This is a genomic window from Nocardiopsis terrae (genome assembly GCF_014651695.1).
Taxonomy (GTDB): Bacteria; Actinomycetota; Actinomycetes; order Streptosporangiales; family Streptosporangiaceae; genus Nocardiopsis; species Nocardiopsis terrae.
Map to the genome: position 1 here is coordinate 1 of NZ_BMXJ01000008.1, position 230,686 is coordinate 230,686.

Here is a 230,686-nt window from a genome sequence, read left to right on the forward strand (position 1 = left end):
CGCTGATGGTACTGCCCTGTGGTGGGGTGGGAGAGTAGGTCGCTGCCACGGTTTTTCTTGAAGAGAAGGAGGGGAGGGGTCGCTGTTGTGGCGGCCTCTCCCCTCCTTCTTTTTTGTGTCCTGGTTTGTGAACATGTGAAAGTAAGGCCGCTGGCAAGGATGCCCTCCCTTGGTGGGAGAATTCCGGTATGACGAAGACAATCCCTGCCGAGCTGCTGGCCGCTGCCGAGGCAGCAAAGGGCTTCATGCCCACCGACGAGGGCCTGGCGCTTTACGAGACCGCCCTGGAGTACGCCGACCGCGGTCCCGTGGTGGAGATCGGTACCTACTGCGGCAAGTCCACCGTCTTCCTCGGTGCGGCCGCCCGTATCGCCGGGACGAAGATCATCACGGTCGACCACCACCGGGGTTCGGAGGAGCACCAGGAGGGCTGGGAGTACCACGACACCTCCCTCATCGACCCGGTCACCGGCAGGTTCGACACTCTCCCGCACTTCCGGCACACGATCGTCGGGGCAGGGTTGGAGGAAGAGGTCATCGCGATCGCGGGGGCCTCGGTCGACGTCGCCGCGGTCTGGGGTACCGAACTCGGCATGCTCTTCATCGATGGCGGGCACAGCGAGACCGCCGCGCAGAACGACTACGAGGGCTGGACCCCGCACATCGCGGTCGGCGGTGCTCTCGTCATCCACGACGTGTTCCCCAACCCGGAGGACGGCGGACGTCCGCCCTACAACATCTACTGCCGGGCGCTCGACTCTGGGAGGTTCAAGGAGGTCCGGGTGGTCGGTTCCATGCGTGTTCTGGAGTGTGTCAGTGGCTGAAAGTGAGTGATCCGACATCCGGCAAGTTGCACGCGTCTGGAGGGTAAGCCTTCGGTAAGAATTGACTGCTCCCACCTCTGAAGGGAAGGGATTCTCATCCTCTCCCGCCATGAGGTCTGCGAGGGTTCGGGGCTCAGGCCGCCTGTTCGCCCTGTGGACGATCAGGTCTTACGCCCTGAGCGCCGCCCGGGTACAGACCAGCCCGGACCAGCATCACGTGTGCGGAGTTCTTGTCCCGTGACCGGGACACCCCGCACGCAGTGCAGGTGTAGGTGCGTTGGGACAGCGGCAGTGCGTGCTTGGCTCTCGCTCCGCAGCCTGCGCAGTCCATCGTGGTGTGGGCCGGGTGCACCAGGGGCATCCTCCGGGAGACCAGGTGACTGCGTGGTTACGGATCCGACCTTGGCGCGGTTACGTGCAGGTATTGTGTCGGTGAGGGTTGAGCGATGGTGACGATTTCCCCGAAATACCGCTTCAGTCCTGACTCGAACTGAACCGATCAGGGGCACTCGCGCGTCAAACATCAGGACGGCACGGTGCCGGACGTGATTTGCCATGGGGGCGGGGAGCTGAGCGAGAGCACACACGGCAGCGGCGGGACGGATGGACAGCGTCCTGACTCGAACACGCCGGAGACGAACGACACCTCTACCGAGGATCTGTCCAGTCAGGCGAGCCCCCAGGGTGATGATCTACCCACCACAGGTGAGGATCAATCAGAGGGGGAGACCCCGGTTGCGGAACCCGAGAGTGACCGGCAGCCCGAACCGGAGTTCATCGCAGGGCCGATAACTTTCAAGACGAGTGGCACCTTCTTCCGTGAGCGCGTGGCACGAACCCTCGCCGAACAGGGCTTCGAGCCCGGTGATCTGAGCTCCGAGAGCTCCGAGAGCTCCGGGGGCCAGGGCGAGCAGGCGGACGGCGAGACGGAGCACAGCAGTTCTCCGGAGACCGGCGTCGTGGCCGGCGCCCAGGAGGACGTGGAGGGCAGGGCACCACAGGAGGACGCTGACGGGGAGGGGACCTCCGAGACGGTTCCCGGAGACGTTGACCAGCACTCCGACAAAAAGGATGCCAGGGGCGGGGCCGGAGACGACCCCGAGCCCGAGACACAGGAGATCCCGATCCAGGGCTCCGCCGAACCCGAACGGGACACCGTCTCTGACACCGGGGACACCTCCTCGGCGGAGGAGGGCGCCTCTGCGGACGAGGTCCGTACCGAAGCGCTGCCCGAAACCGGTGTGGCCGCGGCCCCGGCGGGGCCGGTCCCCGCGACCGAACCCCTCCGAACCGGGGACGACGACACGCCTGCTCGCGGTGCCGATCCCTCCGCCGGCACGGAGAGCGGTTCCGGGGACGAGGACGCCGACAACGAGAGCTCCGGGCACGACGGTGCCGGGGTCGAGGAGGACGGGGAGCCGGACGGGCCCGCCCGGACCGAGGCCATGCCCGCGCCCGCCCCGGGCGCGGTGTCCTTCGCCGGAGTCCCTCCGGAGGATGACAGCGGGGACGGGGAAGACGCATCGCGGACCTCGGAGCAGCGTTCCGAGGACGGTGCCGAGAAGGAGACCGCCGCGCTGTGGCCCGAGCCCCGTCGTCTGTCCGACTACGTCACCGACAGGCCCGAGCCCGAGGACTCCTCTGAGGGTGCGGCAGCGGCGCCCGCGGCCGGTGCGACATCGGCCGCGGCCTCGGGCGGCGCTGCCCCGCCTTCCGGTCCGGGGAACGTCTCCGGAGTTTCGGGCGGCCCCCGGCAGGGGGACCCCGCCGAGCACGGTGCGGGCGCGCCGGGCGGACCGCAGGGGCCGGGCGGCCCCAAGGGTCCACCGAGCGGCCCCGGCGGGCCGAAGGGGCCCGGGGGCGGCTCCGGAAAGAAGAAACAGAAGCGCAGGAAACCGCTGTGGTTCCGCCTCCTGCGGGCCTTCCTCCTGGTCACCGGCCTGATCGTCATCCTGGGCTGTGGTGCCTTCGCGTACTTCTACACCACCGTCGAGGTTCCGGACGCCGCCAAGGCCGACGCGGTCGAGCAGGGGTCGACCTTCTACTTCGCCGACGGCGAGACCGAGTTCGCCTACCGGGGTACCGACCGGGACGTCATCAGCTACGACGAGATGGTCGCCGGCGGCGACCACATCGTCGATGCCGTCATCTCCGCCGAGGACCGGGGGTTCTGGACCGAGCCCGGTGTCTCGGTGAAGGGCACCACCCGGGCCGTGTGGTCCACGATCACCGGTGAGCAGGTACAGGGCGGTTCCACCGTCACCCAGCAGATGGTCCGCAACTACTACGAGGGCGTCTCCCGGGAACAGACCGTGTCCCGCAAGATCCAGGAGATCATCATCTCCATCAAGGTGGATCAGAGCGAGGACAAGGAGTGGGTGATGGAGCAGTACCTCAACACCATCTACTTCGGTCGCATGTCCTACGGCGTCCAGGCCGCCGCGCAGGCGTACTACCACAAGGACGTCGACGAGCTCACCGCGGAGGAGGCCGCCTTCCTGGCGGCCGCCATCCAGCAGCCGACACCTTTCGGCCAGGCGGACGTGGAGACCACTCCCGAGATGGAGAGCCGCTGGCAGTACGTTATCGACGGCATGGTCACGACCGGGGCGATCACCCAGGCCGAGGCCGACGAGATGGAGTTCCCGGCCCCCGAGCCGGAGAAGATCACGGGAGACGTCAGCGGCTACCGGGGGTACATGCTCCAGGAGGCCATGAGCGAGCTCGACCGGCTCGGCTACACCGAGGACATGGTCAACCGACAGGGCTACCGGATCGTCACCACGTTCGACAAGGACATGATGGACGCCGCCTACGAGGCCGTCGACGGGATGGTCTCGGAGGAGGAGATGCCCGAGGGGATCAACATCGGTCTGAGCACCGTGGATCCGGAGACCGGTGAGGTCCTGGCCTTCTTCGGCGGACACGACTACAACGACAACCAGTACGACAGCTCCTTCCTCGGTTCCGCACAGGCCGGTTCGGCGTTCAAGCCGTACGTGCTGGCCACCGCCCTGAAGCAGGGCATCGGCCTCAACACCAGGGTGGACGGGCGCGGTCCGCAGAACATCAACGGCCAGCCCATCCAGAACGCGGGCAACGCACCGGGCGGCATCATGACGCTCACCGAGGCGACCCAGGTCTCCAACAACCTCGGATACATCGAACTCGCCCAGAGGGTGGGCTACGAGGAGATCCGCGAGACCGCCTACGACGCGGGCCTGAAGCAGGGCAGCATCAAGGACAACCAGCTCGTGCCGGTCATGCCCCTGGGCGCCAACAGCGTCCGGCCCGTCGACCAGGCCAGCGGGTACGCGACCTTCGCCAACGGCGGCGTCCACGTGGAGGCGCACGTCATCAGGGAGATCGTCAACCAGGCAGGCGAGGACGAGCGGCCGGAGGTGGAGAGCGACCAGGCGTTCTCCGAGTCCGTCGCGGCGGACCTCACCTACGCCCTGAAGAGTGTGGCCGACAGCGGAACCGGCAGGACCGCGAACCTGTGGGACCCGAACCACCCCACCGCGGGCAAGACGGGAACCGTTCGGGACGAGCAGAACGGCGGAACCTCCGCGGCCTGGTTCGTGGGATACACCCCGCAGCTGTCGACGTCCGTCGGCGTGTACAGCGACAACAACCGCAGTTTCACCATCCCCGGGCAGAACATCTCCAGCACCGGTCTGCCCTCGCAGGTCTGGAACCGCTACATGCAGGAGGCGGTGAAGGGCCTCGAACCGGCCTCCTTCCCCGGCCCCGAATTCGGTGGGAACACGGAGGACTGGGCCCCGGACGTGTCGACCCAGGAACCGCAGGAACCGCAGGCACCGGTCGACACGACCGAGCCCCAGGAGCCGGTCGACCCGGTGGAAACGGATGTGCCCCGGGAGCCGGTCGAAACGGAGGAGCCCGGTGTTCCGGTCACGCCGGGCGAGCCCGGAGGTCCGGGTGACTCGGAGGAGCCGGGGATCCCCGAGCCCCCGCCGAGCCGGGGGGAAGAGGAGGAGCAGCAGTAGCTCCTCCCCCCGGCGGCGGGGCCGCGGCTCCCCGCGCGGTGAGAGGGCCTCGGTACCGGATCCGGTACCGAGGCCCTCTCACGTGCTCGGCCGCTGGCGGGCGGGTGCTCAGACGCCGACCGGCTCCTGTTCCCAGCTGTGCAGGAACACCCGGGAGCCGGGGGTGGCGCGGGTGAGCGCGTCCACGGCCAGGATGACGGCGGCCGAGGTCCAGGTACTGCGCTCCACCGGCCATCGCACCTGTTCGGCGAACTGGTAACCGGTCCAGTAGACGCCGTCGTCGGCGTCGCGCAGGTGCTGCACGTCGCGCAGGATGCGCACGCCCGCCTCGGTCTCGCCCATCGCAGCCAACGCCATGACCAGCTCCGCGGACTCCGCTGCGGTCACCCACGGCTGGTCGTTCACGCAGCGTACGCCCAGGCCGGGCATGACGAAGGTGTCCCAGCGTTCGGCGATCCGCTCCTTGGCGGAGCCGCCCCGCACCGCGCCGCCGAGGATCGGGTAGAACCAGTCCATCGAGAAGCGGGAGCGGTCGGCGAAGAGCCCCTCGTCCTCGTTGATGAGTACGCCGAGCCGGTCCGCGGCCGCCGACCACTCCGGCCGGTCCCGGCCCAGACGGGCCCCCAGGGCCGCACCGCAGCGCAGCGCGTGGTGCACGCTCGCGCACACGGTGAGCAGGGCGTGGTCGCCCGGAGTGCCGTCCTCGGAGCGGGCCCACAGGATCTCCCCCCGGCTGCCGCGCAGAGCCAGGACGAACTCCAACCCGCTTTCCACCGTCGGCCACATCCGTTCGGCGAACGCGGTGTCGCCGGTGGTGAGCAGGTGGTGGAAGAGGCCCACCGCCGGGTAGGCGGCGTGGTTGGCTTCGCGCAGCTCCGTTGCGGCCCGGCCCTGACGGAACTTGGCGGGCCAGCCGCCGTCGGGGTGGCGGCCGCCCTCCAGCCACAGGTAGGCGCGGCGGGCCGCTTCGGCGTGCTCGGGGACGAGCAGGCCGGTGACGGTCAGGGCCATGGCGCACTCCACGTGGTCCCACACGTCGGTGTGGCCGCCGGGGAACCACGGGATCGCGCCCCCGGATTCCTGGGAACGGGCCAGGTAGTGCGCGGACAGGTAGAGCTGCTCGGAGCTGAGGACACCGGGCAGGCGCAGGGCCGCCGGGTCGGAGGGCGCCGGCGCGGACGCCATCAGGAGGCCGCGTCGGTGCGCGGCTTGCGCACGTACACGATGACGCTCTTGCCGATGACCGGGTTGAGGAGTCTTTCGGCCACGCGGGTCACCTTCGGGGCCTGGAGCATGTCCCAGACCAGGAGCTCGTGGTAGGCCTTGGCCAGCGGGTGGTCGTTGTTGTCGGTGCCCACCGCGCACTTGATCCACCAGTACGGCGCGTGCAGGGCGTGTGCGTGGTGGTGCGGGCCGATCTCGAAACCGGTGGCCTTGAGCTTGGCCTCCAGTTCGGCGCGCGTGTAGATGCGGATGTGGCCGCCCTCGTTGGTGTGGTACTCCTCCGAGAGGGCCCAGCAGAGGCGCTCGGGCAGGAAGCTCGGCACGGTGACGGCGGCGATCCCCCCGGGTTTGAGGACCCGGTGGAGTTCCTTCATGGCGGCGGTGTCGTGCGGCAGGTGCTCGAAGATCTCCGCGGCGACGACGCGGTCGAAGCTGTCGTCGTCGAAGGGCATGTCGAGGGCGTCGCCCTTGACGGTCTCGGCCCTGGCGGACTCGGGGGCCTCGCCCTCCTGGGCCATGGCCGCGAACATGGTCTCGACCTCGGCGAGGTCGCTCACGTTCTGGTCGAAGGCGACCACGTCGGCGCCGCGGCGGTAGATCTCGAAGGCGTGGCGGCCGCCGCCGCAGCCGAGGTCGAGAACGCGGTCGCCCGGGCCGACGGGGAACAGGTTGAAGTCGACGGTGATCAGTGGAGGCTCCCTAGGGACGGTGCTGCGGGTCGTGGTGTGCGCGGCCTGCCGGGTCAGGCGCCGTTCGCGCGGGCCCGCACGGGCGCGGGTCGGTTCTCGTCGCCGGTACCGGCACCGGTTCCCGCGACGGAGTCGATGGTGGAGGCGTAGCGCTGAGCGGTCAGCTCGGCCACGGCCCGCCAGGTGAAGCGCTCCTGGACACGACGCCAGGCGGCGGCGCCCATCCGCTCGCGTTCGGCGTCGTCGTCGAACAGGGAGGCGAGCTCGGCGGCCAGCAGTTCGGGGTCGCCCGGGGGGAGGAGGCGTCCGGCCTCGCCGTCGGTGCCCACGACCTCGGGCAGGGCGCCCGCGCGGCTGGCGATCAGCGGGGTGCCGCAGGCCATGGCCTCCACGGCGGGGAGGGAGAAGCCCTCGTAGAAGGACGGGACGACCGCGACCTGGGCACTGGAGATGAGCTCGCCCAGTTCCCGGTCGCCGATGCCGCTGACGAACTCGACCTTCTCGCGCAGGTTCAGTTCGTCGACGAGCTGGTCCGTGGGGCCGCCCGGTTTCGGTTTGCTGACGATGGTCAGGGTGATGTCGCGCTCGGTGGCGAGTTTGGCGGCCGCGTGCAGGAGGACGCTGACGCCTTTGAGCGGGCTGTCGGCGCTGGCGGTGCACACGATGCGGCCGGGAACGCGCTGCACCTCGGGGCGGGGGTGGAAGTAGCGGGTGTCCACGCCCAGCGGGGTGACCTCCATGGTGTCGGGGTCGACGCCGAACTCGCGGGCGATGTCGTCCGCGGAGGACTGGGAGGGGACCAGGATCGGGTCGAGCCTGCGGGCCACCCTGGCCTGCATCCTCACGAACCCGTACCAGCGGCGCTTGGAGAGTTTCTGGAGGCCGCGGGCCTCCTCGAGTTCGATGCGGCGGTCCACGCTGATCGGGTGGTGGATGGTGGTGACCAGGGGGATTCCGGCGGACCTGATACCGAGCAGGCCCCAGCCGAGGGTCTGGTTGTCGTGGACGACGTCGAACTCGCCCAGGCGGTTGCGCAGCTCGCGGTTGGCGCGCAGGGAGAAGGTGAGGGGTTCGGGGAAGCCGGCGGTCCACATGGTGGCGACCTCCAGCACGTCGATCCAGTCGCGCCACTCGCGCAGGGGCGGGGCGGTGAAGGGGTCGGCGTCGTTGTAGAGGTCGAGGGAGGGGATCTTCTCCAGGGTGACGCCCTCGTCGAGGGCCGGGTAGGGCTGTCCGGAGAAGACGGTGACCCGGTGGCCGAGTGCGGCGAGTTCCCGCGACAGGTGGCGGACGTAGACTCCCTGGCCGCCGACGTGCTGTTTGCTCCGGTACGACAGGAGGGCGACGCGCAGGGGGCGGTCGCCTGAGGGCCGTGGTGTCGGTCCCGTGCTTGTGCCCGACTGGGTCAAGAGTCCACCTCTTCGTTGGGTCGCGTGCCCGGTCGCCGCCGTGTGCCGCCGGGTTTCCGGCGCCGGTGGCGCAGGCCGTCCGGAGGCGGGTCGATTCGCCGGTGGGACGGTGTGGCGCCCCCATATGTTACTCGCGAGTTCATTCGGGGTCGGCGCCGGGATCAGGTACTGGGGATCCTATTCGGGGCCGTGTGCCCGGGTGACGCTGGCCCAGCGGGGGAGCTCGGCCGGACCGGTTCGGCGGACCAGGCCGCGCTCTTCCAACAGGCGCAGGTGCGCCGCGGTCTCGGATGCCGCCATGTGCCGGGCCATGATCCGCATCTCCGTCCAGGGTCGGCGCCATTCCAGGCTCGACGTGAGCTCCCACAGGGTCGTGGCACCCCGGGTGAGCAGTCGGGCCATGGACTCCAGACGCTCCTCGTGGTGGTCGACGATCTCCCCGGTGCGTGCCGGGAGGCCGGTGAAGCGCCTCTCGTGTGAGGGAAGGCACAGGAGGCGGTCGGCTCCGGGCATGCGCCCGATCCGGGCCTGGGCGGCCAGGAAGTCGCCCAGGGGGTCGCCGTCGGCGGAGTCGAGGGGGAACTGGCCCACGTGCGGGGTGATGCGCGGCAGGACGTGGTCGCCGGTGAAGAGGAGGTCGCGCTCGGCCAGGTGGAGGCACAGGTGGCCCGGGGTGTGGCCGGGGGTCCACACGGCACGCAGGTCCAGGCCGGGGACGTCGGCGCGCTCTCCGTCGCCGAGCGCGAGGTCCGGGAGTGCTGGTGAGGGGAAGACGGCGGGGGAGGAGCGGAAGGTCTCGACGTCCTCCTCGGGGAAGCCCGCGCGGACCATCTGTTCGATGACGGACGCGCTCCGTTCGTCGTCGGTGCGCTCACCGAGGCGCCGCAGGACCTCGGCGTCGGAGGGGTGCATGGCGACCCAGGCGTCGGAGGCCTCCCGCAGGCGGCCGGTGAGTCCGGCGTGGTCGGCGTGGAAGTGGGTCAGGACGGCGCCCTGCACCTGGTCGATACTGTGGCCGGTCTGCTTGAGGCCGCTGACCAGGGCTTCCCACGAGTCGTCGTGGTGCCAGCCGGTGTCGACGAGGACTGGTCCGCCCGGGGCGGAGATCGCGTAGACGTAGGTGAACCCGATCGGGTTGCCGGGGACTGGGACGGGGATGCTCCACAGCCCTTCACCTAGGTCCTCTACTGGGGGAACGTCACGCATCCTGGGCCGACCTCTCCGCTGAAAACCGAATCTGGTTCGATTCTAGGGAAGGGGTGGCCGGGACCTTCGGGCGGCGGGTGCCCTGATCGGTGCGGTGTGGCCCGGGGCATATCGGCCAGACAAAATAGAACATATTCTACAAAGGTCTGACGGACGCCCTGAAAGCTTGGGCCAAGATCTCGTATTGCCTTTGCCACATCGGGTGATGAGGCGAGGATCATGGGTTCGAAGCGCTGCGGCAAAGGGAATTCTTTAGATAACGTGTTCTCGTGGGGTCGGTCTGTCAGGGGTGACGTACCGGTCCGGTAGAGCTGGCATCCGGTCCGCGGCGCACCGGCGGCACGCGGACCGAAGACGAACGGGAGATCCAGTGGCGGTGCAGGCACCGATCGGAACGATGACGCGGAGTCAGACCCAGCGTCGTCGGCGCATCGTCCAGACGGCGGCCGCCCTGGCCGTGCGCGGCGGCGTGGAGGCCATGCAGATGCGTTCGGTCGCCGAACGCGCCGGTGTCGCCCTCGGTACGCTCTACCGCTACTTCCCCTCCAAGATGGACCTGGTCGTCGCCGTGGTCACCGAGGAGCTCGATCTCCTCGAGGGCGGTATCGTCCGCCGTCCGCCCACCGCGGCCACCGCCCCGGGCCGGGCCGTCGACGTCCTGTTGCGCGCCACCCGCGGACTCATGCGCGAGCCCGAACTCGCCGACGCCCTGGTGCGCTCCCTGATCATGGCCGAGGTCAAGATCGAACTCGACGTACGCATCAGCGACCTGGTGTGGCGGGTGGCCACCGGCAACTTCGAGGGGGCCGACGCCACCGACGAGGAGGCCGCCGAGGCCGGTACCGGCGTGGACCGCGAGAGCACCGGTTACGTCCTGGTCGGTTCGCTCACCAGCGTGTGGATCTTCGAGCTGGTGGAGATCCTCAAGGGCCGCCGCGACATCGACGACGCCGAACGCCGCCTGCAGGTCGCGGCCGAGCGCCTGCTCGCCTCCTTCTGACCGCCGGCCGCGGCCCCGACCACTACTGGCTCCGGCCGCTGCCGAACAGCAGGCCGAGCAGGCCGTCGAGCAGGCCGTCCGACCCGCTGTCGGAGTCCCCGTTCCCGGGCCCGTCTCCGCCGGCCTCCCCGTCCCCGGGTTCCTGACCATCATCTCCGGGCGGCTCGACCTCCGGGGCCGTGGGCGGGACCGGCGCGTCCGTCAGCTCCTCCTCGGGGCTCTCCTGCGAACCGTCCCCGCCTCCGTCGCGCTCCTCGCCCCGTGGCTCCTGCGGCGGGCTGGGCTCCTCGCCCTCCGGGGCGCCCCGCTCCGGGTCCTCGGGGGCCTCCGGAACCGATGCGCCCGGGGCCGAGGCCGTGCCGCGCTCCGTTCCCGGCTTACCGTCGGAGGCCGTCGATGACGCCTCCACCCGTTCCGTGCCCGACCGGGCGCCCTGGGCCGCGGGGCCCGTGTCGATCACGGTGGAGGGCCCGTCCACGGAGCTGGCCCACCACCACAGTCCGACCGCCACCGCGACCGTGGCCAGGCCGGAGACCGCAGGCAGCGGCCAGCGCCGGTGTCCGGGCGTCCTCACCTCGTTGAGGGGGTCGTGGTCCGGAGCGGGCAGCGGGGAGCGCGCGTCGTCGCGGACGGGGTGGTCACCGGTGGTCACCCGGTCGCCGGGCAGGGCCCGGGGGAGCGGGATCTCGACCGTGCCGACGCCGGGGTCCCCGGGCTCCTCGGCCACGGCGGCGCCGGACGGGTGCGAGCGGTGGACCGGGTAGCCGTCAGCGGTGAGCGGGTGCATGGCGGCGGCGATCCGGGCGCGCTCCTGGGCGGCCTCGGGCGCGGTGCACGTGTGCACGACCCGCGCGCGCAAACCGGGCGGAGCGCCGGGAGGGCGCAGCAGGGCCAGGGCGGAGGAGACCTGCTGTACCTGGGTGCGCCAGAGCGCGCCGGGGGACTCCTCCTCGGGGGAGTCCGCGGAGAGGTCGTCGAGGCCCTCCGCGGCCCTGCGGATCGCGGAGCGGGAGAGCTCGCCGCAGATCCGCGGCTCCAGGCCCAGGACGCGGGACACCGCCGAGGTGGAGAGCGCGTGGCGCAGGTTGAGCTCGACCAGTTCCCGGTGGCTGGCGGGCAGCCGGGAGAACATCCGGGCGACCGGGACCTCCGCGGGCACGGTCGCCAGACGTGTGTAGGGGCAGGTGTGCGCGAAACCGCGGAGCTGGCAGGCGACCCGGACGAGGGCGTACAGCCAGGGCCCCCGGTCGGCGGGGTCGGTGAGTTCGGCCTCGAGTCCGATTCCGGCGACCAGGGCCTCGTGTACGGCGTCGGTGACCGGGTCCCCGCCCGTCCGGTCCCCGCCGCCGTGGCGTTCGGGATCGCCCAGGAGGGACCACGCGTACCGGTACAGCTGCTGCGCGAAGGTGTCGTGGAGCGCCTCGACGGCTTCGGCCGCCGGTACGTCTGTTTCGTTACCTCTGGTCACGATTCTCCCCCCGTTCTGTGGTGACGCTAGCGAGGGGAGCGCTCCAGTGTGGGTGAATCGTTCAGCTGTAGCTGGAAGGTGAGACTTCTGTTACCGTCTCCGCGCCTCCGGGACCGGCCGGGGCTCGCCCCTGCCGGCCCCGGAGGGGCTACTCGCCGCCCCGGGAGGGCTGGCCGATCGCCACCATCCGCTCCACGGAGCGGCGGGCGCGCTCGGCGGTCGAGGCGTCGACCGTGATCTCACTCGTGCCGTGGCGGAGTGAGTTCAGCAGCTTGTCGGCATCGATCATTTTCATGTAGTGGCACTCGGCACGCGAGTTGACCGCCTCGAACTCCGTGGTCGAGTTGGCGTTGCGCAGCTGGTGCAGCATGCCGGTCTCGGTGGCGATGAGCACCTTCTTGGCACTGGTGTTCTCGGCGGCGGACAGCATCCCGCCGGTGGAGAGGACCTTGACCCGGTCCTCGGGGACCGCTCCGCTGCCGACGAGGTAGAGGGCGGAGGTGGCGCAGCCGCACTCGGGGTGGACGTACACCTCGGCGTCGGGCTCGGAGGCCACGCGTTCGCGCAGGGTGTGGCCGTCGATCCCGGCGTGCACGTGGCACTCGCCCATCCAGATGTGGATGTTCTCGCGACCGGTGACCCGCTTGACGTGGGCGCCCAGGAACTGGTCCGGGAGGAACAGGATCTCCTTGTCCTCCGGGATGGAGCGGATGACGTCCGCGGCGTTGGAGGAGGTGCAGCAGATGTCGGTCTCCGCCTTGACCGCCGCGGTGGTGTTGACGTAGGCGACGACGACCGCACCGGGGTGCTCGGCCTTCCAGGCGCGCACGTCCTCGGCGGTGATGGTGTCGGCCAGCGAGCAGCCCGCGTTGGGGTCGGGCAGCAGGATGGTCTTCTCCGGCGCGAGGATCTTGGCGGTCTCGGCCATGAAGTGCACACCGCAGAAGACGATGGTGCTGGCGTCGACGCTCGCGGCCAGGCGGGACAGGGCCAGGGAGTCGCCGGTGTGGTGGGCGACGTCCTGGATTTCCGGGCGCTGGTAGTTGTGCGCGAGGATGACAGCGTCGCGCTCCTCTGCCAGGCGGTGGACCTCAGCGGCCCATTCCTGCCTGGTCATGGTGTCCGCCGTCGCGGTGACCGATGCCATGTCCTACTACTTCCTTGAGGCTGTGGGCACGTCGTACGGATGCCGTGCCGTGGGAGGTCAGTGCGGGGAATCAAGTTTTTGTCTATCAGGCACAAACCTACTGAAGCTTAACATGGCGTGGGACGGAAGGGACAGGGTGGATATACCGGAAGCAAACGGACGGGCTGTGGCGGCCGGAGCGGGATCGCCCGCCGGGGCCGGCGGGGGAGGGGGAGCGGTGCTCTCGGCGCACGAGGTGCTCGCCGTCGTCCTGCAGATCCGCGAGGGCGAACTGTCCGTGCTGCTGTGGCGGCGGGCCCTCCCGCCCTGCGAGGGGGAGTGGGCCCTGCCCGGAGGGCGCCTCGGCGCCGACGAGAGCCTCGGCGCCTCGATCCGCCGACAGCTCGCCCAGAAGGTCGACGTCCGCGACCTGAGCCACATGGAACAGTTGGAGACCCGCAGCGACCCCGGACGCCACCCCCAGCGCCGTACCCTGGCCACCGCCTACCTGGGCCTGGTGCCCGCGCACATCGACCCCGTGGTTCCCGCCGACACCGGATGGCACCCCGCCGCCGACCTGCCGCCGATGGCCTTCGACCACGCCGCCATCGTCCGCTCCGGCCGACGGCGCCTGCGCTCCAAACTCAGCTACACCAACGTCGGCTTCGCCCTGGCACCGCCGGAGTTCACCATGTCCGAACTGTCGGCCCACTACCGGGCCGCCCTCGGACACGACGTGGCGGCCACCAACCTGCGCCGGGTCCTGCTGCGGCGCGGACAGATCGAGGAGACCGGCCGCTCGGTGCCCTCCGGCCGTTCGGGCGGGCGACCCGCGGCGCTGTTCCGCTTCCGTGCGCGGGAACTGGAGGTCACCGACGCCTTCGCGGTGCTGCGGCCGCCCGGGTGACGGGTCCGTGGTCGCACACGCTGTGTACACTCCCTAACCGTGGCAATTCGTACTGTGGTGTTCGACGTCGGCGAGACACTCATCGACGAGACGCGCATCTTCGCGCGCTGGGCGGACCGTTTCGGGATCCCGCACATGGCGTTCTTCGGCACCATCGGCGGCGTGATCGCCTCCGGAGGCACCCTCACCGAGGGCTTCCGACTGCTCGTTCCCGGCTTCGACCTGGAGAGCGAGAGCGCCCGCTGGCGCGCGGAGGACCCCCACGGGGAGCGCGAGCACTTCGGCGAGCGCGACCTCTACCCCGACGTGCGCCCCGCCTTCGAGAGGATGCGCTCCGCCGGACTGTCCCTGGTCATCGCGGGCAACCAGCCCTCCGAGGCCGGGCCGGCCCTGGCCGCCATGGAGCTGGGCGTCGACGGCATCGGGATCTCCGACGACTGGGGCGTGCAGAAACCCCACCCGGACTTCTTCGACCGGGTCGTGGAACTGGCCGCCCGGAGCCACCCCGGAACCACCGCCGAGCAGATCCTCTACGTCGGCGACCGCACCGACAACGACGTCCTCCCCGCCCGCAGAGCCGGGATGGGCGCCGTCCTGCTGCGCCGGGGCATCTACGGGTACCGCCACTCCGCGACCCCCGACGCCGAGGCGGCCGACGTGGTCGTGGACGACCTGCACCAGCTCGCCGACTGGATCGCCGACCGGAACTAGGGCCCCGGGTCCGGCACCGGGCCCGGCGCCCGCCCGTGGCCGGGGTCATACTCCCGTTCGATTCGTTCGGCGTGTCGTCCCGTCCGGACCGCGCACGCCCCGGATACCCTCCCCAGCACGACCAGGAGCAGGACCGGACCGCGGTCCGCCGCACGGCGCGGTACCTCCTCCCGTGCGCCCCGCACGGGAGGGAACGCGAACCCCTGCATGCCCCCCGGCAACACCACCCGGCCCCCGAACGGAGACGACCCCGCGATGATCACATTCGAGGGCGCCGCCAAGGTCTACCCCGACGGCACCGTCGCCGTCGCCGGCCTGGACCTCACCGTCGAGACCGCGAAGACCACGGTCTTCGTCGGGCCCTCCGGTAGCGGCAAGACCACCTCGCTGCGGATGATCAACCGCATGGTCGAGCCGACCGGCGGCACCGTACGCATCGACGGCGCCGACATCCGCGAGCAGGACCCCTCCCGGCTCCGCCGCTCCATCGGCTACGTCATCCAGCAGGCGGGGCTCTTCCCGCACCGCACCGTCCTGGACAACATCGCCACGGTGCCCCTGCTGCTGGGCTGGCGGCGCGGCAAAGCGCGCGCACGGGCGGCCGAACTCATGGAACTGGTCGGACTCGAACCCGCCCAGGCCAAGCGCTACCCGCACCAGCTCTCCGGCGGACAGCAGCAGCGGGTCGGCGTCGCCCGCGCCCTGGCCGCGGACCCGCCGATCCTGCTGATGGACGAACCCTTCAGCGCCGTCGACCCGATCGTGCGCACCAGCCTCCAGGACGAGCTGATCCGGCTCCAGCGGGAACTGAACAAGACCATCGTGTTCGTCACCCACGACATCGACGAGGCGGTCCGCCTGGGCGACCGGATCGCGGTCTTCCGCCCCGGCGGGGAGCTGGCGCAGTACGACACCCCCGAACGCCTGCTCGCCGAGCCGGTGGACGGGTTCGTCGAGTCCTTCATAGGCTACGACCGCGGGGTGCGCAGGCTCTCGTTCTTCCCCGCCAGCGCCCTCTCCCTGCGCGAGGACGTGGTCTTCGACGACGAGGACCGGGTCGAGCGCGCACTGACCACCGTCGGCGACGGCGGCGAGCCGTGGGCACTGGTGGTGGACGGGGACCGGCTGCCCATGGGGTGGGTCAGCGCCGCGCAGCTGCTCCGCGAACCCACCGGTGTGCCGTTGGGCACGCTGGAACTCGCACCCTACGGCCACACCTTCGACGTGGGGACCGACTCCCTGCGCGCCGCCCTCGACGCGGCGGTGCTCTCCCCCGCGGGCCGGGCGGTCGGCGTGGACGACGAGGGCAGGGTCGTCGGGGTGGTCTCCCAGGAGGACCTGGGCGCCGCCCTCTGGTCGGTGGCCGAGTGATCGCCGCGGAGGGCGGCGACTGGGCCCTCGGGGCCTGGGAGTGGGTCGTCCGCGTCACCGAATGGGGCACGGCCAACTGGAGCTACCCGGGCGAACCCGACCGCGGCATCCGCCCCCTGGTACTCGAACACATGCGCCTGTCCTACCTGTCCATCCTCATCGGACTGGTCATCGCGCTACCGCTGGGCCTGGCGTGCGCCCGGTGGCGCCCGCTCTACCCGCCGGTGCTCACCGGCGTGAACGTGCTCTACTCCATCCCCTCGATCGCGCTGTTCTTCCTCATCCTGCCCTACACCGGGTTCAGCGACTGGACCGCGATCGTGCCGCTGTCCCTGTACACCCTGGTGATCCTGCTGCCCAACGTGGTCGACGGGCTGCGCCAGGTCCCCGACCACGTACGCCAGGCGGCGGTCGCGATGGGGTTCAGCCCGCTCCGGCGCCTGGTGGCCGTCGAGACGCCCGTCGCGGTCCCGGTCATCATCGCCGGACTGCGCGTGGCCTCGGTGGCCACCATCAGCATGGTCAGCGTCGCCTCCCTGGTGGGCCTGGGCGGACTCGGCCAACTCATCCTCAGCGAGGGCTTCCGCCGCCAGTTCGACGCGCCGATCGTCGTCGGCATCGTGCTGGTCGTCCTGCTGGCGTTCGTCACCGACGCCCTGCTCGTGCTCGCCCAGTACCTGCTCACACCCTGGGCGCGGGGGGACGGGAGACGCGGACGGCCGCGCCGCGGACGGACCGCCGCCACGGGCACGCCCACGGCCGCCGTGCCCCCGGCCCCGGAACAGCGAACGGCGGGGGAGAGGTAGCCATGGACATCCTGAACGAACTCGTGGCGTGGTTCAGCGACCCCGCGCAGTGGACCGGCCCCGCGGGCATCCCCGCCCGCCTGGGCGAACACGTCCACTACTCGCTGCTGGGGCTGTTGATCGCGACGGTCGTCGCGGTGCCGATCGGCCTGTTCACCGGGCACACCGGGGCGGGCGGCTTCCTCACCGCGAGCCTGGCCAACTTCGCCCGCGCCCTGCCCACCATCGGCGTGCTGTTCCTCATCGTGCTGGCCGCCGGGATCGGGCTGGTCCCCGTCGTCGCCGCCCTGGTGGCGCTGGCCGTACCGCCGATCCTCGTCAACACCCACGAGGGCGTCCGGGGCGTCGAACCCCGGCTCCGGGACGCCGCGCTGGGCATGGGTATGCGCGGCCGCGAGGTCCTGTTCGGACTGGAGCTGCCGGTGGCGACACCGCTCATCCTCATCGGGATGCGCACCGCCGCCGTCCAGGTGGTGGCCACGGCCACCATCGCCGCCTATGTGGGGGTGGGCGGACTGGGGCGCTATATCGTCGACGGCCAGGCCCGCCAGGACCTGACGATGATGCTGGGCGGTTCCGTGCTCGTGGTGGCGCTCGCCGTGGCCACCACACTCCTGTTCGCCGGGCTGCGACGGATCCTCGTCGCTCCCGGCCTGCGTGCCGGGGCCGCGGCGGTGCGCTGACCGGGGCGGTCGGTGCCGCCCGCAGAGGAAGTTTTCCAGAGAGAAGGTTGTGGACATGCACAAGAAGCTCGCCCTCATCGGGCTTCCACTGGTGGTTCTCCTGAGCGCGTGCGGTGGCAGCGATCCCTTCGAGGAGGATGGCGGCGGCGACGGCGGGTCGGGCGCGGTCGTCATCGGTTCGGCCGACTTCCCCGAGAGCTCCCTGCTCGCCGAACTCTACGGCCGGGCCATGGCGGCCGAGGGCGTCGAGGTCGAGTACCAGCTCAACATCGGCAGCCGCGAGGTGTACTACTCGCAGATCGAGTCGGGCAACCTCTCGGTGTTCCCCGAGTACAACGGGGCGACCCTGGCCTACCTCGACGAAGGGGCGCCCACCGCCGACTCCGAGGAGACCAACGCCCTGGTCGAGGAGGCCCTGCCCGCCGGGCTGGAGATCCTGGACTCCTCCAGTGCGGAGAACAAGGACTCCGTCACCGTCACCAGGGAGGTCGCGGACGAGTACGACCTGACCACCCTCGCCGACCTGGCCGACGTCGCCGACGAGCTCGTCCTGGGCGGCCCGCCCGAGTTCGAGACCCGCCACCAGGGCGTCGAGGGCCTGGAGTCGGTCTACGGTGTCGAGTTCGCGGAGTTCCGCTCGCTGGAGGTCGCGCTGCTGACCCAGGCGCTGTTGGACGACGACATCCAGGCCGCCAACCTGTTCACGACCGACCCGCAGATCGCGGTGGAGGACTTCGTGGTTCTGGAGGACCCGGAGAACCTCTTCGGTGCGCAGAACGTCACCCCGCTCATCAACAGCGACCAGGTCGACGACACCGCGCGCGACGCCCTCAACGCCGTCTCCGCGGCCCTCACCACGGAGGAGCTCACCCGGCTCAACGAGCGCGTCGTGATCCAGAACGAGAACGTCGCCGACGTCGCCCAGGAGTGGCTGGAGGAGCAGGGCCTGGCCTGACGCCCACAGGGGTGTCCCGATCACGTTCGGAGGCGCCGGCCCCGGGCCGGGCACAGGCTGATGCCGTTGGTGAATTCGGGGTCCTGGTTCAGGGCCTGGTCCTGGTTCCGGGGCAGGTTCAGGGGCGGGTTTGTGCCGGGGGTCTGCTCGCTCCGCCCCGCTGAACTGTGCCCCGGATAGCTTCACGGGGCTGCAGTTCCCCCGTTTCCTGCCGCGTGATGGTGGCCGGCTTCGCTGCGCGGGTCCAGGTGGTTCGTCCTCGCTTCGCTGCGGGCGCTCCACCTGGACTCGCTTCGCTGTGACGGCGGGGTGGCGGCTGTCGGGAAACGGGGGTGTGTGGGCGGGGCGGTCAGGGGCCAGCCTCTTTCGGGGCCCTCGGGCCCGGGCTGTGCTCGGCAAGGCCGGGCCCTACCTGCCCCACGGCTTCTGGGCCTTCGGCCGCTTCTTACCCAGCTCTGCGCGCAACGCCTGGCCGTGTCGCGGACGGTCATGGTCTGCCGTGCAACAGCCGCAGCGAGGGCGGGTGTCACGGGCGGCCCCTGGGGCCAGCAGCAGGGGCGGGCGGCCGCCACGGAGCCTGCGGCACCCATGGTGTCCGAAATCCGACTGGCGGGGCGCCTGTTGCTTCCGAAGCCGTCCCAATCGCCGTGATCTTGCTACCAGGGGCAACTTCGGCGCCGAAGTTGCCCCTGGTAGCAAGATCACCGTGAAAAGGGGGTCCAAACTCCGACCGGAGCGAGCAGAGGGGCGCATGGGCCCGGCCGCCGGACCGGACCGGGGGCAGCGGCCCGATCCGGCCCGAACAAGGGGAACAGGGGCCGGGACCCGCAGGGCCCCGGCCCCTGCAACCCGACCCCCCCTCCCCGTTTCCCGACAGCCGCCGACCCGCCGCCCGTGGCATGCGGGTCAAGGTGGAGCGCCCGGAGCGAAGCGAGGACGTACGACCTTGACGCGTGCGGTGCGGGCGGCCACCATCATGCGGCGGGAAAGGGGGCTCTTCGGCTCTTCGGCTCTTCGGCTCTTCGGCTCTTCGGCTCTTCGGCTCTTCGGCTCTTCGGCTCTTCGGCTCTTCGGCTCTTCGGCTCTTCGGCTCTTCGGCCAGGTCGCTGAACCCTGCCGTCCTCCCCGCCCAGCGCCTTCCTGCCCCGGCACTCCGCCGACCGGGCCCAAACGCCCTGCCGCCCCGGACAACACCCCGGCGGGGTGAAGCGAGCAGAACCTCTCAGCCGAACCCCGGGACGGGGCCTCGGATCAGAACTCCGGATCCGCCAACAGCATCAGCACGGGCTCAGACCGGGGCCGGTCCTGTGGAGTCGCGTACGACCAGGTGAGGGGGGAGCACCACCTGCCGGGGCGGGGTGCCCGGGCGGGTCACCCGCTCCAGCAGGAGTTCCACCGCGGCCCGCCCCGCCGTCTCGTGCGGGCCCGACAGGGTGGTCAGCGCAGGAACGCACAGGTCGGCACCGAAGATGTCGTCGTACCCCACCACGCTTCGATCCCGCGGTACGTCCAACCCCCGCTCGGCCAGTCGGCGCAGGATCCCTATGGCCAGCAGGTCGTTGTGGGCGACCAGCGCGGTCGCCCCGTCCACCAGCGCGGCGTCCGCTGCCGCCGCCCCGCTCTCCATCTTGGGTGAGAAGGGGCCCAGCCGCGTGGCCCGCATGCCGTGCCCGGCCGCCGCCGCGCGCAGTGCCTTCCACCGCTCTCCGGCCAGCCACGAGTCCTTCGGGCCGCTGAGGTAGGCGAGGGACCGGTGGCCCAGCGAGGCCAGGTGCTCGACGATCTGCCAACTACCGCGTCCGTCGTCCACGCTGGCTCCGGGGAGCCCTTCGATCTGCCGGTTGACCAGGGCCAGATTGTGCTCTCGTGCCAGTTCCACGGTGGTCTCGTCGCTCATGCGGCTCGCCGCGAGCACGAACCCGTCCACCGAGCGTTCCAGGCGTTCGATCTGCCGTTGCTCGTTGTGGCCCGACTCCTCGGTGTGGCTGAGGATGAAGGTCAGGCCCGCGGTGCTGGCCCGGCGCTCGGCTCCCCGGATGGTGCCGAAGAAGTGCGGGTTGGTGATGTCGGGGACCAGTAGCGCCACGGTGGCGGTCCGTCCCGACTGCAGGGCGCTGGCCAGGGGGTTGGGGCGGTAGCCGAGCTGTTCGGCCACACCGAGGATGTGCTCTCGGGTGGCGGGGCTGACCCTGCGGGGGTTGGTGAAGGCACGGGAGACCGTGGATGCGGCGACTCCGGCCTCCTTGGCGACGTCGTAGACGGTGCTGCGTCTGAGCGGTCTCATGGCGACCTTTGTACGAGATGCGGCAACTTTTGGCAATCGCTTGCCATCATGATCCACCGAAACCTAGTGTTCACGAACACGACATATGGCCCTGGTCACAAGGGCCTGTGGCCTGTAGTGATGTGATTTTTTTCTGCTGAAACAGGAGCCCTTGGGATGACCGACTCCCTCAGGAACCCCGGAGACGGGCCCCCGGGCTCGCGTCCGCGGGTGATCCGGTGGTTGGAGGCCGTCGAACTGGCCGTCGGCGCACTCCTGCTCGTCATGATCTTCGCGCTGATGCTGGTGCAGGCACTCCAGCGTCACCTGCCGGTGGACAGTTGGGTCTGGGTCGGTGAACTCGCCCGCTACGGACTGGTGTGGCTGGGCTTCGCCCTCACCGGCTACCTCATGGGGCGTGACGAGCACATCACCCTCAAACTGGTCGACCTCGTGGCCCGGGGGTGGGCGATGCGCTCGGTCTGGGTGCTCTCCAACCTCGTCGTGGCCGCCGCCGCTGCCACCTTCGCCTACGGTGCCGCCGAACTGGTCTTCGGCCCGTCCCCGCAGACGACCCCCGCCCTCGGTATCCCGCTGACCCTGACCTACGTCATTCCGATGGCCGGGCTCGCCCTGGCCGCGCTGCGCTCCCTGGCCAACGCGGTCCTGATGCCCGGACCACCCTCTTCCGAACTCCCGCCCACCGCCGCCGAGAACTCTGAGGAGCCCAACCGATGATCGCCGGATTCCTCCTCCTCGGGATCATCGTGCTGCTGGCGTTGCGCGTGCCGATCGCCTTCGCGATCCTCGCCCCCTGCCTCGTCTACATGGTCACCACCGACCAGTCCAACGGACTGGCCCTGCGTACGGCCGCACAGGAGATCAACAGCTTCCCGCTGCTGGCCGTACCCCTGTTCATCCTTGTCGGCGTGGCGGCCAACCACACGGGGATCGCTGACCGTATCTTCGCCTTCGCCCAGGTCCTGCTGGGGCGGCTTCGCGCCAGCCTGGGCTACGTCAACATCGGCGTCAGCGTCGGTTTCTCCTGGGTCAGCGGCTCCGCGCTCGCCGACGTCGCCGGAATGAGCAAGATGCAGGTTCCGGCGATGACCAGCCGCGGCTACCCGCGCCGTTTCGCCCTGGGACTCACCGCGGCCTCCAGCCTGATCAGCCCGATCATGCCGCCGAGCATCCCGGCGATCGTCTACGCGTCGGTCGCCGCGGTCTCGACCGCGGCCCTGTTCGCGGCCGCACTCGTGCCGGCGCTCCTGATCGCGGCCGGCCTGGTGGTAGCCGTCTACCTGTGGGGCCGTAAGCACCCCGAACTCGCGGGTGAACGCTCCACCCTCGCCGAGGCCCGCACGGCCGCCGTCCGGGTCCTGGGCCCGCTCGGCGCTCCGGTGATCCTCCTCGGCGGCATCCTCGGCGGGTACTTCACCCCGACCGAGGCGGCGGCCGTGGGCGCGGCGTACGTACTCCTGCTCGGCTTCGTCTACCGCGAACTCAACCTGGGCAAGCTGCGGCGGATCGTGGTCGAGACCGCCACCACCGCGGCGTCGATCGCGATCGTCCTGGCCGCCTCCGGTCTGCTCGGCTGGATTCTGGCCCGCGAGCGCGTGCCGCACGACATCGCCGACTTCCTGCTCGGTTTCACCGACAACCCGATCGTCTTCCTGATCGTGGTCAACGTGGTGCTCATCCTGATCGGCACGATCCTGGAGCCGGTCGCGGCCCTGATGATCACCGTTCCGGTCCTGCTGCCCATCGCCGTGCAGTTCGGGGTGGACCCCGTCCACTTCGGCGTCATCGTCATCGTCAACCTGATGATCGGCCTGCTCACACCCCCGATTGGCGGTGTGCTGTTCGTCCTGGGCTCGGCCACCAGGACACCGATGTACGAGGTCTTCCGCGGCACCACACCGTTCCTCGTCCCGCTGCTGCTCACCCTGGTGGTCCTCACCATCGCCCCGGACCTCGTCCTCTTCCTGCCCCGCTACCTGGGGCTGTAGACCCCGACCGACCAAAGCCCCGCGTACCGATCCGACCTTCCCGAGGAGTTCCCCATGCGACACCCCCACCGCTGGACCGTCCTGGTCCCCGTTCTCGCCCTCGGCCTGACCGCCTGCGGCGGTTCCGGCGACTCCGGCGAGACCGGTGAGGACATCACCCTGTCCTTCTCCAACAGCTACACCCCGGACCACCCGCACACCCGCTGCGGTATCGACCTGGTCGCCGAGAAGATGGAGGAGGCAGAGGTCGGTGTCAACATCGACACCTTCCCCAACAGCCAGCTCGGTGACAACACCGAAACCTTCGCCTCGGTCATGTCCGGCGACATCGACATGGACGTCCAGGGCTCGGCCGCCCTGGGTTCCGCCTACGAGCCCATCGGTGTCCTCGACGCGGCCTACGCCTTCGACGACGCCGACCAGATGTTCGGCTTCTTCGACTCCGAGGACTCCGAACAGTTGAAGGAGGACTTCGAAACGGAGACCGGGGCCAAGATCCTGGACGCGTGGTACTTCGGCGACCGCCACTTCACCGCGAACCAGGCCATCCGCACCCCGGACGACCTCGATGGCCTGCGGATGCGCTTCCCGGACTCGCCGATCTACCTGGCCAACGCCGAAGCTCTGGGCGCCACCCCGACCACGGTCGCCTTCGAGGAGGTCTACCTCGCCCTGCAGCAGGGCACTGCGGACGGCCAGGAGAACCCGATCCCGACCATCTCCGCCGACAGCTTCGACGAGGTGCAGAGCCACATCAGCCTCTCCGGCCACCAGGTCGGTTCCCAGATGATCGTGGTCTCCGGTGCCACCTGGCAGCGGCTGGACGAGGAGCAGCGCAGCGCTCTCCAGGAGGCGGTCAGCGAGGTCCGTGAGGACAACCGCGCCTGCATCGAGGAGGCCGAGGCCGAGATCCTCGAGGCATGGCAGGAGGACGGCACCATCGAGGTCGTCGACGACGTCGACGTGGAGGCCTTCCGGGACCAGGCCCGGGCGTACTTCGCCGAGAACCTGGACGCCGAGCAGCTGGAGCTCTACGAGTCCCTGCACGACGGGTCCTGACCCGAGATCCCGTAAGCAAGCACGACAAGGAAGCACGGGGGAGCAGCATGCGGCGTTCCATCGCCACGGTGTCGCTGAGCGGGACCCTGGAGGAGAAGCTCCACGCGGCCGCCAAGGCCGGGTTCGACGGTGTCGAGATCTTCGAGAACGACCTCATCGCCTCGCCGCTGCGGCCGCGCCAGGTCCGTGACCTGGCGCGGTCGCTCGGCCTGGGGATCGATCTCTACCAACCCTTCCGGGATTTCGAGGGGGTGGACGACGCCCGGCTCGAACACAACCTGCGCCGTGCCGAGGAGAAGTTCGCTCTCATGGTGGAGTTGGGCGCGGACACCATCCTGGTCTGCTCCAACGCCACCCCCACCGCCGTCGACGACGACGAGCGAGCCGCCGCCCAGCTGCGTCGGCTCGCCCGTACCGCCGAACGGTACGGGGTCCGGGTCGCCTACGAGGCCCTGGCGTGGGGGAGCGCGGTCAACCGCTACGCCCACTCCTGGCGGATCGTGGAGAAGGCCGACCACCCCTCCCTGGGGGTGTGCCTGGACAGTTTCCACATCCTCTCCCGGGACGACGACCCCGCGGGGATCCGTGACATCCCGGGGGAGCGGATCTTCTTCCTCCAGCTCGCGGACGCGCCCCGAATGGCCATGGACGTGCTCCAGTGGAGCAGGCACTACCGGTGCTTCCCCGGCCAGGGCGGTTTCGACCTGACTACGTTCACCGACCACGTCCTGGCCGCCGGGTACACGGGGCCGCTGTCCCTGGAGGTCTTCAACGACGTGTTCCGGGCCTCGGACGCGGAACGCACCGCGGCCGACGCGATGCGTTCGCTCTCGCTCCTGGAGGACTCCCTGGGGCGCGGCTCCGGGGAACCGCGCCCCAGGGCGGAGCTGCGTCGGCTGCCCGAACCGGTGGACCCTTCCGGCTACGCGTTCGTGGAGGTCGCCGCCGAGCCCGAGTCCGCGCGCCAGATCCGGGGCATCCTGTCCGCGCTGGGTTTCGCGCACACCCACGACCACCGCTCCAAACCGGTCCAGATGTGGCACCACGGTGACGTACGCCTGCTGCTCAACGACACCGACCCACGGTTGGGCCACACCTGGAGCGGAGCCTCAGCCGTCACCGCGCTCGGCTTCGCCGTTCCCGGCCCGGAGGGTGCGGTGAAGCGCGCCGAGCGGTTGCTCGCACCGGCACTGCCGCGCCGCCGGGATCCGGCCGAGTCGGATCTGCACGCGGTCGCGGCCCCCGACGGGACCGCCGTGTTCTTCTGCGACCAGGGAACGGAGGGCGAAGCCGGAACGGCCCCGGCCTGGACGGCGGACTTCTCCGCCCCCGCGGTCGCCGACCGCACCGAGGGGGCCGCCACCGGGCTGGTCGGCATCGACCACGTCGGCCTCTTCCAGCCCTTCGACCACTTCGACGAGGCCTCGCTGTTCTACCGTTCCCTGCTCGGGCTGGCCCCGGACGAGAACGTGGAGATGGCAGCTCCGGACGGTCTGGTGCGCAGCCGTGCCCTGGCGGGTGAGGGCACCGCACCGCGCGTGGTCCTGAACGTGTCGGTCCTGGGCAGGGGCACCCGGGCCGATGCCGACGGGGGCGCCCAGCACATCGCGCTGGCCTGCGCCGACATCTTCGCCGTAGCCGAGGCGATGCGTGCCGCCGGGGTGAAGCCCCTGCCCATCCCGGACAACTACTACGACGATCTCGCCTGCCGAACCGATCTACGCCCCGACACCCGTGAGCGGATGCGGAGCGGAGGGATCCTCCACGACCGCGACGGGGACGGCGAGTTCTGGCACTTCTACACCGCCACCGTCGACGGCCGGCTCTTCTTCGAGGTGGTCCAGCGGATCGGTGGATACGACGGCTACGGATCCGTCAACAGCGCCGTGCGCATGGCCGCGCAGCGGGCGGAGGCTACGTGCTGACAGGGACCGACCAGGCAGAGACGGAGACGACGTTGGGTGCCGGCGGACATGAGCGGTCCTACCTGTCCGGGCTGATCGGCGCCGGAATCGGGCCCTCGCTCACCCCGCCCATGCACGAACGGGAGGCGGCACGGCTGGGGTGTCGCCTGGTCTACCGGACCATCGACATCGACAAGCTGCGCCTTGCCCCGGACTCGGTGGGCGAGTTGGTGGAGTCGGCGCGCCGTCTGGGCTACGACGGGCTCAACATCACCCATCCGTGCAAACAACTGGTACTCCCGGCTCTGGACGAGCTCTCCGCGGAGGCCGCTGCCCTGGGCGCGGTGAACACCGTGGTCTTCGGACCGCAGGGGGCCGTAGGCCACAACACCGACTGGTCGGGGTTCGCGGCCGCCCTGCGGCGCGGACTCCCCGACGCACGAAAGGACCGGGTGGTGCTGCTCGGAGCCGGAGGTGCGGGCGCGGCTGTGGCCTACGCCCTGCTGAGCTCCGGTACCCGGGAGTTGACGGTGGTGGACGTGTCCGCGGTCAGCGCGGCCGGACTGGTCGACCGGCTGTCGGAGGTGTTCCCCGAAGCGGTCCTGCGGCCGGGAGAGGACGGCGGCCCGGGTCGTCACCTGGCCGAAGCGGACGGGTTGGTCCACGCCACCCCGACCGGGATGACCGACCACCCCGGTCTCCCCCTCGACCCGGAGCTGCTCGACCCGGAGCTGTGGGTCGCCGACGTGGTCTACCGGCCGATGCGGACCGCGCTGCTACGGGCCGCAGAAGCACGGGGCTGCGTGACCATGGGCGGTGGCGGGATGGCCGTCTACCAGGCCAGTGACGCCTTCGGGCTGATCACGGGGCTCACCCCGGACCCCGAGCACCTGTACGCCCACTTCCGGGAACTGGTCTCCGCGGAGTGAGACGGGGGTGACGGAGCGGGGGCCGGCGACCGGTCCCCGCTCCGTTCGGCGCGCCGCGGTCAGCCGAGCCCGTGGTAGCGCCCGCCCCAGCGCGCCATCGCGCGGCCGGGCCGGTCGGCCCCCACCTCGGGCAACCCCACCACGTCGGCGAAGAACACCGTGTGGTCGCCGACCTCCACCTTCTGGCGCACCGAACACTCCAGCGCGGCCAGCGCACCGTCGAGGACGATCGCTCCGGTGTGCTCCCCCCGGTGGTGCGGCTGGCCGGACACCAGGAGTCGCGCGCTCGGCCGCCCCTCGGCGGAGAACCGCCCCGCCAGGGCGCGCTGGTCGTCGGCGAGCACGCTCACCGCGAACGCGCCCACCCACTCGACGACCTCGGCGACGTAGCCCTGGCTGTCCGCGCTCAGCATCACGACCGGAGGATTCGCGGACACCGAGACGAAGGCGCTCACCGTCGCCCCGATGTCGTCGCGGCCGTCCGCGATGGTCACCACGCTCACCCCGGTCGGCAACAGCGCCATGGCCTCCAGGTAGGCGCCGCTCGCGACACTCAACGGATCTCCCACGTCCCCGGGATGCTCAGCGGACCGGCGGCGGGCAGGCCCAGCCGGGCGGCCAGGTGCTCCAACGGTCCCCATGCGCTCAGGACGGTCTGCGGCTCTGCGGAGGCCAGGTCCTCGCTGGACTCGTGCTGGCGGAGCCGGTCCAGCGGGTTCGGGCGCGGGAACACCCGCACCGGCAGCGCCCCGGCGCCCACCTTGTCCCGGGCCAGCCGGACGGCCGTCTCGACCCCGCCCAGTTCGTCGACCAGGCCGCGCTCCCGGGCGTCCGCCCCGGTCCAGACCCGCCCCCTGGCGACCTCGTGGATCTCGTCCCAGGTCCGTCCCCGGGCCGCGGCCACCTTGCCCACGAAGTCGTCGTAGATGGTGTCCAGGAGCTTGTTGAGCCGCTCCCACTCGGACTCGCTGAAGCCCTCGTCGGTGTCGAACATGCCCGCGTGCGCGCCCTGGCTCACCGAGTCCGAGGTGATCCCGTACCGCTCCTTGAGCGCGCCCAGGACCGGCTTGCCGGTGAGCACACCGATGGAGCCGGTGATGGTGCCGGGCTGGGCCACGATCGCGTCCGAGCCCAGGGCGACGTAGTAGCCGCCCGACGCGGCCAGGCCGCCCATCGTCGTGATGACCGGCTTGCCCGCCTCGCGGGTCAGCTGGCTCTCGCGCCGGATCAGGTCCGAGGCGATGGCCGAGCCGCCGCCGCTGTCCACCCGGAACACCACGGCCCTGACCCGGGGGTCCTTCCGGGCCGCGCGGAACGCGGCGCAGACGGTGTCCGAACCCATCACGGGGCCGCCGCCCAGCGGGGACCGGCGGCTCTTGCCCAGGTTGATGCCGCCGCTGGCGGAGACCAGGGCGATGTGGTCGCCCCCGCCCGCCAACCTCGGCCCGGACTGCTGTGTGTGCTTGCGGTGGTAGCGGGTGACGAACTGGAGCGCGGGCTCGGGGGAGCCCTCCCCCTTTTCGCGCACCTCCCGGTCGAGTTCGGCGTAGACCTCGTCCCGGTAGGCGAGCCGGTCGACCAGCCCGGCCTCCAGGGCTTCCCCGGCCAGGGTGGGGGCGGTGTCGACGAGTTCGCGGACCCGCTCCCGGGCGAGCCCGCGGGTCTCGGCGACCGCCTCCACGATCTGGTCGTTCAGGGACTCCACGATCCGGCCCATGGCCTCCCGGTGGGGGTCGGTGTAGCCGGTCTGGGTGTACGGGTTGATCGCGTTCTTGTACTCGTGGCGGGCCCCGACCTCGAACTTCACGTCGAGCTTGTCCAGGGCGCCCTTGAAGAAGGTGGAGCGCGACCTGAGGCCGCTCAGCGCCACCAGCCCGGTGGGGGACAGGGCCACGCGGGAGAAGGCGGTGGCCAGGTAGTAGGGCAGGTTTCCGTCCCCGGCCTCGCCGAAGGTGTCCGCCCAGGCCACCGCGGGCTTGCCGGCGGCCCGGAAGTCCGCGACCGTGTCGCGCAGCTCCTGCACCTGGGCCAGGCTCAGGGAACGGGAGTCCACCCGCACGAGGAGGGCGCTCACCCCCGGGTCGCGGGCCCCTCTGCGGATGCCCTCCAGCACGTCGAGGTAGTGCTGCTTGCGTCGGTTCATGAGCTGGCTGAGGGGATCGCCCGGCGACTCGTCGGCGACCCCCTCCGTCAGGTCCAGCTCCAGTACCAACGGTCCGCGGGAACGGGGGCCGAAACGGTTGAGGGACAAGGGCTCAGTGATCTTCGCGAGGTCCACCATGGACCCAGGGTAGTGCGGCTCCTTCCCCGGTGCGGCGGGTGCGCCGGGGGCGCTATGGTCGACTGTGCTCCGACCTGTCATACGCGTGGTCGGGCATCGTAGAGAAGGGCGGGACGTTCGATGGCGGGCACGACGGACGAGGTGCGGCACCGTGCGGGGGGCGGCCGGGTCGCCGCGGTCGCGGCGGCGGCCCTGTTGGCGCTGAGCGCCTGCTCCGCCGAATCGGCCGAGGAGATCGAGCTGGAACGCGGCGAGAGCGGAATGATGCCCTCGATCGACCCTCCCGGGCCGGAGGGCTTCGACAGTGCGGAGGTCGCGGGGGTGAAGGTCGACGTCCCCGAGGGCTGGGAGGTCCAGAACGAGGACGGCCAGCTGTGCATGACCCCACCCGGCCAGAGCGCCTGCGCCTACGGTTCGGTCCGACTGGTCCCCCACCAGGCGGAGAAGCACCCGCGGAACTGGCCCAAGAAGGATGACGCCTTCTACGCCGACGACGGCTGGGCGGACAACACCGACAGCTGCCGCAGCCTCAACACCGCCGCCTCGGGCAGCATCGGGGTCGACAGCGCCGCCCTGACCACGGACCGGGGCGCCGTCTTCGAGCACGCGGACGGCCTCAAGTCCCACCACTCGGTGTGGAGCGTCACCTGCGACAACGAGGACACCTTCGAGGTGCGCATGTGGTTCCTCCCGCAGAGCGACGTGCTGCTCTACGTCTGGTCCGCCGACGCTCAGTACAGTGCCCTCTACGACGAGATCGCGGCGTCGATGGACACCACCGCCTACCGCGCCGACTCCTGAGACCCGTCCGCCCTGCGCCTCCGCCGTCGCTTCGGCGCGCGTTCGGCGCCTCCGCGGGGTTCTCACCCGTCGCCCCCGCCCGACGCTCGTTCCCGGCGTTCCCTGCCAGCGGCTCGACCCCTCCCGCGCCGTGTGCGCCGCGCCCCGGACCCCCGGCGCCCGAACGGGAACTCCCGCCCGGCCGAATCCCCGACGGATTACCCGAACCGAGTGTCCCCACGGTGCTGTTAGGCCATAGGCTCGTAACCGGTCAAGCAGTCAACGGAACTTGATGGGGTGCATGCGCTGGTGACCACCATGGGAACGGCGGGACGGGTCGATCAGTACACACTGGACAACGGACTGCGTCTGGTGACGGCTCCGGCCTCCACCGGCCAGGTCGCCTCGGTCAACCTCTGGTACGGGGTCGGTTCCCGCCACGAGGTGCCCGGTCGCACCGGGTTCGCGCACCTGTTCGAGCATCTGATGTTCCAGGGCAGCGGCAACGTCACCAAGGGCGAGCACTTCGACGTGGTCGAGCGGCTGGGCGGCGACATCAACGCCTCCACCTCCACCGACCGGACCAACTACTTCGAGACGGTCCCCACGCACGCCCTGGACACCATCCTGTGGCTGGAGGCGGACCGCCTGGCCACCCTGCGCGAGGGCATGACCCAGGAGGTCCTGGACAACCAGCGCGACGTCGTCAAGAACGAGCGCCGCCAGCGTTACGACAACCAGCCCTACGGCACGGCCCTGGAGCGCATCCTGCGTCTGGCCTACCCCGAGGGCCACCCCTACCACCACCCCACGATCGGCTCCATGGCCGACCTGGACGCCGCCGACCTGGACTACGTCAAGTCCTTCCACAAGGCGCACTACGGCCCGGACAACTGCGTCCTGACCGTCGTCAGCGACCTGGAGTCCGAGGACGTCCTCGCCCGGGTGGAGAAGTACTTCGGCGGCATCCCCGCCCGGGACCTCGTTCCCGAGACCCCCGACCCCGCGCTGCACGCCGCGCTGGGCGGCCCGGTGCGCGACTCCGTCACCGAGACGGTTCCGGCGGCCGGGGTGTTCATCGGCTTCCGCGTCCCCGCCTACGGCGAGCGCGGGCACGACGTCGCCCAGCTGGCCGCCGCGGTCCTCGGCCAGGGTCAGGGCAGCCGCCTGTACCGCTCGCTGGTCGTGGACCGGCCCATCGCCGCCGACGACGGCGGCGGCTCCGCCGACCTCCTGCCGTTCCGCTACACCGACAGCCTGCTGCTGGTGAACATGCTCGCCCGCGAGGGCGTGGACGGGGACCTCCTGGAACAGGCCATCCGCGAGGAGGTCGCCAAACTCGCGGAGGGGGTCGCCGACGCCGAACTCGACCGGGCCCGCGCGGTTCTGGAGCGCGAGCACCTGCACTCCATCGCCAGCCCCTCCGGGCTGGCCGACGCCATCGGCAACTGCACCCAGCTGCTCGGCGACCCCGAGCTCGCCTACACCTGGCCGCGGCGCTGGGCGGACGTCACCTCCGAGGAGGTCCGGGCCGCGGCCGAGCGCCTGCTCGTCGACGACAACATGCTCGTCGTCCGCTTCGACCCCGAGCCCGAGACCGCCGCCGAGACGCTCAGCGCGCAGGCCGGGGCCGACGCCTCGGCCGACGCGCCGGCGTAACCGCTCCGTTCCCGTCAAGCCGCAGAAAGAGCCGCAGAGCATGCAGCAGACCCGCCCGGACCTCGGCGCCCCCGCCTCCTACACCTTTCCCAAGCCCCAGCGGATCAGCGTCGGCGGCGGCACGGTCGTCGCCATCGACGTCCCCGGCCAGCAGCTGGCCTCGCTCCGCCTCGTGCACCCCTTCGGCGGTGCCGTCGAGCCCCTCGAAGCCATGGGCGTCAGCGCCCTCACCAGTGAGGTCCTCGAGGACGGTCCCGACGGCCAGAGCTCGCTGGCCCCGGCGCTGGAGCGCCACGGCGCGGAGTGGATCTCACGCGTCAGCTGGGACGGTTTCATCACCGGCCTGGACGCGCCCACGAACCGCCTCGGAGAGGCCGTCCACCTGTTCGCTGACGCCGTGCGCCGGCCGGCCCTGAAGGCCGACGACATCGTGCGCCGCCGCGACCAGCTCCTGGAGCGCTTCTGGTTGGACGCCTCCTCGGCCTCCACCCTGGCCATGCGCAGCCTGGGCGGTCAGCTGTTCACCGGCCGCTACGCCACCCCCCTGGCCGGGGGGCCCGTCAAACTGGCCGACATCACCCCCGAGACGGTCGCCCGCTTCCACGCCGACTCGATCGCCTCGGTCGCCGGAACCCTCGTGGTCGTCGGTGACCTGGCCGGCGTCGACCTGGAGGAGCTGGGCAGGACCGTCTTCGGCGACGCCGCGCCCGCGCCGGAGCGTGCGACCACCGAGCCCGCGCCGCCGCCCGGTGAACTGCCCCGCGTGCTCATCGTGGACCGCCCCGGGTCGGTTCAGTCGGCCCTGGTCATCGCGCACCGCGCACCCTCGCGTTCGCAGGTGGACCTGCCGCGCGCCGAGGGCATCAGCGAGGTCCTCGGCGGGATGTTCACCTCCCGCCTCAACATGGAGCTGCGCGAGCGTCTGGGCTACACCTACGGTGCCGGGAGCCGTTTCGACCTGCGCCGTGACAGCGGGGTGTTCTTCATGTCCACCCAGGTCGAGGCCGGCACCACGGCCCACTCGGTCACCTCCTCCCTGGAGCAGGTGAACAAGCTGCGTGCCGGGGGCGTCACCGAGGACGAACTGTCCACGGTCCGCGAGTCCAACACCGTGGGTCTGCCGGTCAGCTACTCGACCGCTCGGAGCATGGCCGGGGCGCTCGTCGACATGGTGGTGCACGACCTGCCCGACGACCACGTGGACCGCACCCGTGCCGGGTACGAGAAGCTCACGGCCGAGGACATGAACAGCGCCGCCGTTGAGTACCTTCGACCGGAGGAAGCCGTCGTGGTCGTGGTCGGTGACGCCCGGAGCCTGCGCGGTCCGCTCACCGAGACCGGGGTGGGCCCGGTCGAGGTGCGGTCTCCGGAGTCCCTCTGGAGCTGATGTCCAGGGGTTTCGTGCACGCGCCGACGCACGTGCACGAAACCCGGCCCAGGTCAAGAATTGGCAAGGGAGACCCTCGTCATGGCATGTGTGGCCTTTCCTCGGACATAACGAAACCGAACCTATGTGTCAGCCATCCGGCAACCAGTGACTCGGCCTCCGCGCCGTGCTGGTATAACGAGTGATCCGTGCACCTACGTGGTGACAGCGACCGCAATGCTCCGCAGGAGGCCACCATGGCCGGTGAATGGACCCGTGGATAACCGTGTCCTCCCTAGACAACCCTCACACGCAGCGGCCACAGACGTCGCTCGACCCCGCGCGCCCAGAGACCTCCGTGGCTGAGTCGGAGGCCGATGGCCGACTGCTGAAGGGTCGCTATCAGCTCACCTCCGAGATCGCCCGCGGCGGTGTCGGAACGGTCTGGCGCGCCACCGACCTGGTCATCAAACGTGAGGTCGCGGTCAAGGAGCTCCGGCTGCCCTCGGAGCTGAGCCGTTCCGAACGCGAGTCGCTCGTCCAGCGCACCACCCGTGAGGCACGTGTCGCCGGACGACTCACCCACCCCAGCCTCGTCACCGTCCTGGACGTCGTCGACGAGGACGAGCGGCCGTGGATCGTCATGGAGTTGCTGGAAGCCTCCACCCTGGAGGAGATCATCCAGGTGGGCGGCCCGCTGCCCTACCAGCGGGTGGCCGAGATCGGGCTCCAGCTGATCGACGCGCTCAAGGTCGCGCACGGTGAGGGCATCGTCCACCGCGACGTCAAGCCGGACAACGTGATGATCAGCGAGGACGGACGGGTGGTGCTGACCGACTTCGGACTGGCCGCCTGGAACGGTGAGTCCGCCCTGAGCGCGTCCGGCCGCATCATCGGTTCGCCCGCCTACATTCCGCCGGAGCGGGCCAAGGCCGGCCCGGTCGGTCCGGAGTCCGACCTGTGGTCGCTGGGCGCCACCCTGTACGCGGCGGTCGAGGGCTACCCGCCCTACGACCGCAAGGGCTACATCAAGATCCTGCGCCAGGAACAGCTGGACGAGCCGAAGGAGGCCGCGAACGCGGGCCCGCTCGCCCCGGTGCTGGCCGGGATGCTCAGGGTCGAGCCCGGCGAACGGCTCACCGCGGAGAACGCCGCCAAGATGCTGAGGATCGCGGCCCTGGCCCCCTGGTCCCCGAAGCGCGACGGGAACACCTCCGAGGAGGGGGCCGCCGCCGGGGGCGAGGACACGGAGGCCGGGGACGACAGCGATCACGAGGAGCCGGAAACGGCGAGGGAGCACTTCCGCGCCGGCGCCCACGTGCTGGCCGAGTCCATCAGTGACCGGCTGCGGCACAGCCCGGAGGCGATGAACTCGATCATGCTGTCCATCCGCGAGTCCACGGAGACGCTGGGCCTGACCAAGTCGGGAAAGCACTCGGAGCGGAGCCACCTCACGGTGGCGGCCGGTGTCGGCCTGGGTGTGGTCGCCCTGCTGGCGCTGGTCGTGTGGGCCCTGTTCGGCCTGTAGCCCACAGGTCGGCCCGCCGGGCCGCCGGTCCATGGGCGAGGTCGGGCCCCGCCCTGCCGATCGCGTGGGTCGGCGTTTCGGACGGGGCCTCGGTCCGAGGACGCTCCCGGAGGTTCGTGAGTGGGGCCGGCGGGATTCGAACCCGCACTGTACAGCACCTAAAGCTGCCGTCTCCTGCCAGTTGGACTACGGCCCCGACGGGGCCACTCTACCGGGATCGGAGAGGGGACCGGTCGTCCGGCCCCGTGGTCGGGCGGACGACCGGCGGTCCGGGTCAGACGCCCAGTTCCCTCTTGATCCGGTCGACGTGGCCGGTCGCCTTCACGTTGTAGAAGGCCTTCTCGACCCTGCCGTCAGCGCCCACGATGATCGTGGAGCGGATGACGCCCTGGACGACGCGGCCGTAGTTCTTCTTCTCACCGAAGGCGCCGTAGGCGCGCAGGGTCTCCTTCCCGGGATCGCCGAGCAGGGTGAAGGTCAGGCTCTCCTTCTCCCGGAACCGGGCCAGCTTCTCGGGCTCGTCCGGGGAGACGCCCAGTACGGTGAACCCGGCGTCCGCGAACTCGGTGAGGTTGTCCCGGAAGTCGCAGGCCTGGGTGGTGCACCCGGGCGTCATGGCGGCCGGGTAGAAGTACAGGACGACGCTCCTGCCGGTGTCGGCCAGGACCTTGCTCAGGGCGACGGGCTGGCCGTCGGCGTCGCTGAGGGTGAAGTCGGGTGCCTGGTCGCCGGGCTCCAGACGGATGGTTTCGCTCACGTGCTGTCTTCCTGTTCTGCCTCTGGCGGTCCGGGCTCGCCGGACCGGGTCGTTCACCGTTCCTCCCGGAGGATGACCCGGTCTTCAGGCCGGGGAGGAATCAGGGACGTTAGCACCCTATGTGGCTTACTCATATGCTGTCCTCCTGTAAAATGGGGTGCATGCGGACGGCGTACAAGGTCCGGGTCTACCCGGACTCTGAGCAGGCGGCCCAGTTGGGCCGCACGTTCGGCTGTGTGCGCCTGGTCTGGAACAAGACCCTCGCTGAGCGCCACACGGCATACCACCAGCGCGGCGAGAAAACCTCGTACAAGCAGACCGACCATGCGCTGACCGAGTGGAAGCGCGGCGAAGACCTGGCGTTCCTGTCCGAGGTGTCCTCGGTCCCGCTCCAGCAGGCCCTGCGCCACCAGCACACCGCGTTCGGGAACTTCTTCGCCGGGCGCGCCAAGTACCCCCGGTTCAAGAGCAGGACCGCTCGCCAGGCGGCGCACTACACCCGCAGCGCGTTCCGCATCCGCAACGGGCAGGTGTTCCTGGCCAAGCAGACCCGGCCCTTGGAGGTGGCGTGGTCCTGGCCGCAGGTGGATCTCACGGCGCTGAACCCGACCATGGTGGTCCTCTCCCGTGAGCCGGACGGCCGCTATTACGCGACCTTCGCCGTGCAGACCCACGACCCGCAGCCCGCACCCGAGTGCAACTCTCAGGTGGGTGTGGACCTGGGGGTGAAGGACTTCGCCACCTTGTCCACGGGCGAGAAGATCGCCAACCCCCGGCATGTGGAACGCAAGGCGAAGAACCTGGCCCGGTACCAGCGGCGGATGGCCCGCAAGCAGCGCGGTTCCAACAACCGTCGCAAGGCCAAACGCAAGGTCGCGGCCGCGCACCGCAAGGTCCGCCACGCACGGCAAGACTTCCTGCACAAGACCACGACCCGTCTGGTGCGCGAGCACGACCTGGTCGCTGTCGAAGACCTCAACGTGTCCGGGATGACCCGCTCCTGCCGGGGTGCCGTCGACGCCCCCGGCAAGCAGGTCGCCCAGAAGTCCGGGCTGAACCGTTCGGTGTTGGACGCCGTCCTGGGCGAGTTCCGCCGCCAGCTGGAGTACAAGGCCCACCGGGCCAAACGCACCATCGCGGTGGTCGACCGGTGGTTCCCCAGCAGCAAGACCTGCTCGGACTGCGGGCACCTGCTCGCCAAGCTTTCCCTGGGCACGAGGCACTGGACGTGCCCGGCCTGCCGCACACGGCACGACCGTGATGTCAACGCGGCCAAGAACATCCTTGCGGCTGGTCGAGTCGCAGCCCGAGAACACTCGGGTGATGCCTGTGGAGCTGGTGTCAGTCGGCAAGGGTCCTCCCTTCCGCAGTCGGCAACGAAGCAGGAAACCGGGCCTGTGAGGGCCGGGCCTTAGGGCCCATACGCGCGCAAGCGCGTATCGGAATCCCCTCCCTTCGGGGAGAGGAGGAAGTCAAAGTACGAGATGTGCGCTCCGGCGGTGCCTGGCCGCTTCGTCGGTGCTGGTGGCCGTGGGCGGAGCTCTTCGGTTGCGATTGCGGTTCGGTTCATCCGCTTTGGGAGTGACCAGGAGTTCGATCACCTATTGTTGACCATGTGCTATAGGTTGGCCGTCCTCTGGGTCATGGCGTAGCGTGCGCGGGTCGCCCGGGACCCGACGGTGTGTCCGGCGGCCACCGACCGGGACACATCCGCTTCGCTTTGGGAGTAGTTCGCCACGATGCCTGGATTCACACTCGACGAGGTCAGGGCTCGTACGCTCAAGGAACGAGACTCCTGGCTGACGGTCTACCTCGTAGACCCGATCGCGGTCCGGATCGTGCGTCAGATCGCGAACCGGACACCGATCACCCCCAACCAACTGACGGTGGCCGCCCTCTTCCTGGGCCTGGGCGCCGCCGTGTGCTTCGCGTTCGGCTACTGGCAGCTGCTCCTCATCGGTGCCGCGCTGTACTACCTGTGCTTCCTCGTGGACTGTACGGACGGCAAGCTCGCCCGGCTCACCGGTTCGGAGTCGCTGTTCGGTTCCTGGATGGACTACGTCTCGGACCGCTTCCGGGTCCTGGTGTGCGTGGTCGCCCTCATGGGCGGCCAGTACCGGGAGACCGGGCACGTGGCGTTCCTCTGGCTGGCGCTGGCCGTGGTCTTCCTGGACATGCTGCGTTATCTGAACGCACTCCAGGTGTACAAGGTGCGCCGTGAGATGCGCTCGCACCTGGCGGCCGCACTGGAGCGGGCGCGCGCGACCCTGTCCATGCTCGAACCCGAGGGCGACGCCACCGGCCGCGCGACCGGCCGCGGTGGCCGGACGATGAGTGACGGCGGCGAGCAGGCGGTGCTGCGACACGGCATCGGTGTGTTGGAGCAGATCCTGCGCAGCCAGAACGAGCGGGAGGCCCGCAACCAGCGCACCGCGGGCAAACAGCCGGACCTGACACTGCCCAAGGTCGACCTGCACCAGGAGTTCCGGACGCGTTTCCCCTGGTACCAGCGTTTCTGGGGGTCCCTCAACGACCGGCGGGTGCGCACCCACCTGGTGGGCGGGATCGAGTTCCAGCTGGCGGTCTTCGTGCTCTCCCCCGTCGCCGCGGCCCTCTTCGGTCCGCCGGCAATCGGGTGGATCACGGCTTTTGCGGGCGTTTTGCTGCTCGCCTTCGAGATCGCCATCATCTATAAACTGTGGTTGTCCACACGGGACTTCTTCCGTGTGGTCGACGGAATCGACGGCGCGCTGAGATTCTCTGGTCCGTCCGACGGCGCGGAGGAGCAGGGCCGGGACACCGGCTCGGACACGGGCTCTCAGACAACCGTGCCCTAGGGCAGAAAGGCACCCCTATGACGGGAAGCGACACCGAACCGCGCCAGACCGCAGCCGAGGTCCAGGCCGAGATCGACCGCGAGCAGCGGCAGCTTGCCGAGACCCTGAGCGAGCTCGGCGAACAGGCCCGCCCGGCGAACATCGCCCGGCGCCAGCTCACGAAGGCGAAGGACCGGGGCACCCGGATCTTCGACGAGGCCCGGGCGCTCGTCCTCGGCGGCGGCGCGGTGCGGGTGGAGAGCCACCTGGTGGAGCCCGAGGAGGGCAGCATCGTCCTCAAGGGCGATGACAAGGTGGTCACGACCTACCAGTCACGCGGCCAGTTGCCCCCCGAGGCGATGATCCTCGCGGCCGGTGTCGGGACGGTCATCGCGGTCGGCGTCGTCGCCTGGGCGGTCCGCCGCAGGCGGAAGTAGCCACAGGAGCAGCCCTGACAGGACCGAACGGGGGCCCGCGCGTACGTCGCGCGGGCCCCCGTCCCGTGGGTGGGGGTGCGGGCTCAGAGGAAGGTCCGGCCCTCACCCCGGTAGGTGGGGACGGCCCCCTCATAGGTCCCGGTGTCGGAGTCGACCAGGTGCAGGGTGTCGAAGCGTTCGCACAGCTCCCCGGCCTTGGCGTGGCGCATCCACACCCGGTCCCCGACGGACAGCCCCCGTGCGGCCTCGCCGATCAGCGGTGTCTGGACTTCGCCCGCACCCTCGTTGGCGCTGTAGGCCAGGCCCTCGGGCAGGTGGGGGATCGGCGGGCGGTGCGCGTCGACGGGTCCGGAGGCCGGATAACCGCCGCCCAGGACGGTGGCCACGTCGGGCGCGGGACGGCGGACCACGGGCAGTGCGAACAGGGCCGCGGGGCGGCCGCGGAAGGAGCTGTAGTGGTCGAACAGGTGGGGCTGGTAGAGCCCGGATCCGGCGGCCAGTTCGGTCACGGCCCGCTCGCGTCCGGTGGTGTGCAGGCTGCCGGTGCCGCCCCCGTTGACGAAACGCAGGTCGGCGACCTCGCGGACGGCGCGGGTGATCGCGGCCCGGCGCCTGGCCAGCTCCAGGGCTGAGCGGCGCTGGATGCCGCGCAGCAGTCGTCCGTAGAGCGGCCTGCCGGGGGGAGCGTCGCCCACCCCGGCGATCTGGCCCTCGTAGGCCATGATCCCGTCCAGCTCCAGCTCTGGTCTGTGCACGACGGCGCGGGCCAGGGAGGCCGCCTGGGCCGGGGTGCGGACGGGGGAGCGGTAGGAGCCGATCCGGGTACCCGGACCCAGGGGCTGCCAGCTGGTGTCGATGTCCAGGCACACCCGGACGGGCGGGGCGTCCGGCCCTCGCTCGGCTTCGGCCACGGCCGCGCTGATGAGTTCGAGGTGGGCGGGGGAGTCGACCATCAGGGTGATGGTGCGCGCGGCGTCGGGGTCGCGGACGAGTTCGGCGAGGGCGGGACGGTCCGCGGTGGGGTAGGCGACGAGGATGTCGTCGCTGAGCGGTTCCCGGTCCCCGGTGGCCAGCCAGAGGGCCTCGGGCAGGGTGAAGGCCATGATCCCCGCGTAGCCGGGCATCGCGAGCACTGTGCGCAGCAGCTCCCGGGAGCGCACGGATTTGCTGGCGACGCGGACGGGGCGGCCGTGGGCGCGGCGGGTGAGGCCGGCCGCGTTGGCGCGGAAGGCGGCCAGGTCGACCATGGCGAAGGGGGCCTGGATTTCGCGCGTCGCGGCCTCGTACTTCTCACGCAGGCTAGTCATGCCTTCGAGGATGCCAGAACATGAATGTCTTTCATATTGTCCGAAGGGACCGATTTTGCTGCCTCTGCGGAAACCGCAGGTGGCCCGGGACGCCCCGGGGGCGTCCTCTGGGGTTCCGGGGGCTCGATATCCTGGGGCGTCACGGCTGATCGGCCGGTCGACCCCGGGAGTGGTGCCACACATGAGCGAACGCGAGTACGTCCTGACCCTTTCCTGCCCCGACAGCCGGGGCATCGTGGCGGCTGTCGCCAACCTGTTGGCCGACCACGGGTGCAACATCACCGAGAGCCAGCAGTACGGCGACCACTACACCGGACGCTTCTTCCTGCGGATGCAGTTCGTGGCAGAGGCCGGGCACGCCGGGGTGGTCGGCGAGGACGTTCTGCGCGGCGCCTTCGCCGCGCTGGCCGGGGACTTCGGCGGCCCCGGCGAGTCGTTCGTCGAGTGGACCCTGCAGGCCTCGAACGTGCGTCCGCGCATGATCGTGATGGTCTCCAGGTTCGGACACTGCCTCAACGACCTCCTCTACCGCCAGCGCAGCGGCCTCCTCGACATCGACATCGCCGCGGTGGTCTCCAACCACCCCGACCTGGAGTTCCTCGCCGACTCCTACGGTGTGGACTTCCACCACCTGCCGGTCACCCCGGAGTCCAAGGAGGCTCAGGAGGAGCGGATCCTGGAGCTCGTCGACTCCTACGACGTCGACCTGGTGGTGCTGGCCCGCTACATGCAGGTGCTCTCCGAGCAGCTGTGCACCAAGATGTCCGGACGCATCATCAACATCCATCACTCCTTCCTGCCGAGCTTCAAGGGTGCCCGCCCCTACCACCAGGCGCACTCGCGCGGCGTGAAACTGATCGGGGCCACCGCCCACTACGTCACGGCCGACCTGGACGAGGGCCCGATCATCGAGCAGGAGGTCTCCCGGGTCGACCACACGCACAGTCCTGACCAGCTCACCGCCATCGGCCGCGACCTGGAGTCGGTGGCTCTGGCGCGGGCGGTGAACTGGCACGCCCAGCGTCGGGTGCTGCTCAACGGGGACAAGACGGTCATCTTCGGCTAGTCGATGCGCCGCCGCGCGGCTGGTGCGGTCGGCCCTCGGGCCGACGACGCGGCCGGGACAACTTGATTTTCGGACGGCCAGGGGTACCTACGGGTGCTCCTGGTTTTTTCTTGCTCAGTCGGGGTTCCGGGTGTGGTTTTGGGGCAGGTCTGGTAAGACCATGACCCTTCCGACCAGCATTTCGTCGCTTCGAGTGCCTTGTTGGCTACATAGAGTGCGTATATGGTGTGATGAGGTCGAAACCTCTCCGGTTACCCCGTCCCGGGGTGGCTTCGGGTTTCGGTCCACAACCCTGAGTCGAAGCGGCTCTGAGTAGGGGGCACAAATGGGCAAGCATTTCGATGACGCCGTGGGCAAGGGCAAGGAATCCGTCGGCAAGGCTGTCGGAGACCGCGGCACCGAGTTCGAGGGCAAGACCGACCAGGCCAAGTCCGGGGCCAAGGACGCCGCGGACAAGGCCAAGGGCAAGGCCGAGGAGTTCAAGGACCAGGCCGAGGACAAGATCAAGGGCGTCTTCAAGAAGAAGTAGACGCGTCCAGGACGGTTTGCACACTGCGTAGGGGGACCAGTGTCGGACATCAAGACCGAATCAGCGGTGCCGAGCGCCCGTGAGTCCGGCGGCAAGCGTGAGGCCGCCGGTAGGAACGACCAGGGAAGCACCCACATCGCCGACGGCGTCGTCGCCAAGATCTCCGGTATGGCGGCCCGGGAGATCGGCGGCGTCTACGCCATGGGGGGCGGGACCGCACGCATGGTCGGTGCGGTACGTGACGCCGTGAGCCGGGGCGGCTCCTCCGGTTCGGTGGCACAGGGCGTCGCCGTCGAGGTCGGGGAACGGCAGGCCGCCGTCGACATCGACCTCGTCGTTGAATACGGCGCCGCCATCCAGGACCTCGCCGCCGCCGTGCGCCGCAACGTCACGTCCGCGGTCGAGCGGATGACGGGCCTCGAAGTCACCGAGATCAACATCAAGGTGGACGACATCCACCTGCCCGGGGACGACGAGGACGCCGAAGACGGCGACTCCGAGCCCAGGGTCCGTTAGTCGTGGCCGGCGGCGACACACCGGGTGAGACCGCACGCGCCATCGCGGAGTCGACCGCGGGCTTTCCCGACGTGGTCGAACTGTCCTCCGGTTCCTTCGGCACCCTGAGCACGGCTGTGCCGGGGGGCCGGATCCGGGGGGTGGCGGTACGCGACGGCCACGTCGAGATCGGCGTGGTGGTCCGCTACGGGCGGCCGCTGCCGGAGATCTCGGCGGAGATCCGACGGGGCCTGGCCCCGCTGGCCGGCGGCCGCGCCGTCCACATCTCGGTGGAGGACGTGGTCGCCGGTCTCGGTGACGGTGCACGCGCGGCCAGCTGAACAAGACCTACAAACAGGGCGTGCTGATTAGAGGGGGTAGCCATGTGGCCCATCGTTGGACTGTCCTACGGGACGGTGCTCGGGCTCGCGGCGGCGTTCGGCGGGTTCCCCGCCTTCGCGCTGGTCCTGGTCCTCGGCCTCGTCGGGTTCGTCGCGGGCCGGGCGATGGAGGGCGAGATCGATCTCGCCGAGATGTTCACACGGCGTTCGGCGTAGACGGGGGTGAGGTCGTGGTCGGGGTTCGAAGCGGTACGGTCCCCCGCCAGCGGGATGCTGCGCCCGCGGGGGACCAGGAGGGCGGCAGGCACGTCCGCCCCCGGGACCCCGGAGGCCGCACGGACATACCCGGGGACGTCATCGAGAAGGCGGCCGCCAAGGCTGTCGGCGAGGTCTCCGGGGCGCGGGCCGCACGTTCGAGGGCGGCTCGCGCCCGGATCAGCGGGGAGGTGGTCCTGCTGCGGTTGCGTATCGAGGTGAGCTACCCGCGGCCGGCGCTCCAGGTCGCCCGAGCGGTACGGGAACACGTCAAGGGCCGGATCGAGTGGATCACCGGAAAGCAGGTCCACCACATCGACATCGAGATCGCGGAGTTGGTGCGCTGACATGACCACCGTGGAAGAGGTGCTCGGTCGACCGAGCCAGGGGACGGACCGCCGCGCCAGGCGGGTCGCCGTGCACACGTTCCGTCCGCGCAGGTCCTGGCCGGCGGTGCTCACCGGTCTCGTGATCCTCGTGGTCGCCGTGGTCGCCGCGGCCGAGGTCATCGCCGCCCTCGCGGGGAACCCGCTGCGACTGATCCCCGTGGGTGCGGCGACCGACTACGCGGGGACCACCACCTGGTCGGAACCGTCCGTGCAGATCGCCTCGGCGGTCCTGGCCCTGATCGGGCTGGCTCTGATCGTGGTGGCGCTGGCGCCCGGCCGGGGCCGGTGGACCGCCCTGCGCACCGACGACCCGGCGCTGGTCGTCGGTCTGACCCGGCCCGCGCTGCGCCGCGCGGTATCCGCCGCGGCCCAGGACGTGAGCGGTGTCGACGGGGTCCAGGTGGCGGTGCGCGGCAACAGGTTGAAGGTCCACGTACGTACCGGCATGCGCGATTCGCGCGAACTGCCCGGCGAGGTGACCTCGGCGGTGGAGCGCCGACTGGAGGAGCTGGCCCCGCTGCGCAGCATGCGGATCGCCACGCACGTTCGATACGCGGAGGGTTGACGATGGCGCGCGACAGGAGTCGGAGGTCGGCCCGGGGCAACCGCCTGGGCCTGGTCATCGTGGGGTCGGTGCTTCTGGCGGCGGGCCTGGCCGCACTGGCGGTGGGGCAGGGGCTCCTCGGCGGCGACCTGGCGTCCGCGCCGCTGATCGGCGATCGCCTCAACGAGCTGCTCGCGCAGCAGTGGGTTCCGTACGCGGTGGTGGCGGTCGCCTTCGTGGCGGGTTTCCTCGCCCTGCGGTGGTTGATGGTGCAGGGCATGAACGACACGGTGGGCCGCCTCTTCCTGGAGCGCGACGACACGGGCAACGTGGAGATGTCCGAGAGCGTGGCCCGCGGGGCACTGGAACAGGAGGTCGCCGACTACCCCGGGGTCCGCAGGGCCCGGGCGCGGCTGACCGAGTCCAGCGACGAACCGCACCTGCGCCTGGCGCTCACCCTTGAGGACGACGCGGACGTGGCGCACGTCTGGAAGAGGGTGCGTTCGGAGGCGCTCACCAACCTGCGCGGCTCCCTCGGACTGGACCAGGTGCCCGCGGTCATCCGGATGTCGATGACCGCCCCCGCCAAGAACCCCAGGCGCAGTCTGGCCTGAGGGGCCGGGAATCCCACGAACACGCGAAGGGTCGACGCACGGAGTGCGCCGACCCTTCTTCGCGTGAGCTACGACTGCCCTGGCCGGTGTGTACCGTGCGACCACGTGCCGAGCCATCCTGAAGGAAGCACAATGAACACAGGATGCTCTTGATGGTATGACTCAGACGCTGTCCTCCCGAGAGTTCCGCGCCCACCTCTCCGAAGCGATCGACCGGGCCAAGTCGGGTGAGGCCACCGTGGTCACCCGCAACGGCAGGGCGGCCGGGGCCTTCGTTCCGATGGAGGTCCTGGAGCAGGCCAGAGCGCGGGAGGAGGAGCTGCGCAGGCTCATCGAGGAGAGTCGGGATTCCCCCACGGTCCCGCTCGCCGACGTCATGGCCGAGACCTTGGCGCGTGACGAGTAAGTACACCACCGTGTTCAAGGCCGAAGCCCGGTTGGAACTCCGCAAGGTGCCGCGGGAACGGGCCACGGCCATTCTGCGCAGACTCGCTGAGTTGGAGACCGGCCCGTTCGCGTTCGGCGCCGCCGCCCTGGTCGGAGCGCCCGGGCGCCGGCGCCTGAGAGTCGGGGACTACCGGGTGGTCTACACGGTCGACAACGGTCAGCTGATCATTGTCGTGGTGCAGGTCGGGCGCCGGTCGACGATCTACGACTGACCGATCGCGCACGGGGCCGTCCCGGACCCTGGGAGCCGGGGCGGCCCCGTGCGGTGTCGGGGATCGTCCTCTGCGGCTCCGGGTACGCGGAGGGTTCCAAGGTCTTCTCCGGCTCGCTGGGGCCACCTGGTAGCAGCTCCGGTCAACCGGTTCCGGCCCCGACGGGGATCAGCGCGCTGAGGCCGGGACGCACGCCTTCCCCAACGAGGTCAACGCGCCGCTCCACCCCGCGCCGACACGTCGGCCCGGTGGGTCGGTACGGAAAAGGGGCGAGTCTGGTGGCGAGCTGAGCTCAAGCCACCAGACCCGGGGTGACGACCAGCATGGGCGAGCGGGTGGGAGGCTCAAGCCCGGTCACTGGCCGTGCGTCCGGTACAACCCCGAATGTCCTCCGAGCATTCCCGCCCGGAGGCACCCGATTCGGCCGAAGGGCCAAGGGGATGACGGTGCCGGTCGGGTTCGCGGCGTGCTCCACGGCGAGCTCCGCCGAGCTCGGGGCCGGTGTTCGCCCCGAGCCTCTTCGGTAAGAACAGGTTCTCTGTCTGTGGCTCGCCTCGAAAGCCGGTGTCCAGTTGTGGACAGCCTTTTAATAAAGGGAATGTTTCCAGGTCAGCGATCTGGCGGCGATTGGGGAAAACAATTTCTGTGACGTGTTTCGGTAAAATGGCGGTGTGGCTGACGAACGTTGCCTGCACGAGCTCCTCCCCGACCAGTGCGGCCTGTGCAAGCCGGTTCCGAGCGGTCTGGCGGCACGTGTGGTCATCACGGCCGGCGGCTCGGTCTTCCATCGGGACACGAGCTGTGAAGCGCTGGTGGAGGGCCGGAACAAGGCCTTCCGGCTGGGGCTGGAGCTACACGACCCCGTCACCGTCCCCATCGACCGGATCGTGCACGACAGGCCGCCCTGTATCCACTGCTTTCCGGACTACGCGCCCCCCGGAACCAGGCTGTGCTGGGTCATGGACGACGGAACGTGGAACAGGGGCCTCCTCAAACGCTGGACGGTCCGCGGAGCCGACGGACTGTGGCGGGCCGAGGTCGACTACGTCGTCGACCGGGTTCCGCGCGAGGCGGTCCTCGACCAGCGGCGCCTGCGTCCCAGGGAGCCGGGGGAGCAGCGGCCGCGGCCCACCGTCGGAACGCGCTGAGGGCCCGTGGGCTGCGGAGACCGGGATCGCGAGGCCCGGCGGGAGGAGCGGACGGGGCCGCCCCCTCAGCACTCGATGACGTTGACGGCGAGACCGCCGCGGCTCGTCTCCTTGTACTTGTCCATCATGTCGCGGCCGGTGTCGCGCATCGTCTTGATGACCTTGTCCAGGCTCACGAAGTGGCTGCCGTCGCCGCGCAGGGCCATCCGGGTGGCACTGATCGCCTTGACGGAGGCGAGCGCGTTGCGTTCGATGCACGGGATCTGGACCAGACCGCCGATCGGGTCACAGGTCAGACCCAGGTTGTGCTCCATGGCGATCTCCGCCGCGTTCTCCACCTGGGCCGGTGAGCCGCCCAGTACCTCGGCCAGGCCGGCGGCCGCCATCGAGGAGGCCGAACCCACCTCTCCCTGGCAACCCACCTCGGCGCCGGAGATGGACGCGTTCTGCTTGAACAGGATGCCGATGGCCGCGGCGGTCAGCAGGAACCGGACCGCGCCCTCGTCTCCCGCGCCCGGGCTGAAGTGCAGGTAGTAGTGCAGCACCGCGGGAACGATCCCCGCCGCGCCGTTGGTCGGGGCCGTCACCACGCGCCCGCCCGCGGCGTTCTCCTCGTTGACCGCCAGGGCGTACAGCGTGATCCAGTCACTGCCGCGCATCGGGTCCGGATCCACGTGGGTGGGGGCGAGCAGGCCGTGCTCGTCGCAGTTGCCGCCCAGTTGGCGGTACAGGCGGTGCGCCCGGCGGGGCACCTTCAGACCGCCGGGAAGGCTGCCCTCGGTCATGACCCCGCGGCGCACGCACTGGCGCATCGCCGTCCAGATCTCCAGCAGCTCGGAGCGGATCTCGTCCGGGGTGCGGCCGAACGCCTGCTCGTTGGCGAGCATCAGGGCACTGATCGACATGTCCGTCCGCTCGCACAGGCGCAGCAGTTCCTCGGCGCTGTCGAAGGGGTACGGGACCACGGTGTCGTCGGCCTTGATCCGGTCCGCGCCCGCGGCCCGCTCGTCCACGACGAAACCGCCGCCCACCGAGTAGTACACCTTGGCGGCGACCTCGGCCCCGTAGGAGTCCAGCGCCACGAACCGCATCCCGTTCGGGTGGTCGGGCAGGCTCTCCTTGCGGCGGAAGTCCACGTCGACGGAGGGGTCGAACGCGACCGGGGGACCGTCGGGACCGCCCAGGTACAGGGTCCGCTCCGAGCGGACCCCCTCCACCAGGCCCGGGACCGCGTCCACGTCCACCCCTTCGGGGGTGTGCCCCATCAGTCCCAGGACCACGGCCGTGTCGCTGCCGTGCCCCTTCCCGGTGAGCGCGAGGGAACCGTAGAGTTCCGCGCGCAGGTGGTGGACACGCCCCGCGACTCCCTCCGAACGGAGACCGGACACGAAGGTCCGGGCCGCCTTCATCGGGCCGACGGTGTGTGAACTGGACGGTCCGATACCGACCTTGAACAGGTCGAAGACGCTGATGGCCATGCTGTCCTCCTCGTTGAGCACAGGGGTCGGGCCGTGGGGGCGGCGCCGTGTGGGCCGTTGGCGACCCACACGGCTGGGTACTGCTACAGGTTCGGGTAGAGCGGGCGCTTGGCAGCCAGGGCGCTGACCCGGTCGCGCAGGGCGCCCTCGTCGAACTCCGGCTTGAGCGCTTCGGCGATGACGTCGGCGACCTCGGTGAAGTCACCCTCGTCGAAGCCGCGCGTGGCCAGGGCCGGGGTACCGATCCGCAGCCCCGAGGTCACCATCGGCGGCCGCGGGTCGTTGGGGACCGCGTTGCGGTTGACCGTGATGCCGACCGAGTGCAGCCGGTCCTCGGCCTCCTGCCCGTTGAGCTGGGAGTCCACCAGGTCGACCAGGACCAGATGGACGTCGGTGCCGCCGGTCAGGACCTTGACCCCGACCTCGGCCGCGTCCGGCTGGGTGAGCCGCTCGGCGAGGATCCGGGCGCCGGCCACCGTGCGGCGCTGGCGCTCGGCGAACTCCTCGCTCGCCGCGACCTTGAACGAGACCGCCTTGGCCGCGATCACGTGTTCCAGCGGACCGCCCTGCATGCCGGGGAAGACCGCGGAGTTGATCTTCTTTCCCAGCTCGGCCTTGGCCAGGATCATGCCGCCGCGCGGACCGCCGAGGGTCTTGTGCGTCGTGGTGGTGACCACGTCGGCGAACGGCACCGGGTTGGGGTGCAGCCCGGCCGCGACCAGACCGGCGAAGTGCGCCATGTCCACCATGAGCAGCGCGCCGGCCTCGTCGGCGATCTGGCGGAACTTCGCGAAGTCGAGCTGGCGCGGGTAGGCGGACCAACCCGCGACGATCATCTTCGGCTGGTGCTCCTTGGCCAGCGCCGCGACCTCGTCGTAGTCGACGGTGCCGTCCTCGTCGCGCACGTGGTAAGCCACGGCGTTGAGGATCTTGCCGGAGTAGTTGATCCGCATGCCGTGGGTCAGGTGGCCGCCGTGGGCCAGGTCCAGACCCAGGATCGTGTCACCCGGCTTGAGCAGCGCGAAGTACACGGCGGTGTTGGCCTGGGCACCGGAGTGCGGCTGTACGTTGGCGTGCTCGGCGCCGAACAGGTCCTTGGCGCGGTTGATCGCGAGCTGCTCGACCACGTCGACGTGCTCGCACCCCCCGTAGTAGCGACGGCCGGGGTAGCCCTCCGCGTACTTGTTGGTGAGGACGGTGCCCTGGGCCTCCAGAACCGCCTGGGGGGCGAAGTTCTCCGAGGCGATCATCTCAAGGGTGTCGCGCTGGCGGCCCAGCTCGGCGTCGACCGCGGCCGACACCTCGGGGTCCAGCTCGCTCAGGCTCTGGTTGAGCAGGTTGTCGCTGGTCATGCTAGTTCTCGCCTTCGGTCAGCTTGGTGTACTCCTCAGCGGAGAGAAGGTTCGCGGGCTCCTCGGAGATCCGCACCCTGAACAGCCAGCCGCCCTCGAAGGGGGCGGAGTTGATCGTCTCGGGGGCGTCCTCGAGGGACTCGTTGACCTCCACGACCTCTCCGCTCACGGGCGAGTAGACGTCGCTGACGGACTTGGTGGACTCCACCTCGCCCGCGGGCTCACCCGCGGTGACCTCGGTGCCGACCTCGGGGGCCTCGACGTAGACGATGTCGCCCAGCGACTCGGCGGCGAACGAGGTGATCCCGACTGTGGCGATCCCGTCCTCGACCACGATCCACTCGTGTTTGGCGGTGTAACCCAGCTCCGTGGGAACGCTCACTTCAACTCTCCTTGGAGGTGTTCCATTTGTCTGCCGTGCGCCCGTACGGCGACCCGGCCCGGCCTACGCCCGGCCACGCCCCGACCGTGCCGGTCCCTCGTGGGGATCCAGCCGTGCGGTGCGTGCAGGCTCTCGGGGGCCCTCGTCGGACCCCCGCTTCCTACGACTGCCGCTTGTAGAACGGCAGCTCGACCACGTCGACTTCCTCGCCCCGTCCGCGCACGTCCACGGTGAACGTGCCGGTCGAGGTGTCGAGGTCGCCGTCCACGTAGGCCATGGCGATGGGGCGGCCCAGGGTGGGGGAGGGGGCGCCGCTGCTGGTGACTCCGACGACGGTTCCGTCGCGCAGCACGTCCTGGCCCTTGCGCAGCGGGCGGCGGCCGCGGGCGGCGAGCCCGATCAGGCGGCGCTCCCGTGCGGTACGCGAGGCCTCCTCCAGTGCGGCGCGGCCGACGAAGTCGCCCGGCTTGTCGAACTTGACCACACGGCCGAGCCCGGCGTCGAAGGGGGTGAGTTCGGAGGTGAGCTCCTGGCCGTAGAGCGGCATCCCGGCCTCCATCCGAAGGGTGTCCCGGGAGGAGAGCCCGGCCGGGACCAGCCCGTGCTCGGAGCCCCGGGCCATCAGCGCGGCCCAGACCTCGGGTGCCCGGTCAGCGGGCTTGACGAAGATCTCGAAGCCGTCCTCACCGGTGTATCCGGTACGGGCGAGCAGGACCGGAACCCCGGCCACGGTGTGCTCGTACCCGGCGTAGTAGCGGATCTCGTCGAGGTCCGCATCGGTGAGCGGAGCGAGGATCTCCACGGCGCGCGGGCCCTGGACCGCGATGAGCGAATAGGCGGCGGACTCGTCCGCGACCTCGACGTCGAAGTCCGAGGCGCGCTCGGCCAGGGCGGAGGCGACGACGGGCACGTTGGCCGCGTTCGCCACGACCAGGTACTCCTGCTCACCGAGCCGGTAGACGATGAGGTCGTCCAGGACACCGCCGTCCTCGGCGGTGATCATGGTGTAGCGGGCGCGCCCCACCTTGACCTTGGAGAGGAAGCCCACCAGGGCGTAGTCGAGGGCCTCGGCGGCCTGCGGGCCGGTCAGCCGGATCTCGCCCATGTGGGAGAGGTCGAACAGTCCGGCGGCCTCACGGACGGCGTTGTGCTCGACGGTCTCGCTGGAGTAGCGGAGCGGCATCAGCCACCCGGCGAAGTCGACGAGTGTGGCCCCGGCCTCTTCGTGGGTCTTGTGCAGCGCCGTGAGACGCGGCGCGGACATGGGCTCTGACATGGGCACTCCCGAGAGGATGGGCGTCGTGTCGTACGTAAGGCGTTGCCATCCTCCCCCTCTGTCATGGGTGCCTGAGAGCTTCACCGCGCGCTCGGCGTGGTTTGCACCTTCGGCGAGGGAGCAGGTCCCTGCTTTCCAGAGTGGTCTCGCCCGTACGGTCCGCTGTGCCTGAGAGGTTGTCATCGGGGAGGATTGCTCCTTCGGCGGCCCACGCTGGATACGCGGGCTCTCTCCCGTACGGGGTCAGCAACACGTTCAGCCTAGCAGCGGCGTCACAGGGCGCCCAAGACTGACCGACCGGTTCGGCCCCACCGCCGGGCGGCCCGGCAGTGGCGGTAGGCACGGTGGGGCGGCGGCCCGCTGGCGGGTTCCGGGGAACGGGCTCGGTCGCGGCGCGGCCCCGCGGCCCGATCGGGGTCTCGTGAAGCGGAGGACGCGGCCGTCGGGCATGCCCTAGCTTGGTGGGGGACGTTCCTTCGGACACCCTGTGGAGGAGACGAGTGCGTACCGACACCGAACACGTTCCCGGCAGGTCCGGGCGGACCCGGGTCCGGCTCGCCGCCGGTGCGGCGGGTTGCGCCCTCGGTCTGGCCGCGTCCGCCTGCGGCGGGGACGGTCAGACCGCCGAGCGGGCCGAGGGGCGCGCCGGTGAACCCGTCGCGCTGGGTGACGTGGAGACCGTGGAGCGCGCCGACCTCGAAGCGGTCTTCGCCGAGGCCGGGGTGGACGGGACGTTCGTGCTCTTCGACGCCGAGGACCGGTCCGCGGTCGTGGTGAACCCTGAGGGCGCCCGGGAGCGGGCTGTGCCCGCCTCCACCTTCAAGCTGCCGAACACGCTCATCGCCCTCCAGACCGGTGAGGTGACCGGTGTCGACGAGGTCGTCTCCCCCGCGGAAGGGGAGGAGATGAGCCTGCGCGAGTCCCTGCCCTCCTCCGACGTGCCGGTCCACCAGGAGATCGCCGACCGGATCGGGCACGAGCAGATGACCGCCTGGGTGGACCGGTTCGACTACGGCAACCGGCAGGTCGGCGAAGAGGACAGGATGGACCGTTTCTGGCTGGAGGGTCCGCTGGAGATCTCCGCGCTGGAGCAGGCCACCTTCATCGCCGAACTGGCCCGTGCCGCGCTGCCCGTGGACGTCGGCCACCAGCACGCGATGCGCGAACTGCTGATGATCGAGGAGGGTCCGGACCACCAGCTCTTCGGCCGGACGGGTCTGGGCGCGGAGGTCGACTCCGTGCCGGGCTGGTGGGTCGGCTGGGTCGAACGCGGGGACGACCTGCACACGTTCGCGCTCCGGTTGGAGCTCGAGGACGCGGGTGACGCCGATCTGAGTGAACCGTTGGGCCGTGAACTCCTGGTGGCGCTGGAGGCTCTTCCCGCGCGGTAGCCGCGCTTCCCGTGGCCGGGTCCGTCCGGGGCCCGGCGGATCACGCCGGACCCCGAACCGGTCAGACGGTGTTCTTGCGGCGCTGGCGCACGGCCTCGGCGAGGTTCTCCAGCACGCCCCCGGTGGTCTCCCAGCTCATGCACTTGTCCGTGATGGACTGGCCGTAGGTGAGTTCGGCCGGGTCGCCGAGCTTCTGCGCGCCCTCCTCGATGAAGCTCTCCAGCATCACACCGACGACGCCCTTCTCGCCCTCGGCGACCTGGGCGGCGATCTCCCGGGCCACGGCCGCCTGGCGGACGTGGTCCTTGCCGCTGTTGGCGTGGCTGGCGTCGATCATCAGGCGTCGCGGCAGACCGGCGCCCTCGATGACGCCCAGGGCCGAGCCGACCGAAGCGGGGTCGTGGTTGGGGCCGCTGCGGCCGCCGCGCAGGATGACGTGGCAGTCCGGGTTGCCGTCGGTGACCACGACCGAACCCGCTCCCGCGGGGTCCACACCGAAGAAGGTGTGCGAGGCGGCCGCGGCGCCCACGGCGTCCACGGCGACCTGGACGTCGCCGTCGGTGCCGTTCTTGAAACCGACCGGGGTGCTCAGGCCGCTGCTGAGCTGGCGGTGTACCTGGCTCTCGGTGGTGCGGGCGCCGATCGCGCCCCAGGACACCACGTCGGCGATGTACTGGGGGGTGATCGGGTCCAGGAACTCGGTGCCCGCGGGCAGTCCGATGGCGTTGATGTCCAGCAGCAGTTTGCGGGCGGTGCGCAGGCCGCGGTGCACGTCGTAGGTGTCGTCCAGGCCCGGGTCGTTGATCAGGCCCTTCCAGCCCACCGTGGTGCGGGGCTTCTCGAAGTAGACCCGCATGACCACGCACAGTTCGTCGCTGACCGAGGGCACCAGCTCCTTGAGCCGGCGGGCGTAGTCCAGGGCCGACTCCGTGTCGTGCACCGAGCAGGGGCCGACGACGACCAGGAGGCGGTCGTCCGTACCGTCCAGTACGCGCTTGACCTCGGTGCGCGAACTCTCCACGAGCTCCGTGCTCTGGTTGCTCATCGGCAGTTCCGCGAGCAGGTCCCGGGGGGCGATGAGTGGCTTGTAACTCGCCACCCGTGTGTCGTTGGTGCTCGTCATCGTTTCCCCTAGGTCCCGTCGGGTTGGTCGTCTCGCAACAAAACCGTAGCGCGGCCGCACACGGTCGGTGCGGCCGCGTCGGCATTTCGACGGTGGGCGGAGGATGGGAAAGGCCACACCGGAGCATTTCCGAAGAAGGCGTCTCATTATTTGAGACAAGAATGCACGGTGGCCATTCCTCCGAAGGCACTGCAGATGCCGGCGGCTCAGTCCTTCGGCTCCGGGAAGTCCTCCTCCCAGAACTCGCGCGGGTTGCGCGTGCCGTCGGTGACCGTGCCGCGTTCGGCCTCGGCCCGGCGCAGCTGCACCCGTCGGATCTTACCCGAGGAGGTCTTGGGAAGGTCGGTGAACTCCAGGCGGCGCACCCTTTTGTACGGGGACAGCCGCCCGCGCGCGTACTCCAGGACGGCGCGGGCGGTCTCGGCGTCGGGCGGCGCGCCCTCGGCCGGGGCCACGTAGGCCTTGGCGACCGACAGCCGCAGCGGATCGGGGGAGGGGACGACCGCCGCCTCGGCCACGTATTCGTGCTCGACCAGAACACTTTCCAGCTCAAATGGTGAGATGCGGTAATCCGAGGCCTTGAACACATCGTCGGACCGGCCGATATAGGTAATGTAACCGCGCGAATCCCGGGTGGCGATGTCACCGGTGCGGTACATGCCGCGCCGGGTCGCCTCCCGGGTGCCCTCGGGGTCGTCGGAGTACCCCCGCATCGCCCCCACGGGTTCGTTGGACAGGTCCACGCAGATCTGCCCCGAGTCCGAACGCTCCTCGGTCTCCTGATCGATCAGGACGATGCCGTAGCCGGGCAGCGGCCGTCCCATCGAGCCCGGAACCACTTCCTGGCCCGGGCCGTTGCCGATGACCATGGTGGTCTCGGTCTGCCCGAACCCGTCGCGTACCGTGATCCCCCACGCCGCACGGATCCGGTCCACGATCTCCGGGTTGAGCGGTTCCCCCGCGGACACCGCCTCGCGCAGTCCGACCTCCCACGCCTCCGGTCCGGCCTGCAGGAGCCTCCGCCAGACCGTCGGCGGCGCGCACAGGCTGCTCGCCCCGCACCGCACCACCGCGTCCAGCAGCGCAGCCGGATCGAACCGCTCCCGGTTGACCACCAGCACCGTCGCCTCGGCGTTCCACGGCGCGAACACGCTGCTGTAGGCGTGCTTGGCCCAGCCGGGGGCGGAGACGTTCAGGTGCACGTCGCCGGGGCGCAGGCCCAACCAGTACATGGTGGACAGGTGGCCCACGGGGTAGGAGCGCTGCGTGTGGGTGACCAGTTTGGGGCGCGCGGCCGTGCCGGAGGTGAAGTACAGCAGCAGCGGGTCGTCCGGCCCGGCGGGTCGCGGCGGAGTGAAGTCCAGCCCCGCGTGCTCGGAGTCCGGGTAGCTGAGCCAGCCGTCCATGTAGCCCACGCAGATCCGTGTCCAGTGCCCGTCCAGGTGCTCGAACCGTTCCGTCTCGGCGGGGGAGCAGACCACGTGCGCGACGTCGCCCCGGTCCAGCCGGTCCACCAGGTCGCTCTCGGACAGGTTGGTCGCGGTCGGGGTGACCACGGCGCCCAGCTTGATCGCGGCCAGCATGGTCTCCCACAGCTCGACCTGGTTGCCGAGCATCAGCATGATCCGGTCCCCGGGGTGCACACCCTGGCCGAGCAGCCAGTTCGCCACCTGGTTGGACCGCTCCGACATCTGCCGGTAGGTGTGGTGGACCTCGGTGCCGTCCTCCTCCACCAACCAGAGCGCGGTCCGGTCCGGGCGGGTGGCCGCCACCAGGTCGAAGTGGTCCAATGCCCAGTTGAACCGTTCAGGTCTGGGCCACTCGAACTCCCGGCACGCGGTCTCCTGGTCCTCCCGGTGCTGCAGGAGCAGGTCCCGCGCGGCGCGGAACTCCCGTGCCCCCTCGGACATCTCTTTCGACATCGAAGGCCTCCGTTTCGGGTACGGCGCGCCGAGCGCACCGCCCACGGGCCCCCACCGCCGTGCGAGCGGATGGGGCGGGGTGTGCCCCTGCGGTTCTACCCGCAACGGGCCGCTTCGACCCATCGCCCCGCCGGCGCCCGTGCTTTCGGGGGTTTGCCGGGTGCGGCCGGGGCCTGCCCACCGCGCAACGGCACCTCTAGGATGTTTCCCCATGGAGGAACTACGCGGGCACCATGCCATCTGGCGCTTCGACGAGGAGAGGGTGCGCATCGGGTTCGGCACCGGGCGCAAGGTGCCGCACCTGTGCAGGGCACTCGGCCAGTGCTCGGTTCCGCTGGCCGCCGTACGCGAGGTGGACTTCGACCCCGGCGACCGCAAACAGGGGTGGCGGCTCCGGGTGCGGCTGGTGGACGGGGCCGACCCCTACGCGGGCCTGGAGACCGTGGGCACCGCCGCCCCCGCCACACCCCTGGTGCTGACCGGGCCGCATGACCGGGAGCTGGTCGCCGAGTACTGCGCCGACCGGCTCACCGAGTCCGCCCGTTACGCACGCGAGGTCCGCGGGGCGCCGCTCGACCTCTCGGAGGTCGCCATGGGACTGGTGGTCAGGCCGCCCTTCCAGGCGCGCACCGGAGAGGGTTCCGTCTCCTTCGACGGCGAACGGGTACGGCTCCACTGGGACGGCTGGATGGCGAGCACCGCCAAGGGGCAGGAGAAGTCGCGTGAGTTCCCGCTCTCCGAGATCGAGTCCCTCCAGTGGTCCCCGCAGGTCGACTTCGGCGAGGGCTTCCTCCGCGTGGTCCTGCGCGGAGCGACCATCCCCGAGGCCTCCGGCCTCGAACACGACTTCTTCACCCTGGTCTCGCACGGGCCCAAGGGCAGCGACGAAACCCTCCTGATGGCCGCCACCGTCAACAGCCACATCGCCCTGGCGAAACAGGAGCCCGGGGAGGAAGCCGGGGAGGAGCCCGCCGCCCTGGCGGCGGGCGCGGCCGACGGCAGCGACGAGATCTTCGCCAAGATCCGGGAGCTCGGCAACCTCCACGCCGAGGGGCTGCTGACCGACGAGGAGTTCGGCACCAAGAAGGCTGAGCTCCTGGGGCGGCTCTGATCCCGGTCCGGCCCCGAACACGACCCAGCCACGAACAGCACGAAAGGTCCCACGCCTTGCGCACCTTGTACCCGTCCATCGAGCCGTACGACTCGGGCATGCTCGACGTCGGTGACGGACACCGCGTCTACTGGGAGCTGTGCGGCAACCCCGCGGGCAAACCCGTGGTGTTCCTGCACGGCGGCCCGGGCGGCGGCTGTACCCCCGACCACCGTCGGCTCTTCGACCCGGAGAAGTACCGCATCCTCCTGTTCGACCAGCGCAACTGCGGGCGTTCCACCCCGCACGCCAGTCGTATGGACGTCGACCTGGCCACCAACACCACCTGGGCGCTGGTCGAGGACATGGAGCGCCTGCGCGAGATGATCGGCGTGGACGCCTGGCAGGTCTTCGGCGGGTCCTGGGGCAGCTGCCTGGCCCTCGCCTACGCGCAGAAGCACCCCGAGCGCGTCACCGAGCTGGTCGTCCGCGGCATCTTCACCCTGCGCGACCAGGAGCTGCGCTGGTTCTACCAGGAGGGCGCCTCCCACCTCTTCCCGGACCTGTGGGAGTCCTACCTGGCCCCCATCCCGGAGGAGGAGCGCGACGACCTCATCGCCGCCTACGCCCGCCGCCTGGAGTCCCAGGACCGCAGGACGCGGCTGGATGCCGCCCGCGCGTGGAGCGTGTGGGAGGGGTCGACGATCACGCTGCTGCCCAACCCCGCGCTGCGCGAACACCACGCGGACGAGGACTACGCACTGGCCTTCGCCCGGATCGAGAACCACTACTTCCACAACAAGGGCTTCCTCACCCCCGAACAGCTCATCGAGGGCGCGGAACGGATCCGGCACATTCCCGGGGTGATCGTCCAGGGCCGCTACGACGTGTGCACCCCGATGCGCACCGCCCACGACCTGCACCGGGTCTGGCCGGAGGCGGAGTTCCACGTCGTCGACGACGCGGGGCACGCCTTCAGCGAGCCCGGCATCCTGCACCAGCTGATCGAGGCGACCGACCGCTTCGCCAAGTAGGGATCCGTGGCTAGGGTGAGGCCACCCGTGCCCCCCCAGGGCCGCCGCCCGGCCACGGGCGGCGGCCCGCGGACGAGAGGAAGGCAGTATGCGAGTCGAGGTCGACTACGACCAGTGTGAGAGCAACGCCCTGTGCATGGCCGCGGCCCCGGAGGTGTTCGAGGTCAGGGACGACGACTTCCTCTACCTCCTCACCGAGGAGCCGGACGAGGGACTCCGCGCGAAGGTGCTCCAGGCGGAGCGGATGTGCCCCAAGGGAGCCATCACCGTGACGGGGTAGCCCCGGCCGCGGCCATGGCTTCCTCCCATGTGGTGGGTTTCTCCAGCAGGCCGCGGTAACGCATGGTGCGCGGGGTGGAGCGCAGGCCGAGCACCCCGGTGAGCATCCCCCCGCGCCCCAGGAACGCGACGAACTTCCGGTCCTGTGGTGACCCGTGCACGAAGGCGACCTGATCGGCGGGGGCGCCCTGCCCCAGCAGCTGGACCTTCCTCTTGTACTGGTCGGACCAGAAATAGGGCACCGGGGTGAAGGGCGTCCGCCCCGTCCCGGCGAGCAGGTTGCGGGCGGCCGCCTCGCCCTGCTCGCTCGCGTTGGTCCAGTGCTCCAGCCGGATCCGGCCGCCGTAGCGCGGGTGCGGCCAGTTGGCCAGGTCACCGACCGCATACACGTTCGGCACCGAGGTGGCGGAGTACTCGTCGCACACCACCGAGCCGTCGTCGAACAGCTCCACGCCCGAGCCGCGCAGCCACTCGGTGTTGAGGTGGACCCCCACCCCGGCCACCACCAGGGAGGCCTCGATCGCGGAACCGTCCGCTAACCGGACGCGTTCCACCCGGCCGGCACCCTCGAACCCGGTCACACCCGCGCCCAGCCGCACGTCCACACCGTTCTCCCGGTGCAGGTCGGTGAGGACCTCCCCGACACGCGGGTCGACCACCCTGGTCAGCGGGGTGGGAGCGGCCTCCACCAGGGTGACCTCCATCCCCACGGCACGGGCGCTCGCGGCGACCTCGGCCCCGACGAACCCCGCGCCGACCACCACCAGGTGTCCGCCGGAGTCGAAGGCCGCACGGATCGCCTCGGCGTCGTCCAGGGTGCGCAGGACGTGCACCCCGGCCAGGTCGGTGCCGGGGCGCCGGGCCCGCGCCCCGGTGGCCACGATCAGCCCGTCGTAGCTCAGCGAGCCCCCGCCGCCGGGTCCGGCCACGCGCAGCTCCCGGGCGGCCGGGTCCAGCCCGACCGCCCTCGTGTTCGGCCGGAAGTCCAGGTCCAGGCCCTCGACCACGGCGTCCTCACGCAGCCGCAGGGCGCGGTGCCCGACCAGCCACCCCGGGCCGCCGTGCGCGGGGTCCATCCCGACCCCGGTCAGGACCTCCTTGGACAGCGGGGGTCGTGAGTAGGGCCGGTGCGGTTCCTCCCCGACCAGGGTCAGACGCCCCTCGAAGCCGTGTTCCCGCAGGGCCTCCGCCGCGTGCAGCCCGGCCATGCCCGCACCGGCGATGACGATCTCGTTCAGGGTGTCCGACACCGTGTTTCCTTTCCGTCTCCCGGGCTCTGGACCCCAGGATGCACTTTCCACCTCAGCCGAGGGGATTTCTCGCCTGCCTCCACCCCAGGGGGTGTTCCTTCGTTCGGGCGCGGGAGTGTTCTGCAAGACGAGTCAAGCCGCCGACAGGTACGGGTACCGCGCCGTAGGCGTCCGTTGAGGGTGGTGGCGGGCGACGGGTGGGCGAGCCAGGCGCAGACGAGGATGAAGAACATCTCCCCTCAGGCGCCCGAACACGGGCCGAAGCGCCAGCGGAGGCCCAAAGAGAACACAGCCCCAAACCAGCACTACAACCCGCGGACTTCGCCGACGGTCCGGCCGCCGCCCTGGATGGGAGTGGTCAGGTGCTCCTTGACGGGTGCGACGTCCACGCCCAGGCCCCGGAGGGCGGTGAGGCCTACGAGGACGCGTGCGCGTTCCTCGGCGTCTCCGTCGCTGATCTTGACGGCGACCGTCTCACCGGTGGGCACGTTGAGCACGAGTACGCCGTCGGCGCCGATCTTGGAGACCAGGCCGGGCATACGGGTCATCAGTTCGGTGTCGATGCGGTCGGTACCCGAGACGTACTCGGGGTGGGCGCTCATCGCTTCGATGATGGTCCGCTCGGAGCTGCCCTCGGGGGACAGGCGCATGCCCTGGATACCTCGGGCGAGGCCGACCAGGGAGACCGCGAGTTGTGGCGCTCCGCAGCCGTCGACGGCGGTGTGTGCGATCCTCTCGCCGCACATGTCCTCGGTCGCTTCGCGTACCAGCACCTGGAGCGGGTGTTCGGGGTCGAGGTAGTCGTCGGTGCTCCACCCCTGGGCGACGCAGGCGGCGAGCATGCCCGCGTGCTTGCCGGAACAGTTCATGTACCGACGTTCGGGGGAGCGGCCCGCGGCCAGGAAGGCCTTCCGGGCGGCGGCTCCGCCGGGGACGGCGGGCGGGCACCGGAGGGCTTCGGCGGTGAGTCCGGCGGCGGCCAGGATCCGCTCGGTCTCGGCTGCGTGGAAGTCCTCGCCCCCGTGGCTTCCCGCGGCGATCGCGAGGGAGGTCCCCTCCAGCGGGGCGCCGGCGCGCAGTGCGGCCAGTGCCTGGAAGGGTTTGGCGGAGGAGCGGGGGAACATGGCGTCGTGCACGGGTCCGCGTGCGTAGGCGACCTCACCTTCGGCCGAGAGCCCGACGACCGCGCCGTAGTGCACGCCTTCGCGCATTCCGGAACGGACGACTTCCGCCAGGGGAGCGTAGCTGGGCAGCGGAGCCTGGTTCATGTGGTTTCTCCTCGCCGGTGAGGCTGTGGGGGAATCGCGGTATGTGCCCGCCGACGGCAGGCACGCGTCAAAACGTACACACACCCTCGGTTCTTCCCGGCTGCTGGTGTGCGGCTCCGCGGGGTCGCCAGCGGCTCTGTTTGCGCTCCGCGGTGCCGGGGGTGCCGCGCCAGGGCGTGCGCCCGGTGTCGGACGCGGGCAGTAAGGTCGGGGACCGACAGCGGGCGGGTGCCGGACACACCGGGACGACCTGCTGGGACACCTGCCGGGACATCGGCGTGACAAAGGGAGTGGGACTGGCGATGGGAACGCTGCGGACGGGCGAACTGACCCGGAGAAGGGTCGGCACGCGTGCGGCGGACCTGGAGTACGCGGTGCTTGACGTCGAGACGACCGGTCTGGACCCGCGCGAGGGCGCGCGTCTGGTCGAGGTCGCCGTGGTGCGGGTGCGCGGTGACGGAGAGCTCGTGGACGAGTTCAGCACGCTGGTGGATCCCCGGGTCCCGGTGGGCGGACAGAAGTTCCACGGGATCGGTGAGGGCGATGTCATCGGGGCCCCGCGGGTGGCGGAGATCGTCCCCCGTCTGGCTCAGTTGCTCTCCGGGGCGGTGGTGGTCGGCCACAACCTGGACTTCGAGGAGCGCTTCCTCGCCGCTGAGCTGGTCCCCGCCGGTCTACCGCGCGGCCAGTCGGGTCTGTGCACGCTGAGGGCCCTGCGCGCCCAGATCGACCTCCCCCGCTACTCGCTGCCGCGCGCCACCCACCTGCTGAGCGGGTCCTGGCCGACGGGGCAGCACACCGCTCTGGGCGACGCCCGCGCCTGCGCCAGGCTGCTCGTGGAGATGATCGCGAACGCGCCCGGTGAGCTGCGTTACGCGGGGCCGCCGCCCCTGGTCCTCCGGGGCGGTGCGCCCGTGGACGGCACGGTGCGCTGGAAGCCTCGCACGACCCCGGAACCCGGTGGGCTGGAGCCCCTGAACGAGTGGAAGGCGTGTTGGCGCGATGCCGAGTTGGACGCCGCGCTGTGCGGTGGCGCCTTCGGTGCGGCGGACCGGGCGGCCGCGGAGAGTGCCGCGCACCGCGACTCCAGGCTGTGGGAGCGGGTGGCCGCGGCCGCCGCGGTGACCGGAGGGGTCGCGGCCACGGTCGCGGGCGGCCTGCTGGTGCGTATGGCGGGTGGGCGCGGCGGTCTCCGGGGCCGCGCGGGCTGACCCCGGGATCGGTGGCCCGGGACCCGTCAGGGGGCCGGCCCGGGCCGGGGAGTCAAAGACCGGACAGGGTGAGGAAGAAGGCCACGATCAGTGCGCTGCCGCCCACGGTGGTGAGCAGGGCTCGGCCCTGTTCGGTGAGCCGGGCGGGGGCCAGGCGCAGCCGTGGTGGCGCGCTGAGGCGCTGGGCGGCGACACCGCCGCCGGGGCGGGGTGCGGGCAGGCGCCCGGCGGTGAGGCGGGGGACCTTGTTGAACAGGGCGATCGACACCAGGACGGCGCCGACGGCGATCAGTGCGAGGGACACGGGAGGAGGGCCTAACGGGACTCGGATCCGGGCGGACGGGATCGCCCGGGCGGGGGCGCCGGGCAGGGCGGATAGTTCCCCGGTTCCGTCGCGTTCATGCGGATCGGGGGTGGCCGCTCCCGGCCAGCCGCGGTTAGGTCCTGACCTTTATCGCCCAGGGTGTATTAGCGAGAACTCTCGGTGTTCTTCCTGGCGGTGGAGGGGAGGATGGTGTCCACGGTTTCGGTCGCCACCCCGAGGGCGCGGAGTACGAACCGGGTGACCAGGGCGTGGGTCCCGTCGAGGTCGATCTCGTCGTTCACCAGGGGCAGCCGTTGGGATCCCACCATGGACAGGGTGAGGCCGGCGGTGCGCTCGGCGGGCAGGTGGTCGAACTCCCCGGTCGTGGCGCCCTCCTCGATGATCTCGGTGAGCAGGCGCTGCATCGGGGCGACGTGCGCGGCCAGGGCCTGGTAGGCGTCCGGTCCCAGGCTGGCGCCGAGTTCGGCGGCGGGCGGGTGCGGGTGGGCGACGAGGCCCTCCAGCTGCAGCCGCACGAAGGCTGACAGGCGGCGGGCCGCCGATACCCCCGAGGGGAGTTCGCGCTTGTACCGCTCGACGAACGCGCTGTTGACCTGTTCGGTGAAGGCCAGGAGCAGCGCGGGCTTGTCCGGGAAGTAGTTGTAGAGCGCGGTGCGGGTGATGCCCGCGGCGTTGGCCACGTCGGTCATGGAGATGCGGTCGATCCCCTGTGATCTGATCAGCCCGTCCACGGCGTCCATGATGCGGTCCCGGGTGCGGGCACGGTGGGCGGCGATGGTCGGAGCCGTGATCTTGGGCATGCCCCTATGGTGGCACGCTGCGGCGGCCGGACCGGCACGTCGGGGCCGCAGCGGGGCGGAGCGGCTCGGAGGCGGGTCAGGCGTGCTGCCTGCCCAGGTCGGCGAGGACCTCGGTGTTGAGCTGGTAGGCCAGGCGGGTCTCCCGGATGAGGAACTCCGCGGCGGCCTCGTCCAGGTCCAGGGAGTCGAGGCGGTCACGGTACCCGGAACGGAACTTCGGGAGGCTGCCCAGGGCGTCGAAGACGTAGAAGGCCACCCCCGCGTCGGCGGTGAGGCCGTAGGCCTTCGCGGCGATCCGGCGGATGAACTGGCCGCCGGAGACGTCACCCATGTAGCGGGTGTAGTGGTGGGCGACGAAGCCCGCGGGGTGGTCGGCCATCTGTTCGATGCGCGCGACGTAGGTCCTGGTGGCCGGGGTCGGGGAGATCCGCTCGCGCCAGCCGGTGCCGAGCAGGTGCTCCAGGTCGGCCTCCAGTGCGGGGACGCGTTCCAGTTCGGGGTGGTGGAAGCGGCCTGCGACGGGGTCCTCGCGGAGGGCGCGGCCGACCCGCTCCAGGGCCACGTAGGCGAAGTAGTGCTGAGCGACCATCTCGGTGTAGCCCGCGCGCGGGAGTTCGCCCGCGAGCAGGGCCTCGGTGAAGCCGTGCTGTTCGGCGGTGGCGTGGTCGCCCCAGGTGGCGGCCTTGAGCCGTTCGGAGAACGGTTCGCCGACGGTGGGGTCGGCCGTTGCGGTGGCCTCGGCCGTGGCGCTCATCGGCACTGTCCGCCTCTCGTTCCGGGGATCTTTATGACATCATGTCATTTAGGTGTGCGGCGCTGTCAAGGCTGATACGACGCTCTGTCATATAAAAAGGGGCGCAGGGCTCATTTGGAGTGCCCTACGTCACATGGTTCACGCGCTCCTGCACGCGCACATGCATGCTCTGACCACCTATGCGACCGCCGCCCGCATCCGGATGCCCCGCGTGCCCGGGCCTGCGCGCACGCAAGGCGTGTCGGCCGTGTCCCCCCGGCATTGGGTGTGTCTCGTCTCGTCCGCTGGTCAACTGGTCGCCAGGGCGTTTATCGTTTGGGTGTCGTGCGGTCCGAACCGCCGGGAAGACCCGAGGTGTCCGCCTCGGGCCTCCGGCATGACAACGCACCCCACGGACCCACGAACCTTGAGGCGATGAGTGGATACCAGGAGAACAGGGCACGATCCCGTGACGGTGATCGGTGACGAAGCGGCCAACGCCGCCGACGGCGCTGCGACACACGGCAGCGCCGCCCCGGGTGACGACACCGTCCTGGACGACCGGGTGGAGGCTACCGTCGAATCGGTTGACGTCCTACTGATCGAAGACGACCCCGGCGATGCCCTTCTCGCCGAGGAACTCCTAGCGGACACCGCACTGACCACACGCATCACCTGGGTCTCCACACTCAAGGCGGCCCGCGAGCACCTCACCGACTTCCGCGGTTGCGTCCTGCTCGACCTCAACCTCCCCGACGGGCACGGCCTGGACCTGCTACGCGAGGTCCTCGGCAGCGCGCCCTCAGCCGCGGTCGTGGTCCTCACCGGCCTCGACGACGAACACGAGGGCATCGCCGCCGTCGCCGCGGGCGCCCAGGACTACCTGGTCAAGGGCCAGGTGGACGGTTCCCTGCTGGCCCGGAGCCTGCGCTACTCCCTGGAGCGGCGCCGCGCCGACGAGAACGCCCGCCAGTTGCGCGAGGCGCGGATGCGGGCCCGCGAGAACATGCGCCTGGAGCGAGGCCTGCTGCCCCAGGTCCTGCTCGGCCGCTCACCGCTCAGCCACCGTGCCTACTACCGGCCCGGCCGAAAACGCGCCCTGGTCGGTGGCGACTTCTACGACGCGGTCGAGAAGGACGGCACCACCCACGTCATCATCGGCGACGTCAGCGGCCACGGCCCGGACGAGGCCGCCCTCGGCGTCAGCCTGCGCATCGCCTGGCGCACCCTCGTCATGAGCGGGGTCGCCGAGGAACGCGTCCTGCCCAACCTGGAGGACCTCCTGGTCAGCGAGCGCGCCCAGGAGGAGATGTACGCGACGCTGTGCATGGCCAGCCTCGACACCGGCAGCGACCGGGCCCGGGTGCGCGTCCTCGGCCACCCGCCCCCCATGGTCGTCACCGACGGCGTGGCGGAGGAGATCCAGGCCGTCCCACAGCCGCCGCTGGGAGTCTTCCCGGTGGACCAGGAGGAAGCGGCCGAGATCGTGCTGCCCAAGGGCGCGAGCATGCTGTTCTACACCGACGGCCTGGTCGACGCCTACGACGGCGGGCCACCCGCGCGCCTGGAGGTCGCGGGTCTGCGCCGGATGGTGAACGGGGCGCTCACCCAGGGTGTGGCCCTGAACAACCTGCCCGAACACCTGGTGGACGAGGCGGAGCGCAGCAACGGGGGACCGCTCCAGGACGACGTGGCGATGCTGCTCGTCAACCACGGAGAGCCGGAGTGAGCTCCACCGGGGAGGAACACCGCACCATGGACAACGAGCCCGGAACGGATTCGGCCGCAGGGGAGGGGGAAGGAGCCCGGAGGCCCTTGGGAGGGGCCTCTTCCGTCAGTGCCTCCCTCCGCAGCCGGGTGCACTCCAGCAGGCACTCCTGGAGCCTGCGGCGCCGGGTCACCAGCCTGCTGACGGTGGTCGCCGTCGTCCTGGTGCTGGCGGTCTCGGTGATCACCCTCGCCGCCTTCCAGGCCCGCGACTCCCTGACCCGCCAGGTCGACTCGCTCACGCCGGGGCTGAGCACCGTCGAGCAGACCCGCTCGGCCTACCTCAGCCAGGACCACGCCCTGCGCGGCTACATCCTCACCGGCGACCGCGAGTTCCTCCAGCCCTTCGTCGAGCAGCGGATGTCCCTCGCCGAGTACCGGAGCGCCCTGACCACCCTGGCCGAGGAGAACGAGGACGTCGCGCCCAAGGTCGAGGAGCTCATCGCGGCCGGCGAGGTCTGGAGCGAGGAGTTCGCCGAACCGGTCCTGGAACAGGTCCGTACCGGCCAGACGCCGACCCAGGAGGACCTCCAGCGCGGCCGGGTGCTGTTCCTGGAGCTCAACCGGGCCGCCGACGCCACCACCAACCACCTCGAGAGCGAGATCCAGGAGGCCCAGAGCGGCCTGACCCTGGCCACCCAGCAGGTCGTGGCCCTCCTCGTGCTCGTCGGCCTGGTCGTGGTGTTCCTGTCGGTCTTCCTCTGGGTGATGCTCCAGCAGTGGGTACTGCGCCCCCTGGAGGACCTGGCCGGACACATGCGCCAGGTCTCCGAGGGCTACTACGCCCACCGCATCTCCCTGCAGGGCCCGCCGGAGATCGTCCAGCTGGGCCAGGACGTGGACGCCATGCGCGAGCGCATCGTGCACGACCTGGACGAGGTCGCCTCGGCGCGGCGCAAGCTCCAGGAGCAGTCCAGCCTGCTGGAGCACCAGACGGAGGAGCTGCGCCGGTCCAACCTGGAGCTGGAGCAGTTCGCCTACGTCGCCTCACACGACCTCCAGGAGCCGCTGCGTAAGGTGGCGAGCTTCTGCCAGCTGCTCCAGCGCCGCTACCACGGCCAGCTGGACGAGCGCGCGGACTCCTACATCGACTTCGCGGTCGAGGGCGCCAAACGCATGCAGACCCTCATCAACGACCTCCTCGCCTTCTCCCGGGTCGGGCGCACCAAGAACTTCGCCCCGGTCGACCTGAACGTGGCCCTGGACGACGCTCTGAGCAGTCTGGAGACCCGCCTGGAGGAGGCGGACGCCGAGATCACCGGCGATGCCCTGCCCACCATCCAGGGCGACCGCACCCTGCTCACCCAGGTCTTCTTCAACCTGGTGGGCAACGCGGTCAAGTTCCGCGGCGAGGACGCGCCCAGGGTCCACGTCAGCGTGGAACGCCAGGACGACGAATGGGTGTTCTGCTGCACGGACAACGGCATCGGCATCGAACCGCAGTACGCCGAGCGGATCTTCGTCATCTTCCAGCGCCTGCACACCAGGGAGAAGTACACCGGTACCGGTATCGGCCTGGCCATGTGCAAGAAGATCATCGAGTTCCACGGCGGACGCATGTGGCTGGACACGGGAGCAGAGGACGTCGAAGGGGCCGAAACCACCGAGGACACGGACTCCGGCCGGGCCGGAACCCGCATATGCTGGACCCTGCCCGTCGACACCCAGACGGAGGAGGAAGATCCGGTTGCCGTGGAGGGAACCGAATCGACTGCTGATACCGATAACCATGTTGAGGGCACCGAGGCAGTCGAGTCCGCCCCCGCGGACGAGACGCCGACGGCCACACGAGAGTCCAGTGGCAACGAGCCGGAGACCGGGGTCCCCACGGGTCGAGAACCCGAAGGGGAACCCCGTCCCCTGCCCGGCGACGCTGGCGGTACGGCTCCCCCCGGTCGCGGGGCGGGGCCCGTATAGGGGTCTGAAAGCTTGAGCGAGGTCATGTTGGTGCATCCCATTGAGGTGCTGCTGGTCGAGGACGATCCCGGTGACGTCCTGATGACCAAGGAGGCGTTCGAGGAACACAAGCTGGGGAACCGGCTGCACGTGGTCTCGGACGGCGTCGAGGCGCTCCGCTTCCTGCGTCGCGAGGGTGAGTTCGCTGACGCCCCCCGCCCCCACCTGATCCTCCTGGACCTCAACCTGCCGCGTAAGGACGGCCGGGAGGTACTGGAGGAGGTCAAGAGCGACGACAACCTCGCGCACATCCCCGTCGTGGTACTCACGACCTCGGAGGCCGAGGAGGACGTGCTGCGCAGCTACCGCCTGCACGCCAATGCCTACGTGCCCAAGCCCGTGGACTTCGAGCAGTTCATCAGGGTCGTGCGCCAGATCGACGACTTCTTCGTCACCGTCGTCCGGCTCCCCAAGAGCTGATCCGGGCTCCGGATCCGGGGACGGCGGCCGTACTCACCGCGCCGGACCGGGTGGGTGCGGCGGTTTTTCGTTACGGTAAGGGCATGAGCCTGCCGGAACCGCGTGAACCCGCTGGTCCCTACCGCGTCAGTGTGGTGTGTCTGGGAAACATCTGCCGATCGCCCATGGCGGCGAAGGTGCTCACCGCAGACCTCGAACGCGCCGGAATGAGCGACCTCGTGGAGGTCGACAGCTCCGGCACGGGCGACTGGCACGTGGGCGGCGGAATGGACCCCCGTGCCGCCGCCACACTGCGTGTGCACGGGTACCTGACCAACCACACCGCCCGCCAGTTCGACCCCGAGGACCTCGCCACCAGGGACCTCGTACTGGTGATGGACACGGACAACCTGGACGAGGTGCGCCGCGCCGTCGACGAACGGGGGGCCGAGCTCGGCTTCGACGCCTCCCGGCTGCGGCTGTTCCGCTCCTTCGCGCCCGGATGCGGCCCCAATCCAGAGGTCCCCGACCCCTACTACGGGGGAGACGACGGGTTCACCGCCGTCCTGAACATGGTCGAGGCCGCCGCCAAGGGGCTCACCGGGGAACTCGTATCCCGGCTGCGGGGCTAGCCGCTTGGACAGGGAGATGATCGTGCGCTCCTTCGGACCCGGGGGCACGGGGGACGGGCCGGAGCGGTCGCGCCGGGACCCGTTGACCGGGACCCTCGCCGAACGCGTCTCGGCCCTGCTCGGCCGGGAGGTCCGGCGGGCCGCCAGGGCCGGGAGCAGCCACGACTGGACCCTGTCCTACGCCGAGTTGGCCGACGGTACCCGGCTGTTCGTCAAGTCCCTGGCGCGCGGGGCCGAGCCCACCGGGGTGCTGGTCGCCGAGGCGCGCGGTCTGGAATGGCTCGGGAGGTGTTTCGGGTCCCCGGCGATCGCGCCCCTGGGGTGGGACTCGCACCTGCTCGTCCTGCCGTGGATCGAACAGCGCGAGCCCACACCCGCCGCGGCCGATCGGCTCGGCAGGCAGCTCGCCGGAACCCACCTCACCGGGGCCGACGGTTTCGGCGCGGACTGGACCGGTTACATCGGTCCGCTTCCCCTGGACAACACCCCCTCCCGGGACTGGCCGCGCTTCTACGCCGAACAGCGGCTACGCCCCTACCTGCGCCAGGCCCTGGACCAGGGTGCGCTGACCCCCGCCGACGCGCGTGCCGTCGAGAAGGTGGTCGACTCGGTCGAGGAGTTGGCCGGGGAACCGGAACCGCCGGCCCGTGTGCACGGGGACCTGTGGAACGGCAACGTGCTCTGGCGTGAACGCGACGCGGTGCTCATCGATCCCGCCGCGCACGGCGGTCACCGCGAGGCGGACCTGGCGATGCTGGCCCTGTTCGGCCTGCCCTACCTGGACCGGGTCCGCGACGCCTACAACGAGGTCGCTCCGCTGTCCTCGGGGTGGCGGGGCCGGGTGGCCCTGCACCAGCTGCACCCTCTGCTCGTGCACGTGTGCCTGTTCGGAGCCGCCTACCGGACCACCGCTCTGGAGGCCGCGCGCACCGCGTACCGCGCCGGCTGAGCCGTGCACCGGTGCTCCCGACGGCGGGGGCGGCGCCGTGCCGCCCCCACCGGGCGGTCAGCCCTTGACGCTGCCGGCCAGCAGCCCGCGCACGAAGTAGCGCTGGAGCAGGAAGAACACGATCAGCGGGACGATGATCGACACGAACGCCCCCGCGGTGAGCCGGTGCCAGGCCTCGCCTCGGGTTCCCGCGAGTTCGGCCAGCCGGACGGTGAGCGGCGCGGTCGCGGTGTCGCCGCCAGCGAAGATCAGCGCCACCAACAGGTCGTTCCAGACCCACAGGAACTGGAAGATGCCGAGGGAGACCAGGGCGGGGGCGATCAGCGGAAGCACCACCTTGCGGAAGATCGTCCCGTGCCCGGCACCGTCCACGCGGGCGGCCTCGAAAAGCGACTTCGGTAGCTGCGAGATGAAGTTGTGCATCAGGAAGATGCCCAGCGGCAGACCGAAGATGGTGTGCGCCACCCACACGTTGGTGAACGCCATGGCGCCGGACAGCTCCCAGGCGGGAAGGAGCTGGGCACCGCCGACCGACACGCCCTGGGAGAAGAAACGCAACAGCGGGACCAGGGACATCTGGAGCGGGACGATCTGGAGCGCGAAGATTCCGAGGAACACCCAGTCACGGCCGCGGAAGTCGATCCAGGCGAGTGCGTAGGCCGCCAGTGCGGCGACCCCCAGGACGAACACCGTCGAGGGCAGGGTGATCACGAACGAGTTCACGAAGTGGCTGGCCAGACGGCCGTCGTTGGCGTTGCCGAAGAGCACGTCCCGGTAGTTGTCCAGGGTCACCTCGGGGGAGCCGAAGAACGTCCACCAGCCGGTGGCACGGATCTGTTCGGCGGGCCGGAACGAGGAGATGAACAGCCCGGCGGTGGGCAGCGTCCACACGACGGCGATGACCAGCGCCGCGAGGCTGGCCGCGCCGCCGCTGAGCCGTTTGCGGACCCGGTCGGCGGCGCCCCGGTCGGCGGCCGTCCCGCGCTCGGCGGGCGCGGCGGCCCCGGGGAGGGTGTCGTTCGTGCTCATGTCAGCTCCCTGGCCTTGCGGTTGCGCCGGATCTGGAAGGCGACCAGCGGGATGACCAGGACGAACAGGAACACGGCCAGGGCCGATCCCTGACCGACCTGGCCCTGGGAGAACGCCTGGCTGTACATCTCGTTGGCGATCACGCTGGTGCCGTAGTTGCCGCCGGTCATGGTGCGGACGATGTCGAAGATCTTGAGGGTCTGCACCGAGATCGTGATGAGCACGACCAGGAGGGTGGGCCAGACCGACGGCAGGGTGATGCGGCTGAACAGTTGCCAGGGGCCGGCGCCGTCGATGCGCGCGGCCTCCACGATCTCGGCGGGGATCGCCTTGATGGCCGCGGACAGGACCACCATCGCGAACCCGGCCTGGACCCAGATCAGGACCAGGATCAGCAGGAACGTGTTGAGGGGTTGTTCGAGCAGCCACAGCCGGGGCTCGCCGCCGAACCACACGACGATCTGGTTGAACAGCCCGTACTGCTCCTGGTCGGCGGGGCGGTAGGCGTACACGAACCGCCAGATGATGCTCGCGCCGACGAACGAGATCGCCATCGGCATGAACACCAGCGACTTGGCCACGGACTCGAACCGGGAGCGGTCGATGAGCACGGCGTACAGCAGGCCGACCGCCGTGGCCATGGCCGGGGCGAACAGTACCCACAGCAGGGTGTTGAGCAGGACCTGGAGGATCTCCGGGCGCTGGAACATCCAGAGGTAGTTGGCCAGCCCCACGAACACGTCGCCGTTGCGGTCGTGGAAGGACAGGACGGTGGTGCGGATGACCGGGTAGACGAGCCCGCCGAGAATGAGGACCGCGGCCGGGCCGAGGAAGAAGGCCGCCTGCCACCGGTCCCGCCTGCTGCGGGGTGCGTCGAGCAGGACGAGCATCAGGCCGATGACGCCGAGGAAGGCGACGATCCCGATGAGCATCCACACGAGCTTGGGCAGCTCGTTCAGGAAGGAGAACTCCATGGAAGACCTTAGGTGGTGCCTGGAGAGGAGGGAGGGGAGGGCCGCGCGGCGTCAGTGACGCCGCGCGGCCGGGAGCTTCGAGCACGGGCCGAAGCGGAGGCCCAAAGCAAACACAGTTACGGCCAGGCGGACTCGACGCTCTCCAGGACCGTGGCCGTGTCGGTACCGGTCACCCAGTCCACCATCCCGCTCCAGAAGACGTTGGTGCCCACGGAGGAGGGCATGGCGTCGCTCCCGTCGAAGTGGAAGACGGTGTCGGGGTCGTTGAGGACCTCGGCGGTGAACTGGTCGGTGGGGTCGGCCAGCAGGGACTGGTCCAGCTCCTGGTGGGCGGAGACCCAGGAGCCCAGGGAGGCGCGCTGGTTGGCGTACTCGGCCGAGGAGAGGTACTCGTGCATGGCCACGACCTCGTCGCGGTCGTCGAAGGGGACGACGAACTCGCCGCCGCCCATGATCGGGATGTCGGAGCCGGCCTCCAGCGGGGGCATGACGAAGCCGTAGACGTCGCCGTCCTCGCCGATCTCGACGTCGTCCTCGAACTGGGCGCCGTAGAAGGAACCCATCAGGTACATGGCGCAGCCGCCGTCGAGGAGGGGCATCCCGGCCTCCTGGAAGGAGGTGACGGCGATGCTGTCGACGCCGCCGAAGGTGCCGTTGACGTAGTCCTCGTTCCGGACGACCCCGTCTGCCAGGTCGAAGGCCTCCTCGACCTCGGGGGAGTCGAAGGCGATGTCGTGGGAGATCCAGTCGTGGTAGACGTCCGTGCCGGAGGTGCGCAGGAGCGCGTTCTCGATCCAGTCGGTGCCGGGCCAGCCGGTGGCGTCGCCGGACTCGAAGCCCACGCACCAGGGCTTGGTGCCGTCGGCTGCGATGGCGTCGCTGAGTTCGATCATCTCGTCCCAGGTCTCGGGGACCTCGTGGCCGTTCTCGGCGAAGTAGCCGGGCGAGTACCAGACCATCGACTTCATGTTGGCGCCGAGCGGGGAGCCGTACAGGTCGCCGTCGACGGAGGCGTAGCCCTGCCAGTCCTCGCTCCACCCCGACTCGACGTTGCTCTGCACGCCGTCGGCGACGGGGAGGGCGTGGCCGTCGTTGGCGGCGCGCTCCAGGAGGCCGGGCTGGGGGATGAAGGCGAGGTCGGGCGCGTTGCCGCCGTCGAGGCGGACTGGTAGTTGGGCCTCGAACTCACCGCTGCCCTCGTACTGGACGGTGATACCGCTGCAGGCCGCGAAGTCCGCCCAGGACTCTTCCAGGAGGTCGCCCTCCTCGTCACGGATGGACGCGTAGACGGAGACGGTGCCCCCGGTACCCTCCCACTGTTCGTAGGGGGAGCAGTCGATGTCGGAGGTGTCGACGGTGCTGCTCTCACCTCCGCTGAGGTAGGAGCACCCGGAAACCAGGAGGGCCAGGCCTCCGGCGGCCGCGGCCAGAGTGCGTCGGTGGACCGGACTGGGCATGGGCGTTCACTCCTTCGGCACGCACACCCGCCGGTACTGCGGATGTGATTCAGGTCATGCGCCCTTCGATGAAAGTCGCATTCGGGGATTTTGTCCATGCTCTGCGCAAATTCTTGCGTAACGATCTGAAATCTTGCAGGTGAGCCGTGTGGGCAGGGGTTTTGCCGTCGGAAAGGTGGGACGTCGGCTCGGGTGATGGTTCGGGCCCCGCTCCGGGGACAGGTTCGAACACCGACCGTGCGCCGTACATTGGGGGCATGGCCGACGCACCCACCAGCCCTGGTCAGGGCACACCCGGACATGACGGACCCGAACTGCACGTCGCCCTGATCGGCTACGGCAAGGGCGGGGAGGTCTTCCACGCACCCCTTGTCGACGCTGTGCCGGGGCTGCGCCTGTCCGCCGTGGTCACCGGATCGCCCGAACGCCGGCGGGCCGCACAGGCACGGTACCCGGGGGTCACCGTGTACCCCACCGCCGCCGACCTGTGGGCCGACGCCGAGCGTTACGAGATCGCGGTCGTCAGCACCCCCAACGACACCCACGCGCCCCTGGCCCGTGCAGCGATGGAAGCGGGTATGGCGGTGGTCGTGGACAAGCCGTTCGCGCTCACCTCGGTCCAGGCGCGGGAGCTCACCGAACTGGCGGGTGAGCTCGACCAGGTGCTCACCGTCTACCAGAACCGTCGCTGGGACGCCGACTTCCTCACCCTGTGGCAGCTCATCGAGGAGGGTTCCCTGGGGCGGGTGCACCGCTTCGAGTCGCGTTTCGAGCGGTGGCGCCCCGAGCCGAAGGGGACCTGGCGCGAGAGCGGGGGAGTGGAAGCCGGCGCGGGCCTGCTGTACGACCTGGGCCCGCACCTCATCGACCAGGCGGTCAACCTGTTCGGTCCGGTGGCCTCCGTCTACGCCGAGATCGACTCCCTGCGCGAGGGCGTACGGGCTGACGACGACGTCTTCCTCGCCCTGCACCACGCCCGCGGTACGCGCTCCCACCTGTGGATGAGCGCTCTCAGCGCCCAGAACGGGCCCCGCTTCCGGGTGCTCGGGGACGAGGCGGCCTTCGTCAGTCACGGGTTGGACGGACAGGAGGCCCGGCTGGCCGCGGGCGAGCGCGCGGACGCGCCCGACTGGGGCGTGGTCCCGGAGGCGGAGTGGGGCCTGCTCGGGGCCGACGGCCTGACCAAGCCGGTACCCGGTGAGCGCGGCGCCTACCCGGAGTTCTACGCCGGGGTGCGCGACGCCGTTGGTGAGGGCGAACCGCTGCCGGTGGACCTCCACGAGGTGATCCACGGCCTGGAGGTCATCGAGGCGGCCCGGCGCAGCGCCCGAACCGGGTCGGTGGTGGAGCTGGCGCGGCACTGACCGCACACGGGGAACGCGGAGCCGACCGCACGCGAGGCAGCACGGGCCGGGCCCCTGAAGGGGGTCCGGCCCTCGGTGTTCGTGGTGTCACTCCGAGCATTGACATCCAACTAGTTGGTTGGTTTTATGTGTCTGTCCGGCCCGACAACTGAAGAGGAGAGGGCATGACACGGGGATCAGACGAGGTGCCGGTGCGTCCGCGCTCCCGGGCGGTGGCGCTCGGCGTCGCCGCGTCGACGGTGATCGTGCTCGGCACGTCGCTCTGGGCCTATGCCGGTACACGCGGGGGACCGGAGCCCGCCGACTACGTGACGGACACCAGCGAGGAGGGGACCGTGGACCAGACGACCGAGCTTCGGAACGGAACCGGGGACGACGCCGGCGCCGGGGGCGGGGCCGACACCGACCCCGCACTGCGGGGCGCCGGGGTGGAGCTTCCGGAGGGCTGGGCGGAGGCCGACGAGCGCACCGCGCTCCACGACGACGAGGAGGTCACGGTACGGCGCTACCAGGTCGACGGTGAGCGGGTGCTCGGTGAGAGCCACCTGAGTGTCGTGCTGGGCGAGGACGACCGGATCGTGGGTGTCACCCTCCTGGACGCCGGGGCCGCTGGCGACCCCGACGACCTGCCCACCCACGACCAGGCCCGCGAGACGGCCTACAACTGGCTGGCACGGCAGGATTCGGACTACCTGGAGGGCCTGACCGAGCAGTGGGTGGACCGGCATGACGAGGTCGTGGTGGACGCCGAGGGGCGGGAACGGGTCATCCCCGGTGTCAAGGTCAAGACCAGGCATGACGACGGGCGCTACGCGTGGGTGATCGTGGGGGCCGGCGCCCGGATCGTGACCTTCGAGCGCGACGTCACCTGGGACTCCTCCGCGCAGCGCAGGTCCACCCAGATGTGGCTCCATGACAGGTGGATCGCCGCGGTCGAGGGCACGGGTGAGCACCCCCCGGCCCCGGCCGCCGTCGCCGACCCGGGGTGAGGTCCGGGACCCTCCACGGGGAGGGGCCCGATCCTGCCGGTTTCGCTTACCGGTGTGCCGGTCTTGTGCGGACGGGCCCGGCCCCGCCGGTTCGCGTACGGGGGTGCCGGTCCCGTACACGGACGGACCCCGGATCGCTGTGCCGCTCCGGGGTCCGTCCGTTGTGTTCGCCCTGTTACGCGCTTGTCGTGGGGGGTGCCGCCGCGTTCCGGGTGAACTTCTCCAGGTGTTCGCGCATCTGGTCCCGGACCTCTTCGTCGGAGGGGTCCCGGCCCAGGACGAGCCGGGTCAGTTGAGGGGTGATCTGGGGCCAGGCCGCCAGGCCGATCAGGGTGAGGAGCAGGTGGCGTGCGTCGGTGCCGGAGGCCGATCCGCCCATCGCCTCGGTGAGGGAGGCGACCTTGGCGTCGTAGAGCCCCGCGCGTTCCTCCTCGCCCGGCACCGGGGAGTCGCCGTAGTGCAGGGCCTCCCACAACAGCAGGCGCAGCAGGTCGGGGTGGGAGCGGTGGTAGTCGAAGATCCGGGTGACGTAGGAGGCCGGGTCGCTGTCGTCGGTGAGGGTCACGGCCTGTGAGAGTTCGTCGACCGCCCCTCCGACCACGTGTCTGAACAGCTGTTCCTTGTCGCCGAAGTGCGCGTAGATCCGCTGCTTGTTGACTCCGGCACGCTCTGCGATGCGGTCCACCCGGGCTCCGGCGATACCGTGCGCGGCGAATTCGTGCCGTGCGGCCTGAAGCAGCAGGGTGCGGGTGTTCTCGGTTCGCGAGGTGTTACTCATGCCACAATCGTAAACTATAACCAACTGGTTGGTTACTTGGGGTGCAGGAAGGCTGTGTCCCGTTTCACGCTGGCCGGAAGTGGTCCGTTCCGGAACGGTGGAATCGATTGACAACCAACTGGTTGGTTTCCAATGATGGTGGTCATGTCCACCACACAGCCCAACGCCGGAGTGAACAGGCGGCAGGCACCGGCGTCCCGTCCGTTCGCCGTCCCCGCGCTCTCCCTGACCGGCGTTCTCGTCGTCGGTCAGCTCTACTCCGTCCTTCCGCTCCTGGCGCCCGTCGCCCGGGACTGGGGCGCGGACCAGAGCACCGTCGCCTGGACGGTGACCGCTTTCGCCATCGCCTACGCCACGGGTTTCCTCGTCTCCGGTCCCGCCGCGGACCGGTTCGGACCCCGCCGGGTGATCATCGCCGGAGGCCTGGCCACCGCAGCCCTCACCGGAGCCGTCGCGCTGGCTCCGGGAGCCGCCGCGGGCCTGGCGCTCAGAGCGCTCCAGGGTTTCGCCGCCGCCTCCTTCGCCCCCGCGGCGTTCAGCTACATCGCCACCAGGGTCGAAGCCGAGCGCCGCGTCACCGCCATCACCTGGCTCACCAGTTCCTTCCTCGCGGCCGCCGTCATCGGCCAACTCGCAGCCCAAGCCCTCGAGCAGAGCATCGGCTGGCAGGGCGTGTTCGCCGCCTCCGCGGCGGCCCTGGCCGTGGCCGCCCTCGGTCTGCGCTTCGTGCTGGCCCCCGACCAGAGCCCGCAGCCCTCCGGAGGCGGGGCTGTCAGCGGGATGCTCGGACTGCTGCGGGACCGAAGGCTCCTCCTGCTCTACGGAGCCACCGCCACCGTCCTGCTCGGTTTCGTCGGTGTCTACAGCGGCCTCCAACTCTCCGGCCCCGCCTGGCTCACCGGTGACGCCCAGGCGCTGCTCACCCTGCGCGCCAGCGCCCTGCCCGCCATGCTCGCGGTACCGCTCCTCAGCTCCCGGCTCGCCCGCTACTCCCCCGGGACGAGGGTCCCCGCAGCCCTCATCGGCGCCGCGGTCACGGCAGCCGTGACGGGACTGGTCGCCGACCTGGGGCCGGTGGCCCTCGGAGTGAGCCTGCTGGCCTTCGCGGGATGTGTGGCCGTCGCCGCCCCCGCGCTCATCCAGGCCATCGGCATGCGCGCCGGTGCCGCTCGCGGCTCGGCCACCGCCCTCTACACCTTCGCGCTGTTCGTCGGCGCGGGACTCGGCCCCCAACTCGCCACCGTCCTGTCGGAGCTGGGGTTCACCGCGGTCGCCCTCGGCACGGCGGCCGTCCTGGCCGTCGGGGGAGCGCTGGCCCTGGCGGCCCTCCTCCGACGGGCCGGGGACTGACCGCGCACACCACGTCACGTACGAGGCGTTGCGCGCCGGATCAGGAAGGTGCCGCACAAGCAGGTTTCGCGCCGCGGGCGTTGTGTGCCAGGTGTTACGTGCCAGTCGTCCCCCCCCCGGGCGGACGCCCCCGAAACCGGGTGTGTCCGCCCCCGGGGACGCCCGCCGGGCGTCCCCGTCAAGCACCGGTTCGAGAACCACGGAGTGGAGACAGCAATGCAGCAGCAGAACGAGAAACTCGTGTACGTCGTAGGCCAGAGGTTCGCGGGGTTCTCCGTACACGAGAACATCCGCACCCTCTCCGAACTCGTCGCCGAGATCCAGCTCGGCCACCACGACGGCCCCGGAACAAACCTGGAGGTCCGGGGCGGCCAGGGGATGGGCACCTACGAGTGGCAGTACCTGGAAGACGCAGTGAAGCGGCGGGGCATCCATGACCGCGTCCGGATTCGACCCTCGCGCCTCGACCCCGCCCGCCGGGCGGAGGCGCACAAGCATCGGGAGCAGAACGTACTCATCGCGGACCTCGGCAGACGCGACGACCAGCTCTTCCAGGCGGCCCTGCTGCTGAACGCCGACAACGAGCTGCTCCTGGACCACCAGACCGGACAGCACGTCCAGGGGATGGTCGTGGTCGAGGCGGCCCGCCAGATGTTCCTGGCGGTGACGGAACGGTACTACACGCACCGCTGGCCCGGACGGCGGTACTACTTCGTCATCGACTCGATCTCCACGACCTTCGAGAACTTCCTCTTCCCCCTCGACGCGGAGATCCTCTACCTGGTCCAGAGCGCCGATCTCGACGACCCCGAACGGCTCGGGTTCACCGCACGGATCGACCTCCACCAGGCCGGCCGCCGCGCGGCCAGCACGGAGGTCTCCTTCACCGCCTTCGACACCGCCAGGCTCAAGCGTGTGGAGCACCGCCGCGCCGACCGCGCCGTGGAGTACGCCGTCCAGTCCTCCAGCGGTGCCCTCGCCTCCGCCGGGGCCCGCTGATGGGCGGTGTCACGGGAGCGGTCGGTGCCGGTGGTGATGGCGCCGTCGGGAACGGTGCTCGCGCGGGTACGGGCGTGGTCGGCGCGGATGCGGGCGTAGGCGGTACGGGCGTGGTCGGCGCGCGGACAGGTGCGTTCTTCGACGTGGACGAGACGCTCATCCCGGTCAAGAGCATGTTCGACTTCCTCGCCTTCCGCCTGGCCGAACTGGGCAGACCCCCGAGCGCCTACGCGGAATCGGCCGCGGAACTGCGAGAACTGGCCGCCTCCGGGGTTCCGAGGGAGGAGATCAACAGGGAGTACTACCGCCTCTACCGGGGCGCCTCCGAACAGGAGCTGATGGCCTCCGGCCGCCGGTGGTTCGCCACCCGCGCCGCCGTACCCGGGTTCTTCCTGGAGGGAAGCGTGCTGGCCCTGCGCGGACACCTCGCCGACGGGGCCCATGTGGTGCTCCTGTCCGGATCCTTCGCCCCCTGCCTCGAACCGCTGGCCCGGGCACTGGGCGCGACCGCCTTCCGCGGAACCCGCCCCCTCGTCGCGGACGGGCGGCTGACCGGCGAGGTCGAACGGCCGATGATCGGTCCCGCCAAGGGCGAGGCCGTACACGAGTACGCACAGCAGCACGGGCTCGACCCGGCCTGGAGCCACGCCTACGGCGATCACATCAGCGACCTTCCGATGCTGGAGGCGGTCGGCCATCCGCACGTGCGGGCGGACGGCGATCCGGCACTGCTCGGCCACGCCTCGCAACGGGGCTGGCCCCGGGTACACGACCCCGCCCCCGCCACACCCTCCGGCGACCACGGCTCCGAATGCGTGTGCGGATGTGCGCTCGCCCGCTGGGCCGCACCGTCGAACCACCCCACGACCCTCACCACGACAGGAGACCGTGCATGACCACGGAAACCAAGCCCCACAGGCAAGCGGCCCCGACCGGCACCGGGACGGGCCTGATCCTGCCCCAACTGCTCGTTCTGGTCGGCATGGCCGCCTGGCTCACGCTGATCATGGTCAACAACATCACCGACAGCGGGACCAACATCCACCTGATCGGTCGGGTCCTCACCATGGAGGACATGGTCGGCAACCCCCACCAGGGACAGGGGTTGCTCGGCCGTGCTCTCTCCGGTGACCTGGCCGCCCCCGCCCTGTACGGGGTGATCGCCTACCAGGCGGTCTCCTCCGCGCTGCTCTGGTGGGCCGCCGCCGCCCACCTGCTCCTGGCCCTGGGCCGGGGCGACGGAACACGCGCCACCCGGCTCGGCAACGTCGCACTGAGCGCTCTCGCCGGGCTGGCGCTGATGTTCCTGGTCGGCGGCCTCTGGTTCGGTTACTGGATCACCTTCGGCCCCGTCCAGCAGGTGCACTTCACGCTCCTGCTCGTCGCCGTCGGCGGGCTCGTGCTGGTGAACCTGCCCCGGGAGAGGACGGTCGTCTGAGCGTCTTGAACAGGTTGGGCTGGTTGACCGGGCTGTTTGCATGCGGTTGACCGGCCCGCTTCCGCGCACCCCTTCCACCGGACTTCGTGGGAGGGGTGCGCGGGTCCTGAAGGAAGGGAACCTGCGTCTCCCGGGGCCGGGAAACCTTCCCGAGGCCGCCCCCGGCCGCTTTCCGGGGTCCGTCAACGGGGAACCGGCCTGTGGACAAGGTCCCCGGCCCCTCACCTTGGGCCTATGTTGGAAGGAGGTTGATCGAGGGTTTCCCACACCGAAGGAGAAGCGCCGTGGCCCAGGTTCTCGTGGTCGCTGACGACCTCACCGGTGCCAACGCCACCGGCGCCCGTTTCGCACGTACCGGGATGCGCGTGGCCACTGTGACCCCCGAGCACGTCAGCCGGGTCGCCGGTGACTACGACGTGGTCGTCGCCAACCTGGACAGCCGCCACGTTCCCGCCGAGCAGGCCGCTGACCTGGTCACCGACGTGGTTGAGGCGGTATGGCCGGTCGGCCTCGTGGTCAAACGCACCGACACCACCCTGCGCGGCAACATCGGCGCCGAGATCCAGGCCGCCTACGACGCGGTCCGCGACCGGGTCCCCACCGGAACCCGGGTCCGGGTGCTGTTCACCCCCGCCTTCCCCGGCTCCGGCCGGATCACCGAGGACGGCGTGCAGTTGCTCAACGGGACACCGCTGGAGCGCACGGAACTCGCGGTCGACCCCCTCTGCCCGATGACCACCAGCGTGGTCGCCGACATCCTCGGAGCCCAGACCGACCTCGCCGTCCGGCATGTGCCGGTCCGCCAGATCACGCAGGAGATGCTCACCGCGGAGCTCCTCGCCGGGGACGAACCGATCGTGGTCTGCGATGCCAGCAGCGAGCAGCACCTCACCGACATCGCCGAGGCCGCAGCGGCGGCACACCACTCCGACGGCACCGTCTGGGTGGCCGTCGACCCGGGCCCCACAGGCGCCCTGCTCGCCTACGCCCTGCGCCTGCGCGGCCAGGCCGGTTCCCGCGGACCGCTGCTCGCGGTCGCGGGCAGCACCACCGAGCTCACCCGTCGCCAGCTGGCCACAGTGGCCCGTACCGGCGCCGTGCGGTTCGTGGACGTGGACGCGGTAGCCCTGGCGGACCCCGAGAGCGACCACGCCGATGAGGTTGCCGAAGAACTCACCACACAGCTGTCCTCCTCGGGATTCCCCGAGTTGTGTGTGCTGCGGATGGTCACCACCGCCGAACAGGTCCGGGAACTCCCCGCCCAGGCCCGCGCCGAACTGCCGGGCCGGATCGCGGGTCTGGTCGCGGACGTGGTCAACGATCTCGCCGACACGGTGGGGGCCCAGGCTCTGCCCAGCGGTCTGTACCTGACCGGCGGCGACCTCGTCGCCAGCCTCCTGGACGAACTGGACGTGCACGCCTTCGACGTCGGTGGTGAGATCGTCCCGCTCGCCGTCCACGGTCACCTCAGCGGAGGGCCGCTGGACGGCACCCCCGTGGTGGCCAAGGGCGGGCTGGTCGGTGACGACATCACCCTGGTCGAGTGTCTGGCCAAACTGAGGAGGGCTGTCCAGGCCCGACTGCACCAGGTGCACTCGGAGGTTTCCGAGCACGTGATCCCCACCCTGGTCAGGGAAGGCTGAGGGGTGTGCGGGCGGGTGTGGGCTCAAGCGCCTGCGTCTGAGCTTTGGGAAACTCTGCTGGGGTCCTGCCTGCTGAGAGGTGGCGGGAATCCGTTGGGGCGGGAACCCCATGGGGTGAGCAGGTCCGCGCGGGGTTTCTTCAGGCGCCCCGTGCTTGGGGTTCGGGACACCTGACGTTGCTTCGGTCGGGCGGACGCCCGTGCTCCGGGGTTTGTCGCTGGCCTGGGAGCCCGACAGGTCCGGGGAGCGACAGGGGGGCGGGGCTAACAGGGGTGAGGTGTCCCCCGTCGGCTACCGGTCTGGGGGTGTCCGCGTTCCCGGCCGCGTGATGGTGGCCGTCTTCGCTTCGCGCGTCAAGGTCGTAGGTCCTCGCTCCGCTGCGGGCGCTCCACCCCGACCCGCTTCGCCACGACGTCGGATCGTCGGCTGTCAGGAAGAAGGGGAGACGTGGTCGGGGCGGGCAGGGGCCGAGCTCCCTTTCGGGGCTGGAGGCCTCCGGGCCGCGGCGCCCGAAACCCCGCCAACCACCGTGATCTTGCTACCAGGGGCGATTTCGGCGCCGAAGTTGCCCCTGGTAGCAAGATCACGGTGAAAAGGGGCGCTTGGAGGGGGCGGGGCCCGCAGCTCGCCGCCCCTGGGGGCGGGAACCTGCTCGGGTGAACCTTCGAACAGCGGTGGTGCACCACCCCGGACAGCGGTGGTGCACCACCCCGGTGGCGTGCCCGGTATCCCTCGGGACGGTTCAGGGCCGGGAGGCCGACACGATGTGGGTGAAGGTGAGCTTGTCGATCAGTTCTGCGAGGGGTTTGGGCGCCTCTAGCGGCCCCATGTGCCCGAGACCGGGAAGTACCCGGACCTCCTCGCAGTTCTGCACGAGGTCTCCGATGTGGTGGGCGTGCCACGCGGGGGTCAGCTTGTCCTCGTCTCCGCCCACGACCACGGTCGGGGCGGTGATCTGACGGGTGGAGTCGTCCAGCTCCAGTTCGGTGAGGACCCTGCCCCACTCGCCGCGCGGGATGCTGCCGCAGTCGTGGACGAGCTTGGCGCACAGGCGCTTGGTGGCCTTGTCCGTGTTCCTGCCCAGGACCAGGAACTTGAAGATCTCCGCGGACAGGGCGTTGGGCGGGCCCAGGGGAAGGGGCGCGGTCAGGAAGATCCTGGCGCCGAGGGTGCCGAGAGCACCGGGGAGGGGGATGGCGGTGGACTTCCTCGGCAGGTCGGTGCATCCGGTGTTGGTGAGGAGCACGGCGCCGACCTTCTCCTTGAAGGTCTCGCGCGGAGCCGTGGCCATCACGGTCATACCGCCCATGCTGTGCCCGGCGACCAGGGCCCTGTGCCCTTCCGGCACGGTCGCCTCCAGGACCGCGCACAGGTCGTCGGCGAGCTTCTCGGTGCCGTACCCGGCTCGGGTGATGGGGGCCTGGGTGCGGCCGTGCCCGCGCTGGTCGTAGAGGACCACCCGCAGGCTCGGGTCCAGTTCCCGTACCACGGGGCCCCAGGAGGCCAGGGAGGTCGCCCAGCAGTGGGAGAGGACCACCGTCGGGCCGTCGGCTGGTCCGCGTACCTCGACGTGCAACCGGGTGCCGTCGGCGGAACGCACCTTGAGTTCCTGGGCGCGGCCCACGTGTCGTGTCGCCATCAGGGGTTACCTCTCACTCGGGGGAGCGCCGCGGCGGTCGGTGCGACCGCCGCGGCGCGGGGAGGTGTCCCTCCAGGTCGGCGCGTGAACTGGAGGGACGTCTTCGGGGCGGCCTCAGTCGTCCAGGTCGATCCGGGGGACCGCGAAGGGCGGGGTGCCCGACCCGTTGACCGGGTGCCCGCCCCAGAGGTTGGGGGTGTCGAGTGTGCCGACCCCCTCGTGGCCGTCGGGTGTGCGCACGATGACGGTGCGCGCACCGCGTTCGTATGCCCTGGTGATCCCGGGTTCGGCCGACAGGCGGCCCTTCCACCGGTAGTCACCGGTCAGCGGTGAGAAGTGGCCGGCCAGGTGGGCCTGCACCTCGAAGTCCTCGGAGGACCCCTCGGAGAGGAGGACCGTCACCATGCCCCGGTACTCCTCTTCCCCGTCGTCGAACCCGCTCATGATGCTTCTCCTTCTCTGGTCCCGTCAGGCCGGGACGGCGTTCTTGCGCTTTCCGCCGCCCCGCGGGACACGGCGCAGGTCGTAGTTGTGCGGGTCGAACCAGCGGGTGCGCAGGGCGTAGTTCCAGGTGAAGGTGGGCCACAGGGTGGTGTTGCGGCCCTCCTCGTTCAGGTACCAGCTGTCGCAGCCCCCGGTCACCCACACGGTGCCCTGCATGGACTTGTCGATCATCCTGTTGTAGGCGCGCTGGGCTTCGGGGCGCGGCTCCAGGCGGTCGACCCGGTTCCGGCACGCGTACTTGAGCGCCTCCATCGTGTAGCGGATCTGCGCTTCGATCATGAACACCTGTGAGGTGTGGCCCAGGCCGGTGTTGGGGCCGGCGAGCACGAACGCGTTCGGGAACCCGTTGACGGTGGTGCCGCGGAAGGCCTGGACGTTACTGCCCCAGTGCTGGGCGAGCGAGCGGCCCTCGGAGTTGTACAGGCGGTGCGCGATCGGCGGGTCGGTGACCTGGAAGCCGGTGCCGAGGATGATCGTGTCGACCTCGTGCTCGGTCTCCTTACCGGAGGAGTCCCGGGTGACCACGGAGTTCGGGCGGACCTCGACGATGCCGTCGGTGACCACGTCCACGTTGGGCCGGGCCAGCGCGGGGTAGTAGTCGTTGGACATCAGGATGCGCTTGCACCCGGCGCGGAAGCTCGGGGTGAGCTTGGCGCGCAGGGCGGGGTCCTTGACGCTGCGGTTGATGTTGGCCCGGCCGAGGCGTTCCACGATCCCGAGCAGCCTGGGGTTCTTGGCGAAGCCGAAGATGTAGCTCTCGCGGCCCCAGTAGATGCTCTTGCGGGCGATCTGCTGGGCGCCGGGGACGTTCCGGTAGAGCCAGCTCTCGGCCTTGGTGATGTCGCGGTCGTGGCGGAACATCACCCACGGGGCGGTGCGCTGGAACAGCGTCAGCCTGCCGACCTTCGGCTGGATCTTCGGTACGAACTGGATCGCGGAGGCGCCGGTGCCGATCACGGCGACCCTGCGGCCGCTCAGGTCGTGGTCGTGGTCCCATTCGGCGGAGTGGAAGAGCCTGCCCTCGAAGGTGTCGAGGCCCTTGATGTCGGGGTAGGTGGGGTCGGCGAGAGGGCCGGCGCCGCTGACCAGGAACTGTGCGGTGACGGTGCCGTCGGTGGTCTCGATCCGCCAGCGGTTGTTCCCGGGCTCCCAGTGCGCGGCCCGGACGTCGCTGTTGTAGCGGACGTGCCGGTCCACGCCGTGTTCGCCGGCGACCCGCTTCATGTAGTCCCAGATCTCGGGCTGCGGTGAGAAGGTCCGGCTCCAGTTGGGGTTCAGCGCGAAGGAGAACGAGTACAGGTGCGAGGGGACGTCGCAGGCGGCGCCCGGGTAGGAGTTGTCGCGCCAGGTGCCGCCGATGCCGTCGGCCCTCTCCAGGATCACGAAGTCCTTGAGCCCGGCCTGCCTGAGGCGGACAGCCATCCCGATCCCGGCAAATCCGGTGCCGATGACGGCGACCCGGTAGTGCGGCACTGCTTCGGTCACGATGCTGTTCCCTTCGTGCGTCCCGGTTCGGCCGTGGAGTCTTGCGTACCGACCGGTAAGTATGGTCCCCCGGGGACGTGGCGCGTTTCGCCCCCGGGGGGAGGGTGTCGGGGGCTGAGCGCGTGGCGCGTCCGCTCTCAGCCCCCGACGTCTGGGGGACCGCCGCCGGAAGACGTGGCGCGTTTCGCCTTCCGACGACGGCGTTCTTGGGAGGGGGTACCCCTCGGGGACTCGGCTAGCTGCCGAGCAGCCCGGCCTTCTTCCAGAAGTACCGGCCCAGGCCGGAGATCGCCCCGGCGGTGTCCAGCGTGTTGACCACCTTGCGGGCGGCCCAGGTCTTGGTCTCGACCCAGTGCGGATTGCCCCTGGCGACCCGGTAGGCCTCCTTGGGGTCGAGTCCGACCTGCTCGTAGACCTTCGGGTTGATCAGGCGGGTCGCGGAGTAGTAGGTGACCAGGCCGAGCACGATCCGGCTGTAGGCCTTGTTGAGGGCGCTGCGCTCGGGCCAGTCGCGCTGGAACTCCTCGCGGGCGTAGCGCATGTGGCGCGCTTCCTCGGTTACGTGGATGCGGGCCACGGCGCGCACCAGCGGCAGGATCTGCTCGTCCGGGACGGCCTCGCGCTGGAGCTGGTCCAGGACCTCCTCGACGAAGAGCGCGCCGGCGAAGATCAACGGGCCGTGCGCGATCGCCTTGAAGACGCGGCCGAGGTGGAAGGTGACCGGGTCGAGCCGGTGCGTCTCCCAGCCGAGCTTCTGCACCATCTTCGCGAACATGACCGTGTGGCGGCACTCGTCGGCGATCTCGGTGTAGGCGTACTGGACGTGCAGTGACGTGGGGTCGTTGTGGTAGGCGTGCCGGACCAGCATCTGCATCAGGATGGTCTCGAACCAGATGCCGATGGTGGCGACGCTGGCGACCTCCAGGCGGGACAGCTCCCTGCGCTTGTCCTCGCTGAGCTGGTCCCACAGGTGGGTGCCGTAGATCGAGATGCGCTCGGGTCGGATCGCCCACATGTCGGGGTCGACCGGGGCGTCCCAGTCGATCTCGACCAGGGGGTCGTAGGAGGCCTTGGCCGAGCCGCGCAGGAGGCGTTTGGCGATGTCCTCGCGGTCGGTGACCTTGGGCTTGGCGACTACTTCGGCGGTCATCTCTCGTTCCTCCTCAGGAAACGCTGGTCTTGGCGTGCGGGGAACCGTGGCGTGCGTGGAGCCCTTGGGCGATCTCCGCGTCCGCGAAGGCGCCGTCCGTGAGGAGCAGGCCGAGCTGGAGCGACACGATCTGTTCGGTGGTGGCGGGGAAGTGCTTGGTCAGGTGGAGGGCCGCGGTTCCGAAGGCCGTGCAGGCGACGTCGCGCGGGGGGCGTTTGGCGGCCGCGGCGCGGACCACGGTCATCACGGTGTCCCGCTTGGTCTCGGCGGGGACCACCCCGTCCAGCGAGGCGCCGGTGGCGCGCGAGCTCTCGTGGATGGGGGTGTCGACGAAGCCGGGGTAGACCGTGGTCACGCCGACGTGAGTGCCGTACTCGGCGCGCAGGGCGTCCGAGTAGGCGGTCACCGCGCGCTTGGAGACGGTGTAGGCGCCTGCCAGGGGGACCTGGAGGTTGGCCAGCAGAGAGGCGGTGACGATCACCCGTCCCCGGTTCCGGAGCAGAGCGGGCATCGCGGCGGCGGTGACCCGCCAGGTTCCCAGGAGGTTGACCTCCAGCGCCTGGTGGGCGTGGGCGTCGGGCATGTGGCCGATGTCCACGGACGGGCCGACCCCGGCGTAGTGGACGAGCAGGTCCAGGTGTCCGCCGAGCTGCTCGATCGCCTCGGCGACCCCTTCGCGCACCTGCTGGTCGTCGGTGATGTCGCAGGCGATGACACCGGGGGCGGCCTTGCGGTCGATGCCGACGACGTTGACGCCGAGCTGGCGGAGGACCGCCACGGTGGCGCTGCCGAACGCACCGGAGGCGCCGGTGACGATGGCGTTCTGGCCGGACAGCCGGCTCAGGTGGCGCGGCAAGGGGGTCGTCATGTGATCTCCTCCACAGTCATTGCCGGAACGTTACAACGGCCATTGTCACAATGCAATGGGTAGTAGCCGGAAATTTACTCGTGAGTAAGGTTCGGGGGCGCCGGGCGGTGCCGGATGCCGTGTCCCGGCGTGGGTGGGGGTTGGCGGCGCCACGGGGCCCGGATGCAGGTCGGGGCGGGTGTGCTCGGATACGGCTCCGGGGCCGTGCGCCTGTTCGCGCGGCCCCGGAATCCGCCCCTGTCACGATCGGGGCACTATCGTCCGAGCAGCCCGGCCTTCTTCCAGAAGTACCGGCCCAGGCCGGAGATCGCCCCGGCGGTGTCCAGCGTCCTCACGACCTTGCGGGAGAGTTCGGTCTTGCTGTCGATGAAGCGGGGGTTGCGCCGGGCCGTCCGGTGCGCCTCCCGCGGGTCGAGGCCGACCCGCTCGTAGACCTTCCGGTGCACCAGCCGGGTGGCCGAGTAGTAGGTGACCAGGCCCAGGACGAGCCTGCTGTAGGCCTTGTCCAGCCTGCCGCGCCCGATCCAGTCGCGGTGGAACTCCTCGCGGGCGTAGCGGATGTGCCGGGCCTCCTCGATCACGTGGATCCGGGAGGTGGAGCGCACGACCGGCTCGATGCTCTCGTCGTCGATCATCTCCCGCTGGAGCTGGTCGAGGATCTCCTCGACGAAGAGCGCCCCGGCGAAGATCAGCGGCCCGTGGGCGAGGGCCTTGAAGACGTTGCCCAGGACGTGGGCCACGGGGTCGATCCGGTAGGCCCTGGAACCGAGCTTCTCGATCGCCTTCGCGAACATGACCGTGTGGCGGCACTCGTCGGCGATCTCGGTGTAGGCGTACTGGACGTGCAGTGACGTGGGGTCGTTGTGGTAGGCGTGCCGGACCAGCATCTGCATCAGGATGGTCTCGAACCAGATGCCCGTGGCCATGGTGCTGGCCATCTCGAGCCGGGACAGTTCCCTGCGCTGGTCCTCGCTGAGCCGGTCCCACAGGTGGGTGCCGTAGATGGACACCCGTTCCGGGCGCATGCCCCACTTGTCATCGAGGGGAGCCTCCCAGTCGATCTCCACCAGGGGGTCGAAGGAGGCCTTGGCCGAACCTCGCAGCAGGCGTTTGGCGATGTCCTCGCGGTCGGTGAGCTTCGGTGTGCGGACGTTTCCCGCGGACATGGATCCCTCCAGGGGGTTTTCCGTGCCGGAGGCGCGCCGAACGGGCGGTTCGCATCATGTGACCCCGTTCACTCCGATTTTCTAGAACGTTACAATCTCTGTTGACAACGTTCAACGGCGGCGAGGGGCGGATTTACTGATGAGTACGGCTCTCCAGGGTCTCTAGGCTGGTTCCATGGCCGAATACCGTATTGACGAACTCGCCCGGCTCGCCGACACGACGGTGCGCAACGTTCGGGTGTACCAGGACCGAGGTCTCCTCGCGCCGCCCCGGCGTCAGGGCCGGGTGGGTATCTACTCCGAAGCGCATCTGGCGCGTCTGCGGCTGATCGGCCAACTGCTTCGCCGCGGCTACACCTTCGCCAACATCGGCGAGATGTTCCAGGTGTGGGAGCGCGGCGGTGACCTCTCCGAGATCCTCGGCTTCGAGTCCGCCGTGGGGGACGCCTGGAGCGACGAGATAGCCGACTACGTCAGCCTCGGGGACCTGCGGGAACTGTTCGGCAAGGGGGTGACCCCCAAGACCATAAAGCGGGCTCTGGACCTCGGTGTGCTGGAGCGCGACGGGCTGCGGTTCCGGGTCCCCAGCCCCCGCCTCTTCCACGCCGGTGTCGAACTGGTCAAGCTCGGCATGACCGTGGACTCGGTCCTGGACATCGCGGAGAACCTCCGGCTCAAGATCGGTGGCGTCTCCGAGCACATGGTCCGGCTGGTCGCCGACCACATCATCACCGAACACGCCCCCGGGACCGTGATCCAGAGCGAGGACGTCGCACAGATCGCCGAGCTCATCCGCCGGGTGCGCCCCCTGGCCCAGCAGGCCGTGGACGCTGTCCTGGCCCAGGAGATGGCCCACCACCTCACCAACGTCCTGGGCGACCACTTCGCCGAGGCCATGGAGCACCTTCAGGCGCAGGACCAGGCGGGCCAGGACATGGAGGGCCTCCCCGGCCCCTCCTGAGTCCTACGGAGCCCTCCCGGTGCCCGGCCCTCCCGGAACCGCCGGACGGTTCCCCCGACGCTTCGGCCCAACCGACCCCCGCCCCCTCCGACCCCCGAGACCCCCGCTTCCCGCAGACCTCAAGCCCCCGGACGGGCCGCGGGCCCGGACACCACCCCGGTGTCCGGGCCCGCACCCGGTGTCCGGGGCCGCACGCCGGGTCCGGCCCCGCGGATTCCGTCCCGCCTCAGGCTCCGGGCCCCTCGGCGGCGGCCCCGGCCGACTTCCCCCCGGCCCCCTCGGGCCGCTCGGCAACCTCCTCCGCGGCTCCGGTGGAGTCGACCACCGACAGCGGCAGCGACTTCGTGAAGCGGAGCTCGGCGAAGGCGCCGGCCGGGACCGCCGGCTCCCCGGGGAAGACCGGCCTGGTGCGCCGGTACTCCGCGCCCTGCTCCGGCCGGGTGTCCTCCTCGCCCTTGTTCGGCCACATCGACATCGCCCGCTCGGCCTGTGCGGTGATGGTCAGGGACGGGTTCACGCCCAGGTTCGCGGTGACCGCGGAACCGTCCACCACGTGCAGTCCGGGGTGCCCGTACAGCCGGTGGTAGGGGTCGATCACACCGCTCTCGGGACTGTCGCCGATCGGGCAGCCGCCCAGGAAGTGCGCGGTCATCGGGATGTTGAAGATGTCGCCGACCGTGCCGCCCGGGTATCCGTCGATCCGTTCGGCGAGCCGGGTGGCCGCCTCCTGGCCCTCGGGGATCCAGGTGGGGTTCGGCTCCCCGTGGCCCTGACGGGAGGTGAGCTTCCTGCCGCCGAACAGGCCGCGCCTGACGGAGGTGGTCAGGGAGTTGTCCAGGGACTGCATCACCAGGCCGATGATGATCCGCTCGGACCAGCGCCGGTTCGAGAGGCTGCGCATGAACACGTACGGGTGGCGCGCGGCCAGGCCGAGGAAGCGCAGCCAGCGCGGGATCCTCCCGCCGCCCGGTACCTGGATCGCGGTGAGCAGCCCCATCGCGTTGGAGCCCTTGCCGTAGCGGACCGGCTCGATGTGGGTGTTCTCGTTCGGGTGGATGGAGGAGGTGATGGCCACGCCGCGGGTGAGGTCCTCCGGCGGCGGCACCTGCTTGCTCATGGCGCCGACCAGGGCCTCGGAGTTGGTCCGGGTCAGGGTGCCCAGCTTCGCGGAAAGCCGGGGGAGCATGCCGCTGTCACGCATCCGGTGCAGCAGGGTCTGGGTGTTGTAGGTCCCGGCGGCGACCACGACCTGGCGCGCGGTGAACGTGCGGGCGTTCTCCCGGCGCCGGGGCGCGTCGGTGCGCACGGTGTCGACCGCGAATCCGCCGCCCCGGGCCTCGGGGAGTTCGCGCAGCCGCTCGACCGTGGTCAGGGGGTGTACCTCGGCTCCGCCGCGCTCCGCGAAGTACAGGTAGTTCTCGGTGAGGGTGTTCTTGGCCCCGTGCCGGCAGCCGGTCATGCACTCGCCGCATTCCCTGCAGGCCCTGCGCTCGGGTCCCGCCCCGCCGAAGTACGGGTCGCCGACGGACTCGCCGGGGGCCGCCTCGTTGCCCTCGCCGTCGCCGCCGTCACCGAAGCACACACCGACCGGGGTGAGCTTGAAGGTGTCACCGACGCCCATGTCCTCCGCGACGGCCTTCAGATGGACGTCGGAAGGGGTGAGGGTGGGGTTGGTGCGCACGCCGAGCATGCGCCGGGCCTGGTCGTAGAAGGGCGCCAGTTCCGACTTCCAGTCGGTGATGTGCTGCCACTGCGGGTCCTGGAAGAACGCGTCCATCGGGTGGTAGAGCGTGTTCGCGTAGTTGAGCGAACCGCCCCCGACACCGGCTCCGGCCAGGATCATCACGTCGCGCAGGAGGTGGATGCGCTGGATGCCGTACATGCCGGCCTTCGGGGCCCAGAGGAAGTTCTTCAGGTCCCAGGAGGATGAGGGCAGGGTCTGGGGTGTGAAACGTCGGCCCGCTTCCAGGACGCCGACGCGGTAACCCTTCTCGGTGAGGCGGAGGGCGCTCACGGAACCGCCGAAACCGGAGCCGACCACGAGGACGTCGTAGTCGAAACCGTCTGCTGCTGGGGCTCCGTCGGCGGCGGGGGCTTCTGTGCGCTCAGGGGACATGGGTTGGGTCTCTCTCCAGGTCAGGAGCGGATGCCCGTAATGCGCCGGATACGAGTCCGCAACGATGAATGCGCCATCTAGAAATGTGACAATTCATATTGTAATGTTCGTCACTACCGCCGAGTAAGGTGTGTTCCATGTAACACGCGTGGCGTGCTTCGGCGCAAGTTTCGTTCCCCCTCGTCGCTCTTCCCGCGACGGAACACTGGAGGTACACATGCCCAAGGCCCACGATGAGGCCCCCGAGGTGCCTCAGGAAGCGCCTGAGCAGCACGAAGGCAGTGGCGGAACACGCTGGCGCAGGTTCGCCCTCGTCGCGGTTCCCGGCTTCGTGGCGGCCGCGGTTCTCGGCGGGATGACCACCCAGGGTCTTCTCGCGGCCTCCTTCGCCGTCTCCGGGGACAGCTTCAAGCTGTCCGCGGACTCGTTCTCCGGGAGCGGCTTCAGCCAGTACGGCGACGTCGCCAACTCGGTGGACGGCTCCTCCCGAGCGGTCGGACTGTCCACGGTCAACTCCTCCGAACTGGAGAACCTGTGCCTGTCCTCCCTGTGGGACCTGCCGATCGGTGAGGCCACCCTGGTGATCAACGCCGGTGCCGAGAGCCCGGTCGAGGGCAGCAACATGGTCATCGACATCGAACAGCTCCAGGGCAACGCCGAGTTCAGCGCCATCGAGATCGGCCGTGACGCCAGCACCCTGGACAAGGCGGAGAACGGGCAGGGGCCCGAGGGCGGTTTCGGTCTCCAGGCCGACTCCATCACCGTCTCCGACATGGAGATGACCTCGTGGGCGGTCAGCTCGGGTTCGCTCCGGATGACCGGGCTGAACCTGGCGGTCAAGCCCGGCAACCACGAGTGCTTCTGATCCCATGGCCCACCCACTGACCCTGCTCCGCTCGGGATGGGGACGGTTCCGTGACTGGCGACGGACCCGTCCGTTCTGGGGCGGCGTCCTCCTCATCGCAGCCGGAGTCGAGCTGCTGGTCGCACCGGCCGCGCAGAGCCTGATCCTGCCGATCGACCTGATCATCTACGCGGGCATCGCCGGTGTGTCCGGCGCCCTGATCGCCCTCCTGCTGATCACGCTCGGAGTGCTGGGCTGGCTCCAGCCCGCACAGCACGTGTTCTTCGGCCTGGTCGGACTCATGCTCGCGCTGGTCTCCTTCGTGACCTCCAACTTCGGTGGGTTCGTCATCGGGATGCTGCTCGGCATCGTCGGCGGAGCTCTCATGTTCGCGTGGGCCCCCCACGTCCGGCGGCGCCCCCGCAGGCGCCGCCGGGCGGGCGCACCGGACCCCGAGGACACCGAGGGCCGCGAGGAGGACCCCGCGGATCCCGAGCCGGAGGACGACGAACCCTCCGCCGGAGGCGGCATCCGCGCCGAAGCGTCCGAGAGCAACGGCCCCGGGCCCCACCGGGCCGAGACCGTCACCGGGCCGAGCGGGGGGCACCGGCCCCTGGCCGCGATCGCCCTGCCGCTCGCCGCGGCCGTCACCCTCGCCTCGGCGCCTGCCCCCGCTGCGGGCTGGCCCTGGGACTGGTTCTTCCCTGATGACGGGGAGCAGTCCGAGGAACAGCCGTCCGAGGAACCCTCCGGGGAGCCCTCCGAGGAGGCGTCCGGGGATCCCTCCGGGGAGCCCTCCGAGGAACCCGGCGGGGCCGACCCCGACGAGGACGGCTCCGAGGACCCGGACGGGGAGGAGACCGACGGCGAGGAGGAGAGCCCCGAGGACGAGGAGGCCGAGGAAACCGAGGAGCCCGAGGAGGGCAGCCCCGAGGAGTGCGAACTGCGGGTCGGAGACGCCGCCCTCGTCGAGGACGAGGAGGAGTTCCTCGACGCGGTCGTGGCGTGCCAGGCCGCCGAGGAGGAGGACGAGCTCCCGGAGGTCGTGGTCGATGCCGACTACGACTGCTTCCGGGGATCGGTCCGGGACTCCGGTCTCACCGCCGACAGCCTCACCATGTACGGAGCCTGGTACGGGGGCGTGGTCGAGTGTCCGACCGCCGACGGTCCCCGGCGCTACCTCCGGCTCACGATGAGCAGCGGTGACGTCAGCAACGGCGAACTGTGGTTCGACGACGCGGGTGCGCGCCGGAGCCTCGGCCTGCCCACCATGAACCTCACCGGTGACGTGGAGATGCACGTGACCCGAATGCACGTGCGGATCCTCGGTATCCCGCTGACCTTCACCCCGGACTTCCCGCCGCCGCTCCTGCTCCCGATCATGTACGTCACCGATGTGGACGTGGCCAACCCGATGGCGTCCTCCGACACCATGACCATCCCCGACCTGGACGGCCAGTACGGCGGGGGCGCCTGACCTCTTCGAACCTCCCCGCCGGACCCGCGGGGGAGCCCGCAGGCAGGGGTCGGGGGCGCCGTGACCACGGCGCCCCCGACCCGCCGTGTGCGGCCGGGCGGGTCAGGGCACCCGTGCGAGGTGCCCTGACCCGGTCACCACTCCGAGATCAGCTGACTGGGCTGGCCCACGTGCGACACGTACAGTGCGTCCCGGGCCCGGGTGCAGGCCACGAACAGCAGTGTCCGCTCCTGCTGGTAGACGTGCTCCAACGCCACCTGGTCGCCTTCGGCCGCCTCGAGCGCCGCCCTGGGCGGGAGCAGGTGCTCGCTCACCCCCAGCAGGGCCACACAACGGAACTCCTGCCCCTTCAACTGGTGCATCGTCCCGACCCGGACCGCCGAGAGGGCTCCGGCCCCCTCCAACGGGGTGGTCGCCACCCCGCGGGCCTCCAGCTCCTTGGCGATGCCGCGCACCACCCAGTGGTTGCGCCCGGCCACCGCGATCTCGCTCGCGCCCACCCCGGCCTCCAACCACACCCGGACCCACTCGCCCAGCGCGGTGAGCTCCTCGGCCCGGCTGGCGCAGCCGCGTACCACCGGCGCCGGCCCGCGCAGCAGCGAGCGGTACCCGGCCAGGGTGTCGGCGTCGTCGTCCATCCCCAGGGCGGACCGGCGGCCCAGGATCGGCATGCTCCAGTCCAGGATCTCCTGGGTGACCCGGTAGCTGACCCGCAGCCGGTGGCCGCGTCCGCGCACGTTGATGCCGAGCGAGGCCAGGGACACCCGGTTGTCGGACACCCGCTGGTGCGGGTCGCCCACGATGAACAGGTCGTCGGGGCCCTCCGGGACCGCGGCGCGCAGCATCCGCCACTGCGTCGGGTGCAGGTCCTGGGCCTCGTCCACCACCACGTGCCGGTACAGCGGCCCGGACCGGTCCAGCAGCCGGGCGGCCTCACCGGCCAGCTGCGGGTAGGACCACAGGCCCTCCACCCGCATCGCACCCGCGTAGCGCCGAATCGTCTCCCAGACCTGGCGCCGGTGCTCGGGCGCCAGGTGCTGGACGCGGCCGCTGCGCTCGCAGCGGATGTAGTCGGGCAGCAGCTCCAGGCCCTTGGCCAGGATGACCTGCTCCCACTCGTCGACCAGGAAGCGCCCGGAGAAGGGCAGGCCGTCGGCGAGGGCGACCGCACGCCAGCGCTGGGCCAGTTCGTCCCTGCTCGCCATGCGGGGTGCCACACCGGTGTGCGACTGCACGATCGTGCGCGCGAGGCTGTCGATGGTGGCCACCCGCACCCGGGAGCGCGTGCCGGGGTCGGGCAGCAGCTGGTCGAGCCGCTCCGCCAGGGACTGGGCCAGCCCGCGGTTGTAGGTGGTGAGCAGTACGGACTCGCGGTCGTCCTCGGGGTGGGCCGCCGCGTCCAGTTCCGCCAGGTGCGCTGCGCGGTGGAGGGCCATCACGGTCTTTCCGGTGCCGGGGCCCCCGGTGACCTGGACCGATCCGTTGAAGTGGCCCTCGGTCACCTGGTGCTGGTCCGGGTGCAGGGTGATCTGCCACTGGGCGAAGGGGGAGTTGAGCGCGCCGGCGAGTTCGGGCGGGCCGACCGGGGCGAGGGCGGCGCCGTCCGTCCCGGTGGGGGCGTCGGGCAGGGTTTCCGGCCGCAGGCTCCGGGCGTAGCGGAGGGCTTCGGCGCGCGGCCGTACGGTGAGCAGTCGGTAGGGCGGGTCGTCGGATCCGGCCTCCTCGGCCTCCTCGGGTCCGGGGGCGGCATCGGGGTCGGGGACGATGACGCCGGACCAGTCACGGGCGATGCTGACGACCCGGACCCGGGGGTCGGCGGCACCCGCGACGGACTCCAGGCCGGGGCGGTCACCCGCCTGGTAGGCGCGCATCACGGCCAGGGTGTCGAGCTGGACGTCGGGCGTGAGGCGGGTGAAGTCGCTGAGAAACGTCGGTGCGATCGCGAGGGCGGACACGTTGTGGATTCCTCCGGTCTTCGACCTGGTGGCGGCTCTTCTGGACGGTCGGAGCGGACGTTCGGAGCGGGTGGTCCTCGTGTACGGGAAAGCCTGTTTCCGGGCTTCGCTCACACCTGAGACATGCTCGCCGTGGAATTTGGGCAAACGCCGCTCGGGGGACGATTCTCGGCAGCTCTCCGGATCGCTTGCGGTTCCGTGTCTATGCAGTTCAAATGATGTTTTACGGAAGAGTGTTCGAGCGTGTTCCGAAGCTTTTCCGCGGGACTGGGGAAGGCTTTCCGTGACCTGCGGTTCCTTGGGGTGAGGTGGTGGCCGAAAGGGCGGTTATATTGCTGACCGAAACCTGGTTCCCAGGCGGGCGCGGACCTGCTCCGACCGGGTGAGGAGGCGGATCGGCCCGACAGGGGGCGGGGAGACCGAAACCAAGGTGGCTTCCCCGGGGCGGGAAAGGAGGGCTCCCGGGGTGGGAAAGGGGCGGGAAACACGGGACCGCGGTGCCGCGAGTGCGCTGTCTGGCCGGTTGCGGACACGCTCTGTGCGGGAAGCTGTGCGGTGCGAGATCGTGGACGCACCCGGGGGAAGCAGCACGCGTGGTTCAGGACTCTGCCGGGGTCCGTCCTACCCCGGCAGAGTCCTCAACCACCCTAGAGAAGCGGTACCCAGTCCCGGTACCGTCCAAAGCGGGGACTCCGGCCGACCTTTCCCGCATCCTGCCCCACGGCTGTGACAGAACCGCCCCCGGGCACCGACCGCTCCGCCGGGCTCGCGGCTCCCCGCGCGCGCGAACCATGCTCTAACGTTGGACGCGACAAACCGGGTGGAAGGAGCGGGCCGAGCACGTGTCCCCCAACGACAAGAGCCGCATGCGTATCTCGGACGCCGAACGCGACCAGGTCGCCGAGATCCTGCGCGAGGCCGCGGGCGAGGGGCGCCTGGACCTCGACGAACTGGACGAACGCCTCAGCGCGGTCTACGCCGCCAAGACCTACGCCGACCTCGAACCCATCGTGTTCGACCTCCCCACCGGGGCGAACGGCCTCGGCGGCCCCGAGACCGCCGGACCAGCCGCGGGCGCCGCGCTCCCGGCCTTCGGCGCCGGCCCCCTCGCGGGCGGACAGCCGCTGGTCCTCAAGGCCCAGGGCAACCCCGTCGTGCGCAAGGGGGAGTGGACCGTCCCCCACCGGGTCGAGGTCGACGCCCGCTTCAACAACACCAAACTCGACTTCCGCCGGGCCCGGCTCACCACCCCCGTCGTGGAGGTCTGGCTGGACACCTCCTGGGGCAGCGCCGACCTGATCCTGCCCGAGGGCGCCACCGCCGAGGTCGACGTCGACTCCTCCTGGTTCGGCAGCCTGCGCTCCGACGTCGACTCCATCCGACGCTCGGACGCGCCGCACTTCGTCATCACCGGCAAGAGCCAGGGCGGCACCCTCCGGGTGCGGCACAAGAAGCAGGGCGGGTGGGCCGACCTCTTCGGCTGACCCCGTCACCTCCGCACGGACGACCGACCCCTGCGGGGCGGGTGCGCCTCCCGCACTCCGGGACGACCGTGACGGACCGGACCGAGGGATCCCCCCGTGCGCCATGATGGTGGGGCGCGGCAGGGGCCGCGCGGAGAGCGGGAGGTCACGGGGCAGTGGGTATGTGGATCGCGGCGGTCGGCGCTGGGGCGTGCGCTCTCGGGCTCGGCCCCTTCGCCTGGACCTACCTCGCCAGCACGGGCCGGCGCGGCACCGTCGACACCGTCCCGCACCGGCCGGTCGCCGTGGTGCTCGGCGCCGCGGCCTGGTCCGACGGGCCCTCCCCGCTGCTCGCCCGCCGCCTGGACCTGGCCGTTCGGCTAGTGGCGGCCGGGAAGGTCGACCGGGTCCTGGTCTCCGGCGACAACCGCGAGGTCTCCCGCCGCGAGACCGACACCATGACCGACTACCTGGTGGAACAGGGCGTCCCCGCCGAACTGGTGACGGCCGATCCGCACGGGTACCGCACCTGGGACACCTGCGTACGGGTCCGGGAGCTCTACGGGGTCGACGCGGCGACCATGGTCACCCAGTCCTTCCACCTGCCCCGCACCGTCTCCCTGGCCCGGGCCGCCGGGATCGACGCCGTCGGGGTGGGCGACCCCAGTCTCGGCTCCCGCCGCCGGTCCACCCTCATCGGCTACGCACGGGAACTCGGAGCGGCCGCGAAGGCCCTGCGCGACGCCGTCCTGCGCCCCGCACCCGCGAACGGGGAGCTCACCGACAAGGACGCCTAGGGCGGTGACCGCAGGGGTGCACCGGGCCCGTCCCTTCTTGCGGTGATCTTGCTACCAGGGGCGATTTCGGCGCCGAAGTTGCCCCTGGTAGCAAGATCACCGTGGTTCAGGTCCAGTGGTCCGGGTCGGCGGGGGGAGTTCGTGCGTGCCAGAGGGCCAAGGGCAGGAGGGTACGTATCGGGCGTTGAAGCGGTATCTGGTGGAGGTGGTGTACCTGGCGATGGTCGCTGATCGAGCAATCGAGTACCTCGGCCGGGGAGGTCCGCCAGCCTGCCGCTTGGCACAGAAGCGTCATCGCATTCAGTCACCGCACGAGAACCCGCAGGCAGCCGGGGCGAAACACGGCGGAGGATTCCCCTGGACCCGGTGAGAAGCACGACGCCGGAGCCGATTCGCGTAGAACCCCTGAGCCGGGATAATCGGGCGCATGAACGCGACCACGGGAAACGAAGCACACGACAACACGGAGAACGTGGACTGGGCCGCCCTGGCGCCCGAGGGCGGCGAGCGCATCCCCGAGTTGCTCGAACAGGTCGCGACCAGCGACAGCGCCCTGTCCGACCTCCACGACATCATCCACTTCCCCGCCCCCGGACACCGGGCCGCCCCCAGGGCCGTGGACCGGCTGGTCGACATCGCCACCGACGAGGCCACCCAGCCCGCCGACCGCTGGCGTCCCCTCAGCCTCCTGCTGGAGCTGGTCAGCGCGCACGCCGAGGACCGTTTTCCCCAGCATCGGGACCTCGACCAGTGGCGTGACGAGGTGGCCTGGGCCATCTCCAACGACGCCGAGAAGGTGCGGGCGCAGTACCGCACCTGGATGGAGGAGGCGCCCGACGAGCAGCACCACCACCGGATGCGCAACCGCCTCGCCGTGATGGAGGCCGACGACGGCGCCGAACTCCTGCGGGCCGAGCTGGAAACCTACGAGGCCGTTCTCGCCCGGGTCCCCGACCTGGTCACCCTCCTCCACGGCGGCGCCAACCGCGGCGGCCTGGACCGAGCGGGGGAGTGGGTCAGCTACCTGCTGGGCTTCCTGCCCGGCGACGCCGAGCGCATCTCCGCCGAGATCACCGGCGCCTCCCAGGTGCTGCTCGCCAAGGACCTGCGCCCCGCGCCCAAGGCCCCCACCTCGATGCGCGAGGTGATGACCCAGGGGTTGGACAGCGGTGAGCCGCTGCCCGCCGAACTGTTCGCCCTCGGCCTGGTCGCCGACCCCTCCGACGTCGACACCACCGTCGGCCTGGTCCACCAGATGGCCGGCGGCAACCTCTACAACTCCTTCGCCGCCTCGGTGGCCCTGGTCCTCATCCACGGGGAGAACACCCCGCGCGAAGGGCTGCGCAGGATCGGCCGCGGCGGCGGCACCTCCATGGGCTACGAGGGTCTGTTCAACGAGTCGTGGCCGCACTGCGGCAACCGTTCGCCCCAGGTCCTGGGGTTCCTGGCGCTGGGCCGCGCCGGAGACCGCGCCCGCCGCCTGCGCCTGGACATCCTGCCCGGCCTGATCAAGGGCGAGGAGGAGTCGCGCGCCCTGGTCACCGGGGCCGGCCTGGAGATCGTCCTCGGCCCCCGGTCCAGGGGATACACGGTCGAGGAGCACGCCCAGGCCGACTACGACGAGGAGACCCTGAAGGTCCTGTGGGCCATCGCGGAACTGCCCGCCTCGGCATGGCAGGACGAGGAGTTCACCGCGACCCTGAGCGCCTGGGCACTGCCGGACAACGCGGAGGAGTTCTGCGCCCTGGTCGGTGTGGAGCCCGAGACCGAGACCGGGGAGGAGACCGAGGCCGCCGCACCGCAGCGGCAGCAGCCCCAGCAGCAGGCGCCCACCGGTCTCCTCGGCCGCCTGTTCGGCGGGGGCCGCTGACGGCGGGGCCGACCCGCGCCGGACAGGAACACGGTGGTCGGGGACGCCTCTAGGAGCGTCCGGAGCCCTCGGCCCCGGCGGCCTCCTCGGCGGCCCCGGCCAGGGCCTCGTCCACACCGCTCTCGTAGTCTCCGAGGAACGCGGGGTCGGGCCGGAACACGACCGTGCCCAGCGCCGCCACCGCCGCGGGCACCTCCCGGGCCCATCCGTAGACCGTGGCGGTCCTCCGCTCCCGCAGGCTGGAGTCGCCCACCCCGACGGTGTCGATGCCCGCGGCCCGGCACAGCCGCACCGCACGCGGCAGGTGGAAGTCCTGGGTGAGCACCGTGGCCTCCTCCACCCCGAACACCTCCCTGGCCCGCACGCACGAGTCCCAGGTGGAGAAGCCCGCGTAGTCGCCGACCACCCGGTCCCCGGGGACGCCCCGGCCGACCAGGTACTCGGCCATGGCGTCGGTCTCGTTGTAGTGCTCGACACCGTTGTCGCCGGTCACCAGAACCGCCTGGACGCTGCCCGCCTCGTACAGTTCCACCGCCAGTTCCAGGCGCTGGGCCAACAGGTGGCTGGGCAGACCGTCGGGGCGCACACCCGCCCCCAGGACGATGGCCACGGGCCGGTCGGGCACCGAACCCGCGGTGTGGCGCTGGCCGTCGGTGGAGACCAGCACCCACACGAACGGCACGCACGCCAGCACCGTGAACGCCGCGGCCATCAGGGCGAGCGGTCGGCGCCAGGACGGTGGAGCGGGGGCGGACCCGGGCCCCGAGACGGGACCGGGCTCCCGGGCTCGGCCGGGAACGGCGGATCGGGGCTCTTCGGCGGGGTTCTCGGAGGTCGTCACAAGGGGGAGACGTCCGGGGAACGGGTCGGGTTCCGGTCGGGGTCCGGAACCCGGGCGCGCGTGCGGTGGAGCGGGGGACGCGGCTCGCGCGGCGGGGCCGCACCGCCGGAGGAGCCGGGTGTGCGCCGACGCGGGGAACGTTAGGGTCGCCGCATGTCTGCACACCACCATGACGAACTCCCCCCGCGACTGCGGGCGATCGCCGACCTGACCCCCGGGGCCATGCGGGAGGGCGCGGGGATGCACGAGTACGACGGCAGGGCCGCCGACCTCTCCCCGCAGGGCGTGCGCACCGGCCTGGAGGCCCTGGGCGGCGCACCCCTGGACGACCCGCACGACGAGGCACACCTGTGCGCCGCCGAGGCGGGGCTGCGTTTCGAGCTGGGCGAGCTGGAGTGGCACCGGAGGAACCCGCTCCACCACATCGGTGAGATGGACGTCTCCTCCTACGAACGCGGGTACGCGCCCAGGGCCGAGCGCGACGCCGCGCGGATCGCTCACCTGAAGCTCTGGCCGGCCCTGGCCGACAACGCGGTCGCCGCGCTGGACCGGCTCTCCGCACCCGTCGCGCGTTCCCTGCTCGGTGCTGTGCGCGGAGTCGCCGAAGGCCTCCCGGGCGACCTCCCCGACGACGTGCGCCGCGACGCCCTGACGGCCCACGCCAGGCTGGTCGCGCATGTGGCGGAGGCGGTCGAGAACGGCTCGGAGGACGCCGGCCTGGGCGCTGAGGCGCTCAGCCTGCTGATGGGGACCGGGGAGGCCGTGGAGGTCGACCTCACCGACCTCGCCGCGCGTGCCGACGCCGAGCGCGACCGCCTGCGGGCCAGGCTCGCCGAGGCCACCGGGCGGCTCGCCCCCGGGCGCGACCCGATGGAGTTCAGCCGCGAACTCACCCGCCGGCACCCTGACACCGAGGGGGTCCTCGACGCTGCCCGCCGGTGGACCGGGATCGCCGTCGACTTCACCGAGGAGCGCCGACTCGCGCCCTACGGCGACGGCGAGTGCAGGGTCGACGTGCCGCCGCCCGCCATGCGCTGGGCCACCGCGATGATGGTGTGGTCCGGTCCCTGGGAGCGGGACACCCCGTCGTTCTACTACATCACCCCGCCCGCTCCCGAGCTGTCGGAGGAGGAGGCCTCGGAGTGGCTGGAGCAGTTCAGCCACACCACCCTCCCGGCGGTGAGCGTCCACGAGGTCGCCCCCGGCCACTACTCGCACGGGCGTGCCCTGCGCCGGGCGCCGAGCCCGGTCCGGCGCGCCCTGCAGTCCATGACCTTCGCCGAGGGCTGGGCGCACTACGCCGAGGAGATGTGCCTGGAGGAGGGGTTCGGGGAGTACGCGGCCGCACGGGTCGGCGATCCCGACTGGACCGCCGACCACTACGAGATCGGGGTGTGGATCGAGGCCCTCATCCGCGTCACCCGGCTGTCGGTGGCCATCGGCATGCACACCGGACGGATGAGGGTGGAGGAGGGCGCGGCACGTTTCGCCGAGGACACCCCGCTCCAGGGGCCGGCGGCGGTGGCCGAGGCGCAGCGGGCCACCTTCGACCCCACCTACGGGCGCTACACCTGGGGGAAGCTGGAGATCCTGGCGCTGCGTGAACGTGCACGGCAGCAGTGGGGGAGCGGCTTCTCGCTGCCGCGCTTCCACCGCGCCCTGCTGGAGCTCGGCTCGCCGCCCCTGGGGCTGATCGGCGCGGCCCTGGACGGCTGACCGTCCGCCGACCGGCCCCGGGGACTCAGGGCCCCGGGGCCTCCCGTCTGGGCAGCCCCAGTTCGGTCAGAGCCGCACGCACCCGGCCCCGGCCCTTCTCCAGCGCCCTCGCTGCGGTCGTGGCGTCCACCCCGGCCAACAGCGAGACCAACGCCACCCGGGTGTCTCCCCCGGCCGCCGTCAGCGCCTCGGCACAGGCCTGTTCCTCCGAGCCGGTGGCCTCGACCAGGATGGTGACCACCCGGCCGCGGAGCTTGCCGTTGCTGGCGTCCACGCCCACCATCAGGTTCGAGTACGTCCGCCCCACGCGCACCATCACCGCGGTCGAGAACGCGTTCAGCAGCAGCTTCTGCGCGGTCCCCGCCTTCATCCGGGTCGAACCGGCGATCACCTCGGCCCCCGTGGACACACCCACGTGCACGTCGGCGACCGCGGCCAACGGGGCATCGGGGTTCGCGCTGATCAGTACCGTGCCGGCCGACCCCTCCCGGGCCGCCTCGAGGGCGCCGCCCACGTAGGGGGTCCGTCCGCTCGCGGCCAGGCCGACCGCCAGCGAACCGGGGGCCACCCCCGCGGCGTCGATCCGCCCCGACTCCCAGTCGTCCTCGATCCCCTCCACGGCCCGGGCCAGGGCTTCGCCGCCGCCGGCGTGGTGGGCCACCACCCAGTCCGCGGGCACACCGTAGGTCGGGGGGAGTTCCGCGGCGTCCTGGGCCGCGATCCGCCCCGAGGTGCCGGCTCCGAAGTAGTGGATGGACGCCCCCCGTTCCAACGCGGCCACCCCCAGTTCCACGGCACGGGCCAACTCCGGCAGCACCGCGCCCACGGCTGCCGCGACGGTGGCGTCCGCGGCGTTGATCTTCCGGAGGACGTCCAGGGCCGGGAGCAGGTCGATGTCGTAGGTGTCGGGGTTGCGGGCCTCGGTGGGCGCCCGCACGATCACGGCTTCACCGTCCTCGGGGCCCCGGCTGCCCGGTCCCCGGTCCTGTGGGTTCTGTTCCCTGCCGCCGTGCACTGCGCTCTCCTGTCCGGTCCGCACCCGTGTTCGTCCTTCCGTTCGGCCGCACCGGGCCGCGCCCGGACGAGCGGACCACGGAACCGACGCGGGTGGCGGGTCAGTCGTCGTTTCCGGTGGTGCCGTCGTTGCCGTCGGTGCGGGCTGCCGGGCCCCCGCGTCCCGGATCGGCGGCGGGGGCCTCGCTCCGCCGGCGTCTGCGGTCGTCGCTGAGCCGCAGACCGCGCACCGCCTCGTAGGTGGTCTCCAGAGCTGTCCGGCTGTCCGTGTAGCGGATCTGCGCCAACCCGACGAAGAGGCAGTCCACCACCGTCAGCTGGGCCAGACGGGAGGCCGTGGCCCCCGACCGGAACAGGGTCTCCCGCGCCGCGGTGGTGAGTACGTGGTCGGCGAAACCGATCGGTGACCGGGGGAAGTTGGTGATCGCCACCGTCCGCGCGCCCCGGCGGCCCGCCTCGGTCAGCGCCTGGACGGTGTCGATGGTGGTGCCGCTGTGCGAGATACCGATCGCGACGTCGCCCTCCTCCAACAGGGCCGCGCTCGTCAGCATCACGTGCGCGTCCGACCAGGCGAACGACGTCAGGCCGATCCGGTGCAGCTTCTGCTGGAGGTCGGCGCCCACGAACGCGCTCGCCCCCACCCCGTACACGTCGATCCGCCGCGCGTTCGACATGGCGTCGATGGCCGCACGCAGGACCTCCACGTCCATGGCGGCGCCGGTCTCCTCCACGGCGCGTGCGTCGGTGTAGGCGATCTTCTGGACGACGGTCACCAGGGTGTCGTCGGGGTTGATGTCGCTGGCCAGTTCGGGGGCGTTGGTACGGGCGCCCCGGGCCTGTCCGGCTTCGGTGGCCAGCGCCAGTCGCAGTTCCCGGTAGCCGCTGAAGTCGATGGTGCGGCAGAACCGGATAACCGTGGCCTCGGAGGTCGCGCAGTCCTTGGCCAGCTGGGTGATCGAGGAGGCAGCGGCCCGTTCGGGGTCGTCGATGACCCGTTGCGCCACCCGCTGCTCGGCGGGGGCCAGCGAGGGGAGCAACGACCGGATCCGGAGGACCGTCGTGGGGACCTGTGACTGGGAGGCATCACCCCGGCTCGAACGGTCGCCAGAAGGCTTCGGAGTATGCGCCATGGAGGAAAGTTTCTTTCGGTCGTGGTTCAGAGTCAACGTACTGACGGGAAAAACCGGGAGAATCAAGGATTTCAAGGGACGGTCCGCACGGCAAGTGCCCCGGCCCGCTGCGTGCTCCCAGCTCAGAAAGTCCCCGGGCAGGTGGGCGGAGCGTACCCGCACGGCGCGTCCGGACCGGTCCGGACGGTGGCGGGGGCGGGCCCGGCGCACGGTCAGCGGCCCGGAGGGCAGCCGTGTCGCGCGCCGGGCCCGGGGAGGGCACGGCCGCGGGGAAGTACCGACCGGGCTCCGCCCCGGGCCGAGTCTTCGGGTCCGGTCTTACGGTCGGCTTTCATTCGGAGGGGATCCCGTCTGCCGGTACGTCCGGTGGGGAGGGCGGCAACGAGGGGTTTTCGGAAAATCCGGGTCCCGTTCGCCCCAACGGAGGGTTCGGAGATCCGCCGGATCTGCTTCGGGGGGTGCTCAGTGGTCGGATGAGTCGCTAGTGTCAAGGCCATGACGCAGAACAACGATCCCAACATGGACCCGGCGGGTACCACGCAGCACTTCCGCCGTTTCGTCGACGAAAACCCCGAGCCCGAGGAGGCCCCGCGCCGCCCGATCCTGCCGCTGGCACTGGCGGGCGTCGGTGTCGTTCTGGCCATCGCCATCATCGCCGCCCTGGTCATCGCCTTCCTTTAGGCGCCCGAGTCCTCGCGTGACGTGCGGGTTCAGGCGAGAGCCGCGGTGTGACGGGTCCGACCCCGGCCGACCCCGAAACCTGTTCGCGGCCACCCTTCGGTCCTGCTAGAGTTAACTCCGTTGCCGCGAAGGACCGCAGGGTCCGGGCGGAGACGGGCGTCATTAGCTCAGTTGGTCAGAGCAGCTGACTCTTAATCAGCGGGTCCGGGGTTCGAGTCCCTGATGACGCACAGAACACGGCCCCGGTCGGAGGACGCCACGTCCACCGGCCGGGGTCTTTCGCGTGTGCGGCCGGACGCCCCGTGTCCTGGCACACATCGTGCCCGTGATGGCTCCCGGCACTCCGAAGTTCCGGTAGAGTTAACTCCGTTGCCGCGAAGGACCGCAGGGTCCGGGCGGAGACGGGCGCCATTAGCTCAGTTGGTCAGAGCAGCTGACTCTTAATCAGCGGGTCCGGGGTTCGAGTCCCTGATGGCGCACAGTACGAGACCCCGGTCGGAGGACGCCACGTCCACCGGCCGGGGTCTTTCGCGTCCCACCACCCCCGCCCCCCGGTCGGGCGTCCCCGGCGGCGCCGGTGCGCGGTCCGCACGCCCCCGAATGTCGTTGCGGCGTGGGAGGATCCCGATGCCCCCGATTTCCGCTGCCGAAAAACCACGGAACCGGTTCGCCCGTACCCTTTCCCGCCGCTTTCCCGGTCAGTCCCCGATGACGTGAACCCGTTTGGAGTTCGGTCCTGTGACGGTGGCGTTTCCCAGGTCAGACATGTTGTTATGACTTCGTTCAATCACAATGGGTATTCACTCATGAGTCATTAGTGATGGTTCAAAACCAGATTGACATCGCACATCTTCTGGTGAAATCTTTTCACGTCCGCCACTCCTCTCGGCGAGATCCCCACCACGAAGAAAATCCGGAGCACCCTCATGCCCACATCCCCCGCTGTCCGCACCGCCTTCCGCACGGCCCTTGCAGCCGGCGCGGTCGTCAGCCTCTCCGCCTGCGGCCTGCTCACCTCCTACTTCGGGGCCGGCAACGTCCATGAGATCGCGGTCGGTGACTGCTTCAACGAGAGCGAGATCCAGACCGCCTTCTCCGAGGGGGAGGTGAGCGACATTCCGCTGGTCGAGTGCAGCGAGCCGCACGACTCCGAGGTCTTCCACACCGAGGACCTCCCCGAGGGTGACTTCCCGGGGGAGGCGTCCCTGGAGGCGTCCCTGGACGAGATCTGCACCGGCAGCGCCTTCGAGGAGTTCGTCGGCATCGACTACGCGGAGTCCGAGCTCTACGTCAGCGGTCTCATGCCGACCTCCCAGACCTGGGAGCGCTTCGACGACCGCGAGATCCTCTGCTACGTCCTGACCGAAGGCGAGCCCGTCAGCGAAAGCCTGGAGGGCGCCAACCGCTGACCCGCTCGGCGGCGGCGGGCCCGTGGCCGACGGCCCGGCCCGCCCCCGTTCGCGAACCGGTTCCCCCTTTCGGGGCCGGTTCGCGGACGGGACGAAACCTTCTCCCTCCCGGGCGCATCTGGATAGGTGACGCCGGTCCCCTCTTCCGCGTCGGTGTGCGACCAACGATCCAGTGGAGCAGTCATGTTGTCCGAAGCGCGCCACCCCCTGCCCGGCCGTATCGCCCTGACGGCCGCGGCCGCCGGCGCCGCCCTGTCCCTCTCGGCGTGCGGTCTGCCCCTGCTGCCGCCGGCCTTCAGCAATGACGGCGTCGATTCCTCCCCGGTGGCGGAGCCGGAGCCGACGGAGACCGGGGAGCCCACCCAGGCGCCGGAGCCCGAGCCGACCGGGACGCCGGAGCCGACCGTCGATCCCGAGGACCAGGACGTCAACGTGCTGGTCGTGGGGGACTGCCTGAACGAGATGGAGGTCGGCTACGACGACTCCGTCAGCACCGTGCCGATCATCGACTGCTCGGAGCCGCACGACCTCGAGGTCTACCACGGGGGTTCGTTGGACAGCGGGCTCGACTATCCGGGCGAGGACGAGGTCGTCGCACTGGTCAACGAGGGCTGCCACGAGGCATTCGAGGCCTTCGTCGGGATCCCCGCCGAGGAGTCGGTGCTGAACCTGCAGACGCTCTTCCCGATGGAGGAGGGCTGGGCGGCGGGCGAGCGCGAGTACCTCTGCCTCGTCGGTCAGTTCGACGAGCGGACGACCGGTTCCCTGGAGGGCTCCGGCCTCTAGGACCGCCGCCCCCGGCGACCCGCGGAACGTGAACGGCCCGCGCCATCGAACGGCGCGGGCCGTCGTCGTGTCCCGGCGGAGCGAAGCACCCCTCGGTGGCGGAGGCGGTGACAGCCCCTTGCAGCGGATGCGGCCGGATTCGGCCACGAATCACTCGGTCATATGGGGTTTTTGTCATTTTTTGTTCTTTTCGTGATGCCGATCGGGTCGCGCAGAAGACGCCGTTTGGTCACGGGGGTGGTGTGCGCCACAGGGGTGGGGCTACCGTGATGTTTTATTAGGAAAGTTTCCTAATAAAAAGATGGTCCCCCACAGCACCGCCGCACCCCCTGCTCGAAGGAGCCCCGTGGCCACCGAAACCGCGGCCGCCCCGCCACCGGACACCGGTGAAACCGGGCCCGCAACCCCCCGGAAGCCGGGAACCGTTCTGAAGCGGCTCTGGCGCAACTACGTCTTCGTGAAGGTCCGCAAGGCCCTCGTCGTGGTCTTCGTGGTCGCCAACGCGACGTTCTTCCTGGGCCGCGCGATGCCGGGCGACCCCATCGACGTGATGGCGGGGCGCCTCACCCAGGGCGGCATGTCGATGAACGAGGCCCGGGCCATCGCGATGAACTCGTTGGCCTACGACCCCGACGCCCCCCTCCTCCAGCAGTGGTGGGAGTTCATCCGCGGGCTCCTCACCCTCGACCTCGGCGACACCATCAACCGCCCCGGTTTCAGCGTCACTGACGCCATCGGCGCCTACCTCCCCTGGACCCTCTTCAGCATCGGTGTCGGGACCCTCGCCGCCATCGCCCTGGGACTCAGCCTCGGCATGGTCATGGCCTACCGCCGCAACAGGCTGCTCGACCACGTCCTCAGCGTCCTCGCCTCGGTCCTGGGCGCCGTCCCGAACTACCTCATCGCGATGGTGCTCGTCGTCGGCGGCGGCATGTACCTGGGCTGGTTCAACCCGATCGAACTCCGGGGCACCCTCAGCCCCGGCGTCCGACCCGGCTTCACCGCCGAGTTCGTCGGCGACGCGTTCTTCCACGCGGCCCTGCCGATCCTCACCTACGTGCTCGCCATCGTCGGCACCTGGATGCTCATCATGAAGGCCTCCACCACCGAGGTGCTCAGCGAGGACTACGTGACCGTCGCCCGGGCCCGCGGACTCCGGGACGGCCGCATCGCCACCGCCTACGTCGGCCGCAACGCCGTCCTGCCGCTGGTCGCCCAGATCGCGATCTCCTTCGGGACCCTCGTCGGCGGCGCGATCTTCGTCGAACAGGTCCTGGTCTACAAGGGGGTCGGCGGTCTGCTGCTCGACGCGGTCAACTACCGCGACTACCCCCTCCTGCAGGGGCTGCTCATCATCATCACCTCGTGCGTGGTGATCGCCAACCTCGTCGCGGACCTGCTCTACAGCAGGCTCGACCCGCGCATCCGGAAGTAGGGGGACGCACGCATGGCCGTCACCACAGCAAGCCCGCCCGCCGCGGGCGTCTGGGGCTCCATCTGGCAGGGGATCACCCGCAGCACGAGCGGGTTCGTCGGGCTTTGCCTGGTCCTCGGCGTCCTGCTGTTCTCCTTCGTGGGCCCCCTGTTCGTCGACCCCCACAACCCCACGGACGTCACCAGGATCTGGGGTCCGATGAGCTCCGAGCACTGGCTCGGAACCAACCACGAGGGCAAGGACACCCTCACCCAGCTCGTCCTGGGCGGCCGAGAACCCATCTGGGTCGGAGTCACGGCCGCCCTCATCACCGTCGCCATCGCCGTCGTCCTCGGCGCGGTCGCCGGTTACGTCCGGGGAAGGGTCGACCACTTCCTGCTCCAGCTGACCGACATCACGATGACCATCCCCTTCATCGTCCTGATGCTGGTCATCGCCTCCTTCTACCGCACCTCCTCCCCGCTGGTCGTCTCCTTCATCATCGGCCTGGTCACCTGGCCCTACCTGATGCGGTCGATCCGGGCGCAGGTGCTCACCCTGAAGGAACGCGAGTTCATCGAGGCCGCGCGCCTCCAGGACCTGGGCACCGCGCGCATCCTCCTCATCGAGGTGCTGCCCAACATGGCGGGCTACATCTTCATCAACTTCATCATCGCCATCACCAACGCCATCTACGCGGTCGTCGGCATGTACCTGCTCGGCCTCCTGCCCAGCACCGCGGACAACTGGGGGCTGATGATCCAGCAGGCCTGGGACAACAACGCCTTCCTCCTGCCCCAGGCCGCTCCCTTCCTCGTCGCCCCGATGGTGATGATCATGCTCTTCCAGATCGGGCTGGTCACCATGACCCGCTCCCTGGAACAGGCCCTCAACCCACGACTCCGGGACAGGTGAGCCCCGTGAACGACCTCCCCGCCGCCCCGGACGCCCCCGACGGCGCCCTGCTGTCCGTACGCGGAGTCGACGTCGGCTACCGCACCGGACGCAGGAGCCGGGTCACCGCCGTCCACGACGTCTCCTTCGACCTGTACCCCGGACAGTCCATGGCACTGGTCGGCGAGTCCGGATGCGGCAAGACCACCCTCGGCCTCGCACTCCTCCGGCTGCTCCCGCGCACCGGGGTGGTCTCCGGGGGCGAGATCCTCTTCCGCCGCAAGGACGGCACCCGCGTCGACGTGCGCACCCTGGAGAAGGAGAGACTGCGCCGCTTCCGCTGGAACGAGGCGGCCATGGTCTTCCAGGGCGCCATGAACGCCTTCAACCCGGTGCTCAGGATCGAGGACCACTTCCTCGACACCTTCCGCGCCCACGAGCGGGTCGGCGGGCGGCGCCCGCGCGGGGAGATCCTCGAACGCTCCGCCCGACTGCTGGAGACCGTCCGGCTCGACCCGGCCCGGGTGCTCGGCAGCTTCCCGCACGAGTTGTCCGGCGGTATGCGCCAGCGCAGCCTCATCGCCCTGGCCCTGGCGCTCGAACCCCAACTGCTGATCCTCGACGAGCCCACCACGGCCCTGGACATCCTCACCCAGCGCTCCATCGTGGAACGCCTCACCGAACTCCGCGAGGAGCTGGGCTTCGCGATGGTCTTCATCACCCACGACCTCGGCCTCGCCGCCGAACTCGCCGACCGGGTCGGCACCATGTACGCGGGGCGGCTCATCGAGACCGGCACGACCCGCGACATCTTCCACCGCCCCCGGCACCCCTACACGTCGGCGCTGATCAACTCCGTGCCGCCGGTCGCGGGCGACCTCCACGTGCCCGAGTCTCTCCCCGGCGGCCCGCCCGGCCTCAACGCCCTACCCCCTGGTTGCTCCTTCGCCCCCCGCTGCGCCCACGCCGCCGACGCCTGCACCGTCACCCGACCCGAGCTCGAAGTACTCGAACCCCGCGACGCGGGACTGAGCCACGCAGCGGCCTGCCTGCGCTCCACCGACACCGAACTCCACGCCGAGGGGGTCTTCCGTGACTGACCGGACCGCCAACCCCGACCACGCCGAACCCCGCCCCGACGAACCCCCGGTGCTGGCCCTCAGAGGCGTCCGACAGGTCTTCGACACCCCCCGTGGTGACGTCCCCGCCGTCGCCGGGGTCGACCTGGAGGTGCGCCGCGGCCAGGTGCTCTGCCTGGTCGGGGAGTCCGGCTGCGGCAAGACCACCACCGCCCGCATGGCGGCCGCGCTGGCCGGCCCCACGTCGGGGTCCGTGCTGTTCCGCGGCAGGGACGTGGCGGAGATGGACCGGAAGGAGCGGGCCGCATTCCGGCACTCGGTCCAGTACATCCACCAGGACCCCTACGCCTCCCTGAACCCGGTGCGCACCGTCCTGTCCACGGTCTCCGCCGGTCTGCGCCGCCACGGGGCGGTCAGGGGCCGCCGCGAGGCCCGTCGCGCGGTCACCGAACTGCTGGAGCGCGTCGACCTCACACCGGCCGAGGACTACCTGGACAAGTACCCCCACCAGATGTCCGGCGGCCAGCGCCAGCGCGTCGCCGTGGCCCGGGCCCTGGCGATGAACCCCGAGGTGATCATCGCCGACGAGTCCACGTCGATGCTGGACGTGTCCATCCGGGTCAGCCTCCTGAACACCCTCGGCAGGCTCCGCGACGAACTCGGCGTGGGCTTCCTGTTCATCACCCACGACCTCGCCGTGGCCAAGTACTTCGCCTGGCGGGGCGAGATCGCGGTCATGTACCTCGGCAGGGTCGTGGAGCACGGGCCCACCCCGCAGGTGGTCAACGACCCCCAGCACCCCTACACCAGGGCGCTCGTCTCCGCGGTCTGCGAACCGGACCCCGACCTGGCCGGGACCAGGGAGCGGGTGCGGCTGCGCAGCGACGACATCCCCGACCTCACCGCCCTGCCGCCGGGCTGCGACTTCCACCCGCGCTGCCCGAGCTACGTCCAGGGCAGCTGTGACACCGAGCGCCCCCCGCTGGTCCGCAGCCACGACCGGCTGCTGGCCTGCCACGTCCTCACCCGGGGGTGAGGTGACCTGTTGCCCCTCATCGGACGCTTCGGCCTGTTCACCGGAGCCTTCCTCACCCTCGCCTGCACCCTCACGGCCGTGTTCACGTCCCCCGGGACGGCCGAGTTCACGATCAGCGTCCTCACCGTCGGTGTCGGCCTGCTCGTGTTCGTCCTCGGCCTGCTCGCCCTCCTCCTGGAAAGGAAGCGTCAAGAATGACCCCCACCCCCCAGAGCAACACCCTCCTGCAGGATCTGAGCAGGCGGCGCCTGCTCAGGGCAGTCGGCTTCAGCACCGTCGGCGCGGCGGGCGCCGGCGTCCTGTCCGCCTGCTCCGGCGGCGACAGCGCGAACTCCGGGACCACGCGGTTCACCGGGGTCTTCGACTTCGACCTGGACTCCCAGACCCGCAACGTGCACGTCGAGGACGGCGCGCTCCTGCTCAACTCCGTCTACAAGGACCTGTTCCTGTGCACGGGCGCCGTCTTCAACTGGAGCACCCACGAGTGGGACTACCTCCTGCTCGAAGGGCACGAGTGGGACGGCGACAACCTCGTGGTGTCCCTGCGTCCGGACCTGAAGTGGAGCGACGGCAGCGATCTCAACGCCGACGACATGGTCCGCAGCTACGCGATGCGCGTCCTGGAGGCACCGTCCTGGGGTACCGGCTTTCCCCAGGTTCAGGACCTGGAGAAACTCGACGAGCTGAGTGTTCGCCTGGGCTTCGAGGACCCGTTCCCCAACATCGAGCGCAGCATTCTCAAACACCGCATCGTCTCCAAGATCACCTACGACGGTTTCGGTGAGCGTGCGCTGGAGATGGTCAACGACGGGGTCCGTCAGGGCGACGACGAGCACCTCGAGTGGAACGCCGAGTTCATCGAGTTCAACCCGGACTCGATCATCTGCAGCGGTCCTTACCGGTTCGACGAGGCGCAGATGTCGGACGCGCGGATCACGCTGGTGCGCAACGAGGACGGCTACCAGGGCACCGAGGTCAAGTTCGACGAGGTCGTCATCCACAAGGGCGACAACCGCCAGTCGGCCCTGCTCGTACAGCAGGGCGAGATCGACTACTCCACCCTGGCACCCTCCGCCGCCGACCAGCAGGCCTTCCAGAGCGTGGAGGGCTTCCGCTGGATCGAGCACGCCGGTTACGACGGCTGCGGCATCATGTTCAACCACAGGGCCAAGCCGGAGGTCCAGGACGTGCGGGTGCGCAAGGCGCTCGCCTACGTCCTCGACGGGGACCAGATCGGCCAGGTGGCCCGCGGTGAGGCCTACACCCGGGTCACGCACTACGCGGGGCTGGCCGACCGCCAGGCCGAGGAGATCTTCACCGCGCAGGAGCTCGAGGGTTTCGAGACCTTCGACCAGGACCAGGACAGGGCCGCGGAGCTGCTGGAGGAGGCCGGCTGGACCAAGGAGGACGGAAAGTGGTACCTCCCCGACGGTGACGAGGCCAGCTTCGAGGTCATCGGCGTCGCCGGATGGGGTGACTTCGAGCTGACCGCCACCCAGGTCGAGGAGGCCTGGAACGACTTCGGCATCAGGACCGTGGCGCGCAACGTCCCCCAGGACAACCCGTGGGGCATCTGGGGCGCCGGTGACTTCGAGGTCGCCGTCCGCCACTGGGGGAACCCGGAGCAGCCCGACTACTGGGGCGCCTTCGAGATGAACTTCATGACGGAGAACGCGGGCACCGAGGACTCTCCGGGCCAGGGGTTCGACCTCCAGGTGGAGAGCCCCTCCCAGGGGGAGGTGGACCTGGCGGAGCTGGTGGACGTCGCCAGGCGGGCCGAGACCGAGGAGGAGCAGTTGGAGGCGTTGAAGACGATGTCGATCGTCTTCAACGAACTGCTGCCGCGCATCCCGATCTGGACCTACAAGTACCTCGCCCCGGCGGTCGAGGGGGTGCGGGTCGAGGAGTTCCCCACCGACACCCCCACCTCGCAGAACGAGCAGTACCAGGACAACCACATCATCCTCGCGCTGATCCAGGGTGAGCTGTCCCCGGTCGAGGACTGACACCCGGGAGCGTCCACCGGGCAGGTCGTCCCGACGGACGCCGCGGTCCCTCCCGACGGACGGCCGGGGAGACCCGGGGGAGGGGCGGTGGCGGCGGGGCGGGTGCCTTCGGGCCCCGCCCCGTACCTGTGCCCGGGACATTACGGGCATGCTCGACTTCATCCCCCTGCGGTCCGTTTGTGCGCGTTCGGGGCCGGGGAATGTAGTCTCCCGATCGTCCGCCCCCCACGACGTGCCAGCGCTGTCCGTCGTTCCCGGGGGGATCCGGTCGGAGTCCCTGTGCTTTCCGGGTCCGTTCCCCCGGCGCCCGGGTCGCACGTGCATCCGCCTGACCGTCGGCACCGGCGTCGGCGCGTGCACCGGCACACGCGTCCGCTCGTACCCCTGTCCGCTCCGACCCCCCGACCCCCGCCCCCCTGTTCCCGGCCCTCGAAAGGACTGGTGCGCCATGCCCAAGGACCTGTACGAACTCGGAGAGGTTCCGCCCCTGGGCCACGTGCCCGCGCGGATGCACGCCTTCACCATCCGGAGGGAGCGCTACGGCACGCCCCGCGAGGCCTTCGCCCGCGAGGTCGTTCCGGTGCCCGAGCTCAGGCCCGGCCACGTCCTCGTGTACACGATGGCCGCGGGCATCAACTACAACAACGTCTGGGCGGCCAAGGGGCACCCGGCCGACGTGATCGCCGCCCGGGAGAAGGCGGGGGCGACCGACGAGTACCACATCGGCGGCTCGGACGGCTCCGGGGTGGTCTGGGCCGTGGGTGAGGGCGTGCGCGGTGTCGAGGTCGGCGACCACGTCATCCTCGCCTCAGGGCAGTGGGACGAGAGCTCGGACGACATCCGGATGGGCGGCGACCCCATCGCCTCGAAGAGCATGCGGGTGTGGGGCTACGAGCACAACTACGGCTCCTTCGGCCAGTTCACCCTGGTGCAGGACGTCCAGTGCCACCGCAAGCCGGAGCGGATGCCCTGGGACGTGGCGGGCGGTTTCCTGGCCAGCGCCGCCACCTCCTACCGGCAGCTCTTCGGCTGGGAGCCCAACGTCGTGCGCCCCGGCGATCCGGTGCTGATCTGGGGCGGCGCGGGCGGGCTGGGCACCTCGGCGATCCAGCTCGCCCGTCAGGTGGGCGGCAGGCCGGTCGCCGTGGTCTCCACCCCGAAGAAGGCCGAACTGTGCCGTGAACTCGGCGCGGTCGGCACGATCCTGCGCACCGAGTTCGACCACTGGGGCCGGGTGCCCGACGAGAGCGACGCCCAGGCCTTCGCCGCCTGGATGCGCGGGGCCAGGGCGTTCGGGAAGAAGTTCTGGGAGGCGTTGGGTGAGCGGCGCTCGCCCAGGATCGTCTTCGAGCACACCGGGGCCGACACCCTGCCGACCTCGCTCTACCTGTGCGACAACTCGGGAATGGTGGTGACCTGCGGGGCCACCTCGGGCTTCCAGGCCGACGTGGACCTTCGTTTCCTGTGGATGCGGCTCAAGCGCCTCCAGGGTTCGCACTTCGCCTCGCCCGCGCAGTGCCGCATGGTCATCGACCTGGTCGAGGGCGGCCAGCTCGACCCGTGTGTGACGAGGACGGTGTCCTTCGACGAGATCGGTGAGGCCCACCAGCTGCTGCACGAGAACAAGCAGCCCCCGGGCAATATGGCGGCCCTGGTCAACGCCGCCCCGGGTCAGGTCGGAATCGACCTCTAGGCGGGTCCGGGCGCCGGGTGTCGCCGAAGCGGCCGGTGAAGTGATTCTGGTGACACCCGGCAAGAATCAGACAAAATACCACAAAATACCCGGTTCTCCTTCTGGTCGAAGAGCTTATTTTTCGTTGTTTGTGCACGTCGCAAGGGTGCCGTCCGATGCTTTTCCGGTCCTTCTTCGATTCTTCTGTCAAGCTGGTCGTCCTTTGTTAGTCTGACGAACCGAACGACGGTTCTCGGTGGAAGAACAGGAATTGTGTGGAGCACGGACACATGTCCGCCTGATCGGGCGCTCTCCGACGATCACGCTGAAGGTCCGCCACACCTGTTCCCGCTGCCCCGAAAACGGTCGAGGCGTTCCCCCGGCGTTCGGGACGCCTGGTCGCACCAGTGCCCCGACGGGGCCCCGGAGTGACTTCCTCCCTGGTCAGGGCGGTGGTGCGGGGCCACCGCCAATCCGCCCACCTGATTCGAGGAGACGAGATTGTGGCACAGGCGCAGTCACCGCACGAGCGCGATGACAACCCCCTGGCCAAGATGATGTCGACGGAGGATGGGCGTGGAGCCAGGCGTGAAGGAAGGTTCCGCCGGGCCATCTCCCGGATGGTCAAGTCCCAGGAACCCCCGTCACCGGAGACCGAGCAAGGACATCCCGTGCATCAGCCCGTGCATCCGCACTCGCAGGACCCCGACCGGACGTCGGACGGCGAGGAGACATCCGCGACGGAGCCCCCCACCGGACCCTTCTCCGCGTCCGCCGAGAACGGCTACCGTCCCACACCCCGGGTGAGCGTTCCCAACCCCTACACGACCCGGAGCGTCGACGTCGACGATGTCGACACCGGCGCCAACCCGGTCGGCCAGTGGCGCGGCGTCGGACTCCACGAGCCCGAACCGCGCAGCCCGCACATCCCCGCCACCACGGACACCATGACCGACACCCCCACACCTCCAGAGCACACAGAGCGGCCCGAGGCCCCTGTGTCCCCGACGGCCTCCACGGCCCCCGACCCCGCTCCCCGCCAACGGTCCGCACCGGGGCAGGACGCGGTTCGCGAACCCCGGCGGCCCGAGGCCCGGCAGCCCGAACCCCAGCAGCCCGAACCCCAGTGGCCCGCGGCCGAGCCCGCGGCGCCCCAGCGGCAGTGGACGCCTCCCCAGGGGGACCACGCCCACCAGGGGTACGAGGAACGGCCGCAGGCACCGTACGAGCCGCCGCGCACCTCGCCCGACGCCCCCCGGGGAGCGGAGCGGGGCCGCAACACCGGGCCCGCCTACGGCCACGCTCCGCAGGGGCCCCAGCCCCACAACGGCTACCGGGAGCCGCAGGGCCACCCGGACCAGTACGGCTACCAGGGGCACCCCGGCTACCCCGAACCGCAGGGCCAACAGGGCTACCAGGGTTACCAGGGGCAGTACGGGCACCAGGGCCAGCCCGCGGCCCCGCAGCCGCCGCACGGCTACCAGTGGCCGTACCAGGAGGGCCACGCCCCGCCCGCGCCCCACCCGGGGTACCCGCGGGCCGACCACCCGGTGCCGCCGCAGCCCGCGCCGCACTACCCGGCGCCCTACCCGCCGCACCCCCAGCCGCTGCCGTACCAGAGCGCCTACCCGCCGCCCTACCAGCCGCCCGGCTACGTCTACCCGGGCCAGCCGGTGGTCTACCCGGGCCAGTTCGCCCCCTACGGCCAGTTCAACCCCTACGGGCAGCCCGTGCAGCACGTCATCGTGCTCACCGCCGGGCAGCAGCCGCAGATCGTCAGCGCCGAGTCGGCCGCCACGCTGTTCGCCGAACGCGCCGAACCGTCCCCTCCCCGGGAGGTGGGCCAGGACAAGGCGCTCCCCAGGTCCGAGGCCGAGACCGAGGCCGCCGAGGATCAGGACCGGGCCCGGGAGGAGGGCCCGGCGGAGCAGGCGGACGGGTCGGACCGGAACGGGGCCGAGGCGAAGCCGGAGAGCGCCTCCCGGGCCGGGGCCGCGGACCCGGCCGCCGAGGACGGCGCGGCCGCCTCCCGGACCGCCTCGACCGCCGACGCCGCGGCCGCCGAGTCCCCGAACGACTCGTCGGGCGACCTCCTCAACGAGGCACTCGCCGGTCTGGCCATGCGCGACCTGTCCCTGGTCGACGCGCTGCTGGAGATGGTCGAGGCACTGGAGACCGACGCCCAGGACCCCGACCTCCTCGACAAGCTCTTCCAGATCGACAACTTCGCGACCCGTATGCGACGCAACGGGGAGAACTTCCTGGTGCTGACCGGGCACGACGGCGGCGAGTCCGACGCCCACGACGAGATCGTCCCCCTGCTCGACGTCGCCCGTGCCGCGACCTCGGAGATCAAGGACTACCCCAGGGTCAGCCTGGGCAAGCTCCCGCAGACCTCCATCACCGGTCTGGCCGCCGACGACATCAGCCACCTCCTGGCCGAGCTGTTGGACAACGCCACCGCGAACTCGCCCGAGCACTCACAGGTGGTGATCAGCGCGCAGGAGCTGGAGGACGGACGCCTGATGGTCGTCGTCGAGGACGAGGGCGTGGGCATCCCCGAGACCCAGCTGGCGGAGCTCAACAGCCGCCTGGACGGGGAGCCGGTCCTGGACGACGAGGTACCCCGGCACATGGGCCTGTACGTGGCCAGCAGGATCGCGCAGAAGCACGGTCTGGAGACCCGCCTGGAGTCCCGCTCCTTCCGCGGGGTCAGCGCCTACACGATCGTCCCCAAGGGGCTCCTGCGGGTGGCCACGCCCCGGCAGCCCGGACAGACCCGAACCTCCACGATTCCCAGCGTGAGCGCTCCCGTGACACCGACCGGACCGATCCCGCAGCAGCCCGTCAACGGCAAGGGAGGCAACGGCTCCAACGGTGCCAAGCCCGCCTCGTCCGCCAGCGGGAACTCGTCGGTGACCTCCGCCGGCCTCCCCCGGCGCAGTGCCACCCCGCACGGGTCGCCGCTGCGGATGATGCCGCACCCCGGTGCGCTCTCGGATAACCCGCCGCCTCCGCCGAAGGGCCGGGAGGACACCCCGCCCAAGCTCACCGGCGAGGCCCGGGCGGAGCAGATCCGCGACGAGCTCGGCGACTTCCTCGACGGGGAACGCGCCGCCCTCGACGGTGAGGACCTCGGGGATGACAAGGAATGACCCCCCGACCAGTCGGCCCACGCACCCGGCGCGGGCCCACACACCCCAGAACCCCCAGCGAAAACGACACTCGGCCGAGGCAGGTAGAGCACAAGCATGACTGAATCCACGAACGACAGCGTTGAGAACTTCTCGTGGCTCATCGACCGGTTCGTCCGGGACGTGCGCGGTGTCGAGCACGCCGTGGTGGTCTCCTCCGACGGCCTGGTCCTGACCCACTCGAGCGACTTCCCCGAGGAGCACGCCGAGCAGCTCGCGGCGATCGCCAGCGGCCTCCACAGCCTGGCGGTCGGCGGGGCCGGCCTGTTCCAGCGGGGCGAGTGCGAGCAGTTGCTCGTCCGCTTCAACCACGGCCACCTCTTCATCATGGCCATCAGTGACGGTTCCTGTATGGCGGTGCTCACCGCACCCGGTACGGAGCTGAAGATCGTCGGTTTCCAGATGGCCAAGCTCGTGGACAACGTCGCCCACGTGCTCACGCCGCAGTTGCGCTCGCAGCTGCGCGAGGTCATCCAGAACTGACGACGGTGACCCGTAACGGTTCGGCAGGAATGAGGTTGCCGCGGCTATGAGCTTCCGCAGGCGAAGGAGTAACCGTGTTCGCCCGTTCACCTTCACAGGTGGGCGGACGCGGTCACGGCATCCGCTGATGGTGCAGACCCTGGTCTCGACGTCCGAGCCCGGGCAGGACCCTCCTGGCACCCTCATGCCGGAGTCGATCAGTATTTACAAACTGTGCCGGGAGACGCGGTCTCTCGCCGAGGTGTCGGCTGAGTTGAACATCCCCCTGGGTGTCACCCAGGTCCTGATCAGTGACCTGGCTGAGCAGGACCTGGTGTACATCCACCCGACCATCACCGGCAGCAGTCCGTCCGAAAACCAGGTTCTGGAGAGGGCTCTTCGTGGTCTCGAACGACTTTTCCAGTGACAGCAGGTCGAATCGCAAGAAGATGTCGAGCAAGATCGTCATCGCCGGCGGCTTCGGTGCCGGCAAGACGACCTTGGTGAGCTCGGTGTCGGAGATTCCGCCGGTCACTACCGAAGCGATCATGACCGAGGCCAGTGTCGGGCACGACGACACCTCGGTCACACCCGACAAGACGACGACCACCGTCGCGATGGACTTCGGTCGCATCACCATCGACGACGAACTGGTCATGTACATGTTCGGCACACCGGGCCAGGCGCGGTTCTGGTTCATGTGGGACGATCTCGTCCGGGGTGCCGTGGGCGCCGTCGTCGTGGTCGACTGCAGGAGGCTCGCGGACTCCTTCGACGCCGTCGACTACTTCGAGACGAACAAGCGCATCCCCTACATCGTGGCGCTCAACAAGTTCGAGGGACGTCTGGACTACACCTCCGAGCAGGTCCGCGAGGCCCTGGAGGTCAGCCCCGAGGTCCCGATCATCGATTTCGACGCCAGGCACAGGACGTCCGGCGGCGACGTGCTCAAGACGCTGCTGCGGTACGCGCTCGAGCACAACCGAGCGAGCGAGCCCGTCGCCTGACGGGCGGGGAGCCCTTGGACCCCCTGGTCTCCCCACGGCCCCGTAGATTCCCCAGGAAAGTTAGCGACACAATGCGCAAGATCCTTATCGTCGGCGCGGGCCACGCCGGCCTGCACCTGGCCCACGGGCTCCTGACCCATGGCTACGACGTCACGGTGATCACGGGGCAGTCCTCGACGGAGATCAGGACCGGGAAACCCTCCATCTCCCAGTTCACCCTGCCCACCGCCCTGGAGTACGAGCGCAAGTTCGACCTCGACTTCTGGAGCGCACTGTCGCCCCAGATCCGTGAGCAGAAGCTCTTCATGTACGTGGGCGGTGAGAAGGTCACGTCTCTCACCGGAAGCTCGCACCCGGGCAACGGCTACACGGTCTCGGTGGACCGACGGGTGAAGATGGCTGACTGGTTGGAGTCCTTCGAGGACCGTGGCGGCAAGGTGGTGATCCACGGTGTCACCGTCTCCGACCTGGACTACTTCTCCCGGATGTTCGACCTGATCATCGTCGCGGTCGGTCACGGAGAACTGGGGCAGCTCTTCGACCACGACAGCAGCCGGTTCAGCGGTGCGCGGCCGCGCTCGCTGGCGCAGGCCTACATCTACGACGTGTGGCCCGACCCCGAGGAGTCGGAGAACATCGGGTGGGCGGCCATCACACAAGAGGCCGGGAACATCATCTTCATCCCGATCCTGAGCCAGGAGGGGCCCTGCCACAGCCTGCTCATGGTCGACAAGAAGGGCAGCCCGATGGACGCCTGGCCCGACCGGCCGGGCCCGCAGGAGCAGCTGCGCAGGATGAAGGACCTCACCCGCAAGTACGCCCCCGCTTTCTTCGAGCGGGTACGGGACGCCGAACTGGTCGACGGCCGCAGCACGCTGGTGGAGGACCTGACCCCGCAGGTGCGCAACCCGGTGGGCACCCTTCCCTCGGGAGGGAAGGTCCTGGGCATGGCCGACGTGGTGGTCACCATGGACCCCTTCGTCGGGCAGAGCTGGAACAACTCCACCCGGTGCGCTGAGGCTTACCTGGACAGTATCGTCGCGCACGGCGACCAGCCGTTCAGCGAGGATTTCATGGTCAGCGCGTTCGACCGGTTCTGGGAATTCGGCCAGGACAACCAGGCGTGGGCCGAGTTCGCTTCCACCATGTGGGAACAGGATCTGCCCGCCCATCTGGAGAACGTCATGGGCGCGGCCTCGCAGTACCGGGAGATCAGCGACCGTTGGATTCAGGGGTGGGACCTCCCCTCCGACTACAAGAACTGGCTGTTCGACCCCGAGGCCGCCCAGAAGTACATCGACGAGGTCAAGGCCAGGAACGGCGACTGACCGCGCCGCCGAGGCCGCCGGTGCGGCGGTCCCGGCCCGGCGGAGTGAGGGACCCGACGCCCCTGTGGGTGTCGGGTCCTTTGTCGTCTTCTCCCGTCTGCCGTGTAGTTCCTTGCCGCATGCTGTCCGAATATATTGTCCGAAATAGCTTCGTTCGTTGTCAGGCGTTGTGAGCTAGGGCTACGCTTATTCGGGTTGGTGGCTGTTAGTCCCAAATGGCCGTTCATGGGGTGTGCGGTCACCCCCTGGTCGGGAACGGGTGAAAGCTCCCCCCGCCTCGGTTGAACCGTTCCTGACCTGCAAAGGTTCATGCATCCCGTGCAAATGCACGGATGCGGTGATCCGTGCCGACAATGAGTCGGACAGTATGGGGTTCGGACCGAAGCGTGCGGTTGACAGTGAAAGGCAACGATTGTGAGTGGTGAGCCGGTCGGAGCCTCAGCCCCAGGCCACTGGGAGCCCGTGGCCGTGGTCGGGATCTCCTGCCGCCTCCCCGGGGCCCGGACACCCGAAGAGTTCTGGCAGCTCCTGCGCGAGGGACGGGAGGCCGTCACGCCGCCCCCCGCGAGACTGGGCGGGCCCACGGGGCAGCGGGACCGGAACTGGGGCGGCTACCTCGACGGGGCCGAGTGCTTCGACGCCGCCTTCTTCGGGATCTCGCCTCGCGAAGCCCTGGCGATGGACCCTCAGCAGCGCCTCGTGCTCGAACTGGGCTGGGAGGCGGTGGAGAGCGCACGGGTGGCCCCCGCACCCTGCGGGGCACCCGGACGGGGGTGTTCGTCGGAGCGATCGGCTCCGACTACGCCCTGGTCCACGACCGCGGGGGACTCGGGCCGATCGGCCACCACACCCTCACCGGCACCCACCGGGGCATGATCGCCAACCGCCTCTCCCACACCCTGGGTCTGCGCGGCCCCAGCCTCACCGTCGACTCCGGGCAGTCCTCCTCCCTGGTCAGTGTGCAGATGGCCATGGAAAGCCTGCGCCGGGGCGAGTCCGAAGCCGCCCTGGCCGGCGGGGTCAACCTCGTCCTGGTCCCCGAGAGCACGGAGAGCGTGGCACGTTTCGGCGGGCTCTCGCCGGACGCGCGCTGCCACACCTTCGACTCCCGCGCCAACGGTTACGTCCGGGGTGAGGGCGGCGTGCTGGTCGTGCTCAAAACGCTGGCCGGGGCGCTGGCCGACGGCGATAGGATCCACGCCGTCCTGCACGGGGGCGCCGTGGGCCACTCCAGCCCCGGGGACCTCCTCACCCGTCCCACCGTGGAAGGCCAGGAAGAGGTCATCCGCCGCGCCTACGCCGACGCGGGCAAGGACACCGACCAGGTCGCCTACGTCGAACTGCACGGGACGGGCACACCCGTCGGCGACCCGGTGGAGGCGGCGGCTCTCGGCGGGGTCTTCGGCCGGGGCGGACGCGAACCCCTGCGGGTGGGTTCGGTCAAGACCAACATCGGCCACCTGGAGGGCGCCGCGGGCATCGTGGGCCTGCTCAAAACCGTGCTCAGCCTGGAACACCAGCTGATACCGCGCAACCTGAACTACGCCGAGCCCAACCCCCGGATCGACCTGGACGGCTGGGGGCTGTCAGTGCAGACCCGGCGCGAACCCTGGCCGCGACACGCCCCCCTGGCGGGGGTCTCCTCCTTCGGCATGGGCGGCACCAACTGCCACCTGGTCCTCGGCCCGGCCCCGGCGGCGGACCGCGCCGCACGCGAGCCGGTCGCGGTGCGCTCCCAGGATCCCGTCCCCTGGGTCCTGTCCGCCCGTTCCGCCGAGGCGCTGCGGGCCCAGGCCTCGGCTCTGCACGCCCACGTGAGCGCCCACCCCGGAGTCGACGCGCGCGACATCGGCCTCTCCCTGGTCACCACCCGGGACGTCTTCGAGCACCGGGCCGTGGTGTTCGCTCCCGGTGACGAGAGCCAGGACCTGGAGTCGGTCCGTCTGGAGGGGCGCACCGGCGCGGGCAGCGGCACGTCCGGCGCCGTCATGGTCTTCTCCGGTCAGGACGGACAGTGGGAGGGGATGGCCCGGGACCTGCTGGACGGCGAGGGCCTTCTGGCGGAGGTGTTCACCCGGCGGCTGCGCTCCTGTGAGCGGGCCCTGGAGCCCTACACGGACTGGTCCGTCTCGGCCGTCCTGCGGGGCGAGTCCGGTGCTCCCTCCCTCCGAGGGGAGAGCGCCAGCGCCGATGTCGTACAGCCGGTGATGTGGGCCGTCATGGTCTCGCTGGCCCGGGTGTGGGAGGCCCTGGGGGTCGAGCCCGGCGCCGTCGTCGGAGACGCCCAGGGCGAACCGGCCGCGGCCTGCGTCGCCGGAGCCCTGTCCCTGGAGGAGGCCGCGCGTGTGGTGGCGCTGCGCGGCCGTGCCGTCACATCGCTGTCGGCCGGTACCGGAACGGCTGCGCTGGGGATTTCGGCCGAGGAGGCCGAACGCATGGTCAGCACCGTACCGGACCTGCACGTGAGCGCTGTCAACGGACCCGAGTCCGTGGTGGTCGCGGGCGGCCCGGGTGCGGTGGACGAGGCGGTGCGCCGCTGTTCCGCCCGCGGGGTGAGCGCCGAGGTCACGAACGTGGACCACACCTGCCATCCCGGACAGGTGGACCGCGTCCGCGGCTGGGTCGCCGAACACCTGGGGGCCGTGCGCTGCCGGACGCCGGAGGTGCCCTTCTACTCGACCCTGGTCGGCGCGCGGATCGGTGCGGACGGTCCCGCTCTGGACACGGACTACTGGCACGACGCCCTACGCGAACCGGTCCTGCTCGCCCCGGCGGTGGACGCGCTCATCGCTGACGGGCACCGCGTCCTCATCGAGGTCGCTCCGGCCCCGGTGCTCTCGCGCGAACTGCGGGGGGCGTTGGACCGGGCAGGGGTGTCCGGACACGTGCTGGAGACCCTGCGACGGGGCTCGGGCGATCACGCGCAACTCCTCGGCGCGGCTGCGCGGGCCTTCACCGCGGGGGTGGACGTCGACTGGACCGCCCTGTTCGAGGGCACCGGAGCCCACCGTACCGACCTGCCCACCTACCAGTTCCAACGGGAACGGTTCTGGCCCCCGACGACGGCCGCGCCCGCAAGCGCGGCGCCCGGACCGGACCGGACCCCCGAGGAGGACCTGCTGGGGCCGGAGGGGCTGGAACTGGCCGACGGACGCACGGTGTTCACCGGAACGATCGACGGCGTCCGCCACCCCTGGACACTGGAACACCGGTTGTTGGACCGCACGCTGCTTCCCGGAACGGCGATGCTCACCCTGGTACTGCGTGCCGCGGCCGCGGTCGGTGCCCCCTTCGTCGACGAGCTCGCGCTGGAAGCGCCCCTGGTCCTCTCCGGCGGACGCTCGACGTCTGTGCAGGTCACCGTCGAGGCACCCGACGCACGGGGCGGACGAGAGGTGACCGTGCACTCCCGAGGCCAGGGGCAGGGGGGATGGGTCAGGCACGCCAGGGGGTCGCTGGGGCCCGAGGCCTTCGCCCCGGGCGGGGGCGTCGAACGGGACCGGCCCCTGTTCGAGGGCCGGGCGGCGGACTTCGACCCGGAGGAGGGCTACGCGCGGCTGGGCAGGCGCGGCTACGACCACGGCGAGCTCTTCCGCGGGCTGCGTGAGGTCCGGTACCGGGAGGAGGCTCTGCTGGCCAGGGTCGCCCTGCCCGAGGACGCACGGACCTCCCCGACCGGCGCCCGTTCCGCCCTGCTCGACTCCGCCCTGCACGCAGTCCTGCTCTTCGGCGCCGAACGGGACGGCACGATGGTGGTGCCCCGCGCCTGGAACGGGGTCCGGGTCCGGGAGGAGGGGGCCGGACCGGCGGCCTCCGTCGCGGACGGTGTTCCCACCGAGCTGTTCGTGACCCTGGAGCCGCTGGGCAGCGGCCGGTACCGCCTCGGTGCCCGTGACGGCGACGGCCGTTCCGTCCTGGAAGTGGACGAGCTCGTTCTGCGCCCGGTGGGCGCGGGGGACCTGCCGACCTCACCGGACGAGGAGCCCGGGCGCTACCGGCTGCGGTGGGAGCAACTCCGGGGGCCGCTGGCCCAGACCGAGGTACCTGCCGGGGTGGCCACCATGGACGTACTGGAGTCCCCGGCGCCCGTCCCCGCCGTGGTCTACGCGGAACTCCCCGCCCCCGTCGTCTACGCCGACCAGGACCCGGTGCCGACCGCCGCTTACCAGGGGCTGGAATCGGCGCTGGAGACCGTACGGACCTGGTTGGCGGACGAACGGACCGCCCACTCCCGACTGGCCCTGGTGACCTGGCGGTCGGTGGCCACGTCCGGCGGAGACCGGCTCAGCGGACTGGCCGCCGCACCGGTGTGGGGGCTGCTCCGCTCGATTCAGCGGGAACACCCCGGCCGGCTCGTGCTCGTGGACTCCGACGGTTCGGAGGAGTCCCACCGGGTGCTGGCCGCCGCGGTGGGCTCGGGGGAACCCCAGACGGCGCTGCGCTGCGGCCGTGTCCTGGTGCCGAGGTTGGCCGAGTCCGCGGACGAGGAGATGTTCGTTCCACCGGCTGCTTCGTGGTCGCTGGACCCCGGTGCCGTCGGCGCCGGCGGTACGGTCGCGCCGCTGCCCGCCCCGGGTGCCGCGACCCCGCTGGGGACCCACCAGGTCCGGGTGGCTGTGCGCGCCGTCGGCCTGAACCGGGAGGACGCCACCGCCCCCGGAACCGGGGCGCGGGCGCGTACCTGGTCCGAGGGGGCCGGCCTGGTACTGGAGACCGGGGCCGGGGTCGATGACCTCGCACCCGGGGACCGGGTCACCGGGCTCTTCGAGGGCGGCTTCAGTCCCTTGGCCGTCACTGACCGGCGTGTACTGGTACGGATTCCGCAGGACTGGTCCTACGAGGACGCCGCCGCTGTCCCGCTCGACCATCTGACCGCCTATCACGCGCTGGTGGACCTGGCGGCGATCCGTCCGGGGGAGAGCGTCCTGATCCACTCCGCCGCGGAGGGCACGGGTCTGGCCGCCGTGCAGCTCGCTCGGCAGATGGGCGCGAGGGTGTTCGGAACCGCGCCCCAGCAGACCTGGCCGGACCTGGCCGACTTCGGCCTGGGGGAGGAGCACCTGGCGCCCAGCCACACATCCGGGTTCGATCACAGGTTGCGCGCCGCCAACGGAGGGCGCGGTCTGGACGCGGTCCTGCACACGCTCCCCGAGGAGTTCCTCGACCCCTCGCTGGGCCTGCTGCGCTCCCCTGCTGACGGAGCAGGTGTGGGCGGCAGGCTCGTACACGTGGCCGCGACCGGTCACCGTGAGGACTCCCAGGTGGCGGAGAGCCATCCCGGGCGCGGCTACCACGCCCTCGACCTCGCGGACACGGGGCCCGAGCGGATCGAGCGCATGCTCCACCGGATCATGGAGCTGTTCTCCTCCGGGGCGCTACGTCTGGGCCCCGTCACCTCCTACGACGTGCGGGACGTCCGTGAGGCCCTGGACGTGCTGCGCCCGGGCGGGACCACGGGCAAGGTGGTCCTCACCCTCCCGGCCCCCTTCCCCCAGGAGGGCACCGTCCTGGTGACCGGGAGGGCCGGGCGCCTGGGCCACCGGGTCGCCCGTCACCTGGTCACCGGGTACGGTGTCCGCCACCTGCTCCTCGTCCACCCCGAGGGGGCGGCGGCCCTGGGCCAGGACGAACGGACCGCTGAGCTGCGCGCCCTGGGTGCACGGGTGTCCGTGCGGGCCTGCGACCTGGCCGACCGGACCGAACTGGAACGGTTGCTCGCCGAGGTCCCGCAGGAGCATCCGCTGCGCGCCGTCGTGCACACGGCCGGAGCTGACCCGCAGTCCCCCGGTGAGCGGAGCGGTGAGGAGCTGTTCCGGACGAGGGCACAGGAGTCCTGGAACCTGCACGAGCTGACCAGCGGACTGGACCTGGCCTCCTTCGTCGTGTTCTCCTCCTCCGCCGGGACGCTGGGCACGCCGGGACGGTCCGGGCAGGCAGCGGTCGACGTCTTCCACGAGGCTCTGGCACACCGTCGCCGCGGATTCTCCCTGCCGGCCCTCTCCCTGGCCTGGGGGCCCTGGAGCGGGTCCGGAGAAGCCCCCCGCCCACCGGACGGCCGTGGGGCCCGCGGACCAGCACCGGAGCTTCTGGTGCCCATGCCCGCGGATCGGGCCCTGGCACAACTGGACGCGGCTCTCTACCTGGAGCGGGACGCGCTGGTCTGCGCCCTGACCGACCCGGGGCGGGTCCACGGTGTGCCGTTGTTGAGCGGACTGGCTTCGGGCCCGGACGGACCGGTCGGCTCCCGAGCCCCGGAGCCGGAGGCCGTACACCCGCAGGCCCCGAGGCCACGGGTCCCGGACGGTTCGGCGACCGGGGCTCCGGGCACGGGCGACCCGTCCGGAACGGAGCAGGACCCCGGTGCACGGCCCCCGGCCGGAGCCGAGCGGCTGGCCGGACTGACGCCGCCCGAACGCGAAAGGCTGGTGTTGGCCGGCGTGCGCGCGCACACCGCCGACGTACTCGGCCATACCGATGCCGACGGAGGCGGGGTCCCCCCGGAGCGGCCCTTCCGTGAGCTCGGTATGGAGTCGATGGACGGGGTCGAACTGTGCGAACGCCTGGAGGACGACTGGGGGACCCGCCTTCCCGACACGGCGGTCTTCGACCACCCCACGCCCGTATCCCTGGCCCGGTTCGTACTGGACCTGTTGTTCCCCCGGAGCACCGGCGGGACCGAGGCGGAGGAAGAGGTCCAGGCGCTGGGAGCCGGAACCGCTGAACACATTGACGGTATGGACGTGAACGACCTGCTGAAGCTCGCCCTGGGCCCCGGGGAACCCCGACCCGATGGTGGACAGGAGACGGCCGATGGCTACCGATGAGGGCCAGAGCGCCCAGCTCGTCACCGCGCTGCGTTCGGCGTTGAAGGAGAACGCACGGCTGCGGGAGCGCAACAGCGAACTGGACACCGGGGCGGATCCGGTGGCGGTCGTCGGCATGGGGTGCCACCTGCCCGGCGGGGTCGACTCCCCCGAAGGGCTGTGGGACCTGGTGTCCAGCGGGAGCGAGGTCCTCGGCCCCTTCCCCGCGGACCGGGGGTGGGACCTGGACGCACTCCTCGGCACGGACGGATCACCACCGCTGTCCGCCATGGAACAGGGCGGCTTCCTCGACGGTGCCGCCGAGTTCGACGCCGCCTTCTTCGGGATCTCACCGAAGGAGGCCGCGGCGATGGACCCTCAGCAGAGGCAGCTCCTGGAGGTCTCCTGGGAGGCGTTGGAACGGGCGGGGATCGACCCTTCCTCCCTGGCCGGGAGCGCCACCGGCGTCTACATGGGTGTCACCGCGGCCGAGTACGGACCGCGCATGTCCGACGGCCCCGAAGAGGGCCACCTGCTCACCGGCACCACCCCGAGCGTGGCCTCCGGGCGGGTGGCCTACCTGCTCGGTCTGGAGGGGCCCGCGATCACCGTGGACACCGCGTGCTCCTCCTCCCTGGTGGCCGTGCACCTGGCCGTACGCGCCCTGCGCGGGGGCGAGTGCACGCTGGCCCTGGCGGGCGGCGCCGCCGTCATGGGCACCCCCGGGCTGCTTGCGGAGTTCACCCGCAAACAGGGCCTGGCCCCCGACGGCCGCTGCAAGGCCTTCAGCGCGGACGCCGACGGTACGGGGTTCACCGAGGGCGCGGGGGTGGTGGTCCTCGAACGGCTCTCCGACGCCCGCCGTCACGGCCACCCGGTCCTCGCCCTGATCCGGGGCAGCGCCGTCAACCAGGACGGCGCCTCCAACGGTCTCACCGCCCCCAGCGGCCCCGCGCAGGTGCGCGTGGTCCGCGCCGCCCTGCGCGACGCCGGGGTCGGGCCGGAGGGGGTGGACGCGGTCGAGGCCCACGGCACCGGCACCACCCTGGGCGACCCCATCGAGGCACGGTCCCTCATCGAGGCCTACGGGTCCGGACGGGAGCGGCCGCTGCTGCTCGGCTCCCTCAAATCCAACATCGGCCACACCCAGGCGGCCGCCGGGGTGAACGGCCTGATCAAGGCGGTGTGCGCGCTCCGGCACGGTGTGGTCCCACCCACGCTGCACGCCGACCGCCCCACCCCCCGGGTGGACTGGGGCACCGGCATCGCACGGGTGGCCTCCACCGCCGAACCCCTTCCCGAACTCGACCGGCCCGCCCGGATGGGTGTCTCCTCCTTCGGGATCAGCGGTACCAACGCCCACGCCGTCGTCGAGGCGGTGCCCGAGGATCGGGCCGACGCGCTCGAACCGGTCTCCGGGACCCGGACGCCGACCACCCTGCCGTTCGCGCTGTCCGCCCGTACCGAACCCGCTCTCCGGGAACTGGCCGTGCGCCTGCACGCGCACACGCTCGCGCAGGAGGACGCGCTTCTGCCCGCCACGGCGCGGTCGCTGGCCACGACACGGGCGCGCATGGAACACCGCGCGGTCGTCCTCGGCGAGGACGGGGAGTCCCTGACCGGCGGACTGGCCGCGTTGGCCTCCGGCGCCCCCGACCCGCGCGTGGTGCGCGGACGGGCGGGTGTCGGCGGCACGACCGCCTTCGTCTTCTCGGGTCAGGGAGCTCAGCGCCTGGGTATGGGCACGGACCTGTACCGGGAGTATCCGGTCTTCGCCAAGGCCCTGGACGAGGTGGCCGACGCCTTCGACCGGTACCTGGACCCGCCGCTGCGCTCGGTGGTTTGGGCGGAGCCGGGAACCGCCGAGGCCGCGCTGCTCGACCGGACCCTGTACACGCAGGCGGGGGTGTTCGCGTTCGAGGTCGCCCTGACCCGTCTGCTGGAGTCGGTCGGACTGACCCCCGACTACCTGATCGGCCACTCCGTGGGGGAGCTGGCCGCAGCCCACGTGGCCGGGGTGTTCTCCCTCGACGACGCCGCGGCACTGGTCTCCGCCCGGGGCCGGATCATGCAGGACCTCCCCGAGGGCGGTGCGATGGTCGCGGTGCAGGCCGACGAGGACGAGGTGCGCCTCGCGCTCGCCGAGGCCGGGGGCGCGGTGTCCGTCGCGGCGGTCAACTCGCCCCGGGACGTCGTGCTGTCCGGTGAGGAGTCCGCCGTACTGTCCGTGGCGGAGCGTTTCGCCGAGAGGGGCCGCCGTACCAAGCGGTTGGCCGTCGCGCGCGCCTTCCACTCCGCTCTGATGGACCCCGTCCTCGAACCCTTCGCCCGGGTGGCCGCGGAGGTCACCTACCATCCGCCGCGCCTGCCGCTGGTCTCCAACCTGACCGGGGGCCGCGCCGGGGACGAGATCCGGACGGGCGACTACTGGGTGCGGCACGTGCGTGAGACAGTCCGTTTCGCCGACGGTGTCTCCCATCTGCTCGCCCGGGAGGTGGAGGAGTTCGTGGAGGTGGGCCCGGACGGCTCGCTCAGCTCCATGGTGCAGACCTGCCTGGACGATGGCGAGCGCGCGGAGGTCACCGCCCTCCTCGGAGGGCGTTCCCCCGAACCCCGCATGCTCACCGAAGGACTCGCCGCCCTGTACACCCGCGGGGCCGGAGTGGACTGGTCGGCGATACTGCCCGAGACCGCCGGAACCGTCGACCTGCCCACCTACCCCTTCCAGCGCCGCCGCTACTGGATGAGCCCGCCCGCCGAAGGCCGGGTCGTCGTCGAGACCGGAACCGTCGCGGACACGGCTGCCCCTGCCGCGCCCGGTGCGTACCGAGCCTCCGGCGAGCCCGCCGACGACTGGTCCTACCGGGAGACCTGGGTTCCGGCCGCCGCTGACGGCGGACCCCCCGCGGCACCGGGGACCTGGCTGCTGTTCGGCCCGGCGCGGCAGGACCCGGTGCTCGCCGAGTGCTCCACCGCTCTGGAGGAGAGAGGGCACCGGGTCCGGGCCCTGTCGCTGCCGGAGGGCGCGGACCGGAGCACCACAGCGGCGCTGTTGCGGCGGATCAGCTCCGAGGCGGGGCCGCTGGCCGGCGTCGTCCTGTCCGCCGTCCCGTCCACCACCCGGGACGACCCCCCGTATCCGTCCGCCGCACCGATGCACCGGGACGAGGTCGCCCTCCTGCAGGCACTGGGGGACGCCGGAACCGCCGCACCGCTGTGGTGCCTCACCCGCGGTGCGGTCGCCGCCGGTGACAGGGTCACCGACCCCGGAGCGGCCCTGGTGTGGGGTCTGGGCCGGGTGGCGGCCCAGGAGTACCCCGACCGGTGGGGAGGCCTCATCGACCTGCCCGCCGCCGACCGTCCGGGGGCGGGCGAGGTACTGGCAGCCGTCCTCAGCGGTGAGACCGCGGGGGGAGAGGACCAACTGGCCATCCGCGGGGAGGGCCCCCTGGCCCGGCGGATCGTGCGCGAACCGCTGAGCCGGGTCGCCCCTGTGCGCGACTGGAAACCCGCGGGGACGGTGCTCGTCACGGGCGGTACGGGAGGCCTCGGCGCGCACACGGCCCGCTGGCTCGCGGGCCAGGGGGCCGACCACCTGCTCCTGCTGAGCCGACGGGGGCCGGATGCCCCGGGGAGCGCGGAACTGGTCGCCGAACTGCGCGCCGCGGGGGCCAGGGTGAGCCTGGCCGCCTGCGATGTGTCGGACCGCTCCGAACTGGCCGCCGCCCTGGCCCGGATCCCGGAGGACTCCCCCCTCAGCGCGGTCTTCCACACGGCCGCGGAGCTCGATGACGCGACCATCGACAACCTCGGTCCCGAACAGATCGCGCGGGTCCTCAGGGCCAAGGCGGACGGCGCCGTGCACCTGCACCAGCTCACACGGGACCTCGACCTGTCGGCCTTCGTCATGTTCTCCTCCGTGACCGCGGCGTTCGGTCTGGAGGGGCAGGGGAACTACGCCCCCGGGAACGCCTTCTGTGAGGCCTTCGCCCACTACCGGAGGGCGCTGGGCCTGCCTGCCACATCGGTCGCCTGGGGCACCTGGGCGGGGGCCGGGATGGCAGGGAGCAGGGCGGTGGCCGAACTCCTCCAGCGCAACGGCCTGCTGGCCATGGCACCCGAACGGGCTGTGGGGGTTCTGCGGCAGGTCCTGGACCGGGACGTCTCCGCGCTCGCGGTCGCCGAGGTCGACTGGCCCCGTTTCCGCTCCGCCCTCACCGCGGGTAGGCCGAGTCTGCTGATCGGAGACCTCGGCCGGGGCGGGGGTCGGCCCGCACCGCCCGCCACGGAGGAGGCCGGCGGGCCCGAACAGTTGCACGCCCGGTTGGCCGGGGAGAGCCGGGCCGACCGGGAACGGGCACTCACCGAACTCGTGCGCGAGCAGGTGGCGGCGGTCCTCGGCCACCGCTCCGGTGCCGAGGTCGAAACCGACCGGAACCTGAAGGACCTGGGCATGGACTCCGCGACGGCTGTCGCCTTCCGTAACCGGCTCAGCGGACTGACGGGACTGCGCCTGCCCGCGGCCGTCGTCTTCGACCACCCCACGTGCACGGCCCTGGCCCGCAACATCCGGGAACGGATGTTCGAAGACCCCGAACAGGTGCTCACGGCAAGGCTGGACGGGCTGGAGGCAGCCGTGCGGGAGTACGACGGCGACGCCCGGGAAACCGTGGTCGAACGGCTGCGCGGTCTGCTGTACCGACTGTCGCCGCAGGACCGGCCGCGTACGGACGTCGACCAGGAGTTGGAGGCGGCCTCCAGAGAGGAACTCTTCGCGCTCATCGACGACACACTGCGCGACTGACCCCGGGCCGGGCATCCGCCAGAGCGGGCGGACTCCCGGCCGCTGCGGCCCGCACCCGCTGCCCGGGGCCGGACGCCCCGAGACCAGCGCGCCCCGCACCCCCAGGTGCACCGGAAACCGAAGTGGTGAAGCAGAACCGATGACTGATGACGCCCGACTCCTCGACTACCTCAAACGGGTCACGGCCGACCTGCGCCGAGTCCGCGCGGAACTCGGCGACCTGAGAGAACGCGACTCCGAGCCGATCGCGATCGTGGGAACGGGCTGCCGTCTGCCCGGCGGGACCGACACCCCCGAGGCACTGTGGGAGCTGGTCGACACCGCAGGCGAGGTGATCGGCGGGCTCCCGACCGACCGGGGGTGGGACGTCGACGACATGCTCGGGCGCCCGGGTATGTCACAGGGCGGAGGGTTCCTCCGGGACGCGGCCGGCTTCGACGCCGAGTTCTTCGGTATCTCCTCCCGCGAGGCCGAAGCGATGGACCCGCAGCAGCGCCTGATGCTGGAGGTGACCTGGGAGTCCCTCGAACGCGCCGGAATCGACCCCGCCTCCCTGGCGGAGAGCCGGACGGGGGTGTTCACGGGGGTCAGCATGGTCGACTACGCCAACGGTGTGACGTCCGGGACCCTTCCCGTCCCCCCGGAGGCGGAGGGCTACCTGATGGCCGGCACGGCCTCCAGCGTGGTCTCGGGCAGGATCTCCTACACCCTGGGTCTGCGGGGACCCGCGCTGACCGTGGACACCGCCTGCTCCTCCTCCCTCGTCGCCATCCACCTGGCGGTCCGCTCCCTGCGCCAGCGCGAGTGCTCCCTGGCCCTGGCGGGGGGTGCGACCGTACTCTCCGGGCCGAGCCTGTTCACCGAGTCCGCCAAACAGGGCGCCCTCTCTCCCGACGGGCGCTGCAAGGCCTTCGGGGCGGGTGCCGACGGCACCGGTTTCGGTGAGGGAGCCGGAGCCGTGGTCCTGGAACGGCTGTCGGACGCCGTCCGCAACGGCCACCGCGTCCTGGCGGTCATCCGGGGCGGAGCCGTCAACCAGGACGGGGCCTCGAACGGGCTGACCGCGCCGAACGGGCCCGCACAGGTCCGGGTGGTGCGGGACGCGCTCGCCGACGCGGGCCTGACCGCCGACGACATCGACGCGGTCGAGGCCCACGGCACCGGCACCCGCCTCGGCGACCCGATCGAGGCCGAGGCACTCCTGGAGGCGTTCGGCCGCGGAGGGTCCTCCCACCCGCTCTGGCTCGGATCGGTGAAGTCGAACCTGGGCCACACCCAGGCGGCGGCCGGGGTGACCTCCGTAATCAAGATGGCGCTGGCCCTGGAGCGGGAGAGGCTCCCCCGGACCCTGCACGCGGAGGAACCCTCGCCCCTGGTGGACTGGTCGGCGGGGCGGCTGCGACCCCTGCGCGAACCCGTGGAATGGCCACGCGGCGGGCGCCCCCGCCGAGCCGGAGTGTCGTCGTTCGGGATCAGCGGAACCAACGCGCACCTGGTGCTGGAGGAAGCCCCCCGGCCCACCCCCTCGGAGGCGGAGCACGAGAGCCCCGTACCGCCCCTCGTGCGGGGCGGACAGGTCTGGACACTCTCCGCCCGCAGCGGTCGGGCGCTGTCCGCACAGGCGGACCGCCTGCACGAGCACCTACGGGGCCCGGAACGGCCCGCGGCGGCCGACGTCGCGCGGACCCTGGCCACCGGGCGACCGCACCTGCCCCGGAGAGCCGCGGTGGTCGGCTCCGGCGGGGAACGGCTACTGGAACGGCTGCGCGCGCTGGCCGACGGACACGCTCCGGAGGGGGTGGTCACCGGATCGGCGCCCCAGGGCGACAGCGGCCGCCGAGCCGTGTTCGTGTTCCCCGGCCACGGGGGCCAGTGGGAGGGCATGGCCAAGGACCTGATCGCGTCCTCCACCGTCTTCGCGGAGGCGGTCGGGGAGTGCGAACGCGCATTGGCGCCCTACGTGGACTGGTCCCTGGGGGCCGTGCTGCGCGGGGATCCGGAAGCGCCGCGGATCGTGGGCGAAGGCGTTCGCGTGGAGGTACTGCAGCCCGCCTCGTGGGCGGTTCTGGTGTCCCTGGCCAGGTTGTGGAGGGCCGCGGGTGTGCAGCCCTCCGCTGTGGTCGGCCACTCCCAGGGGGAGGTCGCCGCCGCATGCGCTGCCGGGATCCTCTCCCTGGAGGACGGGGCCCGGGTCGTCACCTGCCGCAGCCGTGTACTGCGCCGACTGGCAGGGGAGGGCGGGGCCGCGGTGGTCTCGCTCGGTGCCCGCCGGACCGCGGAACTGCTGGCGCCGTGGGGTGACCGGATCGGTGTGGCCGGCGCCAACGGACCCGAGTCGACCGTCGTCACCGGTGAGGGGCGGGCGGTCGCCGAGTTCGTGGAGGAGTGCGGGCGGCGGGGCGAGCACGCCCGGGCCTTCGACGTGGACTACACGTCGCACTGCTCCCTCGTGGACCGGGTCGAGGACGAGATGCGCGCCGGCCTGGCGGGGATCCGCCCCCGCGCCGGGGACGTCCCGTTCCACTCGACCGTCGCCCCCCGGCCCCTCCTGGAACCGGGGGACGAACCCACGGGGCGTCCGCTGGAGGGAACCTCGCTCGACGGGGACTACTGGTACCGCAACCTGCGCCACGGGGTGCTCCTCGAACCGGTGATCCGGCGGCTGGCGCAGGACACCGACGTGTTCGTCGAGGTCGGACCGCACCCCGTCCTCTCCGTGCCCGTCAGGCAGACCCTGGAGGCGGCCGGGTACCCCGAACGCCCGGTCGTGCACACCCTGCGCAGGGGGGAGGACACGTCCGAGCGGTTCCTGACGGCCCTGGCCGAAGCGCACTGCCACGGTGTCGGCGTCGACTGGGACCGGGTTCTCGGAGACAGCGGCCGGGCGTCGCTCGCGGACCGGCTTCCGACCTACCCCTTCCAGCGTGAGCGGTACTGGCTGACGGCGCCCGCGGGCGCCACCGACCCCGCGTCCCTCGGCCTCACGTCCGCGGGGCACCCCCTCCTCGGCGCCCGCGTCCCGGTGGCGGGCACCGGCCAGGTCCTCCTGACCGGTTCACTCGACTGCGACAGGACCCCGTGGCTCGCGGAGCACGGGCTCTCCGGGCGTGTCCTGCTCGCCGGGTGCGCGACCGTGGAGATGCTCCTGCACGCCGGACGCCTCTGCGACAGCCCGGAGATCACCGACCTGACGCTGCACACCCCCCTGGAACTGACCCCGGGGGGCGACGGGACCGCGGTCCAGGTCGTCGTCGACGGCCCGGACGTCCGCGGTCGCAGGGAGGTCCGGATGCTGTCCGCCTCCGCGGACGGCCGGAGTTGGACCGTGCACGCCGAGGGCCGGCTCGCCCCGGCCGCCGCGGCCGGCCCCGCGGCCCCGGTCCCGCCGGGACCGGAAGCGGTGCCCCTGCCCGCGGCGGACGCCTACACCCTCTTCGCCGCCCAGCGCATCGACTACGGGAGGGCCTTCCGCGGCCTGCGAGCCGCTTGGGCCGACGAGTCCCGGATCTGGGCCGATGTCGCCCTCGACCCCGCGCCCCCGGACGCCCACGCCATGGCGGGCCCCCACCCGGCGCTCGTGGACGCGGGCCTGCAGACCGTGTTCCTGCGCCGCCTCGCCGAGGGCACGGGCGCACGGCCCCTGATGCCGTTCGGTTGGAGCGGGGTCCGGCTGCACGCCACGGGCACGCCCTCGAAGGTGCGCGTCCAGCTCACGGAGACCGGCCCCGACACCTACCAGGTGCTCGTCACCGACGGCGAAACGCCTCTGCTGTCGGTCGACTCCCTGGTCGTCAGGGAGGCGCCGGCCGACTGGGGCACCGAGGACAGCGCCCTCTTCCACCAGGCCTGGGAGGAGGTGGACCGCACCCGGGGCGGGGACGCCGCGCCGGACCGGAGGTCCTGGGCCCTGGTCGGTGCATCGGACCTGGACGGGATCGACCGCCACGCGGACGCCGCGGCCCTGACCGCCGCACTCGACCGGGGGGCGCCCGCTCCCGAGCTGGTCCTGCTGGACACGGACGGCCGGGGCGGCGCCGAGCCCGCGGACGCGCTCGCCGAGCTGCACCGCGTCCTGGGGGCCCTGCAGGGGTGGCTGGACGACGAACGCCTCACCGCGACGAGGTTCCTCATCCTCACCAGGGGGGCGGCCCGGCTGCCGGACGACGACGCCGGCCCGCTGCCGGCGAACCTGCCCGGAGCCTCGGTGTGGGGCCTGGTGGCATCCGCCGAGTCCGAACACCCGGGACGGTTCCTCCTGCTGGACGCGGACCGGGTCACGGCCCCGGTCGTGGCCCGGGCCGTCGGAAGCGGTGAACCCCGTCTCGCGGCACGCGACGGCCGCCTGTTCGCCCCGCGCCTGACCGAGACCGGGCCTCCGGGCGAGGGGCTGGCACTGCCGGTCCGCGACCCCTCCTGGCGCCTGGACACGAAGGGCCAGGGGGTCGTCGACGGGATCGACGCCGTCCCGGACCCCGACCAGAGGCGTCCCCTGGGCCCCGGGGAGGTGCGTGTGGCGGTCCGCGCCGCGGGGCTGAACTTCCGCGACGTGCTGATGAGCGTGAACATGTACCCCGATCCCGGCAACATCGGCAACGAAGGTTCCGGGGTGGTCCTGGAAGCCGGGCCGGACTCCGGAGGGCTCGCCCCCGGCGACCGGGTCATGGGCCTGTTCCCCGGAGCGTTCGGCCCCGTCGCGGTCGCCGACCACCGGTATCTGGCGCGGGTCCCCGACGGGTGGGACCACGCCGACGCGGCCGCCGTCCCGGTCGTCTACCTCACCGCCTACCTCGCCCTGGTCGAGGAGGCCGGGATCCGGGCCGGGGAGACCCTGCTCATCCACTCCGCCGCCGGAGGGGTGGGCCTGGCGGCCCTGGGGATCGCCCGGCACCTGGGCGTACGCGTGCTGGCGACCGCGAGCCCCGAGAAGTGGGACGTCCTGCGCGCCGCCGGGGTCGCGGAGGAGGACATCGCGCACTCCCGCCGGCTCGACTTCGAGGACCGGTTCCGCGCGTCGGTCGGAACCGTGGACGTGGTGCTCAACTCCCTCACCGGGGAGGCGATCGACGCCTCGCTGCGGCTCCTGGCCCCCGGAGGGCGGTTCTCGGAACTGGGACGCAACGAACTCCGCGACCCCGAGCGGATCGCGGCCGAGTACGAGGGTGCGCGGTACCGGGCCTTCAACGTGCTCGAACTGGGCCCGGAACGCATCCAGCGGGCCTTCGCCGCTCTCCTGCCGCTGCTGGAGAGCGGGGCGATGCCCTCCGTCCCCGTCACCCGGTACCCGATCGAGAACATCGTCGAGGCGTTCCAGGTCATGCAGCAGGGGCGCAACGTCGGCAAGATCGTCCTGGACCTGTCCACCCGCTTCCGGCCCGGCGGCACCGTACTGATCACCGGTGGCACCGGCAGACTCGGTGCGCTGTTCGCCCGCCACCTGGTCGTCCGGCACGGGGTCCGTGAGCTGGTCCTGCTCGGACGCAGGGGGCCGGACACCCCGGGCGCCGACGAACTCGTGGCCGAGCTGGGCGGGTTGGGGGCGCGGGTCCGCTTCGAGTCCTGCGACGTCGCCGACGCGGACCAGCTCGGGGCGGTCCTGGACCGCATCCCCCGGGAGCACCCGCTCACCGCGGTGGTGCACGCGGCCGCGGAGATCGACGACGCCACCGTCACGGGGCTGACCGGCCGGACCATGGACCGGGTGCTCCGCCCCAAGGTCCAGGGGGCGTGGAACCTCCACAGGCTCACCGCCGACCTCGACCTGGACGCGTTCGTCCTCTTCTCCGCGGCCGCCGGTGTGCTCGGCAACGCAGGGCAGTCGGCGTACGCCGCCGCCAACTTCTACCTGGACGCCCTGGCCCACCACCGCCGTGAACAGGGCCTGGCCGCCCATTCGTTGGCCTGGGGCCGTTGGGGGGACGGGAGCCAGGTGTGGGAGGAACTGGACGAGGTCACGACCGCGCGCATGTCCAGGATCTGGGGCATGGAGGCCATCGAGGAGCGCGAGGGCTGCGCCCTGTTGGACGCGGCCCTGGCCACGGAGCACGCCCATGTGGTCCCCGCCCCGCTGGACCTGGCCGGGCTTCGCGCCCGGGCGGCCGCGGGCGCACCGGTACCGGCGATCCTGCGCGGTCTGGTCGCGGTCCCCGAGGACGTCGGCACCGCGACGGCCGAGGAGGCGGGAGCGGAGCTGGTGAGGCGGGCGGCGGCCGGGGCGCAGCGCACGGAACTGCTCGCCCGGCTGATCGCCGAACGCGCAGCGGTGATCCTCGGGCACCGTTCGGATGAGGGTTTCGACCCCGGGCAGGACTTCCTGGAGTCCGGGTTCGACTCGCTCACGGCCGTCGAGCTCCGCAACCACCTGCAGACCCTCAGCGGTCTGCACCTGCGTTCGACCCTGGTGTTCCAGTACCGCACACCGCAGACCCTGGCCGCGCACGTGGACGAGGAGATGAGCGCGGACACCGTGCCGGACCAGCCCGCATCCGGCGGTCCCGGCGGGTCCGACAGCCTCGTCGGCCTCTTCCTGGAGGCGTGCGGGGCCGGACGCCACCAGGACGCGGTGAACCTCGCCGTGACGGCCTCACGGGCACGGGCGGTCCACACCGGCCAGGACGCCCCCCGGCCCAGGACGACCGCCCTGGCCTCGGGCGAGCGCGAACCCGTCCTGATCTGCCACCCGTCACTGGTGATGACCTCGGGGCCCCAGGAGTTCTCCCGTTTCGCCACCACCTGGCACGGCCGCCGCGACCTGCGGGTCCTGACCGCCCCCGGCTACCTGCCCGACGAGAGCCTCCCCGCCGATCTGGACACCTTCGTCCGGGAGCAGACGGACGCCGCGCTCGAGGCGGCCGGGGGCCGACCGTTCGTCCTGCTCGGCCGTTCCTCCGGCGGTTGGGCGGCACACGCGGTGGCGGAGGAACTGGTGGACAGGGGGACCCCTGCCGTCGGTCTGGTACTGCTCGACACGGCCTACCCCGGGGACGCGGAACTCCTTCCCCTGGTCACCGAGTTCGTCACGGAGCGCGCCACCGAGTTCGAGCTCATGGACACCGCACGGCTGACCGCGATGGGCGCCTATCTCGACCTCTTCGCGGACTGGCGTCCGGGCAGGCCGGTGCCGGGCACCGTACAGATCCGGCCGACCAGTCCGGTGGTCACCTCCAGCGGCGCGAAGCTGGGTATGGACTGGACCTGGCCCGCGGAACACATCCGTGTCGACGTTCCGGGAGACCACTTCACCATGCTGGAGGAGCATGCGGAGGCCTCCGCCGCCGCTGTTGAGGAGGTCATCGCCGGGCGCCTGTGACCTCCGACCGGAGGGCCCGCCGACCGCCCCGCACCCGCTTCCGGGGGAACCCGGCGCAACCGGCGGGCACCCGGTGTCCCTCGCGGTGGATCCACCGCGAGGGACACCGCCCCGTGCGGCCGGGGCACCGCCGAACCGGAACAAACCCCACACCCGGGGCGTTCCTACGACGGTGCGACCGGGGCCAGCGGGCCCCGGAGCGCGGCCTCCCGTGCCCGAAACAGCACCCGAAACCGTGCCCGCCGGGAAAACCGGTTGCCAGCCCTCCTAACCTTGAGTACTGATGAGCACCACCACGCCCGCGCCCGCCGCGGACCAACTCCGTTCCCGGTTGCGCGACCTCATGCCCGCCGACCGGCACCGGCTCCGCCGCCGTATCGACGGCCTCGCCAGGATCCGTGACGAGCGCCGCCGTGCCTCGGTGACCGCGCAGATCGCCGGGGACATCGACCGCGCCGAACTCCGCGTGGGCCTGCGCCGCGAAGCCGTGCCCGAGCTCAGCTACCCCGAAGAGCTCCCGGTGAGCGCCCGGCGCGAGGACATCGCCGAGGCCATCCGCGACAACCAGGTCGTCATCGTTGCCGGTGAGACCGGTTCCGGAAAGACCACCCAGATCCCCAAGATCTGCCTGGAGCTGGGGCGCGGCGTCATGGGCACGGTCGGCCACACCCAGCCCCGCCGGCTGGCCGCCCGCACCGTCGCCGAGCGCATCGCCGACGAGATCGGCACCCCCCTGGGCGAGACGGTCGGCTACAAGGTCCGCTTCACCGACTCCTCCAACGAGAGCACGCTCGTCAAGCTGATGACCGACGGCATCCTGCTCGCCGAGATCCAGCACGACCGCATGCTGCGCCAGTACGACACGCTCATCATCGACGAGGCGCACGAGCGCAGCCTCAACATCGACTTCCTGCTCGGCTACCTGAAACAGCTCCTGCCCAAGCGGCCGGACCTGAAGATCATCATCACCTCCGCCACCATCGATCCCGAGCGGTTCTCCCGCCACTTCGACGACGCCCCCATCGTCGAGGTCTCCGGTCGCACCTACCCGGTGGAGGTCCGCTACCGGCCCATCTCGGACGACATCCTCGACCCGGAGGAGAAGAACCCTCGGCAGGGCACCGCGCCGGAGGCGTCCGTTGAGGGTGGTGGCGGGCGACGGGTGGGCACCGACAAGGACCAGACCCAGGCCATCCTGGACGCCGTCGACGAGCTCTCCCGCGAGGAGCCCGGCGACATCCTCGTCTTCCTCAGCGGCGAACGCGAGATCCGGGACACCGCCGAGGCCCTGGAGAAGAAGAAGCTCCGCGGCACCGAGGTCCTGCCCCTGTACGCCCGCCTGTCCGTGGCCGAGCAGAAACGCGTCTGGTCCCGGCACGGCGGCCGCCGCGTCGTCCTGGCCACCAACGTCGCCGAGACCTCGCTCACGGTCCCCGGCATCAAGTACGTGATCGACCCCGGCACCGCCCGCATCTCCCGGTACTCCCACCGGACGAAGGTGCAGCGCCTGCCCATCGAAGCGGTCTCCCAGGCCTCCGCGAACCAGCGCAAGGGGCGTTGCGGCCGGGTGTCCGAGGGCATCTGTATCCGCCTGTACTCCGAGGAGGACTTCCTCTCCCGCCCCGAGTACACCGACCCCGAGATCCTGCGCACCAACCTCGCCTCGGTCATCCTGCAGATGGCCGCGCTGGGCCTGGGCGACGTCGCCGCCTTCCCGTTCGTGGACGGCCCCGACCACCGCCAGATCAAGGACGGCGTCAACCTCCTCGCCGAACTCGGCGCACTCCAGCCCGAAACGGCGCAGACCAAGACCACCAGGCCCGCGGACCGCACCGCCGAGGGCGGGAAGGGCTCCAGGCAGCGCCGCCTCACCCCCCTGGGCCGCCGCCTCGCCCAGCTGCCCGTCGACCCGCGCCTGGGCCGGATGGTCCTGGAGGCGGAGAAACGCGACTGCCTGGCCGAGGTCATGGTCATCACCTCGGCCCTGTCCATCCAGGACCCGCGCGAACGCCCCACCGAGAAGCAGCAGCAGGCCCAGCAGGCGCACGCCCGGTTCACCGACAAGGAGTCGGACTTCCTGGCGTTCCTCAACCTGTGGAACCACCTGCGCGACAAACAGAAGGAGCTGTCCGGCAACCAGTTCCGCCGGATGTGCCGCGAGGAGTTCCTCAACTACCTGCGCGTACGCGAGTGGCAGGACATCCACGGCCAGCTCAAGCAGGTCCTGCGCACCATGGACATCGAGGTCCCGCCGCTGCGCGAGGAGGCCGCCAACCCGCGCGACGTGCACATGTCGCTGCTGGCCGGGCTGCTCTCGCACGTCGGCCTCAAGGACCCGGACAAGCACGAGTACCTGGGCGGCCGCGGCGCGCGGTTCGCGATCTTCCCCGGGTCCGCGCTGTTCAAGAAGCAGCCCCGTTTCGTCATGGTCGGCGAGCTCGTCGAGACCTCCAAGCTCTGGGGCCGCATGGTCGCCCGGATCGAACCGGAGTGGGCCGAGGAGCTCGGCGCCGACATCGTCAAGCGCAGCTACAGCGAACCGCACTGGGAGCGCAGACGCGGCGCCGTCATGGCCTTCGAGAGGGTGACCCTCTACGGGGTGCCGATCGTCGTGCAGCGCAAGGTCTCCTACGGCCGGATCGACCCGGAGCTCTCCCGCGAGCTGTTCATCCGCCGCGCGCTGGTCGAGGGCGACTGGGAGACCCGGCACCAGTTCTTCCACGCCAACCGCAGGCTCCTCGACGAGGTGGAGGACCTGGAGCACCGGGCCCGCCGCCGCGACATCGTCGTGGACGACAACACGCTGTTCGACTTCTACGACCGACGTGTCGCGGACTCGGCCGTCTCCGCCGCCCACTTCGACTCCTGGTGGAAGAAGGCCCGACGCACCGAGCCCGAGCTCCTCGACTTCACCCGCGAGGAACTCATCAACGACGGCGTGGACGTGGTCAGCGAGGACGACTACCCCGACGTGTGGCGCCAGGGCGCGTTCGTCTTCCCGCTCACCTACCAGTTCGAGCCGGGCAGCGACTCCGACGGCGTCACCGCGCACATCCCGGTGAAGTTCCTCAACCAGATCGAGAACACCGGTTTCGACTGGCAGATCCCCGGCCTGCGAGACGAGCTCATCACCGCGATGATCCGGTCGCTGCCCAAGCCGCTGCGCCGCAACTTCGTACCGGTCCCCGACAACGCGGCCCGCGCCCGGGGCGGCCTGACACCCTACGAGGGCTCCCTCGCCGGGGCCCTGGCCGCCGAACTCACCGTGATGGCGCACGGCGAACGCATCCGCCCGGAGGACTTCCAGCTCGACCGGGTCCCCGACCACCTGCGCATCACCTTCCGCGCGGTCGACGACCGAAAGCGCACCCTGGCCGAGTCCAAGGACCTCGAACAGCTGCGCGCCAAACTCAAACCGCGGCTGCGCGAGGCCATCGCCACCGAGGCCAAGGGCGTGGAGAGGAAGGGCATCACCTCCTGGGACTTCGGTCCGCTGGAGCAGACCCTGGAACGCAAGGCCCTGGGTCCGAAGGTCAAGGGCTACCCGGCCCTGGTGGACGAGGGCGAGAGCGTCGCCATCCGCATCTTCGACACCCGGCCCGAACAGCGCGCCGCCATGCGGTCGGGCACCCGGCGCCTGCTCCTGCTCACGGTCCCGTCCCCGGCGACCGCGGTCAGCAAGGGCCTGAACAACCCGGACAAGCTCGCCCTGGCCGACAACCCGCACGGGTCGATCAGGAAGATGCTGGAGGACGCCGAGTCCGCGGCCGTCGACCACCTGCTCACCCGCGAGGGCGGCCCGGTGTGGAACGCCGGGGACTTCGCCGGGCTCGCCGACCGGGTCCGCGCCGACCTGGGGGAGACCCTCGCCGAGATCCTGGACAGGACGGCACGCATCCTGGTGCTGTGGCGCAAGGTGTCCAAGAAGGTCAAGGGCACCACCTCCCTGGCGGTCCTGCCGTCCCTCAACGACGTCCAGGGCCAGCTCGGCGACCTGGTGGGCGACGGCTTCGTCACCCGCGCGGGCCTGTCCCGCCTGGACGACGTGCACCGCTACCTGCGCGGTGTCGAGTACCGGCTGAACAAGCTGCCGGAGAACCCGCGCCGCGACCAGGTCCACATGTCCAAGGTCGAACAGATGCGCCAGGCCGTCGCGAAGGTCCGGGGCGCGCTCCCGGCGGGCCGCGCCCAGGACCCGGACGTGGTCGAGCTGAGCTGGATGCTGGAGGAGTACCGGGTGAGCCTGTTCGCCCAGGAGCTGCGCACGGCGTACCCGGTCTCGGACAAGCGCATCATGAAGGCACTCGAAGCCGTCAAGCAGGCGGGGAGGTAACGGCGGTCCCGGCACCGTCCCCGCCCGCGGAACGGTCTACGGGTACCCGGCAGCGGAGGTCGCTCCTCTGCGGGCTTCGTTCTCCTGTTTGGCGGCGAAGAAGTCACCGCCCTTGCTCAGGGCGTCGTCCGTGCCCCAGGACTCGTCGGCGCCGACCCTGCGCAGGTGGGGGATGTGCTTGCGGCAGTGGATGTAGGCCTCCTCGACCTGGACCATCATCCACATCTGGGCCCGCTGGCCGGGTGTTTGGGGCAGGGGGAGACCCGGAACGCGGGGGCGCAGGCGCTCGTCCTCCATGATCTTCACCCGGCCGTTGACGTGCAGGCCGATCCGCTCCCGCTGGAAGTCGAGGAACATCAGCCCGATGTGCGGGTTCTGGACGACGTTGCCCGCGCTGGCGAACACGCCGTTGCCGCGGTACTCCGGGTAGGCGAGGGTGCGGTCGTCGATGACGTGGACGAAACCGGGCGGTCCGGCCCTGAAGCTGGAGTCGCACTCGCCCCGGCTGTCCGCCGTGGCGATGAACAGCATCTCCTGACGTGCGATGAACTCCTTCATGGCCGGGTTGAGGTGGTCCAGCATCTGGTCCCGGTAGAAGCGGTCGGCGCGGTCGGTCGTGCCCATGACCGCCTGTACGTGGCGCTCTCCCTCGGTTCCGGGCATGCGGTTCGGGTCGGTCTGTGTCATGAACGAAGGCTTTCGACGGTGTGCGGTGTGCGGGGGACGGAGCTCCGGCGGCCGTCAGTGCGCCCTCCGGGGCGCGGTGGGGGAGGCCGCGGCGAGTTCGGCGCCGGCGAGCATGTTGGCGGTGACCCACTGGTAGACCAGCACCCATGCCGAACTCATCGAGGACGACCAGGTGGGGGAGGTCTCGCTGACCGCGCGGACCAGGGCGCGCCCGACGTGGGGGTAGTGCTCGGGGAGCACGCCCAGTTCCCGGCGGTGCTGCAGTCCCAGGCGCTGGAGGTACCGCGCGACCTCGTCGGGGGAGTCGAGGTGGCGGACCACGGACAGGAGGGCGTCGGCCATGCGCTGCTGCTGCGGTTTGATGTCGGCGGAGAACATGCCCCGCACCTCGGGAACCATGGCGAAGAGGTTGTCGTAGAAGGATCTGGCCAGACGTGTCGATCCCTCGGGGATGTCGACGCACGACTGGCGGACCAGATCGATGGTCTCCTGGTCGGGGAGCGGCACTTCGGATATGGAACGGAGGGTCAAGGCGGGTCCAGTTTTCAGGTGAGCGGGGAACCACGGGCGGTGAGTACGCGCCGCGGCGCGCGCCCGTCGGCACCGTGGACGACGGGGCCCTCACCGGGATGTTCTTCTGTGGGCCGCACGCGCTTGCGCGCGGGGCTCCTGGATGCCGTCCGTCCGTTCGCGGCCTCGCCGCCCTTCTGGGGCAGAAGCTGGGCGCTGTGAACGGGGCAGGTGTGGCGGAGGCGGCCCTGAAATCCCTGTACCGGGCTGTTGTGGAGGAACTGTAACAGATGCACTACTCAGTGCAGAGGTTTCTGTTTTGTGACTCATGAGTAGTTCTGTGACTCATGAGTTTGGGACCCGAGAGGGGCGAACACGTCCTTTTCCCGGTGGAGGTCAGGGCGGTAACATGCCGCCGGTGGTATAGACCAAATCTCCGCCCCAGGCGAAGGAAACGAGGCACCCGGTGGACACACCACGACGACTCCTGCTCGTGGGGACCTACACCCCCGACTCCGACCCGCAGGGGGAGGGACGGGGCATCCACCGGGTCTGGTTCGACCCGCACACCGGCGCGATGACCGACGGCGGGGTGGCGGCCCGTACTCCGGGCCCCTCCTTCCTCGCCTACCGCCCCGAACCTCCCACGGTGTACGCGGTCAACGAGCGCGCCGAGGGCAGCCTCACCTCGTTCCGGGTCCACGGCGACGCCACCCTCACCGAACTCGGCTCGGTGCCGACCGGCGGCGGCTCCCCCTGCCACGTCCGCTACCTCGGCCCCCGCCAGGTGGCCGTCACCAACTACGCCAACGGTGTGGTGACCCTCGTGTCCACCGGTGAGGACGGCGCACCCACCGGGGTCACCCTCGAACTCGCGCACCAGGGCACCGGTCCGGTCACCGACCGCCAGGAGGGGCCGCACGCGCACAGCACCGCCGTCGCCCTCGACTCCTTCGAACCCGGCAACCGTTACCTGCTCGCCGCGGACCTGGGCACCGACGAACTGCGCGCCTACCACTACAGCCCGGTCCCCGAACAGCTCGCCGAGGACGCTCCCGAGCCCCGGGAGGACTCCTTCCCCGGGGTTCCGCTGCCGCCGGGCACCGGGCCCCGCCACGCGGTCGTCAACGGCGACCACGTGTACGTCGCGGGGGAGCTCGACTCCCGGGTGCACGTCGTCCGCTGGGACGGGGTCTCCGGTACCGGGGAACACCTGGGCTCGGTCACCGCGACCGCGGACGAGGCCGCCGGGAAGAACTTCCCCGCCGAGATCGCCCTGCACCGGCTCAAGGTCGAGGGGCGCGAGATCGCCGAGGGCGACGCCCTGCCGCTGACCAGTACCTACGAGGGCCGACTGTACGTGTCCAACCGGGGCGCCGACGTCGTCTCCACCTTCGCGGTCCGTGACGGCGGCGCCCGCCTGGAGCACCTCGCCGACACCCCCGTGGGCGCCTGGCCCCGCCACTTCACCGTGCTGCGCGGCCACCGGGACGAGCCGGACCACCTGGTCGCCGCCGCCCAGAACGGGGACGAGCTGATGTCGCTGCGCATCGACCCGGACACCGGGATCCCCGCCGACACCGGCCACCGCCTGGGGGTCCCGGTGCCGGTGTGCGTGCTCCCGGTCCCCATCAAGAGGATCCGAAGGGCCGAGACCGACCGGGCCTGACCAGAACCCCGCCCGGCTCCTCCGCTGACGCGGCGGAGCCGGGCGGGCATGCCCGGTGTCGGGTAGGGACGCCGGTTTCCCTGCTCTCCCGACTGTCAGAGGCGAGCCCGGAGCCGCGCCCCCAACACTGGCGTGAAGTGCGTCACATGTCTGATGTCGGCCGGGGCTTCTCTTCGCGTTCCGTGCGATCGCGCTGGGCGTGCGACCTTCCGAAACTCCTGTCCTCCTCCTGCCGCTCTCCTTCCGTGCCGTGAACGGGCGCTGACACATCGGGACAGATCCCGACAGAATTAGAACCGCGGCTACGCACGGCGCGACTCATAGAACGCAAAGCCATCTCGTTGTGCGGACCAGAGCGGAGGAGCAGGCCCGTGAAGTTCGAGTTCACCCCGGAACAGGAGTGGGACTCACCTCCCGACCCGGATCCCGGACAGGACCAGGAGGGACCTCCCTCGCCTGCCGCTCTGATCGCCGCGGCCGGTGAGCGGCTGCACCTCCGGACCCGGACCGACCTCGACCGGCTGCACACCTCCCTGAACCGGATGCTGTACACCGTCGAGGCAGCCCGCCCCCAGCCGGAGCCGCCCCTGAGCGCCTCCGGCTCCGAGCAGGAGAGCGGGCTCTTCCGTCCCGAGGTCTTCGGCCCCCGGCCCCGGGGAGGCGGCGGTGGGTAGCTGGAGTGTGGACCCGGGCCAGGTGGGCACGGTGCTGACCCAGGTCGCCGGCTACATCGGTGAGGAGGGCGGGGGTGAGGGCCTGCTCGGGCACATGGACGCCATCCAGGAGGCCATCACCGGCAGTGAGTCGGCCGCGCACAGCACCCCGGTCAGTATCGCGCTGGGCGAGTTCTGCGGGCACTACTTCGGGGTGATGGGCGAGATGGTCGCCAAGACGGCCAGTGGCATCGAGGGTGCCAGTGATGCCACCAACGCCTACGTCAACGGTGATCTGGAGATGGCCGCCGAGGCGCAGAGCACCGCTGGGGAGGTCCCCGACCCCACGGTCCCCTCCGGGCCGGTGGGCGGACCGGGCGCGGGCCGCCCCGTCTGAGCAACTCCGGCCTGTAGCTTCGAGCCCCCGGATCCACCGCTGTCCCCGTTCGTCTCCCCCTCGGGCCGACCCCACGGCCCTCTCCCTCCCCTTGGAGTCCTTGCGTGCCCACCGACGAGCAGCCCTCCCTGACCGACGGCGACAACAAGATCGACCCGAGCCTGTTCCCGGTCCCCGAAACCATGACCCACGTGCTGGAGATACGCGCGGCCAAGCTGCGCACCGGTGGCGTGAACATGTCCCAGAACGGCGATGACATCGTCTCGGCCTGGGACGGGCTGAGCGAGTGCTACAGCGCCCCCGAGGCCGAGGAGCTGTACTCGGCGCTGGCCCCGGTGACCTCCAACGGGGCCGTGATCGAGCTGGCCACCGAACGCGTGGCCAGCGCCCTGGAGACCTTCGCCGAGACCGTCCGCGAGATCCAGGCGGACTGGCGCAGCCTCAAAACCGAGGCCAACGCCTTCCTGGCCGGTATCGCGGGTGACGACGAGTGGGACAAGCCCGACCATCTGCTCACCAGGACGAGTAGCAACGTCGAGGAGAACGATCGGCTGCACGGTGAGGCGGAGAAGCTGATCGCCGCCTTCGAGGAGGCCGAGCGTGACTGCGCCAACAAGATCAACATCGGCATCGTCGGCCGCACCGACTTCCTCAGCGGCGAGGAGGCCCAGGGCAAACCGCTGGGGCCGAACGCGTTCGTCTACGACACGGTCAACCTCAACACCGACATCCCCTCCACGTGGGGCGATCCGGCCGGGGCCGACACGTTCTGGTACCAGGACGTGGGTGATGCGGTGTGGGACTTCGGTGTGGGCGCGGCCGAGGATGTGGGCGCGATGGTGGGTGCGCACTCCTCACAGGGGTGGTTCAACCAGTCCTGGGGGGATGCGCTCAAGGAGTACCACTGGGACAACCTGACCTCGGCGGCCTCGTTGGTGGGGATGTATGACGCCGAGAGCGACTCCCTGGGCTGGTCCGGTTTGGGCTCGGCGGGTGAGGCCTGGAAGGACCTGGCGCACTCGGTGGTGCCCTGGGAGGAGTGGGGGGAGCGGCCCGGTTATGTGATCGGTACCGCGTTGCTCAACATCGGGGCGACCGTGGGTGGTGCGGCCCTGACCGCCACGGGTGTGGGCGCGGTGGTGGGTGTGCCGTTGATGCTCTGGCGCGGCGCGGCCGTCCTGGACGGCATGGGCAGCTCCGGCCGCGGTGGTTCGGGCATGGATGTGGACCTGCCCGAGCTCCCGGAGATGCCCGCCTTCGGCGGTAACGGTGCCCCGGTGGTGCCGGTCGACCTGAGCAACCTCGACACCAGCGGCTTCAGCCCCGAACAGCTCAACGAGATGCGGGCCAGCCTGGACCGGATCGCTGTGAGTCATGGCGCGGACAGCGAGACCTCCCCCGGCGGTGGCCGTCCCTCACAACCCCGCCCGGGTCAGAGCGAGGCCAGCTACTCCTCTCAGCGTTCCCCGAGCTCGGCGGGGGCCGACCCGGAGGAGGCCCGGGTGGGGGACCTGGCTCTGTACGAGCAGATCATCAACCACCCGGAGAACCAGGAGTTCGATGCGAGGGTGAGCCAGCAGGCCGCCCCCGAACTCCAGAGTGTGGACCGGGCGGCCAAGACCGACCCGCATGGTCCTGCGGGGTCCCCGGAAAGCCGCTGGACGGCCAGTGAGCTCCTCGACGAACCGGACCCCCGCGCTCGGGAGCTGGCCACCACAGCGCCCCGGCCCGACGCCGATGTCCAGCATGCGCAGAGCCGTGGTTCCCAGGACCAGCATCTGCGTGTGAACGACAGCGAGGGCGCACGTTCCGATGGTGACCGTGCGGGCCAACGCGATCCTCGCTCCGAGGCTTCGCCCGACGGTCGTGAGAGCCCGCGGGTGCAGGACCGCAACCCCACCGCGACCAACCAGGACGGCAGAACTAACTCCCCTGGGAATGCCGGTGACTCTCACGCCGCCAGTACTCACAGAGAGATGACCTCGGCATCAATCCGAAGCGATTCGAATTCATCATCTTTCCGTGAGGAAAACAACTCCGGCGAAGGCCTTTCTGCTCGTGAATCATCAGGCTTGCCAGAGAGGTCGTCTCGCAATATGGGGAGGGAAGGTGAAATCGATTTTGATGATTCTTCCTCCCGACCCCAAAATGCTTGGGATGCCCCTGGTCGCAGGCTTCCAGATCCAGATATCAGTAAAGATCCCTCTCCTCTGGAGTCGATCGGTTCCGACAGCGATCGCGCACCGAGCCGAGAAAGTCCGTTTGATACTAGCAACCTGGACCCAAATAAGCACTATAAAGTTTATGATAAATCTGGGCGCTATCGGGGAATCTATAGCACTGGCCCAGATGGAAAGATTGTCGAGATCAGGACTTTTCCCGGAGAGTCGGGATCCTGGAATCCTGATCTCGGGAACCCCCTCCCCAGGGTAAATTACATCATTGATTCAACCAAGTCTGGGTCGAATAAGAAATTTGTATTCCAAACAGATGCAAGCTCAAGGACGGTTCGGGCTTACGGGGAGCTCGATCTTTTGGATAAGGCTGATAAAAAATACAGGCACAATAATCAGCAAAGTGCTGCGGGAAATGAGGGCAAAGATTACTTTGATGATCCCAGGGTGGACGAGGGGAACCCGAAGAGCGCTTCTCTTAAGGATGCATTCGAGAGTGTCGCTTGGAATGGTGGTCACCTGATTGGGACAAAATTTGGAGGGACCGGGCACAGCATCAACCTCTTCGCGCAGATGGAGCTGACCAATAAGCACCAGAGGGGGCCGAACGTTCCGCATGTCAACTTCCGTGACCTGGAAGTTGCCTTGGCAAATGTCTTGAAGAATAGTAATAACAGGGTTGACTTTGAGATTGAGTGCTTGTTCGCAACAGAATCAGACGTCCCGACTGCGATTAGGGTGAAAGCCTTGGTCAATGGCAAGCCCCCTCTCCTGACGACGCACAGGAGAAATCCGGATACCGGAGAGGTCATTCAAGTCAAGAAGGAGTTTCCTGTGCTAGAATACGTCAACTCGCCGCCGATCAAAGAGGGATACGCGGCATCCCTCCCGGGCGGCAATTCAACTATTGGACATTAAGGGGTTCGGTATGGAATTCTCGGAACACGAAAAGCTGATTGAAATCGGGAGAAACTTGGCGTCGGAGGCCCCGGAGGATTGGCTTCGGATTGAAGTAGATGTGTTCATGTTGGCGGAGGTTTCCACTTCCTCTGTTGAGGTTTTCAAGGAAGACGGAAGCCGCGAATTTTTCGATATTCCCTTCTCGGCAAGTATGGCATTCCGGGAGTTGCGCGAAGGCATGCACACCGCTGAATATGGAACTTGGTTTTCAGCTCAATACTCCCTTGAAAAGCCCGGGAGGTTCAAGGTCGAATATGATTACGACAATGAGCCCCCTTTTCCCTATCCACTGGACTCCGAGCGGTATGCCAATGATTATTTGAAGTTTCCTCGCGCTCTGGAAAATATTCCAGAGTGGCTTTTTGGAAAATTTGAAGAATGCAAAAGGAGGGAGCGCGAGCGGATTGAAGATTCAAATCAAGAGGATCAATAAGAACTCATCCTAAAGTCCCGCGAGTAGCTCTGCGCCTGGCATGATCACACCCTGTGAGTAGTATGTTGCCCGCCGGGCTCTGGGCGACCGTCCAATCGCTACTACCCCCGCCACCGAAGACCGGCCGGCCGCGTGCGGACCAGAGAGTGGTACTGACCACCGTGCTGTCCGTCCAGGCCTCGGCTGCTCATGGGAGAAGGCCGACGGCCTTCTCGGTGTCACCCGTGCTACCGTCCACCACTGGTTGAAGGATCTGGACCGAGACGGGTCTGTGGCCCACGATCCACCGCATGATCCTGGATGAGGTGGTCAGGCGTGCCCTGCTGGACTGGTCCCGCTCCACCGTCGACTCCCAGCCGACCCGTACCAAGCCAGGGGGAAACAGGGCTAAAACCCATTGACCGTGGCAAACCCGGCTCCAAACTCCACCTGCTGCGCGACAACCAGGGCCTTCTGCTTACCCACGCGATCTCCGCGGCCAACGTCAACGATGGCCAAGCACTTCAACCCCTGGTGCGGCGAATCCCGGCGGTACGCTCCCGGCGAAGCCTACTATTCTCGCGATCGGCGCCGCTGGCTACGCGAGCGGGGGATTGGGGTGCGCATCGCCCGCCACGGTATCGAGTTCTCCTAACGTCTGGGGCGGTGCCGGTACAAGGTCGAGCGCTCCATTGCTTGGCTGTGCTCCTGCCGAAGGTTGAACGTGCGCTGGGAATGCAAAGCCTCCACCTTCCTGGTGCCTGCATCCTCATCTGTTACAAGCAGCTGACCAAGCATGCTGGCGGCTTTTGAGATGAGCTCTGGGGTGGACCCGGACTTCCATTTCGATGTCGAGTCCGGATACTTGTCCGAGCACCTCCTCCAGCGCAGCTGGTACGGAGAACTTCCTACCTGAACCAGCCCAGCAACCCGATCGCACCACCCCCAGTCCCCGCACCGAGACGGTCCCCGGCCAGCCCAGTCACACCCGACCGCCGGGGTGGGTGGGCCGCTCGCGGCGGCGTTCGGAGTCGGGTACGACCACGCGCACCAGGTTCCAGCACTCGGGGGAGCCGTCTCCGACCGCCAGAGGTTCGCGCCCGTGACCTGGGTCTCAGTCGAACCCCTACAACTCCGCCCCGGACTCTTCTGTGCGCCCCGCCTCCTCACCGGTGAACCGGCATAACGGACAATGGACGGTGATCTGCTCCCGAGACCTCCCCGAGGGGAACCACGCATGCCCACCACAGTGACGGCCCACGTCCGCTACCGGGGCCTTACCTCGCGCGACCTCGCCCTCGTCGCCGTGTTCGCCGCGCTCATCGCCGCGCTCAGCGTCACCGTCGCCATCCCCGTCCCCGGCCTTCCCGTGCCGATCACCCTCCAGACCCTGGGCATCATGCTCGCCCCCAGCCTCCTCGGCTGGAAGCGCGGCAGCCTCGCAGTCGCCACCTTCCTCGCCCTCGGCCTGGCCGGGCTCCCCCTCTTCGCGGGCGGTCGCGGCGGACTCGCGGTCCTCGCCGGACCCTCCGCCGGGTTCATCGTCAGCTGGATCTTCGCCGCCCTGGTCATCGGCCTGCTCACCGACCTCATGGTCCGCCGGGGCAGGTACCGCTTCTGGCAGGGCCTGCTCGTCAACGTCCTCGGCGGCATCGTCGTCATCTACGCCATCGGCGTCCCCTGGATGGCCGTGGTCCTCGGTGACGGCGTCCTCGCCGCGGCCATGTCCATGGTCGTCTTCCTCCCCGGCGACCTCGTCAAGGCGGTCCTCACCGCGGCCATCGCCAGCGCCGTCTTCCGCGCCTACCCGCTCCCGCCCGCGGGACGGCCGGTCATCGACGGCGGCGACACCGCCGACACGGGCGGAAAGAGCGCCTGATGCTCCGTCTCGAGGGGGTCTCCCACTCCTACGAAGGCCGCGCCGTCCTGCGCGACATCGACCTCGACCTCGCCGAGCACCGCATCGGCGTGATCGGGGCCAACGGATCGGGCAAGTCCACGCTCGCCCGCACCCTCAACGGGCTCGTCCTACCGGACCGGGGCCGTGTGTCGCTGGGGGAGTGGGACACCCGGCGGCACGCCAAGCACATCCGGCGCCGTGTCGGGTTCGTCTTCTCCGACGCCGCCAACCAGATCATCATGCCGACGGTCGCCGAGGACGTGGAGATCGGCCTGCGCGCCCTGCGCCTGGGCCGCGCCGAGACCGCCCGCCGGGTCGACGCCGCCCTGGACCGGTACGGTCTGGCCGACCACCGCGACCACCCCGGGCACCTGCTCTCCGGCGGCCAGAAACAGCTCCTCGCCCTGGCGTCGGTCCTGGTCACCGGCCCTGAGATCCTGGTCTGCGACGAGCCCACCACCCTGCTCGACCTGCGCAACACCCGCATGGTCCACCGCACCCTGGCCGGGCTCGACCAACAGGTCGTCCTCTTCACCCACGACCTCGACCTGCTCACCGGCTTCGACCGGGTCCTGGTGATGAGCGACGGCCGGGTGGCCTTCGACGGCTTCCCCTCCGACGCGGTCGCCTTCTACACCAGGCTCATGGACAGCGAACCCTCCGAGCCCGAGGGGGCCGGCGCCGGAGACCCGGGGGCCCCCGGAACCGGGGCGGCCCCGTGAGCGTGATCGGGCTGTACGTCCCCGGCACCGGGCCGCTGCACCGGATCGCCGCCGGGCCCAAACTCCTCGCCCTGCTGGTCGTCGGCGCCGCCCTGCTGATCGCCGCCAACCTGTGGGCGGCCCTGGGCGCACTCGCCGCGAGTCTGCTGCTGTACCCGCTCGTCGGCCTGCACCCGCGCCGGGCCCTCGGGGTGCTGCGGACCCTGTGGCCGTTCCTGCTGGCCATCGGGGTGTTCCAGGCCCTGTTCGTCGGCGCCTGGGCGGAGGGGGTCCGGCTCTGCGCCCAGCTCGCCGCGCTGGTCCTGCTCGCCAACGCCGTCACCCTCACCACCCGGGTGCGGGAGATGCTCGACCTGTTCGAGCGACTGGCCCGACCCCTGCGCCGGTTGGGCGTCAACCCGGACCGGGTCGCCCTCGTCCTCGCCCTGACCATCCGCTCCATCCCGATGGTCGCCACCGCCTGGCGCGCCGCCCGCGAGGGCTACCGGGCGCGGGGGCTCTCCGGCCGCCCGCACCTGCTCGTGGTGCCGGTGATCGTCCAGTTGCTGCGGATGGCCGACGCCACCGGTGAGGCCCTCGTGGCTCGGGGGATCGACGAGGACACCCGCACCTAGCCTCCCAGCGGTGATCTTGCTACCAGGGGCAACCTCGGCGCCGAAGTCGCCCCTGGTAGCAAGATCACCGGGGAGGAGGGCACCCCTCCGGCGGGACTCGGTACCGATTCAGTATCGGACAGGTGCTTTTCGGCGGATATCCCAGGATAATTACCTGCGCAACATCCCCCATGGTGTAGACGAACCGGTGATCGTGTGCCCCGGCGCCTCCCCGCCGAACAACGGATCCGATCGAGCCTGACCGCGATCCTCATCGCCCTGTGCATGACCTTCGCCCTCCCCGGGGCGCTCTCCGCGAACGTCGTCGTCCTGACCCCCGACACGGCATTCCTCAACCAGCTGGCCGCCCCCGCCCCGCTGCCGCTGGTGCCCTTCGAGCCCGTCACCGCCCCGCCGACGGGCGGCACGGCTCTGCACCCGGAACGGCGGGCCGAGCTCTCCGCGCGGATCGGTGACCTCGAGGTCGAGCACGGGGTCCGGCTCGGGATCGCGGTCCAGGACCTGCGTACCGGGACGACCTTCAGCCACAACCCGGAGCAGCAGTTCTCCACGGCGAGCGTCGCCAAGCTGACCGTTCTGACCATGCTCCTGATGCACGCCGCGGAGGAGGGCCGCGAACTCACCCGGGACGAGCGGTTCCAGACCGAGCAGATGATCCGCTACAGCGACAACTCGGTCACCGACGGCCTCTACGCCCGGATGGGCTTCACCGACGGGTTCCTCCGCCACGCCGAGAGACTCGGGTTCACCAACACCGACCCGAACCGGTACGGGACCTGGGGCGCCACGCTGACCACCCCCGCCGACCAGCTCCGCCTGCTCCGCGCCCTGTACACCGGGCAGGGCCCGCTCTCGGCGGACGAGTGCGCCTACGCCCGCGGGCTCATGGAGGGGGTCGCCCCCGAACAGGCCTGGGGGGTCTCCGCCGCGGCCGACCCCGGGGACACCGTGGGCCTCAAGAACGGCTGGACCCCCCGCGCCTCCAACGGCGGCCTGTGGAACATCAACAGCGTCGGCTACGTGACCGGCCCCGACCGCGAGTACCTGATCGCTGTCCTCACCGACGACCACCCCGACTACTTCACCGGGGTCGCCCTGGTGGAGGAGGCGGTCGCCGAGGTCACCGGGGCCATCGAGGACCGCCCCGAACACGGGGGCGCCGGCCCCCACCCCCGATAGGCCCCGGGAGCCTGCCACGGGCGCACCGTGGCCGGTTCCGGCCAGGGCCGCTCGCGGCGGCGGCCGCCGAACCCGTTCGGTGCACACGGCCCTCCCGGTGCACACGGCCCACCCGGCACACACGGGGGCGCCCCGCCGGAACCGCGGTTCCGGCGGGGCGCCCGGTGCTGCTCGAAGCGCGGCTCCGACTAGTCCAGCGGACCTCCGGCGACGTAGAGGACCTGTCCGGACACGAAGCCCGCGTCCTCACCGGTGAAGAAGGCCACGGCGTTGGCGATGTCCTCGGGCCCGCCGACCCGCTGCACCGGGATCTCCTTGGCCTTGAAGGCCTTCATGTCGTCGTAGTTGATGCCCATCCGCTCGGCGGTGGCGCGGGTCATCGCGGTCTCGATGAAACCGGGGGCGATCGCGTTGCAGGTGACGCCGAACTTGCCCAGTTCGATCGCGAGGGTCTTGGTGAAGCCCTGCAGGCCGGCCTTGGCGGCCGAGTAGTTGGCCTGGCCGCGGTTGCCCAGCGCGGAGGAGCTGGACAGGTTCACGATCCGGCCCCACTTGTTGGCGGTCATGTGCGCCTGGGCGGCCTTGCTCATCAGGAAGGAGCCGCGCAGGTGGACGTTCATGACGGTGTCCCAGTCGTCCGGGGACATCTTGAACAGGAGGTTGTCGCGGAGCACACCCGCGTTGTTGACGAGGATCGCGGGCGGGCCGAGCCGTTCGGCGACGGTGTCGACCGCGGCGGTCACCTGGTCGGCGTCGGAGACGTCGCAGCCCACCGCGACGGCCTTGCCGCCGTCGGCCGTGATGCGGTCCACGACCTCCTGGGCGTCGGCCTCCTTCAGGTCCACGACGGCGACGGCGTGACCCTCACTGGCCAGCCGTTCGGCCGTGGCGGCACCGATACCGCGGGCCGCGCCGGTCACGATCGCCACACGAGGCGTTGGGGACATGGTGTTACCTCCATCAATTCACGTGGTGGGCGCGTGCGAATCCTATCCGCATGCCTACTGGTCGGTACGTATCCGGGGTGCGGTTGTCGGTTCCCGCCCGAACCGCCGGGTAAAACTTCCTCGGCCCGGTTCGCACTCCCTCACCTGCGCCGCTGCAAACCCGTCGGACCCGTGTCCGCGTTTGCCTGCACTTTGGCGGACCGTGGCCTACGATTACCACCAAGACCGAGATGCACGTGCATTCGGGCCGTGCACAAGCACGAGCCTTCCGCCATTCGTCGGCGGCCCGGTGCGGCGCGTCAGTGAGGAGTTGAAGGGCATGGAGTGTGCGGAGGCGGTGGCGGAGTCAGCCGGTGCTTGGTGGCTCAGGGTCCTGACGCACGGGTCACGCCGTTGGAACACCCCTGTCTGCGGTGATCGGCACGACGCCGTCACGTGGACCTTCCGCTCCCGCCCCGGGGCGGTGGGCGCTGCCCGTGAGATTTCCGCGGCTCTGCTCCTCGAATGGCAGATGGAGTACTTGTCCGGTGATGTCGCGGTGGTTGTTTCCGAATTGGTCACCAATGCCGTGCGCCATGGCGGACCACTGGCCTTGACCAGGCAGGGCGATGCCGGTATTCAGCTCTCCCTGATGCGTAGCGGTAGTGAATTCATCTGTGCCGTTCGTGACGGAGGAGATCACCTGCCGAGGAGAAGGGAAGCCGATCCCGCCATGGAAGGCGGTCGAGGGCTTGCCCTGGTGAGCGCTTTCGCGCGAGAGTGGGGTGTGATTCCCACACCGTCCGGCGGAAAGTTCGTTTGGGCGCAATTCGTGTGAGTCGGTGACACTGGGTCCGTTCTCGGGCGCCGGCCGCGGTCGGACCTCGGGGGAGCGGCACGTGCCGGAGGGGTCCGGGCGCCTCAAGGAGGGACGGGGGACGGCTCGTGATCGGGACAGTGTACTGGCTATATCGTGTACGTGTAGTGTCCTGAGCGCACGGCAAAGGGGACCGGGCGACCCGATACCCTAGCCCGGAGAATGACAGAGAGGCGGCGAACGTGGATATCGCTCAATTGCGTCAGGGGAGTGGCCCCACCGTGCGTCGCATGCTCCTCGGACACCAGCTGAGGAAGCACCGAGAGCGCTGCGGTATCACACGCGAGGCCGCGGGCGAGAAGATTCGCGCTTCCGCCTCCAAGATCAGCCGCATGGAACTCGGCCGGGTCGGTTTCAAGACCCGGGATATCGAGGACCTGCTGAAGATGTACGGCGTCACGGACCGCAAGCTCCTCAAGCAATTCCGGGAACTCGCGGCCGAATCCAACCAGCCCGGTTGGTGGAAGGAGTACGGCGACGCCCTCCACAAGTGGTTCATCCGCTACGTGGGCTTCGAGGAGGCCGCCGACCACATCCGCATCTACGAGTCCCAGTTCGTCCCCGGCCTGCTGCAGACCGAGGAGTACGCCCGCGAGATCATCAGCGGCGGCGTCGAGACGGACCTGGTGACCGAACAGCGGATCAAGGCCAGACTGCAGAGACAGAAGCACATCGAGCTCGGCAAGAGGATGTGGATCATCCTCGACGAGGCCGCCGTGCGCCGCCCCATCGGAGGCAGGGAGCGCGGGGCGGAGATCATGCGCGGCCAGTTGAGCCACCTGATCAACCTCTGCGAGAACTACGAGAACATCACCCTCCAGATCGTCCCCTTCGAGGTGGGTGCGCACGCGGCGGAGGCCGGTTCCTTCACGTTGCTGCGCTACTCCGACTTCGAGCTGTCCGACATCCTCTACCTCGAACAGCTCACCGACGGCGAGATCGTGGACAAGCCCGCCACCGTCGAGGCCTACACGAAGGCCATGACCAGGCTCAGCGTTTCTGCCGCCACCCCTGACGAAACCGTCTCCATGCTCAAGGACATGCTGAAGGACCTCGAGGAGTCCTGAGCCGGGGCCGGCGATGGCCCGGAACGCGGTGGCGGTTCCGCTGGGGCCACGCGTGGCAGGGTAGGCGGCCGCCGAGTACACCCCGGCCCGGCGGGGGCGTGCTCCGGAGCGGGACCGGGAGAAGGACCCGAGGTCGTGGCGGGACCTCGGAGGCGGCGTCGTGTGTTCCGACCGACGCCGTTCTTGCGTGTGGTCGACCCGGTCGCGTGGAATCGATCCGGGAGGGACCCCGGGGCGAGGTCGCCCGTGTAGGCGTGGAGGGCTCCGTCGGCGGTGGACGGAGCCCTCCGGTTCTGATCCCCCTGCGGCCTGGGAGAGGGCACGGACAAGGCTTGCCAGGCCGTGGACGGTGCGCTTTCCCGGAGAGCGGTTCCCGAGTGTTGCGGGATCTCAGCCGAGCAGGTTGTCGAAGTCTCCGTCCTTGGCGCCCAGGATGAGGCAGTCGATCTCCTCCTGGGTGTAGACCAGGGCGGGGCCGGTGGGGAAACGTGAGTTGCGCACGGCGATCGAACCATCGGTCAGACGGGCCATCTCGACGCAGGCGCCCTGCGAGTTGCTGCGCTTGGCCTTCTGCCAGGAGACCTCGGTCAGCTCAGTCGCACGGATGCCGTTGTGTGGGGTCATTTCGCCTAGCTCCTTGTGTTCTTCTGAGGGGACGTGCGTGCGGATGCACTGCCACATGCACGTGCATCGGCACTGTCACTCTCACGAGCATAGCGTGACCATCGCCACTTGTCCCTGGGTTTCGAAGGATGTAAGCGCCATGTGACCAGGATGTGGTCCGCAGGATCCCCGAATGTCTTTCCACCCAGCTCAGAGGGGTCATGTGACGATCCCGGAGCCGATCCTCGAAGGAGTCCGCTCCGGTCGTTCCGTGCTGGCAAAAGACCCCGCCGGTGTACCGGCGGGGTCGAACACGGGTGTCGAAAGCGCTCGTGGGAGCGCCCTCGGACGTTTCTTTCGGAGGTGGGGGTTACTCGCAGACGAGCGCGGTGGACAGGGTGTCGAGGTTGCCGCGCATGATCGACGGGTAGTCGTCGCCGGGCGACTGGTCGGTAACGCCCTCCAGCGGGTCGAGCACCTCCACCCGGGCTCCGGTCTCGGCGGCGATGGTGTCCGCGGTGGCGGCGGGCATCAGCGGTTCGGTGAAGATCGTCGTGATGTCGCGCTCGTTGACGGTGTCGGTGATCGCTGCGATCTGGGCGGGGGAGGGTTCGGTGTCGGGGTCGACTCCGCTGACCCCGATCTGTTCGAGGCCGTACTGGTCGGTGAGGTAGGTGAAGGCGGTGTGCCCCACGACCACCTCACGGTGCTCGCATGAGGACAGGTTCTCCTCGTACTCCGTGCCGATGGCGGCGAGCTCGGTACTGACGCGCTCGGCCCCCTCCTCGTAGAGGTCGGCGCCCTCGGGGTGGGCCTCGGCCATCCGGGCGGCGAGGGCCTCGGCGGCCTCCGTCATGAGTTCGACGTCCAGCCAGAAGTGCGGGTCGTACTCGCCGTGGTCGTGGCTGTCCTCCTCGTGGCCGTCCTCCTCGTGTGCGGCCTCGTCCTCGTGCTCGTGCCCGTGCTCGTCCTCGCCGTGGTCGTGGGCGTCCTCCTCGTGGCCGTGCTCGTCATCCTCGTCCGTACCGTCGTCGGCGGGACGGAGCTGGACGGTGTCGGCGACGTCGAGCGCGGCCTCGGCGGCCTCCTGTTCGACCGCCTCGTCCACCGCGGGCTGGAGGCCCTCGACGTAGAAGGCGATGTCGGCTTCGCTGACCTCGGCGATCTGTCGGCCGGTCAGCTCCAGGTCGTGCGGTTCGGTGCCCGGCTCGGTGAGCTGGACGACGGCGACGCCGTCCCCGCCGATCTCCTGGGCCAACCACTCCAGCGGGTAGACCCCGGTGACGACGGTGAGGTCGGCGTCGGCGGGGGAGGTTCCGTCGTCACTGGACCCACCTCCGTCGTTCCCGCACCCGGCGACGATCATGAGTGTGGCGGCGCCGAGGGCGGCGGCTCGTACGGTGGCAGTTCGCATGGACACCATCATCGGGAAAATGAAAACGGTTGTCAATTTGCCGTATTTGTCCGTGGTGGTGGCTGCCTCGGGGAACGGCTCCCGGCTGCCCCTGCGACCGCTGCCCTGACGGTCTTTCCGGCCCGACCGCACCGGCCCGCAGAGGCCGTGCCCTCCGGTCATGGCCGACCGCCCCGGTCAACTGTTCTCGGCGAACCGCTCCACGTCCTTCGTGCGGCCGGCCACCACGATAACGTCGCCCTTGTGCAGCACCGTCTCCTCCGTGGCGTAGGTGAAGGAGGCCCCCACCCGCTTCACCGACACCACCGTGATCCCGAAACGCTGCCTGACCTTGGTCTCCCTGAGGGAGCGGCCGATCAGCGCCTGGGGGGCCTTGGTCTTGATGAGGGAGAACCCCTCCTCCAGCTCCACGTAGTCGAGCATGCGCCCCGACACCAGGTGGGCGACCCGCTCACCCATGTCGTGTTCGGGCAGGACGACGTGGTGGGCCCCGACCTGTTCGAGGATGCGGCCGTGCCGTCGGCTGGTGGCCTTGGCCCAGATGTCCTTCACCCCCAGGTCGACCAGCTGCGAGGTGGTCAGGATGCTCTCCTCCAGGTGGGTCCCTATGGCGACCACGGCCCTGCTGAACTGGGCGGCGCCGATCTGTCTCAGGGCCTCGTCGTCGGTGGAGTCGGCGATGACGGTGTGCGTGAGCGACTCCCCGAACACCTGGACCACCCTGGGGTTGGAGTCCACCCCCAGGACCTCCCAGTCGTGGTTGACCAGTTCCAGGGCCAGTGAGCTGCCGAACCGGCCGAGCCCGATGACCAGGATGCGTTTGTCGGAGAGCTTGTTGCTTTGCGGCACGGGGTTCTACCTCTTGTCTGTGGAGCGGCCTCAGCCGATCATCGGACGGGCTTCGGGCAGGTCGTAACGGCGCTTGCGCTCGCGGAAGGCCAGTGCGGTGACGAAGGTGATGGGGCCGATGCGCCCCGCGATCATGAGGAACGCGAGCGTCAGTTGGGCCCAGGGGGCCAGGGCGGGGGTGATCCCGGTCGAGAGACCGACCACGCCCACGGCCGAGACGACCTCGAAGAGCGTCTGCATGAAGGTGAACGGTGTGGTGTGCAGGAAGAACACCGTGGTTATCGCCACCACCGTCATGGAGAGGAAGGTCAGGCTCAGCGACTGCCGGATCACGTCGGGGGCGAGTCGGCGGCCGAACACGTGCACTCTGGTGTGGGCCCGTGCCTCGGACCACACCACGAGGAAGATCACGGCGAGGGTCGCGACCTTGATGCCGCCGGCGGTTCCCGCGCTGCCGTTGCCCACGAACATCATCATGATCGTGAGCAGCAGTGTGGAGTCGTACATCGCGCCGGTGTCCGTGACGTTGAAGCCACCGCTCCGCGGCATGACCCCGTGGAAGAACCCGTCGGAGATCTTGGCCCACCAGTGCAGTTCGCCCAGGGTCCGCGGGTTGTTCCACTCCATCATGATGATCAGGAGCGCCGTCACCCCGAAGAGCAGGGCGCTGGTGACGATGGTGATCTTGGTGTGCAGGCCCCAGGCCCCGGGGGTCCGCCAGTGGTGGCGCAGCTCCAGCAGTACGGGGAAGCCGATCCCGCCGAGGATGACCGCCACCGCCACCGTGAAGAGGATGATCCCGTCGCCGGAGAACCGGGTGAGGCTCTCGTCGTACAGCGACAGCCCGGCGTTGTTGAAGGCGGAGACGGAGTGGAAGAGGCCCGAGTAAAGGGCCTCACCCGGGCTCAGGTCGTGCCCCAGCCACATCCGCGGAGTGATGATGACGAAGGTGACGGCCTCGATGGTCAGGCACACGATGACGACCCGGCTCACGATGCTGCGGACGTCCCCGACGGCCTGGGCCCGGTTCTCCGCCTGGACGTTGAGCTGCATGCGCAGGCTGAAGCGGTGGATCAGGGCGGCGCCCAGCAGCGAGGCCAGGGTCATGATGCCGATTCCGCCCACCTGGATGAGCGCCAGCACCACGAGTTGCCCGAAGACGGACAGGTCGCCGCCGATGGAGATCACGCTGAGCCCGCACACGGCGAGCGAGGTGGTCGAGGTGAACGTCGCCTCGACCAGGGTCAGCTCCTCCGGGCCGGCGGACGCGGCGGGGGTCATGAGCAACCCGGTGCCCAGGAGGTCGACCAGGACGAACATCAGCAGGAAGGCGCGGGCGGGCTTGCCCCAGGCGGTGCGCGACTTCTGCATGGGCGGTGCGCCCCGGAGCCCGCTCCGGGGGATGGGGAGCCGGTCCCACAGGGTTCTCACCCGTTCGAGTACTGCCACGAACACCCGGGTCCTGGTCGCCCTGGGTGTGGTGGAGTTCCACCACATGATCCCGTGCTCACCTGTCGTCACTAGCTGGGGTCTTGCCGAACCTGCGCAATTCTGCCAGATCCGGTGGCCTGCGACGACGAGGTTCCGGCACGGTGGTGCGGGTCGGGGCGCGTGGCGGTGGTGCGGGGCGGGCCCGGTCCGGGGCGCGGTGTCAGGGGTGCCTCGCGCCCTCGTGGTCCGCGTGCCCCGGGGGCTCCAGTTGAAGGGTCGAGTGTTCCACGTCGAAGTGGCCGGTCAGACACTCGTGCAGTTCGTCGAGCATCCTTCCGCCGTCCCGCAGGTCCTCCTCCGCGACCACCACGTGTGCGGACATCACGGGGACCCCGGAGGTGATGGTCCAGGCGTGCAGGTCGTGGACGTCGATGACCGCCGGATGGCCCATCAGGTGCGTGCGGACCTCGCTCAGGTCCATCCCCTCGGGGGTGGCCTCCAGCAGGATGTGCACGGCCTCCCGCAGCAGTGACCACGCCCGGGGCACGATGATCGCGGCGATGCCGAGGGAGACCAGTGTGTCCGCCTGCTGCCAGTCGGTGAACCACACCACCAGGCCGCCCACGATCACGCCCACCGAGGCCAGAGCGTCGCTCATGACCTCCAGGTAGGCGCCCTTGACGTTGAGGCTCTCCTTGGCGCCCGAGCGCAGGACCAGCAGCGCCACCACGTTCATCACCAGCCCGAAGGCGGCGACGGCGACCATTCCGGCTCCGGAGACCTCGGCGGGTTCGCGGAGGCGGTCCACGGCCTCCAGCACGATGAACCCGCACAGCACGAACAGCACGATCGCGTTGACGGCGGCGGCGAGGATCTCGGCCCGTTGGAAGCCGAAGGTGCGCTTGCTGGTGGCCGGCCGCGCCGCGATCCACACCGCGGCCAGCGCCAGGGCGACCCCGAAGGAGTCGGTGACGGTGTGTCCGGCGTCGGCGAGCAGGGCGAGGCTGCCGCTGAACGCGGCCCCGGTGACCTGCACTGCGGCGACGGTGAGCATCAGGCCCAGGACCACTGCCAGCCTTCCGCTGTTGGCGGCCCCGGCGGTGACTCGTCCGTGGTCGTGTCCCGCGCCCATGGTCCCCTCCTCGGTTCGTGGTGCTCGGTGTCCCTGCCGGTACGCCGGCGGGGGTGCGGCGGCCAAACAGTTCAGCCTTCACTGTTTATACAGTCCGGACTGTCTATACAGCAAACAATGTACAATGATTTTCATGTTGACCTCCGAGCAGCGCCTCTCCGCGATCCAGCGTCTCGGGCGCGCCCTGTCCGATCCCACCCGGTGCCGCCTCCTGCTGGCCCTGCTGGAAGGGCCCGACTATCCCGCCGGGCTCGCTGATCGTCTCGGTCTCACCAGGCAGAACGTCTCCAACCACCTGGCCTGCCTGCGCGACTGCGGACTGGTGCGGACCCATGCCCGCGGCCGCCAGGTCAGTTACGAACTCGTCGACGACTCCCTCGCCCACGCGCTGGAGGACCTCCTCCGCGTCGTCTGGGGTACCGCGCAGCCCCACGAGCCACTGGAAGCCCCAGGGGAACAGGCGCCGGCTGTCTGAGTCACCGCGCCGCGCCGTCACGGGCGGCCGGAAGCGCTTCGGCGGGCCGCCTGTCGTGACCCCTGTCCCCGGCGGGCCGCCAGGGGCGTGCGTTCTCACCCGGTGGAGGCGCTTCGATGCGCCCGGTGCTCACCCCGGGTGTCCTTTTCTGGGATGTCCGAAATCGGCCACGTGATGTCCGTTGCAGGGCGAGGGTCTGTCGGTGGGGGCTGAAGCCCCACTTCGGAACGGGGAGACACCGACTTCCGGAAGATGTCCCCAACTTTGGTCGGGGGCGACCCTGACAGAAGGCTGACATGTCCCTGAGAGATCCCTGAACCGGCCTGGGACGGCTCAACTTCCGATATAACGCGACGTATGGTGAGTGGTGCGCCCGGCGGACGCGCAACCCTGCAAACGGGCCCCGCGCCGCGCGGATGAGCGCCCCGCATCCCCCACCCACGTCCTCGCGGATCGGCCCCGAGACCGAGCCAGTGAGTGCGCGCTCGACGACGAGCGCCGCACGTCCCGGTCCGGCCGTCCCACACACGGCGAGCTAGGAGCGAGCACCTCTCATGTCCAGACCGGCCACAACGGCCCTCTGCGCGGAGCCACCCCGAAACGGGGCTCCCGCCCACCAGTCGGAAGGGACGAACGCGTGAACCGCCTATCGGTCATGTCGCTCGGAAACCGGGCGCTGGTCCTCCTCATCACCCTGGCCGTGCTCTTCTTCGGTGTCCTCGCCGCGGTCTCGGCCAAACGCGAACTCTTCCCCGAAGTGAACCTCCCGATGGTGATGGTCACCGGCCAGTACCAGGGGGCGACACCCCGGGTGGTCGAGGGACAGGTCACCGAGCCCCTGGAACAGGCCGTGCAGGGGGTGGAGGGCGTCGACTCGGTCACGTCCACCACCAGCACCGGTTCCACACAGGTCATGGCGGAGTTCGACTACGGCCGTGACCAGGACGCCCTGGTCCGCGAGGTCCAGGTCGCCGTCGACCAGGTCTCCGGGATGCTCCCCGAGGACGCCGACACCTCCGTCACCTCCATGAGCACGGACATGATGCCGGTGATGCTCCTCGCCGCCAGCAGCGAGAACGGTGACGAGCAGGCGATGGCCTCCTCCATCGAGAACGTGCTCATCCCCGAACTGGAGTCGGTCTCCGGGGTCCGCGCGGCCAACCTGATGGGCGTGCCCGAACAGCGGGTGGAGGTCACCCCGGACGAGGACGAACTCGCCGACGCCGGGGTCACCACCCAGGACCTGTCCGACGCACTGGAGTCCAGCGGTCTGCTCATGGCCGGCGGCACCGTGGACGAGGACGGCCGCACCCTGAGCGTCACCACCGGCGACCAGCTCACCGGCCTCGAGCAGATCGAGGATGTGTGGGTGCAGCCCTCGCAGGGGGTCGACTCCTCGGCCGCCGTGCCCGGCGCCCCTCCCGCCCCGCAGCCCGAGCCGGTGCGGCTGTCCGAGGTCGCCGAGGTCGGCATGGTGACCGAGGAGTCCTCCACCATCGCCCGCCTGGACGGCGACCCCAGCGTCGCCCTGATGATCATGGCGACCCCCGACGGCAACACCGTCGAGATCTCCGAGGGCGTCCAGGACGTCATCGACGGGGAGTCCGACCTGCTGGGTGAGGACATCAACCTCGCGGTCGTCTTCGACCAGGCGCCCTTCATCAACGACTCGATCACGGACATGTTCGAGGCCGGAGCCTACGGTCTGGCCGCCGCGGTCATCGTGATCCTGGTCTTCATGCTGTCCATCCGCTCCACCCTGGTGGTGGCGGTCTCCATCCCGGTGTCGGTCCTGGTGTCCTTCATCGGCATGCAGGCGTTCGGGTTCACCCTGAACATGCTCACCCTGGCGGCGATCACGATCGCGATCGGCCGGGTGGTGGACGACTCCATCGTCGTGTTGGAGAACGTCCGCAGACACATGGACTACGGCAAGGAACGGCTGAGCGCGGTCAGGGACGGTGTCCGCGAGGTCGCCACGGCCGTGGCCTCCTCCTCCTTCGCCACCATCGCCGTGTTCCTGCCCCTGGCCTTCGTCGGCGGCATGGTCGGCGAGATCTTCATGCCCTTCGCCGTGACCAGCAGCCTGGCCCTGGCCGGATCCCTGGTGGTGGCCCTGACCATCACCCCGGTGCTGTGCTACTGGTTCCTGCGTCCGGCCGAGGTCGGCGACGCCAGCCGCGAGGAGATCGAGCGCGAGGCCCACGACCGGGAGATCCGCACCCCGCTGCAGCGCGCCTACCTGCCGGTGATCCGCTGGATCACCACCAGGCGCAAGACCGCCACGGTGGTCACCCTGGCCGCCTCGGTGGCGATCTTCGGCGGTACCGCCGTCATGGCCGCCAGCTCCGAGACGGACTGGCTGGGCCAGGCCGAGGAGAACACCTACACGGTCGTCCAGGAGCTCGAACCGGGCATGTCCCTGGAGGCCGCGGACGCCGAGGCCGTCAAGGTCGAGGAAGCCCTGGAGGGGATGGCCTGGATCGAGACCTACCAGGTCAACATCGGCGGCAACCCGTTGATGGGCGGCGGTACGGACCAGATCGACTACACGATCACCGCCGACCCCGAAACGGACCAGCTCCGCAACCGCGACGTGCTGCGCGACACCTTCGACGAACTCGACACCGAGTACCAGCCGCGCCTGGACTCCACGGGCGGCATGGGCGGTTCGGGGATCGAGGTCCAGGTGACCGCCGAGGACCAGGAGACCCTGGCCGAGGCCGCCGGGATGGTCGAGGAGGAGCTGCGCGCGATCGACGGCGCCGAGGACGTCAACAGCGGCATCACCGACTCGCAGGCCTCGCTGGAGGTACAGGTCGACGGGGAGGAGGCCGCAGAGCTCGGTCTGAGCGAGGCCATGGTCGGCCAGGCGGTCGCCGCGGCCTTCAACGGCCAGGGCGTCGGCACCGCCACCATCGATGACGTCCGCCGCGACGTCGTCGTCATCGTGGAGGACGCGCCGCAGAGCGTGGCCGAGCTCGAGGAACTGCCGATCCGCAGCCCCATGGGTGAGGAGATCGAGCTTTCCGAGGTCGCCGAGGTCGCCGAGGTCCAGCAGCCGCCGGAACTCACCCGCATCGACGGGGTCACCAGCACCACGGTCTCGGCCGACCCCACCGCCTCCGACCTCGGAGCGGTCAGTGCCGAGATCATGCGGGTCCTGGACTCCCTCGACCTGCCCTCGGGCGCCACCGCCAGCCTCGGCGGCGTCAGCCAGGACCAGACCGAGGGCTTCGCCCAGCTCGGCCTGGCGATGCTCGCCGCCATCGTCATCTGCTACCTGATCATGGTCGCGACGTTCAAGAGCCTGATGCAGCCGCTCATGCTGCTCATCTCGGTTCCGTTCGCCGCCACCGGTTCACTGGGTCTGCTGATGCTGACCGGTACCCCGATCGGCGCCGCGGCCCTGATCGGCATGGTGATGCTCATCGGCATCGTGATCACCAACGCCATCGTGTTGATGGACCTGATCAACCAGAACCGGCAGAACGGGATGGATCTCGGCGAGGCGATCGTGGAGGGCGCCAGGCACCGCCTGCGGCCCATCCTGATGACCGCGGCGGGCACCATCGCCGCGCTCCTGCCGATGGCCACGGGCCTCGCGGGCGGCGGAGCGTTCATCTCCGCCCCGGTCGCCCTGGTGGTGATCGGCGGCCTGGTCACCTCGACCCTGCTGACCCTGATCCTGGTTCCGGTCCTCTACCAGCTGGTGGAGGTGCTCCGGGAGAGGCGTGAGGCCAGGTCGGCAGCCCGCCAAGAGCGGCGCCGCGCCAGGCGTCGGGCCAGGGCCGCGGCCAAGGCGTCGGGCAACGGCAGTACCGCTGAGGGCGAGGCGGGCGAGAGCCCCGCCAAGCACGGTGGGAACGCCGCGGCCAAGGACGCCTCCGGAGAGCCCGCCGGGGAGCACGCCGACAAGTAGTCCGTCGGCACCGTCCGGGGCGCCTCGCACGACCTTCCGTGCGGGGCGCCCCTTCGGTCTCCCGGTACGCACGCCGTGCCCGGTGCGTGCGGCACGGGCCGCACGCCGAGGGCGCGACACGCCCGGCCGCGGGTCCGGGCCGGATCGTCGGAAAGACCTGCAGAACGGGACATCCAGCACCCTTCCGCTGTGTGACCGGAGTGCCGATTTGTGCTATCCGCGCAGTCCAGGCAGGCTGCCTCACATGGATGATTCGAAGAAGAGCCTGGAAGACCTCGTTCGTGACGAGCTCGGTGACGAGCCGTCCCAGGAGGCCAAGGACTACGCACGCCAGCTCTACGAGCGCTACCGGCTGCCCGCCACCGAGGACGCCGCCCCCGCCGCACCCGCGTCCGAGGAGTAGCGGCCGGGGCGCGTCCCGGCACGGCGACGCACGGACGCGAGTCCGGAGGGCTGTTCCGCTCCGGACCTGGTGCGGCCCTCAACCGGGCCTGTCCCCGTCCAGCTCGTCGCCGTCCCACACGAGTTCGAACCACACCTGTCGGCCACGGCCGTCCCGGCGTGGTTCGGCGCCCCACTTACCGGCCAGCGCCTCGACCAGATCCAGGCCGCGGCCGTGTTCGGCCGTGTCGTAGGGGTCCCGGTGCTGTGGCTGGGGCGCCTCCGTCGTGCTGCCCAGGTCCCGGACCTCCACCCGTGCCCATCCTGGCGCGCGGTGCACACACACCTCGAACTTTCCGGTGGCACGGCCCGAGTCGCTGTGGGTGATGGCGTTGGTGGCGAGTTCGCTGGCCAACAGCGTCGCGGTGGTGAGCTCCGGTGAGTCCGCCAACTGTCGGGCGACGAATCTGCGCGCGTAGGCGATCTGGCTGGGCAGGCCGGGGAAACGCCTGCGCGACGACCGGGGGTCCGTGCTGGTTCGGTACGGGGTGCTACTGGACTCTTCCATGGAACTCGCCGGGCGTTGGGGACGGTGGAGAGGGGCCGAGATCGTCTGGAGCGGGGTCTTGAGCGGGTCCGAGGGCGCGGAACGGGGGGCTGCGGTCTCACACATGTGGGTTCACTCCCAGGGGATGTGTGTTCGAGGGCAGGGCTGAACTGGCGCCTGGCCCTCGAGGCGTCCATGCCCGGTACGGGTCACGGCGCGGTGTGGACACACGGGGCGAAGCCCCCTGGGGCAGGGAGGGACACGGCTCGGTATCGCTGGGGGCGCGGTACGAGGGTGGCGGCACACGGTGGGGGAGAAGCCGCTGGGCTTCACACTGGACGGTGTTGGGGCCTGGGGGCGGCCCGTGGAGGATGGTCATGTCTGGTGTGGGGCATGCCCTACGACACTGAAGGGCCTACTTGCGCTCAGCATACGCTCCGTGCCTCCCTGCGACCCGGCCGACCTGGTTCGCACAGGGTAACCCTGTCTGAGCTGGGTAAAGGGGTCATCCGTAGGACCGGGAAGGCTGACAGGAGACGGATATCGGCGGGGATGCGTGTCCCTGGGGCCCTCCGGGGGCAAATAACGATTTGGTGAAGGCCATCTGAATTTTGCTGCTTTGTTCGGTCTTGCGCGTGGCCTGTGTCTCCCGACAAGGTGTGTGGCATGGCCTCGCCCACCCCCGCCCCCCTGCCCGTGGGCCTCGGCGTGGAGATCGACCGCGCCGTCCGGCTCACCGACGAGGGCCACGTCCTCGTCGGCGGTTCTCCTCCCCGGGCCCTTCGCCTGCCCCCTGAAGGCGTCAGCGCCGTCATCCGCTGGCTCAGCGGAGCCGACCCGGGCCACCTCGGTGAGCGCCGACTCGCGCGCGTCCTGGTCCAGGCCGGGCTCGCCCATCCGCGCCCCGCGCCGGTACCCCCGGGAGAGGGCGTGCAGCTCGCTCTCACCGGCCGGGCCGCACCCGCCGAACTGGAACGCGCCCTGGACCGGATCGGACGGGAGCACCCGGACCTGCGCCCGGTCGTGGTCGGTGCCACCGGGGCGACCGCCCGGGTGGCACGGCGGCGCGGCCTGCGGGTGGTGGAAGGGCCATCCGGCGGGGCCGGAGCCCGCGCGGCGGCGCTCGGAGCCTGCGACGCCGGGATCGTCGCCCTGCTGGAGACCGGAGCCGAACCGGAACCGGGTTGGCTCGACGTCGCTCTGGGCCACTTCGCCGACCCCGGTGTCGCCGCCGTGCTGCCCCGGCTCCTTCCGGTGCGACGGCGCTGCGGTCACGGTGCGATGGCCGCCGCGGCCCTGCACGCCCAGACGGTGGACCGGGGCGCGGATCCCGCGCCGGTCCTGCCCTGGGGCCGCGCCCGCCGCGGTCTCGGCCACCCCGCCCCGCCCGGCGAACACGCCTCGGCCGATCCGCTGGCCCCGGTCCGCGCGCTCCTGGTGCGCCGGGGTGCAGCCGACCTCGACCCCTCCCTGGGCGCGGGTGCGGAGGCGGAGATGTTGTGGCGCCTGGCCGAGGAGGGCTGGTCGGTCCGGTACGAACCGCGGTCGAAGGTGCGGGCCCCGATGCCGACCGGTCTCGGTTCCTACCTGCGCGCCCGCTTCGAGGCCGGGGCCGCGGCAGGGCCGCTGGCCCGTCGCCACGGGCGGCGCGCGGTCGGCCCCGAGCTGTCCCTGCCGGGCGCGCTCGGACTGGGGCTGGTGCTGGCCGGGCGGCCCGTGGCGGGTCTGGCGGTGTGCGCGGTCGGGGGCGCGATGACGGCCCGGACGATGACGAGCGGAGCCGCCGTCCCGTTGGCGGACACGGTGCGTCCCGCCGCCGCCGACCTGGTGCACACGGCGCGGACCGGGTCGCGTGCGGCGCGCACGGTCTGGTGGCCGGCGGTGGCCGCGGTGGCCGTGGGCGGGGCCGTGTCCCGGGTGGGCCGGTCCGGTGGCGTGCGGGTGCCGGGTCGCTGGGCGCTGGCCGCGGGCGCCGTGTTGACGGTTCCGCACCTGGTGTCCTGGCGGCGGCGCCACGGCGCCGCCCTGGTGGGCCCGATCGCGTGGACGGGGATGTCCGCGGCCGGTGACGCGGCCCGCTCGCTGGGGACGTGGTGGGGTGCGGCCCGGGCCCGTTCGCTGGCCCCGCTGCTGCCCCGGCGGCGCCCTCCGGTGTCGGCCACGTCACTGGTGTCCTCGCAGCTGGAGAGGGGTTCAGTCGGTCAGGTTCGTAAGTCGGCGCCAGCTGCTGTCGTTAGTGGTGGTTAACACTGCTCGCCCAAGGTGATGAGCGTGTTGGGGGCCGAGCGGTGGGAGCCGCCCCGCCCGTGACCCGGCGTAATGCTCCGGGAGGGGGCTTCCCTCACCGCCGAGGAGATCGGCCCGGCGGACCGCGACGGCATCCGGGGCGGAGTGACTTCCGGTACCGGGGACCTCCACCGACCGGTGGGCGAACTCCGGGAACCGCCGTTGACCCAGCCCTTCGTCCCGGCTGCCTTTCACCGTCTTTCACCGTTTCCGAGGTCCTCCCGGAGCCGTGCGCACTGAATGTGCGCCGCGGGGGTGCTCTCTACGGTTCGGGCCAGAACTGGGCCAGGTACTGTTCGCGGCCTTCGAGGTCGCGTGCGGCGGCGGTGAATCCTGGCCCGTGCACGTCCTCGAACCGGTCGAAGAGCGCCATGTAGGCCTTACTCACCACGCGGCGGTTGCGGTGCGCGGCCCGGACCCGGTACCGGCCCGGCGCTGGCAGTGTGAGCAGGTCGTGTTGCCCGCCTGCGGTGATCTCATTGACGCCGACCACTCCCGTGGCGAGTTCTATGACGGCGGTGTGTGAGCCCTCCCACTCCTCTCCGTTCCAGGCCGGCTCGGACTCCCACGACTCCAGGTCCAGGTGGACGAGGACGTTGGTCTGCAGGCTGCGAAGGTAGACCGAGCACTCACCGGCGCTGAAGTCGTTGCGGCCGGGAACAGGGGCCGTGTCGTCGTAGTCCTCGCAGTCGAAGATCTGGAACATGCCGTAGTCGGGGTAGACGAGTGTGCTGTTCCGGCTGAGGAGGCGGCTCATGCGTCTGCTCCGTTGTCGGGGGCGTCGGGAGCACTGAGCGTAGACGGAGGTGCGGTCGAACTACCGCTGTCTTTCCCCGGCCACAACGCTGCTTCATCACGGTGCCGGGACGAGGTGCCCGACAGGGCCGGGGCGGTCACCCGAGACAGACACGGTCCGTTATCGGGTGCCTCGGGAACTGCCACGTCATCAGCCCCCTGACGGATGCGGCACCTGTTTCCCCGCGCACGTCTGAACGAGGCCGCGCCGGCAGCCGCTCCGCGCGGCCACGTCACCACATGTCCGGGGCACCAGGACGTGGTTCTGGTCGTGGACGGGACCGGCGACGTGAAGAAGGGTGCGAGCACTGTCGGGGTGATCCACCAGTACCCGGTTACCGCCGGAGGGATCGAGAACCGCCGGGGCGCGGTCTACCTCGCCTACACCGCCCCTGCCGGGCACGCCCTGATCGAGGGCCGCCTCTACCTGCCCCGGGTCCGCCCCGACGACCCCGAACGGCTCCGGGCCGCCGGGGCGGGGGCCAGGGGCGAGCGGTTCCACGACTGGGCGCTCGTCGATGATCGCACTGACGGGGCTGGGGTGCGGCGGTGCTGATGCTCCGCAGTCGCACCACTGGTGAGCTGGCGTTCTACCGGTGTTATGCCCTTGAGCCGGTGTCGTTGGCTCGTCTGGCGGCGGGGTCCGGTCCCGGGGCGGTTGGTGGTGTTGACCTGCAACGAGATGGTTCGGGCCCCGTTCGCTTGCCCGCCGGGTGTTGAGTACGCGCTGGCCTGGTCGGTGTTCAGAGACTGCCACCAGGCGCGATCCCGAGCATGCCGCTACCGCGGACAAGCAGCCAGAGAATCATGACAGAACGGATCTACAACTGGAGTGAAAGGCGCCCTCCGCCGTGTCCGCGGGTCGGCCCCCGAACGCGCGACTGGTGTGCCGGTGTACCTTCCCCGCCTGACAGAATCGGTGGAGCCCGACACCGCCCCCCGTCCCGTTCGTTGGAAAGTTCCAGATGCGACCCCACCCTCTCGCCGCCGCGTGCCTGGCTGTCCTGTTGTGTGCAGTTCTGTCCTCCTGTTCCGGTCAGGAGGAGGACGCGGAAGCCGTCGAGACAGCGGCCGAGGCCGCCGCCCCGCCCCCGGGAGAGACCGACGAGGCCGACCCGCCCCCGCAGCCGGAGGGGGAACGGCCCTTCGGAACCCCGGTCGGCTGGGCGGACCAGCCCCTGGCGGTGTCGGACGCCGAACCCTCCGCGGAGGAGGCGGACGCGGAGGAAGGTGAGGACGCGGAGGAGGCCGAAGGCGGCACCGGCGGTGCGGACGCGGAACCCGCCCTCCACCCCGGCGTGAGCGGAGGGGCCGGGGGTGAGACGGTGACCGCCACCGACGCCGACCAGCTCGCCGAACACCTGGCCGCCCAGGAACCCCTGGTGGTGGAGGTCGAGGGCGAGATCGACCTCGACGGCACCGTCCCGATCTCCTCGGACAAGACGCTCCTCGGGGTCGGCGAGGGTGCCGAACTCACCGGTGGCGGACTGTCCGTGGACGGTTCCAGCAACGTCATCCTCGCCAATCTGGGCATGTCCTCCGACGGCACCGCGGTCGCGGTCCGCGGCGGCGCCCACCACGTGTGGGTGGACGGCTCCACGTTCTCCGGCGGTCGGGACGGCGCGCTGGTCTCGGTGACCGACGGGGCCGACCACGTCACCCTCTCCTGGAACCACTTCAGCGACGCCGAGTCCGCGGTCGGTATCGGTGCCGGCGACGACGCCCCCGGGGCGCTCCGGGTGACCGTGCACCACAACTTCTTCGACGGCACCTCCGGCCGGCACCCGAGCGCCCGCAACGCCGAACACGTCCACGTGTTCAACAACTACTTCCGGGCCAACCCCGGGTACGGCGTCCAGTCCGCCCACGGATCCAACGTGCTGGTCGAAGGCAACTACTTCGAGGGCACCCCGGTCTCGGTGTCCACCGAACCGGACGACCCGGGCAACGTGGTGACCCGGGCCAACCTGCTGGTCGACTCCGAGCAGCCCGAGCTGCGCGGCAGCGTGCCCGACCCGCCCTACGCCTACGAACTCGACGACACCGTCAGCGTCCCCGACCTGGTCATGAACGAGGCCGGTGCCGACTGAGGGGAGGGTGCCGGGCTGAGGGCGACGCCGGCCGAGGGGACGGTCCCGCCCCCGCCGGATCAGTCGGCCAGGGCGTGGTAGTCGTAGGTCGCGCCGACCCCCTCCGGTGAGGTGAAGCCGAGTCTTCGCGGATGCCCGTCCTCGTCCACCCACAGGTCGAACTCGGCCCCGGCGAGCCGCGTCAGGGTGTTGCGTCCGGTCTCCGGTTCGTAGCCGCCCACCGGGGCCGGGAACGTCCCCGTGTACCGGTAGGTGGTGTGCGTGCCGGCCGCGACCCCCTCCGTGCCCGCCGGCAGGGTGAGCTCCTCCGTCCCCACCAGCTTCAGGTCCTCGGCGGAGTCCGCCAACTCGTCCAGGGTGGCCAGCGCGAACTCCACCGAACACAGGCGCAGGTCTGCCTCCGAGGGCGGGTCCAGCACCGTCATCCCCGAAAGGCCCTTCTCCGCGGTCATCATCAACCCGGTACCGGGCAGGTCGTACCGGTGGACCCGGACCCCCGAGGCCGTTCTGAAGAAGTGTTCGAACGCGGTGTCGGCGTCGGGTTCGTGGCGGGCCCAACCATGTCCCGTCTCCTCTCCGTCCATGCTCTGCGTGTAACTGATGTGGAAGGAGGGCGCCTCACGCAGTTCCCGTGCCGCCAAGCCCAGGAACGCCTCCGCGTCCCGGGGGTCGGCCTCCGCGGCCGACGTCTGCGGTGCTTGGGGCGGATCGTCCTCCTCCGCCGCGGGTTCGGTGCCGCCCAGCGTCAGCCGGGCCACGCTCCATCCACTGACGACCACGGCCAGGCAGACCAGGGCCACGAGCAGACTCAGCAGCCAGTTGGGCTGGACGGGGCCCTCGTCTTCCGGCTCCTGTCCGGTGGACGGCATCGACGTCGACACTGACAGCGCCTCGATTCTGCGGTTCGGGTTCGGGGGGTACCGCTTACGCGCAGTACGACGCAGTGACTCCCCGCTCTGTTCGGATACCGAGCGAACATAATCTCCGCTGAAAGTGACGAAACGGGTCATACGCCCGGTGCGACGGCTGCGGCCCCCTCACCCCAACCGTGGCGGCCGCGCCCGAAGCGACGGACGGCACGCCAGATGTCCGCCGCCCGCTCGGGCGGTGCCGACCAACCGCGGTCCGCCAGTGCGGCCAGCACCCGGCTTAGGAACCCGGCGGGGTGCGCACACAGGTCGTACACCCCGATGGAGACCACCAGCCATCCCGCCTCCGTCCTGGCGGCGTACCGCAGCCGGGCACGGGCCCTCTCGTGGCGGGCGGAGTGGTGTTCGGCGCTGTCGTACTCCACCGCGACCCGGTACGGGGGCCGACCCAGGTCCGCGTGGAACAGGCCCCGGGCGGTGTGCACCGGGCACTGCGGCCGGGCCGGCGGCGGGCCCGCCCGGTGCAACAGGACCCGGGCCCAACTCTCCGCGGGGACTGGCCGCGCGGGTCGGACAGCCGCAGGGCCCGCTCCAGCCGCCGCTGTGCGCGTGAAGGGAGGGGGACGACCGGGAGGGAGCGCGTGCTCTGGCTTCATACCTCCAGGTTCGGTTTCCGGGGCACCTCGGACAAGACCCCGTCAGAACCTGTGGAGAACCCCGGAATCGCCCGGTCGGCCCCGGGAAACCCGACCGCAGGGGCCGTGGCGACGCGGCCCCGCCGCCCCTGCGGCTCCGTGGCCGCCCCGGTCACCGGAAGGGCGGCTCCCCGACCGACAGGTGGATGTGGTCCACGTGGTTCTGGGTCGGGCTGCCTCTGGAGCCGGCCTGCCGCCGGACCTCCATCCACGGTCCCACCCGGTCCTTGAGCGGGTTCCAGATGTGGTAGTCGTAGATGATCCCCTTGACCTCCAGCTCCCGGTGGTTCTGGATCAGGAAGTCGATCACCTCGATGGCGGTCGCGTGCATGGCCGAGGTCGGGGTCGCACCCAGATCGGCCATCATGTAGTCCACGGCCTCACCGTGGCCGTGGTCGCTGTCCTTCTCCTCCCGGTAACCGCCCGCGCTGAGGTAGAAGCGGGGGAACTCCTGGTTGAGAACCTTGTGCGTGGCACACATGGGCGGCTTCAGGCCGCCCAGGGAGCCGCAGTCCACGATCGCCCCGCCGCCGAACACGGCGTTCGGATCGAACCGGTACTGCCCCTCCCGGTCGACGAGGTGCACGTCGAACATGCCCGAGGCCTGCCCCGCGTCGCCCACGGCCCGGTCGTCGCACGAGAGCCCGTCCGTGTCGCGGCCGCACTCCGAGGAGAGTTCGATGATCGCGATCGCCGAGGCGGTGCCGCTGAAGGAGGACGCATCGTCCTCCTCGCCGTCGCACACCACGTCGTTCCAGTCCCGCGAAGCGTCCTCGGTCAACTCCTTCTGGCAGACCGCGCCGCGGATCTCCACCCGCACGATGTTGCCGGAGCGCCCCATGACGTTGTCGCTGGCCCGGATGTCGGTGAGCACGGCCCCGTTGTTGCGCGCGTACCTCTCGGCACGGCTCTTCGCGACCTCCTCGTCGAAGCGGGGCATCGGGTAGACACCGTCCGCGAGCTGGGCCGCGGCGTGGTCCCGGAGGGCGCCCACCGCGGCCAGCGCGGCGGCGTCGGCGGCCGTCTGCGCCCGCGAACGCATGTCGTTGGCTCCGCCCACGCGCACGAACAGGACGGTGAGCGCGAGCAGGGCCAGGGTCATCCCGAAGAGGAGCAGGATGTTCGCCTGACCGTCGTCGCGGCGGCCCTGGAGTTGGTGTCCGCGTGCCGAATGAGGGGAGGTCCGTCGCATGCTTGTCCGGGGGGTCGACCCCCGAGGGGACGGGGGAACAGTCTGGTTGGCGGGGGAGCCGTGCGCGGCGGGTCCGTGTGCGAACGACCCCGTCTCGCGCGGAGTCCTGTCCGGCGCAGCTTAACCTGCCCCGGTCCCCAGGTACAGGGGCGGGTTCGCCCTCTGTGGACAACCCGTCACCGTTCTCCCAGGTGGAGTCGGGAGCATCGGGAAAGCCCGTCCGTCACACCAGGCTCGTCCAGTAGCTCCAGAAGGCCTGGGCCACCGCTGCCGCGATCAACAGCCCCCACACCGTGAGAACCACCGTGTGGTTGCGGGCCAGCACGCCCGCGGGGCGGCGCAGGAGCTCCGGGGCCGGCAGGTGCCCGCTCCGGAGGTTGTGCAGCGTGACGTACCAGAAGAGCGGGATCGTCACCGCCCACACCACCACGCAGTACGGGCACAGCGCCCCGATCCGGTACAGGCTCTGGAAGATCAGCCAGTGCACGAACACCACCCCGAACACACAGCCCGCCTGCAGACCCAGCCAGAACCACCGCCGGAACCCGGGCGCCGGGCCGGTGCCGGTTCCGGCGAGCAGCGCCGTCCCCACGGTGGTGACCACGGCGAAGCAGGCCACCCCCAGGACCGGGTTCGGGATCCCGAACGCCTCGGCCTGCGGGGTCGACATCACCGTCCCGCAGGACAGCACCGGGTTGAAGCTGCACGCGGGTACGTGGTCCGGATCGGCCAGGGACCGGATCTTCTCCACCAGCAGCGCGGTGGCCGAGACCAGCCCGACCAGCCCGCCCACCACCAACACCCACGGCAGCGCCCGGCTGATGACGGGCACGTCCGAGCCGGGGTGCGGGCCCGGGGTGCGCCGGGGCGTGCGGGCGCTCATCGCTCCAGCTCCGCGTCGATCATCGCGGACAGGACCTCGTAGCTCGGCATGCTCGGCGCGAGACGGCCGTTGACGTAGATGGTCGGGGTGCCCTGCACGCCCAGCGCGAGTCCGTCGTCGAAGTCGGCCTGGACCCGTTCCCGGGTCCGTTCGGACTCCATCGTCTCGACGAACTCGTCCGTGTCCAGGCCCAGGTCCTCGGCGAAGCCCACGAACACCTCGCTCTGGTCCTGGCGGGACTCGCCCCACTCGCCCTGCGTCTCGTACATCCGCGCGTACATGTCGTCGAGGGCGTCCTGTTGGGCGGCGGCCTCGACGGCCGCCGCGGCGGGCCCGGAGTTGAGGTGCCCGGGGAGCGGGAAGTAGCGGATGACCATGTTGATCCGGCCGTCGTAGTCCTCGCGGACCCGTTCCATGACGGGGAACTGGGCGCGGCAGGCCTCGCATTCGAAGTCGAGGAACTCCACCACGGTGACCCGGGCGCCGTCCACCCGGTCGAGGTGGCGGCTGTCCTCCCGGACGAGCACCTCCGCGGGGGCGGTGGGCTGTTCCTCGGGGGAGGGGCCGGGGGCGGACGGTCCGGCCGCGTCCGGCGCGGCGGAACCCTCCCCGTTCCGGTCGAGGTAGACGAGCAGGCCGATTCCGAGGGCGGCGACGAGGAGGAGGCAGAGGGTGATGATCAGGTTCTTGCTCACGGGTGGTCCCAGCGGTCGGGTGTTCTCGGGTTCGGGCACGGTGGCGGACCCCACGGCGGTGGGGTGCACCGGTGCCTCTAGACCCGCTGGACGCAGAGGAGGGTGAGCAGCCCGCAGCCGTACGGGGCGGCGGGGCCCTGCTGCGGACCCGGCACCGAGGGGCCGGCCCTCGGGGCGTCGGGGACGCACGGAACCAGCGCGGAGCCCGGCGCGAGCACGGGGTTGGCGGTGAGGAGGCCCTGTTCGTCCGGCGCGGGGCAGGCGTGTTCGGACCCCCGGTCCCCGGCGGGGCCGGGGGAGTCCGCGTTCTGGCCCGGGGCCGCCGGTTCCGCCCCCTGCACCGAGGCTGTCCACGCCTTCCCGGCCTCGGGGAAGACGGCTCCGGGATGGCAGAGGGCGCAGAGGAAGCAGAGCACGACCAGGCCGACCAACGGCGCCGCGAGGGCGCGCAGCCGGTGTGTGGTGGTGTGCCCGCTCATGAGGGGAACTGTAGCGGTGTGTCCCCGTGCGCGGGGGCCGGGGTCGCTCGGAGCCGGGCAGACGGGGGTGTCCCGTTCGGCGGACGGGGAGCGCACCCCGCCCGCCGAACGGCATCCCTCCACCGGTCCCCTCAGTGGATCCGGCGGTTCAGGGCCTCCACCACGTGGACGTCGGCCACGGTCACCCTCAGGTCCCCCGAACCCAGGGGTGCGACGGTCGCGGAGCGCACGTACGCGCCGTGGCTCCACCTGCGGGCCGTGCTGTCCGGGACGGCCTTCGCGCCCAGTTTCGCCATGGCCCCGGCGGGTCCCGCCTTCAACCTCAGCTGCCAGGACGTCCGCAGCACGGACAGTCCCCGGTAGTCGATGTGGTCGAGCAGCGGCACCATCCCCACCAGGCGCCCCTCCTCGCGGCCGGCACGGTTGGGCAGGGTCTGCAGCGGATAGCGGTGGCCCGCCCCGGTGCCCCGTACGACCTCCACCGCGAAGGCCACCCCCTCGGGAACCGGCGTGCCCAGGGACACCTCGAAGTACAGCTGGCCGCCGTGGCGGCCCGCCGGGCGGACCCGGACCCGGTCGACCGGCAGGGTCGGGGCCGTCGGGGAGGTCAGCAACCCCAGCCGGTCGTTGACCGTGTAGTACGGGCGCACCCTGCTGCCCACCCCCCGCGCGGGCCTCACCTGCTGGGACGCGTACTCGATGATCTGCTTGTACCCGACGACCCCGGACAGGTGCCTGCCCACCGTGCACTCACTGCCGTCGGACAGCAGCACCCGCATCTCCCACTTCTCGGAGTCGCCGTCCCGCCCGCGCACCACCTGTTCGGGATCGATGACTGCGGTGAACTCGCCGCTGGCCGCGACCGCAGACGGGAACTCGCGGCGGGTCTGGGGAGAGGCGCGCAGCCGCACCACCAGACGGGCCCGGGCGTCGGGGCGCTGCTGCCCCAGCACCCGGCCCTGGACGGTGATGAGCCCGTCCGCGATCTCCACGTGTTCGATCTCCGCGTGGTGCGCCGAACGGCGCACGTGCAGGACCAGGCGTCCCTTCACGGAGCGGGCGGGGACGACCAGGGAGAGCCCGCTGGTACGGGCGGGCGACAGCGGATACCCGTGCTGGTGGATCTCGACGTCCCGCACCGGGGTCTCCACACCCCGGTCCACCCGGAACACCTGCCACTCGCCGGTGACCAGGTCCGTGCTCCTCTCGGCCCTCGCGCCCCTCCCGGACGCCCGGCCGGGTCCCGTCACCGTCGCGGCTCCCGCTCCGGCCCCCGTACGCGCCCCGGCGTCCGTCGCCGGGACGGCCTCTGCTCCCCGGGACGCGTCCACCACCACGCGGCCCTCGGCGTCCGGGAACAGCTCGACGCGCCTGCCGGGTTTGGCCAGCACCAGCCGCTCGGGAACCTGTGCGGACCCGGCCCCGGGGAACTCCGCCACCGGGCCGAACGACAGCACCGACGTCCCGTCCGGGCCGGACTCCACCCGGCAGGCCGCGGGCGGTTCGGGGCGGGGCGCGGGCACGGTCAGCGCCGCCGGGGACGGCGGGCCGACGCCCGCGAGTTCGGAGAACAGCTCCTCGTGCAACAGCACCACGTTGGCCGGGTCGAAGCGTTCGGAGTCGGTGAGCGCCGCCGACGACATCCGTCGTCGCAACCGGTCGTCGCCCATCAGCTGGGCCAACCCCTCGGCGATGCCCGGCGCGGACCGGTTGGGGACGAGCAGCCCGTCCTCCCGGTCCCGGATGATCGACGCCGGCCCGTGCGGACAGTCGGTGCTCACCACCGGCAAACCGGACCGCATGGCCTCCACGATGGTCATCCCGAACGGTTCCTCGCTGGAGGTCACCGCCGCGAACGCCCCCTGCGCCCACACCTCCTCGACCCTGGGGTGCGGGCCCATCAGCCACACCCGGTCCTGCAGTCCCAGCGAACCCACGAGTCTGCCGAGCGGACCGCGTCGGCTTCCCCGACCGTAGATCCGCAGCGTCCAGTCCGGGAACTCGTCGCTGACCATGGAGAACGCCTGCACCAGCAGGTCGTGCCGTTTGCTGGGCGCGAGCCTGCCCGCGGAGACGATCGTGCGCGTGTTGTGGCCGTTGACGGTGAAGGGCGGTGCGGGCACCGAGTTGGGGATGGACAGCACCCGCACCCCCGGCATCGGCATCTGCTCCGCGTAGGTGCGCGCGTCGGCCTCGGTGACGGTGACGAAGGCGTCGAGGTTCGGGTACTCGGCGGCCATGACCCGCCGGAGTTCCTCGGAGTGCTGTTCGTAGGTGAGGTGCTCCTGGCCGACCTTGATGATCCTGTCGGGCGCGGCCCGCGCGATCACCACGTTGAGCCCGGGGCGGGTGCCGACGACCACGTCGGCGTCGGTGGTGGCGAGGTACTCCTCCAGGCGGTCGTCGGTGAGGCGGCTGTGCGTGCTGCCGCGGCCGTCCTCCGGAGGGAAGAGCAGCGGCGGGAGTCCGGCCCGCTCCGATCCCTCGTACAGCGGTCGTCCGCCGATCCCGGTCGCCTGGTCGCCCTGTTGGCGGATGTCGACGAGCGGACGCAGGCCGACCTGGGCGGGGACGGGGAGGACGGGGTCGGCGCGGTGCCGGAACACCGAGACGATCTCCACCTCGTGCCGTGCGGACAGCGCCGCCGCCTGGTTGGCGACGGTGCGCACGGTTCCGCCGATGCCGTACATGTCGTTGATCAGATAGGCGATCTTCATCGAGCCCCCGTGTTCTCGGCGCCGCCCCGCGCACTCTGCGCGCCGCGGCGCCGAACCCGTTGCTCCCACACCGATCCGCGCCCCTGACCGGGGGCGATGTGGGTGTTTGAGCGATCAGGCTATGGGTGGAATGGCGCTAAAGATCCGTATCTGTTCAGGAGTGTCCAAAGGTTTGCCGCTACCTGTTGGTGTTTTGCGGCGAGTTCACCCGTATCGGGCGATAAAGCCAGAATGGTCACATCCGGGTGGGACAGGCCACGGCCGGGGCACCGGCAGGTCCGGTGCGGAGTTCCGTCTCAGAGGCCTGCGGTCCTGGACGCGGGGCGCGGCCCCTGATCAGGGTCGGCGGTCCGCGAGAACGCAGAACTCGTTCCCCTCCGGGTCGGTGAGCACGACCCAGCTCTCCTCGCCCTGGCCGACGTCGGCGCGCCGAGCGCCCAGGTCCAGCAGACGGAGCACCTCTTCGCCCTGCTCCCCGTCGGCCGGGCTGAGGTCGATGTGGAGCCTGTTCTTGACGGTTTTGCCCTCGGGCACGCGCGCGAACGTCAACGTCGGCGGCACCGGGCCCAGCGGGTCCTCGGGCCCGGGCCCCACCGGAGCACCGATGGTGACGGTTCCGTCCTCCTCGTCCCGCTCCCGCACCTCGTAGCCCAGGACCGAGCACCAGAACCGGGCGAGCCGGTCGGGATCGGCGCAGTCGATCCCGAGTTCGGTGAACCTACTGGTCATGTCAGGACCTCCTGGGTCACGGGCCTACCGAAGCCCCCACGCTAACCGCGGTCCCCGTCGGCGAAGGCGTCGCGGTCCGGGGAGGCCGCCCCGGGGCCGGGCACGGGGCCCGGACCCGGAGCTGCCCCGGCACCCCCGCAGGAGGCGCCGAAACCCTAGGCGAGCTTGCCCGCCTGGTGGGCCTCGACGGCCTTGCGGACACCCTCGCCGTAGGCAGGGTCGGCCTTCGCGCAGTTCCCGATGTGCCGCTCGATGGTGGCCTCGGAGGCACCGTCGATCGCCCGGGCGGTGTTCTCGAACAGCACCTGCTGCTGCTCCGGGCTCATCGAGCGGAACAGGTCGCCGGGCTGCTCGAAGTAGTTGTCGTCGTCCTCGCGGTAGTCGAACCGGTCGGCGGTCGCGCCCACGGCCAGCGCCGGCTCGGCGTACTGGGGCTGCTCGCTCCAGCGGCCGTAGGAGTTCGGTTCGATACCGGGGACGCCGCCCTGGTTGCCGTCCACCCGCATCGCACCGTCGCGGTGGTAGGTGTTGACCATCCGGGCGCCGCGCGGCTGGTTCACCGGGATCTGGTGGTGGTTGACGCCCAGGCGGTAGCGGGCGGCGTCACCGTAGGAGAACAGCCGGCCCTGGAGCATGCGGTCTGGCGAGATGCCGATGCCCGGCACGATGTTGGCCGGGGTGAAGGAGGCCTGTTCGACGTCCGCGTGGTAGTTCTCCGGGTTGCGGTTGAGCTCGAACTCGCCGACCTCGATCAGCGGGTAGTCCTTCTTCGACCAGACCTTGGTGAGGTCGAAGGGGTGGAAGCGGTAGTGCTCCGCGTCCGCCTCGGGCATGATCTGGACGTAGAACGTCCACTTCGGGTGGTCGCCGCGCTCGATGGCCTCGTAGAGGTCGCGCTGGGAGGACTCGCGGTCCCCGGCGATGACCTCGGCGGCCTCCTGGTCGGTGAGGTTCTTGATGCCCTGCTGGGTGCGGAAGTGGAACTTGGTCCAGAACCGCTCACCGGCCTCGTTGACGAACGAGAAGGTGTGCGAGCCGAAGCCGTGCATGTGCCGGTAGCTCGCGGGGATGCCGCGGTCCGACATGACGATGGTGACCTGGTGCAGGGCCTCGGGGAGGTTGGTCCAGAAGTCCCAGTTGTTCTCCGCCGAGCGCATGTTGGTGCGCGGGTCGCGCTTCACGGCGCGGTTGAGGTCGGGGAACTTCAGCGGGTCGCGGAAGAAGAAGACCGGGGTGTTGTTGCCGACCACGTCCCAGTTGCCCTCCTCGGTGTAGAAGCGCAGGGCGAAGCCGCGGATGTCGCGCTCGGCGTCGGCGGCACCGCGCTCACCGGCGACGGTGGAGAAGCGGAGGAAGACCTCGGTCTCCTTGCCGACCTCGGAGAAGAGGGCGGCCTTACTGTACCGGGTGATGTCCTTGGTGACCCGGAAGGTACCGAAGGCGCCGGAACCCTTGGCGTGCATGCGGCGCTCGGGAATCACCTCGCGGTCGAAGTGCGCGAGCTTCTCGAGGAACCACAGGTCCTGCAGCAGCATGGGCCCGCGGGGTCCGGCCGTCAGGCTGTTCTGGTTGTCCGCGACGGGGGCGCCGGCGGCTGTGGTCAGCGGATTGGTGTTGTCGTGCGACATTGCTACCTCGTCCTCGATCTCTGTGGCGCTGCGCTCTCAGAGCCGGTCATGCGTCGGCCTCCTGCCGGGCGGGCCCTGGAGGCGCCCCGGGCCTCGGGGGTGCTCGGGCCCCGTGGCGGGTCCGTGCCCGCGGCCGCGCGGTCTCCCGCGCCGGACGCCCGGCCTGCGGCGGGCCGTGGGCTGTGGGCCGGAGAGGCGGCCTCATCCTCCCGGGTCGGTCGCTCCGGGGACGGAGCACCCATGGCGAAGCCCTCCCGGGGAGGATGGTCCTGCTCCCCGGCTGGCGCATGCGCCCATTGAAACACTTCTCTGGAATAACTCCAATCTAGGAGGTCATGCTGGTGGTCCGTAGCGCCGAAGGTCCCCGTTCCGACGACAGGAGACCCTTGACGGGCCACCCGGCCCGGGTGCGGGGAGCCGAGTCTGCCCGCACGGGATGCATAAAAGCGCCCTCTCCCGAACCCCGGGGGAACCCGACCTGAACGGACCGGGAGGTTTCGGAGGAAGACGCGGAGAAGGAAGCAGGAGGGGGCGCGGGGGAGAGGGCGCTCAACGACGCGGGTCGGGGCGGTGGAACTCCCCGTGTGCGGGCCCGGTGCTGCGGCTCGTCATCGGGGCGGTGGGCGCCCCGGCGGGAGGCTAGTACGTCCTGGTGCTCTGCCAGTAGTCCCAGGCCTCGCAGGGGGTGCCGTAGGCCTGCTGGATGTAGTCCAGGCCCCAGTCGATCTGCGTCGACGCGCTGTCCCGGAACCCGGCGGGCATCTCACCGTGCAGTGCCGGGTTGAAGCCGACGATCCCGCGTGCGCCGGTCTGCTGGTCGAGCACGTTGTGGTCCCAGGCCGACTGCTGTGACCACAGGTTGTCCAGGCAGGTCCACTCCTGGTCGGTCCAGTTGTACGGGGCGGCGGAGGCCGCCTGCATCCCCAGGTTCTTGTTGTCACTGAGGTTGGCGTCGTCGCCTGTGCCCCACTCGTACTCCTCTGGCTCCTCCGGGCGGTCGTGGTCCACCCAGGTCTCCTCTCCGCAACCGGGGCCGTTGACCAGACAGACCATCTGTCGGACACCCTCGTTGAAGGTCGAACTCACCTCCGAGGTGTAAACGGTCGTGATGATCAGCGCGGCCAGGATCGCTGCCGCCGCTGTCTCCACGAACCCCGCTCCGCGGTCCCGCTGGTTCGCGGATTCCGGCCGCAACCAGCGCAGGGCACTGCCGACACCTCGGCGGATGGCGATCCGTGGGGGGCGTCCCCGCTCGTCAGTGCGGTTGGGCGGCCGGTTCGGCGAGGGCCGTCGGGGATCCCCGAGCTCAGGGCTGTGGGGGGTGGTCAACTCCGCCTCCAGAAGAGTCCAGGAGTGGGGGTGGTCGGGGTGGTGCGCTTGGGGGAGCGTGGGGGCGCCTCAGGGGTCAGGAGATGGGGATGTCTTCGATGGGTTCGAACCCAGGGATTTCAAGGTCGATGGAATCAACGTCCTCGGGAACAGAGTACATCGACCAGTAGGCGACCTTTTCGCCTGGGCGCAAAATGTTCTTAACATCCATGGAAGTATTACCTGAGCAGAGACAGTCTCCGTCGCTGTCCATAAGCGGGTGAAATCGCTTGGATTTGGTTGATGATGTTATTGTGACGCCAGAGTATGATGTGACATTGCTATACATGTAGGAATTTCCTTGAGGCCAATCGAATCCAGCATCTCTGTCGCCAATGTTCTCAACACTCCAGGTGACGGATATTAGATTGCCTGCCCCGCTTCTTTCTGCCGAATGGGCCTCTGCTAAAAAATCGGAACTGATTTCTTCATTCGATTCAGCGTTTCCTAGAGAATCCAGGTTCTCGGTCTTTGGGGCGGGTGCGGCAAGGGCGCCTGAAGCTGTAACGAAGGGAAGAATTGCTATAATCGCACAAAGTCCAGGCGCTCGAAGCTTCCTGTTCATCATTGACCTCTATTTTTCAAACGTGACACTGACTCGGCGGTTTCGTTTGCGTCCCTCTTCTGTGGTGTTGTCGGCGATGGGATCAGCGGATCCATGTCCTTCAACATCAAAGGTAACTTCGCGGCTGATGAGACTTCCCAAAGTGACCTCAACGCTTTTGGCTCGGTCTTGTGACAAAGGTAGGTTGACAGAGTCAGTTCCCGTGTTATCTGCGTGCCCGTCGATAGAAATCACTGAGGAACTCGCATCGTCGATCTCTTGAGCCACCTGCTCAAGTATTTCCTGAGTCTCGTCGTTGAGGTCTGAACTGTTGGTGCTGAAAAGGACATCAGAGGATAGAATAATGCTTACCTCATCGCCACTTTCTGTTCGGCCTGTTTGATCCTCTTCAAGGCTGTCCGAGATTAGGGTGAGGTCGAGGATCTGTGGTTCCCCGAGGTTGCTGCTTTCGACTGCCTCTGAAGTGTTGCTAACAGGGATGTCGAGAAGAGGTGGAGTCAGGGGAGTTGTGACAGTCATGCTCTCTACGTTTTCTGGAGCTCCTGGAAATATCACCCAGAGCGTTTCAGTTTCACCGCTTTCAATGGCTCCTTCTAAGGTGTCGCAGAAACAGCTTCCATCACTTTTGTCGTAACTGAGATAACGCTGCTGATTTAGATCATCAATGAGGCTGATGTTGCTGGCAGTGCGTCTATCTTCTTCGCCGGCAAGGCCAAATCCTATATCAAATTCCTCTGGTGAATTATTGATGAGGCTGATTCTTAAGCGAAGGAGATTGTTCTCCAGTCTCTCCAGTGTATTGACCTCAATCTGGAGTTCAGATCCAAGGATGGTTGCCGTGGATGTCGAACTGGCCAATATTTCTTTTGCTTCGCCTGGGGAGGGTGGAGCATTTTCTCTGGAAATGTTTTCGGGGGATTGGCTGTTCTCTTTTGGGGGGTTATCCGCGCTGACGACACACCCAGAGGCAAGGAAAATAACCAGAGTGGTGACCATGCCTGTGTGTAGATGCTTATTCCCCTTCGCTTTGGAAGGCTTGCTTGCGAGAGTCAAGAGCTTCCCGTTTCTCAGGATTTGTCAGAGGAATTCAGATCGAGAGCCCAAAGGCAATATTCACGACTGATGCAGTTTCCTTAAACTGTACATCTCTTTGTTTTTGGGTTAGTAGTTGGAAAATATTCCATCGATTGTGGTCGTTATTCCATTTGCAATGCGCTTCTCGATTCCGGCGGCCATGATAACCCCGGCGATCAGGGCAACGAGGACGATGACAGCTCCGTACTCGACGAAGCCAGCGCCCTTGTCCCTGTCGTGCCCAGGCCGCGGGAGGGTCAGGGCGCTGAGGGTCACCCATATCTTGTGCAAGCTGTTCATGGAGTTAACTCCTGGGGGAGGTAGTTTTCTTCGCCACGGCAGCGCGGTTGTTGACCGGTGGACCTGGGTCCTGGCTTCATCGGTGACCTGGGGCTGAACTTTGGGATCACGAACCCCACTATCGGATCAGTGTGGTCAGTTGCCCCTTGCCTTGACTGCCCCTTGCCCTGGCCGGATGTGGCCATGCAAGTTGTGCGTCCCGCTGGCCCTGTAGGTCTTGGCGCTCCTCCTGAAGAACGGAGATTTCCCAGGTGGGAGCTGGTTTCTAAGGGGTGAGTGTGCACGATTCGGCCGCCAGGGGTAGCGATCTGTGTTCAACGGGTCACCATGATTGCATGTGTCCTCGACCACCGTCATGGATGGGCGTGAAAGTCCGGGCAACCGAGAGCCTGGCCTGCTCATGGTGTTGAATTGTTCGGGTCTCATGATTCTCTCCCCTTGCGCCAAGCCCTACACCGCCCCTCGGTCAGAAGGGGCACCACTCGCTCGGTGTGGCCTGAGCAGCTTCGGAGGTCTCGGAGACCCCGTGAACCCGGGCGGGGGGTGCGCAGAGCCCAGAGGCTGGGGCTCCCATGTTCCCCGCTTCTCCTGCGGGACACCAGAGAGGTCAGCCGCACACGAGCCTTCCCGTAGCCCGTCCCCGCCCCGAATGCCCCCGCCCCGCGCACACCTCCCTGCCTCCCCGGCTGTTCCTCTGTCCTTCCCGACCTCTTTCATTGCTCCATCCGCTCCCCCCAGTCCCCGCCTGCCCCACGCGCCTCACCCCACCCGGCCCTCTCCCACCGGCCGACCTGACAGAAAGGCCCCGAACTTGAACGCCATGTTGCTGATCCCCCTTCTGGGGGCGCTGCTCGGCCTGGCCGCTGGCGCTTTCCCGTTCTTCAGGGTGTTCACCGCGAACCGGTCGATCACGGCGGAGGTCGCCGCGGTCCCCGAACCGAAGCTCCCGCTGACCCCGGAGGACCTCACTCCAGCGGAGCTCGCCTACCTGGTGGGCGGCGCTACCCGGGTCGGGGAGGTCGCGTTCATGGACCTGTTCCTCTCGGGGCGTATCCGCCGCCAGGTCCGCGGTGGCTTCTTCACGCTCGTGGGTCCCTCGAACGCCTATGTCACCGAGAAGGACCCCGTCCGTCGTGACCTGGTCAAGACGTTCAGGGACCGGACCGGCCTGACTTCGCGCGGGCTGATCCAGACCGCCACGTCCAGTCGGGGTATCGAACGGGTTCGGGAGAAGCTCGCTGAACGGCGTCTGATCGCCCGTTCCGAGGGGCTCGCCAGGGCGCTCGCGGACTTCCACAGCGGAGGGTGGATCTCCCGGGTCCTCGCCTATTCGGGTGTGGTCCTGTTCGCCGTGGGGGCGGTGCTGACGAACGCCTACGAGCAGGACGAGTGGACGGTCGCGCTGGCCGTGCTGGGCGGTGTGCTCGCGGTGCTGGGCGGTCTCGCTCGGGGTCTGTACCTGGGTCACGGCGGCCGGAACGCCTCGACCGCGACCGCCGCCGGGAAGCGGCTCCTCGGGCTGGCGTCGGACGCCTACGAGGCCACCGCCGCCGAGGGGCGGACGATGGTCCGCGAGGAGGCGTTGCGCTACACCGCTGTGCTCGGGATCAGCCGGATGGGTCGTGAGGCCTCACCGAGAGACCGGGGGCGGGACGGTTCCGGCGATGACGCCGTTCGGGTCGTGACGCACACCGGATCGGCTCAGGTGCTTGAGGAGAGCCCGCGAAGGGTCGGGGAACAGACCCCGGAGCCGCGCGAGGGTTTCGAGCTCGACTGGGGCAGCCTTTGCGAGATCGCTGACCTGTGCGCGGTGGACGGGTCCGGTTCGGCTTCCAGCGGTGGTTCCTCGGGTGGCGACAGCGGCGGAGGGGGTTTCTGGGGAGGCGGTGACTCGGGTAGCTCCGGTGGAGACGGCGGTGGCGGCGGGGGCGGTGACTGAACCGGTGGGCAGCGAAGGGCTTCCATTGTCTGTCCGGCTCCCACGACCCACCCGGGATCCCGGAAAGAACGTCGAAGAGTCCGATGGCGTCAGCTTTGTCTGCCTCAGCGGCCTCGAAGTTCGCTTTCGGGTCCTCCTGGGCCCCAGGGGAGAGCGCCGAAAACCCTGCCGGGGGTCCGTATCGAGCCCCCTATGCGGATGGTGCATAGCGGGCTCCCGAACCAGGCGACGAGGTCGGAGGGGCCTTCAGCAGGGCCTATCGGGCGTATCTCCGGGAGGGAATGGCATGGGGTTCCTGAGCCCGAAGTGCGACTGCTACTGGGAGGGTGACGGGGGGTTGGGGGCCAGCAACCCTTTTGTCAGCGGTGTGCATGACGAGGGGCTGGCAAGCGGTTCGGGGCCAGGTGAGCGTCGATGACGCCACGAGGCGCCGCCCCTGCACTGGCCGTACTTCTGCCCGTGCTTCTGGTTGGCTGTTTCGGGACCGAAGAGGTCCCCGAACCCCCTGCTGAGCCCACCGCAGAAGCCGATCCGAGCCACTTCGAGGAGCTCTCCGGAGCCGAGATTCCCGACTCCGCCGAGTCCGTCGAGGTGTTCTCCGTCGGTGACGTCGATTCCCTTCCGACGTATGTCGCCACCTTCACCCTGCCCAGTGAGGAGGAGGCCACAGAATTCTGCCAGAGCGGAGACATCGGCAACTACCGTGTCGTGTCCGGGGGTGAATTACTCGAGGAACAGCACGAGCGGCACTTCATCGGGGAAACGGAACTGGCTGAGCCTCGCAGGTGCTCGTCAGTGAAGCAGGGTGAGAGCGTCGACCGCAGTGTTGTGTTCAGCTTTCCCGAAGGAGAGCGGGTTTCGGTGTGGGCTGTAACAGAAGAGGTCGGCTGGTAGAGGTGTCTGCGGCCCTGCCCGTGCGTTCACTCCGCGATCCGCACGGGCTTCGTGTCCGTTCCTCAGCGCCGCCGCGCTCCCGCTTGTCGCGCTGTTTGTGCGCACTTCTGACGTCACGGCCACCTTCCCCGAAGTCTCCAGGGGAGTCGGAGAAACCCCGTCAGGGGCCGTGGCCCGGCGGGGAGGGGCTCCCGGCCGGGCCACGGCGGTGTTCTCGGAGGGTCGGTACTCCTGGGGGGTCAGCGTTCCCAGGGCTCGGGCAGCGGGTAACCGGAGGCCAGAGCGGCTTTCAGCAGGGACCAGCGGTCCCGGGCCCTGCACAGGGCGCGCCAGTAGGAGACGTTCTCGCCGGTTGCCCGGAGGGCTTCGGACAGGGCGTCGTAGTGGTCGGTCACCTCACGGGCTTCCGTCGTGCCGCCGCCCAGCCGGGTGGCCCAGCGCAGGGGGAGTTCGTCGCCGGAACGCAGAAGGCCGTCGAGGTGCCCGAAGACCGCGTCGGCCGAGATCAGCCGGGTGACGGCGTCGTCGGGCAGGCCGGGGTCGTTGAGCAGCCGGGTGAGCCGGTCCGCCAGGGCGTCGGAGCGGGTGTCGGTGTACTGGTTCATGCGACCAGCCCCCGAAGGGTGGACCGCTGGCGTTCCCAGGCCCGGTAGGGGCCGCGCACGATCTCGGCCTGGGGGTGGGCCGTGGCACAGCTGTCCTCGACGGGCCGCCTGGGCGCGGGAACCGAGGGGGCGGGCGCAGGGGGAGTGGGTTCGACGGGCTCGGGCCGGGTGAGTGCGGGCTCGGCGGGCCTGACGGGTAGGGCGTACCGGCGCACTCGGCGGGAACGGTTGCGCCGGGCTTCGGCTCCCAGTTCCCACAGGTAGCCGCACGGACTGGTGTGCGTGCCCTGTGTGGGCCGCGTGAGCCTGACGATTAGGGACAACAAGGCAGTAACGTATGACACGGCAAGCGCTCCGTTCGCTTGTCCGGGCCCGGGGTGTTGGTAGCACCGCCGGGCCGCTTCATGAGTAGGTCAAGGTCACATCATAGCTAGGTGTACTACCCCTGACTACCCCCGTGGGTGGCTATGGCTAGACATAGGTGGCTGGCTAGGTTCGTTTCTATGCCCGCCATCGACCGCGAATCCCCAGTTCCGCCCTACGTCCAAGTCGCCAACGCGCTGCGTGCGCGCATCGACAGCGGAGAGATTCCGCCAGGGCGTGCCCTGCCTTCCCTGGTCAAGCTCGAAGACGAGTTCGGTGCTGCCCGGGACACCTTGCGCAAGGCCGTGCAGGTACTCAAGGACGAAGGCCGCGTTCAGACGGTGCGGGGGATGGGGGTCTTCGTCCTGCCGCTGGAATGACCCGGGCGAACCATCCCGTTCACGGAGCGCGGAACCGGGGGTAGCCGCTTCCCCGCCCGCCTCGCCCGTCTGACCGGATGCCGACCGCAGAGCCCTACTTCCAGAAGACCTCGCTGAGGTCCTCGTGGCCGGGCAGCGAGCCCGTCGTCGGGGTTTGCACGTTTCCCGAGAACACGACGACCGACGGTGAACTGGCGATCGGCAGGCCCGGCAGCACCTCCATGATCTGCTCGTTCAGGTCCTCGTGGGCGGCGGTACGCGCGCCCGCCTCCGGGAGGGCCGCAGCCTCGGCCATGGCCCCGAAGAGGTCCTCGTCCTCGAACCCGAACATGGGGGTGTACCCGGAGAAGTAGGGGCCGATGAAGTTGTGGGTGTCGTTGTAGTCACCGGTCCACCCGTGCAGGTACAGCTCACACTCTCCGGCCTGGACACTCTCGACGTAGTCGTTCCACCGCTGGGCGACCGGCTCCACCGTCACGCCGACAGCCTCCAGGTCCCGGGTGATGAGGCCCTGGATCTCCTCCGGGGCGGACATGTAGGGGCGGGTGATGTCGTCCGGATAGCAGAACTCGAGTGTCAGGTCCCCGTGGCCCGCGTCCGCGAGCATCTCCTGGGCCGCTTCCGGTGAGTGTTCGATGGCCCGCACATCCGGGGACCAACCGTTGACGGCCCGGGGCACGAACTGGGTGGCGACCTCGCTGCCGTAGGGCATGACCGCGTTGACGATGCGCTGGCGGTCGACGGCCCGCGCCAGGGCCTCACGGACCTCCGGAACCTTGAGGGCCTCGTGCGCCTCCTGCTGGTAACCCAGGTAGAGGAGGTCGTACGGGTCTCGGGAGGGCACCTGGAAACCGGCCTGCACCAGCGGTGCCCTGTCCTTCGGGTTCGTGAGCTCGTAGCCGTGGATCTCTCCGGACTCCAGCGACTGACGGCGATCGGCCTCGTTGCCGATGCTGCGCATGACCACGGTGTCGATCCCCGGGGAGCTGTCCCTGTGGTCGCCGAACCGCTCCAGGGTGACCACCTTCTGTATGTGGTCCCATTCGGTGATCCGGAACGGTCCGCTCCCGGCCATGATCTCCGGGTTCGAGGAGTAGTCGGCGAGAGGGCCCATGAGCGACTCGTCGGCGACCTCCGCCACGCTGGAGGGGCTCATGATGCCGAAGGAGGCGAGTGTGAAGCCGCCGGGGAGGGCCGGTCGGTACTCGTCGACGGTGATGACCGCGGTCAGGTCGTCGGCGGCCTCGCAGAGGACGTAGTTGGATTCCGGCAGGTCGGCGTTGATGTTCTCGGCGAACCCGCCGAACACCGACTGCCAGTGGTAGGTGTACCTGGACTGCTGGTAGATGCCGGTGAGGTTGTACCAGCGGTCGAAGTTGGCGCAGACGGCTGCGGCGTCCAGTTCCTCGCCGTCGTGGAACCGCACGCCCTCACGCAGATGGAAGGTCCACTCGGTGCCGTCGTCGGAGTGCTCCCAGTCCTCGGCCAGACCACCGGTGATCTGGCCGTCGGCGGGGTCGTGGCGCAGCAGGGTCTCGAACACCTGCCGGCTGTAGCGGAAGGTGGCGCTGTCCGTGGCCAGCGCCGGGTCGAGGCTTTTGATCCGGTCGGAGGTCGCGAAGACGAACGGCTCGGACTGGTCCTCGGCGGCTCCCTCCAGGACCTCGGCTCCCTCCCCGCCGTCGGCCGCCTGTCCTTCTTCGCCGTCGCGCAGCAGCAGCCAGCCGGTGACGCCCCCGATGAGGAGCAGGGTGACCGCGGCGGCCACGAGCCCCAGCAGCAGGCGTGAGGTGCCTGACTTGGCGGAGTTCGGCAGGGGAGTCGAGGGGGTGTGGGAGTCCGGGGAGGAAGAATCCGGCAGGGGAGCAGACGGAACGTGGGAGTTCGGGGGAGGAGAGCCCGGGGGCGGGCCGTGCGGGTGGGGAGAGTCCTGCGGAGGCGGCGGTGCCTGTGGGCCCGGCCGGGGCGGGGAGTGCGGCCCGGACGGGACAGCGGTGTGTGGCCGGTCGGGCGCGGCACCGGGTGACGGGGTGTGGGAGCCCGGAGAGGGTTGTGGGGCCGGAGAGGTTGACGAGGCCGGGGACACGGACGCCCCCGTCCAGTCCCTGGCGATGAGCGTGTTGACCATGGTGGCCATCTCGTCCGGCGAAGCCGGTGCGGTCCCCGCGTCGGCCTCTCCCGCCAGACTCCGGACCAGTTCCGCCGCGCTGGGCCGGTCCCCGGGGTCCTTGGCCAGTGACCGGGCGACGAGCTCCCGGAGGTCCTCCGGAACCCCGCTCAGGTCCGGCTCCTCGCTCAGCAGCCGGAACATCATTTCCTCGGCCGAACCCCTGCCGAACGGCGGCTGCCCGGTCACCGCGTAGGCCACCAGCGCGCCCCACGAGAACACGTCGGCCCCGGGCCCGGCGCCGCCCCGGAAGCGCTCCGGGCTCATCCAGCCGGGAGAGCCCATCAGCCCGCCCGTCCTCGTCAGCTGGGTGCCGTCCAGGGCGTGTGCGATCCCGAAGTCGAGCACCTTCGGCCCGTCCGGGGCCAGGATCACGTTGGACGGCTTCAGGTCCCGGTGCACGATCCCGGCCGAGTGGATGGCCGCGATCGCCTCCGCCATACCCGCGGCCAGGACCCGCGCCTTGGCCTCGGGCAGGGCTCCCTCCGACCGCACCCGCTCGTTCAGGGTGGGCCCGGGGAGGAACGCCGTCGCGAACCAGGGCTGTTCGGCGGAGGTGTCGTAGGCCAGGACCGAAGCGATGCAGCGCGCCCGGATCCGGCTCATCAACTGGACCTCGCGGGTGAACCGCTGGCGGAAGTCCTGGTCGGCGGCGAACTCGGGGCGGATCACCTTCACGGCGACCCAGTGGTCGTCGGGGGACAGGGCGGCGTAGACGACGCCCATCCCGCCCGCGCCCAACCGGCCCCGGAGGTCGAACGGGGGGACGGTCCGCGGGTCGGCGGGTTCCAACGGGGTCATCGGGGGTGTGTCGGGGGAGGGGAGAGGCACGGCTTGCCTTCTTGACCGGGAACGGGGGGCGCGCTGGGTTCGGGGGTACTGGGTGCCAGTGTGATGCCGGAATCAGTCAACCAGTTCCCGTGCGCCCGGGCAGCCCGGTCTCCCGTGCCGGTCCGCCCTCCCGAGTGTGCGGGGCGCCCCGGGCCAAAGCGCGGGGCGGGGCCCTTCGCGACCCCGCCCCGCCCCCGGTGACCGGGGGAGACGGTTCCGGACCCTGCCTGGCCCGGTCCCGCACCCTTGACCAAGTACCCCCGGTCAGGGCTTTGCGCGGCCGCTGTCGGCCGCGACCCGTCCTCAGCCGCCCGCGGGCGCCTGGAGGTCGAACATCTCGGCCAGCGCCTCGTAGGAGGCGAAGCGGGCCTTCTTGTCGTAGATCATCGACGAGATCATCAGCTCGTCCACCCCCGTGTCGGCGACGAACTGGTCGATCTTCGGCTTCACGGTCTCCGGGGAGCCCACGAAGGAGTAGCGCAGCATCATGTCCAGCTGCTCCTTCTCCCCGGGGCGCCACACCGTGTCCAGGGAGCTGCGCTCCACCGGCGGCTGCAGCAGGCCGCGCGCGTTGCGCAGGGTGCCCAGGAAGGCCTGCTGCATGGAGGTGAACAGGTTCTGCGCCTCGGCGTCGGTCTCGGCGACGAACACGTTGATCCCCGCCATCGTGTACGGCTGGGCGGCCTGCTCCGAGGGGGTGAAGCCCTCCCGGTAGGCGGCCAGGGCGTCGTAGAGGGCGTTCGGCGCGAAGTGCGAGGCGAACGCGTACGGCAGTCCCAGGTGCGCGGCGAGCTGGGCGCCGAACAGGCTGGAGCCGAGGATCCACAGCGGCACCCGCAGGCCCTCGCCGGGGACCGCGCGCACCGGCTGGCCGGGAGCGGCGGGCTCGAAGAACGCCTGGAGCTCCTGGACGTCCTGCGGGAAGGTCGAGGAGGAGCTGTTGTCGCGGCGCAGCGCGCGCATGGTGCGCGGGTCGGTGCCGGGGGCACGGCCCAGGCCGAGGTCGATCCGTCCCGGGTAGAGGGACTCCAGGGTGCCGAACTGCTCGGCGATGACGAGGGGTGAGTGGTTCGGGAGCATGACCCCGCCCGAACCCACCCGGATGGTGGACGTGCCCTCGGCGATGAAGCCGAGCGAGACCGAGGTGGCGGCGCTGGCGATGGCCCGCATGTTGTGGTGCTCGGACAACCAGAAGCGGTTGTAGCCCCAGCGCTCCAGGTTCTGGGCCAGCTCGCGGGCGTCGCGGATGGCCTCGCCGGGAGTGGAGCCCTCGACGATGCTGGCGTGGTCCAGGACGGACAGCGCGGGCCCGGCTCCGGCCCCGGTCGCCACCTCGGGCTTTCCAGCTGCTTCCGACATCTCAGTTACCCCCACTGACCTCGAATGTTCGACGATCGACGATCATCGAACATTGACGGTACACTCGGTGCCGGACGCATACCAAATCCCGTCCGCGCGGCGGAGGCGGATGATGGGAGACTGGTGGACGGGTCGACGGGCCCCGGGCAGGCGACCGCAGTGGCCGCACGGCAGCGGAAGTGGAGGTGGGGGCTTGGTTTCCAGGGGAACGTCCAGGGGACAGGAGCACCCGGTTCTGGGCGACGTGGATCTGGTCACGGTCCTGTCCGCGCTCGCCGAACCCACCCGGCTGCGGATCGTGTGCATGCTCGCGGACTTCGAGGGTGAGCGGGCGTGGAAGGACATCGAACTGCCGATCGCGCAGTCGACCCTGAGCCACCACCTGAAGATCCTGCGCAACGCCGGCCTCGTGCAGAACCGGACCGAGGGCACGCGCTGCTACGTCTCGTTGCGCGACCACGAGGTCGAGGGCCGGTTCCCCGGGCTGCTGGAGACGGTGCTGAACTGCCGGGATCCGCACGCGCCCTAGGGTCGGGGCGTGCGGCCGCCGAACACGACCTGGGCGGCTCCGGCGGCCAGGACGCGTCATGTCTTCACTCACGCAGGCGCAACGAAGCCCGGACCCGCTGAGTTCCCGCTCCGGGGCCGGTTTTCTCCGCTCGGACGGCCTCTCCCCGTGGTCAGGTCCCCCGGGTGGTCGAGTCGCGAACCCGGCCCGGCCGGCTCGCAGCGGAGCGGTCCGGCAGAGGATGCCCCCCAGCCCTGGTTCCCCCTCTTGCAGGACCGAGGGACATCCACCCCCCTTTGAGACCGGGGTCTCCTTACCCTCCGTTCCCCTTGGTGTCCCTCCGGCGACCCTGTGGGCCGGGAGGTGACCAGAGGATTCGGAGACCCCTTGGTGGCGAGTGGCATATCCACGTGCTCGGCGAACGTGAATTCCCCCGAATCCAATGCACTCGCTCACGGGCGGGTTGATCCTTTCGGAAGTCCCCCTAAGTATTCACTTCCGTAAGGATCCCCCCTTTTCGGTCCGCCTTCTCCTCGTGTGACGAACGTGGGAAAGCGGGCCCCTGTAGACGCACTGTATCGCCTCGCGGAACCATTCTGAACCCGCTCCTCGGGTATGGCTGATGGCGAACGCGAACCATCCGACGAACCCCGAAAACGGACGAATGCACGGAACGACGTATGCGTCTTGTCGGTGTCGCGACTGCTGCGGGCGCAAAGTCCGCTTCGGTCTGCCGGCCGACGCTCTGAGTATGCCTGAGAACGCCGGTGGTTCGCAGGCGTTCAGTGGCAATTCCCCAACTTGATTGTTCGGCGGGCCGGGGGAGTCGACCGTGCCGGTCACCGGTGGTCTCGGATTGGTCGAGGCGGGCGGGGCGGATCGCCTTTTGTTGGTGGTTTGGGCTCTTAAGTGATCGCTTGGTGGTCGCCGGGCGCCCCGGTCGGGGTTTTCGGCGGGGCAGCGGCGTGCGGGCACGGGAACGGGCGGGCGGATGGCGAACCGCGGGAACTCACACATCAGGCGACCGGGCGGACGCGGCCGGTTGTGCCGTGGGTTTGCCGGGGTGTCCCGGCGCCCGCCCCGAGGTCCCCTGCGCGGCATGGGCCGACCACCGTTCCCGGACGGGCCGGTTCGTGCGCGGGCGGACGGGGCGTGATGTGTCCGCCGGACGCAGCGGTCGAGGCGGTTCGTCTCGCGGCGGTGCCGGGGCGTGCCATTCGGAAGGCGAAGGGAGGCGGGGTGCCGGAAAAACAGGAAGCGTTTTCCTGATTGGCTTTCCCGAGGGCGTCGAGAATTGTTCCTCGGCGTGGGAGAACGGTTGCGCCGGCTTCGGGAGTGCACCCGGCGCCCGCCCCCGCGCTCCTGCTTCGACGGCCCCGACCGGCCAGTGCCGCCCCGCCTCCGCGCGGGTCAAGGGCTATGCGGGTCCCGCATGGGGGCCGCTGCCCGACGGGCCCGCTGTCCGAGAGGCAGGTCTGGAAGGGTCCCAGCGCTGCGGGGGCCGAAGGCACGCCTCCGAGTGGAACGGGCGGCACGGCCCCGGACGGCTCCGGGCGGGCGCCGGTGGACCCGAGTGAAACGGCCGGTCAGGGGAAGGAGTGAGGGGCGAAAACCCCGAAACCCGAGTGTTTCGTGGCACCATGTGTGCCTCCCTGGCATCACACCACCCGAACGACGCTCTGCGCTTTCCCCCCGGCTTGGAGAGATCACCTGTGAAGATCGGCGATGAACTCGGCGGATACGAACTCCTGGAAGTACTCGGCAGGGGCGGGTTCGGCACGGTCTACCTCGGACGCGACAGCAGCGGTGCCCTCGGCGCGGTCAAGGTGCTGCACCACCACTACGCGGACAACCCGACGTTCCGGGCCCGGTTCAGGGCCGAGGTCGAGAACAGCAAGAAGGTCGCGGAGTTCTGCATCGCCCGGGTGCTGGACGCCGACCCCGACGGGGACCCGCCGTGGGTGGTCACCGAGTACGTGGAGGGGCAGACCCTCCGGCAGGCCGTGCACTCCGACGGGGAGGACGGCGGCCCCCGCTCCGAGGGCGACCTCTACCGGATCGCCGTCGCCACCGCCACCGCGCTCACCGCCATCCACGCCTCCGGGGTGATCCACCGCGACTTCACCCCCTCCAACATCATGGTCGCCCCCGACGGCATCCGGGTGATCGACTTCGGGATCGCCCGCGCCCTGGAGAACAGCCCCGTCTCGGCGAGCGCCCTCCTGGGCACCCCGCGCTACATGGCACCCGAACAGTTCCTCGGCACCCGGGTCACCCCCGCGATCGACGTGTTCGCCTGGGGGTCGGTCATCGCCTTCGCCGGAACCGGCAAGGACGCCTTCGCCGGGGAGAACCTGGCCGTGACCCTGCGCAAGGTCCTGTTCGAGAAGCCCGACCTCAAGGGCCTGCCCGAGAACCTCGCGGCGATCGTGCGCTGGTGCCTGTACAAGGACCCCCAGCTGCGTCCCACCTCCGACCGGCTCCTCGCCACCCTCCTGGGCGTGGAGGAACCGGACAGCGGGAACTCCCCCGACATGCTGGCGGGCATCGGCGGGCGCCCCGGGCCCGACATCATGGCCATGGGCACACGCATCGGCCAGGGGAGCGGCACGATAGACATCTCCGCGATCCCGACCATCACCCACGCTCCGCCCGACCGGGACGAGCTCTTCGAATTCGGCGGGGAGTCCTACTCCAGCGTCTCCGCGCTCGCCCGGGGCATCCAGCGCGACTGGGAGAAGGCGCTCGACCTCCTACGCAGTGCGCCGTTGCGGCAGGACCTGCTGCGCTGGTTGCCGGAGGAGCGTGAGCAGGCCCGCCGGATCGTCGCCCAGCTCCCGGAGGACTGGGGCGGCGCCGACGTGCAGGCCGTCAACCTCATCGCCGAACTCGACCCGGCCCTGCCCCCGCTCTTCCACGGGCTCGACATGTCCTGGGGCGCCCTGTTCGGCACCCGGGACGGGAGGGCCTGGCCCTACCGGGACAGGACGCACGAGCGCCTCGTCCACCTCGTGGAACACGGCAACCTCCTCGAACCGTTCAGCCGCCACCACTGCGTCCAGACCGACCACGACTGCGGCACGGACCGCGGCTGCGGGCGCTTCGCCCGGGTCGCCCGCCAGGCCCCGGTCATGTTCGACACCCTGCGCAAGTGCGAGGCGTGGCTGGAGCAGCTCGGCAAGGGGTTCGGGCTCGCCCCCGCCGAGATCCCGCCGTCGGGCCGCGGTGACCTGGTCCACATCCTGGCCACCGACCGCCGGGCGGGTCAGGGGCCGCCCGAGCTCGCGGACTGGGCGGTCAAGGGCATCCCGGAGGGTTCCGAACGCGACCAGGTGTACCGGGCCGTGCTCAACGCCGACGACCCCTGGCCCGCCGCGGTCGCCTTCCACGCCCATCGGGACGACTTCCGTGCGCTGGCGGAGCGGGTCGAGCAGGTGAACGAGTACCGGAGGGTGCGGCCGGAGGCGGAGCGGATCGCCGGGGAGAGGAAGCGCGTCACGGCCGAACTGGAACGGTTGGGGCGGCGCGACCCCGGGACGTTGGTGCGGTTCTTCTACGGCCTGGGCACGGTGCTGGTGGTGCTCGGTGCGCTGGCGGGCGTCGTGTACTGGGAAAGCCTGGCACTCCTGGCGGTGGTTCTGGTGGTGGCCGGGGTGCTGTTCGGGGTGATCGGGGCGTTGATGGCTCGCGACCACGAACAGTCGGTGCGGCGGGTGCGCCAGGAGCTGGCCGGCCTGCCGGAGGAGGCGGAGCCTCCGGTCGCGGGTCACCCGGCCGGGACGGACGGTACGGAGGCCGCGCCCGGATCCGGGGCCGCGGACGGTGCCGAGCCGGACCCGGCGGCGGGGGAGGGGAAGCGCTCCGGCGAGGGGCCCCTCGGGAGCGACCCGGAGGCCACGCTGGAGTGGTCCCCGAGCAGGAGCGCCGCGCAGAGCACGGCCGAACGCAACGACGAGCGGCTGGACGACTACCTGTAGGGGGCGGGGCCGACCGTGTTCAGGTAGACGTCCAGCCGGGTGGCCGCGGTGAGCATGGCGCGTCCCCGCGCGGTCAGCTTCCGCTGCCAGCCGTCCAGGGCTCCCGCCAGTTCGTCGGTACCTCCGGCGGTGCGGATCTGGTGGACCACCGTGGCGATGTGCTCCAGCGGGTAGCCCCCGCGTCTGAGGAGGTGGGCGAGATCGGCGTCGCGGACGTCGTTCGCGCCGAAACCGCGGTATCCGGTCTCGGGGTCCCGCACGGGGGTGAGAATGCCGGCCTCCTCCCAGTTGCGCAGGGTCGCCGGGGTGACGTCGAGGCGGTGCGCCAGTTCGCCGATGGTGCGCAGGCCGGGGGCCCCGGGGCGGCCCGGGGCGGCGCTCCCTTCCGCTCCGGGGGCGGAGCCCGCTCCGGGGGCGGGCTCCTGCTCCCGGGCGGTCGCGGTCAGGTGGCCCACGGCCTCGCGTACGGCGTCGAGGGTCTGTCTGTCGCGGAGCAGTCGGCCGTGGCCGTGGTCGATGACCGTGAAGGCGTGGTCGAGGTCCCCCTCGTGGACCGCGTGCATGATCCGGCCGCCGTACGCGTACCCGAACGCCGCGACCAGGGCCAGGTAGGCGCGGAGCGCCGCCGCGTGCACTTCGGTGTAGACCCGGTATCCGCTGCTGGTGCGTTCGGCGGGCGGGATGAACCCGTCCCGCTCGTAGTTGCGGACCGCCTGGGCCGAGAGGCCGTGCTCGCGGGCGAGGTCGGAGGGTCGCAAGGCTCTCCCCTGTTCGAGGCTTCGGGGCGCGGGCTGCTGTTCGCACGTGCGGAGGTCTCAACAGTACTTCCGGGCAGGCGCTTGGCGGGGGCGTCCGGGCCCGCCTCAGGCGGGGGAGGGGCCGGGCGGTGTGCGGGTCAGCAGGAGGAAGCTCCCGCCCTGGCCGAGGACCAGGCCGAGGTTGGCCAGCGCGTAGGCCCACCAGAGCCAGGCCAGGCCGCCCGCCGCGGCCACGGGGAAGGCGGCCAGGGCCAGCAGGCCGAAGCACACCGCGAAGGCGTACAGGGGCGGGGTGGTGCGCTTGAGCGCGAGCAGACCCATGCCGGGCATCGCCTGCACACCGTCGGCGAGGACGACCACGAACAGGGCGGGGACCAGTGCGGTGACCAGGGCCACGACCTCCGGGTCCGGTGTGAGGACCCCGACGACCGGGACGACCGCCGCCCTGACCAGGAGCATGCTCAGTGCGATGACCGGCAGCGCCAGGGCCAGCCCGGCGAGCAGTGTCCGCCTGACCTCGGCGAACCCCTTGTCCGAGCGGGTCTCGTCCCCCGCCGGGGAGGGCCGGCCGGGAGCCGGGGGGGTGTTCCGGGGCGCTGCCCGCGCGGCGCGGGCCATGAACGGGACCGCGGCCTGGCCGGTCGCGGTCGCGGGCAGGAAGACGAAGGTCACCAGGGTCACCATGACCTGGTGGGCGGCGGCCTCGGTGGATCCGATCCGGGCCACCGCCATCGCGAGTAGGCCCAGCACCCCGAACTTGATGAGCATCGTCGAACCCATGGGCAGGCCGACCCGGGCGATGTGCCAGATCCCCGCCCAGTCCGGGGAGCCCGGGCCGAGGTTCTGCCCGGCCAGGACGGTTCCGCGCCGTAGCAGGGTGTGGGCCACGGCCGTGACCGCGAGCGCGGTCAGCAGGACGGCGAGTCCCGCGCCGGTGGCGCCCAGCCCGAGTACCAGGACCAGTGCGGGCACCAGCACCACGGACAGGGCGGTGCCGACCAGGCCCACCGTCATCGCCTGTCCGGACCGGCCCAGGCCGATGAGCAGGGTGGTTGCACAGGCCTGGAAGGCGTTGGCGAGCAGGGCGAGCGCCATCAGGTACGGGAGGAGGCCGAAGGCCGCCACCGTCTGGTCGGGGACCCCGATCAGACGGGCGACCAACGGGACCGAGGCCACGACGGCGCTGCCGAGGAGGCCGATGCACAGGGCCAGCCAGAGGGCGTTGCGGACGGTGGGGACGAGCGCGGCCGGATCCTCGGAGTTGCCAGCCACGAAGGGCATGGAACCGCGCAGCGCGCCCTGGACCACCATGGAGGCGGGGTTGTACAGGGCGACGGTCATCGCGTAGGCGGCGAGTACGGCGGTCCCGGTGTGGCCCAGAACGCCCGCTGTGACCATGGTCCCGAAGACCGAGGCGGCCATGGAGAGATAGAGCGGAAAGGCCTTTCCGGCGATGTTACCGACCAGTCGGGGGAAGGCGGGTCGGGGTTCCCCGGTGAGCGGGGGCACGGGTGTCGGCGCGGTGGCCGTGGCGGGGGCTTCGTGCGGGGGCTCCGACGGGGATCCCGGCTGCTGCTCGGGGGTCTGATCGGTGGTGTCCCGCGGACGTTCGTCGGCCATGGCTTTCCTGTCGATGCGGTCTCAGAGGTTTCCCGGAAAAGTTATCAGCGCCTTTTCCGAAGATTCCCTGAGTTTTTGCTTCGGCGCTTGTCGTGTGCTCTGATCGAGGATTCTCCCTTTCTTGGGAAGGTGTTTTCTCGGGTGGGCGCGCACCCGGGGCGCCTGGGATGACCGCAGGTGCGGACGGCCGCCGTGGAGCAGGCCGCGGGACGGTTCGCGGGACCGATCCCACCCGGATCCGGACTGGAAGTGACCAGAAGCGGCCAGTGATGACGGTGTGACCGGGGATGCCTGTGTGGTTTCGGAACGGGTGCGCGAACGAACCCGGGCCGCGCGCTGGCCGGGACGCGGCAGGGTGGCGGGGACGGTCGCGGAACGGATCCGGCGGCAGGCGAGGGCGGCGGTGCGGGTCGGGGCGGGTGGTTGGCGGCGGACTGCACCGATTTCCTTTCCTTCTCATAACGGACTCACCGAGGGTGTCCGGTGGAGGCGGCCCCGGATTCCGCCCCGCGGGCCGCTCCGGGCCGGACGCGCGCAGGCGCGGGGGCCTTGGCGAACAGGCGCTTCCGGTACTCCGGACGGGGTACGGGGGTCCCGTGGCGGAGGGGCGCGAGCCGGTGTGAATCGGTCCCGGGCGCACACGGAAAAGGGGGATCGCGGCATCGGGTGCCCCACAAATTAGGTAGATTCGCAGAACCACGGGATCGAATGTGCTATCCCGGCACAGCCCACCACAACCGTCCCTGATGTGTGGAAAGCTGCCCCCAATGGACTTTTCCCTTCCCGCTCTGCCGCCGAACGTCACCCCTCTGACCGACGGCGACCCGCTCCAGGTGGGCCGCTACCGGCTGATCGGGCGTCTGGGCGCCGACGCCATGGGCACCCTCTTCGCCGGGGTCTCCCCTGACCACGAGCCGACAGCCCTCATGATCGCCGGTGCCGAGTGGGCCTCCGAGGCCGACGTGAGCGGTGAGGCCGTGCCCGCGCGCCTGTTCGGCGGCGTGTGCGCGGTGGGCGTGCGGGACAGCGGCACCCACGAAGGGCGCCCGTGGTCCGCGATCGCCTACGCACCCGGCCTCGGGCTGCAGCAGCACGTGCGGGTACACGGGCGCCTGAGCGGTGACGCGCTGCTGGTGCTGGCCGCCGGGATCGCCGAGGCGCTCGCGGCCATCCACGCCGCGGGCACCGTGCACGGCGACATGCGGCCCGGCAACGTGGTGGCCTCCGCCGACGGCCCCAAGGTGCTGGACTTCGGGATCACGGCGCGGATCGACGGTGCCGCGCCCGTGCAGAGCGCCAAGAGCCTGGGCTGGCTGGCCCCCGAACGCTACGAGGGCACGGACGCGTCCCGGGCCTCCGACGTCCACGGCTGGGCCTGCCTGGTGGTGTTGGCGGCCACCGGCGAGCCGCCGTTCGGGACCTCCCCGGCCGGGCACACCCCGGGGCGGATCCCCGGGCAGATCCTGTGGGAGATGGCCCGCCGGGCGCGTGAGGCCCGCGTTGACCTGAGAGCGCTCCCGCGGGAGCTGCGTCCGCTGCTCGAACGTGCGTTCTCCCCGGATCCGGCCCAGCGCCCCTCCGCGGAGGACGCGTACCTGGAATGCCTGCTGATGCTCGGTATCGACGAGCAGGCCACCGCCGAGACCTGGCCGGAGGCGCTCCGCGCGCTCATCGGTCAGCACTGGCCGGTCCCCGACCTGAGCTGGCACGACCCGGCCCGGTGGACCGACGCCGCCCTCGCCCTGGAACAGGAGCGGGCGAGGACCGGCTCCGGAGGCGCCGGGGCCAGGGAGGTTCCCGCCGTCCCAGGGGGTCAGGGCGCCGGCGCGGGCACCGGACCTGGAGCCGTCGCGAACGACGGGTGGGGGCCGGAATCGGCCGCCGAGGCCTACGGTCACCCGCCCGCGCGGCTCCCGGGCGGTCAGAACGGGCCCGCCCCGGGGCTCAGCAGCTCCGGCAGGACGGGGGCGGCCCAGGACCAGGGGGCCGCCGCCTACCTGTTCGGCCCCGCGCAGACCGGCGCACAGGACCTGTCGGCGATGGGCGACGGGATCGACCCCGAGGACGAGGAGCCGACCGGTCGCGGAAGCAGGCTCGGTGTGTGGCTCGGCGTGGGCGCACTCGGCATGGCCGCGGTCCTCGGCGGCGGCTACCTGCTGTTCGACTTCCTGAAGGAGTCACCCGCCGACACCGTCGTCGCCGAGGAGCCCACAGCGGATCCGGACGGGGACGGCGCCGCGGACGACGAGGACCCCGGGGACGCGGCAGCCCCCGAGGCTCCGGACTGCGACGACGCCGAACGAGTGGGAGCCCAGCAGGCGCACGCGCCCTGGCGCCCCTTCAACCCCGAAGCGGCCTCCCCGGACGTGTACGCCGCGCTCCTCACCCCGGGGCCCGAGGGCCAACCGAACACCAACCCCGACGCCTGGCCGTTCGTCTCCCCGCTCGACCACGACACGGTCGACTTCGGCCTGGTCTCGACGGGCCTGGAGGCCTTCCCGGTGGTGAGCGTGTGCATGACCGGGGTACGGGACACCGGTTCGGGGGTCGAGTTCACGGCGGAACTCACCTACCACCCGAACGTGGGATCCCACCCCGTGTACGCGGAGGACTTCCTGACACTCACACCGCTCGACCCGCAGACCAGCAGCGGGTCGGACAGGGAGGTGCTCCGCGGCGGGAGCGGCAGTGAGTTCAGCGTCCCGTTGACGACTCTGGCGGTGCTGGACCCGGAGAACCCCTCTGCCGAGATCACCGTGCAGATCCAGGGCGCCCCGGGACGGGCGGGGGTGGCCTACCGGCCCGCGGCGTACTCGAGCGCGCTGGCCGGTGACGTGAGCGGGCACTGCTACGACGTGGACGGCACCCTGGAGTGGCGCGACCAGGACCGGCTGGGCTCGGAGTCCTTCGCCCTTCCGGGCGATGCGCCGGGCGAGAGCGACATGACGCAGTGCCCGGCCGGCGAAGGCGACGGCGAAGGCGACGGGAACTGACGGAACGGTCGGCGCCGACCGGTCCGCGGCCCGACCAAAGACGCCTTGACCCCCGACCGGACGGCTGCCTATATTGCGTGTGCGTCGCGTGCGTCCGACCAAAGAGCAGTGGGCCGGTCGGACCGTATGGAGGCGCCTTGACATGTTCGGGGAGCCAATCGTGGGCACACACTTCGCGTACCGGATCTGAGCGGCTGAGCCGTTCGCGGCGCCGGTGAGGTGCGGCCGTCGAGACCGCGGGGCCCAGGGGCCCGCGGAGTCCGGCGAGCGCCCGGCCCGCGTACCGGCCGTTCGACCGCCTGTCGGCACAGGCAGACGATTCCGGCGGTCTCCCCGAACACACTCCCATCCGGTCGCACGGCCTTCCGCCCCGGCGCACCGGACCACGCGCTTCAGCTCTGCAGTGCTCCTGCCCTGACCGCAGACGAACCGTGCCACAGGTGTGCCTCCGGGGACGACCGCCTCCACAGACCCCAGTGAGAGGACCGTCCCTTGACGGAGAACGACCAGAACAAGCCGGAGAACGAGAACCCCGACGACGAGACCGTCGCGGTGGCGACCACGGGCGGGGGCCGGGCCGAGGAGGGGGAACGGACGCCCGCACCGGCACCGCACCCGCGCCCCGAACCGGTGGTGAGCCCGTGGAACGAGCCGGTGGTCGAGGAGTTCCGCGCCAACGGCGGCCGCGTGGGCGGCGTGTTCGAGGGCGGTGACCTGCTGCTGCTCACCACCACCGGGGCGCGCTCGGGGCGGGAGCACACCACCCCGCTCGGTTTCCTGCGGATCGACGGCCGCGTCTACGTGGTGGGTTCCGCGGGCGGTTCACCCAGACACCCCGACTGGTACCGCAACCTGCTCGCCCACCCGATGGCGCTCGTGGAGATGTCGAACGACGACAGCCACGAAGCCGTCGCCGTGCCCGTGGAGGGGGCGGAGCGGGACCGGGTCTTCCAGGAGATCGTCCGCCGCGAACCCGGGTTCGGCGAGTACCAGGAGCAGGTGGAGCGGCGGCTGCCGGTGGTGGAGCTGCAGCGCTCCGACCTCTCCGGCCCCGCCGAGGTCGACAACCTCGCGGACAAGCTGTTCCAGATCCACGCGTGGCTGCGCGGCCAGCTGGTCCACGTGCGCAGGGAGGCGGAGCTGTACCTGGCCGGACGGGAGTCCGCCGGGGCGGCGCACCCGATGGGGCTGAACCTGCGGATCCGCCAGCACTGCCTGGCTTTCTGCGAGTCCCTGCACTTCCACCACACCAGCGAGGACACGGCGTTCCCGCAGCTCGCCGAGGGCTTCCCCCACCTGCGGGAACCGGTGGAGCGGTTGATCAGGGAACACCGCGCGGTCGACCGGCTCCGGGGCGAACTGGAGGGTCTGCTCACCGGCCTGGAGACGGCGGACCCGGTGCGGTTCATGGCGGAACTGGACCGGCTGACCGAGGAACTCCAAGCCCACCTGGAGTTCGAGGAGGGGGCGCTCATCCCCACCCTGGCCGAGATCCCGTTCCCGCCCCCGGGACCGGCACAGTAGCGGCCGCGGGGTGTGGCCGGGGCCCGGCCACACCCCGGGAAGCGCACACCGAACGCGTCCGGTGTGCGTGCGGCGGGCCCCTAACCACCGAGGATGGTGCCGAGATTGACCTCGGTGCCCAGGAACATCGAACCGACGATGAGGATCAGCAGGCCCGGAAGCAGGGTCACCGCGGTCACCATCGTCACCCTCGGGTTGAGCTGCTGGGCCTTGCGGCGCATGTACTGGGCGTCGGCCCGGCGCATGTCCCTGCTGATGTTCACCAGGGTGTCGCTCAGCGGGGCGCCCAGCTCCTCGGCCTGCTGGATGGCGGTGACGAACTTGCTCAGCGAATCGTTGCGGTTGCGGCGGCGCAGGGAGTCGAAGGCCTCCCGGCGGGAGATGCCCAGCTCCATCTGGCGGAGTGCGATCGTGAACTCGTCCGACAGCACGCCCGGCATCGACGCCGCGACCCGGCCGACCGCGGCGCGGAACGACATCCCCGCGCTCACCGTGACCGCGAGTACGTCCAGGAAGTCCGGTAGCTGCGTCTGCACCTGGTCGGCTCGCTCCTGGGTCTGCACGTACAGGTTCAGGTCGGTCAGGCCCATGAACGCCACCGCGAACAGGGCCAGGAGCGGACTGCTGTCCGAGACGAGTACCAACAGCGCGAGCGTGCCGTAGATGGTGACCTCACCGATCTTGCGCTGCACGTACCGTTCGGCGGTCAGTCCGTCCGGGCGCCCCGCCGCCTCGATCCGGGCCGCGATCGACCTCCTCTGCTTCGTGCTCAGCGAGGCCAGTACCGAACGGGAGAAGGGGCGTCCGATCGCCTCGGTGATCCGGTGCAGGAAGAAGGTCTCGTCGCTCTTGGTGCGCACCGGGGCCTCGACCGGGTCGTCCACCGGAACCCGCGTCTGCGACAGGGTCAGGTACAGGCCGTAGACGCCGACCAGTACGACCAGGGCGGAGGCGAGCGCGGCCGCGAGGGGCAGAAGGTTCATCGGGGGTGTCCTTCGGGGCGGAGGGCGGGTTGCGGGGAGAGGCCGCGGCTACAACCTGAACTTGGTGATCCGGGAGACCAGCACGAAACCGACGGCGAACAGCGCCGCCACGACCAACAGCACCGCGATACCGGCCGCGCTGCCGGTCATCGTGCGCATGATCCCCGGCTGGATCGCGTTGATCAGGAACAGCGCGCCCACCGACATGAACCCGAGGGCCCACACGGTGGACGTCGTCTCGCTGAGGATGGTCCGCACCTCGCGCCGGGTCTCCTTGCGGCTCTCCAGGGTGGCGGAGATGTTGCGCAGCGCGGTGACCAGGGAACCACCGGACCTGGAGGCCACCAGCAGAGTGGACAGCAGCACACCGAGCTCCCGGGAGGGCATACGTTCGCGCAGGTCGGAGATGGCCTCCTCGAAGGTCGCGCCGAGTTTCATCGACTCCGCCAGCCGGCCGAGCTCCTCACCGGCCGGACCGTCCAGCTCGTCCGCCGCGATCGCCACCGCGGTCGGCAGCGCCAGCCCGGCCGAGGTCGCGTTGCCCAGGACCCGGGCCAGGTCGGGTAGTTGGTTGGTGAACTCCTCGCGCCGCTTGGCCTCGGCCCGGCGCAGGTAGGAGAAGAACAGGAACGCCACCCCGACGGCGGCCAGCAGCCCGAAGAACGGGGCCAGCACCTGCCAGACCACCACGACCGCCAGCAGGGAACCGGCCGCCAGGGCCGCGACGAACGTGGCCGGACGTACGTCCGTGCCGGAACGGGCCAGCCTGCGGCTGAGCCGGGCGCCCCACTGGGTGCGGTGCAGCCTGGCGTCCAGCCTGGCCATGGGGGTGGAGGCAGCGTAGTCCGCCTGCGCCAGGGCGCTGCGGGAGGCGATCATCCGCCGCTGCTCGGCACTGGTCACGAACTCCCGGACCGCCCACAGCACCAGCAGCAGAACCAGGGCGAGGCCTCCGAGGATGGCCGCTATCTGCCAGTTCACCCGGTCTCCCTTCGGGTCGAGGTCGTCCGGACGGACGCGGTACGGGCGCTCACCGGCGGCCCTGGGTTCGTTCGTCGGCGACGACCCCGAACGAGGAGGGGACGCTCTCGCCCACCTGGTAGATCCGACCGGCGACGTGGCGCGGCAGCGGGTAGTGCCGGAACTGCCCCTGCACGGCGCGGTCGGGGTTCACCGGTAGCGCGGCGAACTCCATCAGCCGGTCGAGGCGGAACTCCTCGCGTCTGCGCGAGGACACCACGGCGATCTCGTTGATCCGCCGTGAGCCGTCCGGCCAGCGGCCCAGGTGCACGACGGCGTCCACCGCGTTGTTGATCTGGTCGCGGATCGCCTCGTAGGGGATCTGGCCCTCACCCATGGTCGCCAGGGTCTGCAACCGGTGGATGGCGTCGTCCGCGGAGTTGGAGTGCACCGTCACCAGGGATCCGTCGTGGCCGGTGTTCATCGCCTGGAGCATGTCGATGGTCTCCGAGCCCCGGACCTCACCGACGATGATGCGGTCCGGGCGCATCCGCAGGGCGTTGCGCACCAGGTCGCGGATGGCGATCGCTCCCCGCCCCTCGATGTTGGCGGGGCGCGACTCCAGGCGCACCACGTGTTCCTGCATGAGCTGGAGCTCCGCGGAGTCCTCGATCGTGACGATCCGTTCGCTGCTGGGGACGAAGGCCGACAGCGCGTTGAGGAAGGTCGTCTTACCGGTGCCGGTGCCGCCCGACACCACGATGTTGAACCGGGCCCGCACCATCGCCGACAACAGCACGCCGGTGGCCTGGTCCAGGCTGCCCATCCGGACCAGGTCCTCGATCGGGTAGGGCTTGGGGAAGCGCCGGATGGTCAGGACCGGCCCCGACAGCGACAGCGGGGGGATGATCACGTTGACCCGTTCGCCGCTGGGCAGGCGGGCGTCCACCATCGGTGAGGACTCGTCCACCCGCCGGTTGACCAGCGAGACGATGCGGTCGATGGTCTGGTAGAGCTGTTCCTCGCCGTTGAAGGCGGCGTCGACGCGCTCCATCCGGCCCTCGCGTTCCACGAACACGTTGTCGGGCCCGTTGACCATGATCTCGGTGACGCTCTCATCGGCCAGCAGCGGCTCCAGCACACCCAGCCCCAGGGCCTCGTCCACGACCCTGCGGATCAGCACCGAACGCTCGCGGTCCGACAGCACCGGGCCCTCACGGGACAGGATGTGCCCGACGACCTTCTCCAGCCGGACCCGGCGCTGGGCCAGGGTCAGCCGGGTCAGGTCCTCCAGGTTGATCTCCTTCAGGAGGCGGCGGCGCCAGTGCGTCACGCTGCCGCGGTCCGCGCGGTCCTCGACGGCGCGGTCCTCCTCCAACCGGTCCTTCAGCCCCATGTTCCTCGTCTCCTCCCTTGGCGGTGCCGTGGTGGTGCGGGGGCGCCCGCACCGCCTCACACGTTCGGCATGTCCACCCGCCGGGTCAGCGTCAGGTCGAACCCCACCGACGAGAACACGATCGGCAGCGGGTGCGAGACCTCGACGTAGTACCCGTCACTGTCGTTGGCGCCGCTGGTGACGGTCGCGTCGTCCAACCAGCCGGGCAGGGCGCTGTGGGCCGCCGCCTCGGCGCCCGTCAGCTGTTCGGTTCCGGCCACCCTGGCCCCGGCCCGGGCCGCCGACTCGATCCGTTCCATCGCCACGAAGGCCAGGAAGGCCTCGATCGCCACCACCACGGCGAACAGCAGGATCGGCAGGATCGCGGCGAACTCCAGGATGGGGCCGCCCCGGTCGCGGTCCCGGCGGGGGGCGCGACCGAGCAGCAGACGGCGGGACCAGCGGCCGAACAGCCGTCGACGGGGCCGGCGGGCGGCGGACGGTCCGGTCACCGGTCCGCCTCCCCGGCGTCGGGCAGGCCGCGCGGAGTGACCTCGGTGACGACCTTCGCCTCGCCGGTGATCTGCCACGGGCCCGACGTACCGGGTAGGAACACCGGCATGTCCAGGCTCACCCGGGCGTAGCGCCCCCCGTCGCGTTCGACGATCTCGGTGGACAGCACGTCCTCGGCGTCCCAGGGAGCCCGTACCCGTTTACGCGCCTCCTCGTCGATGCGTTCGAGGTCGTCCGGGGTGACCGCGGCCTGTCGGGCCGCCTCGGCGGCCCCGTGGGAGGCGTACATGGCGGTGACCCCGAGTAGCAGTACCTGCCAGACCAGTGCCAGCGCCAGCATCATGAACGGCACCATCGCGGCGAACTCCACGAAGACCGCGCCGCGGTCCTCCCCGGAGCGCCGGGAACCACGGCGGCCCCGAGGAGCCCGCGTTCGCCCCGGGCCCCGGCGGTCCTCAGCCACCGAAACCTCCCCTCGGCCCCGGTGACCCCTGTCCCCAGGGGTCGGACGTGCCCGTCTGGGCCCCGTACCCGTTGACCTGCTGCGGGCCCGAGGCGTTGAGGAAACCGGACACGTCCCGGGTGGAGGGGCCGGTCTGTGTACCGGGCGCGCGTGAGGCCAGCGCGGCCAGACCCGGGGGGAGGCCGCCGGAGGCCGTGGTGTTGCCGATCCTGCTGCCACTGCCGCCGGCGGTCGGCGGTGCGAGCAGGTCCAGTTCCGAGGCGAGTCGGGCGAAGGCCTTGCGCAGCCCCTCGTCGGTGACCTTGGTGGGGTCGCCGTTGTTCTCGCCGGGTTCCAGTGCCCGGTAGGCGGCGGGGACGGGAGTGCGCAGCACCTTGGTCCCCAGCAGCTGCTGCAGGAAGTCAGGCTGGATCTCGTTCTTGCGGCTGTGCCGGGTGACCAGCGAGTACACGTCCTCGTGGGAACGGATCTGCAGCCGTTCCCACATCGCCATCAGCCGCTGCGCGCCGCGCAGCGCGGGGACGTCCGGGGTCACCGTGACCACCGCGCTGTCGGCCAGTTCCACGGCCATCGCGGTCGCCTCGTTCATGTTGGATCCGCAGTCCACGATCACCATCTCGTACCGCGAGCGCAGGGCGCTCAGGATCCGGCGGGTGGCCCGGGCGTCGACGTCCTCGCCGCGCTCACCGTGCTCCGGCGCCAGCAGCACGTGCGGGCCGCGCGGGTCCACGTAGAGGGTTTCGGAGAGCATGCCGGGGCTGATGTCGTCGGCGGCGTCCACCAGGTCCGCGATGGATCTGCGGTGCTGGAGGTTGAGGAAGGCGGGAAGGTCGCCGGCCTGCAGGTCCAGGTCGACCAGGCACACCACCCGGTCCCGGCGGGCCGCGGCCATCGCCAGGTGCACGGCGCAGGTGGTGGTGCCCACCCCGCCCTTGGCGCCGCTGACCGTCACGATCCGGCCGCGCACCCCCGAGGCCGGCAGGTCGAACGCCGCCGACTCCAGGTGGCGTCGGAGCGTCCGCGACCACTCCGCGGCCTTGGCGATCCGCGTCTCCAGCTCGGTCAGCCCGGAGTCGGCGGAGAGCACGCCCCGGGCGCCCGCCTCCATGGCTCCGGTGAACGTCTCCGGGTCCATGGAGGAGGAGACGAGCAGGATGGCCAACTGCGGGTGCCGGTGCGACAGGTCGCGGACGGTCTCCAGGACCGGGGCGGGTCCCAGGTCCTGGTGGACCAGGACCACGTCGAGCTCGGGGTGCTCGCCGGCCCCGTTGATCAGGTCCGTGCCCGTGCGCCGGGTGGCCACGAGGTCGGCCCCGGCCAGTTCCTCGAAACGCGCGGCGAACACCATCTCCGTCTCGGATGTGGGCATCCCCGCCAGGACTCGGAAGTTCACCGGTACCTACTCCCCCTGCGGCGTACGCCGCTCTTCGGTCTGTTCACCATCGGACGGTTGCGCCCCCTGGTCGTCAGCGATCTCCTCGATGATCTCGTCGAAGTCACCGCTGCACACCTGGGGTTCTCCGGCGTCTCCACCGCCCGCGGCGCTGACCAGGGCCAACCGGAGCTTGGTGGAGAACTCCTCGGCGTAGGCCAGCTGGAGGGCGGCCTGCGGGTCGAGCCGGAAGGTCACCGGGACCACGCCGGTCACCCCGCCGCCCTCCTCCTCCTGGCTGCGCAGCTCCCCGATGTCGAGGACCTCCACCTCGGTGATGACCCGGGTCGCACAGGCCTCACCGTGGTCGCGCGCCTGGAAGGTGCCGTAGATGTCCACGACCGAACCGCGCTGCACCTTGCCCGCCACCCCGGTCTCGGCGTTGACCATGATGGCGATCTCCCGCTCGCCGGTGGTCAGGGTGGGCTGCGGCTCGACCATGCCGCGCTGCAGGATGGCCCCGGCCTCCAGATGGGTGGAGGCCACCAGCTCCTGGCCGGAGGGGGTGTCGACGTCGGACAGGTCGGTGATGAAGACCTCCGGGTCGAAGTAGGCGGCGGGGACCTCGACCCTTTCGACCGAGTCCTGGCCGATCGGCTGGTAGGCCTCCACGGGTTCGGCCAGACGCAGGACGGTGGAGAACCGGCCCATCTGTTCCTGCTGGCTGTTGAGGTAGGCGAAGACGGAGGCGAACACGGCGACGGCGCCGATAGCGGCCACGACCATGAGTAGGACACCGCGTCGCTGACGGGGGTTCATAGGGGGTGGTTTCCGTTTCCAGTGTCGTCGTGGGCCTTCCGCCCGGGGAGGGAGCGGGGCCCTAGCGGGAGTAGGTCCGTGGCGGGTCCGGCTGCGGGGCGCGGCCCGGGAACGCCGGGCCCTCGGGCGGGGCGAGGGGCCCGTGTCCCGGGGGAGGGGCGTGTCCGTTGGCCGGTCCTGCGGCTGTGGCGGGGTGGTGTTCGGGCGGTGCGGGGGCGGCGGGGTTCCCGGTCGGTGCCGTGGCGCCGGCCCGCCCGTCGCGGTGCCGTACGGGGTTCTCTCCTGGCACGGGGTGTCCGTTCGGGGGTCGGGGGTGTGCGCCGTGGGCCGCGGCGGGGCCCGGGCGGGGTGTCTGGGCGGAACCCGTGGTCGAGTTGGCCGAGCAGAAGGGGCAGGGTTTGGCGGACATGGGTTCACCGCACCAGGAGCAGGCGCTGGCTCTGACGGAGCCCGCAGCGTAGGCGAGGGCCTGCGGATGGGCGCTCAACGCCACGAACTCCACGTATTTGGCGGTCCCCCAGTAGGCGCTGCCGAGGGGCTGGGCGGGCAGGAGCCGGGTGGCCACCGGCTGGACGGCCCGGGGCAGGTGCTCGTCGAACACGCCGGTGATGCCCGGGTCCGGGGTGGAGTACAGCAGCTGTACCGGCTGGACCGGGCGGAAGGGCAGCCCGGCCGCGACCTCGGCAGGGCGCAGCCGGCCCACCTGCGCGGTGGGGGCGCAGTAGGCGAGGAAGGACACCGTGGGCGCGTACGAGCCCATGTGCTGGCGCAGGCTCGTGGGCAGGGTGGAGAGCCCGGAGACCGTGCGCAGCCAGGCCCCGGCCAGCAGGTGTTTGGGGAGCTCCTCGCAGAGCGCTGCGACCACGCCCGGCGGCAGGTAGGGGGACAGGTAGGCGAGTTGGTCGGCGACCAGGGACAGGGCCAGGGGGGACAGGTCGATACCGATCCCGGCGATGTGGTCGGTGCGCAGGGAGCCCCGGGCGAAGTTGACCGCCCGTTGGGCGTCCGAGGCCTGCCAGGCCGGGTAGAGCGCGACGACCTTGCGGCCCGCGCCCACCTCCTGCCCGGCGAAGGCGACGAAGGCGGCGCTGCGCGCGCCGACACCGTCACCCCGCATGGTGAACCGTCGGGCTCCGGCCTCGCCCACGTGGCCCGTGCTGGGGATGTCCGCCAACAGGGCTACGGTCGTCGCCGACCGAGGTAGGGCATTGGACACTGGGAAAGCTCCATCGGATCTACGCACTCGGACGGTTTCGGATGCTGCAGAGGCGCCCCGCGTCTCAGGTGCCACTCGCACGCATCGTAACGAATGGGTGTGGCGGAGCGGGAGGTCCGGTATTCCCCGCCTCGGGAAACGGGTGCCGTGGCGCGGTGCCGTTTCTGCTGGGGGGCCGGCGCGGCCCGGTCGGTGGCGGCAGGCCTCCGGTGCTGGCGGAGAGGGCCGGGTTCCCGTGCTCGCATCGGGTGTACCTCGTGGGGGAGTGGACGGAGATGGCCGCATGTGGCCACCCGACGTTGCACCTTTTTTGCTGAAAGTTCTTTTTGTCCCTTTGTTTTCTCTCGCGAGTCGAACTCTCGTGCTGGTCGGTGGACTGGGGGTCGGGGGCGAAGGGGCGGAGCCCGCCCCGGGGCAGAGGCTCCTGAGGAGACGGGAGAAAAAGCTGTCGCTCATCCAAGGATGCCTCCCCGTGCCGGTCCCCACCAGGGCCACCGGTCATCCCTGTGGACAACCCGTCGTAGAAGTGTTCCGGCGGCGTGAGCGGAGCCACCTGCGCCCCTCAGGCACCACCCGCCACGGATCGGAAAGAGGGGGAAAGGGGTGGTGGTGAGGTCGGGGCGGTGCCGCGTGCGTCTCGTTCGGGGTTGTCCTCCCCGACAGGCGGGAACGAATCAGGAGGACTTCGCGTCATATCTTAAGAAGTCACATGCCCCCTGAGGAGACGAACACGATGCGCAAGGCAAACCGGGCCGCGGCCGGCGCGGCCGCTTGGCAGGTCATCCAGAACACCGACGGCCGGGTCTCCGTGTGGCAGCGCGTCCGCGCGGTTCCGCGCATGGTCGGGGCGAAGCTGCGCGGCCGCTACCACGAACTCAGCGGCGGCAAGCTCTTCATGATGCTGGTGCTGGTCGGCTACGTCGTCTCCCCGATCGACTTCGTCCCCGAGCTGATCCTCTCGGTCTTCGGCCTGGTCGACGACATCGCCGTCGCCGTGTGGCTGACCACCATGGCGCTGGGCGAGAGCGAGCGCTTCGTCATCTGGGAGCGCGAGCACCAGGCCCAGGAGGCCTTCGACCGGGCCAACCCGCAAGGGCCCCAAGCCGACCAGCCGGGACAGCGCCCCGGACAGCCCGGGCAGAGCGCCCCGCAGGGCCGGTAGCCCGGTCGGGGCACGAGAGCCCGGACCGCACACCATCGCCGAGCCGCGTACTTCTGTCGAGCCGAACCGTGTCCGAGGAGGCCCAGCCCTCCTCGGACACGGTCGTTCCCGGGGGGCGGTCCCGCGTGGCACGGTCCCGCCGACAGGTGCGGGAAGCCCGTCAGGGTCCCGGACCCGAGATCACTCGGTTCCGTCCCGGACGGGCCGGAAGCCCTGGGTGCGGATCATGTTCTCCCTGGAGACCGGGGCGCCCATGGCGCGGGACACCCCCCGCGCGGCGGCCACGAGGACCGGCAGGTAGCGGCGCGGGTCTCCGGTTTCGAACGGTACGACCAGGGACAGGGCGGCGACCACGCGGTTGTCGCTGTCGCGCACGGGCGCGGCCAGCCCGACGGACTCAGGGGTCATCGTCCGGGGAGACACCACGAACCCGTCGCGGCGGATCCCGGCGAGGAGGCGGCGCAGCCGGGCGGGGTCGGTGACGGTGTGCGGAGTGGCCGCGTGCAGTCGCCCGCCGAGCACGCGCTCCTGGAACTCGGCCGGTTCGTGGGCGAGCAGGACCAGGCCGGTGGAGGTGGCGTGGACGGGCAGCCGCCCGGCGACCTCGGCGACGTTGCGCCCGGCCTCGGGGCGGGAGAGGCGTTCGAGGTAGAGGACGTCGGTCCCCTCCAGTACACCGATCTGGGTGTGCTCCCGGACCACCGCCTGGAGGTCCTCCATGTAGGGGAGGGCGGCCCGGCTGAGGCCTCGGGCGGGTGAGGAGCGCGAGGCGATCTCCCACAGCCGGTAACCGACGCGCACGCGCTTGTCGGGCCCGCGTTCCAGGGCGCCCAGCGCAACCAGCTCCCCGACCAGACGGTGTGCCGTGGCGACGGGGAGACCGGCACGGCGGGAGATCTCGGAGGCGGTGAGGGAGGGGGCGGGCCCGCCCTCCGGGCCCGCCCCGGCGGCGTCGGGCCCGTTGAAGGTGCGCAGGATCCGCATGGCGCGGCTGAGCACGGAATCCCCTGTCGTCGGCACGGCCGTGTCCACCTCTCCGCTGCTTCACCACTCCTGTTCGTGCGCAAAGCGTACATCTGTCCTTTGGGTGAACTTCTGCTGGTTCCGTTTCTCACCCAGTGGAACCAGGCCTGGTGCCGCCCGGCTCCCCGGGCACATGCTGAGGGTGACCCCGGCACCCACGGACGGAGAACGCGAACCGATGAACGCCGAACACCGCCGGCTCAGGACCCGGGTGGCCGTCATCGGCGCCGGGCCCGCGGGCCTGATGCTCTCTCATCTGCTCTCCCTCTCCGGGATCGACTCCGTCGTCATCGACCTGCGCGAACGCGCCGACATCGAGACGACCGTCCGGGCCGGGATCCTGGAACAGGGCACCGTCGACCTCATGACCGGCACCGGGGTGGGCGAACGCGCGCTCTCCGAGGGACAGTGCCACGGCGGCATCGGAATCCGCAGCCGCGGCGAGACCCGAAGGATCGACCTCTCCGGCCTCACCGGGCGCTCCGTTCACCTCTACCCCCAGCACGAGGTGCTCAAGGACCTCATCGCGGCCCGCCTCGCGGCCGGGGGCGACCTGCGCTTCGGCGTGAGCGGCGTCAGCGTCCACGACGTCACCACCGACACCCCCTCCGTACGCTTCACCGACGCCGACGGCACCCGCGTCGAACTCTCCTGCGCCGTGGTCGCCGGATGCGACGGCAGCCGCGGCGTCAGCCGTTCCGCCGTCCCCGAGAGCGTGCGCACCGACTACTTCCGGGCCTACGAACACGGCTGGTTCGGCATCCTCACCGAGGCCCCGCCCAGCTCCGACGAGCTCGTCTACACGCACTCCGAGCGCGGGTTCGCGCTGATCAGCTCACGCACCCCCAGCGTGCAGCGGATGTACTTCCAGTGCGATCCCGCCGAGGACGCCCAAGCCTGGAGTGACGACCGGATCTGGACGGAACTGCGCACGCGGGTCAACGGCAACGGGTTCGAGCTCAGGGAGGGGCCGATCATCCAGCGCGGGGTCATCCCCATGCGCAGCCGTGTCCTCGCCCCGATGGGCCACGGACGCCTCCTCCTCGCCGGGGACGCCGCGCACGTCGTCCCGCCCACCGGCGCCAAGGGCCTCAACCTGGCCGTCGCCGACGCCGCCGTGCTCTGCCAGGCGCTCGAACGCTTCTTCCACCGGGGTTCGGCGGACCTGCTCGCCGCCTACGGCCGGACCGCCGCGGACCGCGCCTGGCGGGCCCAGCACTTCTCCTGGTGGATGACGTCCATGCTGCACACGGCCGCGGACGGGGACCCCTTCGGACTGCGCCGTCAGCTCGCCGAGATCGACCAGGTCACGGGTTCGAGGGCGGGCCGGACCTTCCTCGCCGAGGCGTACACGGGCTGGCCGATCCCGGTGACCGACCCCGCCTCGGCCATCGCCGACGTGATCACCGCGTCCGCCTCCCGGACCCCCTGAACCCGGACGGCTCAGAGACCGACGAGGCCCTCCCAGATCATCCCGACCAGCCGCAGCGCCACCGCGCCCAGGCCCGCCAGGACCAGGGCCGCCACCACCGCCGTCACCGTGTGGAGCAGCACCGCCGTGGTCCGTCGTGCGGTGCGCGGACGCCGACCGGGCCCGGTCACCGGGCCCGCCCCGTCCGCGTCGGTCCCGTCTGCGCCGGCTCTGCCCGAGCGGCGTGCGTGCCCGGGTTCGGAACGGATCCGGGGAGCGGGGGCGGCGCGGGTCCGGGGCCCGCGAGGCCGGTGAACTGCTCCGCCTCCGGGACCAGCAGCCATCGCAGCAGGGTGGTGAGACTGGGATCCGGGTCTCCCCCGGGGGCCACGACCGCCCCGGTCACGAACACCTCCACCGAGCCGAAGTCGCTCCGGGCCGCCCGCAACAGGTTGTTCAGCCCCATCACCTCCCGCACCCACCGCTCCGCGGGCACGTCGGCCGGCGCGAGGGACGTCCCCGCCAACAGGTCGCCCCGGGTGATCACGACCGCCAGCCGGGACCGCCACAGCCCCCGCCCCGACGCCAGGTACTGCCGCTGGACCTCGTCGCGCACCTGCATGTACGGCCGCTCGGGGTCGGGGGTGAGCGAACGCTCCCCGGCCAGGCGCCGCTGCTCCCCGGCGCCGAGCGCGTTCCACACCGCGGGCACCGACAACGGATCCACCACCAGTACGAACGTCCCGGTCCGGCCCAGGTAGGTGAGCTCCTCGGTGCGGTCAGTGCGGTCGAACCACTCCCCGGCGGCGTCGTACACCTGCAGGAGCAGGGTGCGCGTCCCGGCCGTCACCCGCAGCGCGAGCCCGCGCGCCCGGCGCCCCGGCTGGGTCGGGGGCACCCTCCGGCCGGGGGAGAGAGCCAGTGCGCTCTCGCCCAACCGGTGCCGGGTGTCCTCATCCGCCGGTTCCACCCGGGCCCCCGGACGGCCCGCGGCGGCGTGCTCCAGAGCCGCGTACAGACCGTGGGTGAGCCTGGTCTTGCCCGCCCCGGTCCCCCCGAACAGCGCGACCGGGAGCTCCCGCGCCTCCCCCGGCCGGTGCTCCATGCCCTGGCCGCAGTGCGGGCACAGCGCACCCAGCCCGGCGGCGCCCAGGAGGAGCAGTGTCGGCATGCTCCGCCCGCACAGGCACCGGCGCCGCAGCAGCCCCCGGCGCCCGGGCCGGACGTCGCGGTGCACCCGGCCGCAGCGGTCGCACTCGTGCGAGGGGTAGGTCATGTGCTCGAAGCAGCGCGGGCACAGCATGCGGATCCTCCGGTACCGCAGCAGCCCGCCGTCCACCAGCCGAAGGACGGCCACCGCGGTCCAGGCCCAGGCCAGGTGGGTGAGCACGAGCACGGCCTGTACGGCCAGGTGCGGCAACAGCAGGACCGCGAACGGGCCGGTACCGACCGCGACCCGTGAGCCCACCTCGGCGAGGTCCCACCACGCCGGGCCGCCGTGATAGCCGAACTCGGCGGGGTCCTCCGGCCCGGGTTCGGGCGCACGCGGGTTGTCCCCGTGGAAGAGCACCGCCTGGACGGCCCGGACGTACACCCGGGTGAGCACGGCGAAACCGAAGGCCAGGGCAAGGGACGCCGCTACGGTCAGGGTGCTGAGCAGGAAGGCCAGCACCTTGGCGGGGTCCCCTCCGAAAACGACGCCCAGGGCCACGACGAACCCGGGCACGAGGACGATCAGCCCCGGCACCAGGAAGTCGGAGGCGGCGGAGGCGGGAGAGTGTCCGTTCAAGCTTCGCGCGACCCCTTCCGGAGGCGCCCGAACAGGCCGCCGCCCCCGCCCCGCTCCCGTACCGACCGCGCCCACGCCTCGAACTCCTCCCTCCTCCCGTCGGCCCCGAAGGCCCTGCGGGCCCGACCGGTCTCACGCCGGGACCAGGTGCGCAGCGCCGGTCCCAGCACCTGCCCGAGCAGGCGGGCGTCCCGAGAGGCCGGGTCCGGCGGGGCTCCCGCGCCCAGGGCCAGGGCGGTCCGGAACACGCGCACGGCCAGTTCCGTCTCGGACGTTCGCCTACGCAGGACCGACAGCCCCCGCCTCGGCGGCAGGGCCAACCGCCGGTACGCCGCCCGGCAATAGGCACCGAACACCTCCTCGGCACAGTCGGACAGCGCCTCCGCGGCGTGTTCGGGGCGCCAACGCAGCAACCGGGCGGCCACCCCCCGCAACGCGACCGCGGCGACCAACCGGTCGTCGCCCCCCAGGACGGCAGCCGCGACCGGCCGAAGCCGTGCGGCACCCTCCGCGCGCCCGGGCCGGTCCAGCTCGGCCAGCGCCGCCGAGGCCCCGGCCCATCCGTCGACCAGCCTCCGGGCGTCCTCCGGGAGTAGCCGCCCGAGGCGGTGCCGGGCCAGCTCGTGCAGCGCCCGCTGCCAGTCGCCGTCCTCGTCCTCGTGCGGTCCGGTCAGCAGCGCCCCGGCGATCCAGCGGCCGACCCCGGGGGAGACCAGGGTCCGCTCACCGGCCAGCCCGAGTACCGCCGACACCGCGCAGGGGCGCTGACCGGTCCCCCACACCCGGAGCAGCAGCTCCTCGTCCAGGTCGTGAGCGGCCAGTCCGGGCGGATCCCAGGTGCGGGCCTCCTGCCGCAGCGCCACCACCCCGCGCAGCAGGTGCAGCGGTTCGCCGTCGCCGACGGCGAGCAACCGGAGTTCGCGCAGCGCGGCGGACGAACCGCTTCGGTCCTCGGCGAACAGCGCCCCCGCCGGGCCCGCCGCCAGGTCCGCCAGCACCGGCCGCGGCAGCGCCGCCAACCCCGCGGCGGCGCCCCGGCGCAGCGCCTCGTACCCGTGGACCAGGCGGGCGAGGGCGGGGTCGGGTTCGGCACCCGGCGGGGCAGCGGCCAGGCGCGCGGCGACGGTGCCGTGCCCGTACCGTGCCAGGGCCGGTGCGGGCGGAACCAGGCCCGCGGTCCGTGCCCAGAGCAGGAGCTCCACCGCCCGGTCCGGCGGCGGCACCCGGCCGGCCGCACCGTCGAGCAGGTCGCGGACGCGGTCGCGGGCGGCCTCCCGCACGCGCTCGGAGCGCACCGGCGGCGCCGGGGGCGTCGGGGAACCGGCCGCGATCCGCTCCAGGCAACGGCGCACGGCCTCCCCCTCCAGGCGTTCGGTGAGCTCCGTCGAACCCGCATCCAGGGCCGCCTTCCGGAACCGGACCAGCTCGTCGTCGCGCAGATGCCCGGTGTCGGTGTCCAACAGCCGCTCGATGAGGAGACGGGCCCGTTCCGGGGCCAGCCAGGACACCGCCCCGGGCAGCCAGGCGCGTACCGCGCCCAGGTCCGGGCCGGTACCGCGGCCGGAGTCCTCGGCGAGGGAGGCCGCGGCGAGTACCGGCCGCCAGTCGGCCAACGACCGCTCCGCACCCGAGGAGTAGGGGCGGGCGGCGGACCACAGCGCGGGCGCGCCCTCCACCCCCGTCGCGAGGAGCAGGGACACCACGGCCGCGGTGTCGGGCCCGGGTGGTTCGACGCCCGGGCGGGGTGCTCCGGCGGATTCCGTGGCGTCGGTCCCGGCCGGGATCGTCCCCCCGTCGGGTCCGGTGCGCTGCTCGCACTCGGGGTCGAAGACCGTGAACCGGCTCCGGAGCAGCCGGGTGTCGGTGTGCGGGGGCACCGCTACCACGTGCACCGGGGAGTCCTCCGGGTCGCCGCTGTAGGTCGCGAACGACATCGCCCGAGCGCGCCGGGGCGGTAGCAGGTGGGACAGGGCGGCCACCCAGTGGGCGGCGGCCTCGTCGTCGGCGAGCAGCAGCACGGGGGGACCGCCGTCGATCGCCCCGTCCACCGCGGCCAGCAGCCGCCCGAGGAGGTGCTCCGGGCGGCCGAGCAGCCACAGCGCGGTCCGCCGCCGGTCCAGCGGACCCGGCGGGAGCACGATCCCGGGCAGGTCCGGGGCCGTCACCGGGGTGCTCGCCCAGAAGCCCGCCCCCCACTGCTCGGCGGGCAGGAACGCGCCGCCCCCGACCAGCAGCAGGCTGTGCGCGAAGTAGTTGCCCGGCCGGCCCGAGGGGTCCTCGCCGCTGGAGACGACCCGGCTCAGCACCGGGTACCCGGCCAGGTCGGGGGAGTAGCAGAGGTTGACCGGGTGCCGGTCGGCGTCCCCGGCGTCCCGCGGCCGAGGGGGTTCGTAGACGGTGAAACGTTCCACCTCGCGCAGTACCCGCGGGTCCACCCCGGGGGTCGCCGCGTTGAACTGGTAGCCGGAGCAACCCGACAGGCCGTGTTCGCACGAGGTGTAGTAGAGCTGGGGTGAACCCATCGGCCGTGCCCTTTCCGTGAGGCCGGTGCGGGGGTGTGTGACGCGCGGGCTGCGGGGCGCGGGTACGGAAACCGCGGTCAGGGCGGGGGCCGGGGCGCGCTTCCGGACCGGACGACCCCGAACTCCGAGAGCAACCACAGGAACGGGTCGGCCACCCGGTACGGCCGCACCCCGCCCCGGACCCGGTTGTCGCCGGTGGGGGCGCCGCCCAGGGCGGACACCCCGAAGTAGCGGGCGTTGCGGTAGTGGTTGCGCACGTGGTGGTCGATCCCCGGCCCGTCCCAGCGGTGGAGGAGCTGTTGGATCTGGGCGTGCACGTCCTGGCTGTCGGACTCGTCGAAGAACGGTGCACCCGGCTGCGGGCGGTGCAGCGGTGACCCCTCGTCCATCTCCGCGCGCAGGGCGTCGAGTTTGGTGAGGCACACCGCGATGGGCACCCCGATCAGCCGGTTCGGTCTGCCCTCCCGGCGCATCAGCAGGTCGGTGACGCGCTCCAGCATGTGCACGGGCTGGTTCTCCGGGCCCTCCGGGACGGGCAGCCGGGTCCCGGCCGCGGCCGCCCGGCGGGCTCCGTCCATCTGGAGCGGGTCCAACAGCACGATCACCCCGTCCGCGTTGTTGAGGTAGCGCAGGTTGGCCTCCACGCTCTCCTCGTCGCTCAGGTCCTCCCCGGCGGTGTCGAAGAACGACAGCAGGGTGTGCCTGGGGCGGGGGCCGGCCAGCCCCCGCCGCCGTCCGGTGAACCGGAACAGCAGGGGTGCGCGGGCCGCACCCGCGGCCCGCCGCGTCCCCTGGAGCAGTCGGCCCTCCTCGTACAGGGGTGACTCGTAGTCGGGGCCGAAACGGTGCCGGGTGTGGTCGTCCGAACCGCCCACGGACGCGTCGAACCGGTCGCCGACCCGGTTCCTCAGCTCGTGGATGAGCACCGTCATGAACACGGTCTTGCCCGCGTCCCGCGCCCCCACCAGGGCGATCGTGCGGCCGCGCATCCGCCCGAAGTTCACCGGCATCCGCGCGTGGCACACCGCGCACACCTTGCGGTCGGTCGTCCCCGAACAGGCGGGGCACACCGCCCTGGGGCGCCTGCCGTTGGCCTCGAAGACCGGGGGGAGCCGTTCGCGTCGCCCCAGGTGGTTCCGGAGCGCCCGGTCCTCGGCGGTCGGGCAGATCTCGCCCGACGGGCCCGGCCTGCCCAGGCAGCGGAAACGGATACGGCGTTCGGGAAACGCCGAGTAGCAGTAGGGGCACACCAGACGGGGCCCGTCCCACGGGTTCACAGGCGCAGCTCCCTCACCGGGGGTTGGCGCAGGCTCACAGCCGTGCCCCCGTCCGCGGGGAAGCACATCAGCCAGGCCGGTCCGGGCTCCCGGGGCGGCTGGACCCGTACCGACACCCGCTCGCCCGCGGCCAGGGGCCGGGCCGGAAACGTCGCCAGTACCCGGCCCCGCTCCCCCGAGTGCGGCTGCACCCTGCCCGAGGTGTACACGACCGCCACCTCGGGCATGTGGCAGGCGTCCCGGGAACTGAGGTGCACCATCCGCTCCCGGCGCAGCAGCCCGACCGCCTCCACCTGGTAGTCGAGCACCGCCCTGCCCGGCACGTGCACGCTCACCGGGGTGCTGAGCGACTCACCGGTCTCGGAGGGCACGGCGGTCCGGACCGTCACCACGACCGGCCCGGGGCCCGTGTGCGCCTCGAACCCGCCCTCGGCCTCGTACCGCAGCCGTGATCCGCGCACCGTGCCGGCACCAGCACCGTCCAGCGGAGCGGCGGGGTTCGGGGCCCGGGCGTCCGGGGAGCTCCGGGCGTCCCGCCAGGACACCAGCGCCGCGGCGGTGTGCTCGGGCCAGTCCCAGCTCAGCCGGACCACCGTGTCGAACCGTTCGGCGCGCAGGCCGGTGACCGGGGGAGCGGCGACGACCCGGGTCCGGGCGCCCGCCACCGCCTGACCGCCCGCCACGGTCGCGGCCAGCACGTACACGGTGCCCGCGGGCAGCTGGAGTCCGGCTTCGGCCCGGCCGTCGGGGCCGGTCGACACCTCGCCCGGGACCTCCGAACCCAGCTCCGCCCAGCGGTCGGCGGGCACGGACCGGCCCGGGGGCCACGGCGGCGGCCGCTCGGAGGTGAACAGCACCACCCGGCCCCGGGACGGTGCGGACCACGAGGCCACGAACCCGGCCCCGACCGCGTCCACCGACAGGTCCCGCACCGCGGTCGGTACGGGTCCGGGGCTGGCCCGGCGGACCAGTCCGGCCGAGTTCCGGGCCAGGCCCCGCGAGGTCACGTACACCGCGCGCACCCGGTAGTGGTACTCCGTGTCCGGGAGGACGTCCGTGTCCACGAACACCGACCCGTCGTGCGCGATCGGTACCCCGTCTCCCGGTCCCCGGGGCGGGCCGCCCTCCGCTCGCAGCACCTCCACCCGGACCGCCTCCGGCGGCGTCCGCCAGGAACCGGTCACCGAGGTCTCGTCGGACCGCACCCGCAGGTCGGCGACTTCGGGGGTGATCATCACCGGCTGGCTCCACGCGGCCGGGGACGTGCCGGGGCCGTCGCCCACAGCCACCACCGTGTAGACGGCCTCACTGCCCACAGCAAGCCCCTCGTCGACCACCCGGGTGCCCGAAACCTCACCCACCGGCCTCTCCCGGGCGGTCGCCCCGTGCCCGGTCCGCCGCGTCACCCGGTAGGAGGCCCGTTCGCCCGGGCGGGTGCCGGGCCGCCACGTCACCACCACCCGTCGCCCGTCCACCCGGGCATCCGTCTCCAGCGGCGGGGCTGGTTCGACGGCAGCCCCGCCCTCCGGCGCGGTCTGCGCCTGGAACCGTCGGCAGGCGGTGTCCGAGTCGGAGCCGTCACAGCCCCGGTCGGGTGAACCCTCATCGGGCGGGTCCGTCGGTACACCCCTCCGCCGGGGATTCCCCCGAGCTGGATCCCCCTGCGCTCTCCGCTCGTCCCAGCTGTGGATCCGCTGGTCCCAGGCCATGCTCGCTCCTGTCGGTCGCGCGGATCGCGGTCACCGCCGAACCGGTTCGCCCCCGTGTGCCGGCCCCCGCAGCTGCCTGTTCCGGCCGGTTCGCGGCCGGTCCCTCCTGGGCGGCTGCGGGAAGCGGTTCGTCGGCGTCGAAGAGGTGACGGACGTAGCCGCGCGCCCGGTGGCGGCGACCCGGTCCGCGGCGCGGGCGCGGGATCGGACGGCGGACCCCGGTGGTGCCGGGCTCGGACGCGGGGACGGGTGCGGTGTCGGGTGCGGGTGAGGTCGGGGCCTCGGGGGCCTGACGCTCCGGTTCGTCGGTGGTCTCCATCGGGCGGCCTTTCGCCGTTCTGGCTGAGGTGTCCGACGGGGCGGGCCGAGAACGGCGGATGTGGGCCCCGCCGGTGAGGTCTGCACGAGCATACTCCGGAGTGTGTTGTCCGAACGCGCCGAAACACCTTTCCGGTTGTTGGCAGGCGGGTTTGTCACGGGAGGGGCTACGGCGAATTGTTGTACCCTTTTGCTTCGTGTCCGTTTTTCACTGTTCTCTGTCGGCTGGGTGGCTGAAATGCCTGGTGGTGCGATGTCCGGTGGTGCCGGTTGCCGGTCTGTTTCGGCAGAGGTGTGTCCGTTTGAGAGTTCTGTTCCACGGGTGGGTTCTCGAGGTCGCCCCCTGGTCCGACGCCGATCCGGATTCGGGGCGGACACCGTGCGGGGGAGGCGGCCGCACGGCCTCGCCGTGGCAGAAAAGGAGGGTCAGTGCCAATGTTCTTTATTGTGCATTCCTGAGTTCTTCCTTCCCCTTTCCCGTGCTTCCCGTAGTGGCACGCCGGGGCCCCGGACGTCAGCTGCAGCGCCGGGGGTCCTGCGCGGTCGGAGCCAGCCCCCGGGCCGGGAGGTCAGTTCCGGCCCAGAGCCTCGTCCATCCGGGTGCCGAGGGCGTCGGCGAGTAGGCGCGCGTAGGTTTCGGTGAGGTGGTGCGAGTCCCGGTAGACCACGACGTTGCCGACCACCGCGGGGCAGGTGTCGTCGGTGCAGATCAGGTCGGTGAGGTCGATCAGCTCGGCCCCTTCGACCTCCCGGGCCGCCAGTTCCTGGGGGTCGTCGGGCTCCAGCGCCGCCGAGGCGGGCCGGTCGCAGGCGGAGAGGTCGCGGCTGGAGGAGGCCAGGCAGTCCAGCACGTCCGAGTTGGTGCGGGGCGTGTCCCGGATCGCGAGGATCGGGACACCGGCGGCGGTGAGCCGCTCCCACTGCTCGACCATGCCCTCGGCCATGGCGCCTCGCGCCTCCGGTCCGGATCCGTGGCCGTGCGGGACCCCGGCCGCCGAGGAGCTGGTGACCAGCAGATCCGGCTTCAGTCGCCGGAGCTCCTCGGCCACCGCCCTGTTCCACTCCTGGCACTCGGCGTAGGGCTCGCCTCCCCTGCTGACGAGGACCGAGGTGAACGCGCAGGCCGACTTGTTGTACACGGTGAGCCGCCACCCCCGCTCCTCGGCGATCTGCACCAGTGCCGGGAACCACTGGGTGCTGTGCGAGTCCCCGGTGAGCGCCACCGTGGTGGCCGCGTCCTCGGGGCCGTAGACGCACGGCGGCTCGGAGGGGGCCCGTTGGTCGAACCCCGCGTGGCAGCCGTCGGCGTAGGCCCGGGGGACGTCGTCCTCGGCCTCGACCGGGGAGGGGTACATCCACGCTTCGTCCTGGGACGGCGGTAGGCCGATCGCCTTCGGGCCCACGTGGACCTCCGGGTCGAACTCGGTCGACTGGAAGCGGTCCACCCGGACCAGGGACGCGGCGGTGACCGCGGCCACCGCCAGGATCCCGGCCAGGGCCACGGCCGAGGCGCCGCGCCCCGTGCGCACCAGGCCGTGCCGCGCCACCGGATCCTCCACCCACAGCTTGGTCGCCCAGGCCAGCAGGAACGACAGGGCCGCCACACCGGCGACACCGAGCGGCCCCAGGGTGTCCCGACCCAGCAGGACCAGCGCGAACACCACGAGCGGCCAGTGCCACAGGTACAGGGCGTAGGAGATGTCCCCGACGAACCGGGCCGGGCCCGTGCTCAGCAGCGTCGAGGCCGACAGGCCGGGCGAGCGTTCCGCGGCGATCACCGCCACACACCCCAGGACGGGGAGCAGGGCGGTGTACCCCGGGAAGGGTGTGCCGGAGTCGTAGAGCACGGCGGAGGCCATGATGGCGGCCAGGCCCGCCCAGCCCAGCGGGAGGCGGAGCGGTCGCGGCAGCCCCCGTCCGGACAGGAACACCGCCAGGAGCCCGCCGGCCGCCAGCTCCCAGGCGCGGGTGGTCGGCAGGAAGTAGGCGCCAGGGGAGCCGCCGGCGGTCAGTACCACCGAGCAGACCAGGGAGGCGGCGAACACCGCGGCCAGAACCGCGGTGAGCGCCCCGGTCCCGGCCGCGGCCCCGGAACGCCGCCGGAGGAGGAGCGCCCACAACAGAAAGAGCAGCGGCCACAGCAGGTAGAACTGCTCCTCCACCGACAGCGACCAGAAGTGCTGTACGGGACTGGGCGGGACCTCCGCCGCGAGGTAGTCCAGCGTCTGGTCGGCCAGGTAGAGGTTCTCCACGTACGCGGCGGAGGCGAACAACTGCCAGGCGGTGTCACCCAGCCGGGTGACCGGCAGCACCGCCAGGGCGGTCGCCCCCGTCGCCAGGAGTACCACCGTGGCGGCGGGCAGCAGGCGCCGGACCCGCCGCACGTAGAACCCGGCCAGCGACACCCGCCCGTGCTCGCGGACCTCCCGCAGGAGCAGGGAGGTGATGAGGAAACCGGAGATGACGAAGAAGACGTCGACGCCCACGTAACCGCCCGGGAGCAGGCCCGGGTTCAGGTGGTAGACGAGCACCAGCAGTACGGCGACGGCGCGCAGCCCCTGGACCTCGGGGCGGAAGAGGTTCCCTTGACCGCGCTGACCCGCCCGGTTGGGCAGGACGGCCCGTGGCGAAGGGAAACGGGGTGATCGCATGGCGTCATCATGTGTCCCGGACCCGGCCGCGCGAGGGTGGAAACAGGTGCCTTTCGCGAGTGTTTCCCGATTCTTCGCACTCCCGAGGGGAACCCCTGCGTCTTCGCCGCCGTCCCGCTCCGCCGTGCTCGTCGGCCAAGGCCTTCACCGGTGTTCCGGAGGGGCCGGGACAACGGCGTCATATCCGAGTGATCGGTGCGGGAACCGGCGCGGGAACGGTGGCCCGATGGGGAGAAGGGGCGCTGTGCTCGGCGTTGGTGGCACGTGCACGCCGGTTCTCGGGCACACTTGCCAGAGGACCCTTTGTCGCGAGCCCCCTGCCCCCGTACCGAGGAGACACCCCCGTGGCCACCTTCGCCCGTACCCGCCTCGTGGCGGTCATCGTGGTGTTGACCGTCCCCGCGGTGCTGTTTCCGCTGGTCGGGCCATGGGTGATCCTGTGGTTGCCGTTCGCCCTGATGCTGTTGGGCGCGGCCCTGGCACGCCCCGCCCCGCTGGACGCCGTCCTGGAGGCGGCCCTGGGCCTGGTGACGGGCGGTGGCTCGGCCGGGGACGGGAAGGACGAGGACGTGCGGGTTTCGGGGCAGGATCTCCGGGGCCGTTCGGATCGGCCGGACCGGGGCGATGAGCCCGGACCCGTCGAGGCGCCGCGCGGCGAGAGCGGGACCCGGGGGGTCCGCACGCGCCGCACCGAACTGCCGAGCGCTCTGGACGACTACGTGTTCGAGTTCTCCGCGCTCGTCCACTGGCGCTGGGCCCACCGGGTCGACCTGAGCCTGCGCAACCCCGCGGGCCCGGCCGTCCACTCGATCGTGCTGCGTGCCCGGGACATCCTGTGCGAGGTGCACCCCGACGACCGTTCGGTGACCGAGAGCGAACTCGGGTCGGTGTTCGCGGTGGAGGCCCCCGTCGCCGGAGGCACCATCCAGGTGTGGGCGGACGAGGTCCGGCTGGAACTGTCCGACGAGGACGACGAACGCCTCCGCCGCATGGCCCGTCTGCGCAAGGACCGCGCCCTGTGGACGGCCGAGCACGAGGCTGCGCGGGACCGCGCGGCGGTCTCCGGTGAACCCGGGCGGGCGCTGCCCTCCGAGCTCCTCCCGGAACCCCGACTGCACCATGCCGGGCACGAGGACCCCGACGTGCTCGGGCTGTCCGACCTGGAGCCGCCCGAGCCCGACGTTCCGATGCCCGGGAGCGGGGTCGACGAGGAGGGCTACGAGAGCTACTGGTGGCCCGCCGAGCAGGAGACGGACGAGGGCGCGGACTCCATGGAGCAGGACGTCCAGGTCGCCATCCTGCGCGGGCTCATCGACTCCGTCGAGGACGGGGCCGAGCGCGCCGCCTTCGTCCGCGAACAGGTGGACATCCTGGAACGCACCGGCTTCGGCCACGTCGCCGAGCGCATCCAGTCGGTGTACCCCGAACAGTAGGGACCGCCCTCCAGCCTGTCCCGCCCCCGGTCGGTTCAGCCGCCCAGTTGGAGGGCGAGGACCCCGGTGACGGTGAGGAGGACCCCCGCGGCCTGTGCGCCCGGATCCTCCCCGGGGACGAGGACCTCACCGAATCCGGGATCGCCGACGTCCTCAGGCACGCTCTCCGCGAAGGACGACCCCGGCCCCGTGCCCGCGCGCCGACCCGCCCTCGGGCCCGGCCACCGTGCGGGCCCGCACCGCGCCCTGACCCGCACCGCACCCTGACCTTCGTCAGGGTGGTGCCCTGTCGGTCGCCACTGTCGCCCCCGGGCCGCCGATTCCTAGCGTTGTCGACGCACAGCAGGACACGCGAGGGAGCAGGCACCGCCGAGGCCGCCGAGGCCGGGACGCGGTGCGGGCGGAGAGGGCCGGATGAACACACCGACAGGGCAGCGGAGCAGCACACTCCGTACGGTCGACCTGGTCAGGCGGTACGGCGTGGGAGAGACCGCGGTCACCGCCGTGGCCGGGGTGAGCCTCGGCTTCGAACCG

Annotated in this window: 185 protein-coding genes, 3 tRNA genes, 2 pseudogenes and 1 riboswitch (1 of these 191 cut by a window edge); of the genes and pseudogenes, 107 read left to right on the top strand and 83 right to left on the bottom strand. The window is 70.7% G+C overall.

The annotated features are described in order from the left end of the window. Positions 1-188: 188 nt before the first annotated feature. A complete protein-coding gene (locus IE195_RS21975) occupies positions 189-824 on the top strand; it encodes a class I SAM-dependent methyltransferase (RefSeq protein WP_191274727.1) in 636 nt (211 codons plus the stop codon). 133 nt (positions 825-957) lie between these two features. Here the strand turns inward: IE195_RS21975 and IE195_RS21980 are convergent, their stop codons facing one another. Then, a complete protein-coding gene (locus IE195_RS21980; RefSeq protein WP_225942520.1) occupies positions 958-1,185 on the bottom strand; it encodes a zinc ribbon domain-containing protein in 228 nt (75 codons plus the stop codon). A 466-nt stretch (positions 1,186-1,651) separates the two neighbouring features. Between IE195_RS21980 and IE195_RS21985 the strand changes: the two genes are divergently transcribed. Further along, entirely contained in the window at positions 1,652-4,834 is a 3,183-nt protein-coding gene (locus tag IE195_RS21985; RefSeq protein WP_373295674.1) for a transglycosylase domain-containing protein, read from the top strand. A 108-nt stretch (positions 4,835-4,942) separates the two neighbouring features. Here IE195_RS21985 and IE195_RS21990 read toward each other — a convergent pair whose 3' ends face one another. From IE195_RS21990 to IE195_RS22005, 4 genes are all read right to left on the bottom strand, one after another. After that, positions 4,943-6,019, bottom strand: a complete 1,077-nt coding sequence (locus IE195_RS21990; RefSeq protein ID WP_191274738.1) for a glucosidase family protein — start codon at positions 6,017-6,019, stop codon at positions 4,943-4,945. After that, complete coding sequence (locus IE195_RS21995; protein ID WP_191275220.1) at positions 6,019-6,747, bottom strand: class I SAM-dependent methyltransferase; 729 nt, start codon at positions 6,745-6,747, stop codon at positions 6,019-6,021. The genes IE195_RS21990 and IE195_RS21995 overlap by 1 nt, the downstream gene beginning before the upstream one ends. 53 nt (positions 6,748-6,800) lie before the next feature. Beyond that, complete coding sequence (locus IE195_RS22000; protein ID WP_191274740.1) at positions 6,801-8,156, bottom strand: glycosyltransferase family 4 protein; 1,356 nt, start codon at positions 8,154-8,156, stop codon at positions 6,801-6,803. Between the two features lie 177 nt (positions 8,157-8,333). Continuing rightward, positions 8,334-9,362: an MBL fold metallo-hydrolase gene (locus IE195_RS22005; RefSeq protein ID WP_191274742.1), complete on the bottom strand. Its 1,029-nt coding sequence runs from the start codon at positions 9,360-9,362 to the stop codon at positions 8,334-8,336. 370 nt (positions 9,363-9,732) lie between these two features. On the opposite strand from IE195_RS22005, the gene IE195_RS22010 reads away from it, so the two are divergent. Next, on the top strand, positions 9,733-10,362 hold the full coding sequence (locus IE195_RS22010) for a TetR family transcriptional regulator (protein WP_191274744.1): 630 nt from the start codon (positions 9,733-9,735) through the stop codon (positions 10,360-10,362). Between the two features lie 22 nt (positions 10,363-10,384). Here IE195_RS22010 and IE195_RS22015 read toward each other — a convergent pair whose 3' ends face one another. Both IE195_RS22015 and nadA read right to left on the bottom strand, forming a co-directional pair. Then, positions 10,385-11,830: a sigma-70 family RNA polymerase sigma factor gene (locus IE195_RS22015; protein WP_191274746.1), complete on the bottom strand. Its 1,446-nt coding sequence runs from the start codon at positions 11,828-11,830 to the stop codon at positions 10,385-10,387. Positions 11,831-11,978: 148 nt separating this feature from the next. After that, positions 11,979-12,977, bottom strand: coding sequence for a quinolinate synthase NadA (gene nadA, locus IE195_RS22020; protein ID WP_191274748.1), 999 nt, complete (start codon positions 12,975-12,977; stop codon positions 11,979-11,981). Positions 12,978-13,113: 136 nt separating this feature from the next. Between nadA and IE195_RS22025 the strand changes: the two genes are divergently transcribed. The 6 genes from IE195_RS22025 (at position 13,114) to IE195_RS22050 (ending at position 18,389) form a co-directional block, all read left to right on the top strand. Beyond that, positions 13,114-13,863 carry an NUDIX hydrolase gene (locus IE195_RS22025; protein WP_373295675.1) on the top strand — a complete coding sequence of 250 codons (750 nt, stop codon included), beginning with the start codon at positions 13,114-13,116 and terminating at the stop codon, positions 13,861-13,863. Positions 13,864-13,902: 39 nt separating this feature from the next. Continuing rightward, positions 13,903-14,574, top strand: a complete 672-nt coding sequence (locus IE195_RS22030; RefSeq protein WP_229826383.1) for an HAD family hydrolase — start codon at positions 13,903-13,905, stop codon at positions 14,572-14,574. Positions 14,575-14,829: 255 nt separating this feature from the next. After that, entirely contained in the window at positions 14,830-15,945 is a 1,116-nt protein-coding gene (locus IE195_RS22035; RefSeq protein ID WP_191274758.1) for an ABC transporter ATP-binding protein, read from the top strand. Further along, positions 15,942-16,751 carry an ABC transporter permease gene (locus IE195_RS22040; protein WP_191274760.1) on the top strand — a complete coding sequence of 270 codons (810 nt, stop codon included), beginning with the start codon at positions 15,942-15,944 and terminating at the stop codon, positions 16,749-16,751. The genes IE195_RS22035 and IE195_RS22040 overlap by 4 nt, the downstream gene beginning before the upstream one ends. Before the next feature lie 2 nt (positions 16,752-16,753). Next, positions 16,754-17,434 carry an ABC transporter permease gene (locus tag IE195_RS22045; RefSeq protein ID WP_191274762.1) on the top strand — a complete coding sequence of 227 codons (681 nt, stop codon included), beginning with the start codon at positions 16,754-16,756 and terminating at the stop codon, positions 17,432-17,434. Between the two features lie 55 nt (positions 17,435-17,489). Further along, the gene (locus IE195_RS22050) at positions 17,490-18,389 is read left to right on the top strand and encodes an ABC transporter substrate-binding protein (RefSeq protein WP_191274764.1); all 900 of its coding nucleotides are present in this window, start codon (positions 17,490-17,492) and stop codon (positions 18,387-18,389) included. 1,288 nt (positions 18,390-19,677) lie between these two features. On the opposite strand, the gene IE195_RS22055 is transcribed toward IE195_RS22050, so the two are convergent. Then, on the bottom strand, positions 19,678-20,673 hold the full coding sequence (locus IE195_RS22055) for a LacI family DNA-binding transcriptional regulator (protein WP_191274766.1): 996 nt from the start codon (positions 20,671-20,673) through the stop codon (positions 19,678-19,680). A gap of 156 nt (positions 20,674-20,829) precedes the next feature. Here IE195_RS22055 and IE195_RS22060 point away from each other — a divergent pair, with 156 nt between their 5' ends. The 5 genes from IE195_RS22060 to IE195_RS22080 are packed head-to-tail and all read left to right on the top strand — an operon-like array spanning position 20,830 to position 26,553. Continuing rightward, positions 20,830-21,390 (top strand): TRAP transporter small permease, encoded by a 561-nt coding sequence (locus IE195_RS22060; protein WP_191274768.1) that lies wholly within the window; start codon positions 20,830-20,832, stop codon positions 21,388-21,390. Continuing rightward, entirely contained in the window at positions 21,387-22,661 is a 1,275-nt protein-coding gene (locus IE195_RS22065) for a TRAP transporter large permease (RefSeq protein WP_191274770.1), read from the top strand. The genes IE195_RS22060 and IE195_RS22065 overlap by 4 nt, the downstream gene beginning before the upstream one ends. A gap of 54 nt (positions 22,662-22,715) precedes the next feature. Beyond that, positions 22,716-23,720, top strand: coding sequence for a DctP family TRAP transporter solute-binding subunit (locus IE195_RS22070; RefSeq protein ID WP_191274773.1), 1,005 nt, complete (start codon positions 22,716-22,718; stop codon positions 23,718-23,720). Positions 23,721-23,767: 47 nt separating this feature from the next. After that, the gene (locus IE195_RS22075; RefSeq protein ID WP_191274775.1) at positions 23,768-25,645 is read left to right on the top strand and encodes a bifunctional sugar phosphate isomerase/epimerase/4-hydroxyphenylpyruvate dioxygenase family protein; all 1,878 of its coding nucleotides are present in this window, start codon (positions 23,768-23,770) and stop codon (positions 25,643-25,645) included. After that, positions 25,639-26,553: a shikimate dehydrogenase gene (locus tag IE195_RS22080; protein ID WP_308428455.1), complete on the top strand. Its 915-nt coding sequence runs from the start codon at positions 25,639-25,641 to the stop codon at positions 26,551-26,553. The genes IE195_RS22075 and IE195_RS22080 overlap by 7 nt, the downstream gene beginning before the upstream one ends. A 59-nt stretch (positions 26,554-26,612) precedes the next feature. Here the strand turns inward: IE195_RS22080 and IE195_RS22085 are convergent, their stop codons facing one another. Together IE195_RS22085 and IE195_RS22090 are read right to left on the bottom strand one after the other, a co-directional pair. Continuing rightward, complete coding sequence (locus IE195_RS22085; RefSeq protein ID WP_191275224.1) at positions 26,613-27,077, bottom strand: flavin reductase family protein; 465 nt, start codon at positions 27,075-27,077, stop codon at positions 26,613-26,615. A gap of 29 nt (positions 27,078-27,106) precedes the next feature. Then, positions 27,107-28,834 carry a S49 family peptidase gene (locus IE195_RS22090; protein WP_191274777.1) on the bottom strand — a complete coding sequence of 576 codons (1,728 nt, stop codon included), beginning with the start codon at positions 28,832-28,834 and terminating at the stop codon, positions 27,107-27,109. A gap of 120 nt (positions 28,835-28,954) precedes the next feature. Between IE195_RS22090 and IE195_RS22095 the strand changes: the two genes are divergently transcribed. The 4 genes from IE195_RS22095 (at position 28,955) to IE195_RS22110 (ending at position 34,167) form a co-directional block, all read left to right on the top strand. Next, positions 28,955-29,635 (top strand): hypothetical protein, encoded by a 681-nt coding sequence (locus IE195_RS22095; protein ID WP_191274779.1) that lies wholly within the window; start codon positions 28,955-28,957, stop codon positions 29,633-29,635. Positions 29,636-29,932: 297 nt separating this feature from the next. Further along, positions 29,933-31,273: a M16 family metallopeptidase gene (locus IE195_RS22100; protein WP_191275225.1), complete on the top strand. Its 1,341-nt coding sequence runs from the start codon at positions 29,933-29,935 to the stop codon at positions 31,271-31,273. Between the two features lie 40 nt (positions 31,274-31,313). After that, a complete protein-coding gene (locus IE195_RS22105) occupies positions 31,314-32,660 on the top strand; it encodes a M16 family metallopeptidase (RefSeq protein WP_191274781.1) in 1,347 nt (448 codons plus the stop codon). 247 nt (positions 32,661-32,907) lie between these two features. Then, positions 32,908-34,167: a serine/threonine-protein kinase gene (locus tag IE195_RS22110; protein WP_191274783.1), complete on the top strand. Its 1,260-nt coding sequence runs from the start codon at positions 32,908-32,910 to the stop codon at positions 34,165-34,167. 121 nt (positions 34,168-34,288) lie between these two features. On the opposite strand, the gene IE195_RS22115 is transcribed toward IE195_RS22110, so the two are convergent. Next, positions 34,289-34,363 (bottom strand) — tRNA-Leu (locus IE195_RS22115). A 78-nt stretch (positions 34,364-34,441) separates the two neighbouring features. Then, on the bottom strand, positions 34,442-34,924 hold the full coding sequence (gene bcp, locus IE195_RS22120; RefSeq protein ID WP_191274785.1) for a thioredoxin-dependent thiol peroxidase: 483 nt from the start codon (positions 34,922-34,924) through the stop codon (positions 34,442-34,444). 161 nt (positions 34,925-35,085) lie between these two features. Here bcp and IE195_RS22125 point away from each other — a divergent pair, with 161 nt between their 5' ends. The 3 genes from IE195_RS22125 to IE195_RS22135 all read left to right on the top strand — a co-directional run bounded on the left by IE195_RS22125 (position 35,086) and on the right by IE195_RS22135 (position 38,177). Beyond that, a complete protein-coding gene (locus IE195_RS22125) occupies positions 35,086-36,339 on the top strand; it encodes an RNA-guided endonuclease InsQ/TnpB family protein (RefSeq protein ID WP_191274787.1) in 1,254 nt (417 codons plus the stop codon). 324 nt (positions 36,340-36,663) lie between these two features. Continuing rightward, complete coding sequence (locus IE195_RS22130; RefSeq protein WP_191274789.1) at positions 36,664-37,761, top strand: CDP-alcohol phosphatidyltransferase family protein; 1,098 nt, start codon at positions 36,664-36,666, stop codon at positions 37,759-37,761. A gap of 17 nt (positions 37,762-37,778) precedes the next feature. Next, positions 37,779-38,177 (top strand): DUF3618 domain-containing protein, encoded by a 399-nt coding sequence (locus IE195_RS22135; RefSeq protein ID WP_191274791.1) that lies wholly within the window; start codon positions 37,779-37,781, stop codon positions 38,175-38,177. A gap of 83 nt (positions 38,178-38,260) precedes the next feature. On the opposite strand, the gene IE195_RS22140 is transcribed toward IE195_RS22135, so the two are convergent. Then, the gene (locus IE195_RS22140) at positions 38,261-39,484 is read right to left on the bottom strand and encodes an amino acid deaminase/aldolase (protein WP_191274794.1); all 1,224 of its coding nucleotides are present in this window, start codon (positions 39,482-39,484) and stop codon (positions 38,261-38,263) included. 181 nt (positions 39,485-39,665) lie between these two features. On the opposite strand from IE195_RS22140, the gene purU reads away from it, so the two are divergent. The 11 genes from purU (at position 39,666) to IE195_RS22195 (ending at position 45,524) form a co-directional block, all read left to right on the top strand. Beyond that, positions 39,666-40,550, top strand: a complete 885-nt coding sequence (purU, locus tag IE195_RS22145; RefSeq protein WP_191274796.1) for a formyltetrahydrofolate deformylase — start codon at positions 39,666-39,668, stop codon at positions 40,548-40,550. 325 nt (positions 40,551-40,875) lie between these two features. Beyond that, complete coding sequence (locus IE195_RS22150; protein ID WP_191274798.1) at positions 40,876-41,079, top strand: CsbD family protein; 204 nt, start codon at positions 40,876-40,878, stop codon at positions 41,077-41,079. A gap of 39 nt (positions 41,080-41,118) precedes the next feature. Beyond that, entirely contained in the window at positions 41,119-41,595 is a 477-nt protein-coding gene (locus IE195_RS22155) for an Asp23/Gls24 family envelope stress response protein (RefSeq protein WP_191274800.1), read from the top strand. A gap of 2 nt (positions 41,596-41,597) precedes the next feature. Continuing rightward, entirely contained in the window at positions 41,598-41,915 is a 318-nt protein-coding gene (locus IE195_RS22160) for an Asp23/Gls24 family envelope stress response protein (RefSeq protein WP_191274803.1), read from the top strand. Positions 41,916-41,957: 42 nt separating this feature from the next. Then, entirely contained in the window at positions 41,958-42,131 is a 174-nt protein-coding gene (locus IE195_RS22165) for a hypothetical protein (RefSeq protein ID WP_017546417.1), read from the top strand. A 14-nt stretch (positions 42,132-42,145) separates the two neighbouring features. Further along, entirely contained in the window at positions 42,146-42,517 is a 372-nt protein-coding gene (locus tag IE195_RS22170) for an Asp23/Gls24 family envelope stress response protein (RefSeq protein ID WP_191274805.1), read from the top strand. Position 42,518: 1 nt separating this feature from the next. Continuing rightward, positions 42,519-43,124, top strand: coding sequence for a DUF6286 domain-containing protein (locus IE195_RS22175; RefSeq protein ID WP_191274807.1), 606 nt, complete (start codon positions 42,519-42,521; stop codon positions 43,122-43,124). A gap of 2 nt (positions 43,125-43,126) precedes the next feature. Continuing rightward, a complete protein-coding gene (gene amaP / locus IE195_RS22180) occupies positions 43,127-43,717 on the top strand; it encodes an alkaline shock response membrane anchor protein AmaP (protein ID WP_191274809.1) in 591 nt (196 codons plus the stop codon). Between the two features lie 157 nt (positions 43,718-43,874). Further along, positions 43,875-44,123, top strand: a complete 249-nt coding sequence (locus IE195_RS22185) for a type II toxin-antitoxin system Phd/YefM family antitoxin (protein WP_191274811.1) — start codon at positions 43,875-43,877, stop codon at positions 44,121-44,123. After that, positions 44,113-44,376: a type II toxin-antitoxin system RelE family toxin gene (locus IE195_RS22190; protein WP_229826387.1), complete on the top strand. Its 264-nt coding sequence runs from the start codon at positions 44,113-44,115 to the stop codon at positions 44,374-44,376. Before IE195_RS22185 ends, IE195_RS22190 begins: the two co-directional genes overlap by 11 nt. A 671-nt stretch (positions 44,377-45,047) precedes the next feature. Next, positions 45,048-45,524: a hypothetical protein gene (locus IE195_RS22195; protein ID WP_191274813.1), complete on the top strand. Its 477-nt coding sequence runs from the start codon at positions 45,048-45,050 to the stop codon at positions 45,522-45,524. Positions 45,525-45,589: 65 nt separating this feature from the next. Here IE195_RS22195 and IE195_RS22200 read toward each other — a convergent pair whose 3' ends face one another. From IE195_RS22200 to gcvT, 4 genes are all read right to left on the bottom strand, one after another. After that, complete coding sequence (locus IE195_RS22200) at positions 45,590-47,002, bottom strand: L-serine ammonia-lyase (protein WP_191274815.1); 1,413 nt, start codon at positions 47,000-47,002, stop codon at positions 45,590-45,592. An 83-nt stretch (positions 47,003-47,085) separates the two neighbouring features. Further along, positions 47,086-48,354 (bottom strand): serine hydroxymethyltransferase, encoded by a 1,269-nt coding sequence (glyA, locus tag IE195_RS22205; protein WP_191274817.1) that lies wholly within the window; start codon positions 48,352-48,354, stop codon positions 47,086-47,088. Between the two features lies 1 nt (position 48,355). Next, the gene (gene gcvH, locus IE195_RS22210; protein ID WP_191274819.1) at positions 48,356-48,736 is read right to left on the bottom strand and encodes a glycine cleavage system protein GcvH; all 381 of its coding nucleotides are present in this window, start codon (positions 48,734-48,736) and stop codon (positions 48,356-48,358) included. 160 nt (positions 48,737-48,896) lie between these two features. Further along, entirely contained in the window at positions 48,897-50,012 is a 1,116-nt protein-coding gene (gene gcvT / locus IE195_RS22215; RefSeq protein ID WP_191274821.1) for a glycine cleavage system aminomethyltransferase GcvT, read from the bottom strand. 145 nt (positions 50,013-50,157) lie between these two features. Then, positions 50,158-50,258: riboswitch (glycine riboswitch) on the bottom strand. 254 nt (positions 50,259-50,512) lie between these two features. On the opposite strand from gcvT, the gene IE195_RS22220 reads away from it, so the two are divergent. Then, positions 50,513-51,403, top strand: coding sequence for a penicillin-binding transpeptidase domain-containing protein (locus tag IE195_RS22220; RefSeq protein ID WP_191274823.1), 891 nt, complete (start codon positions 50,513-50,515; stop codon positions 51,401-51,403). Positions 51,404-51,464: 61 nt separating this feature from the next. On the opposite strand, the gene IE195_RS22225 is transcribed toward IE195_RS22220, so the two are convergent. Next, positions 51,465-52,526 (bottom strand): 3-deoxy-7-phosphoheptulonate synthase, encoded by a 1,062-nt coding sequence (locus tag IE195_RS22225; protein ID WP_191274825.1) that lies wholly within the window; start codon positions 52,524-52,526, stop codon positions 51,465-51,467. 206 nt (positions 52,527-52,732) lie between these two features. Continuing rightward, positions 52,733-54,448, bottom strand: coding sequence for an AMP-binding protein (locus IE195_RS22230; protein WP_191274827.1), 1,716 nt, complete (start codon positions 54,446-54,448; stop codon positions 52,733-52,735). Between the two features lie 211 nt (positions 54,449-54,659). Between IE195_RS22230 and IE195_RS22235 the strand changes: the two genes are divergently transcribed. From IE195_RS22235 to IE195_RS22245, 3 genes are all read left to right on the top strand, one after another. Continuing rightward, on the top strand, positions 54,660-55,559 hold the full coding sequence (locus IE195_RS22235; RefSeq protein ID WP_191274829.1) for a DUF4429 domain-containing protein: 900 nt from the start codon (positions 54,660-54,662) through the stop codon (positions 55,557-55,559). 56 nt (positions 55,560-55,615) lie between these two features. Continuing rightward, positions 55,616-56,572 (top strand): prolyl aminopeptidase, encoded by a 957-nt coding sequence (pip, locus tag IE195_RS22240; RefSeq protein ID WP_191274831.1) that lies wholly within the window; start codon positions 55,616-55,618, stop codon positions 56,570-56,572. A gap of 88 nt (positions 56,573-56,660) precedes the next feature. Further along, the gene (locus IE195_RS22245; RefSeq protein ID WP_191274833.1) at positions 56,661-56,852 is read left to right on the top strand and encodes a ferredoxin; all 192 of its coding nucleotides are present in this window, start codon (positions 56,661-56,663) and stop codon (positions 56,850-56,852) included. Here IE195_RS22245 and IE195_RS22250 read toward each other — a convergent pair. Both IE195_RS22250 and IE195_RS22255 read right to left on the bottom strand, forming a co-directional pair. Beyond that, the gene (locus tag IE195_RS22250) at positions 56,836-58,101 is read right to left on the bottom strand and encodes an NAD(P)/FAD-dependent oxidoreductase (RefSeq protein ID WP_191274835.1); all 1,266 of its coding nucleotides are present in this window, start codon (positions 58,099-58,101) and stop codon (positions 56,836-56,838) included. The two genes, IE195_RS22245 and IE195_RS22250, sit on opposite strands and share 17 nt — an antisense overlap. Positions 58,102-58,406: 305 nt before the next feature. Further along, positions 58,407-59,369, bottom strand: a complete 963-nt coding sequence (locus IE195_RS22255; protein ID WP_191274837.1) for an asparaginase — start codon at positions 59,367-59,369, stop codon at positions 58,407-58,409. Positions 59,370-59,671: 302 nt separating this feature from the next. Between IE195_RS22255 and IE195_RS22260 the strand changes: the two genes are divergently transcribed. Next, positions 59,672-60,580, top strand: coding sequence for a 3'-5' exonuclease (locus tag IE195_RS22260; protein WP_191274838.1), 909 nt, complete (start codon positions 59,672-59,674; stop codon positions 60,578-60,580). Positions 60,581-60,632: 52 nt separating this feature from the next. Here IE195_RS22260 and IE195_RS22265 read toward each other — a convergent pair whose 3' ends face one another. The 3 genes from IE195_RS22265 to IE195_RS22275 form a co-directional block, all read right to left on the bottom strand. Then, the gene (locus IE195_RS22265) at positions 60,633-60,884 is read right to left on the bottom strand and encodes a hypothetical protein (RefSeq protein WP_191274841.1); all 252 of its coding nucleotides are present in this window, start codon (positions 60,882-60,884) and stop codon (positions 60,633-60,635) included. 164 nt (positions 60,885-61,048) lie between these two features. Further along, positions 61,049-61,705, bottom strand: coding sequence for a TetR/AcrR family transcriptional regulator (locus IE195_RS22270; protein WP_191274843.1), 657 nt, complete (start codon positions 61,703-61,705; stop codon positions 61,049-61,051). A 76-nt stretch (positions 61,706-61,781) separates the two neighbouring features. Further along, complete coding sequence (locus IE195_RS22275; RefSeq protein WP_191274845.1) at positions 61,782-62,459, bottom strand: biliverdin-producing heme oxygenase; 678 nt, start codon at positions 62,457-62,459, stop codon at positions 61,782-61,784. A gap of 448 nt (positions 62,460-62,907) precedes the next feature. Between IE195_RS22275 and IE195_RS22280 the strand changes: the two genes are divergently transcribed. From IE195_RS22280 to IE195_RS22300, 5 genes are all read left to right on the top strand, one after another. Next, positions 62,908-64,167 (top strand): PP2C family protein-serine/threonine phosphatase, encoded by a 1,260-nt coding sequence (locus tag IE195_RS22280; protein WP_191274847.1) that lies wholly within the window; start codon positions 62,908-62,910, stop codon positions 64,165-64,167. Next, positions 64,164-66,122, top strand: a complete 1,959-nt coding sequence (locus IE195_RS22285; protein WP_191274849.1) for a sensor histidine kinase — start codon at positions 64,164-64,166, stop codon at positions 66,120-66,122. Before IE195_RS22280 ends, IE195_RS22285 begins: the two co-directional genes overlap by 4 nt. A 24-nt stretch (positions 66,123-66,146) precedes the next feature. Beyond that, the gene (locus IE195_RS22290; protein WP_191275227.1) at positions 66,147-66,581 is read left to right on the top strand and encodes a response regulator; all 435 of its coding nucleotides are present in this window, start codon (positions 66,147-66,149) and stop codon (positions 66,579-66,581) included. A gap of 83 nt (positions 66,582-66,664) precedes the next feature. Continuing rightward, the gene (locus IE195_RS22295) at positions 66,665-67,192 is read left to right on the top strand and encodes a low molecular weight protein-tyrosine-phosphatase (protein WP_191274851.1); all 528 of its coding nucleotides are present in this window, start codon (positions 66,665-66,667) and stop codon (positions 67,190-67,192) included. 16 nt (positions 67,193-67,208) lie between these two features. Then, positions 67,209-68,141 (top strand): fructosamine kinase family protein, encoded by a 933-nt coding sequence (locus IE195_RS22300; RefSeq protein ID WP_373295677.1) that lies wholly within the window; start codon positions 67,209-67,211, stop codon positions 68,139-68,141. A gap of 57 nt (positions 68,142-68,198) precedes the next feature. On the opposite strand, the gene IE195_RS22305 is transcribed toward IE195_RS22300, so the two are convergent. The 3 genes from IE195_RS22305 to IE195_RS22315 form a co-directional block, all read right to left on the bottom strand. Beyond that, a complete protein-coding gene (locus tag IE195_RS22305; RefSeq protein WP_191274855.1) occupies positions 68,199-69,170 on the bottom strand; it encodes a carbohydrate ABC transporter permease in 972 nt (323 codons plus the stop codon). Further along, positions 69,167-70,144: a carbohydrate ABC transporter permease gene (locus IE195_RS22310; RefSeq protein WP_191274857.1), complete on the bottom strand. Its 978-nt coding sequence runs from the start codon at positions 70,142-70,144 to the stop codon at positions 69,167-69,169. Before IE195_RS22310 ends, IE195_RS22305 begins: the two co-directional genes overlap by 4 nt. A 116-nt stretch (positions 70,145-70,260) precedes the next feature. After that, positions 70,261-71,601 (bottom strand): ABC transporter substrate-binding protein, encoded by a 1,341-nt coding sequence (locus tag IE195_RS22315; RefSeq protein ID WP_191274860.1) that lies wholly within the window; start codon positions 71,599-71,601, stop codon positions 70,261-70,263. Positions 71,602-71,858: 257 nt separating this feature from the next. Here IE195_RS22315 and IE195_RS22320 point away from each other — a divergent pair, with 257 nt between their 5' ends. Together IE195_RS22320 and IE195_RS22325 are read left to right on the top strand one after the other, a co-directional pair. Then, positions 71,859-72,965 carry a Gfo/Idh/MocA family oxidoreductase gene (locus IE195_RS22320; RefSeq protein ID WP_191274862.1) on the top strand — a complete coding sequence of 369 codons (1,107 nt, stop codon included), beginning with the start codon at positions 71,859-71,861 and terminating at the stop codon, positions 72,963-72,965. Positions 72,966-73,129: 164 nt separating this feature from the next. Then, positions 73,130-73,954 (top strand): hypothetical protein, encoded by an 825-nt coding sequence (locus IE195_RS22325; protein WP_191274864.1) that lies wholly within the window; start codon positions 73,130-73,132, stop codon positions 73,952-73,954. 175 nt (positions 73,955-74,129) lie between these two features. On the opposite strand, the gene IE195_RS22330 is transcribed toward IE195_RS22325, so the two are convergent. Next, positions 74,130-74,732: a TetR/AcrR family transcriptional regulator gene (locus IE195_RS22330; protein ID WP_191274866.1), complete on the bottom strand. Its 603-nt coding sequence runs from the start codon at positions 74,730-74,732 to the stop codon at positions 74,130-74,132. A 144-nt stretch (positions 74,733-74,876) separates the two neighbouring features. Here IE195_RS22330 and IE195_RS22335 point away from each other — a divergent pair, with 144 nt between their 5' ends. From IE195_RS22335 to IE195_RS22355, 5 genes are all read left to right on the top strand, one after another. Next, entirely contained in the window at positions 74,877-76,082 is a 1,206-nt protein-coding gene (locus IE195_RS22335; RefSeq protein ID WP_191274868.1) for an MFS transporter, read from the top strand. A gap of 216 nt (positions 76,083-76,298) precedes the next feature. After that, positions 76,299-77,081 carry an AfsA-related hotdog domain-containing protein gene (locus tag IE195_RS22340; RefSeq protein ID WP_191274870.1) on the top strand — a complete coding sequence of 261 codons (783 nt, stop codon included), beginning with the start codon at positions 76,299-76,301 and terminating at the stop codon, positions 77,079-77,081. Between the two features lie 74 nt (positions 77,082-77,155). Next, complete coding sequence (locus IE195_RS22345) at positions 77,156-77,977, top strand: HAD family hydrolase (RefSeq protein ID WP_229826389.1); 822 nt, start codon at positions 77,156-77,158, stop codon at positions 77,975-77,977. After that, complete coding sequence (locus IE195_RS22350; protein WP_191274874.1) at positions 77,974-78,519, top strand: DUF2165 family protein; 546 nt, start codon at positions 77,974-77,976, stop codon at positions 78,517-78,519. The genes IE195_RS22345 and IE195_RS22350 overlap by 4 nt, the downstream gene beginning before the upstream one ends. Before the next feature lie 284 nt (positions 78,520-78,803). Next, positions 78,804-80,162, top strand: coding sequence for a four-carbon acid sugar kinase family protein (locus IE195_RS22355; RefSeq protein ID WP_191274876.1), 1,359 nt, complete (start codon positions 78,804-78,806; stop codon positions 80,160-80,162). A 742-nt stretch (positions 80,163-80,904) separates the two neighbouring features. On the opposite strand, the gene IE195_RS22360 is transcribed toward IE195_RS22355, so the two are convergent. The 6 genes from IE195_RS22360 to IE195_RS22385 all read right to left on the bottom strand — a co-directional run bounded on the left by IE195_RS22360 (position 80,905) and on the right by IE195_RS22385 (position 86,974). Then, positions 80,905-81,801 carry an alpha/beta fold hydrolase gene (locus tag IE195_RS22360; protein ID WP_191274878.1) on the bottom strand — a complete coding sequence of 299 codons (897 nt, stop codon included), beginning with the start codon at positions 81,799-81,801 and terminating at the stop codon, positions 80,905-80,907. 114 nt (positions 81,802-81,915) lie between these two features. Next, complete coding sequence (locus IE195_RS22365) at positions 81,916-82,245, bottom strand: DUF4873 domain-containing protein (protein WP_191274880.1); 330 nt, start codon at positions 82,243-82,245, stop codon at positions 81,916-81,918. 24 nt (positions 82,246-82,269) lie between these two features. Continuing rightward, a complete protein-coding gene (locus IE195_RS22370) occupies positions 82,270-83,790 on the bottom strand; it encodes a flavin-containing monooxygenase (RefSeq protein ID WP_191274882.1) in 1,521 nt (506 codons plus the stop codon). 235 nt (positions 83,791-84,025) lie between these two features. After that, a complete protein-coding gene (locus IE195_RS22375) occupies positions 84,026-84,940 on the bottom strand; it encodes an AurF N-oxygenase family protein (protein ID WP_191274883.1) in 915 nt (304 codons plus the stop codon). 13 nt (positions 84,941-84,953) lie between these two features. Beyond that, positions 84,954-85,808 (bottom strand): SDR family NAD(P)-dependent oxidoreductase, encoded by an 855-nt coding sequence (locus IE195_RS22380; RefSeq protein WP_191274885.1) that lies wholly within the window; start codon positions 85,806-85,808, stop codon positions 84,954-84,956. 254 nt (positions 85,809-86,062) lie between these two features. Next, positions 86,063-86,974, bottom strand: a complete 912-nt coding sequence (locus IE195_RS22385; RefSeq protein ID WP_191274887.1) for an AurF N-oxygenase family protein — start codon at positions 86,972-86,974, stop codon at positions 86,063-86,065. 175 nt (positions 86,975-87,149) lie between these two features. Between IE195_RS22385 and IE195_RS22390 the strand changes: the two genes are divergently transcribed. After that, positions 87,150-87,935 carry a MerR family transcriptional regulator gene (locus IE195_RS22390; RefSeq protein ID WP_191274889.1) on the top strand — a complete coding sequence of 262 codons (786 nt, stop codon included), beginning with the start codon at positions 87,150-87,152 and terminating at the stop codon, positions 87,933-87,935. A gap of 226 nt (positions 87,936-88,161) precedes the next feature. On the opposite strand, the gene IE195_RS22395 is transcribed toward IE195_RS22390, so the two are convergent. Next, on the bottom strand, positions 88,162-90,051 hold the full coding sequence (locus IE195_RS22395; protein ID WP_191274891.1) for a GMC oxidoreductase: 1,890 nt from the start codon (positions 90,049-90,051) through the stop codon (positions 88,162-88,164). A 217-nt stretch (positions 90,052-90,268) separates the two neighbouring features. Between IE195_RS22395 and IE195_RS22400 the strand changes: the two genes are divergently transcribed. Beyond that, entirely contained in the window at positions 90,269-90,916 is a 648-nt protein-coding gene (locus IE195_RS22400) for a DUF6230 family protein (protein WP_191274893.1), read from the top strand. 4 nt (positions 90,917-90,920) lie between these two features. Further along, positions 90,921-92,372 carry a DUF6114 domain-containing protein gene (locus IE195_RS22405; RefSeq protein WP_191274895.1) on the top strand — a complete coding sequence of 484 codons (1,452 nt, stop codon included), beginning with the start codon at positions 90,921-90,923 and terminating at the stop codon, positions 92,370-92,372. Positions 92,373-92,506: 134 nt separating this feature from the next. Here IE195_RS22405 and IE195_RS22410 read toward each other — a convergent pair whose 3' ends face one another. Next, entirely contained in the window at positions 92,507-94,327 is a 1,821-nt protein-coding gene (locus IE195_RS22410) for a UvrD-helicase domain-containing protein (protein ID WP_191274897.1), read from the bottom strand. An 842-nt stretch (positions 94,328-95,169) separates the two neighbouring features. Between IE195_RS22410 and IE195_RS22415 the strand changes: the two genes are divergently transcribed. The 3 genes from IE195_RS22415 (at position 95,170) to IE195_RS22425 (ending at position 98,457) form a co-directional block, all read left to right on the top strand. Then, positions 95,170-95,811 (top strand): DUF1707 SHOCT-like domain-containing protein, encoded by a 642-nt coding sequence (locus tag IE195_RS22415; RefSeq protein WP_191274899.1) that lies wholly within the window; start codon positions 95,170-95,172, stop codon positions 95,809-95,811. 155 nt (positions 95,812-95,966) lie between these two features. Beyond that, positions 95,967-96,587: a SanA/YdcF family protein gene (locus tag IE195_RS22420; RefSeq protein WP_191274901.1), complete on the top strand. Its 621-nt coding sequence runs from the start codon at positions 95,967-95,969 to the stop codon at positions 96,585-96,587. A gap of 427 nt (positions 96,588-97,014) precedes the next feature. Further along, positions 97,015-98,457, top strand: a complete 1,443-nt coding sequence (locus tag IE195_RS22425; protein ID WP_191274903.1) for a hypothetical protein — start codon at positions 97,015-97,017, stop codon at positions 98,455-98,457. Positions 98,458-98,506: 49 nt separating this feature from the next. On the opposite strand, the gene IE195_RS22430 is transcribed toward IE195_RS22425, so the two are convergent. Beyond that, positions 98,507-99,169: a SanA/YdcF family protein gene (locus IE195_RS22430; RefSeq protein ID WP_191274906.1), complete on the bottom strand. Its 663-nt coding sequence runs from the start codon at positions 99,167-99,169 to the stop codon at positions 98,507-98,509. 282 nt (positions 99,170-99,451) lie between these two features. On the opposite strand from IE195_RS22430, the gene IE195_RS22435 reads away from it, so the two are divergent. Next, positions 99,452-101,014 carry a DUF885 family protein gene (locus tag IE195_RS22435; protein WP_191274908.1) on the top strand — a complete coding sequence of 521 codons (1,563 nt, stop codon included), beginning with the start codon at positions 99,452-99,454 and terminating at the stop codon, positions 101,012-101,014. A gap of 25 nt (positions 101,015-101,039) precedes the next feature. Here the strand turns inward: IE195_RS22435 and IE195_RS22440 are convergent, their stop codons facing one another. Then, on the bottom strand, positions 101,040-102,053 hold the full coding sequence (locus IE195_RS22440) for an N-acetylmuramic acid 6-phosphate etherase (protein ID WP_191274910.1): 1,014 nt from the start codon (positions 102,051-102,053) through the stop codon (positions 101,040-101,042). A gap of 76 nt (positions 102,054-102,129) precedes the next feature. Then, entirely contained in the window at positions 102,130-103,158 is a 1,029-nt protein-coding gene (locus IE195_RS22445; RefSeq protein ID WP_225942517.1) for a MurR/RpiR family transcriptional regulator, read from the bottom strand. A gap of 495 nt (positions 103,159-103,653) precedes the next feature. Between IE195_RS22445 and IE195_RS22450 the strand changes: the two genes are divergently transcribed. From IE195_RS22450 to hrpA, 22 genes and pseudogenes are all read left to right on the top strand, one after another. Continuing rightward, positions 103,654-103,839, top strand: coding sequence for a hypothetical protein (locus IE195_RS22450; protein WP_191274912.1), 186 nt, complete (start codon positions 103,654-103,656; stop codon positions 103,837-103,839). Between the two features lie 156 nt (positions 103,840-103,995). Then, positions 103,996-104,069: transfer RNA gene (locus IE195_RS22455), tRNA-Lys, on the top strand. Between the two features lie 175 nt (positions 104,070-104,244). After that, positions 104,245-104,318: transfer RNA gene (locus tag IE195_RS22460), tRNA-Lys, on the top strand. A 447-nt stretch (positions 104,319-104,765) separates the two neighbouring features. Continuing rightward, positions 104,766-105,248: a septum formation family protein gene (locus IE195_RS22465; RefSeq protein ID WP_191274914.1), complete on the top strand. Its 483-nt coding sequence runs from the start codon at positions 104,766-104,768 to the stop codon at positions 105,246-105,248. Between the two features lie 183 nt (positions 105,249-105,431). Further along, on the top strand, positions 105,432-106,034 hold the full coding sequence (locus IE195_RS22470; RefSeq protein ID WP_191274916.1) for a septum formation family protein: 603 nt from the start codon (positions 105,432-105,434) through the stop codon (positions 106,032-106,034). A 346-nt stretch (positions 106,035-106,380) separates the two neighbouring features. Then, a complete protein-coding gene (locus IE195_RS22475) occupies positions 106,381-107,469 on the top strand; it encodes an ABC transporter permease (protein WP_191274918.1) in 1,089 nt (362 codons plus the stop codon). Positions 107,470-107,481: 12 nt separating this feature from the next. Continuing rightward, the gene (locus tag IE195_RS22480) at positions 107,482-108,363 is read left to right on the top strand and encodes an ABC transporter permease (protein WP_191274920.1); all 882 of its coding nucleotides are present in this window, start codon (positions 107,482-107,484) and stop codon (positions 108,361-108,363) included. Between the two features lie 5 nt (positions 108,364-108,368). Next, positions 108,369-109,442, top strand: a complete 1,074-nt coding sequence (locus IE195_RS22485) for an ABC transporter ATP-binding protein (RefSeq protein ID WP_191274922.1) — start codon at positions 108,369-108,371, stop codon at positions 109,440-109,442. After that, entirely contained in the window at positions 109,435-110,457 is a 1,023-nt protein-coding gene (locus tag IE195_RS22490) for an ABC transporter ATP-binding protein (protein WP_191274924.1), read from the top strand. The genes IE195_RS22485 and IE195_RS22490 overlap by 8 nt, the downstream gene beginning before the upstream one ends. A gap of 6 nt (positions 110,458-110,463) precedes the next feature. After that, positions 110,464-110,655: a hypothetical protein gene (locus IE195_RS22495; protein WP_191275228.1), complete on the top strand. Its 192-nt coding sequence runs from the start codon at positions 110,464-110,466 to the stop codon at positions 110,653-110,655. After that, the gene (locus IE195_RS22500) at positions 110,652-112,463 is read left to right on the top strand and encodes an ABC transporter substrate-binding protein (protein ID WP_191274926.1); all 1,812 of its coding nucleotides are present in this window, start codon (positions 110,652-110,654) and stop codon (positions 112,461-112,463) included. The genes IE195_RS22495 and IE195_RS22500 overlap by 4 nt, the downstream gene beginning before the upstream one ends. Before the next feature lie 448 nt (positions 112,464-112,911). Beyond that, the gene (gene ccrA / locus IE195_RS22505; RefSeq protein WP_191274936.1) at positions 112,912-114,156 is read left to right on the top strand and encodes a crotonyl-CoA carboxylase/reductase; all 1,245 of its coding nucleotides are present in this window, start codon (positions 112,912-112,914) and stop codon (positions 114,154-114,156) included. A 650-nt stretch (positions 114,157-114,806) separates the two neighbouring features. Continuing rightward, a complete protein-coding gene (locus tag IE195_RS22510; RefSeq protein ID WP_229826392.1) occupies positions 114,807-117,290 on the top strand; it encodes an ATP-binding protein in 2,484 nt (827 codons plus the stop codon). Positions 117,291-117,386: 96 nt separating this feature from the next. Then, positions 117,387-117,812 (top strand): roadblock/LC7 domain-containing protein, encoded by a 426-nt coding sequence (locus tag IE195_RS22515; RefSeq protein ID WP_191274938.1) that lies wholly within the window; start codon positions 117,387-117,389, stop codon positions 117,810-117,812. 46 nt (positions 117,813-117,858) lie between these two features. Further along, positions 117,859-118,218, top strand: coding sequence for a DUF742 domain-containing protein (locus IE195_RS22520; protein WP_191274940.1), 360 nt, complete (start codon positions 117,859-117,861; stop codon positions 118,216-118,218). 22 nt (positions 118,219-118,240) lie between these two features. Beyond that, entirely contained in the window at positions 118,241-118,798 is a 558-nt protein-coding gene (locus tag IE195_RS22525; RefSeq protein WP_191274943.1) for a GTP-binding protein, read from the top strand. Positions 118,799-118,869: 71 nt separating this feature from the next. Beyond that, on the top strand, positions 118,870-120,126 hold the full coding sequence (locus IE195_RS22530; protein ID WP_191274945.1) for a styrene monooxygenase/indole monooxygenase family protein: 1,257 nt from the start codon (positions 118,870-118,872) through the stop codon (positions 120,124-120,126). Positions 120,127-120,594: 468 nt separating this feature from the next. Continuing rightward, positions 120,595-126,089 (top strand): annotated as a pseudogene (locus IE195_RS22535) (beta-ketoacyl synthase N-terminal-like domain-containing protein); the annotation flags it as partial. A gap of 132 nt (positions 126,090-126,221) precedes the next feature. After that, the gene (locus tag IE195_RS26625; protein WP_308428456.1) at positions 126,222-126,950 is read left to right on the top strand and encodes a phosphopantetheine-binding protein; all 729 of its coding nucleotides are present in this window, start codon (positions 126,222-126,224) and stop codon (positions 126,948-126,950) included. Beyond that, complete coding sequence (locus tag IE195_RS22540) at positions 126,937-131,733, top strand: type I polyketide synthase (RefSeq protein WP_191274947.1); 4,797 nt, start codon at positions 126,937-126,939, stop codon at positions 131,731-131,733. The genes IE195_RS26625 and IE195_RS22540 overlap by 14 nt, the downstream gene beginning before the upstream one ends. A 139-nt stretch (positions 131,734-131,872) precedes the next feature. Beyond that, the gene (locus tag IE195_RS22545) at positions 131,873-139,039 is read left to right on the top strand and encodes a type I polyketide synthase (RefSeq protein ID WP_191274950.1); all 7,167 of its coding nucleotides are present in this window, start codon (positions 131,873-131,875) and stop codon (positions 139,037-139,039) included. A 283-nt stretch (positions 139,040-139,322) separates the two neighbouring features. Continuing rightward, positions 139,323-143,372, top strand: coding sequence for an ATP-dependent RNA helicase HrpA (hrpA, locus tag IE195_RS22550; protein WP_191274957.1), 4,050 nt, complete (start codon positions 139,323-139,325; stop codon positions 143,370-143,372). Between the two features lie 36 nt (positions 143,373-143,408). Here hrpA and IE195_RS22555 read toward each other — a convergent pair whose 3' ends face one another. Then, positions 143,409-144,059: a pyridoxamine 5'-phosphate oxidase family protein gene (locus tag IE195_RS22555; RefSeq protein ID WP_191274959.1), complete on the bottom strand. Its 651-nt coding sequence runs from the start codon at positions 144,057-144,059 to the stop codon at positions 143,409-143,411. 54 nt (positions 144,060-144,113) lie between these two features. Next, on the bottom strand, positions 144,114-144,590 hold the full coding sequence (locus IE195_RS22560; RefSeq protein WP_191274961.1) for a globin domain-containing protein: 477 nt from the start codon (positions 144,588-144,590) through the stop codon (positions 144,114-144,116). A gap of 445 nt (positions 144,591-145,035) precedes the next feature. On the opposite strand from IE195_RS22560, the gene IE195_RS22565 reads away from it, so the two are divergent. The 10 genes and pseudogenes from IE195_RS22565 to IE195_RS22605 all read left to right on the top strand — a co-directional run bounded on the left by IE195_RS22565 (position 145,036) and on the right by IE195_RS22605 (position 155,249). Continuing rightward, positions 145,036-146,238: a lactonase family protein gene (locus tag IE195_RS22565; RefSeq protein ID WP_191274963.1), complete on the top strand. Its 1,203-nt coding sequence runs from the start codon at positions 145,036-145,038 to the stop codon at positions 146,236-146,238. Between the two features lie 371 nt (positions 146,239-146,609). Then, entirely contained in the window at positions 146,610-146,912 is a 303-nt protein-coding gene (locus IE195_RS22570; protein WP_191274965.1) for a hypothetical protein, read from the top strand. After that, positions 146,905-147,288 (top strand): DUF6507 family protein, encoded by a 384-nt coding sequence (locus IE195_RS22575; RefSeq protein ID WP_191274967.1) that lies wholly within the window; start codon positions 146,905-146,907, stop codon positions 147,286-147,288. Before IE195_RS22570 ends, IE195_RS22575 begins: the two co-directional genes overlap by 8 nt. Positions 147,289-147,392: 104 nt before the next feature. After that, positions 147,393-150,380 (top strand): DNA/RNA non-specific endonuclease, encoded by a 2,988-nt coding sequence (locus IE195_RS22580; RefSeq protein WP_191274969.1) that lies wholly within the window; start codon positions 147,393-147,395, stop codon positions 150,378-150,380. 10 nt (positions 150,381-150,390) lie between these two features. After that, positions 150,391-150,855: an immunity protein YezG family protein gene (locus IE195_RS22585; RefSeq protein WP_191274971.1), complete on the top strand. Its 465-nt coding sequence runs from the start codon at positions 150,391-150,393 to the stop codon at positions 150,853-150,855. Positions 150,856-151,504: 649 nt separating this feature from the next. Further along, positions 151,505-151,624 (top strand): annotated as a pseudogene (locus tag IE195_RS26730) (IS5/IS1182 family transposase); the annotation flags it as partial. Positions 151,625-152,071: 447 nt separating this feature from the next. Continuing rightward, a complete protein-coding gene (locus IE195_RS22590) occupies positions 152,072-152,713 on the top strand; it encodes a biotin transporter BioY (protein ID WP_191274973.1) in 642 nt (213 codons plus the stop codon). Beyond that, the gene (locus IE195_RS22595) at positions 152,713-153,456 is read left to right on the top strand and encodes an energy-coupling factor ABC transporter ATP-binding protein (RefSeq protein WP_191274975.1); all 744 of its coding nucleotides are present in this window, start codon (positions 152,713-152,715) and stop codon (positions 153,454-153,456) included. Before IE195_RS22590 ends, IE195_RS22595 begins: the two co-directional genes overlap by 1 nt. Continuing rightward, a complete protein-coding gene (locus IE195_RS22600; protein WP_191274977.1) occupies positions 153,453-154,070 on the top strand; it encodes an energy-coupling factor transporter transmembrane component T family protein in 618 nt (205 codons plus the stop codon). The genes IE195_RS22595 and IE195_RS22600 overlap by 4 nt, the downstream gene beginning before the upstream one ends. Before the next feature lie 195 nt (positions 154,071-154,265). After that, the gene (locus tag IE195_RS22605) at positions 154,266-155,249 is read left to right on the top strand and encodes a serine hydrolase (RefSeq protein ID WP_191274979.1); all 984 of its coding nucleotides are present in this window, start codon (positions 154,266-154,268) and stop codon (positions 155,247-155,249) included. 188 nt (positions 155,250-155,437) lie between these two features. Here the strand turns inward: IE195_RS22605 and fabG are convergent, their stop codons facing one another. Next, a complete protein-coding gene (gene fabG, locus IE195_RS22610) occupies positions 155,438-156,196 on the bottom strand; it encodes a 3-oxoacyl-ACP reductase FabG (protein ID WP_191274981.1) in 759 nt (252 codons plus the stop codon). Between the two features lie 319 nt (positions 156,197-156,515). Here fabG and IE195_RS22615 point away from each other — a divergent pair, with 319 nt between their 5' ends. Both IE195_RS22615 and IE195_RS22620 read left to right on the top strand, forming a co-directional pair. Beyond that, on the top strand, positions 156,516-157,013 hold the full coding sequence (locus tag IE195_RS22615) for an ATP-binding protein (RefSeq protein ID WP_191275230.1): 498 nt from the start codon (positions 156,516-156,518) through the stop codon (positions 157,011-157,013). A 269-nt stretch (positions 157,014-157,282) separates the two neighbouring features. Beyond that, positions 157,283-158,119, top strand: coding sequence for a helix-turn-helix domain-containing protein (locus tag IE195_RS22620; RefSeq protein WP_191274983.1), 837 nt, complete (start codon positions 157,283-157,285; stop codon positions 158,117-158,119). A gap of 390 nt (positions 158,120-158,509) precedes the next feature. On the opposite strand, the gene IE195_RS22625 is transcribed toward IE195_RS22620, so the two are convergent. The 5 genes from IE195_RS22625 to IE195_RS22645 all read right to left on the bottom strand — a co-directional run bounded on the left by IE195_RS22625 (position 158,510) and on the right by IE195_RS22645 (position 163,548). Then, positions 158,510-158,743, bottom strand: coding sequence for a DUF397 domain-containing protein (locus IE195_RS22625; RefSeq protein ID WP_191274985.1), 234 nt, complete (start codon positions 158,741-158,743; stop codon positions 158,510-158,512). 349 nt (positions 158,744-159,092) lie between these two features. Beyond that, positions 159,093-160,136, bottom strand: a complete 1,044-nt coding sequence (locus IE195_RS22630; protein WP_191274987.1) for a metal ABC transporter substrate-binding protein — start codon at positions 160,134-160,136, stop codon at positions 159,093-159,095. Between the two features lie 177 nt (positions 160,137-160,313). Continuing rightward, a complete protein-coding gene (locus tag IE195_RS22635) occupies positions 160,314-160,985 on the bottom strand; it encodes a potassium channel family protein (protein WP_191274989.1) in 672 nt (223 codons plus the stop codon). 30 nt (positions 160,986-161,015) lie between these two features. Continuing rightward, positions 161,016-162,356: a TrkH family potassium uptake protein gene (locus tag IE195_RS22640; protein ID WP_225943448.1), complete on the bottom strand. Its 1,341-nt coding sequence runs from the start codon at positions 162,354-162,356 to the stop codon at positions 161,016-161,018. Positions 162,357-162,636: 280 nt separating this feature from the next. Further along, entirely contained in the window at positions 162,637-163,548 is a 912-nt protein-coding gene (locus IE195_RS22645) for a cation diffusion facilitator family transporter (RefSeq protein ID WP_191274991.1), read from the bottom strand. A 133-nt stretch (positions 163,549-163,681) separates the two neighbouring features. Between IE195_RS22645 and cmtR the strand changes: the two genes are divergently transcribed. The 3 genes from cmtR (at position 163,682) to IE195_RS22660 (ending at position 168,348) form a co-directional block, all read left to right on the top strand. After that, entirely contained in the window at positions 163,682-164,023 is a 342-nt protein-coding gene (gene cmtR, locus IE195_RS22650) for a Cd(II)/Pb(II)-sensing metalloregulatory transcriptional regulator CmtR (RefSeq protein WP_191274993.1), read from the top strand. 655 nt (positions 164,024-164,678) lie between these two features. Continuing rightward, positions 164,679-167,945, top strand: coding sequence for an efflux RND transporter permease subunit (locus IE195_RS22655; protein WP_191275232.1), 3,267 nt, complete (start codon positions 164,679-164,681; stop codon positions 167,943-167,945). A 244-nt stretch (positions 167,946-168,189) separates the two neighbouring features. Beyond that, on the top strand, positions 168,190-168,348 hold the full coding sequence (locus tag IE195_RS22660; protein WP_191274995.1) for a hypothetical protein: 159 nt from the start codon (positions 168,190-168,192) through the stop codon (positions 168,346-168,348). Positions 168,349-168,426: 78 nt separating this feature from the next. On the opposite strand, the gene IE195_RS22665 is transcribed toward IE195_RS22660, so the two are convergent. After that, positions 168,427-168,894 (bottom strand): ATP-binding protein, encoded by a 468-nt coding sequence (locus tag IE195_RS22665; RefSeq protein WP_225942516.1) that lies wholly within the window; start codon positions 168,892-168,894, stop codon positions 168,427-168,429. Positions 168,895-169,539: 645 nt separating this feature from the next. On the opposite strand from IE195_RS22665, the gene IE195_RS22670 reads away from it, so the two are divergent. Then, positions 169,540-171,120 (top strand): family 2 glycosyl transferase, encoded by a 1,581-nt coding sequence (locus IE195_RS22670; RefSeq protein ID WP_191274999.1) that lies wholly within the window; start codon positions 169,540-169,542, stop codon positions 171,118-171,120. A gap of 301 nt (positions 171,121-171,421) precedes the next feature. Here IE195_RS22670 and IE195_RS22675 read toward each other — a convergent pair whose 3' ends face one another. Then, positions 171,422-171,916 carry a hypothetical protein gene (locus IE195_RS22675; protein ID WP_191275001.1) on the bottom strand — a complete coding sequence of 165 codons (495 nt, stop codon included), beginning with the start codon at positions 171,914-171,916 and terminating at the stop codon, positions 171,422-171,424. Between the two features lie 204 nt (positions 171,917-172,120). Between IE195_RS22675 and IE195_RS22680 the strand changes: the two genes are divergently transcribed. Together IE195_RS22680 and IE195_RS22685 are read left to right on the top strand one after the other, a co-directional pair. After that, positions 172,121-172,510, top strand: a complete 390-nt coding sequence (locus tag IE195_RS22680) for a transposase (RefSeq protein WP_191275003.1) — start codon at positions 172,121-172,123, stop codon at positions 172,508-172,510. A 409-nt stretch (positions 172,511-172,919) separates the two neighbouring features. Beyond that, entirely contained in the window at positions 172,920-174,044 is a 1,125-nt protein-coding gene (locus IE195_RS22685) for a pectate lyase family protein (RefSeq protein ID WP_191275005.1), read from the top strand. A gap of 59 nt (positions 174,045-174,103) precedes the next feature. On the opposite strand, the gene IE195_RS22690 is transcribed toward IE195_RS22685, so the two are convergent. The 13 genes from IE195_RS22690 to IE195_RS22750 all read right to left on the bottom strand — a co-directional run bounded on the left by IE195_RS22690 (position 174,104) and on the right by IE195_RS22750 (position 187,238). Beyond that, positions 174,104-174,913, bottom strand: coding sequence for a hypothetical protein (locus tag IE195_RS22690; protein WP_191275007.1), 810 nt, complete (start codon positions 174,911-174,913; stop codon positions 174,104-174,106). A 137-nt stretch (positions 174,914-175,050) separates the two neighbouring features. Next, positions 175,051-175,398 carry a hypothetical protein gene (locus IE195_RS22695; protein WP_191275009.1) on the bottom strand — a complete coding sequence of 116 codons (348 nt, stop codon included), beginning with the start codon at positions 175,396-175,398 and terminating at the stop codon, positions 175,051-175,053. 322 nt (positions 175,399-175,720) lie between these two features. Then, positions 175,721-176,800 (bottom strand): VldE C-terminal domain-containing protein, encoded by a 1,080-nt coding sequence (locus tag IE195_RS22700; RefSeq protein WP_191275011.1) that lies wholly within the window; start codon positions 176,798-176,800, stop codon positions 175,721-175,723. 223 nt (positions 176,801-177,023) lie between these two features. Next, on the bottom strand, positions 177,024-177,683 hold the full coding sequence (locus IE195_RS22705; RefSeq protein WP_191275013.1) for a vitamin K epoxide reductase family protein: 660 nt from the start codon (positions 177,681-177,683) through the stop codon (positions 177,024-177,026). Continuing rightward, on the bottom strand, positions 177,680-178,378 hold the full coding sequence (locus IE195_RS22710) for a DsbA family protein (protein ID WP_191275015.1): 699 nt from the start codon (positions 178,376-178,378) through the stop codon (positions 177,680-177,682). Before IE195_RS22710 ends, IE195_RS22705 begins: the two co-directional genes overlap by 4 nt. Before the next feature lie 77 nt (positions 178,379-178,455). Continuing rightward, on the bottom strand, positions 178,456-178,857 hold the full coding sequence (locus tag IE195_RS22715) for a hypothetical protein (protein ID WP_191275017.1): 402 nt from the start codon (positions 178,855-178,857) through the stop codon (positions 178,456-178,458). A 131-nt stretch (positions 178,858-178,988) separates the two neighbouring features. Continuing rightward, complete coding sequence (locus IE195_RS22720; protein ID WP_191275019.1) at positions 178,989-181,574, bottom strand: glycosyltransferase family 4 protein; 2,586 nt, start codon at positions 181,572-181,574, stop codon at positions 178,989-178,991. A gap of 336 nt (positions 181,575-181,910) precedes the next feature. Beyond that, positions 181,911-182,303 carry a VOC family protein gene (locus tag IE195_RS22725; RefSeq protein ID WP_191275021.1) on the bottom strand — a complete coding sequence of 131 codons (393 nt, stop codon included), beginning with the start codon at positions 182,301-182,303 and terminating at the stop codon, positions 181,911-181,913. A 155-nt stretch (positions 182,304-182,458) separates the two neighbouring features. Continuing rightward, a complete protein-coding gene (locus IE195_RS22730) occupies positions 182,459-183,931 on the bottom strand; it encodes a catalase (RefSeq protein WP_191275023.1) in 1,473 nt (490 codons plus the stop codon). A gap of 639 nt (positions 183,932-184,570) precedes the next feature. Beyond that, positions 184,571-185,080, bottom strand: coding sequence for an aggregation-promoting factor C-terminal-like domain-containing protein (locus IE195_RS22735; protein ID WP_229826396.1), 510 nt, complete (start codon positions 185,078-185,080; stop codon positions 184,571-184,573). 256 nt (positions 185,081-185,336) lie between these two features. Further along, entirely contained in the window at positions 185,337-185,867 is a 531-nt protein-coding gene (locus IE195_RS26335; protein WP_225942515.1) for a hypothetical protein, read from the bottom strand. A gap of 6 nt (positions 185,868-185,873) precedes the next feature. After that, positions 185,874-186,860, bottom strand: a complete 987-nt coding sequence (locus IE195_RS22745) for an OmpA family protein (protein WP_191275027.1) — start codon at positions 186,858-186,860, stop codon at positions 185,874-185,876. Between the two features lie 165 nt (positions 186,861-187,025). Beyond that, positions 187,026-187,238, bottom strand: coding sequence for a hypothetical protein (locus IE195_RS22750; protein WP_191275029.1), 213 nt, complete (start codon positions 187,236-187,238; stop codon positions 187,026-187,028). An 820-nt stretch (positions 187,239-188,058) separates the two neighbouring features. Here IE195_RS22750 and IE195_RS22755 point away from each other — a divergent pair. Together IE195_RS22755 and IE195_RS22760 are read left to right on the top strand one after the other, a co-directional pair. Further along, positions 188,059-189,177, top strand: coding sequence for a TIGR04222 domain-containing membrane protein (locus IE195_RS22755; RefSeq protein WP_191275031.1), 1,119 nt, complete (start codon positions 188,059-188,061; stop codon positions 189,175-189,177). A 459-nt stretch (positions 189,178-189,636) separates the two neighbouring features. Continuing rightward, complete coding sequence (locus tag IE195_RS22760) at positions 189,637-190,071, top strand: hypothetical protein (RefSeq protein WP_191275033.1); 435 nt, start codon at positions 189,637-189,639, stop codon at positions 190,069-190,071. A 239-nt stretch (positions 190,072-190,310) separates the two neighbouring features. On the opposite strand, the gene IE195_RS22765 is transcribed toward IE195_RS22760, so the two are convergent. Both IE195_RS22765 and IE195_RS22770 read right to left on the bottom strand, forming a co-directional pair. Beyond that, positions 190,311-190,676, bottom strand: a complete 366-nt coding sequence (locus IE195_RS22765; protein WP_191275035.1) for a hypothetical protein — start codon at positions 190,674-190,676, stop codon at positions 190,311-190,313. Then, complete coding sequence (locus IE195_RS22770) at positions 190,673-191,002, bottom strand: hypothetical protein (protein ID WP_225942514.1); 330 nt, start codon at positions 191,000-191,002, stop codon at positions 190,673-190,675. Before IE195_RS22770 ends, IE195_RS22765 begins: the two co-directional genes overlap by 4 nt. Before the next feature lie 177 nt (positions 191,003-191,179). Between IE195_RS22770 and IE195_RS22775 the strand changes: the two genes are divergently transcribed. Next, complete coding sequence (locus IE195_RS22775; RefSeq protein WP_191275039.1) at positions 191,180-191,419, top strand: GntR family transcriptional regulator; 240 nt, start codon at positions 191,180-191,182, stop codon at positions 191,417-191,419. A 94-nt stretch (positions 191,420-191,513) separates the two neighbouring features. Here IE195_RS22775 and IE195_RS22780 read toward each other — a convergent pair whose 3' ends face one another. Next, positions 191,514-194,387: an ABC transporter substrate-binding protein gene (locus IE195_RS22780; RefSeq protein ID WP_191275041.1), complete on the bottom strand. Its 2,874-nt coding sequence runs from the start codon at positions 194,385-194,387 to the stop codon at positions 191,514-191,516. A 333-nt stretch (positions 194,388-194,720) separates the two neighbouring features. Then, complete coding sequence (locus IE195_RS22785; RefSeq protein ID WP_191275043.1) at positions 194,721-195,776, bottom strand: LLM class flavin-dependent oxidoreductase; 1,056 nt, start codon at positions 195,774-195,776, stop codon at positions 194,721-194,723. Between the two features lie 244 nt (positions 195,777-196,020). On the opposite strand from IE195_RS22785, the gene IE195_RS22790 reads away from it, so the two are divergent. Together IE195_RS22790 and IE195_RS22795 are read left to right on the top strand one after the other, a co-directional pair. After that, positions 196,021-196,305 carry an ArsR/SmtB family transcription factor gene (locus tag IE195_RS22790; protein ID WP_191275234.1) on the top strand — a complete coding sequence of 95 codons (285 nt, stop codon included), beginning with the start codon at positions 196,021-196,023 and terminating at the stop codon, positions 196,303-196,305. A 1,691-nt stretch (positions 196,306-197,996) separates the two neighbouring features. Continuing rightward, positions 197,997-200,261 (top strand): serine/threonine-protein kinase, encoded by a 2,265-nt coding sequence (locus IE195_RS22795; RefSeq protein ID WP_191275045.1) that lies wholly within the window; start codon positions 197,997-197,999, stop codon positions 200,259-200,261. On the opposite strand, the gene IE195_RS22800 is transcribed toward IE195_RS22795, so the two are convergent. Both IE195_RS22800 and IE195_RS22805 read right to left on the bottom strand, forming a co-directional pair. Then, positions 200,252-201,019, bottom strand: coding sequence for a TioE family transcriptional regulator (locus tag IE195_RS22800; protein ID WP_191275047.1), 768 nt, complete (start codon positions 201,017-201,019; stop codon positions 200,252-200,254). The two genes, IE195_RS22795 and IE195_RS22800, sit on opposite strands and share 10 nt — an antisense overlap. A gap of 105 nt (positions 201,020-201,124) precedes the next feature. Continuing rightward, complete coding sequence (locus tag IE195_RS22805; RefSeq protein WP_191275049.1) at positions 201,125-202,639, bottom strand: MATE family efflux transporter; 1,515 nt, start codon at positions 202,637-202,639, stop codon at positions 201,125-201,127. A 767-nt stretch (positions 202,640-203,406) separates the two neighbouring features. Here IE195_RS22805 and IE195_RS22810 point away from each other — a divergent pair. Together IE195_RS22810 and IE195_RS22815 are read left to right on the top strand one after the other, a co-directional pair. Continuing rightward, positions 203,407-205,632, top strand: a complete 2,226-nt coding sequence (locus IE195_RS22810; protein ID WP_191275051.1) for a serine/threonine protein kinase — start codon at positions 203,407-203,409, stop codon at positions 205,630-205,632. 492 nt (positions 205,633-206,124) lie between these two features. Beyond that, complete coding sequence (locus tag IE195_RS22815; protein ID WP_225942511.1) at positions 206,125-207,156, top strand: nitroreductase/quinone reductase family protein; 1,032 nt, start codon at positions 206,125-206,127, stop codon at positions 207,154-207,156. A gap of 80 nt (positions 207,157-207,236) precedes the next feature. Here the strand turns inward: IE195_RS22815 and IE195_RS22820 are convergent, their stop codons facing one another. The 8 genes from IE195_RS22820 to IE195_RS22855 all read right to left on the bottom strand — a co-directional run bounded on the left by IE195_RS22820 (position 207,237) and on the right by IE195_RS22855 (position 214,815). Further along, complete coding sequence (locus IE195_RS22820) at positions 207,237-208,139, bottom strand: type II secretion system F family protein (RefSeq protein WP_191275053.1); 903 nt, start codon at positions 208,137-208,139, stop codon at positions 207,237-207,239. Between the two features lie 48 nt (positions 208,140-208,187). Next, positions 208,188-209,120 carry a type II secretion system F family protein gene (locus IE195_RS22825; RefSeq protein WP_191275061.1) on the bottom strand — a complete coding sequence of 311 codons (933 nt, stop codon included), beginning with the start codon at positions 209,118-209,120 and terminating at the stop codon, positions 208,188-208,190. A 49-nt stretch (positions 209,121-209,169) separates the two neighbouring features. Next, positions 209,170-210,495 carry a TadA family conjugal transfer-associated ATPase gene (locus tag IE195_RS22830; protein ID WP_191275063.1) on the bottom strand — a complete coding sequence of 442 codons (1,326 nt, stop codon included), beginning with the start codon at positions 210,493-210,495 and terminating at the stop codon, positions 209,170-209,172. Positions 210,496-210,551: 56 nt separating this feature from the next. Continuing rightward, positions 210,552-210,986, bottom strand: a complete 435-nt coding sequence (locus IE195_RS22835; RefSeq protein ID WP_373295676.1) for a TadE/TadG family type IV pilus assembly protein — start codon at positions 210,984-210,986, stop codon at positions 210,552-210,554. After that, positions 210,983-211,342: a pilus assembly protein gene (locus IE195_RS22840; RefSeq protein WP_225943445.1), complete on the bottom strand. Its 360-nt coding sequence runs from the start codon at positions 211,340-211,342 to the stop codon at positions 210,983-210,985. Before IE195_RS22840 ends, IE195_RS22835 begins: the two co-directional genes overlap by 4 nt. Before the next feature lie 100 nt (positions 211,343-211,442). Next, complete coding sequence (locus IE195_RS22845; RefSeq protein WP_191275065.1) at positions 211,443-212,843, bottom strand: CpaE/TadZ family protein; 1,401 nt, start codon at positions 212,841-212,843, stop codon at positions 211,443-211,445. A gap of 6 nt (positions 212,844-212,849) precedes the next feature. Further along, positions 212,850-213,641 carry a Flp pilus assembly protein CpaB gene (gene cpaB, locus IE195_RS22850; protein ID WP_191275067.1) on the bottom strand — a complete coding sequence of 264 codons (792 nt, stop codon included), beginning with the start codon at positions 213,639-213,641 and terminating at the stop codon, positions 212,850-212,852. Positions 213,642-213,702: 61 nt separating this feature from the next. Further along, positions 213,703-214,815, bottom strand: coding sequence for a hypothetical protein (locus tag IE195_RS22855; RefSeq protein ID WP_191275069.1), 1,113 nt, complete (start codon positions 214,813-214,815; stop codon positions 213,703-213,705). A gap of 775 nt (positions 214,816-215,590) precedes the next feature. Between IE195_RS22855 and IE195_RS22860 the strand changes: the two genes are divergently transcribed. After that, a complete protein-coding gene (locus IE195_RS22860) occupies positions 215,591-216,019 on the top strand; it encodes a YkvA family protein (RefSeq protein ID WP_191275071.1) in 429 nt (142 codons plus the stop codon). Between the two features lie 180 nt (positions 216,020-216,199). Here the strand turns inward: IE195_RS22860 and IE195_RS22865 are convergent, their stop codons facing one another. Beyond that, the gene (locus IE195_RS22865; RefSeq protein WP_229826398.1) at positions 216,200-217,039 is read right to left on the bottom strand and encodes an IclR family transcriptional regulator; all 840 of its coding nucleotides are present in this window, start codon (positions 217,037-217,039) and stop codon (positions 216,200-216,202) included. Between the two features lie 181 nt (positions 217,040-217,220). On the opposite strand from IE195_RS22865, the gene IE195_RS22870 reads away from it, so the two are divergent. Next, positions 217,221-218,474: a 4-hydroxybenzoate 3-monooxygenase gene (locus IE195_RS22870; RefSeq protein WP_191275073.1), complete on the top strand. Its 1,254-nt coding sequence runs from the start codon at positions 217,221-217,223 to the stop codon at positions 218,472-218,474. 166 nt (positions 218,475-218,640) lie between these two features. On the opposite strand, the gene IE195_RS22875 is transcribed toward IE195_RS22870, so the two are convergent. From IE195_RS22875 to IE195_RS22895, 5 genes are all read right to left on the bottom strand, one after another. Continuing rightward, complete coding sequence (locus IE195_RS22875; RefSeq protein WP_191275075.1) at positions 218,641-220,242, bottom strand: TRAFAC clade GTPase domain-containing protein; 1,602 nt, start codon at positions 220,240-220,242, stop codon at positions 218,641-218,643. Then, positions 220,239-222,764 carry a GTPase-associated protein 1-related protein gene (locus IE195_RS22880; RefSeq protein ID WP_191275077.1) on the bottom strand — a complete coding sequence of 842 codons (2,526 nt, stop codon included), beginning with the start codon at positions 222,762-222,764 and terminating at the stop codon, positions 220,239-220,241. The genes IE195_RS22875 and IE195_RS22880 overlap by 4 nt, the downstream gene beginning before the upstream one ends. Positions 222,765-222,841: 77 nt before the next feature. Beyond that, positions 222,842-224,041 (bottom strand): TRAFAC clade GTPase domain-containing protein, encoded by a 1,200-nt coding sequence (locus IE195_RS22885; protein ID WP_191275080.1) that lies wholly within the window; start codon positions 224,039-224,041, stop codon positions 222,842-222,844. Further along, positions 224,038-225,516: a SaeA-related protein gene (locus IE195_RS22890; protein WP_191275082.1), complete on the bottom strand. Its 1,479-nt coding sequence runs from the start codon at positions 225,514-225,516 to the stop codon at positions 224,038-224,040. The genes IE195_RS22885 and IE195_RS22890 overlap by 4 nt, the downstream gene beginning before the upstream one ends. Positions 225,517-226,637: 1,121 nt before the next feature. Beyond that, the gene (locus IE195_RS22895; RefSeq protein WP_191275084.1) at positions 226,638-228,719 is read right to left on the bottom strand and encodes an acyltransferase family protein; all 2,082 of its coding nucleotides are present in this window, start codon (positions 228,717-228,719) and stop codon (positions 226,638-226,640) included. A gap of 344 nt (positions 228,720-229,063) precedes the next feature. Here IE195_RS22895 and IE195_RS22900 point away from each other — a divergent pair, with 344 nt between their 5' ends. Further along, positions 229,064-230,152: a hypothetical protein gene (locus IE195_RS22900; protein WP_191275086.1), complete on the top strand. Its 1,089-nt coding sequence runs from the start codon at positions 229,064-229,066 to the stop codon at positions 230,150-230,152. A 35-nt stretch (positions 230,153-230,187) separates the two neighbouring features. On the opposite strand, the gene IE195_RS26550 is transcribed toward IE195_RS22900, so the two are convergent. Next, positions 230,188-230,313 (bottom strand): hypothetical protein, encoded by a 126-nt coding sequence (locus tag IE195_RS26550; protein WP_264081838.1) that lies wholly within the window; start codon positions 230,311-230,313, stop codon positions 230,188-230,190. A gap of 253 nt (positions 230,314-230,566) precedes the next feature. Here IE195_RS26550 and IE195_RS22905 point away from each other — a divergent pair, with 253 nt between their 5' ends. Next, positions 230,567-230,686 carry the beginning of an ABC transporter ATP-binding protein gene (locus IE195_RS22905; protein ID WP_191275088.1) on the top strand. It continues 633 nt past the right edge of the window, so the window shows 120 of its 753 coding nt (coding positions 1-120); the start codon lies at positions 230,567-230,569; its stop codon lies off the right edge, out of view.

What these genes read in the sequence shown, in the direction of transcription:
- IE195_RS21975 (WP_191274727.1), top strand. Translation starts at nt 189, where the DNA reads ATGACGAAGACAATCCCTGCCGAGCTGCTGGCCGCTGCCGAGGCAGCA.
- IE195_RS21980 (WP_225942520.1), bottom strand. Translation starts at nt 1,185, where the DNA reads ATGCCCCTGGTGCACCCGGCCCACACCACGATGGACTGCGCAGGCTGC.
- IE195_RS21990 (WP_191274738.1), bottom strand. Translation starts at nt 6,019, where the DNA reads ATGGCGTCCGCGCCGGCGCCCTCCGACCCGGCGGCCCTGCGCCTGCCC.
- IE195_RS22005 (WP_191274742.1), bottom strand. Translation starts at nt 9,362, where the DNA reads ATGCGTGACGTTCCCCCAGTAGAGGACCTAGGTGAAGGGCTGTGGAGC.
- nadA (WP_191274748.1), bottom strand. Translation starts at nt 12,977, where the DNA reads ATGGCATCGGTCACCGCGACGGCGGACACCATGACCAGGCAGGAATGG.
- IE195_RS22035 (WP_191274758.1), top strand. Translation starts at nt 14,830, where the DNA reads ATGATCACATTCGAGGGCGCCGCCAAGGTCTACCCCGACGGCACCGTC.
- IE195_RS22045 (WP_191274762.1), top strand. Translation starts at nt 16,754, where the DNA reads ATGGACATCCTGAACGAACTCGTGGCGTGGTTCAGCGACCCCGCGCAG.
- IE195_RS22050 (WP_191274764.1), top strand. Translation starts at nt 17,490, where the DNA reads ATGCACAAGAAGCTCGCCCTCATCGGGCTTCCACTGGTGGTTCTCCTG.
- IE195_RS22055 (WP_191274766.1), bottom strand. Translation starts at nt 20,673, where the DNA reads ATGAGACCGCTCAGACGCAGCACCGTCTACGACGTCGCCAAGGAGGCC.
- IE195_RS22060 (WP_191274768.1), top strand. Translation starts at nt 20,830, where the DNA reads ATGACCGACTCCCTCAGGAACCCCGGAGACGGGCCCCCGGGCTCGCGT.
- IE195_RS22065 (WP_191274770.1), top strand. Translation starts at nt 21,387, where the DNA reads ATGATCGCCGGATTCCTCCTCCTCGGGATCATCGTGCTGCTGGCGTTG.
- IE195_RS22070 (WP_191274773.1), top strand. Translation starts at nt 22,716, where the DNA reads ATGCGACACCCCCACCGCTGGACCGTCCTGGTCCCCGTTCTCGCCCTC.
- IE195_RS22075 (WP_191274775.1), top strand. Translation starts at nt 23,768, where the DNA reads ATGCGGCGTTCCATCGCCACGGTGTCGCTGAGCGGGACCCTGGAGGAG.
- IE195_RS22085 (WP_191275224.1), bottom strand. Translation starts at nt 27,077, where the DNA reads ATGGCGCTGTTGCCGACCGGGGTGAGCGTGGTGACCATCGCGGACGGC.
- IE195_RS22090 (WP_191274777.1), bottom strand. Translation starts at nt 28,834, where the DNA reads ATGGTGGACCTCGCGAAGATCACTGAGCCCTTGTCCCTCAACCGTTTC.
- IE195_RS22095 (WP_191274779.1), top strand. Translation starts at nt 28,955, where the DNA reads ATGGCGGGCACGACGGACGAGGTGCGGCACCGTGCGGGGGGCGGCCGG.
- IE195_RS22100 (WP_191275225.1), top strand. Translation starts at nt 29,933, where the DNA reads ATGGGAACGGCGGGACGGGTCGATCAGTACACACTGGACAACGGACTG.
- IE195_RS22105 (WP_191274781.1), top strand. Translation starts at nt 31,314, where the DNA reads ATGCAGCAGACCCGCCCGGACCTCGGCGCCCCCGCCTCCTACACCTTT.
- IE195_RS22110 (WP_191274783.1), top strand. Translation starts at nt 32,908, where the DNA reads ATGGACCCGTGGATAACCGTGTCCTCCCTAGACAACCCTCACACGCAG.
- IE195_RS22125 (WP_191274787.1), top strand. Translation starts at nt 35,086, where the DNA reads ATGCGGACGGCGTACAAGGTCCGGGTCTACCCGGACTCTGAGCAGGCG.
- IE195_RS22130 (WP_191274789.1), top strand. Translation starts at nt 36,664, where the DNA reads ATGCCTGGATTCACACTCGACGAGGTCAGGGCTCGTACGCTCAAGGAA.
- IE195_RS22135 (WP_191274791.1), top strand. Translation starts at nt 37,779, where the DNA reads ATGACGGGAAGCGACACCGAACCGCGCCAGACCGCAGCCGAGGTCCAG.
- IE195_RS22140 (WP_191274794.1), bottom strand. Translation starts at nt 39,484, where the DNA reads ATGACTAGCCTGCGTGAGAAGTACGAGGCCGCGACGCGCGAAATCCAG.
- purU (WP_191274796.1), top strand. Translation starts at nt 39,666, where the DNA reads ATGAGCGAACGCGAGTACGTCCTGACCCTTTCCTGCCCCGACAGCCGG.
- IE195_RS22150 (WP_191274798.1), top strand. Translation starts at nt 40,876, where the DNA reads ATGGGCAAGCATTTCGATGACGCCGTGGGCAAGGGCAAGGAATCCGTC.
- IE195_RS22165 (WP_017546417.1), top strand. Translation starts at nt 41,958, where the DNA reads ATGTGGCCCATCGTTGGACTGTCCTACGGGACGGTGCTCGGGCTCGCG.
- IE195_RS22175 (WP_191274807.1), top strand. Translation starts at nt 42,519, where the DNA reads ATGACCACCGTGGAAGAGGTGCTCGGTCGACCGAGCCAGGGGACGGAC.
- amaP (WP_191274809.1), top strand. Translation starts at nt 43,127, where the DNA reads ATGGCGCGCGACAGGAGTCGGAGGTCGGCCCGGGGCAACCGCCTGGGC.
- IE195_RS22185 (WP_191274811.1), top strand. Translation starts at nt 43,875, where the DNA reads ATGACTCAGACGCTGTCCTCCCGAGAGTTCCGCGCCCACCTCTCCGAA.
- IE195_RS22200 (WP_191274815.1), bottom strand. Translation starts at nt 47,002, where the DNA reads ATGGCCATCAGCGTCTTCGACCTGTTCAAGGTCGGTATCGGACCGTCC.
- glyA (WP_191274817.1), bottom strand. Translation starts at nt 48,354, where the DNA reads ATGACCAGCGACAACCTGCTCAACCAGAGCCTGAGCGAGCTGGACCCC.
- gcvT (WP_191274821.1), bottom strand. Translation starts at nt 50,012, where the DNA reads ATGTCAGAGCCCATGTCCGCGCCGCGTCTCACGGCGCTGCACAAGACC.
- IE195_RS22225 (WP_191274825.1), bottom strand. Translation starts at nt 52,526, where the DNA reads ATGACGAGCACCAACGACACACGGGTGGCGAGTTACAAGCCACTCATC.
- IE195_RS22230 (WP_191274827.1), bottom strand. Translation starts at nt 54,448, where the DNA reads ATGTCGAAAGAGATGTCCGAGGGGGCACGGGAGTTCCGCGCCGCGCGG.
- IE195_RS22235 (WP_191274829.1), top strand. Translation starts at nt 54,660, where the DNA reads ATGGAGGAACTACGCGGGCACCATGCCATCTGGCGCTTCGACGAGGAG.
- IE195_RS22245 (WP_191274833.1), top strand. Translation starts at nt 56,661, where the DNA reads ATGCGAGTCGAGGTCGACTACGACCAGTGTGAGAGCAACGCCCTGTGC.
- IE195_RS22255 (WP_191274837.1), bottom strand. Translation starts at nt 59,369, where the DNA reads ATGAACCAGGCTCCGCTGCCCAGCTACGCTCCCCTGGCGGAAGTCGTC.
- IE195_RS22260 (WP_191274838.1), top strand. Translation starts at nt 59,672, where the DNA reads ATGGGAACGCTGCGGACGGGCGAACTGACCCGGAGAAGGGTCGGCACG.
- IE195_RS22270 (WP_191274843.1), bottom strand. Translation starts at nt 61,705, where the DNA reads ATGCCCAAGATCACGGCTCCGACCATCGCCGCCCACCGTGCCCGCACC.
- IE195_RS22275 (WP_191274845.1), bottom strand. Translation starts at nt 62,459, where the DNA reads ATGAGCGCCACGGCCGAGGCCACCGCAACGGCCGACCCCACCGTCGGC.
- IE195_RS22290 (WP_191275227.1), top strand. Translation starts at nt 66,147, where the DNA reads ATGTTGGTGCATCCCATTGAGGTGCTGCTGGTCGAGGACGATCCCGGT.
- IE195_RS22295 (WP_191274851.1), top strand. Translation starts at nt 66,665, where the DNA reads ATGAGCCTGCCGGAACCGCGTGAACCCGCTGGTCCCTACCGCGTCAGT.
- IE195_RS22300 (WP_373295677.1), top strand. Translation starts at nt 67,209, where the DNA reads ATGATCGTGCGCTCCTTCGGACCCGGGGGCACGGGGGACGGGCCGGAG.
- IE195_RS22305 (WP_191274855.1), bottom strand. Translation starts at nt 69,170, where the DNA reads ATGAGCACGAACGACACCCTCCCCGGGGCCGCCGCGCCCGCCGAGCGC.
- IE195_RS22310 (WP_191274857.1), bottom strand. Translation starts at nt 70,144, where the DNA reads ATGGAGTTCTCCTTCCTGAACGAGCTGCCCAAGCTCGTGTGGATGCTC.
- IE195_RS22315 (WP_191274860.1), bottom strand. Translation starts at nt 71,601, where the DNA reads ATGCCCAGTCCGGTCCACCGACGCACTCTGGCCGCGGCCGCCGGAGGC.
- IE195_RS22320 (WP_191274862.1), top strand. Translation starts at nt 71,859, where the DNA reads ATGGCCGACGCACCCACCAGCCCTGGTCAGGGCACACCCGGACATGAC.
- IE195_RS22325 (WP_191274864.1), top strand. Translation starts at nt 73,130, where the DNA reads ATGACACGGGGATCAGACGAGGTGCCGGTGCGTCCGCGCTCCCGGGCG.
- IE195_RS22330 (WP_191274866.1), bottom strand. Translation starts at nt 74,732, where the DNA reads ATGAGTAACACCTCGCGAACCGAGAACACCCGCACCCTGCTGCTTCAG.
- IE195_RS22335 (WP_191274868.1), top strand. Translation starts at nt 74,877, where the DNA reads ATGTCCACCACACAGCCCAACGCCGGAGTGAACAGGCGGCAGGCACCG.
- IE195_RS22340 (WP_191274870.1), top strand. Translation starts at nt 76,299, where the DNA reads ATGCAGCAGCAGAACGAGAAACTCGTGTACGTCGTAGGCCAGAGGTTC.
- IE195_RS22350 (WP_191274874.1), top strand. Translation starts at nt 77,974, where the DNA reads ATGACCACGGAAACCAAGCCCCACAGGCAAGCGGCCCCGACCGGCACC.
- IE195_RS22360 (WP_191274878.1), bottom strand. Translation starts at nt 81,801, where the DNA reads ATGGCGACACGACACGTGGGCCGCGCCCAGGAACTCAAGGTGCGTTCC.
- IE195_RS22365 (WP_191274880.1), bottom strand. Translation starts at nt 82,245, where the DNA reads ATGAGCGGGTTCGACGACGGGGAAGAGGAGTACCGGGGCATGGTGACG.
- IE195_RS22375 (WP_191274883.1), bottom strand. Translation starts at nt 84,940, where the DNA reads ATGACCGCCGAAGTAGTCGCCAAGCCCAAGGTCACCGACCGCGAGGAC.
- IE195_RS22380 (WP_191274885.1), bottom strand. Translation starts at nt 85,808, where the DNA reads ATGACGACCCCCTTGCCGCGCCACCTGAGCCGGCTGTCCGGCCAGAAC.
- IE195_RS22385 (WP_191274887.1), bottom strand. Translation starts at nt 86,974, where the DNA reads ATGTCCGCGGGAAACGTCCGCACACCGAAGCTCACCGACCGCGAGGAC.
- IE195_RS22390 (WP_191274889.1), top strand. Translation starts at nt 87,150, where the DNA reads ATGGCCGAATACCGTATTGACGAACTCGCCCGGCTCGCCGACACGACG.
- IE195_RS22395 (WP_191274891.1), bottom strand. Translation starts at nt 90,051, where the DNA reads ATGTCCCCTGAGCGCACAGAAGCCCCCGCCGCCGACGGAGCCCCAGCA.
- IE195_RS22400 (WP_191274893.1), top strand. Translation starts at nt 90,269, where the DNA reads ATGCCCAAGGCCCACGATGAGGCCCCCGAGGTGCCTCAGGAAGCGCCT.
- IE195_RS22405 (WP_191274895.1), top strand. Translation starts at nt 90,921, where the DNA reads ATGGCCCACCCACTGACCCTGCTCCGCTCGGGATGGGGACGGTTCCGT.
- IE195_RS22425 (WP_191274903.1), top strand. Translation starts at nt 97,015, where the DNA reads ATGAACGCGACCACGGGAAACGAAGCACACGACAACACGGAGAACGTG.
- IE195_RS22430 (WP_191274906.1), bottom strand. Translation starts at nt 99,169, where the DNA reads ATGGCCGCGGCGTTCACGGTGCTGGCGTGCGTGCCGTTCGTGTGGGTG.
- IE195_RS22435 (WP_191274908.1), top strand. Translation starts at nt 99,452, where the DNA reads ATGTCTGCACACCACCATGACGAACTCCCCCCGCGACTGCGGGCGATC.
- IE195_RS22445 (WP_225942517.1), bottom strand. Translation starts at nt 103,158, where the DNA reads ATGGCGCATACTCCGAAGCCTTCTGGCGACCGTTCGAGCCGGGGTGAT.
- IE195_RS22450 (WP_191274912.1), top strand. Translation starts at nt 103,654, where the DNA reads ATGACGCAGAACAACGATCCCAACATGGACCCGGCGGGTACCACGCAG.
- IE195_RS22465 (WP_191274914.1), top strand. Translation starts at nt 104,766, where the DNA reads ATGCCCACATCCCCCGCTGTCCGCACCGCCTTCCGCACGGCCCTTGCA.
- IE195_RS22470 (WP_191274916.1), top strand. Translation starts at nt 105,432, where the DNA reads ATGTTGTCCGAAGCGCGCCACCCCCTGCCCGGCCGTATCGCCCTGACG.
- IE195_RS22480 (WP_191274920.1), top strand. Translation starts at nt 107,482, where the DNA reads ATGGCCGTCACCACAGCAAGCCCGCCCGCCGCGGGCGTCTGGGGCTCC.
- IE195_RS22500 (WP_191274926.1), top strand. Translation starts at nt 110,652, where the DNA reads ATGACCCCCACCCCCCAGAGCAACACCCTCCTGCAGGATCTGAGCAGG.
- ccrA (WP_191274936.1), top strand. Translation starts at nt 112,912, where the DNA reads ATGCCCAAGGACCTGTACGAACTCGGAGAGGTTCCGCCCCTGGGCCAC.
- IE195_RS22515 (WP_191274938.1), top strand. Translation starts at nt 117,387, where the DNA reads ATGACTGAATCCACGAACGACAGCGTTGAGAACTTCTCGTGGCTCATC.
- IE195_RS22520 (WP_191274940.1), top strand. Translation starts at nt 117,859, where the DNA reads ATGAGCTTCCGCAGGCGAAGGAGTAACCGTGTTCGCCCGTTCACCTTC.
- IE195_RS22525 (WP_191274943.1), top strand. Translation starts at nt 118,241, where the DNA reads ATGTCGAGCAAGATCGTCATCGCCGGCGGCTTCGGTGCCGGCAAGACG.
- IE195_RS22530 (WP_191274945.1), top strand. Translation starts at nt 118,870, where the DNA reads ATGCGCAAGATCCTTATCGTCGGCGCGGGCCACGCCGGCCTGCACCTG.
- IE195_RS26625 (WP_308428456.1), top strand. Translation starts at nt 126,222, where the DNA reads ATGCCCGCGGATCGGGCCCTGGCACAACTGGACGCGGCTCTCTACCTG.
- IE195_RS22540 (WP_191274947.1), top strand. Translation starts at nt 126,937, where the DNA reads ATGGCTACCGATGAGGGCCAGAGCGCCCAGCTCGTCACCGCGCTGCGT.
- IE195_RS22545 (WP_191274950.1), top strand. Translation starts at nt 131,873, where the DNA reads ATGACTGATGACGCCCGACTCCTCGACTACCTCAAACGGGTCACGGCC.
- hrpA (WP_191274957.1), top strand. Translation starts at nt 139,323, where the DNA reads ATGAGCACCACCACGCCCGCGCCCGCCGCGGACCAACTCCGTTCCCGG.
- IE195_RS22555 (WP_191274959.1), bottom strand. Translation starts at nt 144,059, where the DNA reads ATGACACAGACCGACCCGAACCGCATGCCCGGAACCGAGGGAGAGCGC.
- IE195_RS22585 (WP_191274971.1), top strand. Translation starts at nt 150,391, where the DNA reads ATGGAATTCTCGGAACACGAAAAGCTGATTGAAATCGGGAGAAACTTG.
- IE195_RS22590 (WP_191274973.1), top strand. Translation starts at nt 152,072, where the DNA reads ATGCCCACCACAGTGACGGCCCACGTCCGCTACCGGGGCCTTACCTCG.
- IE195_RS22595 (WP_191274975.1), top strand. Translation starts at nt 152,713, where the DNA reads ATGCTCCGTCTCGAGGGGGTCTCCCACTCCTACGAAGGCCGCGCCGTC.
- fabG (WP_191274981.1), bottom strand. Translation starts at nt 156,196, where the DNA reads ATGTCCCCAACGCCTCGTGTGGCGATCGTGACCGGCGCGGCCCGCGGT.
- IE195_RS22615 (WP_191275230.1), top strand. Translation starts at nt 156,516, where the DNA reads ATGGAGTGTGCGGAGGCGGTGGCGGAGTCAGCCGGTGCTTGGTGGCTC.
- IE195_RS22620 (WP_191274983.1), top strand. Translation starts at nt 157,283, where the DNA reads ATGCTCCTCGGACACCAGCTGAGGAAGCACCGAGAGCGCTGCGGTATC.
- IE195_RS22625 (WP_191274985.1), bottom strand. Translation starts at nt 158,743, where the DNA reads ATGACCCCACACAACGGCATCCGTGCGACTGAGCTGACCGAGGTCTCC.
- IE195_RS22630 (WP_191274987.1), bottom strand. Translation starts at nt 160,136, where the DNA reads ATGCGAACTGCCACCGTACGAGCCGCCGCCCTCGGCGCCGCCACACTC.
- IE195_RS22640 (WP_225943448.1), bottom strand. Translation starts at nt 162,356, where the DNA reads ATGCAGAAGTCGCGCACCGCCTGGGGCAAGCCCGCCCGCGCCTTCCTG.
- IE195_RS22645 (WP_191274991.1), bottom strand. Translation starts at nt 163,548, where the DNA reads ATGGGCGCGGGACACGACCACGGACGAGTCACCGCCGGGGCCGCCAAC.
- cmtR (WP_191274993.1), top strand. Translation starts at nt 163,682, where the DNA reads ATGTTGACCTCCGAGCAGCGCCTCTCCGCGATCCAGCGTCTCGGGCGC.
- IE195_RS22655 (WP_191275232.1), top strand. Translation starts at nt 164,679, where the DNA reads ATGTCGCTCGGAAACCGGGCGCTGGTCCTCCTCATCACCCTGGCCGTG.
- IE195_RS22660 (WP_191274995.1), top strand. Translation starts at nt 168,190, where the DNA reads ATGGATGATTCGAAGAAGAGCCTGGAAGACCTCGTTCGTGACGAGCTC.
- IE195_RS22665 (WP_225942516.1), bottom strand. Translation starts at nt 168,894, where the DNA reads ATGGAAGAGTCCAGTAGCACCCCGTACCGAACCAGCACGGACCCCCGG.
- IE195_RS22670 (WP_191274999.1), top strand. Translation starts at nt 169,540, where the DNA reads ATGGCCTCGCCCACCCCCGCCCCCCTGCCCGTGGGCCTCGGCGTGGAG.
- IE195_RS22675 (WP_191275001.1), bottom strand. Translation starts at nt 171,916, where the DNA reads ATGAGCCGCCTCCTCAGCCGGAACAGCACACTCGTCTACCCCGACTAC.
- IE195_RS22680 (WP_191275003.1), top strand. Translation starts at nt 172,121, where the DNA reads ATGCGGCACCTGTTTCCCCGCGCACGTCTGAACGAGGCCGCGCCGGCA.
- IE195_RS22685 (WP_191275005.1), top strand. Translation starts at nt 172,920, where the DNA reads ATGCGACCCCACCCTCTCGCCGCCGCGTGCCTGGCTGTCCTGTTGTGT.
- IE195_RS22690 (WP_191275007.1), bottom strand. Translation starts at nt 174,913, where the DNA reads ATGCCGTCCACCGGACAGGAGCCGGAAGACGAGGGCCCCGTCCAGCCC.
- IE195_RS22700 (WP_191275011.1), bottom strand. Translation starts at nt 176,800, where the DNA reads ATGCGACGGACCTCCCCTCATTCGGCACGCGGACACCAACTCCAGGGC.
- IE195_RS22705 (WP_191275013.1), bottom strand. Translation starts at nt 177,683, where the DNA reads ATGAGCGCCCGCACGCCCCGGCGCACCCCGGGCCCGCACCCCGGCTCG.
- IE195_RS22715 (WP_191275017.1), bottom strand. Translation starts at nt 178,857, where the DNA reads ATGAGCGGGCACACCACCACACACCGGCTGCGCGCCCTCGCGGCGCCG.
- IE195_RS22720 (WP_191275019.1), bottom strand. Translation starts at nt 181,574, where the DNA reads ATGAAGATCGCCTATCTGATCAACGACATGTACGGCATCGGCGGAACC.
- IE195_RS22725 (WP_191275021.1), bottom strand. Translation starts at nt 182,303, where the DNA reads ATGACCAGTAGGTTCACCGAACTCGGGATCGACTGCGCCGATCCCGAC.
- IE195_RS22730 (WP_191275023.1), bottom strand. Translation starts at nt 183,931, where the DNA reads ATGTCGCACGACAACACCAATCCGCTGACCACAGCCGCCGGCGCCCCC.
- IE195_RS26335 (WP_225942515.1), bottom strand. Translation starts at nt 185,867, where the DNA reads ATGATGAACAGGAAGCTTCGAGCGCCTGGACTTTGTGCGATTATAGCA.
- IE195_RS22745 (WP_191275027.1), bottom strand. Translation starts at nt 186,860, where the DNA reads ATGGTCACCACTCTGGTTATTTTCCTTGCCTCTGGGTGTGTCGTCAGC.
- IE195_RS22750 (WP_191275029.1), bottom strand. Translation starts at nt 187,238, where the DNA reads ATGAACAGCTTGCACAAGATATGGGTGACCCTCAGCGCCCTGACCCTC.
- IE195_RS22755 (WP_191275031.1), top strand. Translation starts at nt 188,059, where the DNA reads ATGTTGCTGATCCCCCTTCTGGGGGCGCTGCTCGGCCTGGCCGCTGGC.
- IE195_RS22765 (WP_191275035.1), bottom strand. Translation starts at nt 190,676, where the DNA reads ATGAACCAGTACACCGACACCCGCTCCGACGCCCTGGCGGACCGGCTC.
- IE195_RS22775 (WP_191275039.1), top strand. Translation starts at nt 191,180, where the DNA reads ATGCCCGCCATCGACCGCGAATCCCCAGTTCCGCCCTACGTCCAAGTC.
- IE195_RS22780 (WP_191275041.1), bottom strand. Translation starts at nt 194,387, where the DNA reads ATGACCCCGTTGGAACCCGCCGACCCGCGGACCGTCCCCCCGTTCGAC.
- IE195_RS22785 (WP_191275043.1), bottom strand. Translation starts at nt 195,776, where the DNA reads ATGTCGGAAGCAGCTGGAAAGCCCGAGGTGGCGACCGGGGCCGGAGCC.
- IE195_RS22805 (WP_191275049.1), bottom strand. Translation starts at nt 202,639, where the DNA reads ATGGCCGACGAACGTCCGCGGGACACCACCGATCAGACCCCCGAGCAG.
- IE195_RS22810 (WP_191275051.1), top strand. Translation starts at nt 203,407, where the DNA reads ATGGACTTTTCCCTTCCCGCTCTGCCGCCGAACGTCACCCCTCTGACC.
- IE195_RS22820 (WP_191275053.1), bottom strand. Translation starts at nt 208,139, where the DNA reads ATGAACCTTCTGCCCCTCGCGGCCGCGCTCGCCTCCGCCCTGGTCGTA.
- IE195_RS22830 (WP_191275063.1), bottom strand. Translation starts at nt 210,495, where the DNA reads ATGGGGCTGAAGGACCGGTTGGAGGAGGACCGCGCCGTCGAGGACCGC.
- IE195_RS22840 (WP_225943445.1), bottom strand. Translation starts at nt 211,342, where the DNA reads ATGGTGCCGTTCATGATGCTGGCGCTGGCACTGGTCTGGCAGGTACTG.
- cpaB (WP_191275067.1), bottom strand. Translation starts at nt 213,641, where the DNA reads ATGAACCCCCGTCAGCGACGCGGTGTCCTACTCATGGTCGTGGCCGCT.
- IE195_RS22860 (WP_191275071.1), top strand. Translation starts at nt 215,591, where the DNA reads ATGCGCAAGGCAAACCGGGCCGCGGCCGGCGCGGCCGCTTGGCAGGTC.
- IE195_RS22870 (WP_191275073.1), top strand. Translation starts at nt 217,221, where the DNA reads ATGAACGCCGAACACCGCCGGCTCAGGACCCGGGTGGCCGTCATCGGC.
- IE195_RS22880 (WP_191275077.1), bottom strand. Translation starts at nt 222,764, where the DNA reads ATGGGTTCACCCCAGCTCTACTACACCTCGTGCGAACACGGCCTGTCG.
- IE195_RS22895 (WP_191275084.1), bottom strand. Translation starts at nt 228,719, where the DNA reads ATGCGATCACCCCGTTTCCCTTCGCCACGGGCCGTCCTGCCCAACCGG.